Source organism: Clostridium malenominatum (assembly GCF_039521365.1).
GTDB classification, from domain to species: domain Bacteria; phylum Bacillota; class Clostridia; order Clostridiales; family Clostridiaceae; genus Clostridium_AW; species Clostridium_AW malenominatum.
In genome coordinates, this window is record NZ_BAAACF010000001.1 from 1,153,426 (window position 1) to 1,384,111 (window position 230,686).

General features: G+C 31.1%; 233 protein-coding genes, 1 tRNA gene, 1 other RNA gene and 3 other annotated features (2 of these 238 running past the window's edge). Of the genes, 180 read left to right on the top strand and 55 right to left on the bottom strand.

What is annotated here, in order from left to right; translation table 11 throughout:
- The 5 genes from uppS to ABDZ69_RS05840 form a co-directional block, all read left to right on the top strand.
- A protein-coding gene (gene uppS / locus ABDZ69_RS05820) for a polyprenyl diphosphate synthase (RefSeq protein WP_343767633.1) crosses the window boundary here: on the top strand, positions 1–42 show its 3' portion. 600 nt of this gene lie to the left of the window's left edge; 42 of the gene's 642 nt are visible here — the last part of the coding sequence; its start codon lies beyond the left edge, outside the window; it ends in the stop codon at positions 40–42.
- A 288-nt stretch (positions 43–330) separates the two neighbouring features.
- Entirely contained in the window at positions 331–1,737 is a 1,407-nt protein-coding gene (gene cysS, locus ABDZ69_RS05825) for a cysteine--tRNA ligase (protein WP_343767636.1), read from the top strand.
- Positions 1,738–2,095: 358 nt separating this feature from the next.
- A complete protein-coding gene (locus ABDZ69_RS05830) occupies positions 2,096–3,997 on the top strand; it encodes an endonuclease MutS2 (protein ID WP_343767638.1) in 1,902 nt (633 codons plus the stop codon).
- Between the two features lie 139 nt (positions 3,998–4,136).
- Positions 4,137–5,051: a DMT family transporter gene (locus ABDZ69_RS05835; protein WP_343767640.1), complete on the top strand. Its 915-nt coding sequence runs from the start codon at positions 4,137–4,139 to the stop codon at positions 5,049–5,051.
- Between the two features lie 56 nt (positions 5,052–5,107).
- Positions 5,108–8,341: an SNF2 helicase associated domain-containing protein gene (locus tag ABDZ69_RS05840; RefSeq protein ID WP_486187721.1), complete on the top strand. Its 3,234-nt coding sequence runs from the start codon at positions 5,108–5,110 to the stop codon at positions 8,339–8,341.
- A 101-nt stretch (positions 8,342–8,442) separates the two neighbouring features.
- Here ABDZ69_RS05840 and ABDZ69_RS05845 read toward each other — a convergent pair whose 3' ends face one another.
- Positions 8,443–9,675 carry an aminopeptidase gene (locus tag ABDZ69_RS05845; protein ID WP_343767642.1) on the bottom strand — a complete coding sequence of 411 codons (1,233 nt, stop codon included), beginning with the start codon at positions 9,673–9,675 and terminating at the stop codon, positions 8,443–8,445.
- 276 nt (positions 9,676–9,951) lie between these two features.
- Positions 9,952–10,152, top strand: a binding site (T-box leader).
- 56 nt (positions 10,153–10,208) lie between these two features.
- On the opposite strand from ABDZ69_RS05845, the gene ABDZ69_RS05850 reads away from it, so the two are divergent.
- From ABDZ69_RS05850 to ABDZ69_RS05860, 3 genes are all read left to right on the top strand, one after another.
- Complete coding sequence (locus tag ABDZ69_RS05850; protein ID WP_343767644.1) at positions 10,209–11,522, top strand: sodium-dependent transporter; 1,314 nt, start codon at positions 10,209–10,211, stop codon at positions 11,520–11,522.
- A gap of 127 nt (positions 11,523–11,649) precedes the next feature.
- Positions 11,650–13,239: an ABC-F family ATP-binding cassette domain-containing protein gene (locus ABDZ69_RS05855; RefSeq protein ID WP_343767646.1), complete on the top strand. Its 1,590-nt coding sequence runs from the start codon at positions 11,650–11,652 to the stop codon at positions 13,237–13,239.
- Positions 13,240–13,385: 146 nt separating this feature from the next.
- Complete coding sequence (locus ABDZ69_RS05860; protein WP_343767649.1) at positions 13,386–13,958, top strand: protease complex subunit PrcB family protein; 573 nt, start codon at positions 13,386–13,388, stop codon at positions 13,956–13,958.
- A 45-nt stretch (positions 13,959–14,003) separates the two neighbouring features.
- Here ABDZ69_RS05860 and ABDZ69_RS05865 read toward each other — a convergent pair whose 3' ends face one another.
- From ABDZ69_RS05865 to ABDZ69_RS05875, 3 genes are read right to left on the bottom strand one after another with little or no spacing between them, the layout of a single operon-like run.
- Complete coding sequence (locus tag ABDZ69_RS05865) at positions 14,004–15,128, bottom strand: threonine synthase (RefSeq protein ID WP_343767652.1); 1,125 nt, start codon at positions 15,126–15,128, stop codon at positions 14,004–14,006.
- A gap of 24 nt (positions 15,129–15,152) precedes the next feature.
- On the bottom strand, positions 15,153–15,530 hold the full coding sequence (locus tag ABDZ69_RS05870) for a RidA family protein (protein WP_343767655.1): 378 nt from the start codon (positions 15,528–15,530) through the stop codon (positions 15,153–15,155).
- A gap of 2 nt (positions 15,531–15,532) precedes the next feature.
- The gene (locus ABDZ69_RS05875) at positions 15,533–16,174 is read right to left on the bottom strand and encodes a helix-turn-helix transcriptional regulator (RefSeq protein WP_343767658.1); all 642 of its coding nucleotides are present in this window, start codon (positions 16,172–16,174) and stop codon (positions 15,533–15,535) included.
- A 102-nt stretch (positions 16,175–16,276) separates the two neighbouring features.
- On the opposite strand from ABDZ69_RS05875, the gene ABDZ69_RS05880 reads away from it, so the two are divergent.
- Together ABDZ69_RS05880 and ABDZ69_RS05885 are read left to right on the top strand one after the other, a co-directional pair.
- The gene (locus ABDZ69_RS05880) at positions 16,277–16,864 is read left to right on the top strand and encodes a M48 family metallopeptidase (protein WP_343767660.1); all 588 of its coding nucleotides are present in this window, start codon (positions 16,277–16,279) and stop codon (positions 16,862–16,864) included.
- Positions 16,865–16,920: 56 nt separating this feature from the next.
- The gene (locus tag ABDZ69_RS05885; protein ID WP_343767662.1) at positions 16,921–17,343 is read left to right on the top strand and encodes a DUF2383 domain-containing protein; all 423 of its coding nucleotides are present in this window, start codon (positions 16,921–16,923) and stop codon (positions 17,341–17,343) included.
- Positions 17,344–17,436: 93 nt separating this feature from the next.
- On the opposite strand, the gene ABDZ69_RS05890 is transcribed toward ABDZ69_RS05885, so the two are convergent.
- From ABDZ69_RS05890 to ABDZ69_RS05900, 3 genes are all read right to left on the bottom strand, one after another.
- Positions 17,437–18,795: a YjiH family protein gene (locus ABDZ69_RS05890; RefSeq protein ID WP_343767665.1), complete on the bottom strand. Its 1,359-nt coding sequence runs from the start codon at positions 18,793–18,795 to the stop codon at positions 17,437–17,439.
- A 139-nt stretch (positions 18,796–18,934) separates the two neighbouring features.
- Positions 18,935–20,293 (bottom strand): PFL family protein, encoded by a 1,359-nt coding sequence (locus ABDZ69_RS05895; RefSeq protein WP_343767668.1) that lies wholly within the window; start codon positions 20,291–20,293, stop codon positions 18,935–18,937.
- A 12-nt stretch (positions 20,294–20,305) separates the two neighbouring features.
- Complete coding sequence (locus ABDZ69_RS05900) at positions 20,306–20,575, bottom strand: ACT domain-containing protein (RefSeq protein ID WP_343767670.1); 270 nt, start codon at positions 20,573–20,575, stop codon at positions 20,306–20,308.
- Between the two features lie 145 nt (positions 20,576–20,720).
- On the opposite strand from ABDZ69_RS05900, the gene ABDZ69_RS05905 reads away from it, so the two are divergent.
- Positions 20,721–20,972 carry a CPF_0552 family protein gene (locus ABDZ69_RS05905; protein WP_343767672.1) on the top strand — a complete coding sequence of 84 codons (252 nt, stop codon included), beginning with the start codon at positions 20,721–20,723 and terminating at the stop codon, positions 20,970–20,972.
- A 13-nt stretch (positions 20,973–20,985) separates the two neighbouring features.
- On the opposite strand, the gene ABDZ69_RS05910 is transcribed toward ABDZ69_RS05905, so the two are convergent.
- Positions 20,986–21,249, bottom strand: a complete 264-nt coding sequence (locus ABDZ69_RS05910; RefSeq protein ID WP_343767674.1) for a DUF1294 domain-containing protein — start codon at positions 21,247–21,249, stop codon at positions 20,986–20,988.
- Between the two features lie 131 nt (positions 21,250–21,380).
- Between ABDZ69_RS05910 and ABDZ69_RS05915 the strand changes: the two genes are divergently transcribed.
- The 5 genes from ABDZ69_RS05915 (at position 21,381) to ABDZ69_RS05935 (ending at position 27,038) form a co-directional block, all read left to right on the top strand.
- On the top strand, positions 21,381–21,881 hold the full coding sequence (locus tag ABDZ69_RS05915) for a nitroreductase family protein (protein ID WP_343767676.1): 501 nt from the start codon (positions 21,381–21,383) through the stop codon (positions 21,879–21,881).
- 100 nt (positions 21,882–21,981) lie between these two features.
- Positions 21,982–23,049 carry an ethanolamine utilization protein EutH gene (gene eutH / locus ABDZ69_RS05920; RefSeq protein WP_343767678.1) on the top strand — a complete coding sequence of 356 codons (1,068 nt, stop codon included), beginning with the start codon at positions 21,982–21,984 and terminating at the stop codon, positions 23,047–23,049.
- A gap of 76 nt (positions 23,050–23,125) precedes the next feature.
- Positions 23,126–24,859 carry a methyl-accepting chemotaxis protein gene (locus tag ABDZ69_RS05925; protein ID WP_343767681.1) on the top strand — a complete coding sequence of 578 codons (1,734 nt, stop codon included), beginning with the start codon at positions 23,126–23,128 and terminating at the stop codon, positions 24,857–24,859.
- Between the two features lie 81 nt (positions 24,860–24,940).
- A complete protein-coding gene (locus ABDZ69_RS05930) occupies positions 24,941–25,627 on the top strand; it encodes a response regulator transcription factor (protein ID WP_343767683.1) in 687 nt (228 codons plus the stop codon).
- A complete protein-coding gene (locus ABDZ69_RS05935; RefSeq protein WP_343767685.1) occupies positions 25,617–27,038 on the top strand; it encodes a sensor histidine kinase in 1,422 nt (473 codons plus the stop codon). Before ABDZ69_RS05930 ends, ABDZ69_RS05935 begins: the two co-directional genes overlap by 11 nt.
- Positions 27,039–27,074: 36 nt before the next feature.
- Here the strand turns inward: ABDZ69_RS05935 and ABDZ69_RS05940 are convergent, their stop codons facing one another.
- The 3 genes from ABDZ69_RS05940 to ABDZ69_RS05950 form a co-directional block, all read right to left on the bottom strand.
- Complete coding sequence (locus tag ABDZ69_RS05940; RefSeq protein ID WP_343767687.1) at positions 27,075–29,528, bottom strand: HD domain-containing phosphohydrolase; 2,454 nt, start codon at positions 29,526–29,528, stop codon at positions 27,075–27,077.
- A 137-nt stretch (positions 29,529–29,665) separates the two neighbouring features.
- Positions 29,666–29,974 (bottom strand): LapA family protein, encoded by a 309-nt coding sequence (locus ABDZ69_RS05945; RefSeq protein ID WP_343767689.1) that lies wholly within the window; start codon positions 29,972–29,974, stop codon positions 29,666–29,668.
- A gap of 161 nt (positions 29,975–30,135) precedes the next feature.
- Complete coding sequence (locus tag ABDZ69_RS05950; protein ID WP_343767692.1) at positions 30,136–30,306, bottom strand: hypothetical protein; 171 nt, start codon at positions 30,304–30,306, stop codon at positions 30,136–30,138.
- Positions 30,307–30,449: 143 nt separating this feature from the next.
- Between ABDZ69_RS05950 and ABDZ69_RS05955 the strand changes: the two genes are divergently transcribed.
- Complete coding sequence (locus ABDZ69_RS05955) at positions 30,450–30,905, top strand: RNA polymerase sigma factor (protein ID WP_343767695.1); 456 nt, start codon at positions 30,450–30,452, stop codon at positions 30,903–30,905.
- 84 nt (positions 30,906–30,989) lie between these two features.
- Positions 30,990–31,535 carry a biotin transporter BioY gene (locus ABDZ69_RS05960; RefSeq protein ID WP_343767697.1) on the top strand — a complete coding sequence of 182 codons (546 nt, stop codon included), beginning with the start codon at positions 30,990–30,992 and terminating at the stop codon, positions 31,533–31,535.
- A 206-nt stretch (positions 31,536–31,741) separates the two neighbouring features.
- On the opposite strand, the gene ABDZ69_RS05965 is transcribed toward ABDZ69_RS05960, so the two are convergent.
- On the bottom strand, positions 31,742–32,728 hold the full coding sequence (locus tag ABDZ69_RS05965) for a biotin--[acetyl-CoA-carboxylase] ligase (RefSeq protein WP_343767698.1): 987 nt from the start codon (positions 32,726–32,728) through the stop codon (positions 31,742–31,744).
- Positions 32,729–32,861: 133 nt separating this feature from the next.
- Here ABDZ69_RS05965 and ABDZ69_RS05970 point away from each other — a divergent pair, with 133 nt between their 5' ends.
- Genes ABDZ69_RS05970 through ABDZ69_RS05980 form a run of 3 tightly spaced genes read left to right on the top strand, consistent with a single transcriptional unit; the run spans position 32,862 to position 34,686 of the window.
- Positions 32,862–33,233, top strand: coding sequence for a GntR family transcriptional regulator (locus ABDZ69_RS05970; RefSeq protein ID WP_343767701.1), 372 nt, complete (start codon positions 32,862–32,864; stop codon positions 33,231–33,233).
- The gene (locus ABDZ69_RS05975) at positions 33,233–33,928 is read left to right on the top strand and encodes an ABC transporter ATP-binding protein (protein WP_343767704.1); all 696 of its coding nucleotides are present in this window, start codon (positions 33,233–33,235) and stop codon (positions 33,926–33,928) included. Before ABDZ69_RS05970 ends, ABDZ69_RS05975 begins: the two co-directional genes overlap by 1 nt.
- Entirely contained in the window at positions 33,928–34,686 is a 759-nt protein-coding gene (locus ABDZ69_RS05980) for a hypothetical protein (RefSeq protein ID WP_343767707.1), read from the top strand. Before ABDZ69_RS05975 ends, ABDZ69_RS05980 begins: the two co-directional genes overlap by 1 nt.
- Before the next feature lie 43 nt (positions 34,687–34,729).
- On the opposite strand, the gene ABDZ69_RS05985 is transcribed toward ABDZ69_RS05980, so the two are convergent.
- The gene (locus ABDZ69_RS05985) at positions 34,730–35,842 is read right to left on the bottom strand and encodes a M20 metallopeptidase family protein (RefSeq protein WP_343767709.1); all 1,113 of its coding nucleotides are present in this window, start codon (positions 35,840–35,842) and stop codon (positions 34,730–34,732) included.
- A 132-nt stretch (positions 35,843–35,974) separates the two neighbouring features.
- On the opposite strand from ABDZ69_RS05985, the gene ABDZ69_RS05990 reads away from it, so the two are divergent.
- The 10 genes from ABDZ69_RS05990 to ABDZ69_RS06035 all read left to right on the top strand — a co-directional run bounded on the left by ABDZ69_RS05990 (position 35,975) and on the right by ABDZ69_RS06035 (position 46,985).
- Positions 35,975–36,220 (top strand): hypothetical protein, encoded by a 246-nt coding sequence (locus tag ABDZ69_RS05990; protein WP_343767712.1) that lies wholly within the window; start codon positions 35,975–35,977, stop codon positions 36,218–36,220.
- A 13-nt stretch (positions 36,221–36,233) separates the two neighbouring features.
- Positions 36,234–37,103: a radical SAM protein gene (locus tag ABDZ69_RS05995; protein ID WP_343769594.1), complete on the top strand. Its 870-nt coding sequence runs from the start codon at positions 36,234–36,236 to the stop codon at positions 37,101–37,103.
- A gap of 285 nt (positions 37,104–37,388) precedes the next feature.
- Positions 37,389–38,447 carry a galactose ABC transporter substrate-binding protein gene (locus ABDZ69_RS06000; protein WP_343767714.1) on the top strand — a complete coding sequence of 353 codons (1,059 nt, stop codon included), beginning with the start codon at positions 37,389–37,391 and terminating at the stop codon, positions 38,445–38,447.
- 65 nt (positions 38,448–38,512) lie between these two features.
- Positions 38,513–40,027, top strand: coding sequence for a sugar ABC transporter ATP-binding protein (locus ABDZ69_RS06005; RefSeq protein WP_343767717.1), 1,515 nt, complete (start codon positions 38,513–38,515; stop codon positions 40,025–40,027).
- 18 nt (positions 40,028–40,045) lie between these two features.
- Entirely contained in the window at positions 40,046–41,050 is a 1,005-nt protein-coding gene (mglC, locus tag ABDZ69_RS06010; protein ID WP_343767719.1) for a galactose/methyl galactoside ABC transporter permease MglC, read from the top strand.
- An 83-nt stretch (positions 41,051–41,133) separates the two neighbouring features.
- On the top strand, positions 41,134–42,147 hold the full coding sequence (locus ABDZ69_RS06015; RefSeq protein WP_343767721.1) for a LacI family DNA-binding transcriptional regulator: 1,014 nt from the start codon (positions 41,134–41,136) through the stop codon (positions 42,145–42,147).
- Between the two features lie 75 nt (positions 42,148–42,222).
- A complete protein-coding gene (locus ABDZ69_RS06020) occupies positions 42,223–43,761 on the top strand; it encodes a UDP-glucose--hexose-1-phosphate uridylyltransferase (RefSeq protein WP_343767724.1) in 1,539 nt (512 codons plus the stop codon).
- An 11-nt stretch (positions 43,762–43,772) separates the two neighbouring features.
- Complete coding sequence (locus ABDZ69_RS06025) at positions 43,773–44,930, top strand: galactokinase (protein ID WP_343767727.1); 1,158 nt, start codon at positions 43,773–43,775, stop codon at positions 44,928–44,930.
- 30 nt (positions 44,931–44,960) lie between these two features.
- The gene (gene galE / locus ABDZ69_RS06030; protein WP_343767730.1) at positions 44,961–45,947 is read left to right on the top strand and encodes a UDP-glucose 4-epimerase GalE; all 987 of its coding nucleotides are present in this window, start codon (positions 44,961–44,963) and stop codon (positions 45,945–45,947) included.
- 156 nt (positions 45,948–46,103) lie between these two features.
- Entirely contained in the window at positions 46,104–46,985 is an 882-nt protein-coding gene (locus ABDZ69_RS06035; protein WP_343767733.1) for a sigma-70 family RNA polymerase sigma factor, read from the top strand.
- A 133-nt stretch (positions 46,986–47,118) separates the two neighbouring features.
- Here the strand turns inward: ABDZ69_RS06035 and ABDZ69_RS06040 are convergent, their stop codons facing one another.
- Positions 47,119–47,871 carry a tRNA threonylcarbamoyladenosine dehydratase gene (locus ABDZ69_RS06040; protein WP_343767736.1) on the bottom strand — a complete coding sequence of 251 codons (753 nt, stop codon included), beginning with the start codon at positions 47,869–47,871 and terminating at the stop codon, positions 47,119–47,121.
- 103 nt (positions 47,872–47,974) lie between these two features.
- Between ABDZ69_RS06040 and ABDZ69_RS06045 the strand changes: the two genes are divergently transcribed.
- From ABDZ69_RS06045 to ABDZ69_RS06075, 7 genes are all read left to right on the top strand, one after another.
- Positions 47,975–48,121: a hypothetical protein gene (locus ABDZ69_RS06045; RefSeq protein WP_343767739.1), complete on the top strand. Its 147-nt coding sequence runs from the start codon at positions 47,975–47,977 to the stop codon at positions 48,119–48,121.
- An 87-nt stretch (positions 48,122–48,208) separates the two neighbouring features.
- Positions 48,209–49,345, top strand: a complete 1,137-nt coding sequence (locus ABDZ69_RS06050; RefSeq protein ID WP_343767742.1) for a cysteine desulfurase family protein — start codon at positions 48,209–48,211, stop codon at positions 49,343–49,345.
- Positions 49,345–50,487: a tRNA uracil 4-sulfurtransferase ThiI gene (gene thiI, locus ABDZ69_RS06055; protein WP_343767745.1), complete on the top strand. Its 1,143-nt coding sequence runs from the start codon at positions 49,345–49,347 to the stop codon at positions 50,485–50,487. The genes ABDZ69_RS06050 and thiI overlap by 1 nt, the downstream gene beginning before the upstream one ends.
- 89 nt (positions 50,488–50,576) lie before the next feature.
- Complete coding sequence (locus ABDZ69_RS06060; RefSeq protein ID WP_343767747.1) at positions 50,577–50,843, top strand: metal-sensing transcriptional repressor; 267 nt, start codon at positions 50,577–50,579, stop codon at positions 50,841–50,843.
- Positions 50,844–50,855: 12 nt separating this feature from the next.
- Positions 50,856–53,300, top strand: a complete 2,445-nt coding sequence (locus tag ABDZ69_RS06065; protein WP_343767750.1) for a heavy metal translocating P-type ATPase — start codon at positions 50,856–50,858, stop codon at positions 53,298–53,300.
- Positions 53,301–53,322: 22 nt separating this feature from the next.
- Positions 53,323–53,535 carry a heavy-metal-associated domain-containing protein gene (locus ABDZ69_RS06070; RefSeq protein WP_343767753.1) on the top strand — a complete coding sequence of 71 codons (213 nt, stop codon included), beginning with the start codon at positions 53,323–53,325 and terminating at the stop codon, positions 53,533–53,535.
- 109 nt (positions 53,536–53,644) lie between these two features.
- A complete protein-coding gene (locus tag ABDZ69_RS06075) occupies positions 53,645–54,976 on the top strand; it encodes an FMN-binding glutamate synthase family protein (protein ID WP_343767755.1) in 1,332 nt (443 codons plus the stop codon).
- 84 nt (positions 54,977–55,060) lie between these two features.
- Here ABDZ69_RS06075 and ABDZ69_RS06080 read toward each other — a convergent pair whose 3' ends face one another.
- Positions 55,061–55,243, bottom strand: coding sequence for a hypothetical protein (locus ABDZ69_RS06080; RefSeq protein WP_343767758.1), 183 nt, complete (start codon positions 55,241–55,243; stop codon positions 55,061–55,063).
- Between the two features lie 14 nt (positions 55,244–55,257).
- On the bottom strand, positions 55,258–55,437 hold the full coding sequence (locus tag ABDZ69_RS06085) for a hypothetical protein (RefSeq protein ID WP_343767761.1): 180 nt from the start codon (positions 55,435–55,437) through the stop codon (positions 55,258–55,260).
- A gap of 184 nt (positions 55,438–55,621) precedes the next feature.
- Between ABDZ69_RS06085 and ABDZ69_RS06090 the strand changes: the two genes are divergently transcribed.
- Positions 55,622–56,326 carry a LiaF transmembrane domain-containing protein gene (locus ABDZ69_RS06090; protein ID WP_343767763.1) on the top strand — a complete coding sequence of 235 codons (705 nt, stop codon included), beginning with the start codon at positions 55,622–55,624 and terminating at the stop codon, positions 56,324–56,326.
- Between the two features lie 163 nt (positions 56,327–56,489).
- Positions 56,490–58,157 carry a Na/Pi cotransporter family protein gene (locus tag ABDZ69_RS06095; RefSeq protein ID WP_343767766.1) on the top strand — a complete coding sequence of 556 codons (1,668 nt, stop codon included), beginning with the start codon at positions 56,490–56,492 and terminating at the stop codon, positions 58,155–58,157.
- A gap of 20 nt (positions 58,158–58,177) precedes the next feature.
- On the opposite strand, the gene ABDZ69_RS06100 is transcribed toward ABDZ69_RS06095, so the two are convergent.
- Together ABDZ69_RS06100 and ABDZ69_RS06105 are read right to left on the bottom strand one after the other, a co-directional pair.
- Positions 58,178–58,459, bottom strand: a complete 282-nt coding sequence (locus ABDZ69_RS06100; RefSeq protein WP_343767768.1) for a hypothetical protein — start codon at positions 58,457–58,459, stop codon at positions 58,178–58,180.
- 112 nt (positions 58,460–58,571) lie between these two features.
- Positions 58,572–59,945 (bottom strand): aldehyde dehydrogenase, encoded by a 1,374-nt coding sequence (locus ABDZ69_RS06105; RefSeq protein WP_343767770.1) that lies wholly within the window; start codon positions 59,943–59,945, stop codon positions 58,572–58,574.
- A 63-nt stretch (positions 59,946–60,008) separates the two neighbouring features.
- Between ABDZ69_RS06105 and ABDZ69_RS06110 the strand changes: the two genes are divergently transcribed.
- Both ABDZ69_RS06110 and ABDZ69_RS06115 read left to right on the top strand, forming a co-directional pair.
- Positions 60,009–60,434, top strand: a complete 426-nt coding sequence (locus ABDZ69_RS06110) for a GNAT family N-acetyltransferase (protein ID WP_343767772.1) — start codon at positions 60,009–60,011, stop codon at positions 60,432–60,434.
- Positions 60,435–60,551: 117 nt separating this feature from the next.
- Entirely contained in the window at positions 60,552–61,085 is a 534-nt protein-coding gene (locus tag ABDZ69_RS06115; RefSeq protein WP_343767774.1) for a 50S ribosomal protein L25, read from the top strand.
- 130 nt (positions 61,086–61,215) lie between these two features.
- Here the strand turns inward: ABDZ69_RS06115 and ABDZ69_RS06120 are convergent, their stop codons facing one another.
- Both ABDZ69_RS06120 and ABDZ69_RS06125 read right to left on the bottom strand, forming a co-directional pair.
- Positions 61,216–62,184, bottom strand: a complete 969-nt coding sequence (locus ABDZ69_RS06120; RefSeq protein ID WP_343767776.1) for a P1 family peptidase — start codon at positions 62,182–62,184, stop codon at positions 61,216–61,218.
- A 52-nt stretch (positions 62,185–62,236) separates the two neighbouring features.
- Positions 62,237–62,824 carry an ECF transporter S component gene (locus ABDZ69_RS06125; protein WP_343767778.1) on the bottom strand — a complete coding sequence of 196 codons (588 nt, stop codon included), beginning with the start codon at positions 62,822–62,824 and terminating at the stop codon, positions 62,237–62,239.
- 299 nt (positions 62,825–63,123) lie between these two features.
- Between ABDZ69_RS06125 and ABDZ69_RS06130 the strand changes: the two genes are divergently transcribed.
- From ABDZ69_RS06130 to ABDZ69_RS06155, 6 genes are all read left to right on the top strand, one after another.
- Positions 63,124–64,743, top strand: a complete 1,620-nt coding sequence (locus ABDZ69_RS06130) for a S41 family peptidase (RefSeq protein ID WP_343767780.1) — start codon at positions 63,124–63,126, stop codon at positions 64,741–64,743.
- 108 nt (positions 64,744–64,851) lie between these two features.
- A complete protein-coding gene (locus tag ABDZ69_RS06135) occupies positions 64,852–65,178 on the top strand; it encodes a zinc ribbon domain-containing protein (protein WP_343767782.1) in 327 nt (108 codons plus the stop codon).
- 156 nt (positions 65,179–65,334) lie between these two features.
- The gene (locus tag ABDZ69_RS06140; protein WP_343767784.1) at positions 65,335–66,183 is read left to right on the top strand and encodes a DegV family protein; all 849 of its coding nucleotides are present in this window, start codon (positions 65,335–65,337) and stop codon (positions 66,181–66,183) included.
- A gap of 237 nt (positions 66,184–66,420) precedes the next feature.
- Positions 66,421–67,437 carry a homoserine dehydrogenase gene (locus ABDZ69_RS06145; RefSeq protein WP_343767786.1) on the top strand — a complete coding sequence of 339 codons (1,017 nt, stop codon included), beginning with the start codon at positions 66,421–66,423 and terminating at the stop codon, positions 67,435–67,437.
- Between the two features lie 15 nt (positions 67,438–67,452).
- On the top strand, positions 67,453–67,965 hold the full coding sequence (locus tag ABDZ69_RS06150; protein WP_425544644.1) for a DUF2179 domain-containing protein: 513 nt from the start codon (positions 67,453–67,455) through the stop codon (positions 67,963–67,965).
- 240 nt (positions 67,966–68,205) lie between these two features.
- The gene (locus tag ABDZ69_RS06155; protein ID WP_343767788.1) at positions 68,206–70,212 is read left to right on the top strand and encodes a methyl-accepting chemotaxis protein; all 2,007 of its coding nucleotides are present in this window, start codon (positions 68,206–68,208) and stop codon (positions 70,210–70,212) included.
- A 28-nt stretch (positions 70,213–70,240) separates the two neighbouring features.
- Here the strand turns inward: ABDZ69_RS06155 and kamA are convergent, their stop codons facing one another.
- Positions 70,241–71,515: a lysine 2,3-aminomutase gene (gene kamA, locus ABDZ69_RS06160; RefSeq protein ID WP_343767791.1), complete on the bottom strand. Its 1,275-nt coding sequence runs from the start codon at positions 71,513–71,515 to the stop codon at positions 70,241–70,243.
- A complete protein-coding gene (locus ABDZ69_RS06165; RefSeq protein WP_343767794.1) occupies positions 71,512–72,270 on the bottom strand; it encodes a polysaccharide deacetylase family protein in 759 nt (252 codons plus the stop codon). Before ABDZ69_RS06165 ends, kamA begins: the two co-directional genes overlap by 4 nt.
- Before the next feature lie 158 nt (positions 72,271–72,428).
- Here ABDZ69_RS06165 and ABDZ69_RS06170 point away from each other — a divergent pair, with 158 nt between their 5' ends.
- The 8 genes from ABDZ69_RS06170 to ABDZ69_RS06205 all read left to right on the top strand — a co-directional run bounded on the left by ABDZ69_RS06170 (position 72,429) and on the right by ABDZ69_RS06205 (position 80,341).
- The gene (locus ABDZ69_RS06170) at positions 72,429–73,547 is read left to right on the top strand and encodes an alanine dehydrogenase (RefSeq protein WP_343767797.1); all 1,119 of its coding nucleotides are present in this window, start codon (positions 72,429–72,431) and stop codon (positions 73,545–73,547) included.
- Between the two features lie 82 nt (positions 73,548–73,629).
- Positions 73,630–74,265: a GntR family transcriptional regulator gene (locus tag ABDZ69_RS06175; protein ID WP_343767800.1), complete on the top strand. Its 636-nt coding sequence runs from the start codon at positions 73,630–73,632 to the stop codon at positions 74,263–74,265.
- 129 nt (positions 74,266–74,394) lie between these two features.
- Positions 74,395–75,003, top strand: a complete 609-nt coding sequence (locus tag ABDZ69_RS06180; RefSeq protein ID WP_343767802.1) for a phosphatase PAP2 family protein — start codon at positions 74,395–74,397, stop codon at positions 75,001–75,003.
- A gap of 143 nt (positions 75,004–75,146) precedes the next feature.
- Positions 75,147–76,262: an amidase domain-containing protein gene (locus ABDZ69_RS06185; protein ID WP_343767804.1), complete on the top strand. Its 1,116-nt coding sequence runs from the start codon at positions 75,147–75,149 to the stop codon at positions 76,260–76,262.
- A 14-nt stretch (positions 76,263–76,276) separates the two neighbouring features.
- Entirely contained in the window at positions 76,277–77,173 is an 897-nt protein-coding gene (locus ABDZ69_RS06190; protein ID WP_343767807.1) for a M15 family metallopeptidase, read from the top strand.
- Positions 77,174–77,345: 172 nt separating this feature from the next.
- Positions 77,346–78,296: an acyl-CoA dehydratase activase-related protein gene (locus ABDZ69_RS06195; RefSeq protein ID WP_343767810.1), complete on the top strand. Its 951-nt coding sequence runs from the start codon at positions 77,346–77,348 to the stop codon at positions 78,294–78,296.
- Positions 78,268–79,356 (top strand): acyl-CoA dehydratase activase-related protein, encoded by a 1,089-nt coding sequence (locus ABDZ69_RS06200; RefSeq protein ID WP_343767812.1) that lies wholly within the window; start codon positions 78,268–78,270, stop codon positions 79,354–79,356. The genes ABDZ69_RS06195 and ABDZ69_RS06200 overlap by 29 nt, the downstream gene beginning before the upstream one ends.
- A 1-nt stretch (position 79,357) precedes the next feature.
- Positions 79,358–80,341: an acyl-CoA dehydratase activase gene (locus ABDZ69_RS06205; RefSeq protein WP_343767815.1), complete on the top strand. Its 984-nt coding sequence runs from the start codon at positions 79,358–79,360 to the stop codon at positions 80,339–80,341.
- 118 nt (positions 80,342–80,459) lie between these two features.
- Here ABDZ69_RS06205 and ABDZ69_RS06210 read toward each other — a convergent pair whose 3' ends face one another.
- Positions 80,460–81,245, bottom strand: a complete 786-nt coding sequence (locus ABDZ69_RS06210; protein ID WP_343767817.1) for a Cof-type HAD-IIB family hydrolase — start codon at positions 81,243–81,245, stop codon at positions 80,460–80,462.
- A gap of 260 nt (positions 81,246–81,505) precedes the next feature.
- On the opposite strand from ABDZ69_RS06210, the gene ABDZ69_RS06215 reads away from it, so the two are divergent.
- The 8 genes from ABDZ69_RS06215 to ABDZ69_RS06250 all read left to right on the top strand — a co-directional run bounded on the left by ABDZ69_RS06215 (position 81,506) and on the right by ABDZ69_RS06250 (position 89,377).
- Entirely contained in the window at positions 81,506–82,162 is a 657-nt protein-coding gene (locus ABDZ69_RS06215) for a pentapeptide repeat-containing protein (protein WP_343767820.1), read from the top strand.
- A 36-nt stretch (positions 82,163–82,198) separates the two neighbouring features.
- Entirely contained in the window at positions 82,199–83,098 is a 900-nt protein-coding gene (gene gnd / locus ABDZ69_RS06220; RefSeq protein WP_343767822.1) for a phosphogluconate dehydrogenase (NAD(+)-dependent, decarboxylating), read from the top strand.
- A 28-nt stretch (positions 83,099–83,126) separates the two neighbouring features.
- Positions 83,127–84,614, top strand: coding sequence for a glucose-6-phosphate dehydrogenase (zwf, locus tag ABDZ69_RS06225; protein ID WP_343767824.1), 1,488 nt, complete (start codon positions 83,127–83,129; stop codon positions 84,612–84,614).
- Positions 84,615–84,625: 11 nt separating this feature from the next.
- The gene (locus ABDZ69_RS06230; RefSeq protein ID WP_343767826.1) at positions 84,626–85,249 is read left to right on the top strand and encodes a cyclase family protein; all 624 of its coding nucleotides are present in this window, start codon (positions 84,626–84,628) and stop codon (positions 85,247–85,249) included.
- 140 nt (positions 85,250–85,389) lie between these two features.
- Positions 85,390–86,739: a VanW family protein gene (locus ABDZ69_RS06235; RefSeq protein ID WP_343767828.1), complete on the top strand. Its 1,350-nt coding sequence runs from the start codon at positions 85,390–85,392 to the stop codon at positions 86,737–86,739.
- A 46-nt stretch (positions 86,740–86,785) separates the two neighbouring features.
- On the top strand, positions 86,786–87,340 hold the full coding sequence (locus tag ABDZ69_RS06240; RefSeq protein WP_343767830.1) for an RNA polymerase sigma factor: 555 nt from the start codon (positions 86,786–86,788) through the stop codon (positions 87,338–87,340).
- Positions 87,321–88,040 carry a hypothetical protein gene (locus ABDZ69_RS06245; protein WP_343767832.1) on the top strand — a complete coding sequence of 240 codons (720 nt, stop codon included), beginning with the start codon at positions 87,321–87,323 and terminating at the stop codon, positions 88,038–88,040. Before ABDZ69_RS06240 ends, ABDZ69_RS06245 begins: the two co-directional genes overlap by 20 nt.
- Positions 88,041–88,132: 92 nt before the next feature.
- Positions 88,133–89,377 carry an NAD(P)-dependent oxidoreductase gene (locus ABDZ69_RS06250; protein WP_343767835.1) on the top strand — a complete coding sequence of 415 codons (1,245 nt, stop codon included), beginning with the start codon at positions 88,133–88,135 and terminating at the stop codon, positions 89,375–89,377.
- Between the two features lie 57 nt (positions 89,378–89,434).
- Here ABDZ69_RS06250 and alr read toward each other — a convergent pair whose 3' ends face one another.
- Positions 89,435–90,514, bottom strand: a complete 1,080-nt coding sequence (gene alr / locus ABDZ69_RS06255) for an alanine racemase (RefSeq protein ID WP_343767837.1) — start codon at positions 90,512–90,514, stop codon at positions 89,435–89,437.
- Positions 90,515–90,745: 231 nt separating this feature from the next.
- Here alr and ABDZ69_RS06260 point away from each other — a divergent pair, with 231 nt between their 5' ends.
- The 3 genes from ABDZ69_RS06260 to ABDZ69_RS06270 all read left to right on the top strand — a co-directional run bounded on the left by ABDZ69_RS06260 (position 90,746) and on the right by ABDZ69_RS06270 (position 92,705).
- The gene (locus tag ABDZ69_RS06260) at positions 90,746–91,207 is read left to right on the top strand and encodes a methylated-DNA--[protein]-cysteine S-methyltransferase (RefSeq protein WP_343767839.1); all 462 of its coding nucleotides are present in this window, start codon (positions 90,746–90,748) and stop codon (positions 91,205–91,207) included.
- Positions 91,208–91,223: 16 nt separating this feature from the next.
- Entirely contained in the window at positions 91,224–91,913 is a 690-nt protein-coding gene (locus ABDZ69_RS06265) for a DNA alkylation repair protein (RefSeq protein WP_343767842.1), read from the top strand.
- A gap of 465 nt (positions 91,914–92,378) precedes the next feature.
- Positions 92,379–92,705 (top strand): cupin domain-containing protein, encoded by a 327-nt coding sequence (locus ABDZ69_RS06270; RefSeq protein ID WP_343767844.1) that lies wholly within the window; start codon positions 92,379–92,381, stop codon positions 92,703–92,705.
- A gap of 133 nt (positions 92,706–92,838) precedes the next feature.
- On the opposite strand, the gene ABDZ69_RS06275 is transcribed toward ABDZ69_RS06270, so the two are convergent.
- From ABDZ69_RS06275 to ABDZ69_RS06285, 3 genes are all read right to left on the bottom strand, one after another.
- Complete coding sequence (locus ABDZ69_RS06275; protein WP_343767846.1) at positions 92,839–94,224, bottom strand: Na+/H+ antiporter NhaC family protein; 1,386 nt, start codon at positions 94,222–94,224, stop codon at positions 92,839–92,841.
- A gap of 222 nt (positions 94,225–94,446) precedes the next feature.
- Complete coding sequence (locus tag ABDZ69_RS06280) at positions 94,447–95,010, bottom strand: chromate transporter (protein ID WP_343767848.1); 564 nt, start codon at positions 95,008–95,010, stop codon at positions 94,447–94,449.
- Positions 95,003–95,581, bottom strand: a complete 579-nt coding sequence (locus ABDZ69_RS06285; RefSeq protein WP_343767850.1) for a chromate transporter — start codon at positions 95,579–95,581, stop codon at positions 95,003–95,005. The genes ABDZ69_RS06280 and ABDZ69_RS06285 overlap by 8 nt, the downstream gene beginning before the upstream one ends.
- Before the next feature lie 123 nt (positions 95,582–95,704).
- Between ABDZ69_RS06285 and ABDZ69_RS06290 the strand changes: the two genes are divergently transcribed.
- Together ABDZ69_RS06290 and ABDZ69_RS06295 are read left to right on the top strand one after the other, a co-directional pair.
- Complete coding sequence (locus tag ABDZ69_RS06290; protein WP_343767852.1) at positions 95,705–96,589, top strand: LysR substrate-binding domain-containing protein; 885 nt, start codon at positions 95,705–95,707, stop codon at positions 96,587–96,589.
- Between the two features lie 101 nt (positions 96,590–96,690).
- Positions 96,691–98,697, top strand: coding sequence for a thioredoxin domain-containing protein (locus ABDZ69_RS06295; protein ID WP_343767855.1), 2,007 nt, complete (start codon positions 96,691–96,693; stop codon positions 98,695–98,697).
- Positions 98,698–98,739: 42 nt separating this feature from the next.
- Here ABDZ69_RS06295 and ABDZ69_RS06300 read toward each other — a convergent pair whose 3' ends face one another.
- Together ABDZ69_RS06300 and ABDZ69_RS06305 are read right to left on the bottom strand one after the other, a co-directional pair.
- A complete protein-coding gene (locus ABDZ69_RS06300) occupies positions 98,740–99,432 on the bottom strand; it encodes an LrgB family protein (RefSeq protein WP_343767856.1) in 693 nt (230 codons plus the stop codon).
- Positions 99,429–99,782, bottom strand: a complete 354-nt coding sequence (locus ABDZ69_RS06305) for a CidA/LrgA family protein (RefSeq protein ID WP_343767858.1) — start codon at positions 99,780–99,782, stop codon at positions 99,429–99,431. Before ABDZ69_RS06305 ends, ABDZ69_RS06300 begins: the two co-directional genes overlap by 4 nt.
- Before the next feature lie 69 nt (positions 99,783–99,851).
- On the opposite strand from ABDZ69_RS06305, the gene ABDZ69_RS06310 reads away from it, so the two are divergent.
- The 6 genes from ABDZ69_RS06310 to pflA all read left to right on the top strand — a co-directional run bounded on the left by ABDZ69_RS06310 (position 99,852) and on the right by pflA (position 107,487).
- Positions 99,852–101,051, top strand: coding sequence for an MFS transporter (locus ABDZ69_RS06310; protein ID WP_343767860.1), 1,200 nt, complete (start codon positions 99,852–99,854; stop codon positions 101,049–101,051).
- Positions 101,052–101,117: 66 nt separating this feature from the next.
- Positions 101,118–101,303, top strand: a binding site (T-box leader).
- A 53-nt stretch (positions 101,304–101,356) separates the two neighbouring features.
- A complete protein-coding gene (argS, locus tag ABDZ69_RS06315; protein ID WP_343767861.1) occupies positions 101,357–103,048 on the top strand; it encodes an arginine--tRNA ligase in 1,692 nt (563 codons plus the stop codon).
- Positions 103,049–103,143: 95 nt separating this feature from the next.
- Positions 103,144–103,941 (top strand): ribonuclease H-like domain-containing protein, encoded by a 798-nt coding sequence (locus tag ABDZ69_RS06320; protein WP_343767863.1) that lies wholly within the window; start codon positions 103,144–103,146, stop codon positions 103,939–103,941.
- Positions 103,942–103,965: 24 nt separating this feature from the next.
- On the top strand, positions 103,966–104,346 hold the full coding sequence (locus ABDZ69_RS06325; protein WP_343767865.1) for a CBS domain-containing protein: 381 nt from the start codon (positions 103,966–103,968) through the stop codon (positions 104,344–104,346).
- Between the two features lie 203 nt (positions 104,347–104,549).
- Positions 104,550–106,772 carry a formate C-acetyltransferase gene (gene pflB, locus ABDZ69_RS06330; protein ID WP_343767867.1) on the top strand — a complete coding sequence of 741 codons (2,223 nt, stop codon included), beginning with the start codon at positions 104,550–104,552 and terminating at the stop codon, positions 106,770–106,772.
- On the top strand, positions 106,759–107,487 hold the full coding sequence (pflA, locus tag ABDZ69_RS06335; protein WP_343767869.1) for a pyruvate formate-lyase-activating protein: 729 nt from the start codon (positions 106,759–106,761) through the stop codon (positions 107,485–107,487). Before pflB ends, pflA begins: the two co-directional genes overlap by 14 nt.
- Positions 107,488–107,618: 131 nt before the next feature.
- On the opposite strand, the gene ABDZ69_RS06340 is transcribed toward pflA, so the two are convergent.
- The 3 genes from ABDZ69_RS06340 to ABDZ69_RS06350 are packed head-to-tail and all read right to left on the bottom strand — an operon-like array spanning position 107,619 to position 109,779.
- The gene (locus ABDZ69_RS06340) at positions 107,619–107,762 is read right to left on the bottom strand and encodes a FeoB-associated Cys-rich membrane protein (protein WP_343767871.1); all 144 of its coding nucleotides are present in this window, start codon (positions 107,760–107,762) and stop codon (positions 107,619–107,621) included.
- Between the two features lie 12 nt (positions 107,763–107,774).
- Positions 107,775–109,538, bottom strand: a complete 1,764-nt coding sequence (gene feoB / locus ABDZ69_RS06345; RefSeq protein WP_343767872.1) for a ferrous iron transport protein B — start codon at positions 109,536–109,538, stop codon at positions 107,775–107,777.
- Complete coding sequence (locus ABDZ69_RS06350) at positions 109,513–109,779, bottom strand: FeoA family protein (RefSeq protein ID WP_343767874.1); 267 nt, start codon at positions 109,777–109,779, stop codon at positions 109,513–109,515. Before ABDZ69_RS06350 ends, feoB (ABDZ69_RS06345) begins: the two co-directional genes overlap by 26 nt.
- Positions 109,780–109,935: 156 nt before the next feature.
- Here ABDZ69_RS06350 and ABDZ69_RS06355 point away from each other — a divergent pair, with 156 nt between their 5' ends.
- The 3 genes from ABDZ69_RS06355 (at position 109,936) to ABDZ69_RS06365 (ending at position 111,844) form a co-directional block, all read left to right on the top strand.
- On the top strand, positions 109,936–110,316 hold the full coding sequence (locus tag ABDZ69_RS06355; RefSeq protein ID WP_343767876.1) for a PilZ domain-containing protein: 381 nt from the start codon (positions 109,936–109,938) through the stop codon (positions 110,314–110,316).
- A 110-nt stretch (positions 110,317–110,426) separates the two neighbouring features.
- Positions 110,427–111,161: an HAD-IB family hydrolase gene (locus ABDZ69_RS06360; RefSeq protein WP_343767879.1), complete on the top strand. Its 735-nt coding sequence runs from the start codon at positions 110,427–110,429 to the stop codon at positions 111,159–111,161.
- Positions 111,162–111,256: 95 nt separating this feature from the next.
- Complete coding sequence (locus ABDZ69_RS06365; RefSeq protein ID WP_343769598.1) at positions 111,257–111,844, top strand: ribonuclease H-like domain-containing protein; 588 nt, start codon at positions 111,257–111,259, stop codon at positions 111,842–111,844.
- 45 nt (positions 111,845–111,889) lie between these two features.
- Here the strand turns inward: ABDZ69_RS06365 and gltX are convergent, their stop codons facing one another.
- Complete coding sequence (gene gltX, locus ABDZ69_RS06370; RefSeq protein WP_343767880.1) at positions 111,890–113,350, bottom strand: glutamate--tRNA ligase; 1,461 nt, start codon at positions 113,348–113,350, stop codon at positions 111,890–111,892.
- Between the two features lie 156 nt (positions 113,351–113,506).
- Complete coding sequence (locus ABDZ69_RS06375; RefSeq protein WP_343767882.1) at positions 113,507–115,018, bottom strand: MBL fold metallo-hydrolase RNA specificity domain-containing protein; 1,512 nt, start codon at positions 115,016–115,018, stop codon at positions 113,507–113,509.
- Between the two features lie 111 nt (positions 115,019–115,129).
- On the opposite strand from ABDZ69_RS06375, the gene ABDZ69_RS06380 reads away from it, so the two are divergent.
- The 3 genes from ABDZ69_RS06380 to ABDZ69_RS06390 are packed head-to-tail and all read left to right on the top strand — an operon-like array spanning position 115,130 to position 120,195.
- Positions 115,130–116,413, top strand: a complete 1,284-nt coding sequence (locus ABDZ69_RS06380; protein WP_343767885.1) for a metallophosphoesterase family protein — start codon at positions 115,130–115,132, stop codon at positions 116,411–116,413.
- A gap of 1 nt (position 116,414) precedes the next feature.
- On the top strand, positions 116,415–119,018 hold the full coding sequence (locus ABDZ69_RS06385; RefSeq protein WP_343767887.1) for an ATP-binding protein: 2,604 nt from the start codon (positions 116,415–116,417) through the stop codon (positions 119,016–119,018).
- Between the two features lie 49 nt (positions 119,019–119,067).
- Positions 119,068–120,195 (top strand): aminopeptidase, encoded by a 1,128-nt coding sequence (locus ABDZ69_RS06390; protein ID WP_343767889.1) that lies wholly within the window; start codon positions 119,068–119,070, stop codon positions 120,193–120,195.
- 37 nt (positions 120,196–120,232) lie between these two features.
- On the opposite strand, the gene ABDZ69_RS06395 is transcribed toward ABDZ69_RS06390, so the two are convergent.
- The gene (locus tag ABDZ69_RS06395; protein WP_343767891.1) at positions 120,233–121,492 is read right to left on the bottom strand and encodes a serine hydrolase; all 1,260 of its coding nucleotides are present in this window, start codon (positions 121,490–121,492) and stop codon (positions 120,233–120,235) included.
- A gap of 133 nt (positions 121,493–121,625) precedes the next feature.
- Here ABDZ69_RS06395 and ABDZ69_RS06400 point away from each other — a divergent pair, with 133 nt between their 5' ends.
- Positions 121,626–122,225, top strand: a complete 600-nt coding sequence (locus ABDZ69_RS06400; protein WP_343769600.1) for an NUDIX hydrolase — start codon at positions 121,626–121,628, stop codon at positions 122,223–122,225.
- A gap of 74 nt (positions 122,226–122,299) precedes the next feature.
- Here ABDZ69_RS06400 and ABDZ69_RS06405 read toward each other — a convergent pair whose 3' ends face one another.
- Entirely contained in the window at positions 122,300–122,644 is a 345-nt protein-coding gene (locus ABDZ69_RS06405) for a hypothetical protein (protein WP_343767893.1), read from the bottom strand.
- A gap of 201 nt (positions 122,645–122,845) precedes the next feature.
- Between ABDZ69_RS06405 and ABDZ69_RS06410 the strand changes: the two genes are divergently transcribed.
- Positions 122,846–123,064 (top strand): hypothetical protein, encoded by a 219-nt coding sequence (locus ABDZ69_RS06410; protein ID WP_343767895.1) that lies wholly within the window; start codon positions 122,846–122,848, stop codon positions 123,062–123,064.
- Between the two features lie 29 nt (positions 123,065–123,093).
- On the opposite strand, the gene ABDZ69_RS06415 is transcribed toward ABDZ69_RS06410, so the two are convergent.
- Complete coding sequence (locus ABDZ69_RS06415; protein ID WP_343767897.1) at positions 123,094–124,578, bottom strand: nicotinate phosphoribosyltransferase; 1,485 nt, start codon at positions 124,576–124,578, stop codon at positions 123,094–123,096.
- Positions 124,579–124,802: 224 nt separating this feature from the next.
- On the opposite strand from ABDZ69_RS06415, the gene ABDZ69_RS06420 reads away from it, so the two are divergent.
- The 5 genes from ABDZ69_RS06420 (at position 124,803) to ABDZ69_RS06440 (ending at position 130,964) form a co-directional block, all read left to right on the top strand.
- Positions 124,803–125,102 (top strand): hypothetical protein, encoded by a 300-nt coding sequence (locus ABDZ69_RS06420; RefSeq protein ID WP_343767899.1) that lies wholly within the window; start codon positions 124,803–124,805, stop codon positions 125,100–125,102.
- Between the two features lie 98 nt (positions 125,103–125,200).
- Complete coding sequence (locus tag ABDZ69_RS06425; RefSeq protein WP_343767901.1) at positions 125,201–127,183, top strand: cell division protein FtsA; 1,983 nt, start codon at positions 125,201–125,203, stop codon at positions 127,181–127,183.
- Between the two features lies 1 nt (position 127,184).
- Positions 127,185–128,357: a M20 metallopeptidase family protein gene (locus ABDZ69_RS06430; RefSeq protein ID WP_343767903.1), complete on the top strand. Its 1,173-nt coding sequence runs from the start codon at positions 127,185–127,187 to the stop codon at positions 128,355–128,357.
- 21 nt (positions 128,358–128,378) lie between these two features.
- On the top strand, positions 128,379–129,341 hold the full coding sequence (locus tag ABDZ69_RS06435) for an RluA family pseudouridine synthase (RefSeq protein ID WP_343767905.1): 963 nt from the start codon (positions 128,379–128,381) through the stop codon (positions 129,339–129,341).
- A 15-nt stretch (positions 129,342–129,356) separates the two neighbouring features.
- On the top strand, positions 129,357–130,964 hold the full coding sequence (locus tag ABDZ69_RS06440) for a putative polysaccharide biosynthesis protein (protein WP_343767907.1): 1,608 nt from the start codon (positions 129,357–129,359) through the stop codon (positions 130,962–130,964).
- 23 nt (positions 130,965–130,987) lie between these two features.
- On the opposite strand, the gene spoVB is transcribed toward ABDZ69_RS06440, so the two are convergent.
- Together spoVB and ABDZ69_RS06450 are read right to left on the bottom strand one after the other, a co-directional pair.
- A complete protein-coding gene (gene spoVB / locus ABDZ69_RS06445; RefSeq protein ID WP_343769601.1) occupies positions 130,988–132,493 on the bottom strand; it encodes a stage V sporulation protein B in 1,506 nt (501 codons plus the stop codon).
- A 189-nt stretch (positions 132,494–132,682) separates the two neighbouring features.
- Positions 132,683–133,546 carry a LysM peptidoglycan-binding domain-containing protein gene (locus ABDZ69_RS06450; protein ID WP_343767909.1) on the bottom strand — a complete coding sequence of 288 codons (864 nt, stop codon included), beginning with the start codon at positions 133,544–133,546 and terminating at the stop codon, positions 132,683–132,685.
- Positions 133,547–133,767: 221 nt separating this feature from the next.
- On the opposite strand from ABDZ69_RS06450, the gene ABDZ69_RS06455 reads away from it, so the two are divergent.
- The 23 genes from ABDZ69_RS06455 to ABDZ69_RS06565 all read left to right on the top strand — a co-directional run bounded on the left by ABDZ69_RS06455 (position 133,768) and on the right by ABDZ69_RS06565 (position 154,389).
- Positions 133,768–134,484: a zinc dependent phospholipase C family protein gene (locus ABDZ69_RS06455; protein WP_343767911.1), complete on the top strand. Its 717-nt coding sequence runs from the start codon at positions 133,768–133,770 to the stop codon at positions 134,482–134,484.
- A 74-nt stretch (positions 134,485–134,558) separates the two neighbouring features.
- Positions 134,559–135,065, top strand: a complete 507-nt coding sequence (locus ABDZ69_RS06460) for a class I SAM-dependent methyltransferase (RefSeq protein WP_343767913.1) — start codon at positions 134,559–134,561, stop codon at positions 135,063–135,065.
- 12 nt (positions 135,066–135,077) lie between these two features.
- Entirely contained in the window at positions 135,078–136,793 is a 1,716-nt protein-coding gene (locus ABDZ69_RS06465) for a B12-binding domain-containing radical SAM protein (protein WP_343767915.1), read from the top strand.
- 192 nt (positions 136,794–136,985) lie between these two features.
- On the top strand, positions 136,986–137,297 hold the full coding sequence (locus tag ABDZ69_RS06470; protein ID WP_343767917.1) for an ATPase: 312 nt from the start codon (positions 136,986–136,988) through the stop codon (positions 137,295–137,297).
- A 1-nt stretch (position 137,298) separates the two neighbouring features.
- Positions 137,299–139,260, top strand: a complete 1,962-nt coding sequence (locus ABDZ69_RS06475) for a V-type ATP synthase subunit I (protein ID WP_343767919.1) — start codon at positions 137,299–137,301, stop codon at positions 139,258–139,260.
- Positions 139,261–139,274: 14 nt separating this feature from the next.
- The gene (locus ABDZ69_RS06480) at positions 139,275–139,745 is read left to right on the top strand and encodes a V-type ATP synthase subunit K (RefSeq protein ID WP_343767921.1); all 471 of its coding nucleotides are present in this window, start codon (positions 139,275–139,277) and stop codon (positions 139,743–139,745) included.
- A 34-nt stretch (positions 139,746–139,779) separates the two neighbouring features.
- The gene (locus ABDZ69_RS06485; RefSeq protein ID WP_343767923.1) at positions 139,780–140,376 is read left to right on the top strand and encodes a V-type ATP synthase subunit E; all 597 of its coding nucleotides are present in this window, start codon (positions 139,780–139,782) and stop codon (positions 140,374–140,376) included.
- 12 nt (positions 140,377–140,388) lie between these two features.
- Entirely contained in the window at positions 140,389–141,390 is a 1,002-nt protein-coding gene (locus ABDZ69_RS06490) for a V-type ATP synthase subunit C (RefSeq protein WP_343767925.1), read from the top strand.
- Complete coding sequence (locus ABDZ69_RS06495; protein ID WP_343767927.1) at positions 141,377–141,691, top strand: V-type ATP synthase subunit F; 315 nt, start codon at positions 141,377–141,379, stop codon at positions 141,689–141,691. The genes ABDZ69_RS06490 and ABDZ69_RS06495 overlap by 14 nt, the downstream gene beginning before the upstream one ends.
- 18 nt (positions 141,692–141,709) lie before the next feature.
- The gene (locus ABDZ69_RS06500; RefSeq protein ID WP_343769602.1) at positions 141,710–143,482 is read left to right on the top strand and encodes a V-type ATP synthase subunit A; all 1,773 of its coding nucleotides are present in this window, start codon (positions 141,710–141,712) and stop codon (positions 143,480–143,482) included.
- Positions 143,475–144,863 carry a V-type ATP synthase subunit B gene (locus ABDZ69_RS06505; protein WP_343767930.1) on the top strand — a complete coding sequence of 463 codons (1,389 nt, stop codon included), beginning with the start codon at positions 143,475–143,477 and terminating at the stop codon, positions 144,861–144,863. The genes ABDZ69_RS06500 and ABDZ69_RS06505 overlap by 8 nt, the downstream gene beginning before the upstream one ends.
- 14 nt (positions 144,864–144,877) lie before the next feature.
- Complete coding sequence (locus tag ABDZ69_RS06510; protein WP_343767933.1) at positions 144,878–145,522, top strand: V-type ATP synthase subunit D; 645 nt, start codon at positions 144,878–144,880, stop codon at positions 145,520–145,522.
- Between the two features lie 163 nt (positions 145,523–145,685).
- Positions 145,686–146,090, top strand: coding sequence for a hypothetical protein (locus ABDZ69_RS06515; RefSeq protein ID WP_343767934.1), 405 nt, complete (start codon positions 145,686–145,688; stop codon positions 146,088–146,090).
- A 116-nt stretch (positions 146,091–146,206) separates the two neighbouring features.
- The gene (locus ABDZ69_RS06520; protein ID WP_343767937.1) at positions 146,207–146,704 is read left to right on the top strand and encodes an ECF transporter S component; all 498 of its coding nucleotides are present in this window, start codon (positions 146,207–146,209) and stop codon (positions 146,702–146,704) included.
- 152 nt (positions 146,705–146,856) lie between these two features.
- On the top strand, positions 146,857–148,038 hold the full coding sequence (locus ABDZ69_RS06525) for an FprA family A-type flavoprotein (RefSeq protein ID WP_343767939.1): 1,182 nt from the start codon (positions 146,857–146,859) through the stop codon (positions 148,036–148,038).
- A gap of 17 nt (positions 148,039–148,055) precedes the next feature.
- On the top strand, positions 148,056–148,451 hold the full coding sequence (locus tag ABDZ69_RS06530) for a hypothetical protein (RefSeq protein WP_343767942.1): 396 nt from the start codon (positions 148,056–148,058) through the stop codon (positions 148,449–148,451).
- A gap of 19 nt (positions 148,452–148,470) precedes the next feature.
- A complete protein-coding gene (locus ABDZ69_RS06535; protein WP_343767945.1) occupies positions 148,471–149,028 on the top strand; it encodes a flavodoxin family protein in 558 nt (185 codons plus the stop codon).
- A 40-nt stretch (positions 149,029–149,068) separates the two neighbouring features.
- A non-coding RNA gene (gene ssrS, locus ABDZ69_RS06540) (6S RNA) lies at positions 149,069–149,263 on the top strand.
- Between the two features lie 159 nt (positions 149,264–149,422).
- Positions 149,423–150,391, top strand: coding sequence for a class II fructose-bisphosphatase (gene glpX / locus ABDZ69_RS06545; protein ID WP_343767947.1), 969 nt, complete (start codon positions 149,423–149,425; stop codon positions 150,389–150,391).
- Positions 150,392–150,488: 97 nt separating this feature from the next.
- Complete coding sequence (gene hprK / locus ABDZ69_RS06550) at positions 150,489–151,418, top strand: HPr(Ser) kinase/phosphatase (protein ID WP_343767949.1); 930 nt, start codon at positions 150,489–150,491, stop codon at positions 151,416–151,418.
- Entirely contained in the window at positions 151,408–151,956 is a 549-nt protein-coding gene (locus ABDZ69_RS06555; RefSeq protein ID WP_343767951.1) for a 5-formyltetrahydrofolate cyclo-ligase, read from the top strand. The genes hprK and ABDZ69_RS06555 overlap by 11 nt, the downstream gene beginning before the upstream one ends.
- 8 nt (positions 151,957–151,964) lie before the next feature.
- On the top strand, positions 151,965–152,882 hold the full coding sequence (locus ABDZ69_RS06560) for a magnesium transporter CorA family protein (protein ID WP_343767953.1): 918 nt from the start codon (positions 151,965–151,967) through the stop codon (positions 152,880–152,882).
- Positions 152,883–152,979: 97 nt separating this feature from the next.
- Complete coding sequence (locus tag ABDZ69_RS06565; RefSeq protein ID WP_343767955.1) at positions 152,980–154,389, top strand: aminopeptidase; 1,410 nt, start codon at positions 152,980–152,982, stop codon at positions 154,387–154,389.
- 47 nt (positions 154,390–154,436) lie between these two features.
- Here ABDZ69_RS06565 and ABDZ69_RS06570 read toward each other — a convergent pair whose 3' ends face one another.
- Complete coding sequence (locus ABDZ69_RS06570; RefSeq protein WP_343767957.1) at positions 154,437–154,901, bottom strand: DUF4883 family protein; 465 nt, start codon at positions 154,899–154,901, stop codon at positions 154,437–154,439.
- 158 nt (positions 154,902–155,059) lie between these two features.
- On the opposite strand from ABDZ69_RS06570, the gene ABDZ69_RS06575 reads away from it, so the two are divergent.
- Positions 155,060–155,326, top strand: a complete 267-nt coding sequence (locus ABDZ69_RS06575; protein WP_343767960.1) for a metal-sensitive transcriptional regulator — start codon at positions 155,060–155,062, stop codon at positions 155,324–155,326.
- Between the two features lie 32 nt (positions 155,327–155,358).
- Here the strand turns inward: ABDZ69_RS06575 and ABDZ69_RS06580 are convergent, their stop codons facing one another.
- Entirely contained in the window at positions 155,359–155,811 is a 453-nt protein-coding gene (locus ABDZ69_RS06580) for a threonine/serine exporter family protein (RefSeq protein ID WP_343767962.1), read from the bottom strand.
- A complete protein-coding gene (locus ABDZ69_RS06585) occupies positions 155,808–156,581 on the bottom strand; it encodes a threonine/serine exporter family protein (protein WP_343767965.1) in 774 nt (257 codons plus the stop codon). Before ABDZ69_RS06585 ends, ABDZ69_RS06580 begins: the two co-directional genes overlap by 4 nt.
- A gap of 317 nt (positions 156,582–156,898) precedes the next feature.
- On the opposite strand from ABDZ69_RS06585, the gene rsxC reads away from it, so the two are divergent.
- The 6 genes from rsxC to rnfB are packed head-to-tail and all read left to right on the top strand — an operon-like array spanning position 156,899 to position 161,810.
- Complete coding sequence (rsxC, locus tag ABDZ69_RS06590; RefSeq protein WP_343767968.1) at positions 156,899–158,203, top strand: electron transport complex subunit RsxC; 1,305 nt, start codon at positions 156,899–156,901, stop codon at positions 158,201–158,203.
- A 32-nt stretch (positions 158,204–158,235) separates the two neighbouring features.
- The gene (locus tag ABDZ69_RS06595; protein WP_343767970.1) at positions 158,236–159,156 is read left to right on the top strand and encodes an RnfABCDGE type electron transport complex subunit D; all 921 of its coding nucleotides are present in this window, start codon (positions 158,236–158,238) and stop codon (positions 159,154–159,156) included.
- Positions 159,156–159,737 carry an RnfABCDGE type electron transport complex subunit G gene (locus tag ABDZ69_RS06600; protein ID WP_343767972.1) on the top strand — a complete coding sequence of 194 codons (582 nt, stop codon included), beginning with the start codon at positions 159,156–159,158 and terminating at the stop codon, positions 159,735–159,737. The genes ABDZ69_RS06595 and ABDZ69_RS06600 overlap by 1 nt, the downstream gene beginning before the upstream one ends.
- A 2-nt stretch (positions 159,738–159,739) precedes the next feature.
- Positions 159,740–160,348 carry an electron transport complex subunit RsxE gene (gene rsxE, locus ABDZ69_RS06605; protein WP_343767974.1) on the top strand — a complete coding sequence of 203 codons (609 nt, stop codon included), beginning with the start codon at positions 159,740–159,742 and terminating at the stop codon, positions 160,346–160,348.
- 46 nt (positions 160,349–160,394) lie between these two features.
- Positions 160,395–160,970, top strand: a complete 576-nt coding sequence (rsxA, locus tag ABDZ69_RS06610; protein WP_343767976.1) for an electron transport complex subunit RsxA — start codon at positions 160,395–160,397, stop codon at positions 160,968–160,970.
- 15 nt (positions 160,971–160,985) lie between these two features.
- Positions 160,986–161,810, top strand: coding sequence for an RnfABCDGE type electron transport complex subunit B (rnfB, locus tag ABDZ69_RS06615; protein WP_343767977.1), 825 nt, complete (start codon positions 160,986–160,988; stop codon positions 161,808–161,810).
- Between the two features lie 38 nt (positions 161,811–161,848).
- On the opposite strand, the gene ABDZ69_RS06620 is transcribed toward rnfB, so the two are convergent.
- Genes ABDZ69_RS06620 through ABDZ69_RS06630 form a run of 3 tightly spaced genes read right to left on the bottom strand, consistent with a single transcriptional unit; the run spans position 161,849 to position 163,816 of the window.
- A complete protein-coding gene (locus ABDZ69_RS06620) occupies positions 161,849–162,379 on the bottom strand; it encodes a Gx transporter family protein (protein WP_343767979.1) in 531 nt (176 codons plus the stop codon).
- Between the two features lie 23 nt (positions 162,380–162,402).
- Positions 162,403–162,792: a NusG domain II-containing protein gene (locus ABDZ69_RS06625; protein WP_343767982.1), complete on the bottom strand. Its 390-nt coding sequence runs from the start codon at positions 162,790–162,792 to the stop codon at positions 162,403–162,405.
- A complete protein-coding gene (locus ABDZ69_RS06630) occupies positions 162,779–163,816 on the bottom strand; it encodes an FAD:protein FMN transferase (RefSeq protein WP_343767985.1) in 1,038 nt (345 codons plus the stop codon). The genes ABDZ69_RS06625 and ABDZ69_RS06630 overlap by 14 nt, the downstream gene beginning before the upstream one ends.
- 168 nt (positions 163,817–163,984) lie before the next feature.
- Here ABDZ69_RS06630 and ABDZ69_RS06635 point away from each other — a divergent pair, with 168 nt between their 5' ends.
- Positions 163,985–164,494, top strand: a complete 510-nt coding sequence (locus tag ABDZ69_RS06635; RefSeq protein WP_343767987.1) for an NUDIX hydrolase — start codon at positions 163,985–163,987, stop codon at positions 164,492–164,494.
- A 9-nt stretch (positions 164,495–164,503) separates the two neighbouring features.
- On the top strand, positions 164,504–165,136 hold the full coding sequence (gene ppaX, locus ABDZ69_RS06640; RefSeq protein WP_343767989.1) for a pyrophosphatase PpaX: 633 nt from the start codon (positions 164,504–164,506) through the stop codon (positions 165,134–165,136).
- A gap of 39 nt (positions 165,137–165,175) precedes the next feature.
- Here ppaX and ABDZ69_RS06645 read toward each other — a convergent pair whose 3' ends face one another.
- Together ABDZ69_RS06645 and ltaE are read right to left on the bottom strand one after the other, a co-directional pair.
- On the bottom strand, positions 165,176–166,243 hold the full coding sequence (locus tag ABDZ69_RS06645) for a GerMN domain-containing protein (protein ID WP_343767991.1): 1,068 nt from the start codon (positions 166,241–166,243) through the stop codon (positions 165,176–165,178).
- A gap of 105 nt (positions 166,244–166,348) precedes the next feature.
- Positions 166,349–167,374, bottom strand: a complete 1,026-nt coding sequence (gene ltaE, locus ABDZ69_RS06650) for a low-specificity L-threonine aldolase (RefSeq protein WP_343767993.1) — start codon at positions 167,372–167,374, stop codon at positions 166,349–166,351.
- Positions 167,375–167,528: 154 nt separating this feature from the next.
- Here ltaE and ABDZ69_RS06655 point away from each other — a divergent pair, with 154 nt between their 5' ends.
- The 3 genes from ABDZ69_RS06655 to ABDZ69_RS06665 are packed head-to-tail and all read left to right on the top strand — an operon-like array spanning position 167,529 to position 171,797.
- Positions 167,529–169,403, top strand: coding sequence for a PrkA family serine protein kinase (locus tag ABDZ69_RS06655; protein ID WP_343767995.1), 1,875 nt, complete (start codon positions 167,529–167,531; stop codon positions 169,401–169,403).
- Between the two features lie 4 nt (positions 169,404–169,407).
- A complete protein-coding gene (gene yhbH, locus ABDZ69_RS06660; protein WP_343767997.1) occupies positions 169,408–170,601 on the top strand; it encodes a sporulation protein YhbH in 1,194 nt (397 codons plus the stop codon).
- Positions 170,598–171,797, top strand: a complete 1,200-nt coding sequence (locus ABDZ69_RS06665; RefSeq protein ID WP_343767998.1) for a SpoVR family protein — start codon at positions 170,598–170,600, stop codon at positions 171,795–171,797. Before yhbH ends, ABDZ69_RS06665 begins: the two co-directional genes overlap by 4 nt.
- Before the next feature lie 34 nt (positions 171,798–171,831).
- Here ABDZ69_RS06665 and ABDZ69_RS06670 read toward each other — a convergent pair whose 3' ends face one another.
- Together ABDZ69_RS06670 and proB are read right to left on the bottom strand one after the other, a co-directional pair.
- The gene (locus tag ABDZ69_RS06670) at positions 171,832–173,118 is read right to left on the bottom strand and encodes a glutamate-5-semialdehyde dehydrogenase (RefSeq protein WP_343768000.1); all 1,287 of its coding nucleotides are present in this window, start codon (positions 173,116–173,118) and stop codon (positions 171,832–171,834) included.
- 11 nt (positions 173,119–173,129) lie between these two features.
- Positions 173,130–173,945 (bottom strand): glutamate 5-kinase, encoded by an 816-nt coding sequence (gene proB, locus ABDZ69_RS06675; protein WP_343769603.1) that lies wholly within the window; start codon positions 173,943–173,945, stop codon positions 173,130–173,132.
- Positions 173,946–174,061: 116 nt separating this feature from the next.
- Here proB and ABDZ69_RS06680 point away from each other — a divergent pair, with 116 nt between their 5' ends.
- The 26 genes from ABDZ69_RS06680 to ABDZ69_RS06805 all read left to right on the top strand — a co-directional run bounded on the left by ABDZ69_RS06680 (position 174,062) and on the right by ABDZ69_RS06805 (position 199,647).
- Positions 174,062–175,099 (top strand): C45 family autoproteolytic acyltransferase/hydrolase, encoded by a 1,038-nt coding sequence (locus ABDZ69_RS06680; protein ID WP_343768002.1) that lies wholly within the window; start codon positions 174,062–174,064, stop codon positions 175,097–175,099.
- Between the two features lie 20 nt (positions 175,100–175,119).
- Positions 175,120–176,037 carry an AEC family transporter gene (locus tag ABDZ69_RS06685; protein WP_343768004.1) on the top strand — a complete coding sequence of 306 codons (918 nt, stop codon included), beginning with the start codon at positions 175,120–175,122 and terminating at the stop codon, positions 176,035–176,037.
- Between the two features lie 9 nt (positions 176,038–176,046).
- A complete protein-coding gene (locus tag ABDZ69_RS06690; RefSeq protein WP_343768007.1) occupies positions 176,047–176,829 on the top strand; it encodes a histidinol phosphate phosphatase in 783 nt (260 codons plus the stop codon).
- 12 nt (positions 176,830–176,841) lie between these two features.
- On the top strand, positions 176,842–177,339 hold the full coding sequence (locus tag ABDZ69_RS06695; RefSeq protein ID WP_343768010.1) for a flavin reductase family protein: 498 nt from the start codon (positions 176,842–176,844) through the stop codon (positions 177,337–177,339).
- 15 nt (positions 177,340–177,354) lie between these two features.
- A complete protein-coding gene (locus ABDZ69_RS06700; protein WP_343768011.1) occupies positions 177,355–178,269 on the top strand; it encodes a hypothetical protein in 915 nt (304 codons plus the stop codon).
- Between the two features lie 7 nt (positions 178,270–178,276).
- On the top strand, positions 178,277–179,551 hold the full coding sequence (locus ABDZ69_RS06705) for a replication-associated recombination protein A (protein ID WP_343769604.1): 1,275 nt from the start codon (positions 178,277–178,279) through the stop codon (positions 179,549–179,551).
- 157 nt (positions 179,552–179,708) lie between these two features.
- Positions 179,709–180,146: an RrF2 family transcriptional regulator gene (locus tag ABDZ69_RS06710; protein ID WP_343768013.1), complete on the top strand. Its 438-nt coding sequence runs from the start codon at positions 179,709–179,711 to the stop codon at positions 180,144–180,146.
- A 6-nt stretch (positions 180,147–180,152) separates the two neighbouring features.
- The gene (gene nifS, locus ABDZ69_RS06715; protein WP_343769606.1) at positions 180,153–181,340 is read left to right on the top strand and encodes a cysteine desulfurase NifS; all 1,188 of its coding nucleotides are present in this window, start codon (positions 180,153–180,155) and stop codon (positions 181,338–181,340) included.
- Positions 181,341–181,342: 2 nt separating this feature from the next.
- Positions 181,343–181,774, top strand: a complete 432-nt coding sequence (gene nifU, locus ABDZ69_RS06720; RefSeq protein WP_343768015.1) for a Fe-S cluster assembly scaffold protein NifU — start codon at positions 181,343–181,345, stop codon at positions 181,772–181,774.
- A 76-nt stretch (positions 181,775–181,850) separates the two neighbouring features.
- Positions 181,851–182,918, top strand: a complete 1,068-nt coding sequence (gene mnmA, locus ABDZ69_RS06725; RefSeq protein ID WP_343768017.1) for a tRNA 2-thiouridine(34) synthase MnmA — start codon at positions 181,851–181,853, stop codon at positions 182,916–182,918.
- Positions 182,919–183,000: 82 nt separating this feature from the next.
- Positions 183,001–184,086, top strand: a complete 1,086-nt coding sequence (locus tag ABDZ69_RS06730; RefSeq protein WP_343768019.1) for a diguanylate cyclase — start codon at positions 183,001–183,003, stop codon at positions 184,084–184,086.
- A gap of 111 nt (positions 184,087–184,197) precedes the next feature.
- Positions 184,198–184,692 carry a PRC-barrel domain-containing protein gene (locus ABDZ69_RS06735; RefSeq protein WP_343768021.1) on the top strand — a complete coding sequence of 165 codons (495 nt, stop codon included), beginning with the start codon at positions 184,198–184,200 and terminating at the stop codon, positions 184,690–184,692.
- The gene (locus ABDZ69_RS06740) at positions 184,689–185,711 is read left to right on the top strand and encodes an AI-2E family transporter (protein WP_343768023.1); all 1,023 of its coding nucleotides are present in this window, start codon (positions 184,689–184,691) and stop codon (positions 185,709–185,711) included. Before ABDZ69_RS06735 ends, ABDZ69_RS06740 begins: the two co-directional genes overlap by 4 nt.
- A gap of 49 nt (positions 185,712–185,760) precedes the next feature.
- Positions 185,761–185,939: a binding site (T-box leader), on the top strand.
- 64 nt (positions 185,940–186,003) lie between these two features.
- On the top strand, positions 186,004–188,643 hold the full coding sequence (gene alaS, locus ABDZ69_RS06745) for an alanine--tRNA ligase (RefSeq protein WP_343768025.1): 2,640 nt from the start codon (positions 186,004–186,006) through the stop codon (positions 188,641–188,643).
- A 77-nt stretch (positions 188,644–188,720) separates the two neighbouring features.
- A complete protein-coding gene (locus ABDZ69_RS06750) occupies positions 188,721–188,969 on the top strand; it encodes an IreB family regulatory phosphoprotein (protein ID WP_343768027.1) in 249 nt (82 codons plus the stop codon).
- A gap of 58 nt (positions 188,970–189,027) precedes the next feature.
- Positions 189,028–189,441: a Holliday junction resolvase RuvX gene (gene ruvX / locus ABDZ69_RS06755; RefSeq protein WP_343768029.1), complete on the top strand. Its 414-nt coding sequence runs from the start codon at positions 189,028–189,030 to the stop codon at positions 189,439–189,441.
- Between the two features lie 24 nt (positions 189,442–189,465).
- Positions 189,466–189,735 (top strand): DUF1292 domain-containing protein, encoded by a 270-nt coding sequence (locus ABDZ69_RS06760; protein ID WP_343768031.1) that lies wholly within the window; start codon positions 189,466–189,468, stop codon positions 189,733–189,735.
- 147 nt (positions 189,736–189,882) lie between these two features.
- Positions 189,883–190,332: a Fur family transcriptional regulator gene (locus ABDZ69_RS06765; RefSeq protein ID WP_343768033.1), complete on the top strand. Its 450-nt coding sequence runs from the start codon at positions 189,883–189,885 to the stop codon at positions 190,330–190,332.
- Positions 190,333–190,363: 31 nt separating this feature from the next.
- Entirely contained in the window at positions 190,364–192,031 is a 1,668-nt protein-coding gene (locus tag ABDZ69_RS06770) for a ribonuclease J (protein ID WP_343768035.1), read from the top strand.
- A gap of 30 nt (positions 192,032–192,061) precedes the next feature.
- On the top strand, positions 192,062–192,412 hold the full coding sequence (locus ABDZ69_RS06775; RefSeq protein WP_343768037.1) for a YlbF/YmcA family competence regulator: 351 nt from the start codon (positions 192,062–192,064) through the stop codon (positions 192,410–192,412).
- 125 nt (positions 192,413–192,537) lie between these two features.
- A complete protein-coding gene (typA, locus tag ABDZ69_RS06780) occupies positions 192,538–194,361 on the top strand; it encodes a translational GTPase TypA (RefSeq protein WP_343768038.1) in 1,824 nt (607 codons plus the stop codon).
- A gap of 14 nt (positions 194,362–194,375) precedes the next feature.
- On the top strand, positions 194,376–195,386 hold the full coding sequence (gene mltG, locus ABDZ69_RS06785; protein WP_343768039.1) for an endolytic transglycosylase MltG: 1,011 nt from the start codon (positions 194,376–194,378) through the stop codon (positions 195,384–195,386).
- A 20-nt stretch (positions 195,387–195,406) separates the two neighbouring features.
- Positions 195,407–196,060 (top strand): O-methyltransferase, encoded by a 654-nt coding sequence (locus ABDZ69_RS06790; protein WP_343768041.1) that lies wholly within the window; start codon positions 195,407–195,409, stop codon positions 196,058–196,060.
- Complete coding sequence (locus ABDZ69_RS06795; protein ID WP_343768042.1) at positions 196,053–197,279, top strand: peptidase U32 family protein; 1,227 nt, start codon at positions 196,053–196,055, stop codon at positions 197,277–197,279. The genes ABDZ69_RS06790 and ABDZ69_RS06795 overlap by 8 nt, the downstream gene beginning before the upstream one ends.
- Before the next feature lie 39 nt (positions 197,280–197,318).
- Entirely contained in the window at positions 197,319–197,945 is a 627-nt protein-coding gene (gene udk, locus ABDZ69_RS06800) for a uridine kinase (RefSeq protein ID WP_343768045.1), read from the top strand.
- A 61-nt stretch (positions 197,946–198,006) separates the two neighbouring features.
- A complete protein-coding gene (locus tag ABDZ69_RS06805) occupies positions 198,007–199,647 on the top strand; it encodes a penicillin-binding transpeptidase domain-containing protein (protein ID WP_343768048.1) in 1,641 nt (546 codons plus the stop codon).
- A gap of 19 nt (positions 199,648–199,666) precedes the next feature.
- Here the strand turns inward: ABDZ69_RS06805 and ABDZ69_RS06810 are convergent, their stop codons facing one another.
- Positions 199,667–200,047 (bottom strand): YmaF family protein, encoded by a 381-nt coding sequence (locus ABDZ69_RS06810; protein ID WP_343768050.1) that lies wholly within the window; start codon positions 200,045–200,047, stop codon positions 199,667–199,669.
- Positions 200,048–200,100: 53 nt separating this feature from the next.
- Between ABDZ69_RS06810 and ABDZ69_RS06815 the strand changes: the two genes are divergently transcribed.
- The 4 genes from ABDZ69_RS06815 to ABDZ69_RS06830 all read left to right on the top strand — a co-directional run bounded on the left by ABDZ69_RS06815 (position 200,101) and on the right by ABDZ69_RS06830 (position 202,968).
- Positions 200,101–200,238 carry a hypothetical protein gene (locus ABDZ69_RS06815; protein WP_343768053.1) on the top strand — a complete coding sequence of 46 codons (138 nt, stop codon included), beginning with the start codon at positions 200,101–200,103 and terminating at the stop codon, positions 200,236–200,238.
- Between the two features lie 97 nt (positions 200,239–200,335).
- Positions 200,336–201,037, top strand: coding sequence for an RNA polymerase sporulation sigma factor SigK (sigK, locus tag ABDZ69_RS06820; protein ID WP_343768055.1), 702 nt, complete (start codon positions 200,336–200,338; stop codon positions 201,035–201,037).
- A gap of 96 nt (positions 201,038–201,133) precedes the next feature.
- Positions 201,134–201,910 carry a shikimate dehydrogenase family protein gene (locus ABDZ69_RS06825; protein ID WP_343768056.1) on the top strand — a complete coding sequence of 259 codons (777 nt, stop codon included), beginning with the start codon at positions 201,134–201,136 and terminating at the stop codon, positions 201,908–201,910.
- A 2-nt stretch (positions 201,911–201,912) separates the two neighbouring features.
- Complete coding sequence (locus ABDZ69_RS06830; protein ID WP_343768059.1) at positions 201,913–202,968, top strand: type IV pilus twitching motility protein PilT; 1,056 nt, start codon at positions 201,913–201,915, stop codon at positions 202,966–202,968.
- 48 nt (positions 202,969–203,016) lie between these two features.
- On the opposite strand, the gene ABDZ69_RS06835 is transcribed toward ABDZ69_RS06830, so the two are convergent.
- Entirely contained in the window at positions 203,017–203,157 is a 141-nt protein-coding gene (locus ABDZ69_RS06835; RefSeq protein ID WP_343768060.1) for a hypothetical protein, read from the bottom strand.
- Between the two features lie 400 nt (positions 203,158–203,557).
- Between ABDZ69_RS06835 and ABDZ69_RS06840 the strand changes: the two genes are divergently transcribed.
- From ABDZ69_RS06840 to ABDZ69_RS06935, 20 genes are all read left to right on the top strand, one after another.
- Positions 203,558–204,865 (top strand): glycosyltransferase family 2 protein, encoded by a 1,308-nt coding sequence (locus tag ABDZ69_RS06840; RefSeq protein ID WP_343768062.1) that lies wholly within the window; start codon positions 203,558–203,560, stop codon positions 204,863–204,865.
- A gap of 170 nt (positions 204,866–205,035) precedes the next feature.
- Complete coding sequence (ftsA, locus tag ABDZ69_RS06845) at positions 205,036–206,307, top strand: cell division protein FtsA (protein ID WP_343768064.1); 1,272 nt, start codon at positions 205,036–205,038, stop codon at positions 206,305–206,307.
- A 21-nt stretch (positions 206,308–206,328) separates the two neighbouring features.
- Positions 206,329–207,441, top strand: coding sequence for a cell division protein FtsZ (ftsZ, locus tag ABDZ69_RS06850; protein WP_343768067.1), 1,113 nt, complete (start codon positions 206,329–206,331; stop codon positions 207,439–207,441).
- Between the two features lie 158 nt (positions 207,442–207,599).
- Positions 207,600–208,400 (top strand): sigma-E processing peptidase SpoIIGA, encoded by an 801-nt coding sequence (gene spoIIGA / locus ABDZ69_RS06855; RefSeq protein WP_343768070.1) that lies wholly within the window; start codon positions 207,600–207,602, stop codon positions 208,398–208,400.
- Positions 208,401–208,412: 12 nt separating this feature from the next.
- Positions 208,413–209,120: an RNA polymerase sporulation sigma factor SigE gene (sigE, locus tag ABDZ69_RS06860; protein ID WP_343768073.1), complete on the top strand. Its 708-nt coding sequence runs from the start codon at positions 208,413–208,415 to the stop codon at positions 209,118–209,120.
- Positions 209,121–209,194: 74 nt separating this feature from the next.
- Positions 209,195–209,968: an RNA polymerase sporulation sigma factor SigG gene (sigG, locus tag ABDZ69_RS06865; protein ID WP_343768075.1), complete on the top strand. Its 774-nt coding sequence runs from the start codon at positions 209,195–209,197 to the stop codon at positions 209,966–209,968.
- 105 nt (positions 209,969–210,073) lie between these two features.
- The gene (locus tag ABDZ69_RS06870) at positions 210,074–210,334 is read left to right on the top strand and encodes a YlmC/YmxH family sporulation protein (protein ID WP_343768076.1); all 261 of its coding nucleotides are present in this window, start codon (positions 210,074–210,076) and stop codon (positions 210,332–210,334) included.
- A gap of 60 nt (positions 210,335–210,394) precedes the next feature.
- Positions 210,395–210,850, top strand: coding sequence for a transcriptional regulator NrdR (gene nrdR / locus ABDZ69_RS06875; RefSeq protein ID WP_343768078.1), 456 nt, complete (start codon positions 210,395–210,397; stop codon positions 210,848–210,850).
- A gap of 137 nt (positions 210,851–210,987) precedes the next feature.
- Positions 210,988–211,686 (top strand): response regulator transcription factor, encoded by a 699-nt coding sequence (locus ABDZ69_RS06880; RefSeq protein ID WP_343768080.1) that lies wholly within the window; start codon positions 210,988–210,990, stop codon positions 211,684–211,686.
- A gap of 12 nt (positions 211,687–211,698) precedes the next feature.
- Positions 211,699–213,411: a two-component system histidine kinase PnpS gene (gene pnpS / locus ABDZ69_RS06885; RefSeq protein WP_343768082.1), complete on the top strand. Its 1,713-nt coding sequence runs from the start codon at positions 211,699–211,701 to the stop codon at positions 213,409–213,411.
- Between the two features lie 127 nt (positions 213,412–213,538).
- Entirely contained in the window at positions 213,539–214,426 is an 888-nt protein-coding gene (locus ABDZ69_RS06890; protein ID WP_343768084.1) for a phosphate ABC transporter substrate-binding protein, read from the top strand.
- A gap of 32 nt (positions 214,427–214,458) precedes the next feature.
- Positions 214,459–215,349, top strand: a complete 891-nt coding sequence (gene pstC, locus ABDZ69_RS06895) for a phosphate ABC transporter permease subunit PstC (RefSeq protein ID WP_343768086.1) — start codon at positions 214,459–214,461, stop codon at positions 215,347–215,349.
- On the top strand, positions 215,349–216,236 hold the full coding sequence (gene pstA / locus ABDZ69_RS06900) for a phosphate ABC transporter permease PstA (protein ID WP_343768088.1): 888 nt from the start codon (positions 215,349–215,351) through the stop codon (positions 216,234–216,236). The genes pstC and pstA overlap by 1 nt, the downstream gene beginning before the upstream one ends.
- 11 nt (positions 216,237–216,247) lie before the next feature.
- Positions 216,248–216,997, top strand: coding sequence for a phosphate ABC transporter ATP-binding protein PstB (gene pstB, locus ABDZ69_RS06905; RefSeq protein WP_343768090.1), 750 nt, complete (start codon positions 216,248–216,250; stop codon positions 216,995–216,997).
- A 27-nt stretch (positions 216,998–217,024) separates the two neighbouring features.
- Positions 217,025–217,681: a phosphate signaling complex protein PhoU gene (gene phoU, locus ABDZ69_RS06910; protein WP_343768092.1), complete on the top strand. Its 657-nt coding sequence runs from the start codon at positions 217,025–217,027 to the stop codon at positions 217,679–217,681.
- A 119-nt stretch (positions 217,682–217,800) separates the two neighbouring features.
- The gene (locus tag ABDZ69_RS06915) at positions 217,801–219,114 is read left to right on the top strand and encodes a DUF512 domain-containing protein (protein WP_343768094.1); all 1,314 of its coding nucleotides are present in this window, start codon (positions 217,801–217,803) and stop codon (positions 219,112–219,114) included.
- Positions 219,115–219,117: 3 nt separating this feature from the next.
- Positions 219,118–220,434, top strand: a complete 1,317-nt coding sequence (gene der / locus ABDZ69_RS06920; protein ID WP_343768096.1) for a ribosome biogenesis GTPase Der — start codon at positions 219,118–219,120, stop codon at positions 220,432–220,434.
- A gap of 2 nt (positions 220,435–220,436) precedes the next feature.
- Positions 220,437–221,435 carry an NAD(P)H-dependent glycerol-3-phosphate dehydrogenase gene (locus tag ABDZ69_RS06925; RefSeq protein WP_343768099.1) on the top strand — a complete coding sequence of 333 codons (999 nt, stop codon included), beginning with the start codon at positions 220,437–220,439 and terminating at the stop codon, positions 221,433–221,435.
- Between the two features lie 170 nt (positions 221,436–221,605).
- Complete coding sequence (gene spoIVA, locus ABDZ69_RS06930; protein ID WP_343768101.1) at positions 221,606–223,084, top strand: stage IV sporulation protein A; 1,479 nt, start codon at positions 221,606–221,608, stop codon at positions 223,082–223,084.
- A gap of 134 nt (positions 223,085–223,218) precedes the next feature.
- Positions 223,219–223,294, top strand: a tRNA-Pro gene (locus ABDZ69_RS06935).
- 83 nt (positions 223,295–223,377) lie between these two features.
- Here the strand turns inward: ABDZ69_RS06935 and ABDZ69_RS06940 are convergent.
- The 4 genes from ABDZ69_RS06940 to ABDZ69_RS06955 all read right to left on the bottom strand — a co-directional run bounded on the left by ABDZ69_RS06940 (position 223,378) and on the right by ABDZ69_RS06955 (position 226,198).
- Entirely contained in the window at positions 223,378–224,244 is an 867-nt protein-coding gene (locus tag ABDZ69_RS06940; RefSeq protein WP_343769607.1) for a tRNA 2-thiocytidine biosynthesis TtcA family protein, read from the bottom strand.
- A 240-nt stretch (positions 224,245–224,484) separates the two neighbouring features.
- Positions 224,485–225,198: a zf-HC2 domain-containing protein gene (locus tag ABDZ69_RS06945; RefSeq protein ID WP_343768103.1), complete on the bottom strand. Its 714-nt coding sequence runs from the start codon at positions 225,196–225,198 to the stop codon at positions 224,485–224,487.
- Positions 225,191–225,679: an RNA polymerase sigma factor gene (locus ABDZ69_RS06950; protein ID WP_343768106.1), complete on the bottom strand. Its 489-nt coding sequence runs from the start codon at positions 225,677–225,679 to the stop codon at positions 225,191–225,193. Before ABDZ69_RS06950 ends, ABDZ69_RS06945 begins: the two co-directional genes overlap by 8 nt.
- A gap of 129 nt (positions 225,680–225,808) precedes the next feature.
- Positions 225,809–226,198, bottom strand: a complete 390-nt coding sequence (locus ABDZ69_RS06955) for a metal-dependent transcriptional regulator (protein WP_343768109.1) — start codon at positions 226,196–226,198, stop codon at positions 225,809–225,811.
- 189 nt (positions 226,199–226,387) lie between these two features.
- Here ABDZ69_RS06955 and ABDZ69_RS06960 point away from each other — a divergent pair, with 189 nt between their 5' ends.
- From ABDZ69_RS06960 to ABDZ69_RS06990, 7 genes are all read left to right on the top strand, one after another.
- Positions 226,388–226,597, top strand: coding sequence for a FeoA family protein (locus ABDZ69_RS06960; RefSeq protein ID WP_343769609.1), 210 nt, complete (start codon positions 226,388–226,390; stop codon positions 226,595–226,597).
- A 12-nt stretch (positions 226,598–226,609) separates the two neighbouring features.
- Positions 226,610–226,831, top strand: coding sequence for a FeoA family protein (locus ABDZ69_RS06965; protein ID WP_343768111.1), 222 nt, complete (start codon positions 226,610–226,612; stop codon positions 226,829–226,831).
- A 78-nt stretch (positions 226,832–226,909) separates the two neighbouring features.
- Entirely contained in the window at positions 226,910–229,054 is a 2,145-nt protein-coding gene (feoB, locus tag ABDZ69_RS06970; RefSeq protein ID WP_343768113.1) for a ferrous iron transport protein B, read from the top strand.
- A gap of 41 nt (positions 229,055–229,095) precedes the next feature.
- The gene (locus ABDZ69_RS06975) at positions 229,096–229,236 is read left to right on the top strand and encodes a FeoB-associated Cys-rich membrane protein (protein WP_343768115.1); all 141 of its coding nucleotides are present in this window, start codon (positions 229,096–229,098) and stop codon (positions 229,234–229,236) included.
- A 6-nt stretch (positions 229,237–229,242) separates the two neighbouring features.
- The gene (locus ABDZ69_RS06980; protein WP_343768117.1) at positions 229,243–229,566 is read left to right on the top strand and encodes a DUF2325 domain-containing protein; all 324 of its coding nucleotides are present in this window, start codon (positions 229,243–229,245) and stop codon (positions 229,564–229,566) included.
- A 144-nt stretch (positions 229,567–229,710) separates the two neighbouring features.
- Complete coding sequence (locus tag ABDZ69_RS06985) at positions 229,711–230,205, top strand: arsinothricin resistance N-acetyltransferase ArsN1 family A (RefSeq protein WP_343768119.1); 495 nt, start codon at positions 229,711–229,713, stop codon at positions 230,203–230,205.
- 69 nt (positions 230,206–230,274) lie between these two features.
- Positions 230,275–230,686, top strand: partial view of a hypothetical protein gene (locus tag ABDZ69_RS06990; protein WP_343768122.1) — the 5' portion only. 38 nt of this gene lie beyond the right edge of the window; 412 of the gene's 450 nt are visible here — the first part of the coding sequence; the start codon lies at positions 230,275–230,277; its stop codon lies off the right edge, out of view.

Genomic DNA, 230,686 nt, shown 5'->3' on the forward strand with positions numbered 1-230,686 from the left:
CTAAATTGGTATGAAGAACAAGATGTTACTCTTGGAGGTTAAATTTGTTGTCAATATTATACTATGTGTAGTATAATAAAATAAAGTAAAGTAAGTTTTGGAGGAAGTTTAAAATGATATTTTGTTGCTGTTGTTGTTTTAATAGTTCAATATATAAAAATAAATAGCAACACACCTGCGTCCAATTTTAAATAACCTTATATGATATAAGTTTATAGTTATTAAAAATGTTTGAACATATATAACTGCAGGTTACTCCTGTGGTTTTTCTATTTCAGAGAAACTACAGGTAGGCTGCAGTTTTTTATTTAAAAAATAAGGAGTGATAAAATGAATTTCAAGGTGTACAATACGTTAACAAGAAAAAAGGAAGAGTTAATACCAGTAGAAGAAGGAAAAGTGGGACTTTATACCTGTGGACCCACGGTTTATAATTATGCTCATATTGGAAATCTAAGAACTTATGTATTTGAAGATATATTAAAAAAATCTTTGAACTACTTAGGATACGATGTAAATCACGTTATGAACATTACAGATGTAGGTCATCTTCAATCTGATGGAGATGAGGGAGAAGACAAAATGGCTCTAGGAGCCAGTAGAGAAAAGAAAACAGTTTGGGAAATTGCAAAGTTTTATGAAGAGGCATTTTTAAGGGACTGTGAAAAATTAAATATAGAGCGTCCATCAATAATTTGTAGAGCAACTGAGCATATTCAGGATATGATAGATTTTATTAAAGATTTAGAAGAAAAGGGATATACCTATATAGCTAACGGCAATGTGTATTTTTCCATCGACAAATTTGAAGACTACAATAAACTAGCAGGACTTACTTTAGAAGAATTAGAGGCTGGAAGCAGAATAGAAGTAGATCCTCATAAAAAGAATCCTTTAGACTTTGTATTATGGTTTACTAATTCAAAATTTACAAATCAAATAATGCAATGGGAATCCCCTTGGGGAAAAGGATTTCCAGGGTGGCATATAGAATGCTCAGCTATGTCAGTTAAGTATTTAGGAGATAGAATTGATATACACTGTGGTGGAGTAGACCACATTCCTGTACATCACACTAATGAAATTGCTCAATCTGAAGCTTCACTCGGACATAAATGGGTAAATTATTGGATGCATGGTGAGTTTTTAGTATTAAATAAAGGTAAGATGTCTAAATCCAGTGGAGACTTTTTAACTCTTACAAGGCTTGTTGAAGAAGGTTTCGATCCATTAGATTATAGATATTTTTGCTTACAATCTAGATATAGGAAACAACTATTGTTTAGTTTTGAAAGTCTAGAAGAAGCTCAAAAGGCATTAAAGAAGTTAAAGGGTAAAGTAAGCTCTATTATTAAGGATGAATCTATTGAGGGTGAAATTAGAGCAGAAAAAGTAGAAAACTATAAAGAAAAGTTTTCAACTCAAATAGGAGATGATTTGAATCTACCAAATGCTTTTACAGTGCTTGAAGAAGTAATAAAAGATGGTGATTTAAATGGGCGTGAAAAAGCATACCTCATAGAGGATTTTGATAAGGTGTTTTCCTTAGATTTAATGAAAGAAGAAGTAGTAGAAAGCCATATTGATAATTCTTGGATTAAGGAGTTAATAAAAGACAGAAATAAGGCCAGAAGAGAAAAAAACTGGGGAAGAGCAGATGAAATAAGAAATGCTTTGCTCCAAAAAGGTATTGAATTGCTCGATTCAAAGGAAGGAACTACGTGGAAACTTAAATAGTCTTGACAATTATATAAGACTTTAATAAACTATATACGATAGGTTTGAAAAAAGAAGAAGAGGTGCTTTATGAGCGGGGTAGTATCTAAGTAGATAATTTATATTGAATAAATCGCGAAAAAAGGGTATATAAATACCTTTATTTCTCATGGGTTTATTCAAGATTACTATGAAGATACAAAATCCACTTATAATTTACTTTATCTTTAGATAGTTTTAATATAAACGCTATCTTTATTAAGGTATGAATTTTAAGCTGTGGAAGTATCCACGGCTTTTTTATATTACTACAAACCTATCTTTGGAGGGTATCTTCATTGATATTTACAAAATAAAGATTAATGAAGGAGAAATTAAAGTGAATAATAATACGTTTGAAAAACTGCAATATAATGAATTAAAAGAAATAGTTAAATCCTATTGTGTAAGCGGATTAGGTAGAGAATTAATAGATAAGTTAGAACCAAGTATTAATATAAAAACTGTTCAAAGAAGATTAAAGGAAACTAGTGAAGCTAAGACTTTACTTAATATTACTAGTCACATACCTTTAGAAGGACTGTTTAATATAAAAGATAATATAGAAAAAATAGAAAAGGGTGGCATTCTAGAAGGAGAAGAACTTACAATAGTTTCTAATTTTTTAAGAGGATGCAGAAGAATTAAGCAATATATGATGGATAAAGAAGGCTATGCTCCTATGCTAAGCTCTTATAGTAAAAATATTTCTGAACTTAAAAGTGTAGAAGAGGAAATAAATAATTCCATAAAGGGAAATACAGTAGATTCTTCTGCTAGTAAAGAATTAAGAAGGATAAGAAGACTTATAGAAAGTACTGAAGGTAAAATTGAAGAAAAATTAAACAAGTTTTTAACTTCCAGTGGAAATAAAAAATATATACAAGAGTTTTATATAAGCAAGAGAAATGATAGATATGTTATTCCAATAAAAGCTACCTATAAAAATGAAGTAGCAGGAACCATTGTAGATACATCATCAAAAGGATCTACTGTGTTTATAGAACCTAGCTCTATATCAAAGTTAAATATTGAATTAATATGCTTAAAATCTGAGGAAGCTGCAGAAGTATATCAAATATTATCTTACCTGACAGGGTTAGTCTATGAAAGTTTAAGGGACATAAAGATTAATTTAGAGCTTATGGCTGAGTATGACATGGTCTTTGCTAAAGGTAAATACAGTAAAGCTATTGATGGCATGGAACCTAAAATAAACCATTATGGATATACAAAAATTCTAAAAGGAAAGCACCCTTTGTTAACGGGAAATATAGTGCCCTTAGATATAGAAATAGGGGACAGTTATAGAAGTTTAATAATAACAGGGCCTAATGCAGGAGGGAAAACTGTGGTGTTAAAAACGTTAGGATTATTAACGTTGGCACTTCAGTCAGGTTTTCATGTTAGTTGCCAAGAGGGAACAGAAATCTCGATTTTTGAAAAAATATTTGTAGACATTGGAGATAATCAAAGCTTAGAAAATTCTTTAAGTACATTTTCTTCACATGTAAATAATATAGCAAAGATATTAAAAGAATCAAATAAGTCTACTATGTTACTATTTGATGAAATTGGTACTGGAACAGAGCCCAATGAAGGGGCTGGCCTTGCCATATCTATACTAGAGGAGTTTTATCATATGGGATGCATAACCACAGCAAGCACTCATTATGGTGAAATAAAGAAATTTGGAGAAAATCATCCTCATTTTCAAAATGCATGTATGAAGTTTAATCAAGAAACCCTTGAACCATTATATAAATTAATTATAGGCAAGTCTGGAGAAAGCAATGCTTTATGGATTGCTAAAAAAATGGGGATAAAGAATTCTGTGATAAACAGAGCTAAAGAATATATAGACAAAAAAGACTACAATTATAATCTAATAAGTGAAAGCAAAATTAAAGTAGAAAAAGTTTATGAAGAAGAAAATAATGCAGAGAAAGATTACGAGTATAAAATAGGAGATAAGGTAAGACTTTTAGATCATAAGGATTTTGGTATAATATATAAGGAAAAGGATGAGTTTAATAATGTTAAAGTACTATTTGAAAATAAAATAATGGTGGTAAATTCAAAGAGGTTAGAACTAAGCATAAAAGCCCAGGAGTTATATCCTAAAGATTATGATTTAAATAGCTTATTTACAAGCTATAAAGAAAGAAAATTAGAAAAAGATATAGAGAGAGGATCGAAAAAAGCTTTGAAGAAAATTCAAAAGGAAATAAGAAAAAAATAAAATTGAAAGCTCAAATCTTAGCTTAAATGAGATTTGAGCTTTTAAGCTTATTTATTGAAATTAGTTTTTGATTTTACCAACAATTCCTGTAAAATATGATAAAATAGAAGAAATTTGACTTGTTAAAGGGGGACTATTTATGAATCCGGATTTGAGAATAATAATATCAATGGCCATTTTTGGGAGCGTTGGCTTATTTGTAAAAAATATTGATTTACCTTCTATTGAGATGGTGTTTTTAAGAGCACTCATTGCTACTGTTTTCTTATTAATTGTGAAGAATGTAGGTAAAAAGAAGAAAACAAAAGAGGAAGATAAAGGGGAGAATAAAAAAGACGATAAAAAAAATATAGCTTTATTAATAATTTCTGGAGTTGTAATGGTATTTAATTGGCTATTCTTATTTCAAGCTTATAAATACACTACTGTGGCAAACGGTACTTTAAGTTATTATGCTGCACCAATTTTTATAGTACTTCTTTCTCCTATAGTGCTAAAAGAAAAAATTACATTTAAAAAGATAGTTTCAGTGGGGATAGCTATGGGAGGACTAGCTCTTATTGTTTTAAATCAACCCCAAGTTCCTGGTGGAAATTATATTCACAGTAAGGGGATTTTTTATGGAATTTTAGCTGCTACTTTTTATGCAACGGTAATTTTGCTTAATAAGAGTATTGAAGGATTTTCAGGTTATTATAGAACATATATTCAAATGACTATAAGTACATTAACATTACTTCCTATTGTAATTTATAGAGGGAATCTTCATATATTAGATTTTAAAAGTATGGCAAATATTTTAATTTTAGGAGTGATTCATACAGGAGTAGCATATGTTCTGTACTTTTCAAGTATTGAGCATGTAACTGCTCAGAGGGCTTCTCTATTAAGTTATATAGATCCAATTTCAGCGGTAGTTTATGGAACTATATTTTTAGGAGAGCCTTTAAGTATCTACCATGTTATTGGAGGAATAATGATTATCTTTTCTACCTTAGAAAAAAAGACTACGGAAATAGTCCATGATGAAGCTATAGCTAAAGACTGTGTATAGTAAAGAAATATTGGATATAATCATAATTAGCAATATCAAGAGGAGGAATTGTTTTTTTGTTTCATATAGATAAAGAATTTATAAAGAAAATGACTGGAGACCTTATATATGCTAGAGGGGTTAGAGTTTATAAAAATAATTCCATTTTAAACGTAAAAGGGGAAGTAGTTAAAAGATGGGATAATGATATTTTAAAGATTGTTTCTAAAATTCGTTCATATAATGGAGTCGAGGTATATAATACAAATTTGCAAATTATAAGTGAAAGTAATTATTTTACTAGTGATTGCGATTGTTTATATGGTGGAAGAGTTTGCAAGCACGTAGTAGCTCTTTATCTATATTTTGCTGAAAATAAAGAAGATATACTTAAAGGTTATGAACTAAGAAAAAATGAAGAAATATTAAAAAATATGAAAAGTAGTCTTTTAAGAGAAATGCCCAGTGTAAATAAAAAGTACTTAAATACCAGCTATAAGTTAGATTTTTATAGAGGATATGGAGAGTATGTCACCTTTGAAATGAAGATAGGAGAAGGAAAAGAATATGTTGTAAAAAATATGAGAGAATTTATGGAGGCATTAAAGGGACGTAATGAAATTTACTTTGGAAAAGGCTTTACCTTAAATCCTAATATTCATAGCTTTAGAGAAGAAGATGAAGACATAATAAAGCTTTTGATGGATATATATGAAAGCGATAAATTAGTTCAGGAAATAACTCACGATATATATGACAGCGGAAAGATAATGAAGGGTAAAAAAGTATATCTTACAGAAAACAATTTAGGTAAGATATTTAAAATACTCAAAAATAGAAATATAGGTTTAATCATTAATGAAAATGATTTAGGGGAAACACCTATAGTAAAGGAAGATTTTTATATAGACTTTAGTTTAAGAACAGAAAGAGATAAGGTATATATAAAGCAACTATCAGAAATGCCCATACCTTTAATTAAAAATGGTAAGTATTTTTTGTATGAAGGGAAGATATATGAAACTTCTGAAGAATGGATTAATAACTATAAAGTGTTATTTAATGTTTTTTTAGAAGAAAAAACTACAGAGATTACTTTCAGTGATAATTATAGTGAGGAGATAGCTTCCTATGTGCTGCCTATGTTAAAAAAAGTGGGAAGAAAGGTGGAAGTAGAAGAAGCCTTTAAAGAAAGATTCTATGAAGAGCCTTTGAAAATATCTCTATATTTTGATAAAAATGAAGGTGTGATTCTATGTACTGTTATTTTCAAATATGGGGATGTGGAGATAAATCCTTTAGAAGTAGAGGAAAAAGAGAAGGGAAAAATACTAGTTAGAAATATAGAAGAGGAAAATAAAGTTATAAATATTTTAGAAGGTTTTTCTTTTAAAAAGGAAGAGGGGAGTTACAATTTAGAAGGAGAAGAGGAAACCTTAGATTTTATTCTAAAGGGAATGGAGCTCCTTCAAGATTTGGGAGATGTTTACTACTCAGAGGAGTTTAAAAACATGAAAATATATCCTTCCTCCAGTTATAAGTCTACTATAAGATTAAATGATGAAAACCTATTAGAGTTTACATTTGATATTGAAGGGGTAGATAGGGGTGAATTAAAGGATATATTCCAATCCTTAAAAGAAAAGAAAAAATATCATAGATTAAAAAAAGGTGGATTTATTTCTTTGATGGATAATAATCTTGGTGTAATGTTAAGCCTCATGGATAATCTAGATATAAAAGCTTCCCAATTAGAAAAGGATAGAATTTTACTTTCTAAATACCAAACTCTATATTTAGATTCCTCTATTAAAGATAATAAATTAGATTTTGTAGAAAGAAATAAACCCTTTAAAGAATTAGTAAATTCTATGAAGGAGATTGAAGACATAGATATTGAAATACCAAAGGGCTTAAAAGGAATAATGAGACCTTATCAAAAGTTTGGATATAAATGGTTTAAGACCTTAAGTGCCTGTGGCTTTGGTGGTATTCTTGCAGATGAAATGGGACTTGGTAAAACCCTTCAAACCTTAGCTTTTATAAAAGCTGAAGGGGGACCATCTATAGTAATATGTCCTACTTCTTTAGTTTATAATTGGGCAGATGAGGTTGAAAAATTTGTTCCAGAACTAAAGTATGTAGTAGTATCTGGAAGCAAGGAAGAAAGAGAGAAAAACATACAAAGCATTAAAGAAGCGGATTTAGTTATCACCTCTTATGCTCTTATAAGAAGGGACTTTGAGGACTATAAAGATATAAAATTTAAGTATTGTTTTTTAGATGAGGCTCAAAACATAAAAAATCCTCAATCTTTAAATGCTCAAGCTGTTAAAACCATAAAAGCAGACCATCGTTTTGCCTTAACAGGAACTCCTATAGAAAATTCATTAACGGAGTTATGGTCTATATTTGATTTCATTATGCCAGGGTATTTATTTAACCATAGAAAGTTTTCTCAAAAATATGAAATACCTATAGTAAAAAATAAAGAGGAAAATTCATTAATTGAATTAAATAGAAGAATAAAACCTTTCATCTTAAGAAGACTAAAAAAAGATGTGGTAAAGGAGTTACCGCCTAAGATTGAACACAATGTAATAGTAGATATGGAAGAGGAGCAAAAGAAGATTTATGCATCCTTTATAGCAGATGCTCAAAAAGAGTTTGAAGAGGAAGTAAAGGCTAATGGCTTTAATAAGAGTAGAATAAAAATACTATCTTTAATAACAAGGCTAAGGCAGATATGTTGTGACCCTTCTACTTTCATAGAAAACTATACTGGAGGTAATGGTAAGATGGAGACTCTTTTAAATATAGTAGAAAGCTCCATTAATGAAGGTCATAAAATATTAATATTTTCTCAGTTTACCTCTGTTTTAAAGAACATATCAGAAAAGTTTAAAGAAAATGAAATTAATCATCTATATTTAGATGGCAGTACCAAAAGCGAATTTAGGCGAGTTTTAGTAAAAGACTTTAATGAGGGAAAGGTTCCTATCTTTCTAATATCCCTAAAGGCTGGAGGAACAGGCTTAAATCTTACTTCTGCTGATATAGTAATTCATTATGACCCATGGTGGAACCCAGCTGTAGAGGAGCAAGCCTCTGATAGAGCCCATAGAATAGGTCAGAAGAAAACTGTAGAGGTAATAAGACTCATTGCCAAGGGCAGTATAGAAGAAAAAATTTATAAAATACAAGAAAAGAAAAGACAAATAATAGAACAAGTAATGGATGAAAATTCAAGAGAAGAAGTTTTAATATCTGACATGAAGCAGGAAGAGATTGAAGAACTGTTTACTAGTTGATTAGTTTTTAGTTTCTTAGTTAGCGGTTAATGTGAAAATTCCTGTGGAATTTTATAATTTTAAAAATTCCACGGGAATTTTATTCATAACTAAAGAACTATTTAAAATGCCCAATTCCCATTGGTAAACACAGGAATTTCTTTTCCATCGTGAGTAATTCCTATGATTTCTAGATCTTTAGTTCCTACCATAAAGTCTTCATGAACTAGGGAGGTATTAACTCCTAGTTTTTCTAATTCCTCTTCCTTTAAGTTTTCTCCATCCTTTATACATACTGGATAGGCTTTGCCTATAGCAAAGTGACAGGAAGCATTTTCATCATAAAGGGTATTGAAGAATAGTATATTTGAATTTGAAATTGGAGAGTCATAAGGCACTAATGCCACTTCTCCTAAGTAGTGAGAGCCTTCGTCAATTTCTATAAGATTTTTTAAGGCTTCATAACCTTTTTCAGCTTTAAAGTCCACAATTCTTCCCTCTTTAAGAGTAAGGGAGAAGTTTTCTACTAGATTGCCATTGCAATTTAGTGGCTTTGAGCTTACTATAATTCCATTTACTCCAGTTCTTAAAGGAAGAGTAAATACCTCTTCTGTTGGCATATTTGCAATAAATTCTACCCCCTTAGGAGTATAGTCTCCACCACCAAGCCATAGGTGACCTTCAGGTAATTCTACTTTTAGATCTGTTCCTATGGAGTTTTTGTAATGAAGATATTTAAATTTATGGGAATTTAAAAAATCTAAGCTTTTCGCTAAGTTTTCCTTATGCTCATCCCAAGCAGCAACAGGATCTTCCTTATCAACTCTTACAATTTTAAATATAGCATCCCATAGTTTTTCCATGGCTACTTCGTCAGAAACTCCAGGAAATACTTTTTTAGCCCAGGATTTTGTTGGAATGGAAACTATGGACCAAGGGTTTTTATTGCTCATAAGTTTTGCACTATGTGCTTTAAGGGCAGTACTTCTTGTTTTGTGGAAGGTAGATATTCTTTTCGGTTCCACATCTTTTAATAGTTCTGGGTCAGAAGCAGATATACTTAAGTAAGCTGCTCCTATGCTATCATAGTGGTCAAAAAGTTCCTTTTGCCAATTAGGAAATTCACTAAATACTTCCTCTGGAGCCTTTAAAAATCTTATTTTAGTAAATAATTCATCATTCCAATTTATAAATACATCCTTTGCTCCCTCATCATAAGCAACTTCAGCAATTAATCTTGTAAATTCTGCACATTCAATAGGAGAAGATACTACTAAAGTTTGCCCCTGTTGTATATTTACACCGGTTTTTACTGCTAGGCGTGCATATTTTTTTAACATTTCGTTATGTAACATATTGTACCTCCTTGTATAATTAAAAATGAAGAATTAAAAATTAATAATAAATGTTAATTTTTAATTTGTATAGATAAATATTACCATAAAACAAATAAAATATGAACCAATTATTAGTTTTCACAGTCTTAGTATGTGTAATTAATTTTAAATAGTGCACTATTTTTAAATTTTTAATTTGCTTTTGAAGAAATGAGGGAGATATTTGAATATTGATAAGAATAAAATATAGTGACAAATTTATATTTACATGATATAATGCATAAATAAATGAATAATTGGACTATGAAAGAACTAAGTAGCAGCTTTGTGTTTTATAAAGAGAGCATAGTGGGTGGTGGAAACTATGTGTGGCAAGAGCTTGTGAAATACACTCTAGAGTCTTAATGTGAAAGCATTACGTAATCACGCGATATAGTGACTTAAGACACAATATGTGTAAATTAAGGTGGTACCACGGGTTTTCTCGTCCTTATAGGATTGAGAGAGCCCTTTTTATATTTATAAATAACTAATAATAGGAGGATGGTAGTATGGTAGAAAGAGAAAGTTTTTCAAGTAAATTAGGTTTTGTGTTATCTTGCTTGGGATCAGCAGTAGGATTAGGAAATATTTGGTTGTTTCCTTGGAAGATAGGTAAGTATGGAGGGGCAGCATTTTTAATTCCATATTTTATTTGTGTATTTGTATTAGGTATTACAGGTATGATAGGTGAATTCGCCTTTGGAAGAGCTAGAAAAAGTGGTTCCTTTAAAAGTATAAATGATATATTTAATGAAAAAGGTAAGAAGGGTGGAAAGATACTCAGTTTAATGCCAACTTTAGCAGTAGGTGGAACTTTAATATTTTATGGTATAGTAGTAGGATGGGTGTTAAGATATTTTTTTGCTTCTTTAAAAGGAGATTTTTATAAGGTAGATATTTCTAACTATTTTAATAGTTTTGCTGGGACAAATAGTAGTATATTTTGGCATCTTTTAGCCATGATATTTACACTACTCATAGTAACCTTAGGGGTTATAAATGGTATTGAAAGAATGAACAAAATAATGATGCCTGCTATATTTATTATATTTGCAGTTATTGTTGTTAGAGTTGTAACTTTGCCTAACGCTATAGAGGGAGTTAAATATCTTTTAATTCCAAGATGGGAGTATTTATTTAAGCCTGTTACCTGGGTAATGGCGCTTGGACAAGCGTTTTTTACAGTATCTTTAAATGGTGCAGGGATGGTTGTTTATGGCAGTTACTTAAAGGATGATGTAGATATTCCTAAAGCAGCAGTACAAGTTGCAATATTTGATACAATTTCAGCATTGCTTGCAGCATTTATAGTTATTCCAGCAGTCTTTGCATTCGGTTTAGATTTAGAAGCGGGGCCATCATTGCTATTTATAACACTTCCTCATATATTTAAATCTATGCCTTTTGGTTATTACTTTGGAGTATTATTCTTTTTAAGTGTTATTTTTGCGGCGGTATCTTCTATAATTAATATGCTTGAAGCCACTTCAGAAGCCTATACTAGTGAGTTTAAAGTGTCTAGAATTAAAAGTTCACTTATTATAACTATTATGGCTTTTATTATAGGATTACCCCTAGATTTAAGTATGGCAAGATTTGGAGCTTGGGCTGATTTTATAACAATTTATCTAGCACCATTAGGTTCTATCATTGCATCCATTGCTTTCTTCTGGATTTATGGCATAAAGGATGCTATGGGAGATATAAATTTAGGAGCTAAGAACCCTCTAGGGAAATGGTTTGAGCCTTTGGCAAAATACATGCTTCCAGCGGCAGGAATATTAGTACTAGTTTTTGGTGTAATATATAATGGGATAGGATAAACATAAGAAATTGTTTATTGTAGATAAAATATACTTTCTATGGTATAATAGCGAAGTATGTGTCGATTTTTAAAAAGAATTAAAATAAAAAAATGCTTTGCATTTTAAATGGAGGAATATAGAAAGAATGATATCAGTAAACAATTTAAGCTTAAGATACGGCGGACGTGTCTTATTTGAAGATGTAAATGTTAAATTTACTAATGGAAATTGCTATGGACTTATAGGAGCCAATGGAGCAGGTAAATCTACTTTTATTAAAATACTTGCAGGAGAAGTAGAGGCAAATAAAGGTGATGTATCCATGGGCCCAGGAGAAAGACTTGCAGTATTAAAGCAGGACCACTTTGAGTTTGATGAGCACCCAGTATTAGAAACAGTAATAATGGGTCATGAAAGACTTTACTCAATAATGAAGGAAAAAGATGCTATATATGCAAAGGAAAACTTCAGCGACGAAGATGGTATTAAAGCAGCTGAACTTGAAGGAGAATTTGCTGAGCTTAACGGTTGGGAAGCAGAATCAGAAGCGGCTTCACTTTTAACAGGACTTGGAATAGAAACTTCTGAGCATTACAAATTGATGAAAGAATTAGACGGAAGTCAAAAGGTAAGAGTACTTTTAGCGCAGGCTCTATTTGGAAAACCAGATACCCTATTGTTAGACGAACCTACAAACCACTTGGATTTAAAATCAATAAAGTGGCTTGAAAACTTCCTTATGGATTTTGAAAATACAGTAATAGTTGTATCCCACGATAGACACTTTTTAAATAAAGTTTGTACACACATAGCAGACCTTGATTTTGGAAAGCTTCAACTATATGTTGGTAACTATGACTTCTGGTATGAATCAAGTCAACTTGCTCAACAAATGGCAAAGGACCAAAATAAGAAAAAAGAAGAAAAAATTAAGCAGCTGCAAGAGTTTATTGCAAGATTTAGTGCCAATGCTTCTAAGTCAAAGCAAGCAACTTCTCGTAAGAAAATGCTTGATAAAATAAGCTTAGATGATATAAGACCTTCTTCAAGAAAATATCCTTTTGTTGGATTTAAATCAGAAAGAGAAGCGGGAAATGATTTAATAAATATTGAAGGATTAACTAAGACTATTGATGGAGTAAAGGTGTTAGATAATGTAAGCTTCATGGTTAACAAAGGAGATAAAATTGCCTTTGTTGGAAGTAATGAAATAGCTAAAACTACTTTATTCCAAATTATTACTGGAGAAATTGCAGCAGATAGCGGAGAATATAAATGGGGAGTAACTACAACTCAAGCATATTTTCCAAAGGACAACACTGAGTATTTTGAAGGTGTAGATTTAAACTTAGTTGATTGGCTTCGTCAATTCTCAGACGAAAAAAGTGAGACCTTTATAAGAGGTTTCCTTGGAAGAATGCTATTTTCAGGAGAAGAAGCTTTAAAGAGTGCAAAGGTATTATCTGGGGGAGAAAAGGTTAGATGTATGTTATCTAGAATGATGCTTAGCGGCGCTAATGTACTTATTTTAGATGAACCTACAAACCACTTAGACCTTGAATCTATTACAGCAGTAAATAATGGTTTAATTAACTTTGATGGCACAGTGCTATTTACTTCTCATGACCATCAATTTGTTCAAACTATTGCAAATAGAATTATAGAAATCACTCCTGAAGGAACTATAATTGATAGAAAGACTACCTATGACGAATATTTAGAGTTAAATGATTAAGTAGAAAAATTTTAATGTAATTTCTTAGGCTGATGGTAAATATAAATGACCATCAGCCTTTAGTTTTTCTATGATACGATTAAAAATTAATTGCGTAATATATGATATAGAGGAAAAGATAACTAATAGATAAAGGAGAAGGAATTATGAAAAGGAAGTTTATAATTGGATTAATAGCTTTACTTTTAAGTTCAAATATAGGTTCTATGGCATCCCCTGTAAAAGCAAAAAGCCCAATAGAAGGTGTAAGATTAATTTATGCACTTGAGGAAAAGAAGGAAATAGAATTTGAAGTAGTTGAAGATGCAATTCCAGAAAAGTTTAGAGATGCTATAGAAGCTTGTAAATATAATAAAGGATATTTGCAATATGAAGACAAAGAAACAAAGAATAGATATATTGCAATTTTAGCGGGAGAAAGGCCTAATCCAGCTTATGGAATAAAGGTAACGAGAGTGGAAAAACACAATGATAAATTAATTATTAATGTTAAAGATGTACTACCATCACCAGATATGATGGTTATACAGGTAATAGCTTATCCATATACGGTAATTAAGGTGAAAGATAATGCTGATTTTGTAGCAGTAGACGAGGAAGGTAAAATTTACGAAGATAGTAGGTTAAGAAGACTTCCAGAAATAAAAACAGAGAGTATCACTAATTGGAAAAACTCAGCCCTAAATAAATTTGCTAGCAAGATAACCTCATACAAATAGATGAAAGAGCTTCACCTAAAATTTTAGGGAAGCTCTTTTAATTCTTTAATGTTCAGATTTAAGACCAGAACCGCAAAGTGGAAGTATTACTTTGCCTTTAGGTTCGAAGCCTGTTTCTCGTACATATTTAAAATATCCAGCAAAGGTTGCCGCAGTAGTAGGTTCTATATAAAAACCTTTTAAAGCGAGCTTATCACGAACCTCTAATATTTCATCTTCTGGAGCCAAAATTACTTCTCCCCCTGTTTCTTTTATTGCTTGAAGTAATTGATGACCACGTTTAGGATCTGCAATAGCAATGCCCTCTGCTAGAGTACCAGTATTTTTAACTTCTTGGGTATAATCATTATTATTTTTAAAAGCTTCATAAATTGGAGCGCAATTCTGGGATTGAACAGCAATTATTTTAGGAAGTTTTTCTATAAGGCCAAGTTTTAGTAAATCTTTAAATCCATAGTAAACACCGAAGACTAAAGTTCCGTTTCCTACAGGAACTACTAAAACTTCTGGTAATTCACCCTTTAATTGTTCATATATTTCATAAGCGTAAGTCTTGGTTCCCTGATAAAAGAAGGGGTTGTATACATGGCTTGCGTAAAATCCTTCTCCTCTTTCTACTGCGTCTAAGGCCGCCTTGGCTGTATCTTCACGGCTTCCAGGCACCACATGAACCTTAGCACCATGGGAGGCAATTTGTTTTATTTTTTTAGGTGAAGTGTTTTCTGGAACATAAATATCACAGGCAATGCCAGCGCGGTTAGCGTAGGCAGCCACAGAGGTTCCAGCGTTTCCGCTGCTATCTTGAATAACCTTTTTAACTCCAAGCTCTTTAGCCTTGGCAATTAATATGGCAGCTCCTCTATCCTTAAAGGACATAGTAGGCATTAGGTAATCCATTTTTACTAGAAGGCTTGGAACTTTTGCATCTAACGGAACTAAAGGAGTTAACCCTTCACCCATGGTTACTTCTTTCCAAAGATCAAAAGCTTCTCCAAAGGGAAGAGCCTTTATGTATTTAAATAAACTCCACTCCTCTGAGTTTATACTAGACTTAGAAAATTCCAGAGGGAAATCCTCTAAATCTAACATTCCACCACAATCACATCTAAAGACCATGGTCTTAGGGTCATGTACTTTAAAGCATTTACTACATACATAGTTTATTGACATAACATCATCTCCCATAATCATAAATTAATCTAAAGCAGCTATAGCTTCTATTTCTATTTTAAAGCCATAATGAAGTTCTCTTGTAGGAACAACACTGCGAGCTGGTTTATGTTGGCCAAAAAATTCGCTATATACTTTATTTACCTTGTCCCAAAGTTTTATATCAGGAATGTATAAAGTAACCTTTAATACTTTTTCCTTGCAGGTTCCAGCAGCCAAAAGTATAGATTCCATATTTTCTAAAACCTGTAGAGTTTCTTCTTCAATGGAGCCAAATTTCTTTTCGCCAGAGTTTGGATCTACAGATAATTGGCCTGAGATATAAAGCGTGTTTCCATGGGCAATAGCTTGAGAATAATGTCCTCCAGGTTTTAATCCGTTATTTGTGCTTATAACTTTCATACTTATTCCCCCTCTTTTTTTATTATATCTAAGTAACTATATACGGTTACTTTAGAAATCCCAAGTTTTTCGGCTACCTTATCGATAGCTCCCTTCATTAAAAATATGCCTTTTTTCTCCATAAATCTAATTAGTTCTATTTTGTCTTTTCTTTTAAGTTCATCTACACCATCCATTTCAATAATTTTATCTATTAAATCATCTACGATTTCAGCTACATTTGGAAAAGGTTCTACCTCTTCATCTATGACCTGTTCTTCTACATATAAAAGATCTTCAAAAACTTCCTTAAAGTTTAAATATACATCTAAATCATAATTTACACATAAAGCACCTATGACTTTCCCCTTAGAATCTCTTATAAGAGCTGTGGAGGATTTGATTTTTTTACCATCTTTTGTTTTAGTCATGTAATTTACTGAACAATCGTCTTTAAATTTTTTAGATAGGAGAACTTGCTTAACTAAGTGATCAAATCCTTGCCCAACTTCACGTCCAGTAACTATGTTGTTCACCGTATATACTACTGAACTCTGTGGATGGGATAGGTCATGTATAACCACCTCACAATGTTTTCCGAAGGTTTTTGCTATTAGATTTGCTACAGGAATTAATCTTTCTAGTTCTTTATTAATTAGTGCCAATGTCATCAACTCCATATAATTTTTTATATAATACTAATTTATTTCCATATTCTTAATTAATATTATATAATAATTTATATAATATTGCTAGGAGATATGCGGATGATTAATTATATTTTAATAAGAAAAAAAGTAAAGAATATTAATTTAAGAATTAAAAGGGATGGATCTGTGGTAGTATCTGCAAATCCTAAAGTGCCTTTAGAATACATAAATAGCTTTGTAGAAAGCAAAGAGGGATGGATAATTAAACATAGAGAAAGGATTAAGGAAATTGAGAATAGAAGAAAAGTACAGGAAGATGAGATAAGAATACTAGGACATACCTATAATCTAAGGGATTTAAACCTAGAGGAAGGAGACTTAGAAAAATATATTAGAGAACTGGCTAAAAAAGAGTTTAACATGTCTATAGAGAGAATACTTCCATTACTTAAAGATTATAAAATTAAAAAACCTAGTTTAAAAATTAGAAAAATGAAAACTAGATGGGGTAGTTGCAATAAGACTAAAAAATCAATAACACTTAACTTAGAATTGTTAAAATACACTAGAGAAATTATTGATTACGTAGTTCTACATGAATTAGTACATTTAGTGTATTTTGATCATAGTAAAAATTTCTATGGACTTTTAGAGGAGCTTATGCCAGATTTCAATATAAGAAGAAAAATATTAAAGGAAAAATAACCTATACATTAAATAAATTTATTTAGAAAAACTAGTATATAGAAGGGAGTGATTTTATGAATAACAACGAAATAAAACAATTGAATATGGCTCTTAAAGGAGAACATATGGCTATCGAAAGTTTTGACCATTTTATAAAAGATGCACAAGATGAAAATGTGAAGCTGAAACTCCAAATGGCTCAAAGGCAACATAAGATGCAGGCCGTTGAGATTTCTGAAAGAATCCAAAAGCTGGGTGGTAATCCTGTAAATACGTCAGGTGTAGTAGGGGCCATGGCTGAAATGAAATTTAGAGTGGATCCTAGAAAATATACCAATGAGGAAATTGTAAAAAATGCCATAGAAGGAGAAAAACTTGGAGCTGACGCCTTCAGAAATATATTATCAAATTTAAATGATAATTCTAATAAGCAGTTAATTGAAAACATGCTCTTTGCTAACAACGGAATAATTGAGGATTTAAATAAAGGAATGTAGAATCTTTTTTAACTGTCAGTGTAGAAATCATACCCAAATTATACAATAAGTTAATAATAATAAGAGACTTGAACGGTTCAAGTCTCTTATGTATTAAAACAATATATGTGCTATTAAAGTTACTACTGGTAATGTTATTAATGTTCTCTGTAAGAAGATTATAATTAAGTCTTTTAAACTAACAGGAATTTTTGAACCTAAAAGTAATCCCCCTACTTCAGACATATATATAAGTTGAGTTACAGATACAGAGGCTATTATAAAACGAGTCATTTCGCTTTGAATAGTAGCTCCAATAACTGAGGGTAAAAACATATCTGCGAAACCAACAACTAAAGTTTGAGAAGCTTGTTTTGCTTCAGGGATTTTAAGTAGTTCCAGTAAAGGTATAAATGGCATACCTAACCATTGGAAAATAGGTGTATACTCTGCAAGCATAAGAGCGGTTGTTCCCATAGCCATAACTATTGGAGTAACCCCTAAAATCATGTCTAGAACATTCTTAAAACCTGAAGACATAAACTCACCAAAACCAAGACTATTACGAGATTTATCTACTGCTTTCTTTAGTCCCCATTGAAAAGGAGTAAATTCTTTAGGAATTGTTTCTTCGTTATCTTTATTAACATTATTTACATATAAATTAGATTTTTTAGATAGCGGAGGTATACGTGGTGTTATTATTGCAGCCACAACCCCAGCAAAGGTAACGGTTAAATAAAATGGAACAAACATATGACCAAGGCCAACTTGAGATATTACAACCAAGCTAAAGGTTATGGACACAGCAGAGAAAGTTGTACCAATCACTGCAGCTTCTCTTTGAGTGTAGTATCCATCTTCATACTGTTTGCTTGTAAGTAATACTCCTATAGTTCCATCACCTAGCCATGAAGCTATGCAGTCTATAGAAGAACGTCCAGGTAAATTAAAAACAGGACGCATAAATTTAGTTAGTAGTACTCCAAAAAATTCTAATAGACCATAATCTAATAACAAAGGCAATAGTAATCCAGCAAATAAAAACACTGAGAATAAAATAGGCAATAAACTATATAATAATAAGGCTCCAGTAGTTTCTGACCAAATCCAAACTGGTCCAATCTTAAAGAATACTGAAACTGCAAATATTGCTCCTAAAATTCTTGCTCCAAACCAAAAGGGGCTGACATTAAAAAGAGAGTTGAAAAATTTATTTTCTAATATAAACTTTGGTTTAAGAAGCTTTGTCGTAGTTGTACATAAAAATGTTATCACTATAATAATTGTCATAAGTCCAGGTAAAATTGCCTCTAGTCCGTTTTGTACGAGCTTTGAAAAAATAGCAATAGGAATTGTAATTTCACCATTATAGGATATTGGAGTCATAAAAAGAAAAACACCAATTATAGAAGGAACTAAAAATTGGAATAACTCCTTTAGTGAATAGTTTAAGTTTAAGTCTTTTTTCATTCGTAGCATTTCTCCTTAATATATATTATCCATAAATAATTATGCAACATTACTGATTATAATGTATAATTATTACCTTAGCAACACCTAATTCATGAAAAAGAAAAGGAATTTTGTTTTCACAAAATTCCAAAGTTTCTTAGTTCTTAAAGCTATGTATAGGAGCGGGTATTCTTCCGCCTCTTTCAATGAATAATTTGCTTGAAAATTTACTCACTTCCATTACAGGAGCTCTTCCAAGTAACCCTCCAAATTCAACCATATCTCCAACTTTTTTGCCAGGGACAGGTATAATTCTTACAGCGGTGGTTTTGTTATTTATAACTCCAATGGCTGCTTCATCTGCTATAATGGCAGAAATGGTTTCCTCTGGGGTGTCTCCAGGAATGGCAATCATATCTAACCCAACAGAGCATACGCAGGTCATGGCCTCTAATTTTTCAAGATTAAGAGAGTTATTATTAACAGCGTCAATCATTCCTATATCTTCGCTCACAGGTATGAAGGCGCCACTAAGTCCTCCTACGTGACTACAAGCCATAACTCCGCCTTTTTTAACTGCGTCATTTAATAGAGCCAGTGCTGCTGTAGTTCCAGGAGCTCCACAGCTTTCAATGCCCATTTCCTCCAAAATATGAGCTACGCTATCTCCAACAAAAGGAGTAGGAGCTAAAGATAAATCTATTATTCCGAAAGGAACTCCAAGTCTTTTAGAAGCTTCACGAGCAACCAATTCCCCCATTCTAGTTATTTTAAAAGCAGTTTTTTTAATAGTTTCTGCAACTACATCAAAGGGCTCTCCTTTAATATTTTCAAGAGCAGCCTTAACTACACCAGGACCACTAACTCCAACATTTATTACGCAATCTCCTTCACCAACTCCATGAAAGGCTCCAGCCATAAATGGATTATCTTCCACTGCGTTAGCAAAAACTACAAGTTTGGCACTTCCAAGGCCATCTTGATCCTTTGTAAGTTCAGCCGTTCTTTTAATTATTCCACCCATTTGCCTTACTGCATCCATGTTTATTCCTGATTTTGTGCAACCTATGTTTACAGATGAGCAAACTAATTTTGTTACTGCAAGAGCTTCAGGGATAGATTCTATAAGGATTTTATCTCCTTTATTATATCCTTTTTGAACTAAAGCAGAAAACCCTCCGATGAAATTAACTCCAACATTTTGAGCGGCTCTATCTAAAGCCTTAGCATAGTTTACATAGCTAGTTGCCTCAGATGCCCCTGCTATAAGTGAAATAGGAGTTACGGAAATTCTTTTATTTATTATAGGAATTCCATACTCATCCTCTAAGTCTTCCCCAACTTTAACCAAGTGTTCTGCATTTCTACATATTTTATCATAGATTTTTTGTATAGCTTTTTCTGAACTAGAATCTATACAATCTAGCAATGAAATTCCCATGGTTATGGTTCTTATATCTAATTTCTCTTTTTCAATCATTCTTATGGTTTCAAATATATCATATGAATTAAGCATGAAAAGTCCTCCTTATATCCTGTGCATTGAATTGAATATATCTTCATGTTGAATTTTAATAGATACAGCTAGTTCTTCTCCTTTAGCTTTTAAGGAGTCTTTTAAGTCTTTGAAGGTTATTGTTGATTTTTCTAAGTCGATTAACATAATCATAGTAAAATATTCTTGTATAATTGTTTGGCTAATATCAAGTATGTTTATATTATATTTACTTAGCTCTGTGCTAACCCCTGCGATTATTCCCATCATATCTTTCCCTATAACTGTTACAATTGCTTTCATAAATTTTACCTCCTGTAAATAATTCTTACCAATGATTTTAGCACATTGCTCCATTAAAATGTAAGCCTTTTTTTGAGAATTATGAATATAATTGTGAAGTCATAAACATAATATTGATAGTATTTAATTTAGAAGGAGTGTTACTATGGATAAAACTGTAATTATGGGAATAAGTATTGAGCCAAGAAATACTCATGCGCCAGAGGTTCAAGAAATATTAACTAGACATGGATGTATTATAAAAACTAGAATAGGAATGCACGAGACCTCAGAAAAGGACTGTTCTCACAAAGGAATTATTTTATTGAACTTATGTGGTAAAGATGAGGATGTGAAAACCTTAGGGAAAGACCTAGAAGATATACAAGGGGTAACAGTAAAAACTATGGAAATGTAAATCAACTAGCTAGTTATTTAGTTAAATAACTAGCTAGTCCTACTAACTGAACTACCATTATAAAAGGTATTCCAAAGACAAAGCTATTATGTTTTGTTTTATGGCGAAAGGCTCTCATGCCTAAAAAAATTCCCAAGCTACCAAAGGCTACGGCTGTTATAAATAGGTTCTTTTCTGGAATTCTCCAACGGCCCTTCATGGATTTTCTTTTATCTATATACATTAATATAAAACCAAATAGATTAATTAATAATAAATAATACAAAAATATTTTCATAATATACCTCTTTAAAATTATTCTCTATAATTTATTATATCTTTTTATTATTTGATTTCCAATATGTTTGATTATATTATTTATTTAAGAATATTTTAGTAATTTCTATTTATAAAGAGGAGGAATTATCAATGAATGCAATTTTTAAAAGAAGAAGTATAAGAAAATATACAGGAGAAAAGGTAAGTGAAGAATTATTAAAAAAGCTATTAGAGGCAGCTATGGCGGCTCCTTCTGCAGGAAACCAGCAGGTGTGGGAATTTATAGTTGTAAGAGATAGAAAGGTATTAGAGGATATCACTAAAGTTCATCCTTATGCTCAAATGCTAAAAGAGGCTGGTGCAGCTATAGTAGTTTGTGCGGATATATCTAGAGAGAAATACAAAAATTACTGGGTTCAAGATTGTGCTGCAGCTACGGAAAATATATTAATAGAGGCAGAATATTTAGGGCTAGGAGCAGTATGGTTAGGTGTACATCCAGTAGAGGAAAGAGTTAGAGGCATTAAAGATTTATTTAAGCTACCTAAAGATGTATATCCTCTATCTATAATTTCAATAGGTCACCCAGCAGAGAAAAAAGAGCCTGCCAATAGATTTGACGAAAATAAAATACATTACGATAGATGGTAAAGAGTAGTGAGAGCTACTCTTTTTCTTATGGCTTCTTCCATAATAGTAAATAACATTGTATAATGAAAGTGTTTTACTTTAATAGTAGGGGGACTAGAAATTGAACAAAATAATAATGTACATAATAGGAATTTGTTTTATATTAGGCGGTTTAGATTATATGATCGGAAATAAATTTGCCTTAGGAGACAAGTTTTGTGAAGGTATAAAATCAATGGGAGTGCTTGCCCTAGGAATGATAGGTATATATTCTTTAGCGCCTATCATTGGTGAGGGAATTTCAAAAATCATTATTCCTTTATCAAGTGTTTTAAAAATAGATCCTTCCATAATTCCTACGTCTTTTTTGGCAGTAGACATGGGAGGATGGCAAATAGCCAACTTAGTAGCATTAAACAAGGAGATGGCTTTGTTCAGCGGAATTATACTAGCTTCAAACCTTGGAGCTACTGTTAGCTTTTCAATACCACTAGCCTTGGGAATGATTCATAAAAAGGATTATGAAGAGTTTTCTAAAGGTACAATGATAGGGTTTATATCAATACCCATAGGTGCTTTAGCTGGAGGGTTATCCATGGGGATTAATATTTCATATCTAACTTGGAACATGTTACCTATAGCAATATTTTCAATTTTATTAAGTATTGGTTTAATAAAGACTCCAGGACTTTTAGTTAATGCATTCAATATCTTCGGTAAAGTTATGATAATTTTAGGCATGATAGGTCTTGTTTTAGTAGGAGGAGAAATTCTACTTAATATTAAAATTTTAAATAACGTAGCTCCTTTTACAGAATCTATATATGTAGTAGGGAAAATTGCCTTTGTACTAGGAGGAGCGTATCCAATGCTGGCTATAATAAATAAACTATTTAAAAATACATTTGACAAGATAGGGGAGAAGATAGGTATAAATAGCTACTCTATAAGCGGATTGATAGGAAATCTTGCTAGTAATTTATTGATTTTTGGAACTTTTAATGATATGGATAAAAGGGGTAAGGTGATGTGTGCTGCTTTTGCTGTAAGTGGATCCTTTGTTTTTGGAGGACAACTAGGCTTTGTTTCAGGAGTGAGTAGTGAAATGGTTCCACCCTTTATTATATCCAAATTTGTTGGAGGAATTTTTAGTTTGTTTTTAAGTAAATTTATTGTAGACAAATTGTAAAATAATTTTAAAATATCTAGTTTTATGTATATTTTTTAGTATAATATTCCTTGTGGAATACTTAACAACAGAGGGGATGATTAAAATAAATACAGATAAAAAAGCTAAGAAAAGTAGTATAAAACAACAATGGACAAAGAGTATGATGGGGCTAATAATTTGTATATACTTATTTTTGGGGGGAGCAGCCTTTTGGGGGATAGGAAAAATAACTAATGCATTGGTATTAAATGCAGGTCCAGCGATAAGTCACATAATTTCTACGGAACTGGAAGGAAGAGACTTAAACGAAATAGTGGCTGGAGGAGAAAGCAACAAGTTATATGGTGAAGTGAAAAATGTATTAAACACATTACAAACTAAAGGAGCTAATATTTTTAATAATATATACATTGCTAGTGATTATTTAAATGGTAACTGGGAATATATAATTCATAATTCAGGAGATAAAGAATGGAAACTTGGAGATGATGTCCAATCTAAATTTTACACAGAAAATTACCATAAGGCTATTAATCAAAACAAAACTATAGTAGACTCTGAAGATAACTCTAGCGTATCTATATTTATGCCTATACGTATGAAAGGTGATCAGAAGGTAATACTGGGAATTGACTTTAATTTAAATACTATTAAGAAAGCACAAATGATGGGGCTTGGAGCATTACTATTGATTCTTTTAATTAATATATTTATCATAAGAATCATTGTAGGAAGAATAGCCACTAAACAAACCAGATCTATTACTCAGCTAGTAGATAAAATGAAGGAAATGGCATCTTTAGAAGGAGACTTAACTAAAAGAATTGAAATTATCAGAAATGATGAAATAGGAGAATTAGCTTTTTATACAAATCAGATGCTAGATACAATACAGGAAACTTTAAAAACTGTAGACGAGCTATCCCGTGAACTAGACAGAACTACGGATAATGTTGCAAATTCATTTAATAGAACTAAAGATGGCTTTGGGGTTATGAAACAATCTGTTAAGAGTATATCGGAAAGAATTGAAAATCAAAGTGAAGAATTAACGGAAACATCTCATGGGGTAAGTCAAATAAACAATGCTATAAACACTATAGCCGAAAACTCTCAAACTGTTACAACCCAGGCTATATCTACTAGTGATAATGCCTTAGAGGGCAATAAGGTAATGGAGAAATTGGAAGGTAGCTCAAAAGAAATTACTGAGGTTGTAAACAAGACTTCGCACTTGGTTAAATATCTAGGGGAAAAATCAAAGGAAATAAATGGTATAGCCGATGCTATAGGAGCAATAGCGGCACAAACTAACTTGCTAGCGCTAAATGCTTCCATTGAAGCGGCTAGAGCAGGGGAGCAAGGAAGAGGATTTGCAGTAGTAGCTGAAGAGGTTAGAAAGCTGGCAGAAGAATCCGCTAGCTCTGCAAAAACTATATTTAGCCTAATTGCGGAGGTGAGTACAGGGATAGAAGATGCTGTGAAATCCATGGATTTAGTTAATAAAAGTAATGATGAACAAAATAAATATGTTGAAAATGTAATACTTAAATTTAATCACATAGCCACCGCTATAAATGAAGTATCACAAAATGTTGAACAGGTTTCAGCTTCAACAGAAGAAATGTCATCAAATATAAATGTAATAACAACAAGATTTGAGAATTTAGCCAATGTTTCAGAGGAAAACAGTAGAACAGCGGAAGAAGTGTCTTTATTTATAGATAATCAGTCAGGAGTAATTGATGATCTATCAAATGAGATTAAGGAGTTGAACAATAAATCTAATGAGCTTAAATTAAAATTATCAAAATTGAAATTAGAATAAAATAGTTAAAAGGCCCTGTGCAGTTTGTATGCATAGGGCTTTAATATGATATAATATAGCTAGAAAAGGGGGACTTTGGACATGAATATTCTTATAGTAGAGGATGAACAAGATATAAGAGAACTTTTAAAACTGCATTTAATTGAAGAAGGATACAGTGTTTTTCAGGCAGAAGATGGAGAGCAAGCTATTGATGTTTTTAAAAACAATAAAATAGATTTAATACTTTTAGATATAATGCTTCCTAAAATTGATGGGTTTAAGGTAATAAATAAAGTAAGAGAGATAAGTGAGGTTCCGGTAATTTTTTTAACAGCAAGAGAAGATCATAAAATCTTAGGCCTAGCCCTTGGAGGAGATGATTATATTGTAAAGCCTTTTAATACTAATGAAGTTATTGCTAGAGTTCAGGCTTTGCTTAGAAGAACCTATAAATATGCTAATATAACTAAAAATGAAGGAATTAATGGCAAATTAAGATTAGATAAGGAGAGTTGTACCTTTTATGTACATAACAAACCTATAGATTTAAATGCTAAAGAATATAAAATTCTCGAAATGTTTATGGATAATGTAGGAAAGGTTCATACTAAAAAACAAATATATGAAAATGTATGGGGGGAACCTTATTATGAAGATGATAATACTATAATGGTACATATAAGCCATATAAGAGATAAAATAGAGGAAAATCCAAAGGAACCTAAGTATTTAAAAACTATAAGAGGAATTGGATATAAAATGGAGAAAATGGAAAATGAAGAGTAGAAGAAAGCTATCTAATCTACTTTTAAGAAATTATTTAATAGCTAGCATAATAATGTTCTTTATTTTCTTAGTATTCTTTTTTGGCACTATAGCCACTTGGGTTACATTATATTTTCCTATTAATATGATGGTTAGAAAAGAAAATTCTCAATTAGTAGCAAAAAATATTATAACTAGTGATTATAGAGCTACATATGTTAAAGAAATACTAAACATTGATGGATGGATAGAGGTACTAGATAAAGATTTAAAGGTTGTGTATTCTAAAGGCCATAGGAAGATAAATAGAGTAGTATATGGTAAAGAAGAACTTTACAATATGTTAGTAAATATGGAATTTCAAGACGTATTTACTGAAGGAACTTATATTTATTCAATTGCTTACGATGAAGACAGGGACTTCTATCTTTTAGTTTATTTACCTAATAATAGGAACTTAAATAAAATAGGAAAGCCATTTAAATTTGTATCAGTAAGAGTGTTTTTTGCTATGGCAATAGTGTTTTATATAATAATATTTATAATAATAATGATTACCTATTCAAAACTAACCTCTAGAAATTTAACTAAGCCTTTAAAAGAACTTATGAAGGGAGTAAAAGCTCTTGAAAAAGGAGATTATTCAACGAGAATAAATGTAAAATCTCAAAATGAGTTTGGAGAGCTTTCAGAAGCCTTTAACTTAATGGTGCAAAAGATTGAAGAGGAAAGAAGGCTAAAAGAAAAGTCTGAAGAAAATAGAAGACGACTTATACTAGATGTTTCTCATGATTTGAAAAATCCATTGGTGAGTATTAGAGGGTATTCAAATTTAATGTTAAAAAATCCAAAAATGAATGAAGAAGAGAGAGCAAAATATTTAGAAACCATAGAAAAAAATAGTATAAGACTTAATGATTTAATTACAGATTTGTTTCAGTTGTCTAAATTTGAAAGTACAGATTTTAAGTTGGATATTAAAAAGGAAAATATATGTGAGTTTTTAAGAGAAGTAATAGCAATGTATATCCCTAACATGGAGGAAAAGGGTGTAGAATATAATTTTTATATCCCCGAAAAACCAATATGGGTTAATTTTGACTATTATAGCATGGATAGGGCTATAGGGAATTTGATTTTAAATAGTATAAGATATAATTCATCAGGAACAACCATAAAAATATTTTTAGAAGAATTAGAAAACATTATTAAAATAATTATAGAAGATGATGGTGTAGGGATACCTAAAAACCTAGTAGACGATATTTTTAGTCCTTTTGTGAGAGTAGACTCTTCGAGAAATTCTAAAAGTGGCGGAACAGGATTGGGACTTACCATAACGAAAACAATAATTAATAAACATGGAGGAAATATTTTTTTAGATAGTGATATAAATAAAGGGGTTAAATTTACTATAATACTAAATAAGTAAAAAATAAATGAGGACTTTCTAGCAGAAAGTCCTCGTTTATTCATTTTCAAAAACCTCAATACAAACTTGTAGCAAGTCAGGATCAAATTGAGTTCCAGAATTTTTTTTCAATTCATTAATTGCCATAGCTTGCGATAGAGCTTTTTTATAAGGTCTATCATGAGTCATTACATCATAAGCATCAACTATGCATAGCAACCTTGCAAGGAAAGGTATTTCTTCACCTTTTAATCTATTTGGATAGCCCGTCCCGTCATACTTTTCATGATGGGAAAGTATTGCATATGCTATGGGCCTTAAATCCGGAGCGGAAGTTGCTATTCTATAACCAATTTCAGTGTGAGTTTTCATTATATCCCACTCTTCCCTTGTTAAAGGAGAAACCTTATTTAAGATATCATCTGAAATGGCAAGATTTCCAATGTCATGAAGCTTGGCTAAAATCCATAATTCATCTAATTGAGAGGAGGTAAGATTTAACTTGTCCCCCACTTTTGTGCAAAGATTAAATATCCTTTGCGAATGTTCTTCACTTTCAAAACTTTTCTCCCAAAGAGTTTTAGTTAGTGAAGAAATTATACTGTTTCTAGAACTTGCATGTTCTAAAAGTTTATTTCTGTACATCTTCTCTTCTGCATCTGCAATTACGGAGTCTATGGTTTCATCAAAGGATTTTTTTGTGCTATATCCAAGGGCTATGTTTATCTTTACGTTTTTTTCGTCATTACATTTTTCCTTTATTTTTGCACATATTTTTTCTCCTTCATTTTCGTCAGTATTAGGTATTAATATTGTAAACTCATCTCCACCCCATCTACATATTATAGCATTGTTACTACAGCTGATTTTAAATATTTCAGCAGCTTTTTTCAGTAATTTATCTCCTTCAGAATGACCAAAGGTATCGTTTGTGATTTTTAAGCCATTTAAGTCACCAATAATTATAGTTAAAGGAAGATTAGCTTCAGAATCAATCTTGGATATAATATATTCATAATATCCTCTGTTGTAGACATTTGTTAGTTTATCGTAATAGGTCAAATAATTTAATTCATATTCAGTCTGTTTTTTACTATCGATATCCGTTATAATGCCTGCAAGTTTTATAGGCTTGTTTTTTTCATCATAATCAACTACTCTTCCTTGAGTAAGTATCCATTTATAGTTGCCGTTATTTGTTAAAACTCTATGCTCAATAATAGCAGTTTCATTTAGAGCAAAAACATTTTTTCTGAAAACATCTAGTACATACTGTATATCTCCTTTGTGAACCAGTTTTATCAAACTTTTCATATTGCAAGTATCCTTAATTTCACTGTTCTCAATAATAGAAATGAATTTGGAGTTATAAGTAAGTTTATCTAAGGAAATATCATAAACCCAATAGCCAGCATTTGCACCGTCCAATACAATGGATAACTGCTTGTTATAATCTTGTATTTTCATTAACATATTATTAATTGAAGAGGATAGTTGTCCAATTTCATCATTGGAATAGAGGGTTATACTACTAAAATTATTGGATTGAAAATCTACTTTGCTAACACCACCACTGATTATTTCAATAGGGGTAGTGATATATTTTTGTAATAAATGATTAAAGACTGCAAATATTAGCATTATTGCAATTAACACCATTAGTGCAAAAAATTTAATCATTTCGGTACTTCGCTGATATTGATCTCTATTGGTTGTTATTTTTAAAATGAAAATGGGTTTGCCGTCTACGCCATTAATAATAGAATACCCTTCTATTTTATTATCATTTATTCTACTAATCTTATATGGATTAGTATTAGGAGAAGTAATGAAATCTCCGCTCTTCAATATATTCATGGTTCTATCATATTGTAAAAAATTTAATTCTAGTATTGAGTCTTTAATATTTAATATATCACTTATACTTTTTAAGTAAGAATTAGAGATATATCTTCCCATTATTAAGGTTCCGTTCTGAATAGAGGTATGGGTACTATTTGTAATAGGCATACATGATATTAAAGCAGGGTAATCGTTAACAGAAATTATTCTGCTAATAGAGCTTTCTATATCTTCATGATTTGTTATGATTTTCTTATTGGCGTCTATGTAATCAATCCAGTCTTTTGAATTGTATATAAATTTCTCCCAAAGAGTATCAAAATGACGAGAAATAATTAAGTTTCCTTCCTTATCAAGAATTGCAAAAAAATTAATATTAATATTTGAAAAATTATAAGGAGTTAAATTATTTGATACATATTCAGGAGTTCTACTTTCAATATAATTAAATGTTTCATTCCAGGTTGCCCAGTCTCTATTAACAATACTTAAATTATTTAAGTCGTTTTTCAATAAAGTATGGAAAGCTTGCAATTTATTAAGGGTTTCAATTTCTTCTCTTTTAGAAATAGATTTGATTAAATAGTTATTAACTGGAAAAAAAACAGCTAACAATATAAAAAACACTAAAGATGCAGTTATTAAAAACACCTTTTTTCTTAGCTTCAATCAAAAACACCTACTTTAAACAAATAAAATCAACTAACTATATATTATACCATATATATAATTTTTTGATAATTATATATAATAAAAAATCAAAAAACAAAACCATGTTGAGCAGGTAATCAACATGGTTTATCATACTAAATTTTATCAATGGATACTTCCTTTTCAGGTAGAGCAGAATTAGTTTTTAATCCATCAATTTCTCTTTGAAGTTCTGATACTTTATTGTTTAAGATTTTATTATTATGTTTTAGACTTAATTCTCTTCTAAGGCCTAAGAAAGTTACAATTATTGCTCCAACTATGGTTGAAATAAATATTATTAGAGCAAGAGAAATTTCTAGTTTAGTAAAAAGAAAATTAACAGTTATAACTGCGGAATTTTGTATAGCAAAAATAGTTACTATTATGGCAAAAACTAATGAAAGAATAAAACCTATACGCATAATACTACCTCCCGATTTATCTTTAAGCTTATGCTATAATTATATCATAATATTAACAATATATATAATAAAATGAAACTTCTCACTAAGATAAGAATATCGTATACGGTATAAAATTAAATAGAAGGAGTTATGATAATTCTCCATAACTCCTTCTATGATTATTTATTATGTGATAGCTTTGAACGCTTTGTAAATTTTTTGCCATTTGCATGAGAGCCGATTTTTTCTCCGTTTATTATTCCTATATCCGCTCCATCTTTAGGAAACATTTTTCTTAATTTTGCATTGCTTATGTCATCGGTTTTTGAAAGGTTTCTATTATTATCCATAAAAAGTACCTCCTTATTTAAAGTATCCATATTATTTTGTCCAATAATAAATAAAATATAATTTTGCTTTGTTACTTATTTGTCACCAAATGATGTTTTATAAGTATTATTATATAATTAGGTACTCTACAAGGGGGATTATTATGTTTGAAGATATAATTTTAGTTAAAGGAATATTAGACGGACATGTAGAAAAGTTTAATAATCTAATAGAGAAGTATGAAAAAATAGTATTTATGATAGTATATAGATTTGTATGTGATAAAAAATTATGTGAAGAAATATGCAAAGAAATATTTGTGGAAGTATACAATAATTTATATAAATATAATAATAACTGTAAATTTTCAAATTGGGTTTTTAGAATTACTCTTTGTAAGTGCAAAAGATATATAGAAAAAGATTTTATAAAAAATAATAAAATTTTATCTTCTTTAGATTGTAATGACAAGTGTATAATTCTACTTAAAAGTATAAATGAAAATTTTACATGTAAAGATATAAGTGAAGTTTTAGAAATAAATGAAACAAGTATAAAAGAAAGATATAGAAAAACTATGATTGCGTACAAAAATGCTTTAAAGGGAGTGGCCCTTTAAAGCATTTTTTTATTGACAACGTAATATAGTAAGTGTATTGTTAACTATATAATTAAAATTAGTTGACAATAGAAAGGGGTAAATATGAAAATTAGCATTAAAAACATAATTAACATATCACTATTTGTAGCACTTACAGCTATAGGAGCTTTCATTAAAATTCCTATAGCTCCAGCTCCAATAACATTACAGTTTTTATTTACAGCATTATCAGGCATATTACTAGGGAGTAAGTATGGAGCATTATCACAATTACTATATATGCTTATAGGATTATTTGGTGTACCTATATTTACAAAAGGAGGAGGATTTAATTATATTTTTGAACCTTCTTTTGGTTATATTATAGGATTTGTGTTTGCATCATATGCAATTGGAAAAATAGTTGAGAAAAATATAAATTCAAGCTTTAAAAACATAGCTATGGCATCTTTTGTAGGAATAATGGTAACCTATCTTATAGGAGTTCCTTATCTATATATTATTTTAAAACATGTAAACGGAGTAAACATAACCATAAATAAAGTTTTAAATATAGGGCTCATAATTTTCTTGCCAGGAGACATTTTGAAATGCATAATAACTGGGATATTAGGAGAAAGAATTTTAAAATATAGGAGAATGTTTTAGATTAATGTTATATTTATAGTATGAAATTTGAATTTTAGGAAGTATTGAACGAACATTACAAAGTCTTTATTTCTGACTTTAAAGCACCGTATAGAGCCTTCTATGTTTGAGCAAAGCGAGTTTAGAAGGCTTAGGTGTTTTAAACAAAAGAAATATTAGACTTTTTTTGTGCAGTGAACACTTCCCTAAAATTCAAATTTCATAATCTATATATACCCATTTAAACCCCTAATAGATATTTCTCCGGAAATAATTGGATATATGTTTCCGTCTTTATTTTCTATAATTAATCTGCCTTGGTCATCTATGTCAACTGCTTTGGCTATGTATTCTTCATTTCTATTTATAATTCGAACTTCTCTATCTAGAACTATAGAATATTTCCTACAAATATCTAAGCTTTTAGATATATCTCCTTTTGACAAAAAATCATCGTAGAGCTCTTCAAAATTATTTAACACTCTAGCAGTTAAGGTTTTTCTACATATATTCTTATTCAATTGAATTTTAAGTGATGTAGCCGTATTTTTTATATCCTCACTAAAATCGTCAATGTCTAAATTTGCATTAATACCTATTCCAACCACTACATAATTTACTCTGTTTAATTCGCCGCTCATTTCTGTAAGTATTCCACAGACTTTTTTGCTTTCAACAATTATATCATTAGGCCATTTTATAAAACCTTCTACATCCATTTCTCTTAGGGCGCTACAAACTGCAGCCGCTGCAATTTGAGTAGTTTTTGGAACCTCTAGTGGTTCTATATCTGGAGTAAGTATTATAGAAAGCCATATTCCTTTATACTTAGGAGATATCCAACTTCTACCTAAGCGGCCTTTACCACCTATTTGTTCTTCACTAATTATTACAGTTCCATTATCTTCCCCTAATGAAGCCAGCTCTTTAGCTTTTTTATTTGTAGAATCTATTGAATGAAAATGAATTATTTTATTTCCTATATACTTTGTATGCAAATATTCTTTTACTTCTTTGAAGGTTAAAACATCGGGAGAAGATAAAAGTTTATATCCTCTTTTAGATATGGACTCTATAATATATCCATCTTCTTTTAAAGCATTTATATATTTCCATATAGCCGTTCTAGAAACACCTAATTTTTCACTTATATATTGACCAGAAATATATTCGTCACCGCTTGATTTAATCAAGTCAAGAATTTTCTCTTTCATGCTATCACTCCTTAGTAACAATTATAACATTTATTTTAATTTATAAAATTATTTATAGAAAATATATTGACTGACTTAAAGTATTAGTGTACTATACAATTAATACACTAGAACAATCGGTGAGGAGGTAAATATGAATATTAAATTTGATGAAAAAACTCCAATATATATTCAGATTATGGATTATATAAAAGAAAATATAATTTCAGGTAAGATAAAACCTGGAGATAAACTCCCTTCTGTAAGGGAAATGGCAACATTATTAAAAGTAAATCCAAACACGTTACAAAGGGCTTATGGAGAGTTAGAAAGGGAGGACATTACCTATACGCAAAGGGGAATGGGAACTTTTGTTAAGGAGGATATGAAAATGATAGAGGTATTAAGAAGGGATATGGCAAAAGAAGTTATAAACATGTTCGTTGAAAGAATGAAAAACATAGGATTTGATGAAGAGGATATAGTAAAAGTGGTAGTTGAAAAATTGAAGGGGGAGGAAAAATAATGAATACTATATTAAAAACAGATAATTTAGGTAAAAGCTATTCAAGTAAAAAAGCGTTAAATGGAATAAATATAGGTATACCAAAGGGAAAAATAATAGGATTACTAGGCCCTAATGGTAGTGGGAAAACCACATTTCTAAAAATAGCTGCAGGGCTTTTGAAATCTTCTGAAGGGGAAATAATTATTGACAATAATAAACCAGGGGTGTATACAAAATCTATAGTTTCATATCTGCCTGATAAAGATTATTTATACAAATGGATGAAGATAAAAGATGCTATAGAATTTTATAAAGATTTTTATGAGGATTTTCAATTGGATAAATGCAAAGAACTATTAAAGTTTATGAACTTAGATGAAGATATGAAAGTATCTACCCTTTCAAAGGGAATGAGCGAAAAGCTATATTTGACTTTGACACTATCGAGAAAAGCAAAACTATATGTATTAGATGAGCCATTAGGAGGGGTAGATCCTACCACCAGAGAAAAAATATTAGATGCAATACTCAATAACTATAGTGAAGAAAGTTCAATGATAATTACAACTCATTTGGTGAATGACATTGAAAGATTATTTGATTATGTATATTTCATTTCCGATGGAAGCATTGTTCTCTCTGGTGACGCTGAAGAATTAAGAATTAAAGAGAATAAATCCATTGATGAAATTTATAGGGGGGTATTTGCATAATGAGAAATCTTATAAAATACGAAGTAAAGGGTTATTTAAAAGAAACCTTAGGATTGATTTTAGTAACACTATTTTTCCAAGTGTTGTTATTAGTAAAAGGAATGGATTTTTTTGATGAAAGAATTATAGTTCTTGTGTTCGTTAACTTGGTTGCCTTTGGTAGTGGGATTGTTACATTTATATGGAATATAAAATTATTCAGTAAAGATTTATACGAGGACACATCCTATTTAATATATACAGTGCCAGAGTCAATGAATACTATATTAGCTTCTAAATTTATATCCTCTCTAGTTCAGACTTTTATTGTTGTTATTATTAACTTAGCTTTTGTGTTTAATTATTTAAATATTACTTTTGGCGTATTTAAGTATATTAAAGAGATGCCAGGAAATTTTATATTAACCTTTGTTTTAAATGGGGTGATTACCTATTTAAGCACTTTAGCTATGATATACTTTTCTATAACATTAAGTAAAATTAGTATTAGGAAAAAATCCGCTGGAAAGTTTGGGGCATGGGTGATATTTTTAATAATCTCATCAGCTTTTAAATATATTCAATTCTTAATACTTGATAATACTCCTGGATTCCAAATGGAACACATGATTAATAATGCAATGTATAGTGGTAGAAATTTTACAATAAGCTATGGATTTGTAAATGATAATATTATAGACGGGATTTTTAACTTAATAATTTTTGTTATCTTATTTTTTACCACATCATATTTATTAAGAGATAAGTTGGATATTTAAAAATAAAGAGGATATAAGAGAGTTGCTTATATCCTCTTTACATTTACCCGTTGATAATAAAATTTACTACTGAATATATTCCGTAAAATAGAGCTTCATCTGAAGCAGAGAAGCTTGGCGAGTGAAGAGGGTAAATTCCTTTTTCCCCCTCCATTATGCCAATTCTAAAGTGCACTGAAGGAACCTCCTTTGCAAAAAATGAAAAGTCCTCAGATGCAAAAGTAGGCTCTAGAGGCAATATACTTTCTTCTCCTAACAAATTAATACAACTAGCATTAAACTTTTTGCATAAACTTTCATCGTTAATTAAAGGAGGAAAAGAAGTTTCGAAGTTTACCCTATAATCACAATTATATTTTTTAGCTGTAAGTTCAGCTATGCTTTCTAAATCTTGCTTCATTTTGTTTATGAAGTCATTATCAAAGGTTCTTAAAGTACCTAAAACTTCAATCTCCTCGGGAATTACATTAGTAGCCTTGCTTCCATTAATTGAAGTAAAGGTTAATACATGAAGGTTAAGAGGATTACTTTCAATTCTAGACTTTAAGGTCATAGTATTCACAAATTCCATAGCTGGATATAAAGGATTAATGCAAAGATGGGGAAGTGCAGCATGACCACCTTTACCCTTAAAGTAAATCTTAAAGTCATCTATAGAAGCCATAGAAGGACCTTTTGGTATCTCAAGCTTGCCAACTTGGAGACTTGGCCATACATGGTAGCCCATGATGTATTTTACTTTAGGATTAGATAAGACACCTTCTTTAATCATAGGAAGGGCACCGCCGGTAGCTTCTTCCGCTGGTTGAAATATAAGTTTTATACATTTATCAATATTTAGTTCTTTTAATATAATGGCTACTCCAATAAGCATGGCAGTATGATAATCGTGACCACATCCATGAAAGGGTTTGTCATTTACTAGAATTGCATCCATATCTGCTCTAATTCCAATACAGCTTTCTCCTTCGTTTAATAATCCAACTACCCCAGTGTTAAACATGGAACGGCATGGTATGTTTAACTTATTAAGCTCATCCATTATGATTCTTTGGGTATCATACTCTTTAGTAGAAAGCTCTGCGTTGTTATGTAATTCCTGTCGTAATCTTTTTATATAATTCAAATTATTGAGTATCGAATTTTTCAAGTCCATACTATCAACTCCTTGTAATATTTTAAAATTAATTAAATATTAATACTTTATTAAGCCTTATTTAAAGAATATATCACTCTTTCGTGGTATAATCAAAGTAAAAATAAACTATTTGTATAAAAGAGGGATAACATGGATTTTATAAGAACTTTAATGGTTATAGCTATAGTTGTGGTGGTATTTCAATTTTTTATTTGGTTACTTCCCTATATAGCCGTAATAGTTTTACTATATTGGGGTGCTAAATATTTTAATAATAAATTAAGTGCCTATAAAGAGAAAAGAGGAAATAAGTCTTCTAGTGAAGTATATTATATAAATAATGACAATATATTGGAAAAGGAAATTGTTGATGTAGAATATGAAGATGTTCAATAAAGGAGAGGTTTTTGTGAGATATGAAGGAGTAGTATATAGACCACCCAGCGAAGCGAATAGCTTAATTGTGCAGGTGACCATAGGATGTGCCCATAATAAATGTACCTTTTGTGGAATGTATAAGCATAAACAATTTCGAATTAGAAGTAAAGAAGAAATATTTCAGGACTTAGAATTAGGAAGAAGATATTATGGCAAGGTGGAGAAAATTTTCTTAGCAGACGGTGATGCTTTATGTTTAAACACAAAGGATTTAAAGGATATTTTAGTGAAAATAAAAGAAGTATTTCCAGAGTGTAACAGGATTGGTATATATGCTACTCCTAAGGATATCTTAAAAAAACCCGCAGAAGAATTAGTGGAATTAAGGGAACTAGGCATAGGAATTATTTATATGGGATTAGAAAGCGGAAGCGAGGAAATATTAAAAGATATAAATAAAGGTGTAACTAAAGAAGAGATGATAAGAGCAGGTAAAAAAGTAAAAGAAAGTGGAATTCCATTATCTATAACTTTGATATCGGGTTTAGGTGGAAAAGTTCACTGGAAGAGCCACGCAATTGAATCGGGAGAAGTTATATCAAAAATAAGCCCTGACTACTTAGGATTATTAACACTCATGGTGGAACAGGGAACTGAACTTTATCAAAAAATTAATAGAGAAGAGTTTAAATTGTTAAGTCCACAGGAAATAATGATGGAGACTAAAGTTTTGCTAAATAACATAGAGGTAAGCCAGTGCATATTTAGAAGTAATCATGCATCAAATTATGTGTCATTAAAAGGGATTCTTCCTAACGATAAAGAGGCTTTAATGAGTAAAATAAATGGAATATTGAGCCAAGAATATAATTATAAAAATGAAGATTTCAGAATTTTGTAATATATAAATTTTAATCTTCATATAGACAAATATAAAAAAAGATTATATAATAAAAGTGGAATTGAAAATGATTACATTACAATAAGTGGCATATATTTATTAAAAATCGAATAATATATATAAGGAAATAATAAGTTAAATAGTATTTCCTTTTTCTTTAAAAAATAAGAAAAGGTTTTCTAATATAAATTATAACTAAATTAACATTATTTGGAAAAGCTTAGAAACATTAAATTAATGTTTCTATTGTTTAATAAATACATAAAATTATTGGGGGGTATAAAAATGAAAAAAATTATTTCATTGGTTGCTGCGGCAATTTTATCATTAGGGATGCTTACTGGTTGTGGAAGTAAACCTACAGATGCAGGAAAAGATGCTGGAAAGGATACGCCTAAGGAAATAAAAATTGGTGTAGCACTTTACAAATTTGACGATACTTTTATTTCTACAGTTCGTCAAGCAATTGAAAAGAATGCTGAAGAAAAGGGAAAGGCTTCAGGAGAAAAAATTACGTTAAATTTCGCTGATGGACAAGGTCAGCAAGCAAACCAAAATGACCAAGTGGATACTTTTATAGCTCAAAAATATGACGTTATTGCTGTTAATATGGTTGACCGTACTGCAGCTTCTGTAATAATTGATAAGGCTAAGGCAGCGGGAATACCTGTAGTATTCTTTAATCGTGAGCCAGTAGCAGAAGACATGGCTAAATGGGACAAGATGTTCTATGTTGGTGCAAAGGCTGAGGAATCAGGAGCAATGCAAGGACAAATAATTGCTGACTATTTCAAGGCTAATCCAGGCATGGATAAGAATAAAGATGGAAAACTTCAATACGTAATGTTAGAAGGAGAACCAGGACATCAAGACGCAATATTACGTACTGAACATTCAATAAAAGCTTTAGAAGCAGCTGGAGTTAAAACTGAAAAACTTGCTAATGATACAGGAATGTGGCAGAGAGCAATGGGACAAGAAAAAATGGCTGCTTGGTTATCCGCTTATGGCGATAAAATAGAAGTTGTATTTGGAAATAACGACGATATGGCGTTAGGTGCTATCGAAGCTCTTAAAGCAGCAGGATATTTCCAGGGAGACAAAAAGTTGCCAGTAGTTGGTGTTGACGCAACTGCACCAGCAATTGACTCTCTAGAAGGTGGACAATTATTAGGTACAGTATTAAACGATGCTAAAGGCCAAGGAAAAGCTATACTTGATATATCTTATTCTTTAGCAAAGAAAGAAGATCCATCAAAATCCGTTGAAGGAATAACTGATGTTAAATACAAATGGGTTCCATATCAACCTGTAACAAAGGAAAATGTTAGCCAATTTAAATAATAAAAAAACTAGGGAGTGTTTTACACTCCCTAATATTAAATATTTTGCTGAAAGAGGTGTTGCCTATGTCACAGGAGTATGTTTTGGAAATGCATAATATTTCCAAAAGCTTTCCCGGTGTAAAGGCGCTTGATAATGTTAGTTTGAAGCTAAGGCCTGGAAGTGTACATGCACTCATGGGTGAAAATGGAGCGGGTAAATCTACATTGATGAAGTGTCTTTTTGGAATCTATGTTGAAGATGAAGGGGAAGTTATTCTTGATGGTAAAAAAGTTCAATTTAAAAATGCAAAGGATGCATTAGAAAATGGAATTTCTATGATACACCAAGAGCTTCACCCAGTGCCACATCGTAGTGTAATGGAAAATATATGGTTAGGAAGATTCCCTGTTAAAAGCTATATGGGAATAAAATTAGTAGACCATAAAAAAATGTATGATGATACATTATCACTTTTAAGAGATGAACTTCAATTGGATATAAAACCAGAAACTGAAGTTGCAAAACTCTCTGTATCACAAATTCAAGGAGTAGAAATAGCAAAGGCTGTTTCCTATAGAGCAAAGGTAGTAGTGATGGACGAGCCTACCTCCTCTCTTACAGAAACTGAAGTTTCTCATTTGTTTAATATTATCAGAAAGCTTAAAGCCGAAGGGGTTTCGATTATATATATATCTCATAAAATGGAAGAAATTTTAGAAATATCTGATGAAATAACCATAATGAGAGACGGTAAGTATATCGGTACTTGGGATTCTAAGGATATGACTACGGATATGATTATTTCTAAAATGGTTGGAAGGGATTTAACAAATAGATTCCCACCTCGTGAAAATATACCAGGGGAAGTATTCATGAAAGTAGAAAATTTAACATCTACCAATTCAAAGTCCTTTAAAGATATAACCTTTGAACTAAGAAAGGGTGAAATATTGGGAATAGGGGGATTAGTTGGAGCTCAAAGAACAGAGCTAGTTGAGGCAATATTTGGACTTAGAGGAATATCCAAAGGAAAGATATATATAAAAGATAATGAGGTGAAAATAAAAAATCCAATAGATGCAAAGAAGCATGGAATTGCGCTTCTTACTGAAGAAAGAAGATCTACGGGGATTTTTCCGGTACTTTCTGTGGCAGACAATACCATAGTAGCTAACTTAAACAGATACATGGATTTTAATTTTATTATAAACAGCAGAAAGGGTATGGCGGAAGTAAATAAGAGCATAAATATGCTTAACATAAAAACTCCTTCTGGAAAAACATTAATAAGAAATTTGTCTGGAGGAAATCAACAAAAGGTTATTTTTTCTCGTTGGTTACTAACAGAACCGGATGTTTTAATATTGGACGAGCCTACTAGAGGAATCGACGTAGGGGCAAAGTATGAAATATATTCAATAATTGCTGAACTTGCAAAGGCTGGGAAAAGTATTATTATGATTAGTTCAGAAATGCCTGAGCTTATAGGAATGTCTGATAGAATTATGGTAATGTGTTCAGGAAAATTAAGTGGAATCATAGATGGCAGGGAAGCAAATCAGGAGCTTATTATGAAGTATGCCACAAAGTTTGCTTAGCAGAGGGAGGTTAAAAACATGGCAGAAGAAAGTAAAAAGTTAAATGGAAAAAATTTAAAAGAGTTTGGTAGTAAAAATGCAATATATTTAGTTCTTGTAGTATTATGTATATCTATAGGGGCACTAAATAGTAATTTCCTATCTCTTAATAACCTAGGAAATGTTTTGGTTATTGCCTCAGTACGTATAATAATTGCCTTAGGAGTTGGTGGAGCGCTAATTACTAAAGGTACAGACCTTTCCTCAGGTAGAATAGTAGGTCTTACAGCTTGTATTTCTGCAAGTTTGTTGCAGCGCCCTGACTATGCATATAAATTATTTAAAAATGCTCCGCAGTTAAATATTTTCGTAGTTATACTATTAGTTATGGTAGTAGGGATGTCAATTGGAGCAATTAATGGAGTGGTTATATCTTATCTTAAGGTACCGCCTTTTATAGCTACCTTAGGAATGATGGTTATAGTATATGGTGCTGCATGTATATATACTAATGCTCAACCTATTGGGGGGTTAAGGAATGACTTCACAGGACTCGCTTCTGGAAGAGTTTTTGGAGTTATACCTAACTTAGTAATTATAGCTGCAGTAGTTGGAATTATTATATGGATTATTCTTAATAAAACTCGTTTTGGAAAATACATTTATGCCATAGGTGGAAATTCAAATGCAGCAGAAGTTTCAGGAGTAAATGTTGAGCTTACTTTAATAAAAGTTTATGCTTTAGCTGGAGCTTTATATGGGCTAGCAGGAGCACTACTTGCTGCTAGAACAGGAGGGGCTACTAACAACTATGGTAATATGTATGAGCTTGATGCTATAGCAGCAGCAACCATAGGGGGAGTTTCTACCTCTGGTGGTATTGGAACAGTATCTGGAATAATTACAGGAGTTTTAATATTTGAAGTATTAAACAATGGTTTAGTAATTTTAAATGTATCTGCCTATTGGCAACAGGTAGTTAAAGGTATTATAATAATTGGAGCGGTTGCTTTTGACATACGTAAATATTTAGCAAAAAGATAGTAACAAAAGACTTTCCGTCCTAGCTAGATGGAAGGTCTTTTAAACAATGATATATTATATTTTAAAAATTAGAAGGTGAAATTATGACTATAACCATAAAAGAAGTAGCAAAAGAAGCAGGGGTATCTATTACTACAGTATCGAGAGTATTAAATAATAACTATCCCGTAAAAATGGAAACTAGAATTAGAATAGAAGAGGCTATAGAAAAGTTGAAATATAAGCCCAATGCTATGGCAAGAGGTTTAATAACTAATAAATCTTCTATGATAGGTGTGGTAGTTCCTGGTATAACAAATCTATTTTTCCCAACAATTGTAGAAGCTATTGAAAATTTAACTAACAAAGAGGGTTATAGCATATCACTTTGTAATACTTACGGAGAACCAGAAAAAGAAAAGAAATTAATTGAAGATTTAATTTCTAAAAGAGTGGATGGAATTATAATAATAGATCCAAGTATTGAAAATCTAAGTTCAGGATATTTAGAAGAGATGTCTAGAGCTTTACCATTAGTTGTGGTTAATGGGTGTAGTGATAAATTTGAGTGCAATTTTGTAACCTATGATGAAAAAGCTGGAATGGCAGAAGCATTAAAGTATTTAAGAAATTTAGGGCATGAAAAAATTGCTTTTATAAGAGGAACTAGAAGTTATTCCTATGATATAAAAGAGAAAATATATTTAGATATGATTAAAGAAGAGAAATTAAAATATAAAAAGGTATTAAATGTAGGTATGGGTAACACCATAGAAGTTGTAGAAAAAACAAGGGAAAAAGTGGAAAATTTAATACTTAGTAAAAATCGTCCTACTGCGATATTTGCGTGTAATGACTTAATGGCAGTAGGGGTTATAAATGCGTGCAATAAGTTAAAGTTAAATATACCTAAGGAATTATCTGTAATGGGTTTTGATAATACCTTACTTGCTCATGTAAGTCATCCAAGGCTTACTACAGTAGATTTAAATATGAAAGAAATAGGCAAAAAAGCGGCCTTAGAAATTTTAGATATAATTGATAAAGAAAATAAAACTAAAAAGAAAATTATAATAGGCACAAATTTAATTATTAGGGAAAGTTGTGATAAGTTATAATTCGATTATTTGCGTGGTAGACACGCATTTTCTTAAAAAAATTAGAAAAGGTTTTCTATAAGGGAGGAGATCTTTATGAAAGAATTCAACATTTCAAAAGAAATAGAAATTTTACTTAAATATGCATTAAAGCATAATTTAATAGAAAAATGGGACGTTGTTCAAAGTCGGAATTCTCTTTTAGATTTATTAAGAATAGATGAGCCCTACTATGGAGAGATTGAGGAGATTACCTCTGAGAATCCTGTTTCTATATTGGAAAATATATTAGATTATGCTGGAGAAACGGAGATATTGCCAATAGATACAATTACCTATAGAGATTTATTAGATGCTAAAATAATGGGTATTTTGATGCCTAGATCATCGGAGATTATCAATAATTTTAATAATATATATAATACTAAAGGATCAAAAGCTGCAACCACATATTATTATAATCTTTCAACTCATTCAAATTACATAAGGCTAGATAGAACAAATAAAAATTTATATTGGAAGGAAGATACTCCTTATGGGGAAATGGAAATAACAATAAATTTGTCTAAACCTGAAAAGGATCCAAGAGATATTGCTGCATCAAAATTAAAATCAAGTTCTAATTATCCTAAATGCCTATTGTGCTTAGAAAACGTAGGATATGCTGGTAATATAAATCATCCAGGAAGGGGAAATCATAGAGTTATTCCAATAGAACTTCTTCATGAACAATGGTATCTACAATATTCCCCTTATTTATATTATAATGAACATTGCATATTATTTCATGAAAGCCACATACCTATGAGTATTAACGAAAATACCTTTCGAAGAATAATAGATTTTGTAGAGAAGTTTCCTCACTATTTTATTGGCTCAAATGCTGATTTGCCTATAGTTGGGGGTTCTATATTAACGCATGAACACTATCAAGGGGGAAATCATGTATTTCCTATGGTAAAGGCCCCCATTGAGCATTTCTTTAAAAGTGAAGAGTTTCAGACAATTAAAGGTGGAATAGTAAAATGGCCTTTATCCGTCATAAGGCTTTCTTCAAAAGACAAAGAGGAATTAATAGCTGCTTCCTCTAAGATATTAGATGTTTGGAGAGGTTATATAGATGAAAGTGTAGATATTCTGCCTCATAGCATTATTAAAGGAGAGAAGGTTTTGCATAATACTATAACACCTATAGCTAGAATTAATAAATATGGAGAATATGAAATTGATTTAGTACTGAGAAATAATAGAACAAGTGAGGAACATCCCTTAGGAATTTTCCATCCTCACCAGCACTTACACCATATTAAAAAAGAAAACATTGGATTAATTGAGGTTATGGGATTGGCAGTTCTGCCTGGAAGGTTAAAAGAGGAGCTAAATGAGATAAGAAATATCCTTTCTGGACAGGAACAGGTTAATGATTTTAACTTATGTAATCATCTTAAATGGATTGATGAAATGATTTTAGAGTATGGTACAGATAACACAACAGAAGAGGCTTTGAGAATAATAAAAAGAGAGATTGGCAAGAAATTTACTGAAATATTAACTAATTCAGGAGTTTTTAAAAGGGATAAAGTAGGAAGAGAAGGTTTTATTAAATTTATAAATAAAATAGGTTTCAGAGATTAGGGGTGAGAATAATGAGGATTGAAGATTTGAAAAAAGAATTTATAAAAATCTACGGGGAAGGGGAGATTAGGGTATTTCATTCCCCAGGAAGGGTAAATTTAATTGGGGAGCATATTGATTATAATGGAGGATATGTATTTCCTTGTGCTTTAGATTTTGGAACCTATGGACTTGTCAGAAAAAGAAAAGATAATATAATTAACTTAGCATCTACTAATTTTTCTAAAAGAGTTTCTGCTAAGCTATATAATATAGAATATAAAGAAGAGGATGATTGGGGAAATTATTTAAAAGGTGTTATAGCATTTCTTTTAAATGAAGGATATAAGGTAGAAGGAATGGACATTTTAATTAGCGGCAATATACCCAATGGTGCAGGGCTATCTTCTTCAGCTTCTATAGAAGTTTTAATGGGAGTTATTATTGATGAATTGTTTAACCAAGGAAGAATAAATAGAGTACAGCTAATTAAGCTTTGTCAAAGGGCAGAAAATGAATTTATAGGGGTAAATTGCGGCATAATGGATCAATTTTCTATTGGAATGGGAAAAAAAGACAAAGCTATATTGCTAAATTGTGATACTTTAGAGTTTAAATATGCAGATTTTAAATTAGCTGAGCATACACTAATTATTATGAACACAAACAAAAGAAGAGCTTTAAGTGAATCAAAATATAATGAGAGAAGAATGGAATGTGAAGAAGGATTACAAGAAATTAAGGTTCATAAGGAAATAGACAATCTCTGTAGTCTTAGTGAAGAAGATTATAAAACTGTTGAAGTTTTACTAAAGAAAGAAAATGTTAGAAATAGAGTCAAACATGTAGTATATGAAAATGAAAGAGTAAAAAAAGCTTTTATTTTTTTAAATGAAGGAAATATGGAAGGGTTTGGAGAATTATTAACTGAGTCTCATATTTCATTAAGAGATTTATATGAGGTAACGGGAATAGAGCTAGACACAATGGTGGAATTATCTTTAAATTGTAAGGGATGCATTGGAGCAAGAATGACTGGTGCAGGTTTTGGGGGATGTGTTATAGCTTTAGTAGAGAAGGATAAGGCAGAGGAATTTATGAAATATGTAAAAGAAAAATATGAAGATAGAATAGGATATGAGCCAAGCTTTTATCTTAGTGGCGTAGGTGATGGCACAAAAGAATGTTAATTTTATCTGATAAATAAAGGAGGGCTTTTTATGGCAGTACTTGTTTGTGGTGGAGCGGGTTATATTGGGAGTCACATGGTGGCTGCATTAATAGAAAAAGGTGAAGAGGTAATAGTTCTAGACAATTTTCAAAAGGGTCATAGAAATGCAATATTAGGAGGAACGGTTTACGAAGGAGATGTAAGAGATAAGAATATTTTAAATAAAATATTCAGCGAAAATACCATTGACTCTGTTATTGACTTTGCTGCGGATTCTCTGGTTGGCGAAAGTGTTCATGAACCTTTAAAGTATTTTAATAACAATATAGGTGGTACAATAAATCTACTTGAAGTAATGAAGGAATATGGTGTTAAGCATATTGTTTTTTCATCCACGGCAGCAACCTATGGAGAACCTAAGAATATTCCAATTAAAGAAGAGGACGACACCATTCCTACAAATCCTTATGGAGAATCTAAGCTTGCAGTAGAGAAAATATTAAAATGGTGTGATAAAGCCTATGGTATAAAATATACTGTGCTGAGATATTTCAATGCTGCGGGCGCACATGTAAATGGTAGAATAGGTGAAGATCATAGACCTGAAACGCACTTAATTCCAATTATATTAGAGGTTGCCTTAGGAAAAAGAGAATTTATAACAATATTTGGAAATAATTATGAAACTAAAGATGGAACCTGTGTAAGAGACTATATTCATGTTATGGACTTAGTAAATGCTCATTCCCTTGCTTTAGAAAGATTAAGAATGGGTGGAGAAAGCAGAATTTATAATTTAGGGAATGGACAAGGTTTTTCTGTAAAAGAGGTAATAGAAGTAGCGAGAAAGGTAACAGGAAAAGAAATAAAAGATGTAGTAGCAGATAGAAGGGCAGGTGACCCTGCAGTTTTAGTTGCCTCATCTAATAAAGCTATGGATGAATTGAGCTGGGTACTTGAATATAATTCCTTAGAAACCATAATAAAAACCGCTTGGGATTGGTATAAAAATCACCCTAATGGATATAATTACTAATAAGTATAATAAAACTGTAGCAAGTTATGGAAAGCTACAGTTTTTTATTGTATTAAAAAAATTGTTGTATAAAAGTTGAATAAATTGTTACAAATTCTTTAATTTTATTTAATTAAGAAGGATAAAGAGAAGATGTATTGAAGTAATAGATATAGAGTGGCAAATCATAATGATGTAAGGGTGATATTATTGAATACTGAAGAAATAACTAATGTTGAAGATTATATTAATATATATTTAAAAGAAATCGGTAAGGGAGAACTTCTAACTGCTGAAGAAGAAGTTCAATTAGCCAAACAAATAGAAGCGGGTAATGAAAGAGCAAAAGATAAATTAATTGAAAGTAATTTAAGATTGGTGGTAAGTATTGCCAAGAAGTATGTTGGTAAAGGGTTAAGTTTTTTAGATTTAGTTCAAGAGGGCAATATAGGGCTTATGAAAGCAGTTGAGAAATTTGATTATACCAAAGGATATAGGTTCAGCACCTATGCTACCTGGTGGATTAAACAGGCTGTTACAAGGGCCATTGCGGATCAATCTAGAACCATAAGAATACCAGTACATATGAATGAAATAGCAAGTAAAGTATTAAAAACCCAAAAAGAACTATATCAAAAATTAGATAGAACTCCTACAGAAGAAGAAGTGGCAGAAGAGTTAAAATTGCCAGTTCAAAAGGTAAAACAAATCTATGCTATATGTATGGAGCCAATTTCACTAGAAACACCAGTAGGAACTAACGAAGATACTTTCTTAGAAGATTTTATTCCAGATGAAAGCTATTCCCCAGAGCAAAAAGTTATGACTTCCATGCTAGGAGAGGTTTTAGGTAGTGCATTAAGAACCCTATCGCCAAGAGAGGAAAGGGTTGTAAGACTAAGATATGGATTATTAGAAGATGGAGAGATTAGAACCTTAGAGGAAATAGGTAAAGAATTTAATTTAACAAGAGAAAGAATCAGACAAATTGAAGCCAGTGCATTAAGAAAGCTAAGGCATCCCAATAGATTGAAATTTTTGCAAGGATATATGGATTAAAGGGGAGTTTGATTTGCAAACTCCCCTTTAATCAAATGCTTAGATTTCTAGATGTAATAGATAATGTAAAAACTCCGCAGGGATTATATCCAAATCTAAATATCTGGATATAATAAAGTAGCTAGCAAGCTAGCTACTTTATTATATCCTTAACTACTTCACCAGCCAGAATCATTCCCGCTACTGGAGGAACAAAGGCGATACTGCCAGGAATCTGCCTTTTAACAGTGCATTTTTTACTTCCATTAGAGCAAACGCATCCCTCTTTACAAGTTATAATCTCATCCAATTTAGGCTTTGAAGGAGCTTCTTCTGAGTAAAGTACCTTTACTCCATCCACATTACGTTTTCTTAATTCATATCTCATAACTTTAGCTAAAGGACATATCTTAGTTTTGTAAATATCTTCTATCTTGAATTTTGTTGGATCAAGCTTATTACCTGTACCCATGGAACTAATAATTGAAATATTATTGTTTTTACACCACAGAATCAAAGAAATTTTAGAGGACACAGTATCTATGGCATCTATAACATAATCTGCATTTAAAGGTATTATTTCTGATATATTATCTTCTTTAACAAAGGTTTGATGTATTGTAACCTTGCATTTAGGATTTATTTTTTCAATTCTTTCTTTCATAACTTCCACTTTAGGTTTTCCTAAAGTACTATAATCAGCAAGTATTTGTCTATTTATATTTGTTAAACACACTGTATCATCATCGATTAAAATTAAATGTCCTACACCACTTCTAACTAGTGCTTCTGTAGCAAAACTTCCTACACCGCCTATTCCAAAAACCACCACGGTACTATCCTTAAGCTTAGATAAAGCTTCTTTACCAATAAGTAGCTCTGTTCTTGAAAACAAATGTTGAACCATTGCATTTTACCTCACTTTATTTAATATCGTAATATATCATAGAATGAAATATGCTATAAAGTCAATAATAATTATATAAATAAATAAGAGTGAGGTGTTTTTTGTGGAAAAAGGTTACATGAAAGAACTTTTAGAGAAAGTTAAAAAAGCAAATATAGCAGTTTTTCATACAGATAAAAAATTAGACTATAGAATAGTCCATCAAGAAAGAATAGAGAGAGCTAAAGAGGATAGATGGCCCTTAAACTAAAAGTGGATAGAATTACTAGAAATTTGAAACATACAATGTTATAATTTTAAGCATTGTATGTTTTTATAAAGTTTTAGGAGTGATTAAATGGAGGTTTATTTAGATAATAGTGCTACGACAAAACCCTATGAAACAGTTATAGAAAAAATGAACGACGTTATGAGGAGCTATTATGGAAATCCATCTTCTGCTCATAGTTTTGGAATAAAAGCTGAAAAAATACTAAATGATAGCAGAGATACGGTGGCAAGAACCATAAATTGTGGCAAAGAGGAAATAATTTTTACTTCTGGAGGAAGTGAAAGTAATAATTTTATAATAAAGGGCTTTGCAAAAGAGGGTGGAAATATAATTACCACTCCAATTGAACACCCTAGTGTGTTAAATACATTTAAGGAATTAGAGTCTCAAGGTGTGGAGATAAAAATTTTAAGTGTATTTAAAGATGGAAGAATAAACTTAGAAGAATTAGAAAAAGCTATTAATAAAAATACTTTATTAGTAAGTATTATGCATGTAAATAATGAAATTGGAACGGTACAAGACATTAAGAGCATAGGGAGAATCATAAAAGAAAAAGGTGGAAGAACAAAATTCCATATCGATGGTGTACAAAGTTACGGTAAATTTAATATAGATGTTAAAGAACTTAATATCGATGCTTTCTCGGCCAGTGCCCATAAAATCCATGGACCTAGAGGAGTGGGATTTGTCTATGTGAAAAAAGGATTAATACCTAAACCATTAATTTCTGGTGGAGGGCAAGAAAGAAGCTTTAGATCTGGAACTGAAAACTTACCGGGAGTAGTAGGTTTTAGTGAAGCAGCAAGAATAATTCACCAGTCAATGAATGAAAACTATAATAAGGTTTTTAATCTTAAAGAATATTTTATAGAAAGGCTTAGAGATTTTGAGGATGTAAAGATTAATAGTCCTCTTAATGAAAAATTTTCTCCATATATATTAAATGTTTCTTTTATAGGAATTAAAGGTGAAGTTTTATTAAGAGCCTTAGATGGGAATGGAATTTATGTGTCTACAGGCTCTGCTTGTTCTGCTAAGGATACAAAAGATAGTCATGTATTAAGAGCTATTTGTTTGAAAGACAGTGAAATAAAGGGAGCAATTAGATTTAGTTTTTCAGAAGATAATACGAAAGAAGAAATTGACTATGTACTCCATTCATTATATAGTTCACTAAAATTTTTAAGGAGAGGTAAATAATGAGAAAGTTATTATTAATAAAATATAGTGCTGAAATCTTTTTGAAGGGTTTAAACAGAAATAAATTTGAAAAAACATTGAAAGATAATATAAGAAGAGTAATAAATGGCATGGATTATGAATTTATTTTGGATAGTGGAAGATGGTTTTTACATTCTAACGATATGGAAGAGTTATCAAAGAGAGTAAGAAAGGTTTTTGGTGTGCAAGAAATTTGCATAGTAAGTGAAGTAAGTCTTTCTTTTGATGATATTTGCTTACAAGCTTTAAGAGAATTAGAAGAAGGAGAATATAAAACATTTAAAGTAGAGACTAATAGAGCAAATAAAAAGTTCCCTAAAAACTCTATGGAGATAAGTAGAGAAGTGGGAGCCTTTATCTTAAATAATAAACAAGATATAAGAGTTGATGTAAAAAATCCAGAAGTGGTTGTAAATATAGAAGTAAGAGAAAAGGGAGCCTATATTTACTCAAAAAAAATAAAAGCCGTTGGTGGAATGCCGTATGGAACTAATGGAGCTACTTTACTTATGCTATCTGGAGGTATAGATTCTCCTGTTGCAGGATATATGATGGGTAGACGTGGGGTAGAGCTTCATAGTATATATTTCCATAGCCACCCATATACCAGTGAAAGAGCTAAGGAAAAGGTTATAGAGCTAAATAATATTTTAAAAAAATATACAGGAAATACTAAATTATATGTAGTACCTTTCACCAAAATTCAAATGGAAATAATGGATAAGTGTAGAGAAGATGAATTAACAATAATAATGAGAAGATTTATGATGCGAATTTCATGTGCCTTAGCGGAGGCTTTGAATATCCAATCTGTAACTACAGGAGAAAGCATAGGGCAAGTAGCTAGTCAAACCATGGATAGTCTAGTTGTAACAAATGCTGTCTCAGATAGGCCAGTATTTAGACCGTTAATATCTATGGATAAAGAAGATATTATGAATATCTCAAGACAAATAGGTACTTATGAAACCTCAATACTTCCCTATGAGGATTGTTGCACAATATTTGTACCAAAGCATCCAAAAACAAAACCAATATTAAGAATGATAGAAAACTCTGAAAGCCTGTTAAACGTAGAAGAGTTAGTTAAAGATGCAGTAGAAAATATAGAAATTATATAGAAAATCAAAAAAAATAGTTGAAATTTATCTTCAACTATTTTATAATAACAATATAACCCCCCACCCAGGGGGGAGGATAGGAGGTAATTATGAACGCAGAGCAAAAAAAAGCATTACAGTCTTTAAAAACTGCTAGAGGACAAGTAGATGGAATTATTAAAATGATAGAGGATGGTAGATATTGTATAGATATATCGAATCAAATAATTGCAGTACAGTCCCTTTTAAAAAAGTCTAATATGCACATACTAAAACAACATTTAAATCATTGTGTGAAAGACGCATTTCTTCATGAATCAGGTGAAGAAAAGATAGATGAAATTATGGGGGTTTTGCAAAAACTAATTGATAAATAGGAGGTAGTGATTTTGAAAAATGAAATTTTAAATATAGAAGGCATGACTTGTGCGGCTTGTGCGAAGGCTGTAGAAAGATCTGCTAAAAAAGTTCCTGGTGTTCTTGATGCAAACGTAAATTTTGCTTCAGAAAAACTTAGTATTTCCTTTAATGAAGAGGAGGCAAAGCTCGAGGATATTCAAAGGGCTATAGAAAAATCAGGATATAAAGCTCTTGTAGAAACTTCAACTAAAACCCTTTCAATAGAAGGAATGACCTGCTCAGCATGTGCTAAAGCTGTAGAAAGAGCATCCAAGAAAATAGAAGGAGTTATTGAAGCTAATGTAAACTTTGCAACAGAAAAGCTAACAATTACATTTCAACCTTCAAAAGTTAGAATGTCAGAAATTAAAGCAGCAGTAGAAAAGAGTGGCTATAAATTAGTGGAAGAGGCCACTGTAGATTTGCATAAAGAGAAGAAGGAACAGGAAAGAAAATCTCTTTGGAGAAAATTTGTAATTTCAGCGGTGTTTACTATTCCTCTTCTTATTATTTCCATGGGACATATGATGGGATTAATGCTTCCTGAAATTATCGATCCTATGCACAATCCTTTAAACTTTGCATTAGTACAGTTGGTTTTAACATTGCCTGTAGTTATAGTTGGAAATAGATTTTATAAGGTAGGATTTAAAACTTTATATAGAAGAGAGCCAAATATGGATTCCTTAATAGCAATTGGAACTTTAGCTGCTACATTATATGGAGTATTTGCAGTATATAAAATATCTCTTGGAGAGACAGACTATGTAATGCAGTTGTATTTTGAGTCCGCAGCGGTTATTTTGACCCTTATAACCTTAGGTAAATATTTAGAGACCGTTACTAAGGGTAAAACATCAGAGGCTATAAAAAAGCTTATGGGTCTTGCACCGAAAACTGCAACAATATTAAAAGACGGTAAGGAAATAGAAATATCTATAGATGATGTTGAAGTAGATGATATAATTCTTGTAAAACCAGGGGAAAAGTTACCTGTGGATGGTTTAGTAATAGAAGGTTTCACATCTATTGATGAATCAATGCTTACAGGAGAAAGTATTCCTGTAGAAAAAAATATAGGAGACAAAGTAACTGGAGGAAGCATAAATAAAAATGGATCCATAAAATATAAAGCTACTAGAGTAGGAAAAGATACAGCTCTTGCTCAAATTATTAAACTTGTAGAAGAAGCTCAAGGAACTAAAGCGCCTATTGCAAAAATGGCAGATATAATTTCAGGATATTTTGTTCCTATAGTAATTGTTTTAGCCATAGTATCATCCCTTGCCTGGAGGCTTACTGGTCATAGTACCACTTTTGCTTTAACCATTTTTATATCAATACTTGTAATTGCATGCCCTTGTGCATTAGGACTTGCCACACCGACAGCTATTATGGTAGGAACAGGAAAAGGAGCAGAATACGGCGTTCTTATAAAAAGTGGAGAGGCCTTAGAAGCGGCTCATAAAATACAAACTGTAGTATTCGATAAAACAGGAACTATTACAGAAGGAAAACCAAAGGTAACGGATATACTAACAGTAAATAATTTTAATGAAGAGTATTTATTACAAATTGCAGCCAGTGGAGAAAAGGGATCAGAGCATCCACTCGGAGAAGCTATAGTAAAATCCGCTGAGGAAAGAGGACTAGATTTTAAAGCTGTAGAGAGCTTTAACTCTATACCAGGTCATGGCATTCATGTAAATATTGATGGCCATGAAGTACTTCTAGGTAATAAGAAGCTAATGGAAGAAAATAATATTTCTTTAGAGAATATGGAGGATGCATCAAATAAGTTAGCCGAAGAAGGTAAAACTCCTATGTATGTATCCATAGATAGTAAATTATCAGGTATCATTGCTGTGGCAGATACTGTTAAAGAAAGCAGTAGGAGAGCCATAGAAAAACTCCACAAGATGGGTATAGAAGTTGCTATGATTACTGGAGATAATAGAAGGACAGCAGAAGCTATAGGAAGACAAGTAGGAATAGATAGAGTCCTTGCAGAAGTGCTTCCTGAAGATAAGGCAAAGGAAGTTAAAAAGCTTCAAGAAGAAGGTAAAAAAGTAGCCATGGTTGGAGATGGAGTAAATGATGCCCCAGCATTAGTGGTAGCAGATATTGGTATTGCTATAGGTTCAGGTACTGATGTAGCTATTGAATCAGCGGATATAGTACTTATGAGAAGTGACTTAATGGATGTACCAACAGCTATACAATTGAGCAAGAAAACTATAACTAATATAAAAGAAAATTTATTTTGGGCTTTTGCTTACAATACAATAGGTATTCCAGTAGCCATGGGTATACTACCTTTACTTGGCATAGATATACTATTAAATCCAATGATAGCTGGAGCAGCTATGAGCTTTAGTTCAGTATCAGTTTTATTAAATGCATTAAGGTTAAAAACCTTTAAGCCATATAATTAAAATACGAGAGGAGATAACATTTATGAAAAAGAAAATTTTAATCGAAGGAATGAGTTGTGGTCACTGTGTAAATCACGTTAAGGTAGCCCTAGAAGATATAGGGGGACAAAATATAGAAGTAGATTTAAAGGGAAAAACGGCAGAGGTAGACTTTGTTAATCACCCTAGTGATGAAGAAATAAAAGCTGCCATAGAAGATGCTGGTTATGATGTAGTAAAAATAGAAAACATGTAATAAAAAAACTGGTAAGAGAGATTTCTCTCTTACCAGTTTTTTTATTCATGAATAAATATTTTATTTTAACAAAAAATAACTCAGAAATTAATCAAGAGGAGAGATAGAAATGATAAAAGGCTTAGTAACAAGTATGGTAGATAACTTATCTGATGATTTAATGGTAAATATGCTTACAAAAGACTACCCAGAAAACTTTTTCGTAATGGCAACGGCAGCAGAAAAATTAAGTCTTGTAGCTATAGTAGAGGCCTGTATGAGGGGAGAAAGTGGCAAAGCTCTTCAACGAACCTATGGAAGTCCTAATGTACAATCTCAGTGGAAGAAGTTGTTTTTAAACCCTAGACAGTTATTTGAAATGCCCACGGAAAAATTAGAGGATATTAGCACTGAAGTCATTATAGGAAAGAGAGCTATAAAGCCTTTGAGAATATCTATGCCGGTAATGATAACAGGAATGTCTTATGGAGGTTCTTTGAGTGTAGAAGCAAAAATGGCTTTAGGAAAAGGAGCTGCAATAGCAGGAACAGCAACAAATACGGGAGAATCAAGCGTTTGTAGAGAGGAAAGAAGTTCAACTAATCTTTTAATAGGACAATATAATAGAGGAGGATGGCTTAGAAAACATGAAGATTTAGCACAGTTAGATGCTATAGAAATACAATTAGGACAGGGAGCATGGGGAGGAGCTGTGCCTACCAGTATTCCTTCAAATGAAATTGGGGATCATTTAAGAGAATGTTGGGGTCTGCGTGAAGGGGAAGATGCTAAAAAAGGAGCTAGAATGGAAGGAGTAGGGAATACTGAAGACTTAATAAATTTAGTTAAAAGCTTAAGAGATACTTATGGTGTTCCAGTAGGAATAAAAATAGCAGCTACTCATTTCTTAGAAAAAGAGCTAGATATTATAACACAAACAGAAGCAGACTTTATAACCATTGACGGTGCAGAAGGAGGAACTTCTAGTGCTCCTCCAACTCTAGAGGATGATATGGGATTACCAACCTTATTGGCTTTAAATAGAGCAGCAAAATATTTAGAGAATAAAGGGATTAAAGATAAATATGATTTAATAATTGCAGGAGGACTAAAAACTCCAGGAGAGTTTTTAAAGGCTATAGCTTTAGGGGCGAGGGCGGTATATATAGGTTCTATTGCTCTTATTGCAACGATACAAAGTCAAATAGTTAAGACATTAACGGATGAAACCACACCTCAACTAGTTATTTATGGAGGGAAGTTAACTAAAGATTTAGACGTAGAAAAAGGAGCTACCACCCTATCAAATTTCTTGATATCTTGTAAAGAAGAAATGAAATTATCACTATCTGCTATGGCAAAAACCGATGTAAGTCAGCTTACTAAAGAAGACCTTGTATGTGTAGATAGAGAATTAAGTGGAGTCCTTGGAGTGGGATTTGGAGGAGATGCGTGTAATTAATTAGTGGAACAAAAGGTAAGACAAAGAGGAGATATAAAAGAAATCCCTTCACGAGATTTCTTTTATATCTAAAAAACTAATTCATTAAAAGATTCCGTTTAAACTATCTTGTCTATTTACTTGAGCCCTTTTCATATTTTCTAATTTTTCATCATTTGACACGTCATCATCGAATACTAATTTATTTTTTAAACTAGTAATAGTTTCCTCAGTAGGATTTTCATTATGTCTAGCATTTTCTTTGTTTTCTGTTCCATGGGTATTCATAAAAATTCCCTCCTTTAATGTATCCCATTAAAATTGTCATGTTTGCCACATTTGCAGTTTTTAAAATTTTGAAAGCTATTTACTTCTATATTATTATTGGAGATTTCTTTTTCATTAAAATTAAAGGTGTTTTCCTTTGTAACATTTTGAAATTCTTTAAGGCTTTTTATATTTTTCATCTCATGTTTATTCATTGTCAGTCCTCCTTGATTAATTTATATATTATTATTTTCTCCTATAAAGAACATATAATCCTATAAAGATTATGGAATATAATATTACTAAAGTCATATAATTTAGTGACTTTTAATACTGCAAGAAGGATGTAGAGATGTATATAATATAAATATAGATATTTTTGAATTGGGAGTGAAGTAAATGAAAGGGAAAATGGCTTTAGGGATATTATTTATATTATTCGGTATAGTAACATTATTGCAGCAGCTAAATATAGTTTATTTTGGAAATATATTTTCCACTTGGTGGCCACTTATTATAATTGGCGTAGGTATTAATAAATTAATTAGCAAAAATGAATCTAAAACGTCAGGGACAATATTTTTAGTTGTAGGTATTTTTCTTCAGTTAAGAGTTTTAGATATTATTACAGTAAGTATATGGAAGTTTTTCTGGCCTATAATATTTATTTTAATTGGTTTTAATATACTTTTTCCAAAGAGTGAACTTGATAAGGGACATTATTCAAACTCAGTAAATGATGATGTGGTAGATTATGTAAATATATTTTCGGGGTTGGAAAATAAAAATTTATCTAAAAACTTTAAAGGTGGAAGTATTATAGCAATCTTTGGAGGAGCTTCTTTAGATTTAAGAGGATCAGAATTGGCTGCAGAAGGAGCCATAATTGATGCAACAGCAGCTTTTGGTGGAATTGACATAATAGTGCCAACACATTGGAAAGTAATAGTTACAGGAGTTCCGATTTTTGGTGGATGGAGCAATAAAACACAAAGTGAACAATTAGGAAATAATGATGATTTTATTTCCGTACAACCTGTATTAAGAGTTAAATGTGTTGCAGCTTTTGGCGGAATAGATATTAAAAATTATAGTAACAATTAAATTGAGGATAAATTTAGAAAAGTTGGTTAATATATAATAGATATTAACCAACTTTTTCAATGTTAAATCTATGTTAATTAAGGTTAAAAAAACTTTATTTTTATTTTAAATAATGTATTATTTATTATGTAGAAATTTATATTATTTTGGAAGGAGTTAACGAATGAATACTTCGCAAATGTTAATAGGTCTTTTTGGAGGGCTAGGTTTATTTCTTTATGGAATGAAGCTTATGGGAGATGGCCTTGAAAATGCAGCTGGGGATAGATTAAAAGGATTTTTCGAAAAGGTTGTTTCTAATCCCTATAAAGGAATATTAATAGGAACTATCGTAACTGCAATAATACAAAGTAGTAGTGCTACTACAGTAATGGTAATAGGTTTTGTTAATGCGGGGCTTATGAACTTATACCAAGCTGCTGGAGTTATTATGGGGGCAAATATTGGTACTACCGTTACTGGACAACTAGTAGCCCTGGATCTTGCAGCAATTGCTCCTGTTTTTGTAGGTATAGGAGCTTTGATTGTTTTATTTTCTAAAGGGGATAAAAGAAGAGAAATTGGAAATATAATCTTAGGATTTGGTATTTTGTTCATAGGCATGCAATCAATGTCAGGTGCTATGAAACCACTTGCTAAATCAGAGGGCTTCGTAAGTTTAATTGCTACTTTATCATTTAATCCAATATTAGGAGTTTTAGTAGGCTTAGTTCTTACAGCTATAATTCAAAGTTCATCAGCAACAATGGCTATACTTATAACTTTAGCAAATACTGGATTAATACCACTGGTTGTTGCTTTACCTGTTTTATTTGGTAATAACATAGGAACTTGTGCAACTGCATTATTATCAAGTATTGGTACTAATAAAAATGCTAGAAAAGCAGCTCTTATACATATGATTTTTAATTTAGTTGGTACCGTAATTTTCTTAATAATATTAAAGCCTGTATCAAATTTAATATTAACAATAAGTCCAAGCGATGTTGGTAAGCAGATAGCTAACGCTCACACTTTATTTAATGTTACAAATGTTATAATTCAAGCACCATTTATTAAATATTTAGTTGCTCTTGTTAATAAATTAATACCAAGTGATATAGAAGAGGAAAATCCAGCTATATTATATTTGGATGACAGATTGCTAGAAACCCCTGTAATTGCAGTAGGACAGTGTAGTAAAGAAATTGGTAGAATGGGTGAAAAAGCAAGAGAAATATTAGTTTTAGCAGTTGAGTCAATTGAAACAGGAGATGAAAATTTAATTAAGAAAGTTGGGGAAGGCGAAGATCTAGTAGATTTACTTGAAGAAGAGATAACAAAATTTCTTGTTAAGCTTTCAAATACCGAGCTTTCAAAGCAACAGGTAGATAAGGTAACCTCCATGTTCCATGTAGTTAACGATATAGAAAGAATTGGAGATCATGCTAAAAATATTGCAAACTTATCTACAGAAAAGATTGCAAAAAAATTAACCTTTTCAGAGGAAGCTCAAACTGAGCTAAATGAAATGTATAAATATACTCTTAAAGCATTGGATACATCTATAGAAAGCTTTGAGAAAAATGATGTAAAATTAGCTAGTACTGTAATAGATATTGAAGATAAAATAGATGCATTCCAAGAGAAACTAAGAGATAATGATATCAAGAGATTGAATACATCTAGATGTGAGGCAAGAGTAAGTGCTATTTATTTAGATATAATATCAAATTTTGAGAGAGTAGGAGATCATTCATTAAACGTTGCAGAAGCAGTTATAAGAGTAAATAAATTGTTTGTTAGTGAAGCAGCGGCAACGCAAGTAAAAAATATTAAAGATAATGAATAAAAGGATGCTTTAGCATCCTTTTATTCATTATTTTTGTCTTCAGTTTCTATTTCCATAGTAGAAGTTTCATCGTCTAATTTAATTTCAAAGTTTGAATTCATATCTTCTTCGTTAAAAGATTCGTGATCACAAGCACATGGGATATTATCTTCAAATTCTTCTATTTCAATTACGCCTTCTCCTTCAGACATGTCATACTGTTCTTTTTTACGTTGATTATATTTTTTGTATATGAATGTTCCTACGCCAACAGCAGCTGTTGTTAAGGCCGCTTTTAATAAAAAATCATTTCTTCTTTTCATAATTTAAACTACCTCCTTAGTATTTTTAAGTTTTGATTAAAGTATTAATTAAATTATTCTTTATATTTTACCATTATGTGATATTTTTTACAATGAAAAAACAATAGTTGATTTAATATTCTATGAATTTTCTTATGTTTTTCGCAGGTAAATTATAAGGTGGATATTTAATTTTTAAATCTAAAAGAAAGCTTCTTTTCATCACAGACTTATGGTGAGTAAAGGTTTCGTAACTCCATTTTCCATGATATTTTCCCATACCACTAGTTCCAACTCCTCCAAAAGGAAGATAATGAGTGTTAATTTGGGATAGGGTTTCGTTAATACAAACACTACCTGAAGAAGTTTCTTTTATAATTTTACTTATGTTATTTTCATTTTTAGAAAAATAATATAAAGCTAATGGTTTAGGTCTGTTATTAATAAAATATATAATTTCATTTAAATTAGAAAACTGAAGTATAGGTAGTATAGGGCCAAATATTTCTTCACTCATTAAGGGAGAATTTGTTTTTGTTCCTACTATTAGTGTAGGCGATATATATAAATTCTCTTTACTTGTTTCCCCACCATAAATTATATTTCCATCTTTAAAATATGAAGTTAGTCTATCAAAATGTTTATCATTTATTATTCTTCCATAATGAGAACTATTTATTGCATTTTCTCCATAGAAGTTTTTAATATATTTGATAAGAAGTGGAATAAATTTTTTAACGATGTCTTTATGTATAAATAGATAATCTGGAGCAATGCAGGTTTGCCCTGTATTGAAAAATTTACCCCAAACAATACGCTTAGCTGATACTAGTAAATCTGAATCCTTATCTACTATGCAAGGACTTTTCCCACCAAGTTCAAGAGTTAAAGGTGTAAGATTTTTACTAGCAGCTTCCATTACTACCTTTCCTACATTAACACTACCAGTAAAAAAGATATAATCCCACTTTAAGGATAAAAGGGAAGTGGTTTCTTCAATTCCTCCTTCTGCTGAATAAATATAGCATGGGTTAAAATTTTTGTTAATTATATTTGTTATTAATGCAGATATATTAGGAGAAAGCTCAGAAGGCTTAACAACAACGCAATTGCCGGCTGCAATAGCACCTATAATAGGACTGAATATTAAATGAAAGGGATAATTCCAAGGACCTATAACTAGCACAGAGCCGTAGGGTTCTTTTACTATGTAACTTTTTCCGGGAAGGCTTGTGATTGGAGTTTTTACTTTATTATCCTTGCACCATGTTCTTAAATTATTTATAATATAATTTAATTCAGATATAACAAAACTAATTTCACTAACATAGCTTTCAAATTCACACTTTCCCAAATCTTTCATAAGTGCGTTGCAAATATTACTTTCGTTCTTTTCTATTAAATATTTTAATTTTCTTAATTGGTTTATTCTAAAATCTATAGAGTATGTAGCTCTAGTTAAAAAGTACTTTTTTTGGTTATTTATAATTTTTTTATAGTCAATCATAGTATTCACCTCTTAATATAAAATATATCACAATTATTTAGTATTTCAAATAAGGAGGAATTTATGTTTAAATTTATATGGTTAGAAGGTAATGATGATTTAAAAGATGCTTATGAAATAAGAAATCAAGTTTTTGTAATAGAACAAAATGTACCAAAGGAAATAGAAAAGGATAGTAAGGATAAAATATCGAAGCATATAGTTATATATGAAGAAAATTTTCCTATAGCTACAGGAAGAATTGTAGTTGAAAATAGTAGCTGTTCTTTTGGAAGAATATCTATAATTAAAAAATATAGAGGAAAGGGAATAGGGTTATACTTAGTAGAAAATATGATAAAAGAAGCTACTAAGATAGGAATAAAAGAAATTTATATCCATGCTCAAAAATACGCTGAAGAATTTTATAAAAAACTTAATTTTAAATCCTTTGGCGAAGTTTTTTATGAAGGTGGCATAGAACATATAAACATGGTATTAAAACTATGAACCTTGTGTAAACTCCTTGTAAACAATACCCTAAAAGTGCATAAATATTCCAGATGTATGCTATACTTAAATTTAACTGCAATACAAAAATATTATAATTACTGAGGAGGTTTTACAATGGAAGGGATATTAAATGCACAAGTAAGAATGGAGAAGCCAAAAGTATCCAGAAGGGAAGGGTTTATACCGGGAGTTATATATGGAAAGGATTTGGAGAATATTTTTGTTAAATTCGAAAAGACCAAATTAATAGGTTTGCTTAAAGAAAAGGGAGAAAAATCAAGAATATCCTTTTTATTAAATAATAAAAAGCAGGAAGGCATTATAAAGGATGTAGCTAGAGATGATTCTACAAATGAAATAATACATATAGATATTCAAGCTGTAAAGGGAACGGAAGTTGTTAAATGGACGGTGCCTGTGAACTTCACTGGAAAAGAGTTATTAAATGGAAGAGGACTTTATCTTCAAGTTTATTCAAATGAAATTGAAGTAGAAGGTGAAAGTTCATTAATTCCAAACAGTGTTGAAATAGAAGTAAGTAAGATGGAATTTGGACAGGAAATTAAAATTAAAGATTTAAAGCTAACAGGGGAAATTAGAATATTAAAAGATTTAGACACGGTTATAGGTGTGATAGCTAATTCTTAGTTTTTTAGTTAATAGTTTTTTAGTGAATAGTTATGGTAGGGATTTTGAGTGTTCTCAAAATCCCTTTAAATTAAAAGAATTCTGTATAAACAGAATTCCCTCATAAACTAAAAAACTAAAAAACTATTAACTATTTATCTAAATTAAGGTCTTCATAGGCCATAATACCATAGCGTGAAGATGCATTTTTTACTGCATTTATAACGGCTTTTTCAACAACTCTGGCAGCTAGCATTCCAATAAGATTTATATCAGCTTCTACTTTGCCTGTAGCCATGGTGAAAATTGTATCTCCATCAAACATTGTATGAGCGGGTCGCATGGTTCTACCGTAGCCATTGTGTGCCATGGATGCAATTTTATTAGCTTGAGATTTTGACAAAGTTCCATTAGTAACTACTACTCCAATGGTTGTATTGCCTTGAAAAACATTGTTGTATTTATGGTAATTATCAATCATCCAACTCTCGGTGTCTACAAATTTACCATCCATAAATGCACCAGCAAGGATTTCGCCTGTACTTGGGTCTATTACATCTCCTAAGCAGTTTACTGCAATAAGAGCTCCAACCTTAAGCTCACCTACTTGAAGACAATAACTCCCTAGTCCACCCTTCATTGAATATTCAGGCCCTAGCATTTTCCCAACAGTAGCACCGGTACCAGCGCCAATGTTACCTTGTAGGTTTTCTTTATTTTCTTCTGAATTAAGGGCGGCTTCATAGCCCATATTTTTATCTGGCCTAATTTGACTATTGCCTACTGTTAAATCAAAAAGTACTGCTGAACAAACTATTGGAACTTTAGTTACACCTACATCGAAGCCCACCCCTTGATCTTCCAAGTATTTCATAACTCCACTGGCTGAGTCTAAACCAAAGGCACTCCCGCCAGATAATACTACAGCGTGGATTTTTTCAATCATATTTACTGGATTTAAAAGGTCTGTTTCACGAGTGCCAGGGGCACCTCCACGAACATCTACGCCACCTGTAGCACCTTCAGTGCAGATTATGGCAGAACATCCCGTTCCACTTTCGTAGTTTTGTGCATGACCAAGACATATTCCCTCTATATCAAACAAACTTATCTCTCTCATGTTAATATCTCCTTTTACAAAAATCTCCTGACTTAAAGCCAGGAGATTATAATTACTTTCTAGTTTTTCTAACTGCCATAACCACTGGAATAGTGATTAAAACTGATAATATAGCTTCAGGAATTCCATTTGTAAAAGCTACAGCAATTATGCCTTTTCTAGCAGCAGATACACTAATATTGTACACTGCAGCATATTTTTCAATATAAATTAAGTAAATAAGCCCTAATACACCAAAGGTATTAGTCAAGGAACCTATTGCAGCCCCTATTGCCATTTTTAATGTACCAAATTTTGATGATAGTGCTGAATAGCAATAGTAAGCAGTAAGTCCTATAATAACCCTAGGAACTACTGAAACTAGTGGATTCATAAACACAAAGGATAGTGGCATTGGATTTGCAATAGCATTAATTACGCTAAATAAGCCAAAGATTAATCCTATCATAGCTCCAACCAAAGGTCCTTCTAGAATAGCTCCAATAATTACAGGTACATGCATTATAGTAGCTTTCACCGGTGGAATAGGGATAAAACCTAAACCAGATACTCCAAGAAAAATTGAGATTGCTGACAACATACCAATAACGGCAATTTGTCTTGTGTTAAGACTGATTGATGATTTTAACTTTTTTTCCATTTAATTACCTCCGTTCTTATTCCCTTTAGGGATATAATTCGGAAATTTCTTATTAAACTTATAGTGTTCAGTTTCATAAGAATACCGACAAAGACATTCTATCACGTTTTTCTATAAAGTTAAATAGAGTCGTTAAAATTTTATCAATAAAGAGTATTCTCAATATTTCTATAATATCTCATGAAAACTTATTTTGATAAATGGAGAATGTTGTATTGTGTTGAAAATACAAAAATTAGTTTCATATTTTTTAAAAGTTGACTTATAATAGTAATAATAGAAAGGCAGGAGATATTTAGATGAAATACTTAAAGAAAAAGTGGTTTAAAAGTGGATTACTTGCATTTGTTTTTTTGTTTAATTTATTGTTTTTAAGTGATACTTCTTATGCATATAGCGATAATGAACAAAGTTTATGGGAAGTAAAGTATTTAATACAAAATAACTCTATTTATAATCTTTCGGAAGAAGGAATAAATTCTCAGGATATAAGTGAAGTTATTAAAAATTTAAAAGATCCTTATAGTGAGTATTACACAAAAGAAGAATTTAATGAATTTGTAAGAGCTATAAATCAAAATTTTTATGGAATAGGCATTTATAATGAGTTGGTAACAGAAGGAATAAAGATAAATTCCTTCCTTAAAGGTTCTTCTGCAGAAGAGGCAGGGTTAAAAGTTGGAGATATAATTACAAGTGTAGATGGCAAGGGGATTAAAGGGTTAACCGCATCAGAAGCTGTAAAGTATATTAAAGGTGGAAAAGGTACCTTTGTTAATTTATCCGTGAAAAGAGGAGAGCAAGTATTAAATTTTTCTGTGGAGAGAAGAGAAATAAACATACCTACCATAGAAGGAGAATTATTAGATAATAAAGTCGCATATATTATAATTTCATCCTTTGGAGAAGATACTCCTAGTCTTTTGAAGGAAAAATTGATTGATATGAATAAAAAGGGTGCTGAAAAGTACATCATAGACTTGAGAAATAATACAGGGGGCTATACAAATTCAGCATATGACATATTAGGCTATTTCATAGAAGATAATATTGCAACAGTAATGAAAGACAAGGATAAAAATGAATACAAATATAAAGCCTTTAAACATGATTATGTAATTAATAAAGATATTATTTTATTAGTAAATGAATATACGGCTTCTGCATCGGAAATACTTTCTGCTGCACTAAGAGATTATAATAAGGCATTGATAGTTGGAATCAAAACTTATGGAAAAGGGGTACAGCAAACCATATTTTCTTTAAGCAATGGAGATGTATTAAAATTAACTACTCATAGTTTTTATTCTCCTCTAGGAAAAGAGATAAACAATGTAGGCATAATGCCCAACGTTAATACAAATAAAATAGATCCCTTAAAGGTGGCTAAGTTATTATTTTCAGGAAATAAGTCTATTGATAATAAGAAGTTACTAAAATTACTTCAAAATAATAAAGAGTATTATATAGACTTAGAAAAAGGAAGAAGTAAAGAATATTGGGATGCTTTAAAATACATTGTAAATACATCTACAGAAGGAAGTTTGTTTTTAGGAAAGGGAATTAACTGGACTAAGCTAACAGAAGAAGATATTAAGGAGAATTTCAATGTTTACTTTAATGACTATACGAAGATGCCTAAATTAGTAAAATCTAAGGAAAAAGCAGTGTTTAAAATAAAACTAAATAAAAATGTAGATATTAACACTGTAGGAGCGAATTCAATAAAGTTGATTCAAGAAGAAACCTTTGAAGAAGTAAAAATAAATTATGACGTAGAAAACAAAGATGAAATAATATTATATCCTGTAGAAGCAGCTAAACTTCAGGGAGATTATTTCTTAATAATAGAAGGATTGAAGGGAGAAGAAGGTGGGAAACTTAAAAATAAAGTTGCTCTACCTGTACACTTTGAATAATTCATATAAATAGAGTAAAAAGTTTATAAATCTTTAATAAAATTATTAGAAAAAATATGATAATATATATATAATGACTTTAATTACTTCAGGGAGGTAATTATTTATATGAATTATTATAGAAATGTATTTAATAATGATAAAACTATTAGATTTCTTTTGATATTTGGTTTAGTTTTGTCCATTTCAAAAGGAACAAGAGTTTTAGGGTTGGCTTTAATAATTTATGCAGTAGGCAGAAGAGGCACCTATATTAATATAAAAAGTGAAATAGAGCAAACAATAAGAAGAATTAAAAATAAGCTAGGAGAGAGAAAGAACTTTTTGATAACTAGATGCCCCAATTGCTCTCAAAAGGTAAGGTTACCTAGAAGAAAGGGCAATATATTAGTAACTTGCCCAAGGTGCGGATATAAATTTAAATTAAAAACATAATTTATAAAAAAGGAATCTTTGTTATAAGCAAGGATTCCTTTTTTATATGGTATTAATTGTGCATATCAGTATTGATGTATCCATATGAATAGTGATATAATTTTTACATAGTGTGGAATAATATATAAATATTACGAATTTAGGGAGGAAGTTAAATTGGAAAAAATTGCTTTGATTACTGATACCACAGCAGATTTAACAGAGGAAATTATTCGTGAGTATAATGTACATGTACTACCGTTTAGAATAATTTATAAAGACAAGGAATATAAGGATAAGATTGAAATTACGCCACAAGAGGTGTATGACAATTTTAAGGTAGAAGTTCCAACATCCTCTCTTCCATCCATGCAAGATATGGAGGATTTATTTTCTAAACTAGAAGAGGAAGGATATACTCATGCTATTGCAATAACGTTATCTACTGGGTTATCTGGAATATATAATGGAGTTAAGTTAGTTAGCGAAAATCATTCAAAAATAACTTCGCATGTAATGGATTCTAAAGCAATATCTGGGGGGGAAGGAGCTCTTGTTCAGAAATGTGGCCAACTTATAAAAGAAGGAAAGGCCTTTGATGATATAATAAAGGAAGTTTATGAGTTTAGAAAAAGGGTACATATATACTTTGTTGTAGGAACCTTAGAATATTTAAAAAGAGGTGGAAGAATAGGAAAGGTTTCTGGAACCATAGGGGAACTATTAAATGTTAAGCCTATAATTTCTATAGATATTAATGATGGTAAGTATATTACCTCGGATAAGGTAAGAGGTAGAAAGCAATCTCTAAATAGAATGTTTGAAATAATTGAAGATATGTTGAAAGAAAAAAAATATAGAATTCAAATTGTTCATGGAGATGGCTTAGAGGAAGCTACAAAGTTATATGAAAGAGTTAAAACTTTAGAAAATGCAACGGAAGTTGTACTGGGGGGAGCTATTAGCCCTGTATCTGGAGTACATAGTGGCCCAGGACTTGTAGGGGTTATATTAATAGAAGAGTAATTAGAAAATTGCGAAGCAAATTTAGAGTTAATTAGTTTTCTAGATTTTTAGTATTTTAGTTAATTGGAAAATTCTTGACGAATTTTAACAGTAACTAGCTAACTATCAACCAAAATACTAGGAAACTGTAAAATTTTGCTCCGCAATTTTTATTTAGTATGATATAATTGATTATGAGGGAATATGTCACCTTTTTTATTTTCAGAAATTTTATAATATTAAAGGAATGGTGAGCTAATGATAAAGAAAATTATTCTATCAGGCTTTGGTAATGTGGGAAAAGAATTTGTTAAGCTCTTAAATGAAAAAAAATCATATATTAAAGAAAAATATGACTTAACTTTAGTCTTATGTGGAATTTTAGAAAAGGATGGATGTATTTATGAAGATAGAGGTCTTGATATGTCCTATCTATACGATTGTCCATTAGGTTCTAGAGGAATACTAAAATATAGTGACTTTAATAGAGAGGCTTTTTATAACTATCCCGTTTTAGAGGGAGATATATTAGTTGAATGTACTCCAAGCAATATAGAAACTGGAGGACCTTCTTTAAATTATATTATAAATTCTATAAATAGAGGTATGGATATAGTTATGCTTTCTAAGGGAGCATTAGTAACAAACTTTAATCAATTAATAGAACTTGCTAATAAAAAGGATGTTAAGATTAAATATAGTGGTGCAACGGCTGCAGCACTACCTACTTTAGATTTAGGCACATATAGCTTGGCAGCTTCTCAAATTAAAAATATAACAGGAATTTTAAATGGGACAACTAATTATATATTGAATAGAATGTTTGAAGATGACATATCCTTTGAAGAGGCTTTACAAGAGGCAGTAGAAAAAGGTATAGCTGAAAGAGAAAATTCCATGGATATAGATGGAATTGATAGTGCTTCTAAATTATTAATTTTAAGCAATAGTTTAATGGATACAACTTATTCCTTAGAAGATGTATCTATTACAGGAATTAGAGATATAAAAAAACAGCATATTCTTCAAGCTAAGGAAGAAAATAAAGTTATAAAATTATTATGCAAAGCGTATGCTAAAGATGGCAAATGGATGTTAGAAGTTACGCCTGAAAAAATAGATACAAATAGTCTTTTAGGGAATATAAAGGGTAGCAATAAGGGAATATTATTTAATACAGATACCATGGGAGAAATATATTTAATAGGTGGAGCTTCAAATCCAAGAGGGGCAGCAGCGGCTGCATTAAAAGATATCATAAATATATATATTTAATAAAAAGGGGAGAAGATTGTGTTCATATATATAATGATTTTCGTTGCTAAAATAGTTGAAGTAGCTCTTATGACTATAAGGACTGTATTAATCACTAGAGGAGAAAAGGTATATGGATCAATTATTGGTTTCTTTGAAATATCAATATGGTTATATCTTATCAATAAGGTTTTAGTTGGAATCAGTGAAGATCCTATAAGAATGGTTACTTATGCTTTAGGATATGCCTGTGGTAATTACGTAGGGTGTATAATGGAGGAAAAATTAGCATTAGGACTACTTACTATAAGTGTAATAATTCCCGAGATGGAAGGAGAGGAACTTATAGAAATCCTAAGAAAAGAAAATGTTGGAGTAACAAAGGTAAAAGCAGAAGGTATAAATAAAGATAAAAGTTTACTATTGCTTCATATAAAAAGAAAAAGAAAAAATGAAGTTATTAAACTTATAGAGGAGAATGGTAGAAATTGCGTTATATCCATAAGCGATACTAAGACTGTTATGGGTGGTTACGGTATAAAAAAATAAGCTTTCCAATTAAGGAGAGCTTTTCTTTAATTTTACTATAATGTATAATTATAATAAAAAAAGTATTAAATACATTGAAATTTATCAAAAAATGTTATATTATACAATATATAAGACATGTAATTATAAGTAATTATTTCAATATTTTTTTAGGAGGGGATTAAAATAAAATCGATAAAACATAAACTAATTGCTGCCGCAATAGTACTTGTGGCTGTACCAATTTTAATTGTTACAATTATGTCTTCGTTAATAACAAGTAAAAACCTTACAACTCATTTTCACGAAGACCATAAAACCCTGTCTAACACTATAGCTAATGGAGTAACAGATTATATGACAAAGGCATATGTGTTGACAGAAGAACTTATAAGTAATCATTATGTAAGACAAATGGATGGAAAGATGCAAGATATAGCTGTAAAGGATACCATGAAAAGAAATCCCTATTTTGATTTGTTTTGTATTCAGGATATGAAGGGTGACCAAACAGCTAGAACTACAGGAAAATTAGCTAATAGAGCAGATAGATGGTGGTTTAAGCAAAGTGTTGAGATGAAAAAACCCTTTGTTAGTAAATCTTATCTTACTGTAAATGATGATAGTGACGCTATAAACTCAATTATATTCCCAATTTTCGATGTGGAAAATAAGATGGTAGGCGTAATGGATGCAGATCTAAAGTTGGACGAGCTTCAAAAGATGGTTGAAAAGTATAGTACAGAATCAGTTTACGCTTATGTAATAGACGGAGAAGGAGCAGTAATTGCCCATCCAGAACAAAATCAAGTTCAAGAAATATATAACTACAAGAACTTAACAAAGACTGTTAGACAAAGAGATGCTTCAGGAAAAGTAATTAAGGATGAAAAGGGTGCTCCTAAAACTGAAACTGGAGAAATAAAAGTACCAGATAGGCTAAAGGAAGTCACATTAGAAGCGTTAGCAGGTAAGTCTGGTGTTGTAGAATATAAGGATTTAAATGGTGATGTTATTATTAGTGCATATCAAACTATAAAATTACCAGGAGAGTCTGATAACTGGGCTGTTATAACAGTAGAAAAGAAAAGCCATGCATTAGCTTTGGTTAACTACATACAAAAAGCAAGTTATGTAATTGGAGCTGTAATATTATTAATAGTAATAGTAATTACTTATTTATTCTCAAGTAACTTTGTAAAACCATTAGTAGGTTTGGTACATGTTACAGAAAAAGCTTCTTCTGGGGACTTAACGGTTTATAGTGATTATAAATCTAAAGATGAAGTGGGAGTATTAAGCAATAGTTTTAATGCTATGCTAGATAATATGAAGAATCTTATTAAAAATATTAATGATGCTTCTGGTGTTGTATCTCATTCGTCAGAATCCTTAATGGCATCCACTCAGCAAACATCAAGTTCTATTAGTGAGGTAGCAGAGACAATAACGGAGATAGCTTCAAGTATGGAAAGAGGAGCGGAAAATTCAAGAGAGGGTGTACTTGCAGCTAATGAACTTTCAAAAGAATTAGATTTAGTTGTAAAGAGAATTTCCGAAAGTATAGAAACAACTAATAAAGTTCATCAAGTTTCAACCATGGGCTTCCAAACAATTAATAAGTTAGAAGCTAAAAATATGGAAAGCAGTGATGTGGTTAAGGCGGTATCTAAGGTTATTAACGACTTAAGCTACAAAGCAAATAATATAGGTGGAATTGTTGAAACTATTACTTCTATTTCAGAGCAAACTAATTTACTTGCTCTAAATGCAGCTATTGAAGCGGCTAGAGCAGGTGAAGCTGGAAGAGGTTTCTCAGTGGTAGCGGAAGAAGTTAGAAAGCTTTCTGAAAACACTGCTCAATCAACTAACAATGTTAAATCTATTATTACTAGTATTCAAAAAGATATAGAGATAGCTTTAGACACAATTAAAGTTTCTGATGCTGTAATCAAAGATCAAAATGAAGCAGTAGATAATACTCGTGACACCTTTAATGAAATAAATACTTCTATAGTAAATGTAGTAGAAAAAATCAACAACATTTCTGAAAGTTTAAAGAGTGTTGACCAATGTAGAAATAAACTTTTAACAGTGGTAGAGGATGTTTCAAGAATATCAAATACTATTGCTGATGCGGCACAAAATGTTAGTGGAGCAACAGAAGAGCAGAATGCAGAGATGGAAGAAATAAATGCATTATCTGAAGAGCTAAATAGAATGGCTCAAACCCTTGAAAAAGATATAAGAACATTTAAAATAAAATAATTTTACAAAAAGAAGAGCTACATCTTAATTAGGATGTAGCTTTCTTTTTATATTCTTCAATTCTAGCTTTTCTATCTAAAGATTTAGGTTCAAGATTTACTCTTTGATTTTCTAAAAGAGAGGAAACGCCAGTAGAGGAAATGTTTTTATTATCAGTGCAACCTGGGCATTTACAATCTATTTCTTCGAAGGAAGCTGGTTCTGTATAAGTGGTAATTACTCCCTCATAATTTCTTAATACTACCTTGGATGGAGATTGAGAAATTACATATTGAGGCATTACAGGTATCTTTCCTCCTCCACCTGGAGCATCTACCACAAAAGTAGGAACGCAGTAACCAGAAGTGTGTCCTCTTAGGCCTTCAATTATTTCAATTCCCTTAGAAACTTTTGTTCTAAAATGCTCAATTCCTTGAGATAAATCGCATTGATATAAATAATAAGGTCTAACCCTCATCTTTACTAATTTATTAACTAAATCCTTTTGTATATTAACGCAATCATTTACTCCTCTTAAAAGAACTGACTGGTTTCCTAGCGGGATTCCTGCATTAGCAAGTTTTTCGCAGGCTTTTATTGAAGCTTCAGTAATTTCATTTGGATGATTAAAGTGAGTATTTAACCAAATAGGATGGTATTTTTTTAGCATGTTCACTAAATCATCTGTTATTCTCATTGGATTAACCACCGGAATTCTAGAACCAATTCTTATAATCTCTACATGAGGAATTTCTCGTAAGTTTTTTATAATATATTCAAGCTTATCATCACTAACCATTAGTCCATCTCCACCAGAAAGAAGAACGTCTCTAACAACAGGAGTATTTCTGATGTAATCTAGAGCCATTTCAATACGCTCATTTGGCATAAAGGAATCGGTGTGGCCAGCAAATCTTCTTCTAGTGCAATGTCTACAATACATGGAACACATATCAGTAATTAAAAACAATACTCTATCTGGATAAGCATGAGTAAGTCCTGGCACTGGCGAGGTAGCATCTTCATGTAATGGATCATTCATATCTGCCTCTGAGAAACATAACTCTTGAATAGTAGGAACAGCTTGTTTTCTAATAGGATCATTTAAATCATTAGGGTTTATTAAAGTAGCATAATAAGGGGATATACCCATTCTTAAGCTTTCTAAACATTTATCAATAGCGCCTTCTTCTTCAGGTAATAAATTAATAACTTTCTTTAGCTGTTCAACGGTAGTAATTCTATTTCTAACTTGCCATTTCCAATCGTTCCATTCTTCTTCAGTAACATCTTTCCACAACTCAATTTCTCTATAATTTCTCATACACTTTCCTCCTGTATTAATTTACTTTGTATTTGATGAATATCTTCTTTTAAACCATCTCTTTCATAATGAAAATCCAAAGGATCTAGTAGATAACTATGAGTAACCCCTATAGCATACCTATCTTTTTCCTTAGCTTCGTTTAGGAGCTCAATTAATTTATCAGAAGAAAAATATTCTAATCTTAACTCTTCTTTTTCGTCTTTAGCATACACAGGTAATGACGTAAGAAGACCGTTATTTACACTATATTGCTCTCTGTAAATATTATGGGATTCAAATCTTATATCTGTAAGCTCCCATAATGCTTTTGCGGTGTCATTATTCATGGAGAAATATCCACCTCTATATATCTGAATAGGTTCAATACCTTTTTCTTTCAAGTAATCCATGGAATGTTTGATTATAATTTTTTGCTCGTCAAAATTATAGGAAGCTAATAAATGCTCCTCCGGCTTTAGAAAACTACATTTTAAATTTAGTTCCTCAGGAAGGTTTTCGGGGTGTATATGCAATCCAAAAATTACATTATACTCTTTAATTTTTTCCGTTAAATTTAGCTTATGAAGCATGTCTGCAAAAAATGGAGTTATAAATAAAATGGTAGTAATACCATTATCAGAATTCAATTTTAAAAATCTCTCTAGATTTAAAACATTATTTTCTAAATTTTTATCAAAATTAGTTCCTTCACAATCTATTGAAATAATGTATTTAAAATTATCCGTATTCATCAATTCTAATATATCTTTCATAAGTAAAATCCCCCTTTAAGCTCTTGAAAAATTACAACTTTAATTATATAATGAGGTTGTAACTAAATAACAACTTTATTATACTATACAGGTTTTTGGTTGTCAAAAACTTTCATATAAAAAATAATTAATAATTTGTTAAGAATAGGGGGATAAAAATGATTACATTAGGATTTCCAAGAATGCACAAGGAAGAGAATGAAAAGAGGGATTTTTTGCCTGACTTTTTTCAAAGATTAAAGGTAGAAAAGGGAGAATTTTATTTAGAAAAAGGTTATGGCTCTAAAATGGGAATAAGTGAAGAAGAGTATTTAAAGGCCAACGAAAATATTAAATTCGTATCAAAAGAAGAATGTTATAAACAAAAGATAGTTGTGGTTTTAAGATCTCCAGAATTTGATGAAATAGATATAATGGAAGATGGAAGTACATTAGTTAGCATGCTTCACTATCCTACAAGACCTACTAGAGTGGAAAGGCTAAAGAGTAAAAATATATTTGGAGTATCCATGGATTCTCTAAGAAATGATTTTTCAGAGAGAATAGTAGTAAATTATAATGGCACTTCTGGCAATGGCATAGAAATGGCCTTTGAAGAATTAAGCAAAAGTATGAAGGATTTCTATTCTAAAGACCGAGAGGTTATAAATGTAACAATAATGGGAATGGGAATGGTAGGGCTTTATGCTGCAAGAGCTGCAGGAAAGTATGGTAATAAGGATTTAAATAATAAAATGGCGGGTTTTGGAACAAAAGGAATAAAAGTAACCATGCTTCCAAGAACTATTACAGGAGATAAAGAAGAAATAATAAAAGAATTAAAGAAAGCAGATATTTTAGTGGATGCTACCACAAGGGATGATGCATCAAAATTTATTATCGAAAATGAGCTGATTGCACATTTAAAACCACATGCTATAATTCTTGATTTAACAGCAGATCCATATTTAGTGGATACAAATCCAATTGGAGTTAAAGCTATAGAGGGAATTCCTACAGGAACTTTAGATAAACCAGTAATATATCCTGAGGATGAAATATATAATACAATTCCTAAGGAAGTAAAAACACATAACAGAAGAACAGTAGTAGGTTGCAACGCATGGCCAGGAATTAAACCAGAGGAGTGTATGTATTTATATGGAATGCAGTTATTCCCAATAGTGCAGCAACTTATACGATTGGATAGAAATGACTTTTCTTTAGAAAATGATGATTTCTTTAATAGAGCAATTTATAGAGCTACAATAGAATACTTTGAAAAGCATGAAAAATAGTAGAAAAAAAGAGATTTTTGTTGTAATATATATATGAGATTAATAAATTGTGAATTAAATATATAATACTGGAGGAATAACAATGAAAGTCCATCAAGGTGGGGCGGTATACAAAAATATAGCTTTAGATGTTGCTAATAAAATAGTTTTGGGTGACTTTAAAATAGATGAAAAAATTAGTGGAAGATCTACCTTAGCCAGCATGTATAACGTATCCCCTGAAACCATAAGAAGGGCAATTGCTCTTCTTGAAGAAATGAATGTAGTTTCATCTACAAGAGGAAGCGGCATAGAAATTTTATCAATGTCTGCTGCAGAAAAGTTCATAGAAAAATATAAGGACACGGAATATGTGTCTACGGTAAAAGAGAACATATTTAAATTAATTGAAAAAAAGAAACAATTAGATGACGAAATACAACTTAATTTTGAAAAAATATTAGATTTTATTGATAGGTTTAAAAACATTACTCCTTTTACTTTAATTGAAATTGAAATTACTAAAGAGTGCAAGGTAATTGACAAAAACATTAATGAAGTTAGATTTTGGCAAGCAACAGGGGCTACAATTGTTGCATATAGAAGAGGAGAAGAAATTGTAATATCTCCTGGACCTAATTATAAATTTAAATCTGGAGATATTATTGTAGTTATAGGAAGTAGCAATGTATATGACAGCGTATATAATTATATATACAATAGTTTTTGTGAAGAGTAAGATTAAAAGTTTAAAACGCATCAAGCAGCCTTGTTTGATGTGTTTTCCTTATTAGTTTGACAAGGATAAAGGCGAAATATATACTATATTTATGCAATTAATTAAAGTATATAAATGGAGGAAAGTTTAGTGTATTTAATATTGATTAAAATTTTACTAATATTATTTTTCATATCTGTTTTCATACTATTATACTTTTATAACAAGAAAGATGATTTTCCTATGGATGTAAGGGCTATTAATTATGTAAAGTCTATAGAAAATATAAGATTAAATAGATTTTTTAAAATAGTGACTACCATAGGAGACCCAACTTCTATAGTACTCCTCACCTTGATAATATCAATAATATTTTATAGAAACAATCTCCATAAAGATGCATTATTTTTTTCTTTAAATGTAATTATAGTTTGGTTATTCAATGAAATTTTAAAGCTTATATTTAAAAGAGAAAGACCTCATATAAAGGTTTTAAAGGTAAGAGGATATAGCTTGCCTAGTGGTCATGCAATGGTATTTATGGCATATTCAATTATAAGTATATATTTTTTAATATTAAAATTTAACCATAGCTGGATAATATATGTGGTTAGTTTAATAATATTTTTCTTGAATATATCAGTAGGATTAAGCCGAGTGTATTTTAGAGTTCATTATCTAAGCGATGTAATTGCAGGTTGGTATGCAGGATTTATATTTACTATTTTGTCTATAGCTTTTCATATATTATATTATTAAGGATATTCTTGATTTAAAGAATATCTTTTTTTATTTTTTGTAAATATAAATTTTGCAATGAAGATTTTCCATAGAGTAACCAGTGTAGATTTAATCTTATAGGAAATACTAATTAAGAAATAATCAAAGGAGTTGTTATAATTATGAAGTTTTTTTTGAAGAGATTCATTAAAGTAACTAAAGAGCAAGTAGCTATGGTTGTTATTATGCTTTCCTTAATAGTATATTTTAAACATGCTAATGTTTACGCTATGACTCCAGAAGATAAAGAAAAGGTAAAAAGTTCTATAGAAGAAATTTTTAAAAATAGAAACAAAGCAATATTAGAAGGAAACATAGAAATAATTGAATCCCTCTATGACTTAAAAACTAAATATGGAGTTTGGGCTTGTGAGCATGAAAAAAGAAAAATGAAATATATACAAAATTGGGGGGAAAGGCAAGGGGTAAAGTTTATTGAAATTAATCCTAACATAGTAATTAGAAGATTGAGCGGCAGCGACAATAAGTATTCTGCTAACTTAATATGTTCTACTGAATATAAATACATTTATGAAGATGAGCCTGATAAAATTAATATTTCAAGAATTGGAACTTATCATAGTTTGCAATTAGCCAATAAAAATGATGTGTGGATAATTACTAAGGAGTGGTATAAAGATCCTTTTGCTGATTCCTTAAATATAAATAACTTAAAGGTTAATACCATAAAAGAGTTTATATTAAGCCAAAAGGAAAGAGACTTTACAAATTTAAATGAAAGAAGAATTAAGGCTATAGAATATGCGGATATGTATTGTGGAGCGGCGTCAGAAGAGAAATATGGATTTAAATATAATAAAAAATATAGAGATTTTAATGGATTAGGAGGAGATTGTGCAAACTTTGCTTCTCAAATTCTTCATGAAGGCGGTAAGTTTAGAAAAAATTCTATTTGGAACTACGATAAAGGTGCAGCCTCAAGAGCTTGGGTAAATGCCGATGGGTTTAAAAGTTATATGTTAAATAGCGGCAGAGCATCACTGATTGCTCAGGGAAGTTATGAAAAAGTGTATAAAGCTTCTTACAAGCTTTTGCCAGGAGACTTTGTAGCTTATGAAAAAAAGGGAGATATTGTTCATATTTCAGTAGTTACTGGAGCAGATTCAAGAGGATATTCCCTTGTAACTTGCCATAACACAGATAGAAACAAAGTTCCTTGGGATCTTGGGTGGAGCGACAAAAATATAAAGTTTTGGTTGGTTAGAGTTCATTTTTAAAGAAGGTGAATTAATTGAAAAAGAAAATATGGATTTTAATTTTAACATTTATATTAATAAGAAAATCGTCATTAGTAGAGGCCTTAGAAAATGATAAATATGAAAGAATAATGAAGCAAGATATTTTATCTTTAATGATGGCTTATCCAGAATATATATGTGAATTGAATAAGGAGAGTAATGGAAAAGTATACGTAATAATGAAATCTGGAAGAAAAATTCTATATGATGATAAAAAAGAAAAGTCTTTTGAAGAAAAAATAGCTAATCCTGATTTACAAGATATGATGGAGCAAATATATCCGCTCTGCATTAGTGAAAAGCTAATGGATAAAAATTTTGATCCAGGAAGAGGGCGAGTATATCCACTATTAATGGAGGTTTATGGTAGCTCTAATAAAGAAGTGGAGGGAAATTTAGTTTCTGTGAAAGGACTTAGATTTAATAATAAAAATAAAGCAGGAGAATCCTTAAGAAAAGTTATGGAAGAGCTTATTCCTCTAGCAAAAAATAGTGGTAAAATAAGTTCATGTGTATTTCCTTATAGTGGGACTTTTAACTATAGATATATAGCAGGAACAAACAGGTTAAGTCCTCATGCCTTTGGAATTGCCATAGATTTAGCAAGGGATAAGAGAGATTATTGGAAATGGGCTACAAGGGAAGAGGGAGAAAAAAGAATAGGCTCCTATCCAAAGGAAATAGTAGAAATCTTTGAAAAAAACAATTTTATTTGGGGTGGAAAATGGGGGCACTTTGATATTTTGCATTTTGAGTATAGACCAGAAATTATTATGAAAGCTAAGTATTTTGGTGGACATCACAAAGAGGACGTTCTTTGGTATGAAGGATTAAATAGTGAAGACGATAATATAAAATATTTAATTGAAAAAATAGACGCTTCATTATAAAAATATGAAAATAAGATGGGATTCAGTAAGGATAAACCTTAACGCTGAATCCTATTTGATATTTTATTTAGTTCTATCTAATATTAATTTGTTTTAAATCATATTTTTATTTGTATATTACATGAAGTTAATGTAAATAATATAAACAGTTTTGTTTATTGGGAGGTAATTTATGATAAAAAAAGTAGGTATTCCCAGGGCGCTGTTATATTATCAGTATTATCCCTTGTGGATGCGTTTTTTTAAGGAATTAGGAGTGGAGGTAATTATATCAAATCCTACAAATAAAGAAATTTTAAATGAAGGCATTAGGAATGCTGTAGACGAGGCTTGTATTCCTGTTAAATTATTTCACGGTCATGTACTTAGTTTAAGAAATAAGGTTGATTATATATTTATTCCTAGGCTAAAAAGTGTTAATAATGGAGAATTTATATGTCCTAAGTTTTGTGGACTTCCAGAAATGATAAAGTGTTCTCTTAAGGATCTACCACCTATAATTGACATAGAAATAGACTTTCTTAAATCTAAAAGAAGCTTAAACAATATAATTTTACAAGTAGGAAAATATTTTTGTAGTGATGAAAAGCAAATTATGAAGGCTTATCATAAAGCACTAACGGAATATAAAAATCACAAAGAACTATTTAAAATACGTGAAAATTTAAAAGATAAAAAGAAAAATATTCTTATATTAGGTCACCCTTATCATTTGTACGATACGTATCTTAATATGGGAATTATAGAGAAAATAAAAGATACAGGAATTCATATACTTACTCCTGAGATGATTGATGAGGGAGATATAAATGAACAAGCTAATAGCTTTGAAGATAAGCTCTACTGGACCTTTGCAAGAAAGCTCGTAGGAAGTACTCTACATGCCATAAATACAAAAGGAGTGGATGGAATAATATATATATCTACCTTTGCCTGCGGTATAGATTCAGTTGTAGTAGAAATTGTTGAAAAAGTTATAAGGAATGGAAGCAATATTCCCTTTATGCTCTTAACATTAGATGAACACAGCGGTGAAGCGGGAGTAAATACAAGAATTGAAGCTTTTGTTGATATGATTAAATGGAGGGATAACTATGAAAATAACCTTTCCGCACATGGGTAATTTATATGTAGGATTAAAAGGAGTTTTTGAAGACTTAGGAGTAGAAGTTATTTGTCCACCAAAATGCAGTAAAACCACATTAGAAATTGGTGCTAGATATTCCCCAGAGCAAATATGTATTCCTTTTAAAATAACTCTAGGAAATTACTTAGAAAGTATTAAATTAGGAGCGGACACTTTATTTATGTGGGGTGGATGTGATGCTTGCAGAATAGGTTTTTACAATACTTTGCATAAACTTATATTAAAAGATTTAGGCTATGATATTGAGCTAATTTGTGTAAAGCAACTAAACTCTCCAGAAAGAATAAAAACCTTTTTAGAACAACTAAAGAGTGTTTCTGGAAATGCTAGTTATTTTAAGTTAATATCTTTGTTTAAAAAGGGTGTTGAGCTAATATATAAAATTGAGGCATTAGATGAGCTTGCGCTTAAAGTAAGACCTAGAGAAATTAAAAAAGGTTCTGTAGATAGTCTATATGATAGATTTGAAAAAGAAATTTATAAAGTAAAGGGTTGTGCTGAAACTTCAGAGCTTATTGAAAAATATATTAAGGAGTTAAAAAGCATCCCTATTGATAAGAATAAAGCATGTTTAAAGATAGGAATTGTTGGAGAAATTTATACCGTAGTTGAACCATTTATTAATTTAAATATAGTAAAGAAGCTTGGAAATATGGGAGTAGAAGTAGATATGGCTGTAACTACTGGTAGATTCTTAAAAGAGCAAATTGATTTTTTGCCCTTTGTGAAATCTAAAAAGAAGGAAATTCACAAAGCAGCAGCTCCTTATATCAATCTAGAAATTGGAGGCCATGCAAGACATACAGTAGGAGAAACAATCTTATACGGTGAAAGTAACTATAATGGAGTAATTCATCTACTTCCTTTTACCTGTATGCCAGAAATAGTAGCTCAAAGTATTTTACCTACAGTAGAAAAAAATCTTAACATACCTATACTTAAACTAGTATTAGATGAAATGACTGGGGAAGCGGGATATCTAACTAGGCTTGAAGCCTTTGTAGATTTACTCAATAGAAGAAAGGAGATAATTTAAAATGAAAAAGGTATATCTTGGTGTTGACGTAGGTTCTGTCAGTACCAACGTAGTAATAATGGATGAAGATAATAATGTTATTGATACTCTCTATATAAAAACTCAAGGCAGACCTATACAGGCTATGAAGGAATGCTTAGAAACTATGAAAAACAGATTAGATGAAGATGTTGAAGTGATGGGTCTTGGTACAACTGGAAGTGGAAGAGAACTTGCAGCTATAATGCTTCGTGCTGATATAGTGAAAAATGAAATTACAGCTCATGGAATTGCAGCCTTACACTTTGTTCCCAATGTAAACACTATTATTGAAATAGGTGGTCAAGACTCTAAGCTTATATTACTTAGAGATGGAATAATATACGATTTTGCAATGAATACCGTTTGCGCTGCAGGTACAGGATCTTTTTTAGATAGGCAAGCTGAAAGATTAAATATTTCAATTGAAGATTTTGGAACCCTTGCTTTAAAAGCTCAATCTTCTGTAAGAATAGCTGGTAGATGTGCAGTATTTGCTGAATCTGATATGATTCACAAACAACAACTTGGTCATAATCAAGAGGATATTATTAATGGACTCTGTGAAGCTTTAGTAAGAAATTATTTAAATAACGTAGGAAAAGGAAAGGAAATAAAAAGCCCTATCCTATTCCAAGGTGGCGTAGCTGCTAATATAGGAATAAAGAAAGCTTTTGAAAAAATGCTTGGATGCCAGGTTATAGTTCCTAAGTATGCAAATGTAATGGGAGCAGTAGGAGCTTGTCTTTTAGCAAAGGAAGAAGTAAAAAGAACTAAGAAAACAAACTTTCTAGGCTTCGATGTAGCAGAAAGTGACTACAAGGTAAAGAGCTTTGAATGTAATAATTGTTCTAATTTATGCGAAGTTGTAGAGTTTAATAGAGATGGAAAATTGGCTGCAAGATGGGGAGATAAGTGTGGACGATGGAGTAATATGACAGTTGCGTCAGAGGAAAATTTAGCATAAAACATATAGAGATTACCCTATGTTGAAATTTAGTTCATATACAGAAGAGAAGTGTGTTTAGGGAGATGCACTTCTCTTTGTCATTTGGACTTTACACAAAATTATTTATCGACTTTTTTTAAAATATTTTATGTTTAATAATTTCTAACACACCATTTTCTCTATTGCTTTTAGCGTAAAACCTAGCATGTTTTTTAACTTCCTCAGGAGCATTTTCCATGGCATAGCTGAAATAAGCAGAATTGAGCATTTCTATATCATTAAAATAGTCTCCAAATACCATGGTTTCTTCAGGTTTTATATTAAATTTTTCTTGTAGAAGTTTTATGGCGACACCTTTATTTGAATCTTTATTCATTATATCTAGCCAAACTTTTCCTGAAACAGTAACTTTAAGCTTATCTTTCCAAAGGGGATGAAGAATTTTATTAGAATTCTCAGCAGCACCTTTAAAATCACATATTGTAAACTTTAAAATATCATCATTTACTTCGTTAAGGTTGTCTACTATCTCATATTTTAAATAGTACTTTTTAACTTCATTAACAAATGTCTCATGGCCTTTTTCAATATACGCACCTTTTTTACCGCATAGTATAATTTCACATTCCTGAAGTCTTCTTCCTTGTTCTAATAATTGTTCAGTTGTAGCTTTATCTAATATGCTAGAGGACATCTCTTTGTTTTTAAATACCACATAGCTACCATTCTCCGCAATATAAGGAATATCATGTTCTAGTTTAGAAAATTTATTTTTAAGATTGTAGTATTGTCTTCCACTGGCCACTACAAATAATATATCTTTTTCTTTTAGTTTATGTATAATAGGGAAAATTTCTTCATTTAATTTGCCATGCTCGTTTAATAGAGTACCATCCATATCGCTGGCAATAAGCTTAATCATAAGAAGCCTCCTCTCTAATTTTCTATGTTAGAGTTTATCATACATTGAGATTTAGTTCAAATTTAGATTTAATAGTTTATATTATTAAAGGTTATTATCGTATTATTCTCATAGTAAACCATATAAGCTTTTGGTAATAATGGTATTGTAAGGTATAATAAAATATATATAACCATTTTAGTATATGCTTTGGCTGAAAGCTGAGTAACGAAGACATGAATATACATTTAAAGATCAGTGGATGGTAGCGGAGGGATAAAATGACAGAGAAAGTGAATAATATTAAAGTATTAAAACCGAATATTTCTGATGATTTATGTATTTTTAATTTATCACAGGATAATATATCAGACTATGATTCAATATCAACAGCATTAGTGAAAGATTGCTTGCTAGAAAACCATGAAGCAGAGAAAGTGTCTTTTAAAGAAACATTATTTAAAAATGTAATATTTAAAAATGTCTCTTTTAGATATTGTGACCTTGAAGATGTAAGATTTGAAAACTGTGATTTATCGAATGTTGATTTTATAGATTCTTCAATCCATAGAGTTGAATTTATAAATTGTAAAATTGTTGGTATTAATTTAAGTGAGGCAACTATAAGAAATGTTGTTTTTAGTGAATGTGGCGGACAGTATGCGCTCTTTAGATATGCAAACTGCAAGCAAGTAATATTTACCAACTGTCAGCTTCGTTTTTCTGATTTCCAAGAGAGTAAATTTTCTAAAGTTGAATTTAAAGATACAGATATGACTCAATGTCAAATGTTCGGTATCAAGCTAAAAGCAATGGATTTCACTAGCTGTGAGATTGAAGGAATGGGAGCAAGGATTGAAGATGTATACGGAGCTATAGTCTCACCAGCTCAGGCTATTTCACTTTCTAGGTTACTAGGAATTGTAATTAAAGAATAAAAGGAATACTATATTTTAAGTGTGAGGAGGATTAATATGAAAATTGGGCTGATTGGATTAGGAAGAATGGGATATAACTTAGCATTGAATGCAAGGGATAAGGGGCACGATGTGGTAGTTTTTAATAGGACATTAGAAAAAGTTCACCAGGCAGAAAAAGATGGTTTAATTGGAGCGTATAGCATAGAAGATTTAGTTCAGAAGATTGAGGGCAGAAGAGTTATATGGCTCATGGTTTCAGCTGGTAATACTGTTGATGAAATGATTACAAAGCTTATACCGCTTTTAAATGAACATGACATTATAATAGATGGGGGAAACTCTAATTATAAGGATACATTAAGAAGATATACTGAACTTAAGAGCAAAGGAATAGATTTTGTTGACATAGGCACTAGTGGAGGCATTGAAGGGGCAAGGAATGGGGCATGCACAATGATTGGGGCAGAAAGAGATGTATTTGAATTTATAGAACCTTTTATTAAGGATATTAGTATTGAAAATGGATATCTATATACAGGTTCAAATGGCTCTGGCCACTTTGTAAAAATGGTTCATAATGGCATAGAATATGGTATGATGCAGGCCATAGCGGAAGGATTTGAGATACTTGAAAAATCTCAATTTAATTTGGATTTTGAAAAGGTTGCAAAAGTATGGAATAACGGTTCAGTAATAAGAGGGTGGCTTATGGAACTTTCAGAAAATGCGTTTAAAAAAGATCCACATCTTGATGAAATTAAAGGGGTTATGTATTCATCAGGGGAAGGATTATGGACTGTCCAGGAGGCCTTAGAGTTAAAAGTTTCTGCAACTGTTATAACTCAATCGCTGCTTATGAGATATAGGTCAGAGCAGGAGGATACCTTTAGTGGCAAGGTTGTAGCTGCATTAAGAAATGAATTTGGAGGGCATGCAACCAAGAAGAGTGAATAATGCCTTTCTATAGAGAGGAGTAGTTAATATGGAGATAAACGTTGACTTGTCGTGCATAATGGTTATTTTTGGAGGAACAGGAGATCTTACACATAGAAAGCTTATGTCTGCTATATATAACCTAGCGTTTCAAGATATGCTCCCCAAAAATTTTGCTATTGTTTCTATAGGAAGAAGAATCTTCACTAATGATCAATATAGGAATCAGATAAGGGAATCTGTAGGTAAATATTCAAGGTTTGCTATGGAGGATGAAAAGTGGAATAAGCTTAGAAATAAAATATATTATTTAGATTTTGATTTTCGAGATAATGATGGCTATGTAACATTGAAGAAACTTTTAGATAGCCTTGATAATAAATATAATACTAATGGAAATAGGATGTACTATCTTGCAGTAGCTCCAGAGTATTTTGAACCAATAGTTGAAAAATTAAAGTTTCATAGTATGAATACCCATGAAAATAGCAACAGGAGAATAGTAATAGAGAAACCTTTTGGAAGAGATCTTAAATCAGCCATGTATCTTAACGAAAAAATAAAATCAGCCTTTAGTGAAGAAAATATTTATAGAATAGATCATTATCTTGGAAAAGAAATGATACAGAACATAATGGTAATAAGATTTGCAAATGTATTATTTGAATCCCTGTGGAATAACAAATATATAGATAACATACAAATTTCGTCAAGTGAAAGGGTGGGTGTTGAAACTAGGGGAGGATATTATGAATCTTCTGGAGCTCTTAAGGATATGATTCAAAATCACATATTTCAGCTTCTTTCTCTGGTAGCCATGGAGCCCCCTATAAGTCTTCATACTGAAGATATCAGAGATGAGAAGGTAAAGTTATTTAAATCCATAGAGAAAGTAACACCGGAATATATAATGGAGAATATGGTAAGAGGTCAGTATGGAAGGGGAAAAATAGGAAGCAAAGAGGTTTTAGCATATAGAGAAGAAAATAAGGTATCGCCTACTTCAAATATTGAAACTTTTGCAGCTATGAAGCTATATATCCAAAACTACAGATGGGCAGGGGTTCCGTTCTACATTAGAACTGGAAAGAGGCTTGCCAGTAAATCCACAGAAATAGTTATTCAATTTAAGTCTGCGGAAAAATTATTATATTTTAAAGAATTTGATAATTTAGAGCCTAATCTTTTAGTCATAAGGATTCAACCCCAGGAAGGGATTTTCTTTCAAATAAACGGAAAAAAACCAGGAGTAGAAAGTGCGATAATACCTATCCAAATGAACTTTTGCCAAAACTGCCCTCTTGAAAATAATTCGCCAGAAGCATATGAAAGACTTCTTTTCGATGTTATGAAAGGAGATTCAACGCTGTTTACCAGATGGGATGAGGTTGAATATTCATGGAAATTTGCTGATACAATATTAGAGGTATGGAGAAATAATCATCCAAACTATCCTAATTATGATTCAGGAAGCTGGGGGCCAAAAGAATCAGATGAACTGCTAAAAAGAGACGGAAGATTTTGGTGGAATGTATAGGAGGGAAGCATATGAAAGTTTATGATATATCAATGAGTATACATCATGGAATGCCTGTATATAAAAATAAAGATGAAAAAAGGCCAATCATTCAAGTTATGCAGGATTTTTCAACGGGGAGTAGTTATGGATCTAGAATAAGTATGGATATGCATACTGGCACTCATATTGATGCTCCACTCCATATGATAGAAAACGGTTCTACCATGGATGAGTTTAATATTGAAAAGGTAGTGACAGAGTGCAAAGTTATAGATTTAACAGAAGTTAAGGACAAAATTACTGAGAAGGATTTTAAGAATAAAGAAATAAACCAAGGTGATTTTATTTTATTAAAAACTAGAAATTCCTTTGAAGAGGATTTTGACTTTAACTTTGTATTCCTTGATGAAAGTGGAGCAACATATTTAAAACAGCGAGGAATAAAGGGTGTAGGAATAGATTCTCTCGGTATAGAGAGAAGTCAAGAGGGACACGAAACCCATAAGGTTTTGTTAGGAAATGATATAACCATAATTGAAGGACTTAGGCTTAAAGAGGTAAATGAGGGAAAATATTTATTATGTGCTCTGCCCCTTAAGATTATGGGAGTAGAGGCTGCGCCAGCAAGAGCTATTTTAATAGAAGGAAAATAAATTTAGTTAACAAGAGACCGCATAGTTTAATAAATTACTATGTGGTTTTTTATTTATCCTGTAACATTTTTATAAAACAAAAAACTTTTTTAATTATTTTAGGGTATATATTATAAAAGAACTAAAAAGGGGGAACCTATATGAAGAAAAAGATAATAATTGGAGTTACTATATGTGCAGTATTATCAATGGGGATAATTCCAGCAAGCTATGTATATGCCACAGGAAATAACTGGAGTAATGTTATTTATCCAGAAGTTTATATAGAAGATATAAATGTAGGAGGGAAGCAGTTTGGTGAGGCAGAAGAATTAATACAGAAAAAGTATGGTGAGTCATTACTCAACAAAAAAATTCAAATTGAAGTAAATGATAATATTTATACATTAGACTATAGTAAGATTGAGGCTAGATATAATATTGGGGAAGTTGTAAATAAAGCACTTAGCTATGGAAAGCAAGGAAATATGATTCAAAAGTATAAACTTATCAAAGGTGAAGAAAAGAAAGAATTTAAGCTAAATTTTGAGTATAATTCTACACCAATAGATGAATTGATTGATAGGATAGAGCAGCAGGCAAATAAAGATCCTCAAAATGCAAAGATATTTATAACAAAGGGGGATATAAAAATTACTCCTGAAATAGACGGAGTAAAGCTTCAAAGGAATAAACTAAAAGGAGCTATTTTAGAGAACATTAATGGAGAACTTTCTAAGGAAGGTACTAAAATTAAAGCATCTTTAGAAATTATAAAGCCAGAGATTAATAAGGAAAAATTAGCTTCTATCAACAGCCCTATTTCTTCCTTTAGTACAAGCTTTTTTACATCCTCAGCAAATAGAATCAATAATATTGATTTAGCTACTAAAGCCATTAATGGAACTGTTCTTATGCCAGGAGAAAGCTTTAGTTTTAATGAAGCAGTAGGTGAACGCACAAGAGTAAGAGGATATAAGGAAGCGGGAGTTATCATAGGTGATAGAATAGAATCGGGCCTTGGAGGAGGTATTTGCCAAGTGTCAAGCACATTATATAATACTATGTTAAATGCTAATATTAAAGCTGATGAGAGAAGAAACCATTCACTGCCTCTAGCCTACATTGGTAAGGGATTAGATGCTACCGTTGATTGGGGAAATATCGATTTAAAGTTTACGAACACTTTAAATACACCTATTTATATAGAAGGTTATATAGAAAATAAAAATGTATACTTCAATATATATTCTAGTAAAACATTAACAAAAAGAACTTACGAAATGGTTACGGATATTTCTACAATACAGCCTACAATAAAATATATTGATGATGCTACTCGCTTAGAAGGTGAAAAGATAGTGACAAAGAGTGCTACAAGTGGGTATAAAGTAAAAGTATATAGAAAAACCTTTGAAGGTGGAAAGCTAATTAATACAGAATTAATTTCAAATGATTATTATACACCAGTAAATGGAGAAGTAATTAGGGGTATCAAAAAACCTTTATAGTAATTTAAGGGTATATATTAGTGTGTTACAGATAGGAGTGATAAATTTGGATAGAGAATTGTTGCAGAATATTAGAAAGGGGGATAATGAGGCCTTTAAAGAATTGTATAATAAATATGCAGAATATGCATTAAGAGTTGCGGTGGCAGTTACAAGGAATAAAATGAATGCCGCAGATGCAGTTCAAGAAAGCTTTATAAGGGTTTATAAAAATATTAATAGTTTTGATATAGACAAACCTTTTGAACCATGGTTTTACAGAATCTTAATCAATGAGTGTAATAGAATACTTGGAAAAAACTCAAATATAGTACTTATAGATGATTTTGTAGGAAGTAGTATCCAAGGGGCTGAAGAGGATGAACGCAAATTTGAAGAATATGAATATCTCTATAAAGCCATTGAAAGTTTAGATGATAATATTAAGATTCCTATAATATTAAAATATTTAAAGGGTTTTAAGGAAAATGAAATAGCTGAAATATTAGATATTAATGTAAATACAATAAAGTCTAGACTCTTTAAAGGTAGGCAAAAGCTTAAAAAGTTAATAGAAAAGTTTGAAGGAGGAAATGGTAATTATGAATCAAAGGGAAGATAAAAAAATAAAAGATACTATTCTGGAGGGAACGGAAGAGGTTACAGAACTAAAAAATATGGTATGGAACAACATTGAAAAGGAACTAAATTTAAATAAGAAAAAGAAAGTATCAAGCTTAGGCAAATATGGAGGCATAGCAGCAGCTATTGCTGTTGTCATAGGATTAAATACAGGGTATGGCCAGGCGGCAGTAGACAAAATAAAGGAATTATTTGCTCCAAATAAGGTTATTAATCAGCAAATGGAAGGCATGAATGAAAAGAGCAATGTATCCTTAAAAGAAGGGTCAATGAAATATATTATTTATATTGATGAAGAAAGATATACAATGGAAAAGCTAGAAGGTAAAGACAAAATTACTGCAAAGGCTAAGGGTGATAATATACCAGAGGTATTTATGGAAATTGAACAAGTAAAGGGAAAGAAACCTGAAACTATAGCCTCTGAGCTTGAAAACCAGCTTAAAGTAAACTATGAAAAAGTTGAGAATAGAGGACAGGTTAATGAACCTATAAAAGCTACATTGATATATGCAAATAATGGCTCAAAATGGAATAGCACAGTTATAAAATACTATTTAGTTGATAATACAAAGGAAGGAACATTTATAATTAAACAGCAGCTATTTATCGAGGCTGAAGAGGGCCATGGGGTAAGACTTAATAATATGCTTAAGGAATTTAAGATTATAAATGAATAAAATCGTGGCTTTATTAATTCATTGCTCCTTGAAAGTGAAAATTGATAAAGGTATAATAATTCAAAAGTGATTTTTCAAAGGGGGCATAAGAAATGAATTTATTAAAAGACGAAGCAAATAGATGTTTATTGTGTAAAAATCCAAGATGTAAAACACATTGTCCTATAAATACTCCAATACCTGAGGTAATAGAACTATTTAAGGATAATCAAATTGATAAAGCAGGAGAGGTATTATTTAATAATAACCCATTATCAGTTATATGTTCAATAGTATGCCCTCATGAAGAGCAGTGCAAAGGGAATTGTATTAAAGGAATAAGAGGAGAGCCTATTGAGTTTCATGAAATTGAAAAGTATGTTTCTATGAACTTTTTAGAATCTACAAAATTTAAACCAAATAATTTTCTAAAGGATAGAGTTGCTATTATAGGCTCTGGGCCTGCAGGTATCACAATTGCCTTTATACTTGCTTCGAAAGGATATAAGATTACTATATTTGAAAGTAAGGAAAAAATTGGGGGAGTATTAAGATATGGCATACCAGAATTTAGACTTCCTAAGGGTATTCTAGACAAAATTCACGAAAAGCTTATAGAGTTAGGGGTTAAAATAAGACCTAATACTCTTATTGGACCAGTACTTACAATAGATAAACTTTTTGAGGATGGGTATAAGGCTATATTCATTGGAACTGGTGTATGGAACCCTAAGACTTTAAATATTAAAGGGGAAAGTTTAGGAAATGCTCACTATGCCATAGATTATCTAAAATCGCCTAATGTTTATGATTTAGGTAAAATAGTATGCGTAATTGGTGCGGGAAATGTAGCTATGGATGCGGCAAGGACTGCAAAGAGAAATGGTGCTGAAGAAGTATGCATTATGTATAGAAAAGATTTTGAAGATATGACTGCTACAAAAGTTGAAATTGAAGAAGCAAAAAAAGAGGGAGTTAAATTTGAATTATTTAAAGCTCCTCTTGAGATAGTTGAAGAAGGGGTAAAATATATAGAAACTAAAAAAGTTGCTGATGATAATGGTAAAGTTAATACAATTCTAATTGAAGATGCTAAAGGTTTTTATCTATGTGATTCTGTGATAATCGCAGTTAGTCAATCACCAAGGAACAATATTGTTGCAAATAATAAAGGAATAGAAACCAATAAGTATGGGCTAGTAGTAACAGATGAACTTGGCAATACTACTCGTGAAGGGATTTTTGCATCAGGTGATGTGGTTACAGGAGCTGCAACTGTAGTTGAAGCTGTTAATTATGCTAAGACTGTAGCTCAGTCCATTGATGAATATTGTACACAACTTAGAAAAAACAATTGAATAAAAGTGGTAGTTGAAACCTTCAACTACCACTTTTAAGAGAAAAGGAATATATTTTCAAGCAGAAATTTGTTCATTTTGGTATATATATACCTTAGCAATGCGATAGCTGAGTAAGGTCATTACTTCATAGGGGATTGTATTAAGTTCTTTAGCTATTCTTGTAATAGGCATGTTAGAGCCCATTAATTCAACTATAGTTCCTAAGGGATAATACTTAGGGACGCGAATCATAGACTGATCCATGCAAATCCTACCAATAAATTGGCATTCTGTGTTGTCAATTACGCAATGTTTTCCTTGATGAGCTCGCAACCATCCGTCTGCGTAACCGATTGGGAGTGTAGCAATCCACTCGTCGGCTTTTGCAATGTAAGTGGCTCCATAACCTACCGTTTCACCTTTATGGATTTTCTTAATATTAACTATTTTAGAATAAAGAGAAAGTGCAGGCTGTAAATTTGTTTGATAGCTTGAAATACCTAGCATTGCGATTCCGCAACGAACAGCATTGCTAATATTCTCATGAAAATGGAAACTTGCATCTGAATTAGAGCAGTGAATCCATATAAATTTGTGATTTAAAAAAGAAAGAGCTTCTTTAAATTTGTCTAGTTGACTTTTGCACATTATATTATCATAGCTATCTGCACATGCAAAATGAGTATAAATGCCTTCAACATTTACGGAGTTGTTTAATAATGTTTTTAATCCTAATTGCAAATCGTGAAGATTTGTAAATCCTATTCTGTTCATACCACTATCAAATTTCAAGTGTACTTTTAATCCTGAGATACCTTCCTTTATAGCTTGCTGTACCCATTCAAGAGAAGATGCAGTAGCTGTAATATTATTTCTCTTAGCTATTTGAAGGGATTTTGGAGAAATATATTGGAGAACTAAAATATTTTGTTCGATACCTTTATTTCTAAGCGAAAGAGCCTCATCTAAGCTGGAAACTGCTAAATACGCTGCGCCAGCATCTACTGCAATATTAGCTAAATAGGAATCTCCACAACCATATCCGTTTGCCTTTATTACAGCAAAAAAATCCTTGTTTACCGTTTTCTTAATTAAGAGTATATTTTCTTTTATTCTATCTAAATTTATTTCTGCCCAAGTATCTCTATAAAACACATTATCACCTTCAATAATTTAAATTTTATGATTTATTTGTATTAGCTATTTGTGATTTATTATAGTTGGAAAATGGTTCTATTAAAAGCACCACTATTGAAATAAAAATAAGGTAAAGTGGATTTATGTGAAAATAATTTTCTGAAATTACAAAGCTATATTTCGAAAGACAGAAACCAGTGAATGAAGTAAAATATATTATATATGGATGAGAAATAAGGAGGTAAAGATATGAATAGTGCATTTTGCTACGAAACGAATATTGGCAAAATAGGAATTGTTGAAAATGGTAGTTTTATTACTCATGTGTATTTTGGTGAAAGCACTCCTCAAGATGCAAATATTACTGAAACGCCTTTACTGAAAAAAGCTAGTAAACAGCTTCAAGAATATTTAGAGGGAAAAAGAAAAATATTTAATCTACCACTTGCACCAAAAGGAACAGAATTTCAAGAAAAGGTGTGGAGAGCATTACAAGAAATTCCTTATGGTAAAACCTATAGTTACAAAGATATAGCAAAGAGTATTGGAAATATAAAAGCTTCTCGCGCAGTAGGTATGGCAAATAACAAAAATCCAATACTTATCTTTATTCCTTGTCATCGCATCATTGGTACTAGCGGCAAATTAGTAGGTTATGCAGGGGGTTTAGATGTAAAAGAAAAACTTTTAGAAATGGAAGCTATCTTTTGAATAAGGAGTGGAAAAGTTGAAAATGACAATAAGAGAACAAATTTTTCAATTAGCAGATGAAGAATATCAAAAATTCCAAAGCGGGTTATGTCCAGGTAAGGATAATATTGTAGGAGTGAGATTACCGCTATTAAGAAAACTTGCAAAAGAATTAGCCAAGGGAGATTGGCGAGAGTATATGAAGGTAGCGCAAGATGAATATTATGAAGAAGTTATGCTACAAGGTATGGTGCTTGGATATGTAAAAGATGATATTGAGGAAGTATTAAGTTATATTGAGGATTTTATTCCTAAAATTGATAACTGGTCTGTTTGTGATAGTTTTTGTATTGGTTTAAAATTTACGAAACTAAATAGATCTAGAGTTTGGAATTTTCTACAACCATATCTTTCTTCTAAACAAGAATTTGAAATGCGGTTTGGCATTGTAATGCTCCTTAATTTTTATTTGGAAGAAAATTATATTGATAGAGTATTCATTTTATTAGATAGAGCAAAGCATGAAGGCTATTATGTGAAAATGGCTGTTGCATGGGCTATTTCTATTTGCTACATTAAATTTCCAGAAAAAACAATGGAGTATTTAAAAAATAACACCTTAGACGACTTTACATATAACAAAGGATTGCAAAAGATTACTGAATCATTGCGAGTAGATAAAGAAACAAAAGCTCTCATTCGTAGTATGAAACGTAGAAAGTGGTAGTTGAAATCTTCAAACTACCACTTTTACTTATAAAAATAGCCTTAATATAGTTGGAAAGTATATTACAAGTATTGAAATTATAGCTGAAATCCAAAATGTTATTTTAGTTTTTCTATTAGATTTTTCCCTTTCTATTATTGTATAAGACCAATACAACATTATTGCAGTAATAAAAACAAATACAGGCTTATATTTTGTTAAATTAGAAAAATAAGCTGAACTTAATGCCCCTAAACCTAGGGACGTTAATATTATCCCACCACCTCAGCAGAAGGCAGCAAGCATAGCCGGTATAATTGAGAATATGCTAAGTAGTTTTTCTTTCATATATTATCCCCCAAAAAATTCTGATTGTTAGATTAATTTTAATACTAACAGATATTTTTTATAATTAGTAACCATGGTTACTTTCAATGTGGTATAAAAATTATATTATAAAGGTATAGATTTTGAAAGGAGAATTTTATGATAGAAAAGATTTATGAATTTAAAACAGTAGATGAAAAGGTAGTTGAAAAGCTTGTTGACGATGATAATTTAGCATTAAATCATATGATTTTTACTAAGGGAACAGGTCTTCCAGAGCATTATTCAAATTCCAATGTGTATATGGTGATAACAAGAGGAGTGCTAACATTAAAACTAGATGATCAAGAACCTCATAAATATGATAAGGGACAAATTATAAATATTCCTTATAATACAAGGATGAATGTAAATAATTTTCATGAAGAAATATTAGAAATTTTTGTAATTAAATCTCCTAATCCAAGATACTATGAAGATAAGTAATAGGATTTAAGGATTAAGAAGTGACAAGAGAATATGTATCTTGTCACTTCCTAACTTTGTACTACAGGGATTTTACCCATATATGTGATTTCTAATTCATGGAGCTTAAGAAATATATAAAATAAAGATTTAGCTAATTATAAAGACTATCCGTTGCCTGTTTTTCATTCTGAAACTTATGCAGATAAGCAAAAATAAATGTAATCATGGGGGACAGGTAGCATAACACCGTATAAGGTGCATATGACATAGTTGGAATTCCCGTTGTTATAAAAATAAATAATGAATTTACATTCCAAGGAATAAGTGGTGCAATAATTGTTCCAGTATCTGCTATAGTTCTAGCCAAAGTAGTATTTTCAATTCCAAATTCTCTATATTTATCCCTTAAGAGCTTTCCAGGCAGTATTATACCAACACTTTGATCACTTATAGCTGTTAATGCACTACTTATAAATCCTGTCTTCAAAATAAGTTCTTCTCTTGATTTAATTCTTAGTGTTATTCTCTTAATTATAGGTATTATAAGACCTGTTTCTTGAAATATGGTGCTTAGGGTGATTGCACCTCCTATTATAAGCAATACCTCTATCATAGACATCATACCACCGCTAACTAATATTGCATTTAATTCAACACTGTTAGTATTTATTCTATAACCATTAAATACGGCAACAATAATATGAATGAAGTTTGCTTTTTGCAGACCAATAGAAACAATTATCCCACCAATTAATGCTAAAAATACTGATTTTACCATTGTCATTCCCCAAAATGACATAATTATAATGCTTAAAGGCAAGAGTAATAATAATGGTGATACAACAAAGTTTCTGCTAATAGCTGAAGTAAAATTATCTATATTTGAGTTTACAAGAACCAAGCTATAGTTTTTTCCTATAAAATAATATAGTAATCCTGATACAAAATAAGTTGGAAGTAATGTCTTTAATATAGACATTAAAGCTTCTTTATAACTTATCTTTACGGTTTCAAGTGTAAGATTAAAAAGGCTTGATATTGGAGAAGTCTTATCTGCTATAAAAGACCCTGAAATTATAGCCCCCAAAAGAATATAGTCAGGGATTTGAAATATCTTTGCTAATCCTAATAATGCAATTCCTATACTACTTATAGTCCCAAAGGCTGTCCCCATAAATATTGAAACTATAGATGTAAGAACAAAAGCAGAAAATAGAAAATTCCTCCCTTGCATATATTTAAGGCCATAGTATAACATAGTTGGTACAACTCCTGAAGCCATCCATATAGAAATCATAGCACCAATTAATGCCATTAAAATGAACAGTGATTTACAGTCACAAAGACCTTTCTTTATCATAGTAAAAAGTTCAGTTGAGGAAAATCCGCTTTTTATAAATAAGCATGAAGCAACAACTATGCTTACAACAAAACCGTAAAATAAAAATATTTTTAATATAATACAACTAATAATTGAAATAAGTGTAAGTATTAAAATAATATAAGTATATTTTTCAGAAACTGTATTTCCTTTCATATATCATTCCGTCCTATCTATTGATAAATTATATGGTTAATACTGGTAATTACATGGTATAGCAAGTATTTTTGAAAGTCAAGCTTAAATACAATATATTTTAGCCCTAGTTATCTTCATTAAATTTTCATAGACATAAGGCACAATAATTTAGGAAGATTATAAATATATATATCATGCAAAATCCAGAAAGTGTCTATACAAATTAGTATTTCGCAAACATCATTGATAAAAAAACAAACCCACAATACCTGTTAAAATGATAATTAATATTGGATTCATTTTATACTTTCTTAGTGAAAATAAAGAAATAGTAAATACAATTATAGCAGTAATGTTAAATCTAGCAGCTTTAACATTGAGTAGTGGTGAGTCAAAAAAGGCAATCAAAACGATAGTAGATGCAGAAGCTGCAATAAGTCCAACCGAAGTAGAACGTAGTCCTTTCAATATATTAGAAAGGCTATCTATATCTTTATGTTTTCTGAAAAACCTGTATAAAAGAATGGAAAGAATAAATCCAGATAGAATACATCCTAATGTGGCTACTATAGCTCCCAATATCCCTGCAATACGTATCCCAACAAAAGTTGAAGTGTTAACCGCTAAAGGTCCAGGGGTCATTTGGGAGATTGTAATAATATCAGAGAATTCTTGCAAAGTAAGCCAATGGTAGAAATCGACTACTTGTTCCTGTATTAATGGTATTGTAGCATAACCGCCACCAATACTAAATAAACCAATCTGTAAAAAACTTACTAATAAAATAAGGATATTTTTAGTCATACCTTGCCACTCCTTTCCTTCTTTTCAAATAAGTTTGTACAAAACATAGGAATGAGCAGAAAATAATAATTAAAACAACATTAATATTTAAAAAGAAACTAGCGAAGAATGAAGCGGGAACCATTAATGTTAACAACCAATTTTTTTCATTTAAAATTCCTTTACTCATATCAATGACTAAATCTACGATAGTAGCGGCGACACCTGCCTCCATCCCTTTTAGTATTGAAGAAATAACTCTATTATCCCGAAATACACTATAACAAGAAGATATAACAGATAAAATAAGCAAAGGGGGAAGTACTGTTCCGATACAACAAATGATTGCGCCTATTAGTCCAGCAATACGATAACCTACTAATACAGAAATATTAACTGCAATAGCACCAGGTGTTGACTGCGAAATTGCTGCCATATCCAGTAGCTCCTGTTCATTGATCAACTTTAGATTATTTACGAAGTATTTCTGTATCATAGGTATAACAACGTATCCACCTCCAAAGGTAAATGCGCTTATAGAAAACATTATTCTAAATAGGGAAAAATAAAGCTTTAATTTATTAGATTTCATAATGATAAAATCCTCCTTTACATACAAAGTATAAACTTTTTATATTATACCCATAGAAATATTATAAGTAAAATAGTATAATATTATAATAAACATAACTAACTAGTAATGAGAGGGAGCCATATGAACTTGAGGCATTTGCGTATTTTTAAAACTGTATGTGAAGAAGAGAGTATTACCAAGGCATCTGAAAAGCTGTTTATGACACAGCCAGCAGTTTCTCATGCAATCAATGAACTAGAATGTCATTTAGGTATTTGTTTATTCGATAGAATTTCAAGAAGACTTTATTTAAATGAAACAGGAAAACTATTTCTAGGAAAAACAATAAAGCTTTTAGAATTATATGATGATTTGGAACAAAACTCCAAAGAATTAGAGGACAATGCAACTATCAAAATTGGATCAAGCATAACTATTGCAAATTTTATTTTACCTAAAGCAATAGCAAAATTTGAAACGGTTTGCAAGAATACTCCCACCAAAGTTATAATTGATAATGCCAGAAATATTGAAAATATGATACTCAACAATGAAATTGATCTAGGGCTCATTGAAGGAGTTATTTATAAGGAAGAGTTAATAAAATTTCCATTTTCCAGCTATGAATTGACAGTACTTTGTTCGCCTGAACATAAATTTGTGTTAGAAAAGTCCGTAGATGTTAATGAGTTAATAAAGGAAAGGTTATTATTGAGAGAAGAAGGCAGTGCCATTCGTGATATTTTTGACAGTGCATTATTATTACACAATATAACTATAAATCCAGAGTGGATAAGTGTAAATTCACAAGCTTTAATATATGCAGTAAAGCAAAATTTAGGAATTAGTGTGTTACCAAAAATATTAGTAGAGAACGAGCTTAGCAGTGGAGAACTTTGTGAGGTAAAAGTAAATGATTTTGAATTAAACAGTGTAAATCATATTGTCTTTCATAAAGATAAGATTCAAACTAAGAATTATAAAACGCTAATTGAAATAATCAAGAGTAAAGCAAGTGATAAATAAATCACCTCTATTAAAAAGAAGCAAAAGAGTTCGTCTAAGATTACTATTAAATTAATTATAGTAATCTTTTTTAATTAGGGAATAATATTTAAAAATGTAATATGAAAGACGGTGGTGTTATGCCTAATAATAAAGTACCTAATCGATTGATTAATGAAAAGTCTCCTTATTTACTGCAACATGCATATAACCCTGTAGAATGGTTTCCTTGGGGAGAAGAGGCTTTCTCAAAAGCTAAGGAAGAAGATAAGCCAATATTCTTAAGTATAGGTTATAGTACTTGCCATTGGTGTCATGTCATGGAAAGGGAATCCTTTGAGGACGAAGAAGTAGCAAAGGTATTAAACAAAGATTATATATGTATAAAGGTAGATAGAGAAGAGAGGCCTGATGTAGACAGTATATATATGAGTTATTGTCAGGCTATGACTGGAAGTGGTGGGTGGCCTCTTACCATAATTATGACTCCCGATAAAAAACCATTTTTTGCAGGGACGTATTTTCCTAAAGAGAGTAAGTATGGAAGACCTGGTGTAATGAATCTTTTAAAGGAAGTAACTTCTCAATGGAATAATAAAAGAGAAAAAATATTAAATTACTCTTCAAATTTATTGAAGGAGATTAAAAAAACATCCATAGCAGAGGGAAAAGAAGAGCTAAATGAAGAGGTGCTGATAGGTGTATTTAATAGGTTGAAGAAAGCCTTTGATAGTAACTATGGAGGGTTTTATACCGCACCTAAATTTCCAACTCCTCATAAGTTAATGTACTTATTAAGAATGTGGAAAGTACATGGTTATAAAGAAGCACTGCATATGTTTGAAAAAACCTTAGATGCAATGTATAAGGGTGGTATATTTGACCATATAGGCTTTGGGTTTTCAAGGTATTCCACAGATAAAATGTGGCTTGCACCTCACTTTGAGAAAATGCTTTACGATAATGCATTATTAGCCTTAGTTTATGCAGAGGCTTATGCCGAAACTAAAAATGCTAGATATAAAGAGGTATGTGAAAAGATATTTTGGTATTTAGAAGATAAGATGATATCAAAGGAAGGTGGACTTTTCTCTGCTGAGGATGCGGATTCAGAAGGTGTGGAAGGCAAATTTTATCTTTGGACTCCTAAAGAAATTAAAGAGGTTCTTGGAGAAGAAGATGGAGAATACTTCTGTCAATATTTTGATGTTACGGAAAAGGGTAACTTCGAGGGCAAAAATATAGCAAACTTAATAGAAAAGGATTTAGAGGAAATAGAAGAAGTGGATTTAAAGAAATTAAATAATTTAAGAGAAAAGCTATACTCTTACAGAGAAAAAAGAATACACCCTCATAAAGATGATAAAATTCTAACCTCATGGAATGGATTGGCTATAGTAGCTTTTGCTTATGCAGGAAGAATATTTAATAATAAGCGTTATATAGAACTAGGAGAAAAAGCTTTAAACTTTATTTTGATTAATTTAACTAGAAAGGATGGAAGACTTTTAGCTAGATATAGAGAAGGTGAAGCGGCATATCTGGCTTATCTAGATGACTATGCATTTTTAATCTGGGCATTAATAGAGCTCTATGAAGCTACCTTCAAGGAAGTGTATTTGAAAAAAGCCACTCATTTCAATAAAGAAATGATAAATTTGTTTTGGGATGAAGAAGGCTCAGGCTTTTACATGTATGGAAAAGATGGAGAGGAACTATTAATGAGACCAAAGGAAAGCTTTGATAATGCGATACCTTCAGGGAACTCTGTTGGCATATATAATATGTTAAGGCTTTCAAATATTAACGAGGACATGGAGCTTAAAGAAAAGGCGGAAGCTGCATTAAATACCTTCTCTTATAATATAAACCATTATCCCGATGCTCATTTGTTTATGTGTATTAATTTGATTTATACCATAAAGGAAAACAATAAGATTGTAATCGAAGGTAAATTTGGAGAAGAAACTTTAAATAATATGATTAGTGAAATAAATAATAGATTTACTCCTTTTACTGATGTTAAATTAGATATGATAGAAGAAAATAAAACTACTGCCTATGTATGTAAAAACTATGCTTGTAGTAATCCAGTTAACACAATAGAAGAGTTTATAAAACTTCTCTAAGAAGAAATAATTAAAAGGTGAGATTTTTATAAATTTCACCTTTTAGTTTATAAGATTTATTAAAATAGGGGCTAAAATTGCAGTTATAAGCCCAGCAATACCTATAGCAAGTCCACTCATGGCTCCTTCAGTTTCACCCATTTCCATAGCTTTTGTAGTTCCAATGGCATGAGTTGAGGTTCCGATGGCAATACCAATAGCAACCTTATCAGTGATTTTAAACACTTTGCAAATAATAGGAGCAATAATAGCACCCATTATTCCAGTAATTACAATTGCCGAAACGGTAATGGCAGGAATACCACCTATAATTTTAGATACTTCAATGCCTATTGGTGTAGTTATTGCCTTAGGCACTAAAGACAGAGTGAGTTCCTTATCTATTTTAAACAGCTTGCATAAATATATAACACTGATTATGGCAGTAAAGGAGCCTACTGTTATACCTAAAAGTATAGGAGTTAGATATTTTTTTACTAGTGAAAGCTGTCTATATAAAGGAACAGCAAGAACTACTGTAGCAGGTCCTAAGAAAAAGGAAATTAATTTTCCACCTATATTAAAATCATCTAAACTTATGTTAAATTTAATCAATATAAACACTATTATTAAAACACATATTAACAAAGGATTGAATATGGGGAATTTCGTCTTTCTATAAATAGTTAGAGCAATTTCAAAACATATTATTGAAAGCAGTATCCCAAATAAAGGGGATTGTATTATGGTATTCATTTATAATGTTTCCTCCTTACATATAATTGTATTGTCCAACCTGTCACCACCATAGTTATAATGGAGGAAATAAAGATTACGGATAAAAAAGCTACCCATTTTCCATTTAGTATGGGTAACGCAGAAATTATGCCTACACCAGCTGGAATAAAGAAAAAAGAAAGATGATCTAATAAAAAGTCGCTTAATTTATCAACCATATTAATTTTTATTATATTTAAAGATAATGCTAAAAATAATAGAAGCATACCTAAAACATTTCCAGGTATAGGAGTATGAAAGATAAGGTTTATTAATTCTCCTAAAAGGCATAATACTAATATAATACCTAATTGTCTTAAAAGCTTCACAAAAAACACCTCCTATATCATTTTATTACTATTAAGATAAAAATACTAGAATTTGAGGGAGAAAATTTTATGGAAGATTTTATAAAAAGTATTTTTGCTCCTTATAAGGGATTGCCTAGAGAAATTTATATTATGTTTTTTTCAAGGATGATAAATAGTCTAGGAAGCTTTGTATATCCTCTTTTGACTTTAATATTAACTCAAAAGATAGGTGTATCAAAAAGTGAAGCTGGTGTTTTTATGACTTTAATAGCTATTTTTTCAGCTCCAGGAATGCTTATCGGGGGAAGACTAGTAGATACCATAGGAAGAAAAACCACCATACTAATATTTCAAACTTTAGCTCTAGTTGTTTTTATAATATGTTCATTTTTAAAACCATCTTTAAAAATGGCATATATTCTTATGTTAGCGCCAGTTTTTTATTCTTTTTGCATGCCAGCGCAGGACGCAATAACAGCAGACTTGACTAACGAAAATAATAGAAAAGAAGCTTTTTCGTTGCTATATATGGGGCATAATTTGGGTTTTGCCATTGGACCTATAGTCGGTGGAATACTATATAAAAACTACTTACCTTTAGTGTTTTTGGGAGATGCTTTTACCACATCCATATCTCTTATTTTAATTATGATTTTTATTAAAGAAACTTTAAACAAAGATAATAAAAAAAGTGAAGAACATAAAGAATCTTCATTTACTATATTGAGAAAAAGAAAAAAGCTAATATTGTTTTCTTTAATACTTTTTATATATCAATTCTCCTATTCTCAATGGGGATTTTTGTTACCCTTACAGTTAGGCGGAATTCATGGAGAAGATGGTGGAAGATATTTTGGGTTAATGGCTGGAATTAATGGCGTTATAATAGTAATATTTACTTCTATTATATCTAGGATTACTATGAAGATAAGGGGATTAAAAATTATTGCTATAGGCGGGTTATTATATGCCCTGTCATTTTTAATATTTTCTATGAAGAGTACATTAGCATATTTTTATATAGCTGTAGCTATAATGACCTTTGGAGAAATCATGGTGTCGGTAAATACTCCAGTATATATTTCAAATAATACTCCACCAAGCCACAGAGGAAGAATAAATGCTATTTTGCCGACAATATATGGATCGGGATGGGCATTAGGACCTGTCTTTATGGGGATGTATTTATCTCAAAATGAAATAGAAAAGGGCTGGCTTTTAGTTTTTTTACTTATGTTTATTGCTTCATTACTCATGATGATTTTAAATATTTATAAAAATAAGTAGTTCATATTGACAAAGTATAAAGTAAAATACTATAATTACTAAAGATTAGTAGATTATTATTAATAGTTAAATTCTTAGAAGAGGAAAGTACTTTTTAACAATTCTTTAAGCGAGCAGGAAAGGGTGGAAGCCTGTAAGAAATTAAAAAGGAAGAGAACCTTGGAGAAGCTTATTTAGACGCTAACCCCGTTAAGGTTTTAAGTGGACTATTGTCAATTAGAGTGGTACCGCGGGTTTATAGCCGTCTCTTTTATTTTAAGAGAGGGCTTTTTTGTATATAATTTTAAATTTGAGGAGGAAAAGTAATGGATTTTAAAAAGTTAGTAGCAGAAAGAATAGCTGAAAACATAGAGTTACCTATTGAAAAGGTTGAAGAGCTTATAGAAATACCACCAAAGTCTGATATGGGAGACTTTGCATTTCCTTGTTTCCAGCTTTCTAAAACACTAAGAAAGGCTCCAGTTGCTATAGCTAGTGAGTTAAATGAGAAGATTAATAAAGAGGGCTTTGAAAAGGTTGAAAATTTAGGGCCATATTTAAACTTTTTCATAGATAAAGAGGTTTTTGCAAAGAGTACTTTAGAAAAAATCATATCAGAGGGCGATAAGTATGGTAATTCAAACATTGGAGAAGGTAAAAATGTAGCAGTAGAATATTCTTCTCCAAATATCGCTAAGCCTTTCCATGTGGGACATTTATTTAGTACAGCTATAGGAAATTCCCTATATAAAATAATGAACTCTCAAGGATATAACTGTGTGAGATTAAATCACTTAGGGGATTGGGGAACACAATTTGGTAAGCTAATATCAGCTTATAAAAAATGGGTAGATGAAGAAGCTTTAGAAAAAGAACCTATTAAAGAGCTTCTAAGAATATATGTTAAATTCCACGACGAAGCGGAAAAGGATCCTTCCCTAGAAGATGAAGGAAGAATGTATTTTAAAAGACTTGAAGAAGGCCGAGAAGAAGAAACAAAATTATGGGAAAGATTCAAGGAATTAAGCCTAAAAGAATTTAATAAAGTATACAAAATGCTTAATGTTGAGTTTGATTCTTATAATGGTGAAAGCTTCTATGGAGATAAGATGGATGCAGTAGTAGAAGAAATTCAACAAAAAGGATTATTAACGGATAGCAACGGAGCTAAGGTTGTTATGCTTGAGGAATATAATATGCCACCATGTATTATAAAAAAATCTGATGGTGCTACTATCTATGCCACTCGTGACTTGGCAGCGGCTATGTATAGAAAAAAGACCTATGACTTTTATAAGAGCATATATGTTGTTGGACTTGAGCAAAGCCTACACTTTAAGCAGGTATTTACTACATTAAAACTTATGGGACATGAGTGGGCAGAGGATTGCAAACACATAGGATTTGGACTTGTAAGATTTTCTGATAAAAAACTTTCTACAAGAAAAGGAGAAGTTATTTTCCTTGAAGATTTATTAAAAGAATCCATAGATAAAACCATGGAAGTTATAAAAGAAAAAAATAATGATTTAGAAAATAAAGAGGAAGTAGCTAAAAAAGTTGGAATAGGGGCAGTAATATTTACTTACCTTAAGAATAATAGAGAAAGAGATATTGTATTTAGCTGGGACGAGATGTTAAGTTTCGATGGAGAAACTGGACCATATGTGCAATATAGCTATGCTAGAGCAAAAAGTATATTAAGAAAACTAGGAGATGTATCAGGAGAAGTTGACTATAGTAAATTAAGTTCTAAGGAAGAGTTTGAACTAATAAAAACCTTAGAAGGCTTTAACAACAGCATAATTTATGCAATTGATAAATTAGAGCCATCAATAATTACAAGATATGTTATAGATGTAGCTAAAGGATTTAATAAATTTTACAATCAATATAGCATTATAAATGCTGAAGATGAAGAAACAAAGAAAGCTAGATTAAAATTAGTCCAAAGTACTTGCGTAGTAATTAAAAATGCTTTAGACTTACTAGGTATAGAAGTTGTAGAGGAAATGTAAAGTAAATGGCTTGCAATCTTGTGCAAGCCATTTTAAATTTAGGCATTATATTGTATAATTATAATCGTTTGTAAAATATTTTTTGGAGGATAACTATGATAATTCATGAAAAAAGCATTGATATAAGTGTACCTAGCGAGATATTCATAAAATATAATTTAAATAATATAGCTTTTTTTGATATAGAGACAACGGGTTTTAGTAAAGAAGAGGACAAGATTATACTTATATCTTTAGGTAAATATTTAGAGAACGATATATATAGTATAAAACAATATTTTGCAGAAAACATTGAGGATGAAAAAAATATTTTGCTGGAATTCGGTAAGGATATAGCTAGATTTGATAAATGGTGTTCTTTTAATGGCATTGCTTTTGATGAACCTTTTATAAAGAACAAGCTGTATAAAAATAAACTTGAGGTAAACTTGCCAGAAGAACATATAGATTTATACAGGCGAATTAGGCCTTATCATAAGCAATTGGGATTACAAAGATGTAATTTAAAATCTGTAGAAAAATATCTTGGAATTAAAAGAAAAGACACCATAGATGGTGGGCTTAGTGTAATTCTATATAATGAATATATTAGAACCAGAGATGAAGAAATAAAAGAGAAAATACTTCTTCATAATTATGAGGATGTGCTTTATCTTCCTAAAATATTTCATTTAATATATAAGATGGATAATAAAAGTGATTTAACTATAGAAAATCCATTGACGGACAAGCAAGAAAAATATTTGATATTTTTGTTAAAGAAGAATAATATAAATATAGAAGTTGATTTAAATAAAATATCTAAGAGAGCAGCTTGTAGACTAATTGATAGTATTATTAAAGGGGAGAGGGATTCAAATTCTTTAAAGGAAATTATTAATAATAGCTATTGATTTATTATTATGGAGGTGTTTATTATGCCAATTAAAGACATAATGGTATCTAAATTAATAACTTTAAAACCAGAGGATGAGGTAAAATATGCTTTAGACTTAATGAGTGCTAATAACATAAATGGAGCACCAGTTGTAGATGATTCTGAAGTACTGGTAGGAATGATTGTTAAAGCAGATATTTACAGATTTTTAATGGAGGAAGGTCATTATGATACTTGTCCTGTAGATTGGGTTATGACAAAGAAAGTAATAACAGCTTCACCAGAGGATGATTTAATTGAGGTAGCAGATAAGCTAAGGAAATATAATATTATAGCAATTCCTATAGTAGATGAAAAGGAAAAATTAAAAGGAATTGTAAGCATTGAAGACGTAGTAGATTATTTTTTGCATAATAATTAAAAATCAATTTAATAATATGCTATGGTAAAGCGAAAAACAGAGTAAATTAGTGAAGAATTCAAGCTAATTTATTCTGTTTTATTTATTTGTTGTTTTATTACGAATATTAAAGATTAAAAATATAATAATATATGTTATAATATGAACAAGAGATTATAAATAATAATTAATATACGCATTAATCGTAATAAAGGAGGAATTACATGAACAATCAATGGAGAAATTTTGAAACTGGTGAATGGATGAATAAGATTGATTTAAGAGATTTTATTCAAAAAAATTATACACCTTACTATAGGGATGATAGTTTTCTTCAGAAACCAAGTGAAAAAACAAAAAGAGTATGGGAAATAAGTAATAATTTAATCATAGAAGAATTAAAAAAAGGTATATTAGATGTGGATGTAAGGAGCGTATCAGGTATAGATTCTTATAAGGCAGGATATATAACAAAAGAGAATGAAGTAATTGTAGGGCTACAAACGGATACTCCTTTAAAGAGAGGTGTAAATCCTTTTGGTGGAGTTAGAATGGTAAAACAAGCACTAGAAGAGTATGGATATGCCATAGATCCTTTTATGGAAGAAGTGTTTTCCAAGTATAGAAAAACCCATAATCAGGGAGTTTTTGATGCCTATACTGATGAAATGAGAAAAGCTAGAAGTGCAGGAGTTTTAACAGGGTTACCAGATGCCTATGGAAGAGGTAGAATAATAGGCGATTATAGAAGAGTGGCTCTTTATGGAATAGATTTTTTGATTGAAGAAAAGAAAAATGATTTAAATGAAATTAAAGGAAAACTTTTAGATGAGAAAATTAGATTAAGAGAAGAAATTAATGAACAAATTAAGGCATTAAAAAAGATGAAGAATATGGCTTACAGTTATGGAATAGATATATCAAAACCTGCAAGGGATGGAAGAGAAGCGGTTCAATTTTTATATTTTGGATACTTAGCTGGGGCAAAAGAAAATAATGGTGCTGCAATGTCACTAGGTAGGACAAGTACCTTTATAGATATATATATAGAAAGAGACTTAAAAGAGGGAGCTATAACAGAAGAAGAGGCACAAGAGATAATAGATCAATTCGTTATAAAACTAAGATTGATAAGACATTTGAGAACACCTGAATACAATGAGCTCTTTGGAGGAGACCCAACTTGGATCACTGAATCTATAGGAGGAGTAGGACTAGATGGAAGACCTCTAGTGACTAAAACATCTTTTAGATTTTTACATACCCTTATAAACTTAAATCCTGCTCCAGAGCCTAATATGACTGTTTTATGGGCTCAGGGACTACCAGATAGTTTTAAAAAGTTTTGCGCTAAAATGTCAGTTTTAACGGATTCTATACAGTATGAAAATGATGACGTTATGAGACCTATATATGGTGACGACTATGGAATTGCCTGTTGTGTTTCAGCCATGAGAATGGGAAAGGATATGCAGCTTTTTGGAGCTAGATGCAATATAGCCAAGGCTTTGTTATTAGCTATTAATGGAGGAGTAGATGAAAGAAAAGGAGAACTTATTGTTACAGGCGTAGAAAAGATTCAAGATGAAGTATTAGAATATGACAAGGTATATTCTAACTATGGTAAGGTATTAGAGTATTTGGCTGGACTTTATGTTAATACTATGAATACTATACACTATATGCATGATAAATATGCTTATGAAGCCTCACAGATGGCATTACACGATACTTACGTTGAAAGACTTATGGCTTTTGGAGTAGCCGGACTATCTGTGGCAATAGATTCTCTTAGCGCAATTAAATATGCAAAAGTTACTCCTATAAGAAAAAATGGATTGGCAGTAGATTTTGAAATAAAAGGTGAATTCCCTAAATACGGGAATGATGATGATAGAGTAGATAATATTGGAGTAGAATTAGTTAAAAGGTTCTTAGAAGAACTTAAAAAGCATGAAGCTTATAGAAATGCTAGACACACCCTTTCTGTATTAACAATAACATCAAATGTTATGTATGGAAATAAGACAGGCTCCACACCAGATGGTAGAAAAATTGGAGATCCTCTTTCCCCTGGAGCTAATCCTATGCATGGAAGAGATAAGGAAGGGGCACTAGCGTCTTTAAACTCTGTAGCTAAGATACCTTATTGTTATTGTGAAGATGGGGTTTCTAATACATTTTCCATAACTCCTAAGTCGTTAGGAATGAGCTTAGAGGACAGGATAAGTAATTTAGTGTGTATTATGGATGGATATTTTATTCAAGGAGCCCACCATCTTAATGTAAATGTAATGAATAGAGAAACTTTAATAGAGGCTATGAAATGTCCAGAAAAATACCCTACTTTAACTGTTAGGGTGTCTGGGTATGCGGTAAATTTTAATAGACTTTCTAAAGAACAACAAGAGGAAGTTGTAAGGAGAACCTTCCATGATAGAATGTAGGAGAGGAAGAATACATTCTATTGAAAGTATGGGCCTGGTAGATGGTCCAGGAATAAGAACTGTCATTTTTTTTCAAGGATGTAGTCTAAGGTGCATATATTGCCATAATCCTGATACTTGGGATAGAAAACTAGGGTATGAGGTAAACTCTGTGGAGCTTATAAAAAAGATAATAAGATATAAACCATATTTTGAAAAATCTGGAGGAGGAGTTACTTTCTCGGGGGGAGAATGTCTAGACCAAGAAGAATTTCTTTTAGAACTTTTAAAAAGATGTAAAGAGGAAGGAATTCATACGGCTATAGATACATCAGGATATGGAAGAGGGAACTATGAAGAAATACTTAAATATACAGATTTAGTTCTATTAGATATTAAACATATTAATGATAAGGGGTACAGAAGGATCACAAATTGTGGAATAAGTGGTTTGGAAAAGTTTATAGAGGCTTTAAACAACAGTAATTCAAAAGTTTGGATGAGACATGTTGTTATTCCAGGAATTACAGATAATGAAGAGCATATGGAAAGCTTTAGAGAAATATTATATAAAATAAAAAATCTAGATAAGGTTCAGTTGTTGCCATACCATTCTATGGGAGTAGAAAAGTATAAAAAATTACACATTTCTTATCCTTTAAAAGGTGTTAAAGACATGGATGAGGAAAGGCTAGATAAATTAAATAGTATAATAAAAAAGGTGAGTAGTTTTTAAAACTACTCACCTTTTTTGTCCGATGACTACCCGCTCCAATACTCCTATCTTATCTAAAGTGGGTGATAGGAGCGGCTACGTCCCTGGATAACGATTTCTAAGAATCAGATGGAGCAAAAACTCCACCTGGTTCAAGAATTCTGTTTGTAACTAGGACAATGAGAAGAACAACTATCGCAGTGGCAACCGCCAGAGGATTTCTTTTTTATATTTTTATATAGTATATAAACAGCTGCAAAGGCTATAATTCCAGTTATTATTATTTGAACTACCATAAAATCAACCTCCTAAAAAAATATACTGCCTAAGTTGTAAACTAAGAAGGATGCTATCCATGCTAAGGCAATTTGGTAAAAAACTGAGCCTATAGCCATTTTAGTACCATATTCCTTTTTCATAGCAGCTATTACTGACACACAAGGAGTGTAGAGCAATACGAATACTAAGAAGGAAGCAGCAGATAACTGGTTGAAAAAAGTAGGTAAAACCTCTACTAAATTACCACCGTAGATAACTCCCATGGAACCAATAATAACTTCTTTAGCCATAAGGCCTGTAAGTAATGCAACGGAATTTTCCCAAGTTGCAAAGCCTAGTGGAATAAATATAGGATTTATAAACTGCCCAATCTTAGCTAATAGGCTGTGGTTCATGTCCACCATGCCACTAAAGTTAAAGTTTGATAAAAACCATACTATAACGGATATTGAAAAAATTATAGTTCCTGCTTTCTTTAAGAAACCCTTTCCTTTATCCCAAGTGTGTAATAAAAGATTTCTTAGCTCAGGCATTTTATATTCAGAGAGTTCAATAATAAAAGGCTCTTCATCTTTTTTAAATATTGTATTTTTAAATATTATACCAACAATAAAGGCTATCAATACTCCTAATAAGTATAATGCCATAACTACTATAGATTCCTTGCCAGGGAAAAATACGGAAGCAAATAATGCGTAAACTGGCAGTCTTGCATTACAAGACATTAAAGGTACTAATAGGGCTGTAAGTTTTCTATCCTTTTCACTTTCTAAGGTTCTAGCTGCCATTATACCAGGCACTGAGCATCCAAATCCCACTATAAGAGGAATAAAGGCTTTGCCGGATAATCCCATGCCTCTCATTATTTTATCCATAATAAAAGCCGCTCTAGACATATAACCGCTATCCTCTAAAAATGAAATTCCAAGGAATAGGGCTAGTATTATTGGTAAAAACACAATTACGGAACCAACACCACCGATAATTCCATCTAGAATTAAAGATTGAAACCAATCACTAGAACCTTGTAGATAAATTTCTACTATAGGGATAAGTTTTTCATTTAATAAAGCATCTAGTAAGTCTGAAAGAGGTTGTCCTACCCAAGAGAAGGTAAATTGAAATATTAAGTACAATATGCCCAAAAACAATGGATAAGCTAAATACTTGTTCAGCAATATGTTATCTATTTTATTGGTAACGGTTATGTGATTATCTTTATTATAAGTTAAAACTTCACCTAAAACATTTTCTATATAAGAATAGGCTTCTTCCTCGTTACGAAAGTGATAATCATTATCAGTAGTAGGGTTTAAAAATTTACCGTCTAAAAGAAGCTCTTCAATTTTGTCAACTCCTATTCCTTTAGATGCGGATATTGGTATTATAGATACATTCAATTTTTTTTCTAATAGTTCATAATCAATTTTCATATTTCGATTTTGAACTATATCTATCATATTTAATAAAAGCACTATGGGCTTATTAAATTCTTTTAATTGAAGTGTCAAATAAAGGTTTCTCTCTAAATTTGACGCATCCACAATATTTAATATTACGTCAACATTACCTTTAGATAGAAACTCTTTTGAAATTTTTTCTTCGTTAGAATAAGTGTCCATGGCATAAATTCCAGGAAGGTCTACAATTTTTATGTCTTTATTGATAAACCCTTCTTTCTTTTCAACGGTTACACCAGCCCAGTTACCAACATATTGATTTGAGCCTGTTAACGCATTGAAAAGAGATGTCTTACCCACATTTGGGTTACCTAGAAGCGCAGCAGTTATCATAAATAGCCTCCAATCTCTCGTTCAAGTTAACATGTATATTCTTAGCATCTTTTTTTCTAATAGCTAAATCAAAGCCTCTAAAATTTATTATTAGGGGGTCACCAAAGGGTGCAGTTTTTTTTACTTCCACTTCAGTTCCCTTTATACATCCTAAAGCCAATAATCTTTTACAAAGTTTTTCATCTCCACAAATATCTTTAATATATGCTCTGTCGCCAGGCTTTAATTCATTAATACTCATAATAACACTCCTTATTGAAAACCATTATCATTCTCAAATAAAATATATCATCTTTTTCTCACAAAGTCAATAATATTTTGCTGGTGTTTTCTTATAATAAATAATATAATAAGATTAAAAAAAACATAATAGACTTATACGTGCAGAGGTGGTAAATTGGACTCAAAGATATATAGAAATGGAGAATATGTTTATATTAATAGTAGTGAAAAGAATGAAAAAAGAGATGTTGAATTAGATATATATTATCCTAGGGTTAACAATAAGAGTATTTATGAGAATTATAAGTCATCAGAGCCAGTAATGAAAGGTATAAAAATTGACTCAGAAGGTATAACATTAATAAGTAAGACTCCTTTAATTGTAGGTGATTTTGTTAACTTTTCTATAGCTTTAGGAGAGTACCCTTCCTTTTGGTGTCTTTGTGAGGTGAAATATGTGCAATATGAAGATACAAATTGTAAGGCACAATGCGAATTTTATTCTCTAACTATGGAACAAATAAATATGATCAAAGAATATATGAATGGCATATAACTATTTATAATGAGTAGAATATAATATTAATAAGGTGTATAATAATGGTAGAATTTAGAGAGAATTCTACCATTTGTTTAATATACATAATGCTTTATGGAGGAAATGATATGAAGAATATTGTTGCATTTTTTGATATAGATGGAACTCTATATCGCGAGGGACTAATAGCAGAGGTATTTAAAAAATTAATAAAATATGAGATAATAAGTGGAGAAAGATGGCATAATGAAGTTAGGCCAGAGTATGAAAGATGGGACAAAAGGCAAGGGAATTACGATAACTACCTTTTGAAAATGGCGGGCATATATTTAGAAGCAATAAAAGGTCTTCATAAATATCAAGTAGAGTTTATTGCTAAAAACGTAATAGACCAAAAGGGTGATAGGGTGTATACTTACACAAGAGACAGAATAAAGTGGCATAAGGAACAAGGACATAAGGTTATTACTATATCAGGAAGCCCTATAGAGCTAGTAAAGGAAATGAGCTTAAAGCATGGTTTTGATGATTATAGGGGAACCATATATTCTATGAATGAAAGTGAAATTTATACTGGAGAAGTAATACCTATGTGGGATAGCGTTAATAAGCAAAAGGCTATAGAAGAGCTAGTTTTAAAGTATAATATTGATTTAAATAATAGCTATGCTTATGGTGATACTTCCGGAGATTTTTCTATGTTTCAAATGATAAAATATCCTGTTTGTGTAAATCCCACTAGAGAATTAATTAATAAAGTTATTGAAGATGAGGAAGTTAGAAAAAAGATTAATGTTATAGTTGAAAGAAAAGATGTAATATACAATATTTCACCAGAGAATTTAAATTTAATGATGTGGTAATTTATTAGAAAAGAGTGGTACTATTGATTATAAGAGAAAAGAGTTTTTTAGTTGAGGATATTTTAGAAGAGCATTGCTTGAAAATTTCAGATGAAATGATTTATAAAGAATCTATTTTCTTTGATTTAGAACACTATGTTTATAGAAAACCAATATGCATTGGAGTGTTTGGAAGTTGTTATTATGATAGCAATACAAATAAAATAAACATAACTCAGTATATGATCGAAAATAAAGAGGACTCAAAAGAAATACTAAAATTAGCTAAAGAATACTTTGAACATGTTATCAAAGATAAAAAATATATTGTAACATTTTCAGGTAATAATGATTTTACAGTAATAAAGTATTTATTCCAAAAGTATAAAATTGACTTTGACATTAGCAGTAGATTCATTCATATAGATATTCAAAAAGAATATGAGAAATGTAAAAAAACAAGTATAGGTCTTAAGGCTCTTGAAAAAGAATTTGATATACAAAGAGAAAGTGAATTAATAAGTGGTCAAAATTTGGCCAAGACCTTTAGTAAGCTAGTTAAAGATGAAGAATACATTAATAGAATGCCAAATGAAAAAAAAGAAAAAATACTATTATATAATGAACAAGATGTAGTTAGCCTTTTTTATATGAGCGTTGATTGGAATAAGATTGCCGTAGTCGAAGAGAGTGAAATAGTATAAAAAACTGTAGGGACCTTTATATAAGTCCCTACAGTTTTTTATATTTTATTGAAGTTCTTTTAATTTTTCAATACCAAATTTAATTCTTCTTAAGGATTCTTCCTTGCCAAGGATTTCAGCTATTTCAAAAGCGCCACCTGGAGTGAATTGCTTTCCTGAAAGAGCAGTTCTAAGAGGCCATAAAACTACACCATTTTTTACCCCAAGCTCAGAAACTAAAGTCATCATACTATCGTGAAGTACATCGAAAGTCCATTCTTCTATACTCTCTAATATTGGAAGAGCTTTCTCTAAGCTTACCAATGAATTTTCATAAGTAGTCTTCATCTTTTTGTGAAGATATAATTCTGGAGAATAGTCGGTCATTTCTTCGAAGAAGTCTATGTTATTAGGAATTTCTCCAAGTACTTCTGTTCTTGTATGAAGAAGTTGACTTAACTTTATTAAATCAATATCTTTAGTTAATGACTTTTCATAGTATGGTAAAGCCATTTTATGAAATTCATCAAGAGATAACATTCTTATATATTCACCATTCATCCATTTTAATTTAGTTAAATCAAATATAGCTGGTGCTTTATTTATATTCATATAGTTAAAAGTTTCTTTTAATTGTTCTAAGGTGAAGATTTCTTGTGTAGTTCCTGGATTCCAACCAAGCAATGCTATGTAGTTTAATATAGCATCTTTAAGATATCCCATGGATATTAAATCCTCAAAGGAAGCGTCACCTTTTCTTTTGCTTAGTTTATTTTGCGCGTCTCTCATTATAGGAGGACAGTGAATATATTTTGGTACATCCCAACCAAAAGCATCGTATAATCTGTTGTATTTTGGAGAGGAGGATAGGTATTCGCTTCCTCTAACCACGTGGGTAATTTTCATTAGGTGGTCATCAACAACGTTTGCAAAATTATATGTTGGAAAACCATCGGATTTTAGAAGTACCATATCATCTAATTCGCTATTATCTACAGTTATTCTTCCAAAGATTTCATCATCAAAAGAAGTAGAACCTGTAGAAGGATTATTTTGTCTAATAACATAAGGAATACCTGCAGCTATCTTTTCTTCAATTTCTTCTTTAGATAGTCCTAGGCAGTGCTTATCATATTTATGTGGTCTATTTAATGCCTCTGAATTTGCTCTTATCATATCTAGTCTTTCTTTGTTACAGAAACAATAATAAGCTTCACCTTTATCAATAAGTTTTTTTGCATATTCTAAATAAATAGGTTTTCTTTCGCTTTGAACATAAGGGCCAACAGAACCTCCTACGTCTGGACCTTCATCATGGTGAAGACCTGTCATTTTAAGAGTGTTATATATTATATCAACAGCTCCCTCCACTTCTCTCTCTTGGTCTGTATCCTCAATTCTTAATAGAAAATCTCCATCATCATGTTTTGCAATTAAATAGGCATAAAGTGCTGTTCTTAAGTTACCAACATGCATATATCCAGTTGGACTTGGAGCAAACCTCGTTCTAATCTTTGTGTTTTCCATTTTTTCCACTCCCTATTATAAATATTTTAACCCTAAAAAGGGGATATTGTAGTAGGATAAAACAAAAACCTCTCATCCGTATAATGGACGAAAGGTAAGATTACCAGATAATTCTATGATATAATAAGGGGAATTACCTGTCAAGCATATTATTTGTTAGTTATTCATTAAAATATTTTCTATATTCTTTAATAAGGTTTCTTTATCTAGTGAGTTTATATCATCTAAAGAATTTAAAAGATCAAATAACTTCTCTTTAATTTCGCTCTTTTCCTTTTCCATGCCAGGTACAAAACTATCTCCAGAATTCATTATATAGGATTTATAACCTTTACTATCTAGCAGAGCTTTAAAACTTTCTCTTGATTCCGATTCTCCGTGAACCAATAAAATAGCTTTAGGCTTTCTTTTAAAGGATTCAATCCAATGAATTAAGCCATTTCTGTCGGCATGACCAGAAAGTCCTGGCAAGTTATAAACCTTAGCATTTACTGCAATATCTTCTCCAAATAGCTTTACTTTTTTAGCCCCATCTAATATTTTTCTGCCTAAGGTTCCTTCAGCTTGATATCCAACAAATACTATGGAACTTTCCTTTCTCCATAAATTATGTTTTAGATGATGCTTAATTCTGCCGGCTTCACACATGCCGCTGGCGGAGATTATTACGGCATTACTCTGAATTTTATTTATTTTAGCAGATTCTTCTGGCGCCTTTGTAAAGGTTAAGCCTTCAAATTGAAAAGGATTATCTCCAGAATCAATTAAACTTGTGGCTTCCGCATCAAAGTACTTAGTATATTTATTAAATACTCTTGTAGATTCAATAGCGAGAGGACTATCAACAAAAACTTTTATATTTTTCAAAATATCATTTTCTACGAATTTATTTAAAGCGTACACAACTTCTTGAGTTCTACCAACAGCAAAGGAGGGAATAACTACGTTACCTCCTCTTTTAAAGGTACTTTTAATTATATCTACTAATTGATTTAAATTAGCATCAAAATTTTCATGAATTCTGTTGCCGTAGGTGGTTTCCAATATAACATAATCACCGTCTTCAATTAAAGTTGGATCCTTTAAAATTGGTAAGCCTTTATTTCCTAAGTCGCCAGAATAAACTAATTTTGTATCCACTCCATCTTCAGTTATCATCATTTCAACTATGGATGAGCCTAGTAAGTGCCCTGCATCTCTGAATCTAACTTTGAAGCCATCAAATAGTTCTATCCATTGATTGTACGGAAATCCTCTAAAAAGATACATTGAAAGCTGGGCTAGCTTAACGGTATATAAGGGTTCTACAGGAGACAAACCCATTCTTATTCTTTTTCTACTAAGCCATTCCGCCTCCATTTCGTGTATGCTACCGCTATCTTCTAGCATTATATCGCATAAGTCTTTTGTACCCTCTGTACATATTATGTCCCCTTTAAAGCCTTGCTTGTAAAGCAGAGGAATCCTTCCGCTGTGGTCTATATGTGAGTGAGATAGAATAAGATAATCTATATTTTTAGGGTTAAAATTAAAAGTTTCATTTCCTCTTTCTTTTTCATCTTTTCCTTGATAAAGGCCACAATCTAATAAAATAGTTTTATCTTTTACTTTGAGTAAATGACTTGAACCAGTAATACATCCAGCTGCTCCGTAAAATTCGATTTTCATAACTATCCCTCCTTGTAATGACTATATATTAATTATAACACTTGTAATAAAAGAAATGAAATTAATGTGGTATAATTTTACTAGATATTTTAAAGGAAAGGGAAGAACTTTATGAGCAGTGATTTTACATTTATTCATTCAGCGGATATTCATCTTGGCAAAGTTATGAGCATTTCTGGTGAAGTGAATGATAACTATAATAATGAAATATTTGAAAGCTTTAAATATATGTGTACTTATGCTAAGGAGAATAAAGTAGATTTTATTTTAATTTCAGGAGATTTGTTTCATAGTAGGGGAAGAGATATTAGAGTGGACAAGTTCTTCTATGAGCAATGCGAAAATATACATCCAATCAAGATATATGTTATATTTGGAAATCACGATCCTATGAAAGAATATAAAGAAATATTTAAAAGACCTTCTAATGTGATAATTTTAAGCAGTGAAGAACCACAAGTAGAGGACATATATAAAGAGGGAAATTTTATATGCAGAGTTATTGGGCAATCGTACTATAGTAACTATGAAAAAAGAAAAATACATAAAAACTATGATAAATATTTAAATGAGAATAAAATTTTTACCATAGGAATGTTGCACACTGGACTAGCCCAAGATAATTATCTTCCTTGTGCATTAACGGAGCTCAAAGATATCAGTAAAATAAATTATTGGGCTTTAGGTCATATACATAAAAACCAAATATTAAATATGAGAGAGCCTTTTATAGCATATCCAGGAAATATTCAAGGTTCTGACTTTGGAGAAGAGGGCGTAGGCGGGTTTTATAGTGTTAAAGTAAAGAACAATAAAATAGATGATATAGAATTTATACATGCATCTAAAATAATTTGGGAAAAAATTACTGTAAATATTGACGAAAAAAACAATGTTGAAACCTTAGAAGAGTTAATAGGGTTAATTACTTTAGCAGGTGAGGAATTTCTAGAGAAATATAATATAAGTAACATAGAGAACAAAACTTTTATAATTAGGTGGGTAGTTGAAGGAAGAGGAGAAATACATAATCTATTAAAAGAAAAAGAAGATTCTATACTAACTTTTATGAAGGAAGAACTAAACTATAGAATATTTAAGAAAGGCATTCCAATTTGGACTGAGGAAGTTGTAATTAGAACTAAGCCAATATTAAATTATGGAGACTTAGAAAATAACTATTTTTACAAAGAAGTTAAAGAAATAGTTAGATTATCCTTAACTAATGATGAGTTGAAAAATGAAGTTTTAAAATCTTTAGGGCAAGTTTGGAGCTATGGTTATGATGAATTGTCTAAGGATTATGAGTTTAATTTAAGTGAAGAGGATTATTGTGAGTTAATAAGAGATGCCATGAATTTAATAGAAGAAAAGATTTTAGAAGGTGGTGATTAATTTGCATATAAAAAGATTATATATTGGGGATTTTGGAATATATCAAAACGAAACTCTAGAAGATTTAAATAACGGTTTAGTAGTAATCGGTGGATTAAATAGAGCGGGTAAATCTACCTTATTAAAAGTATTAAAAAATTTATCCTATGGATTTGTAAAAGGAGAAACTCTTCCTCCTCCAAGGATTCAATACAATGTGGAAGGAACTTTAGAAAATGATGATATGATATATAATTTAAAACTAGAAGGGTATAAAAAACCTTTAATAGTTCCAAATTTTGAGGGGCTTTTGTATCCTATTGACAAAAACTCCTACAGTGAGCTCTTTACTATAGATTTGGATGTTTTAAAGGGAATTGATACCTTACTATTGGGTGCCGGTTTTAAAGATGTGATAAAGATTCCTGCAATAATTAAAGAACTAAAAAGAGAAAGTGAAAAAATAGGAGGAAAGGTTGGAAATCCAAATACAAAGCAGTTTAAACCTTTTTTCAATTCTATAAGCAAAGGATTAAAAGAGAGGGAAGTAGCTTTAAAAGAGAAGGATATTTATTTAGAGAAAAATGAAAAACTAATGGAGATTGACAAGAAAATTAATGAGAGTAGTATTGGTAGAGTAAATATAGAAAAAGATTTAAGCAAGCTAGAGCTGGTTTTTAATAATTATAAAGATTATATAAAACTTTTAAATTTGGAAGAACAAATAAAAAATAAAGAGGGAATTCTTGAAAAGTACGGCAATTTTTCCTTAGAAAGAGTTGAATTATTTAAAAGGGAATATGGAAGCCTAAAAGAAAATTTAAAAGAAAAAGCACTTTTGTATGAAAATCTATTAAAGGGAGAAAAAATACATAAAAAAGGTTTGTTAAATAATCTAGAGGATTTAGAGCGCTTAAACAAGGAAATGTATGGTATTAAAGAGAAATACGTATCCTTAGAAGAATTGCAGGGAGAAAATATTAAGGAAAGAGAAAATATAATAGGAGTAATAAAGGGACTAAATGAAGATCTTAATGGAGATCTAAACTTAATATTAGGCTTAAAGTGTGATTATTTAGGACTAAGCGAAATAGAAAATTTACTTCAAAGGCATGAGGAGCTTTATGATAGTGAGAAAAAAGGACTCAATATAAAAAGTAGAAACTTATGGTATACACTGTTAGGTGGGGTTACATTGTTGTCGTCCTTAATGGTTATAACTAATGTAACAAATCTTATATATAGATGTATATTTCTTTTATTTCAATTGGGCATCTTAGGAGGCTTTGTCTATTTAATTGGAAGGTTAAAAGAGCAAAACTTTGTTGGAAATAAAGAATTAGAGGATATAGAGAGTAAAATTGAAGATTTTAAGAATAGAATTAAGCTTCAAAGGGATGTAGCAGGAGAAGGAATTATATTATATGCTAGAACTTTGCTAGGAATTAAAGAAAGAATAAATAATCTTTATATTAAGGAAGAGAAGGCTTTGTTTATAAAAAAGGAATTGGAGGGTAAAAAGAATATAGCCTTAGAAAAAATCAATGAGTGCTATGAAATTCCTATAGCTCCCCAAGGGGAAGCTAGCTCCATAAATTATATAATAGAAAAAATTGAAAAGCTAATAGACATTGGTAATAGCATTAAAGAAGGCCAAAGAGCTTTTACTAGGGTCAGGGACTATGAAAAGGATATATTAAAATATTTTCACTTAGAAGAGTATGGTGAAAATCTAGTTGAACTTTTGGAAAGCTATTGTAAAAACATAAAAAATTGTGAGGAACTTATGACCATAATCAATGAAAAAGAAAAAATAATTTATAGGCTTAAGTACTCATTGCTTCAGGAAAATTCAGGAGAAGAAGGAATAGATAAAATTAAAGAGTTCTTTGGAGAATATATAAAAAGCTACTCTACTCTAGAGGACATAGAAAAAGAAATTAAAAGACTGCACAAAGAAATATTAGAATTAGAAAATGCTTTGGAAAATTTAAAAGAAGAAAGAGCTAAAACTCTACTTATATTAGAGAATTTAGGCAAATCTAATAGTTTAGAAAAGATAGAAATGGATATTTTAAAGAGTAAAGCTGAAATGAAACCATTAGCGGATAAATATGCAATATATAATTGTGCGTCATATATATTAGAAAATGCCTATAATAACTTTATAAATAAATCAAAGGATAATGTGTTAAGTGAGGCTAGTAATATATTTAATAAGGTTACGGGTGGAGAATATAATAAAATCCTTCCCGGGGAAAATTTTTTAAATATGGATTTTAAAGCAGTTTCAGGAGAAAATACTATTAACAATAGTGCTGAAACTTTAAGCAGAGGAACTAAAGAGCAGTTATTTTTTTCTATAAGGCTAAGTAGAATATTGAATATTTCACCTTTGCCAGTGATAATTGATGATTCATTAGTAAACTTCGATGCTCAAAGTTTAAAATCCACCCTTTCCTTTGTAAAAGAGCTAAGTAAGAGAAATCAAGTGTTTTTATTAACTTGCCATTCTAAAGTAGTGGAAACCTTAAGCGCATTAAATATAGATGGGCAGTATTTTATTTTAAATAAAGGAAAATTAATGAAATCGAGGAAAGAAAGCTTAATAGAATATTTAAAATAATTGAAGTAAGTGGTATAGTATTAATATATTTAATTTAGGAGGAATAGAAATGGCAGATATGAGATTAAATAAGTTAGCTAAATTACTGGTTAACTATTCAACAGAAGTAAAACCGGGGGATTTTGTCCTAGTTCAATGTGATTCAGTTTGTGTACCTTGGATGAAAGAAGTGGTTAAAGAGGCATTAAAAGCAGGAGCGCATGTAGAGACTTTAATAGATTCTGAAGAAGTTAGTAATATTAAATTGAAGTATGCTTCAAAGGAGCAATTAGAACAGGAAAAGCTTATTCAAAAGCATGCTATGGAAAAAGCAGATGTTTGGCTTACTGCCTGGGGAGGGGTAAATACCAAAATAAATTCCAATATAGATTCTGATAAGATAAAGTCCTCATCGAAAGGATCTGCTAGCTGGAGAAAAATATACTCAGAAAAAATGGGAGATGGCTCTTTAAGATGGTGTGGAACACAATTCCCAACCCATTCCGATGCTCAAGAGGGTTCTATGAGTTTAGAAGAATATGAAGACTTTGTGTATGGAGCAGGGCTTTTAGATTTTGATGATCCAGTAAAGGAATGGAAAAGAGTTAGTAAAGAGCAGGAAAGATGGATAAATTATTTAGATACAAAAAAAGAACTACACATAATATCAGAAGGAACGGATATTAAAGTAAATATAGAGGGAAGAAAATGGATTAACTGTGATGGAAAAGTAAACTTCCCAGATGGAGAAATATTCACTTCCCCTGTAGAGGATGGAATTAATGGACACATAACTTTTAGTTTCCCAGGAATTTATGCAGGTAAAGAGATTGAAGGAATAAAGTTGATAGTAGAAAAAGGTAAAGTAGTAGAAGCTACAGCGGAAAAGGGAGAAGATTTATTAAAAACTATACTTTCTACCGATGAAGGAGCATGCTATTTTGGAGAGGTAGCTATTGGTACAAATTATGGAATACAAAAATTTACAAGAAATATGCTCTTTGATGAAAAAATTGGAGGAACAATTCATATGGCTATAGGTGATTCTATGCCTGAAGCTGGTGGTAAAAATAGAAGTACCATTCATTGGGATATGCTATGCAATATGAGAAATGGCGGAAAAATATTTGCAGATGGAGAATTGTTCTATGAAAATGGAGAGTTTATAAAAGAAATATTAGAAAAGTATAGCCTATAAAATATAAAAAACAAGAGAGTACTTTACTCTCTTGTTTTTATATATATTTAGATTTTCTTTTTCTTCCTCTTCCGCCACCTCTAGAAATTATTCTAATTATGAATACTATCAGTAAGAGAATCAGAATTAATCCAATAAAAGAGGCTATATATAATAGTATATTGCTTTTTATTAAAGAGGCTTTTGAAATATTAGTATATAAGTTATATTCTTTAGTAGCTTCTCTTTCTTTTAGAATTAGAGTTCCTACAGGAGTATCTTCCTTTAGTTTCCAAGGATTTATTTTATTTAATTTTATTTCTTCTTTAATTTCTTTTTTATTTACTTCATTTTCATAATATGATATATCCTCTTTTAAGGTTAAAGGAACTTCAATTTCTTTAGTAGGCCCAAAGAAAAGCAGAGGTTTGTAGGAAAGTTTTTCCTTACCCATTGAAGTATCCTTTGAATGAAGAGGCGATTTTTTAGCATCAAAGCTCCAATTTATGATTTTTTCCATATCTGAAAATACAAAGGAATCTTCAGCATCATAAACAGAGTTTAATACAACACCAATGATTTTTCTACCATCTCTTTCAAACATTGCTACAAGGCATCTTCCAGCCTTAGAAGTGTACCCTGTTTTACCACCTATATTTCCTATACTACCAAGCTGCTTATTTCTGTTTTCTATAATAAAAGTTGTGCCTTTTGATGTCTTTATAGTGCTTGTTTTTTTACCTGAGGATTCTTTAACCCAAGGATTCTTAAAAGCTTCTCTTCCTATTACAGTTAAATCATAAGCTGTAGTGTAATGATTGTTGTCATGAAGTCCATTTGGAGTTATAAAATTAGTATTCTTTAATCCAAGGCTTTTAATTTTGTTATTCATAGCGTCAGAAAAGGCTTTACTACTACCTGATACATTATCAGCAATCATATAGGCTATATCGTTACCTGAATATAAAAGAAGTCCATCCATTACGTCTTCAGCGGACATGGTTTCGCCAACGTCAATAGAATGTAAGTTTACATTTAAAGAGTATTCAGGTTGCGTTTTTGCAGATGGGGTATAGTTAAGAGCGTCCCCTTTATTAAATTTCTCTGCAAGTAATAGCGCGGTTAGTAATTTTGTAGTACTCGCGGGATACATAGTGCTGTCTATAGATTTTGCATATATAATTTCCTTCGTATCCACATCAATAGTAATTGCGGCTTTTCCGTAAATGCTAGGTTGAGTCTCCGCTGCTAACACAGAGGTGAAAGTGGAAAAAACTAATACAATTGTTAATAATAATGAGGTACATCTCTTTTTCAAAGTTCATCTCTCCAATTTCTTTAAGTTTTTATTCTAATAATTTATCCATTAAAGTATAACATGGAGATAATAATTTTACAAATAATTTGCTATAATATAACTTGAAACATATGTTATTGGTGGTGAAAGTGTGATAAATAATATTGAAGCGTTTTTTTCAAATAGAAGGGGAAGAATAATGGGAAACCATGAAAAAAGTTCAGTGGTAATTTTCCTAACAAATAATAAGGAGAATCCATCTATTGTATTCCAAGTAAGAGCCTTAAGCCTTAAACATCAGCCTGGAGACATATCCTTGCCAGGTGGTAGAATTGAAAAAGGAGAGAGTGAAAGGGAGGCTGCTATAAGAGAAGCTATAGAGGAACTTAATATAACTAAAAAGGACTTTCAATTGATTGGTGAAATGGATTATTTAGTTACTCCTTATAATAGAGTTATATATCCATTTGTTGCGATCATAAATGAAATAGATATTTATCCAAATGAAGATGAAGTAGACCATATATTTATGGTGCCACTTAAATACTTTATGGAAAATGAACCAGAGGCTTATAGAATTAAAATGTTACCTCAGTTTCCAGAAGATTTCCCTTACCATTTAATAAGTAATGGCAAAAATTATAAATTTAGTAGTAGTTCCATAGAGCAATATTTTTATCAGTTTAATGGGTATGTCATTTGGGGTATTACTGCGCAAATAATTAAGACTTTTGTAGATTTAATTAGAGAATAGAGAATAGAGAATAGATGATAGATTATAAATTGACTTTTAAAATTATTTATTTCTATCATCTATTTTTTATCTCCTTATTTAAAAACTCTTTTTTTAGGCATAAACATCATAGAAGATGCTACTATTAAAGCTATATAGATGAAGGGGAAAAAAATGGATACTAGGGGAGCAGTGTAAAAATATTTTACAAAGGCGAATATAGCTATGGAAACAATAGCCCAAAATAAAGAAACATACTCCATCCGTTTGTTTTTTTCTGACCAAGTATCTACATCCTTCATCTTACCAATTATTTTGTCACGACTTGAGCTATTAGGGGAGGACTTTATAGATAATACTTTAAAATAAGCGTAAAAAGCAATAGCTACTAATCCTATAATAAGGAAAAAATATGAAATGGATGTTCTAGTTAAATTCATAGGTAATCACCTCTTAATCTATTTTTTATATGTATTTATTTTTAGATTAAAAGCTAAATTTATTCATATTAAACATCAATAAATTAAATCGTAAAAATTTAATGAATAATCAAAAAAATATATTCATTTTTTTTACAGTCTAATGTATAATAGGGGTAACAAATACTTATAATATTATGCTAGGGGAAGGGGTTGTGTTCTATGACGGAATGTCCTTTCTTATCTTCCCACGAAGATAAGGTAGAGTGCTTCGCAGATTGTGCATTATTTAACTATAAAGATAACAATGGATTATGTCCATTTAAAACGGTACAAGCCTATAATGTAGAAAAAATGGAGTACTATGATAGTGCTCTGGATGATATAGATTTAAAGTTTATAAAAAATTCTTATATAGAAAGGCAAAGTGAATATTTTTAATAAAAAATAAAAGGGCAAATTATGCCCTTTTACTCTTCTTCGTTGTATATGTTTGAGTATTGATTTATTAAATTATGTTTTAAAGACCAAAGCTTTAATGATAAATCTACATAATAATTATGTGGATTCTCAAATCTTAATACTTCATGCCATAGCTTTTTACACTCTTCATCCACTACTTTACTAATTTCTATCACAGAAGGTGAATCATATATTAGCTTACCTTTATCAAATATTTGAACCATTAACTCTTTAACATAAAAGTTCTTAATTTTTTTCTTTTTCCATGTAAAAACTGGGTCAAATAAAGTTAAGGATTTACTTTCGTCTATTACTTCATCTTCTAAAGTGATTAAATCTGCAATGGCCTTGTTTGTCTCTTTATCAAAAATTCTATAAACTTTTTTAAAACCTGGATTTGTTATTTTTTCTTCATTTTCGCTTATTTTAATTTTAGAAATAATTTTTTCATCTTCTTCTACAGCAACTAGTTTATAAACCCCTCCAAAAACTGGTTCTGATCTTGCAGTGATTAATCGTTCCCCAACTCCAAAGCCGTCGATTTTAGCTCCCTGACGCAATACAGATCTAATAATATATTCGTCTAAGGAATTTGATACAATTATTTTAACATCCTCATATCCTGCTTCGTCTAAAACCTCTCTACATTTTTGTGAAAGATAGGTTATATCTCCGCTATCAAGTCTTATTCCCTTAGGTCTATGTCCTTTAGGCTGTAACACTTCATTAAAGATTTTTATAGCATTAGGCAGACCGGATTTTAGCACATTATATGTATCTAATAATAAAACGCAGTTATCTGGATAAACCTCAGCCCAGGTTTTAAAGGCATCATATTCCGTAGGGAAAAGCTGAACCCAGCTATGAGCCATTGTACCAGCAGCAGGTACTCCAAACATTTGCTCTGCGATAGTGCAAGCTGTAGAATTACATCCTCCAATTATAGCAGCGCGAGCTCCGTAAATTGCTCCGTCATAACCTTGAGCTCTTCTGGAACCGAATTCCATAACAGGTCTACCATCGGCAGCATTACAAATCCTATTTGCCTTAGTTGCAATCAAGGTTTGGTGATTTATAGATAAAAGAATCATAGTTTCAAGAAATTGTGCTTGAATTATAGGCCCTCTAACGGTAACCAACGGCTCATTTGGAAATACTGGAGTTCCTTCTGGTATGGCCCAAACGTCGCAACAAAACTTAAAGTTTTTTAAATAATTTAAAAACTCCTCGGAAAAAATATTCTTGTTTCTAAGATAATCTATATCTTCTTTAGAAAAAGATAGATTATTTAGATATTCAATAAGTTGTTGAAGACCAGCTACAATGCAGTATCCACCACCATCGGGTACTCTTCTGAAAAACATATCGAAATATGCTATTTTATTTTCAATACCATTTAAAAAGTATCCATTACCCATGGTTAATTCGTAAAAATCTACTAACATAGTTAAATTTCTTTCATTACGAACATTAAAATTCTTAACGTATTCCATAGCAACTTCTCCTTGCAAAATTAATTTAAAGTTATTAACATTTTAAACCTTAAAAAGAATTATTACAAGGTCAAAGTGAATGAATAATTTTAGACTGAGCATACTACATTAAAATGATGCTATATATGATATATATATTTGAAATAATTGATTTATTTAGTCTATGTGTTATACTATATCTAATAAGCTATTCATGAGTTGGTAGAAAATTAGGAGGTAAAAATATGGTAGCTTTTAAAAAAATGTGGAATGATGTAGAAGAGATAATTTCTAAAAATACTATTAAGGATTTTTACATTACTGAAAAGTGCAGTGAAGGATTTGTTGTTAAAGATAATGCGGATTGCTTTTTTGTTGGAAAACAGGATTTTGTAGACTTTTGGTGCAATATGCTGTATTTTAAAGAAATATCATTAGACGAATTAAACAAAAGGAAAGAACCCAATTTAAAATATGTTTGTGCTGTTATTAAGCATTTGCCATACATAAAAGTAAATTCAGGGGTAATGAAGGTTTTGGAATAGTTTGTTGAATAAATAAAAAAATTGGTATATAATTTAAAATAATAAGCTCATATTCTAAGAATATGAGCTTTTAAATTGTAATGAAGAAGGAGAAAGTTATGGAATTTGCAAATATAAATCCAAAAGATGTGATATTTGCTTTGGATATTGGGACTAAGTCTGTTTTGGGAGTAATAGGTGTTGCAAAAGACAAGAAGCTATATATTATAGACGAGGTTTATGTAGAGCATGAGGAAAGAGCTATGATTGATGGACAAATACAAGACATCACGCTTGTTTCCAATGCAGTAAATAAAGTTAAGCAAGAATTAGAGGAAAGGGCTAATATTAAATTAGAAAAAGTAGCAATAGCCGCTGCAGGAAGATTTTTAAAAACCATAAAAACTAAAGTTGAAATTACAATAGAAGAAAATAGAGAAGTAGACAAGGATATAATAAGGAGCTTAGAGCTTACAGCAGTAAGAAAAGCAGAAGAACTACTAGTGGATGATTTGGATAGCAAACTATACTGTGTAGCATATAGTGTGGTGAATTATTATTTAAATGGATACGTCATCGGAAATTTACTTTCACAAAAGGGTAATAAAGTGGGAGTAGAAGTAATATCTACTTTTCTTCCAAGAGTAGTAATTGATAGCCTTTATTCAGTGATGAATAATGTTAAACTAGAAATTATAAGCTTAACATTAGAACCTATAGCAGCTATTGAAGCAGCTATACCTAAAAATTTAAGGTTATTAAATTTAGCTTTAGTAGATATTGGAGCTGGAACTTCAGATATAGCAATTAGTAGTAAGGATAGCATTGTGGCCTATGGAATGGTTTCTGTGGCAGGAGATGAAATCACTGAGGTGATAGCTCAAAATTGCTTAATTGATTTTAATGGTGCAGAAGCTATAAAGAAGTCCATAAAAGATAACAATATTATAAAGTATACAGATATTTTAGGCATGGAAAATGAAATAGAGTCAGCAGAATTAATTAAAATAATTGAACCTATGGTAAAAAGACTTGCAGAAGAAATAGGAGAAAAGATACTGGAACTAAACGGTGACAAAGCTCCAAATGCCATATTCTTAGTTGGAGGAGGAGCTCATACACCAGGTGTTAAAGAAGCTTTAGCGACAAAACTAGGTATACCACTTCAAAGAATAGGAATAAGGGGAAGAGAAGAGGTGCCTAATTGCGTATGTAAGAATAATGATTTAGGCAGCATAGGAGTAACAGTACTTGGAATAGCTTTAGTTGCTATTAAGGAATTAGGATATGATTTTATAAATGTTGTATTAAATGGAAATGTAGTTAGTCTATTTAATTCTCATAAACACACGGTAATGGATGTGATTATGCAGGCAGGAATAAATCCTAAAATGCTTATGGCCAAGAATGGGAAAAATATTAGATTTATGTTAAATGGTATAAAAAGAGTTGCCTTTGGAGCTCTTGCTAAGAATGCAGAGGTCTTTATAGATGGCAGAAAAGAAAGTATAGATAGTGAAATAAAGGAAGGTCAACATATAATAATTGAATTTGCTAAGGAAGGTACAGATGCCTCGCCTAAAATTATGGAATACATAAATGAATTATATTCAACAACCTTTTATTTAGATAATATACTAAATACTATGGAACCCCTGTGTTTAATAAATGGAGATAGAGTTACTCCTGAGGAAGAGATTAAAGATGGAGATGAGGTTCAAATAATTAATTTAACTACCTTGGGAGATTTTATAAAGTACTTTGGAGAAGATGGATATGACTATTATATAAAAAGTAATTTATTAAGAGAGAATTACGTAATAAAAGAAGGGGATAGAATATATAGAATCAAAAGAGAAGATAATAAGGAAAAAGGAGTTAGCGAAGAAAAGCTTTATAATGAAATAGAAGTTATAGCTAATGGAGAAAAGATATTGTTAAAAGGAAAAGAAAACTATGTATTTGTAGATATATTTGATTATATAGATATAGACTTAACAAGGGTACAGGGTACTTTAAGGTTGAAATTAAACGGAGAAAACGCGGAGTATCATAGCAAATTAAGCCAGGGAGATAATATAGAAGCTAGATGGGAGAATTAGTATGAATTTCTATGGGGAAGCTTTAAGTATAAAAGATAATCTGGTTTATTGGAGAAGAGAGTTCCATATGCATCCTGAATTAGGATATGAAGAGGTGAATACTTCAAGTATAATAAAAAAATTTTTGAGGGAAAATGGAATTGAATATTATGAAACAGCCAAAACGGGTATATGTGCTTTTATCAAAGGAAATGGAAGTAAAACCATTGGAATAAGAGCAGATATAGATGCCCTCCCTATAGAGGATAAAAAAACCTCTTCCTATGCCTCGAAAATTCAAGGTATGATGCATGCTTGCGGTCATGATGCCCATGCTTCAATTCTTATGGGAACTGCTTTTATATTGAATAAATATAAAGAAAACCTAAAAGGAAACGTTAAATTATTCTTTGAGCCCGCTGAAGAAACCACTGGTGGAGCCAAAGTTATGATAAAAGAGAGTGTTTTAGAAAATCCATATGTGGATGGAATAATTGGATTGCATGTAGATGAAAATATACTCTCTGGGAAAATAGGTATAAAAAAAGGAGTTGTAAATGCTGCCTCAAATCCTTTTATAATAAAAATTAAAGGAAAGGGTGCTCATGGAGCTAGGCCTCAGGATTCTGTCGATCCAATTTTCATTGGCAGTAGTGTAATCTTGAACCTTCAAAGCATAATTAGCAGAGAATTACCACCAACCCAGCCTGCAGTGATTACCATAGGAACTTTCCATGGAGGAACAGCTCAAAATATTATTCCGGAAGAGGTTGAGATTACAGGGATAATAAGAACTATGACAGTGGAACATCGAAAATATGTTATTAAAAGATTTAAGGAAATTGTAGAGGGTATGGTTAAATCACTAAGAGGGCAGTGTATAATAGAGGTGGAAGAAAGTTACCCATGCCTATACAATGATGAAGGCATGTATGATTCATTTTTAAATAGCGCTTCTAAAGTGATAAATAGAGATGACATAATTCATCTAAGTAACCCGAGCATGGGAGTTGAGAGTTTTGCGTATTTTGCTATGGAAAGACCAGCTGTGTTTTATTACTTAGGTGTTAGAAATGAAGAGAAAGGAATTATTCATGCGGCTCATAGTAATCTATTTGACATAGATGAAGATAGCATGATGCTCGGAGTGGCATTGCATTGTCAAGCAGCACAGGATTTTTTAGATAATAGATAATAAAGAACAAGGAGTGTTTATATGAAAATAGAAATAGGAGCAAATGAAGCAGGACAAAGATTGGATAAGTTTTTAAGAAAATGGTTAAAGGACGTTCCGTTAAGCCTTATATATAAAAGTATTAGAAAAGGCGACGTTAAAGTAAATGGTAAAAGTTTAAAAGAAAAATATTCTCTTCAAATAGGAGATATAGTTGAAGTTAGAGAAGTAGTATCTAAAACAGATAGAAAAATTAATTTTATTAAGGTAGAAGATTCAGGAAAAATCAAAATAACTTATGAAGATGATAATATGGTAATAGTAGAAAAATGGCCTGGAGTATTAGTGCATTCTGATACTAAAGGAGGAAACCCTACTTTAACGGATTACGTTCTAACATATTTATTTAATAAGGGAGATTACACTCCAGAAAATGAAGTGACATTTACGCCAGCATCCTGTAATAGATTAGATAGGAACACTTCTGGAATAGTTATATTTGGGAAAAATTATGAAGCTCTAAAGGCATTAAATGAAATGATTAGAGAAAGAAAAGTAAAAAAATATTATCTAGCTTTAGTATCGGGAAGAATTAAAGATGGGAAGTATGAAGCTTATATTTCAAAGGATGAGGGTAAAAACCTATCACAGGTTTCCTTGACTAGTAAAAAAGATATGAAAAAAATATCAATGGATGTAAAGACAATACAAACCTGTGGTATATATTCTCTATTAGAAATTGAGCTAATTACAGGAAGAAGCCACCAAATAAGAGCTCATTTAAGCTTTTTAGGAAATCCTATTCTAGGAGATAGTAAGTATGGAAATTCTAAAGTTAATAGTTTCTTTGTTAATAAATATGGAGTGGATTATCAGTTTTTGTACGCATATAAATTGATATTTAAAGATTGTCCAGAAAAGCTTGAGTATATGGAAAATAAAACTATAGCAGCTGCTCTTCCACCAGTTCTAAAGAAAATAAAAAATGATGTATTTAAGTTTTAATTAAGGAGAATAAAAATGAGTGACAGAGGGACCACTAAAGGGTTTGCGGTGTTGTCCGCCGCAGGTATGATGGTAAAGGTTTTATCTTTGCTATATATACCTTTTTTAAAAGGAATAATAACAGATGAAGGTTATGGCATATATGGAGCTGCTTATTCAGTTTATGTATTTATATTTGTAATTACAAATTCTGGTATTCCTGTTGCTATATCAAAGCTTATCTCAGAGCTTACGGCAATTAGAAATTATAAAGATGCATTAAAGAGTTTTAAAATATCTAGATTTTTTCTTATGATAATTGGAATATTTATGACTGTAATGATGATTATATTTGCAAAACCTTTGTCTAAATTAGTTCATTATGAAAAGGCATATTTATCTATATTGGCCCTATCTCCAGCCATATTATTTACCTCTATAGCTTCATCTTATAGAGGGTATTTTCAAGGATGGGGTAATATGGTACCAACAGCAGTTTCTCAAGTTATAGAACAAATAGCAAATACAATTTTTTCGCTAGTGTTTGCATCTATTCTTATTAAATATGGAGTAGAAGCAGGGTGTGCAGGGGGTACAATAGGTACATCACTAGGTGCATTTTTTTCAGCGGCTTATTTAATGATTTATTATGAAAGGCATAAAAAAATTAAGGTACCTAAAGGATATAATGAGTTAGAGGTGGAAAGATATTCTACAGAAGAAATAATGAAAAAGATTGCTGGTTACGGCATACCAATAACAATTGCAGTGGGAATGACCTACGCGGGTAACTTAATAGATGTAGGTAATACAAAGGCAAGGCTTATGGCAGGAGGACTTCCTGATGCATATGCATCTACTCTTTATGGATATTTAGTAAAGTATCAACAACTTATAAATGTTCCTATTGCCATAGTTACTTCTCTTGCAGTGGCTATTTTACCTGCTATTGCTAGTGCAGCCATATTAAATGATAGAAAAGCAGTAAGAGACAAAATAATGTATGCATTTAGAATATGTTTCTTAGTAGCAATTCCTTCCGCATTTGGACTAGCTCTTTTAAGCAAAGAAATCTTTTATATGTTAAAGTTTGGAGAAGGGGCTTTCTTAATGCTTTATGGCTCTATTGTGCTAGTACTTATGTCAATAATGCAGATTCAAACAACTATATTACAAAGCGTAGGTAAGCTTTATACAGCAACAATCTATTCAATTATTGGAATAATATTTAAAATAGCAGCTAATTATTATCTTATTGCAATTCCAGAAATTAATATATTAGGTGCTGTATATGGAAGTATAATTGGATACATAATACCAATATTGTTAAATAATATGATGATACGAAAAACATTAAAAGTAAAGGTAAGGTTATTTAGAACTTCAATAAAACCACTTATATCATCCTTATTTATGAGCACAGTGGTGTATGGAACACTTAAAGTACTCTTAACTGCACTTAAATTCATAGAAAGTGGATACACGAAAAATGCAATAGCTACCATTATATCTATAATGGTAGGAGCTTATGCTTATGTGTTTTCATTAGTTCTTACAGGAGGAATTAGTGAGGAAGATTTAAATCATATACCTTCTAAATTTAAAAAAATAATGCCAAGTTTCTTATTAAAAAGAATAAGGTAAAGAAAAAAGTGAATAGAAAATTTCTATTCACTTTTTTCCGTTACAATCTTACATATATATAATTGAGAAAATCCTACAAAGACTATTATTATATATTTGAGAACCCCTAAGCTTGTGGGGAGTAAGTTCTTTAATACATTTAGTATGAAATACATAAGCACAGATATTAAGAGTATAATAGTTATACTACTTGCATCAATTTCTAAATGTAGCTTTTTATTAATCTCTGAAAAATTTAAAATAAGGGTAATAACTGCAGTTATTACAACAGTAATTCCATATCCATATATATTAATCTTAGTAATTCCTACTAATATATATAATGAAATAATTTCTAATACTGAAACTATCAAAGAGTTTTTCAATAAAACTCCTTGTTTTCCTAAACCATTTAATACTCCAAAGGTGGTAGCAGAGGTATAAACAAAGGGAGCTGTAAAAGAAGCTAAAAGTATAAAATTAGATAAATCACTTCTTTTAAATATAAGCATGCCTAATTCTTTAGGGATAGTTGAACATATTATTAATGTAGAAAGTCCTAAGATAAAACTAATTCTAAAAACATTTTTGATTCTATCTTCTGCTTCCCAACTATTTTTAGTAATTAGACTTTGGGACAAGTCAGGAATTAATATAATAGAAATTGAATTAATAACTACCATAGGAAAAAAAACCACACTCATACTCATGCCAGATAACTTACCTATTAAAGAAAGAGCGGAGCTATAATCTATCCCTGAAGACATTAACCTTCGAGGTATTATAAGGGCAGAAACAGTAGATAATCCTGTAGATAAAAATCCGTTAATAGATAGTGGAATTGAAACTATTAATACGTTAAATAATAACTGAGCTCTTCCTTCAGAACCTCTAGCGAGAAAGTGTTTTTTACTAGAGCTAATTTTATAAAAAATATAGAGAAATAATAGACTTATAAGTTCGCCTATAGCTAAGGCTATGTAGGCAATGGTTACAGTATTTCCAATTTCCTTAGAAGGTAAAACTACAGTTAAAGTTACTATAACTACAATTCTTAAACCCTTTTCTAAAATATCTATTATGGCAGGTATAGATATTTTTGATATGCCATAAAAATATCCCTTTAATATAGAAGAAAGAGCTACAAATAACATGGCAGGACATATTATTTTCACAGCATTTATGGCTCTAATATCTTTTATGATATTTACACTAATATAATTTGAAGTTAAGAATACTAAAGTAACAACTATGAGAGACCATATGACGTCAAATAATAAAGTGATATGTATAGTTTTTTTTAAACTTACAAAATCTTTTCTTGCCCAATATTCCGCAGAGACTTTTGAAACAGCAGTAACCATACCTCCGCAGATTAAACAAATAAAAAGATTATATATAGGCATTACAAGTCCATATAAGCCTATTCCTTCAGGGCCTAATTTAAAAGAAAGTATTATAGAAAAAGTAAAGCCTAAAATTCCTGTAATTAAATTTGAGAGAATTAAAAGAAAAGAATTTCTATAAAAAGTATCTTTTTTCACTACTATAACTCCTAATATTATTAACATTAATTAATATTCTAAAAATGCTATTAATATTACTAGTATTAGATTAATAGATATTTAGATTACTAGATTGCTAGATAATGTAGAAATTCCTCTAGACTTTCTATAATGAAAATTCTAGAGGAATTTTGTCCGTATCTAAGAAACTAAAAATCTAAAAACTAAAAAACTTTATTGAGTTTGTCCATTTGCAATTCTTATATTTGATTGGTGAGAGGGGGAAATTTGTCCTGTGTTATGGCTTGTACTATTGTAAAAATATAAATCGAAATGACCATCTACTCCATTATCGAAAATATTAGTTGTTGAGTGAGGCATGCCAGACATGCTAACAGCCATTTGATATAATTTTCCTCCTTGTGTAAAAGTTAAAATCATTGGTCTACTACTCCAGGTCCAAGTTGGAAAGATTTTTTTTATGTTGTCAGTATCTGATTTAGTTAATGGAATTACATCTGAGTGATTTGAGCCTCCATAATATTTAATTTTAAAAGTAATACCTGACTTTAAATCTTTGAGAGTACCTACCGTATCAACTGTAAATAATCTTCGGCCATTTTGCCAGTCATACATATCTCCGTAATTGTTATTTATTTTAGGTTTTAACATAGTTATTCCAAGAGGAGATACAACTCCATTAGAATTCACAGGAATAGTTAGTATTTGACCAGGAGATATATTGTTGTTATTAATATAATTACTCTTGCTTATAGCCTCCATGGTTGTATTATAGTTCTTACTAATGGACCAAAGGTTGTCCCCCCACTTAACGGTATAATTAACCTTAGAAACACTTTCTTTAGTAGAAGTAATTCTATTATCCTGTACCATTAGTTTTTGTCCGGCATAAATAGTATTAGAAGATAATTTATTAATTTTCATTATTTGATCTACTGAGGTATTATATTTTAAAGATAATTTCCATAGAGAATCGCCCCATAATACATTGTGATTTATTAGATTTGAATTTGCGCGAGCTTTAAAGGGTGAGCTTAATAACAGTAGAATTGTTAAAGTTATAACTTTCTTATTCATCAAATCACTCTCCAATTTATTTTTATTCTATTATATAAGAAAATTTAGAATATTATAAGGAGTAAATGAGACCAGTTATGGGAACTGTTTCCGGAAAACTAATTTAAATATTTATATATAGCTATTTAAAAAGTTGAATAATTAATGTATAATTTTATAAAAAAAAACACTATAATATATAGAAGTATAGTTACTTTTAACAAAAAAGGAGAAATTATTAAATGGAAAATAATAAAATAGAAAAAACCTATGGTGGTGCTTTAAGAGGAGTATTTTATGCTGTTAATCCTTTAAAGAAAAAATTTCTTAAAACTTATTGCACTGTTCATAAGTTTATAACCTTACAGTCCTTAGAAGTATTGAAGAACGATGGCTATAAAGAAGAATATGAGTTTTTTAAAGGATATATAGGTTATATTAACGAAGGAACTACTTGGGCGGATCAAGATTTTAAGAGTTCTAATCACTTTTTTCACTTTAGTAAAGGAAAAGGACTTTATGGATTCTCTAATGCTTTAACTGAGTGTAGAAAATACTACGAGACTTCTATAGGTTATATTAATGAAGGAGATATTCCAAAGTCTATGTTTTATTTAGGCGCTGCATGCCATTTAATTCAAGATGTAACAGTCCCTCAGCATGTTAATAATAAATTATTAAAAAACCATAGAAAATTTGAACTATGGATAATAAGTAAATTATTAAATGACTATGCTTTCATGGCGGATAGCGGAGTTGTTAGATATAAAGACTTAGATAGCTACATAATTAACAATGCTTTTTTAGCTAATAATACTTATTTAAAAAATATTAGTAACAAAAATGTTGAAGAAAGATATTATGCTGTAGCGTCCACTATTTTAAAAGCTGCTCAAAGAACTACAGCAGGTTTTATGATAGATTATTATGAAGCGATAAAAAACAATCATGTTAAGTAGAACTAAAAAAATCCTCTATTTTAGAGGATTTTTTTACTTTGAGAAGAATTAAAATATGTAAGGAGGTGAGGGTTTTGACCAAAGAAATTATGCTTGATTTAAGAGAATTAAAAATTGAGGGAGATGTATTGGACGTAGTAAGTGGTAACTATGGCTCTATATTTAACTTAATAAAACGAGGGCCAGAATACGATGAGTTAGATTATATAGATGGAAAGAGAAATGAAAAGGATATAAAAGAAAATCATTATGATAATTGTGTATTATTTTTTACTATAAATTCTTTATTTAAAAGGAGAGAAAAAAATGATTTATTTAAAGGTATAAGTCAATACTTAAAAGATGATGGAGTTCTATACATATGGGATTTTGATAAAGGGTACAATAAAATGTTTAACTGTAAAATAAATGTTTTACTTCCTGAGGATATAACAAAAGAAATAGTAATTAAGGATAATAATTTGTTTAAAAATAATTCAAAAAAGAGTAATTTACAAATGTTTAACAAATACTTTACTATAGAGGACATGTGGGATAAGGATGGTTTATATTATATTAAAGGTAAGAAGAGAAAAATTTAGTAGGAGGAAAAAATGAAAGTATTATTAACAGCATTAAATGCAAAATATATTCACAGTAATTTAGCTATAAGATATTTAAAAGCATACACAGAGGATTTAAATTATGACTGCTGTATTAAAGAATTCTCAATAAATGATAATACAGAAAGAATTATTCAAAGCATAATTTCCGAAGAACCTGATGTAGTAGGTTTTTCTTGTTATATTTGGAACATAGAGTATATAGAGAGAATAGCTACATTAATAAAGCTAATAAGAAAAGATATAATAATTATTTTAGGGGGACCCGAAGTATCATATGATCCAAGGAGTTATTTAGAAAAAGGATACTGTGACTATATAATTGCGGGAGAAGGAGAAAAAACATATAGAGAATTTATATTATATATAATAGAAGGAATTTCTAAAGGAGAGGAAAATACATCAGAAATTAGCTGCATAAAAGGATTAAGTTATATTAGAAATGGCTACATAGAAAATGAAGATAGAGAGCTAATGGATATGAATAAAATAGCTTTTCCATATAAGGCTGACGAAGATTTAAATAATAAAATTGTATATTATGAAGCCTCTAGAGGATGTCCTTTTGGATGTAAATATTGTTTGTCTTCAACAGTAAGAGGGGTTAGATTTTTAGAAACAGAGAGAGTAAAAAAAGAGTTACAGTTTTTCATAGACAAAAATGTTAGATTGGTAAAGTTTGTAGATAGAACATTTAATTGTAATAGTAAGTTTTCTAAGGATATATGGAGTTTTCTTATAAATAATAATACTGATACTACATTTCACTTTGAAATATCAGCAGATATTTTAACAAAGGAAGAATTAGAGATTTTAAGGGAAGCACCGGTAGGGAGATTTCAGTTCGAGGTAGGGGTGCAGACTACCAATGAAAAGGTTCTTAAAAATATTAATAGGCAAATTAATTTTGATGATATTAAAGTTAAAGTAGATGAGCTTATGAAGATGAAAAATATAAAACAACATTTAGATTTAATTGCAGGGTTGCCAGGAGAGGATTATGAGTCTTTTATAAAATCTTTTAATGATTTATATTCAATAGAGCCAGAAGAAATACAGCTAGGATTTTTAAAACTTTTGAAGGGATCCCAAATGAGAAAAGAGGCAGATTTATGGGGTATGGTTTATTCACCTTATGCGCCCTATGAAATATTGAAAAATAATCATATATCTTACGAAGAAATGGTTAAACTAAAAAGAGTAGAAGAAATGGTAGATAAGTATTATAATTCTGGTAAGTTTAAAACAATTATTAAATATTTTTTAAGCAAATTTTCTAATCCATTTTCCTTTTACCACGCTTTAGGTGAATATTTTTATATTAAAGGATATTTATCTAGGAGTATTTCTTCATCAGATTACTACAAAGTTTTCTTGGAATTCAATGAGGAGGTTCTAAGGGAAGAGAATCATGTTATAAGAGAAATAGTAAAATTTGATTATTTGTTGTTTAACAAAAAAAGATGGCTTCCAAGTTTTTTAAATAGAGAAGAGGATAAGAATTTAAACAGAGAATTTTTAAAGAAAGCAGAAGAAGCGGGATTAATTGATAAAAGTGAATCCAATAATTATCATATAGAAAAATTCACTGTAGATATACATGAATTTATTGATAAATCAATAATTCATAAGGGCGATTATTATGTTTTATTTAAGGAAAATCATAATAATTTTTCTAGAAAAATAAATGACATCATAAAAAAATAGTTGAAATAGCAAATAAACTGTAGTAATCTAGTAGACAATTCAGTTATGAGATAATTTGAAATTTGATAAATAATTTGTATTGATTAAATTGTGTTATAGGTATTATAATAGGGTATAAAATGGATGATTAATTTAATAATCTTCAAAAATATCAAATATTAACAGTAAAATTACAATTAAGGAGGTGTTATCTTGGCTCTAGAGGCTTTAAATAGCATAAAAAATGCTGAATCTAAAGGTGAAGAATTAATAAAAAATGCTCAACAAGAAAGCAAAAATATTATTAAAAATGCAGAAGGAGCAGCAAATGCAGAGTATAAGAAAATTGTAGATGAAGCTAACATTTTAGCGAATAACATCATATCAGACGCTTTAAAAGAAGGTGAAAAAGTAGCTGCAACTATAAGGGAGGAGGCTGAAAAGAATGTAAGTGATATAGTTAATGTATCACAGGAAAAAATAGAAAATGCTATTAAATTAATAGTCGAGAGGATAGTGAAGTAATATGGCAATAGTAAAAATGAATAAGTTCTCTCTGCTTGTATTTAAATCAGTGAAAAATCAGTTACTTCAAAATCTTCAAGGTTTTTCAAAAGTAGAATTTATTAATCTTGGAGAAGAGACTGATAAGGAAGAAGACTTTAATTACTTTAAAAGGTATGCTGACACCACAAATTTAACTGAACTGGAAAGTAGCCAATCTAAAATTAAATTTTCTATTGATACTATATCCAAATATTGGTCAGTAAAAAGTGGTATAAAAGATATGCTTAAAGAAAAACCTCAATTTTCCTATGAAGAATTAAAAGGATTTGAAGAAAAATCCGATTGGGAAAATATTTATGAAGATCTTAGAAAAAAAGAGGATAGATTGAACTCTATAAACAATGAAATATCAAAATTGAATTCAGATATTGATATATTAATTCCGTGGAGGAGTTTAGATGTTTCTCTTAAAGAATTAGAGGGCATGAAGTGGGTAAGCAGCTTTTTAGGAACTATACCTAGAAATTTAAAGGAAAAGTTTAGAGAAGAGTTAGAGAGTAGCATTAATGAATCTTATTTAGAGAACATTGGTGAAGTTGGTGAAGATTTAAATATATTTCTGATAGTTCATAAAGATAAACTAAGCGAAGTAGAAGAAATATTGAGAAAGTATAGTTTTGCTAAGGCTAATTTAACTTACAAAGATTCTCCTAAGGATGTAATTAATTCTTGCGATAATAAGATTATTTCGTTGAAGGAAGAAAAATCTAAAATAGTTGACGAAATAAAATCCTATGGAGGTAAGATTGAGGAATTAAAAATAGTGTATGAATACATTGGCAATGAACTAGAAAAATCAAAAGCCAGTGGGCATTTTTTAAGTACAGATAAAATCTTTGTAATTAATGGTTGGATACCAGAGGAAAATAAAGATGAGCTAGAAAAAGTGATTAAATCTACTACATCAGATTATTATATTGATTTTTATGAGCCCACTGAAGAGGATGATGTGCCAATAAAACTTCAAAATAATTCAGCGGTGGCTCCTTTTGAATCAATAACATCAATGTATAGTTTGCCAAAGTATAATGAAATTGACCCAACCCCATTGTTAATGCCGTTTTATATATTATTCTTTGGAATGATGTTATCAGATGCAGGATATGGAGTTCTAATGTTGCTTGTTACAGCATTAGCTTTAAAATTTGTTCCCTTAGATGAAGATGCTAAAAAGTTTGTAAAACTTTTCTTTTATCTAAGTTTGCCTACTATATTTTGGGGCGTAATGTATGGCAGTTATTTTACAGGAGCAATAAATATACCGGCAGTTTGGATGAAGCCTGAAGAAAATGCGAACTTTATTCTTTTAGTATCTATAGGATTTGGATTAGTTCATATATTCATTGGTCTAGGAATAAAGGCATACTTACTTATAAGGGAGAAAAAGTATTTAGATGCTTTCTATGATGTAGGGCTATGGTACATAACCCTTGTAACAGTAATGATTTATCTAGGCTCAAGCTTTGCAAATCTAAATATCTCTGCAGGAGTATTAAATATAGTTAAATATACTATGTTTGCAGGGATGATAGGTCTTGTTTTAACTCAAGGCAGGGAAAATAAGAGCATAGGAGCAAGACTTGGTGCTGGTCTTTATGGTCTTTATGGAATAACAAGCTATATAGGAGATTTTGTATCTTATTCAAGGCTTATGGCTCTTGGATTAGCAACAGGATTTATTGGAGGAGCTTTAAATTTAATTATTAGCTTTTTGGGAACAGGTGTAAAAGCTTGGATATTTGGACCTTTAATATTTGTTATAGGTCACGTATTTAACTTATTGATAAACGTGCTAGGCGCATATGTTCATACATCTAGATTACAATACGTTGAATATTTTGGTAAGTTCTATGAAGGGGGAGGAAAAGCTTTCGATCCTTTCAAACATATAAATAAAACTATTAAAATAAAAGCAGAATGAGGAGGAATATTATTATGAATACTTTTGTAGGTTTCTTTTTAGAAAATGGTGGAATAGCTTTAGCAGCATTAGGTGTAGCATTAGCTACTATATTGCCAGGAATAGGGTCAGCTAGAGGTGTTGGATTAGTTGGGGAAGCTGCGTCAGGATTGTTAACAGAAGAACCAGAGAAATTTGGTAAGGTTCTTATACTTGAATTGCTTCCAGGTACACAGGGTTTATATGGATTCGTTATTGCATTTATGGCGATGGGAAAAATTACTCCAGAGTTAGATTTATCTGGTGGATTTGCTGTATTACTTGCTTGTTTACCAATTGCCTTTGTAGGATGGAAATCAGCAATTGCACAGGCTAAAACAGCAGCTTCAGCAGTAGCTATACTTGCTAAAAAACCTGAACACAATACAAAGGGTATAGTACTTACAGTTATGGTTGAAACTTATGCTCTTTTAGGATTCGTTATGTCAGTATTGATGTTAAGATAATCCCTGTAAAATATTGATTAAGGGAGTGAATGGAATGTCTAATTTAGATAATATGACAGCAAGAATAATAAAAGAGTGTGAAGAAAAAGCTGCTGAAATTATAGGAAATGCTAAAAATGAAGAGAGAATACTTCTAGAAAGAAAAGTAGCTGAGGCTGAAGAAAAGAAAAATGAAATACTAAAAAAAGCTGAAATAGAAGGTTCAAACAAAAAAGAAAGATTAATATCTAATGCTCATCTTCAAGTTAGAAATAGAAAGTTAGAAGCTAAGCAAGAAGTAATACAAAAGGTATATGAAAAAGCACTAGAAGTGTTAAATAAATTGCCTAAAGATGAATACTTAAGCTTTGTAAAAAATAGACTTCTCACATTAAATATAGACGGAGATGAGGAAATAATTCTATCAAGTATCGATAATTTTATTGATGAAACGTTCTTAAAAGAAATAAATACAGAACTTAATAAAATGGGAAAGAACGGATCCTTAAAAATTGGTGAAGAGAGAAGAAACTTTAAAGGTGGTTTTATACTTTATAAAAATGGTATAGAACTAAATAATACCTTTGAGGGATTGATTTTATCAATAGAGGATGAATTGGAACCTAGTATAATAGAAACTGTATTTAGTTAGGAGGTTAGTTAAATGGAAAACTTACAGTTTACCCATGCTATAGCCAGAATAAGAGTACTTGAGACTAAACTCCTTGATAAGTCAAAATTAGATAGAATGATAGACGCCTCTTCCGCTGAGGATGCATTAAAAGTACTAGGTGAGACAGAATACTCAAATCATATGTCTAATATTTCTAGACCTGAGGAGTATGAAACCTTGCTTTCATCAGAGCTTATAAGGCTTTATCAATTAATGTATAGTCTATCACCAGAAAAAAATATAATAGATATTATGTCAATTAAGTATGATTATCATAATCTAAAGGTTGTAATAAAAGGAAAACTTCTTAATAAAGATTTAAGTAATCTTTTGATTCCTATAGGCTTAGTTAATGCAGATAGGTTAAATATAATTTTTGAAAGTGAAAACTATAAAGAACTAACTCCATTTATGATAGATGGGGTAGAAAAGGCATTTAAATCCTATGAAGAAGGTAATGACCCTCAAGAAATTGATATAATACTAGATAGCTTTATGTACAAGGAGATTATTCATAGAGCAGAAGAAATTGGAGATAAGTTTTTAATAAACTATTTCAAAATGATAATTGACCTAACCAATATAAAAACACTTTTAAGAGTTAAGAAACAAAATAAGGGAAGAAGATTTATGGAACAGGTTTTAATTGGAGGAGGAACTATATCTATAAAAGACTTAATAAGTTTTGAAAATGAGTCCTCTGACAGTATAGCTAATAAGTTGTCCTATACTTCTTATGAAAAAATAATAAGACTAGGTCTTGAAAACTATGGAACACATAGTAATCTAAGTTATTTTGAAAAGTTAAGTGAAAACTATATGATGGAATACATAAAAAAGGCTAAATATATTAGTTTTGGATTAGAGCCGTTAGTAAGTTATATAATGGCAAAAGAAACGGAAATTAAAGCTATAAGAATAATAATGGTTGGAAAATTGAACAACATAGCACCAGAGATTATTAGGGAAAGGTTGCGTGATGTCTATGTATAAGATAGGAGTTGTAGGAGATAAGGATTCCGTTCTTGCTTTTAAGGCACTTGGTATAGATGTATATCCTGTTTCTAGTGTAGAAGAAGCTAGAAAAACAGTAGATACCATGGCAGCAAAAATGTATGGTGTTATATTTGTAACTGAGCAAGTTGCAAAGGATTTAGAGGAAACGATAGAAAGATATAATAGAGAAATTCTTCCTGCCATTATACTCATTCCAAGCAATCAAGGAACATTAAATATTGGAATGAAGAGAATTAGCGATAATGTTGAAAAAGCTGTTGGAGTGAATATTTTATAGGAAGGTAGGTAGGTGTACTTGAAGACTGGAAGAGTAATTAAAGTTTCAGGACCTTTGGTTATGGCCGAAGGAATGGAAGAAGCTAATCTCTTTGACGTTGTAAGAGTTGGTGAACAACGTCTTATTGGTGAAATCATAGAAATGAGAGGGGATAAAGCTTCTATACAGGTTTACGAGGAAACATCTGGTCTTGGACCTGGGGCACCGGTTGTTACAACAGGAGCGCCATTGAGTGTTGAATTAGGACCAGGTTTAATAGAGTCAATGTTTGACGGAATACAAAGACCTTTGGATGCTATAGAAAGAGCAGCAGGTGATTTTATATCAAGAGGTGTAGAAGTTCCGTCACTAGACAGAGAGAAACGTTGGCATTTCACACCTACAGTAAATGTAGGAGATGAAGTGGAAACTGGAGATATAATTGGAGTAGTTCAAGAAACTTCAATTATAGAACATAAGATAATGATCCCATATGGAGTTAAGGGTAAAATTCTATCTATACAAGAAGGCGACTACACTATAATAGATAAAATTGGTGAAATAGAAACTAATAAGGGTGTACTTCCTCTTACTATGATGCAAAAATGGCCTGTTAGAAAAGGAAGACCTTATTCAAGAAAGCTTAATCCTATTGAACCTATGGTTACAGGTCAAAGGGTAGTAGATACTCTTTTCCCGGTAACAAAGGGTGGGGTTGCTTGTGTTCCTGGCCCTTTCGGCAGTGGTAAAACTGTTGTTCAACATCAGCTTGCTAAATGGGCAGATGCTGAAATGGTTGTATATATAGGTTGTGGTGAACGTGGTAATGAAATGACTGACGTTTTAAATGAATTCCCAGAATTAAAAGATCCGAAGACTGGTGAACCACTTATGAAGAGAACTGTGCTTATAGCAAACACTTCTAATATGCCAGTTGCAGCTAGAGAAGCGTCAATATACACAGGAATTACCATAGCAGAATATTTTAGAGATATGGGATATTCAGTAGCGTTAATGGCAGACTCAACTTCCCGTTGGGCAGAGGCATTAAGAGAAATGTCAGGAAGACTTGAAGAAATGCCAGGTGAAGAAGGATATCCAGCATACCTTGGTTCAAGACTTGCGGATTTCTATGAAAGAGCAGGAAAGGTTATATGTTTTGGAAAAGATGGTAGAGTAGGAACTATAACTGCTATAGGAGCGGTTTCTCCTCCAGGTGGAGACTTGTCTGAACCTGTAACTCAGGCAACTCTTAGAATAGTTAAAGTATTCTGGGGCCTAGATGCACAATTAGCATATAGAAGACATTTCCCAGCTATAAACTGGTTAAATTCCTATTCATTATATGTTGATAACACTGGTGAGTGGATGAACGAAAATGTAGCTGAGGACTGGAGTGATTTAAGATTAAAGGCTATGGCTCTTCTTCAAGAAGAAGCTAATCTTGAAGAAATAGTAAGGCTAGTTGGTATAGATGCGCTTTCAGAAGAAGATAGATTAAAATTAGAAGTTGCTAAATCTATAAGAGAAGATTATCTTCAACAAAATGCGTTCCATGATGTAGATACTTATGCATCTTTGGAAAAACAGTATAAAATGATGAAGTTAGTACTAAAGTTTGGCGACGAAGCTCTAAGAGCACTTAAAGCTGGTGTTTACCTAAAAGAAATACTTAACATGGAGATAAGAGACAGAATTGCTAGAGCTAAGTATATCTCTGAGGATAACATAGGAGCCATTGATGAAATTTTCGTAGAACTTGAAAAACAAATAGATGATCTCATCAGCAAGGGGGGGATAATGAATGATTAAGGAATACAGAACAGTTAAAGAAGTTGTAGGACCCTTGATGCTTGTTGAGGGAGTAGAAAATGTAAAATACGACGAACTAGTTGAAATTGAAATTCAAACAGGGGAAATTAGAAGAGGAAGAGTACTTGAAATAAGTGAAGATAAAGCACTTATTCAGTTGTTTGAAGGTTCAGCTGGAATAAATATAAAAGGAAGTAAAGCTAAGTTCCTAGGAAAGCCATTAGAAATTGGTGTTTCAGAAGATATGTTAGGAAGAGTTTTTGACGGACTTGGAAGGCCTAAAGATAATGGACCTAAGATAATTCCAGATAAAAGGATAGATATTGCTGGAGAGCCAATTAACCCAGTTGCAAGAAACTATCCATCAGAATTTATACAAACAGGAATATCAGCAATAGATGGTCTTAATACATTGGTAAGAGGACAGAAGTTACCTGTGTTCTCAGCATCAGGATTGCCTCACGCACAACTAGCTGCTCAAATTGCTAGACAGGCGAAAGTTTTAGGATCTGATTCTAAATTTGCTGTTGTTTTTGCAGCAATAGGTATAACTTTCGAAGAAGCTCAGTTCTTTGTGGATGACTTTACAAAAACTGGTGCTATCGATAGATCTGTTTTATTTATGAATTTAGCAAATGATCCAGCGGTTGAAAGAATTGCAACTCCAAGAATGGCTCTGACAACTGCAGAGTATTTAGCCTATGAAAGAGGTATGCACGTACTTGTAATTATGACAGATATAACTAACTATTGTGAAGCACTACGTGAAGTTTCTGCAGCTAGAAAAGAAGTTCCAGGAAGACGTGGATACCCTGGTTACCTATATACAGACCTTGCAACTCTTTATGAAAGAGCTGGAAGAATAAAAGGAAGGGAAGGTTCTATCACTCAGATACCAATACTTACAATGCCAGAAGATGATAAAACTCACCCAATTCCAGACTTAACAGGATATATTACTGAAGGTCAGATAATTTTAAGTAGAGAATTATATAGAAAAGGTGTAATGCCGCCTATCGACGTTTTACCATCTTTATCAAGATTAAAAGATAAGGGTATAGGAAAAGGTAAAACAAGAGAAGACCATGCAGATACAATGAACCAGTTGTTTGCAGGTTATGCTCAAGGTAAACAGGCAAAGGAACTAGCTGTTATATTAGGAGAGTCTGCCCTTTCCGATGCAGATAAGCAATATGCTAAATTTGCTGAAGCCTTTGAAAAGGAATATGTATCGCAAGGATTTACAACTAATAGAACAATAGAAGAAACTCTTAATTTAGGATGGAAGCTGTTATCTATACTACCAAGAACAGAGCTCAAAAGAATCAGGGATGAATATTTGGAAAAATATCTACCTCAAACTTCTAACAAAGATGAATAAAGGGATGATTATTTATGAAATTAAATGTTAATCCAACAAGAATGGAGCTCACCAAGCTAAAGAAAAGGCTAGTAACGGCTACCAGAGGACATAAGCTTTTAAAGGATAAGCAAGATGAGTTAATGAGAAGATTCATCGACTTAATAAAGCATAACAATGAAATTAGAAAAAATGTAGAAGAAGAACTACAGAAATCTTTAAAGGATTTTGTTATGGCAAGAGCCTTAATGTCCTCAGAATTTCTAGAAGAAGCTATAGTATTCCCTAAAGAAAGTATTTCTCTTGATGTAGAAAAGAAAAATATAATGAGTGTTAATGTACCTGTAATGAAATTTATAAGAAAGATGGAAGAGGATCCAGGAAGCATATATCCTTATGGATTTGCTAATACTTCTGGAGAATTAGATACGGCTATAGAAAAATTATATGGTATATTGCCTAAATTATTGGAACTAGCTCAAGTGGAAAAGTCTTGTCAACTCATGGCAGATGAAATTGAAAAGACTAGAAGAAGGGTTAATGCTCTAGAGTATATGACTATACCTCAATTACAAGAGACAATAAAATATATTGTCATGAAGTTAGATGAAAATGAAAGAGGAAATTTAACTAGATTAATGAAGGTAAAGAGCATGATGAAAGAAAAAGAAAATATATAATAAAAAAGTCGAGTGAATTCTCGACTTTTTTATTATATATAAGATTATAATTTTAAAAATTATTCAGAAAATTTATAAAAAATATATTGACAAATATTTAACATGAATATATAATATAATTAACAGAAAAACAATTAAGAGGGAAGTTCTAGGAGGGGTAAATATGAATAATAATAAAGTAAAAGCTTGTATGATAGGGGAAAGCATATTTAAAGTAGGGGATTGTACTTCTTTAGCTCAAAACTGGAGCTTATATAAAAATGAAATATCCGTTGAAGAATGTACTAATATGAAGATTGTTGAAATATATTGTATGGAAAATAAAAAAAGTTGCCTACCAAGTTTTAGAGCAAAGGTAGAGACCAATAGAAATAAAATAATTGATGTAGCTCTTGAAGATTTAAATGATGTAAGAGATTATGAAGAGAATTGTGAAGAACTTAACAAACATGGGTATAACTTTAATGCTGGAACCATATATTGTAAAGGTTATGAGTGCGATAATGGTAAATGGGAGTTCTTCAACATTGGATTAGGGAATAATATTAACTACACACATAGTTATTAATTTATTATATAGGTTCAGAGTATTAATTTATATTCTGAACCTATATTTTTTATTTACAAGAGGGGATTGACGGTGTATACTAATGTATATACACTAAACGTTCTGGAGGGAAAAATATGAATAACATAAAAAAAATGACCTATACAGCTCTATTAACAGCATTAGCTGTAGTAATCCCCTTAGCCTTTGGATTTCTGGCGATTCAACTTGGCCCATTTTCAGCTACATTAGCTTCTCATGTGCCTTTATTTATTGCTATGTTACTATCGCCTATAGCAGCTGCAACGGTAGGAATAGGATCCGGTATAGGGTTTTTGATTACTAAAGGTTCTTATATAGCAGCCAGGGCCTTTATGCATACCTTTGTAGGAATATTTGGCGGATGGTTAATTAAAAAGGGAGTATCCTATAGAAATATGGTAATTTTAACTGCTCCCTTACATGGTGTATTAGAGGCTTTGATTGTAATTCCTTTTGGAATTACTCTCGATAAGATAATTGTAACAGTAGGTATAGGAACAGTACTTCATCATTTTGTAGACGGATTAATAGCTTTTTCGATTGTGCAAGTATTATATAAAGCTTTAAATTTAAGTTTAATAAAAGAAATATAAAAAAACTCTCTGGCAAGTTTTAGCCAGAGATTTTTATTTTAATTATAATTATAGTACATATGGTTAAAATATGAATGTGATTGTTTCAAATATTGGCAATGTGTATTATAATTAAATCAACATATTTTTATGATATAGAATAGGAGGGAAATATGAGAAACATTAAATTAAAAGAAAATATATATTGGATTGGCGTAAAAAATCCAGAATTAAGAGTTTTTGATATAATAATGGAGACTAAAAAAGGTACAACATATAATGCCTATGTGATTGACGATGAAAAGATAGCTGTTTTAGATGCCGTAAAAGATGGTTATTATGAAGAATTTAAAGAAAATTTAATAGAAGTAATTGGAGATAGAAAAGTTGATTATTTAATCGTACATCATACTGAATTAGACCATACAGGAATAATATCACAATTTATTGATGATTACCCTGAGGTTCAAATAGTTTGCTCAAGGGCTGCTAGTGTATATTTAAAGGATATATTAAATAAAGAAGCCAATATTGTAGTTGCAGGTGAGGATATTAATTTAGGAGAAACCACACTTAAATTTATAGGGGCTCCAAATTTACATTGGCCAGATACAATGTTCACTTATGTAAAAGAGAGGGATATTTTATTTAGCTGTGACTTTTTAGGATGTCATTATTCTCCTAAAGGAAATGTTGTAGCTGGTGCAGACGAAGATTATGAAGAGGAAATGATTTATTATTACGAATGTATAATGTCACCTTTTCCAAAGTTTGTTTTAGCGGGTTTAGAGAAAATAAAAGATTTGAATTTTGATTTAGTTGCTACTAGTCACGGACCTTTACATAATAAAGAGAATATAGAAAGATATATAAAAATGTATAGAGAAAAGGCTAGCGAAGCGTTAAAGTTAAAGGATAGTATTCCAGTTTTCTATATATCAGCTTATGGAAATACGGAGGCCATGGCTCATTATTTAATTAGTGCTTTGAGGGAAAGAGGTATTGAATGTGATGCTATAGAGATGACTTCTCTATCTCCGGAAGAGGGAGCTGACATTATAAATAATTCTAAGGGATTCTTAATAGGTTCTCCAACTATAAATCAAGATGCTGTAAAACCAGCATGGAATTTATTAGCTTCTGTTATTCCAGTACTAAATAGAGGTAAAATTTCTGGAGCTTTTGGTTCCTATGGATGGACCGGTGAAGGAGTTCCTATGATGACAGAAAGATTAAAATCCTTGAAGCTAACTGTAGTAGAAGAAGGATTAAGATTTAAATTTGTTCCAAATGAAGAAGAATTTAAAAAGGCCAATGAATTTATAGATAAGTTTGTTGCTTTATTAAAATGTTAAATTAGGAGGTATTATAAATGAATAACAAAGAAATAATTGATTTACTATTGGATTCAGATATAAGTGAAGTAGAGGAAATAGAATTAGAGAATAAGGATTTAAGTTTATTAAGAATATACTATGAATTTGATGATGACGAAATAGAAGCAGCTGAGGGATTCGCTAATGAAGAACATGAAGATGCAACAGAAGAAGAAAAGGAAGAGTTATTCCGCGCATTTTTATATGATTTAGCTTTAGATGTGGTTTCAGAAGCAATAGAAGACATAGTAGATGATTTGGAAATAGACTGCCAATTTTCTTCTTATGAACTAGATGAAGAAGAATTTGGATATGCAGAATTTGCAGCAATTTTTTATCCAAAAGGTAAAGAAGTGGATTTAGACCAAATATTAGATGAAATTGATGGATAAACTGGAAGGATAAATAAATATGAAAACTTTAATTTTTTACTCATCACCTAATAAGAAGGGAAATACTCATAAATTAATGGATAAGTTTATTCAGGGGTTAGGGGAAGAGGTTGATATAATAGATGTATTTAGAAAGAAAATATCACCATGCATTGATTGTAAGTATTGTTATAATATAAAGGCATGTTCCATTAAGGATGATATGACAGACATTTATAAAAAAATAGATGATAGCGATTTAATTGTAATAGCTACGCCTATGTATTTTGCATCAGTTCCGGGACCTCTAAAGAATCTTATAGATAGATTACAAGTATATTGGAGTAAAAAATATATTAGGAAAGATAGAGAAGATATAAAAATTAAAAAAGGAGCTTCTATAATTACTACAGGGACCTATTGGGAAGGTATGCTTACACCTATAGAGGAAACTTTAAAGCTAGCTTTCGGAGCCATGGATACTAAGGTTGAAGAAGTTCTTTATGCTATAAATACTGATAAAAATCCAGTGGAAGGAAATGAAGAAATTCTTAAAGCTGCTTATGAACTGGGTGGAAAATTCAAAGCTATTACATAAATTTCCATTGAAAAAGATGAATTTTATGATATAATAAAAATGTGTCCTGAAGTGTTCGTCAGACTTATTCGTTCAACCTACATTATATATAAGGGATCTTTAATATTTAGGAGGATGTGAGGCTTCTGATGCTAATTGATTTAGCTACAAGTAGTACACAGAGCTCTAATGAGAAGAACCCACCTGCGAGAGTGCAGGTGTGAAATGATAAGTGCAACGACATGTTGGGATTATAACTTATGTTAAAAGATAAGCTGAAAGCATTGTGCTTTCAGCTTTTAATATTATTAAAAAAATTTTCGATTTTAAATGACACTAATAGCAAAATATGATATAATATTTAAGGATTTTTAAGAAATAGAGTACACTATATAAGCTATTAGGAGGTATATATATGATTCATCAGGATATTGCAATGGGATTAGTTAGAGTTACGGAAGCTGCAGCATTACGTTCAGCAAAGTACATGGGTAGAGGAGATAAAATTGCAGCAGATCAAGCGGCAGTAGATGGAATGGAAAAAGCGTTTTCTATGTTGCCTATTAGAGGTACTGTAGTTATAGGAGAAGGAGAAATGGATAATGCTCCTATGCTTTATATAGGACAAAAGGTTGGCCTATGGGGCGAAGAAATGATGGAAATGGATATAGCTGTAGATCCACTGGATGGAACAGTTTTAATAGCTAAGGGACTACCTAATGCAATTGCAGTTGTTGCAATGGGACCTAAGGGTAGTTTACTACATGCACCCGATATGTACATGAAAAAAATAGCAGTTGGTGCAGGAGCTAAGGGTGTAATAAATATAAATAAATCAAATAAAGAGAATATTATAAATGTAGCTATGGCATTAAATAAAGATGTGTCTGAATTAACTGTAATGGTTCAAGAAAGAGAAAGGCACGAAGATATTATAAAGGATGCAAGAGAAATTGGAGCTAGAGTAAAGCTTTTTTCAGAAGGAGATATTGCGTCAGCCCTTGCATGTGGTTTTGAAGGTACTGGTGTTGACTTAATGATGGGTACAGGAGGAGCGCCAGAAGGAGTTATTGCAGCAGCGGCTATAAAATGTATGGGGGGAGATATGCAAGCTAAACTTGTTCCTCATTGTGAAGAAGAAGTAGCAAGATGCAAGGACATGGGAATTGAAGATGTTAACAAAGTACTCTATATAAATGACTTAGTAAAAAGCGACGATGTATACTTTGCTGCTACAGGAATTACTGACTGCGATTTGTTAAAGGGCGTTGTATATGGTAAAAATAATTGGGTTACAACTCACTCAGTGGTAATGAGAGCTAAAACTGGTACTATTAGATTTGTTAATGCTAATCATATGTTGACTAAGAGTAGTCTAGTATAGAATTAATTAGGAATTTTGCTTCGGTGAAGTTCCTTTTTTTATCCTTAAATTTAAAAAAATGCTATAATAAATAATAAAGAGGATTTGGAGGGAGAATATGGCTATTTTTGTTGAGGATTTAATAAAGGATTTTAAATTAGAAGTACTGACTAAAGGTAAGGATAATATTGAAATTACTATAAATGATATAAATAGGCCTGGGCTTCAATTTTCAGGGTTTTATAATTACTTTGCCAATGAAAGAGTGCAACTTATTGGAAAGGCAGAATGGAGTTTTTTAGATGTAATGTCCACGGAACTTAGAAATAAAAGATTAAAAAAGTTTTTTCAATTTGAAACACCTTGTGTCATAGTAACTAGAGGGCTTGAACCTCAAAAAGAATTATTAGAAAATGCTAATAAATATGGAAGATGGGTGCTTAGAACTGAAACTATTTCTACAAGATTTATAAACAAGTTAACAAATTATTTAGATGAAAAACTAGCTCCGGAAACTAGGCTTCATGGGGTATTAGTAGATGTTCATGGTATAGGGATATTAATTACTGGAGAAAGCGGAATTGGCAAAAGCGAGACCGCCCTCGAATTGATTAAAAGAGGGCATAGACTTGTGGCCGATGATGCTGTGGATTTGAAAGAAATAGAAGGCAAGATTTTGGGGAAATCTCCTTATGTAACCTCAGGAATGATGGAAGTAAGGGGAATGGGTATAATAGACGTTCCTGCTCTATATGGATTAAGCTCTATAGTAGATACAAAAACCTTAGGCCTTGTCATTCATTTAGAACAATGGAGAGGAGATAAGACTTATGAACGTTTAGGTATAGATATTGAGACAACTCAAATACTAAATGTACCTATTAGAAAAATAACTCTTCCTATAAGGCCAGGTAGAAATATAGCAATAATAATAGAGACAGCAGCGGTAAATTATAGACATAGTATAACATCGGACATTACACCAGTAGATACTATTACTGAAAGAATTAATGAGGAAGCATTAAGGAGGGAAAAGTATGGAAAGTAAAAAGGATTTAAGAAATAGGGTTATTAAATTAAGAGATAGTTTATCTTTAGAGGAAAGAAAAGTTTATGATGAAGAAATTTATAAAAAAGTTTTAGAAAGCGATTATTATAAGAATGCTCAAACAATTTTTGTCTTTGTCAGTTACAAAACAGAGGTAGACACTCATGCTATTATAAAAAAGGCGCTAGAAGATGGAAAAAGAATTGCAGTACCCAAAATTAAAACAAAAAAAGAGGGTATCTTACCAGTGGAAATAAAGGATTTCAATGAACTTAGTTCAGGAAACTACGGAATATTAGAGCCTAAGGAGGATAATATAATTAACAAAGAAGAAATAGATTTAATATTATCACCAGGAGTGGCTTTTGATAAAAATGGTGGAAGGTTAGGCTATGGTGGTGGATTTTATGATAAATTCATAAGTTCCTTTATAAAGAAGATTCCAATAGTTGCAATAGGATATAAGCTTCAGTTAGTGGATCAGGTACCAATGGATGAATTTGATATGAGGGTAAGTGACATAATAACTAATGGGTGATGTTTTATATGAGAATTTTCGATATGGGTAATGATTTTCACGAAATAAAAGAAAGTGAAATGAAAAGTGATGGAACCTATTGGATATGCACATTTGTTAGTGATTTAAGGGATATACATGAAAAGTTTTCTCTAAAGGAAGAGGTTGTAATTGAGTGCGAAAAATTTAATAAAGCTACTAAAATAGAATACTATAACGACTATATTTTTCTTATTCTCAATATATTGGAGTATTATAATGAAGGAGTTCATTCTAGGGAGTTATATATTTTTTTAGGAAAAAACTTTATCATTACTTCCTTTAAAGAGGAATTAGATCTATTAAATAATTTCCTTTTAGATATTAATAGTTATAAAAATTGCTCCATGTTAAAAGAAAATCCCCGTCCAACTATAATGTTTTACTATATTTTAGATAGGATAATATTAAAAAACTATAATGCAATTTCTGTCATGGGTGAAGAGGGGGATAAAATAGAAATTAGAATATTAAAAAATCCAAAACATGAAATTTTATATGAACTAATACATCTAAGAAGACAGCTTTATAAGTTAAGAAAGTATTTAAATCCCTTAAGATATATAGGAGATAGCTTAGAAAATAATGATAATGGAGTAATAGAGGAAGCTTACATAAAAATTTTTAAAGTGCTAAATAAAAAAATAGTTAAATTAATGTTATCTCTAGAAAGTTTAAGCGGGGATATGGCATCAGTAAGGCAAGCATATGAAGCGGAAATTTCAAACAAAACAAATGAACTTATGAAGGCATTCACTCTAATTGCAACAGTTTTTCTACCCCTTAATTTAATCACTAGCATAATGCCTTTTAACGACTATAAATACATTTATTATTTTATAATAATATTTATGTTAATTACATCGTACTTATTAATGAAATTCTTTAAGCGAAAAAAGTGGTTGTAGAAATTAAACTATATAAATAAAGTAATTTATGATAAAATATACTAATAATAGTATTTGGAGGTGAAGATGCTCTATTTTTCTAACTAGAGCAGTTTATATGGAAGAAATAAAAAAAGATTTAGTTAAAAAATATGAATATGCGTGGGATAAATATTGTGAAGAGGATTTAAAAAAAGTTTTTGAATTAAGTGAAAGATATAAAGGATTTATGTCAGAGTGTAAAACAGAAAGAGAATGCGTAAAAGAATTTATAAGACTGGCAAAAGCAAATGGATACAAAAATGTTGAGGAATATATCTCTAAAGGTGAAAAAATAAAAGCTGGAGATAAGATATATGCAAATAATAAAGATAAAACTTTAGCATTATTTATAATAGGTGAAGAGGCAATTAAAAATGGTATGAACATACTTGGAGCTCACGTGGATTCTCCAAGACTTGATTTAAAACAAAACCCACTATATGAGGATTCTGACTTAGCATTATTTGAAACTCATTATTATGGTGGAGTAAAAAAATATCAATGGGTTGCAATTCCATTAGCTATCCATGGAGTAGTGGCTAAAAAAGACGGTACAGTTGTTGATGTAGTTATAGGCGAAGATGATAATGATCCAGTAATAGGAATATCAGATCTTTTAATTCATTTAGCTGGAGACCAAATGGAAAAGAAAATGTCAAAAGCTATTGAAGGGGAAGATTTAAATATATTAATAGGAAGTATACCAGCGAAGGATAAGGATACAAAGGATAGAGTTAAGCTTAATGTATTAAGATTATTAAATGACAAATACGGAATAGAGGAAGAGGATTTTGTATCTGCAGAATTAGAAGTTGTTCCTGCAGGAAAGGCTAGAGACTATGGTTTAGATAAGAGTATGGTTATGGCCTATGGACATGATGACAGAGTATGTGCATTTACTTCCTTTGAGGCCATGATGAACCTAGAAAACTCTAAAAAAACTTCTGTTACATTATTAGTAGATAAAGAAGAAATAGGTAGTGTTGGAGCAACTGGAATGCATTCAAAGTTCTTTGAAAATACTGTTGCCGAATTAATTGCTTTAAGCGAAGATTACTGTGAATTAAAATTAAAAAGAGCATTAGCAAATTCAAAAATGCTTTCTTCTGATGTGAGTGCTGCGTATGATCCAAATTTCCCATCGGTAATGGAGAAGAAAAATTCAGCTTACTTTGGAAAAGGACTTGTTTTTAACAAGTATACAGGAGCTAGAGGTAAGTCAGGATGTAATGATGCCAATCCTGAGTTTATAGCGGAATTAAGAGGCATTATGGAAAAACACAATGTATCTTGGCAAACAGCGGAACTTGGAAAGGTTGACCAAGGTGGTGGAGGAACTATAGCTTACATATTGGCGGAATATGGTATGGAAGTTATAGACTGTGGAGTTGCACTGCAAAACATGCATGCTCCATGGGAGGTTGCAAGTAAAGCAGACATTTATGAAGCTATGAGAGGATATTATGCATTCTTATTAGAAGCTTAGAAAGATTTTTAAATAAACAAAAAGCTATATCCATCAAGGGTATAGCTTTATGCTTTTCCAGAAAAAATATAGCTACATAAGTAAAATAGATTATAGGAAGTAGGGATATTTTCCATGTCGATATAATCCATTTCTTCTTTACCATCCCAAGGATGTAAGGTAATGTATCTACTGTTATATACATTGATAACATATTTTTCTTTATTAAAATTTAACATCATTTTATAAATAGGCTTTTCTCCTAAAGTCGCTGGTTTTTCTACAAAGGATTTTTCATTAAGAACTTTTATAAAGTTATCTATAATATAAAAATCATCCTCCAGCAAATCTTTTTCCTTGTAGAAATTCATGTCAATTATTGAACAGGTAAAATTATCCTTAGAGTTTAATTGAAGAGTTAATCTTTGGGTATAATGATTGTTTTCTTTAGGTTTTTTTAATAAATAATTACAGGATGTAAATAATAGTAGAGCTATTATCAATACCAAAAACAATGGAATATTTTTCTTCAATACTTATCACCTTTACTAAAATAATTATATATAATCCATATGAAATATAAAAAAATAATATTCATATTTTAGGATTTTATTAAAGTAATTGATTTAATAAAGATAAATTGATATAATTTATACGGGGTATGGGTATAAAAAATTAGGAGTGATGATATATGGAAAAGGATAAAGTAAAAAAAGATATACAAAACAGGTTAAAGAGAATTGAGGGGCAAGTTAAGGGCATTGAAAAAATGGTGGATAATGATGCACAGTGTAAAGACATATTAATACAAATAGCTGCCATCAGGTCTGCCATAAATAAGGTAGGAACTATAATACTTGAAAACTATGCTAAACACTGCTTTTTAGAAACAGAAAGCGATAGCTCTTTAAATAAAATAGATGACTTAGTAAATACATTGACTATGTTTATAAAGTAAATATAAAAAGAGTTTGTTTTATGGCAAACTCTTTATTTAATCTTTAGCTTCAATTTTTTATATGTAATAAGTTTAGTTACTGAAGAAACAAGAACTAGGGCAATTGCAATTGCTCCTGCAATAGTTAGAGTATTCCAACCAGTTTCTAAAGCAACACTTAAGTTTCCACGTGTGAAATCTAACATAGTATAGTACATTCCTCCACCAGGGACTAAAGGCAGTATACCACATATTATAAAGGTAGTTACTGGAGTCTTTAATATTCTGGCAGCAATTTCAGCATAAATAGCAGCAATTAAGGTACCATTAAATATAGAGAGAGTATTTGACATATTGCTACCAAGAGATATAAGGTAGATAAACCAGCTTATTCCTCCGCATAGAGCAGAGAAGAATAAGTTTTTACCTTTTATATTAAATATTATACTGAAGGCAAAGGTAGCTATAAAGGAATATAAGGAAAATAAAAGAGCGTTACCGATCATATTGATGCTCCTCCAAAAAATTTAATCCAAATAGTAAAGACTAAGCCACTTCCTACTGCAATGGCAACAGCTATTAAAAATGCCTCAGAGGCTCTTGAGTTGCCGGCTAAAAGGTCTCCAGCTAAAGTATCCCTTATAGCATTAGTAATGGCCAGACCGGGCACTAAAAGCATTAAAGAGCCTATTACTATTTTATCAGTATTATCGCCTAAACCTAATGCAGTACTTAGCAAAGCAATGAAAGAGCTAACAGCTCCCCCTATAGCATTTATAAAAAAAGCATTAGTATCTATTTTCTGCAGCGTTATACTTAGCCATTTGATTATGAAACCAATTGTCAAAGAAATTAAAAAATCTTTAAAGGTTCCACCAAAAAGTAAAGTAAAGAAACCAGCGGCAATAGAAGAGGAAATCGACAAGGTTTTCTTGCTATAATTTCCACTATTGTTTATTTCTCTAAGCATTTCTTCTGCAAAGTCAAAATCCATATGTTCTACACTTATTTTTCTTGAAAAATCATTTACCTTTGCAATTTTATCTAAGTCTACAGTTCTTTTGTTAATTCTAACTACCTTTGTTAGAACAATATCTTTGTTATCGGTAATGGACATAATGATTCCAGTGGGAGTAACAAAACTATGGGCGATTTGCACGCCGTAAGAAATACATATTCTCCCAATGGTTTCTTCTACTCTATAGATTTCCGCTCCACTTTGAAGCATGATCTCACCTGCAAAGGTAGCCAAATGAAGTATTCTATTATAATCCATCATATAAACTCCATTTCTTTTTACTAGTATTTCCTATGGTATTATAACATAGTTTCCGTGTATAATTAAATATATAGTTCAATTATAATGTTCAAAATTAATGATTTTGAAGCATAATAAGGGATTATAGATTCTAATGTATTATAAAAGTTGCTTTTTAGATAGTATTTTAATCTTATCATCATATTAGTTAAAATTATTTAAAAACTCTTGACAGTGTACTCATAACAATTTAATATTGATGATGGGCGTACTATTAAATCTAGTTAGGATTTTATTAGTATTTATTGGATAAATCAATGGATTGGAGGGTCTTTATGGAATTATTAACATTTAAGAATGGAGTACATCCTCCTCATGGTAAACACTACACTGAAAATAAACTTATAGAAGAGTATTTACCAAAAGGAGACGTAGTTATTCCTATGTCACAGCATATAGGATCACCTGCTGAACCTATAGTAAAAAAGGGTGACAGAGTATTAGTAGGTCAAAAAATAGGAGAAGCTAAGGGATTTATTTCTACAAATGTCCATGCTAGCGTTTCAGGTATTGTGAAAAATGTATCAGAAATTGCTTTATTTAACGGTCTTAAATCAAAGGCTGTAATTATAGAAAACGATGGACAATATGAAGAAGTAGAAGCAGTAAAAAGAGATTGGACAAAGCTATCCAATGAAGAGATTGTTAATATTGTTAAGGAAGCTGGTATAGTTGGTATGGGGGGAGCAACATTCCCTACACATGTTAAACTTACTCCACCAGCAGACAAGAAAATTGACTCAATAATAGTCAATGCAGCAGAATGTGAGCCATATTTAACTTGTGACCACAGAATGATGCTAGAAAAGTCAAATGAAATAGTAGAAGGCTTAAAAATAGTTTTAAAGATATTCCCAGAAGCAAAAGCTTATATAGGAATAGAAGATAACAAGCCAAATGCTATTCAAGCTATGAAAGAAGCCGTAAAAGGTGAATCAAATATCGAGGTTAAATCAGTTAAAACTAAGTATCCACAAGGTGCTGAAAAACAGTTAATATATGCAATAACTAAGAGAGAAGTACCATCAGGAAAGCTTCCATCAGAAGTAGGTTGCGTAGTTCAAAATGTTGATACTATATATGAAATATATAACGCTGTTGTAAACGGTAAACCTTTAACTTCAAGAGTAGCTACAGTTACTGGTGATGCTATAAAGGAACCTAAGAATATAAGATTTAAAATTGGTACTTCACTAAAAGAATTAGTTGAAGCGGCTGGAGGATTCGTTGAAGAGCCAAATAAGATTATATCCGGCGGACCAATGATGGGTATGGCGATGTACTCACTAGATGTTCCAGCAACAAAAGGTACTTCAGGAGTTCTTTGTTTAACAAAGAAAGTGTCTGAAAATGAAGAAGAATCTAACTGTATCAACTGCGGAAAATGTTTAGAAGTATGTCCAATGGGATTAATGCCAACAAAACTAGCTTCCTCTGCAGCAGTTAGAGATTATGATACTTTTGATAAATTAACAGGAAGAGATTGTATTGAATGTGGCTGCTGTTCATATGTATGTCCAGCGAGACGTCATTTATTACAAAGAATACGTTCTGGAAAGAAAGTAGTTTGTAAAAGATAATAAAAAACTAAGTTTAAAGAGGTGAAATTTAAATGTCTCAAACAACTATGTATACTGTCTCATCATCTCCTCATATACGTGTTAAGGAAACAACAAAATCAATAATGAGAGATGTAGTAATAGCGTTGCTACCAGCAACATTTGCATCCGTTTATTTCTTTAAATTACAGGCATTATTAGTAATTTTAATTTCAGTTCTATCTTGTGTTGGAGCTGAGTATATTTGGCAAAAGGCCACTAAAAGAAAAGTTACTGTTGGAGATTTAAGTGCTGTGGTTACAGGTTTACTGTTAGCTTTCAACTTACCACCAGCAGTTCCACTATGGATACCAGTTGTAGGAGGATTTTTCGCTATAATCATAGCAAAACAATTCTTCGGTGGACTTGGACAAAATATTGTTAACCCAGCTTTAGTTGCAAGAGCATTCTTACTTGCATCATGGCCAACAGCTATGACTACTTGGACTTTAGATGGAGTAACAACAGCTACACCACTTGCAGCATTAAAAGCGGGAACACAAGCACCAGCTTTAATGGATGTATTTATAGGTAATGTTGGAGGATGTATCGGAGAAACTTCAGCGTTAGCGTTAATAATAGGTGGAGTATATTTACTAGCTAAGCGTGTAATTGATTGGAGAATTCCAGTATCCTTTATTGGAACAACTTTAGTTATTACAGCATTTGCAGGAAGAGCAGGAAACCCTTTATATGAATTATTCGCAGGTGGATTGATGTTAGGAGCTTTCTTTATGGCTACTGACTATGCAACATCACCAATAACACCAATAGGAAGACTTATCTTTGGTGTTGGATGTGGAGTTATAACTTCTGTTATACGTATACTTGGTGGATATCCTGAAGGAGTATCCTACTCAATATTAATTATGAACCTGTTTGTTCCACTAATTGAAAGATGGACAACTCCAAAAATATTTGGGAAGGTGAAATAATGAATAAGGAATCCGGTGTACGTTTAAGCGTTAGATTAGGATTAATATTGTTAACAATAGCAGCTGTTTGTGGCTTGCTTTTAGGTTGGGTTAGCGGAATTACAAAAGATCCTATTGCAATTCAACAGAAAAAGACTCTAGATGAAGCTAATATGGCTATATTGCCAATAGCAAAAGAATTTATTGTTAGAGAAGATATAAAAGGTGAAGGCATTGTTTTAGAGGTTACTGAAGGAAAAGATGGATCAGAAGTTAAAGGATATACTATAAAAGTTGCTCCAAAGGGATATGCAGGTGCTATCGATATGATAGTTGGTATATCAGGTGAAGGAAAAGTAACAGGTATAAAAATATTAAATCATTCTGAAACTCCAGGTCTTGGAGCAAAAGCAACAGACCTAGCCTTCTATGGCCAGTATAAAGATAAACCGGCTAAGGAATTAGAAGTTGTAAAAGGCTCAGCATCAGCAGATAATCAAATTTCTGCAATAACAGGTGCTACCATAACTTCAAAAGCTGTTACAGTTGGAGTTAATGAAGCTATTAACTTTTACAACTCCAAATTGAAGGGAGGAAATTAATAATGTCAGTAATTACTGAAAGAATATATAATGGTGTAATTAAAGAAAATGCAACTTTCGTACAAGTACTTGGAATGTGTCCAACTCTTGCTGTTACTACCAGTGCTATAAACGGTATAGGAATGGGATTATCAGCAACAGTTGTATTAATTGGTTCTAACGTACTAATTTCACTACTTAAAAAAGTAATACCGGACGAAATACGTATACCAGCATATATAACAATAATTGCATCACTGGTTACAGTGTTAGAATTTATGCTTAAGGCTTATTTACCTGCTTTAAACAAAGCATTAGGTATATTTATACCTCTTATAGTTGTTAACTGTATCATACTAGGAAGAGCGGAAGCTTATGCAAATAAGAATAATGTATTTGCATCTATGTGGGATGCTATTGGACAAGGATTGGGATTTACTGTGTCCTTAGGAATTTTAGGAATTATAAGAGAAATAATAGGAACTGGTAAGGTTTTTGGAATACAGGTTACTCCTGATGCATACCAGCCAGCATTAATAATGATACTAGCACCAGGTGGTTTCTTTACACTAGGTATTTTAATGGCTATCTTAAATGCTAGAAAATTAAAGAAAGCTAAAGCAAGCAAATAGCTTGAAAATGCCTTAGTTAAAAAAAGAAAGGTGGATAAAGGAAAAAATGAAGATTTTTACTATATTTTTAAGTGCTCTATTAGTTAACAACTTCGTTTTATCAAGATTCCTTGGAATATGTCCATTCCTTGGAGTTTCTAAAAAAGTTGAAACTGCAACAGGTATGGGAGCAGCGGTTACTTTCGTTATGGCCCTTGCTTCATTAATGACTTACTTAGTTGAAACATTTATATTAATACCTTTAAAGATTGAATACTTATCAACCCTAGCGTTTATACTAGTTATAGCGTCTCTAGTTCAGTTCGTTGAAATGGTTATTAAAAAGGTAAGTCCAGACTTATATAAAGCTCTTGGTATTTACTTGCCACTTATAACAACTAACTGTGCAGTTCTTGGGGTTGCAGTTATAAATAGTAATGAAAAGTATGGTTTAATAGAATCCGTTGTAAATGCAACAGGTGCTGCGTTAGGATTTACCCTTGCACTTGTGCTACTAGCGGGAATTAGAGAAAAATTAGAGACAAATGAGTATATTCCAGAAGCAATAAAAGGCTTACCACTAAGCTTGGTAACTGCAGGATTAATGGCAATAGCTTTCCTTGGCTTCCAGGGCTTAATTTAGGTAGGAGGTGTAAGCATGGATTTATTATATCCAGTTTTAAGTTTAGGCGGATTAGGAGTAGTATTCGGTTTATTATTAGGATATGCATCAAAGAAGTTCGCAGTAGAAGTTGACCCAAGAATTCCTCTAGTAAGAGCGGCCTTACCAGGAGCTAACTGTGGTGGATGTGGATTTGCAGGTTGTGATGCTTTTGCAGATGCAGTTGTAAATGGAGCTGCGAAAGTTGATGGATGTCCAGTTGGAGGAGCAGGTTGTGCAGCCCAAGTAGCTGAAATTATGGGTATCACAGCAGATACTTCAGAACCTAAAAAAGCTTATGTTAAATGTAATGGAAATTGTAATAGTGCTAAAGAAAAATATCAATATTATGGAGCAATGACATGTATTGATGCTGCAAATATACCAGGAGAAGGTTCAAAGCAATGTACTTATGGTTGTTTAGGACTTGGAACTTGTGTAGCAGCCTGTCCGTTCAATGCTATAGAAATAGTAGATGGAGTAGCTGTAATAGATGAAGAAACATGTACAGGATGTACTCAGTGTGTAGCTGTGTGTCCTAAGAGTGTTATTGAAATGACTCCAGTATCAAAGAAGGTTCGTGTTGCATGTAATTCACGTGAAAAGGGACTAGCAGTTAAGAATGCTTGTTCAGTTGGATGTATTGCATGTACAATATGTGTTAAAAACTGTCCAGAACAAGCTATAACAATGATAGGAGATTTAGCTACAATTGACTACGATAAATGTACTCAATGTAATATATGTGTAACTAAATGTCCAACTAAGGCTATAGTTAATTTAAATGGAAAAGTAGAAGTTAAAGAAGCTGTAAATAATTAATAAAAAAGCGTGGATTTTCATCCACGCTTTTTTAATGTTTAATCTAACTCTTTAAGACCATTAATTAAAGGAACTTTCTTCATATGATTATATAAGTAGTTTGTAGTAACTCCAATGAAATATCCAGTAATCACACCGGAGACCATTAATACTGGTAAGTACAAATATACTCTGAAATCTTGAACTATTAGAGAAGCTATTAATAACTGACCTATGTTATGAAATACTGCGCCACATACACTTATGGTCCAGATACTTAAGCTCTCTTTAAAGCTTTTGTATAGAATGATCATTATTAGGTTACTTAATAACCCACCAGCTATACTATAGAGGAAGGAAGACATACTTCCTCCTAAAAATGAGCCTAATATGGTTCTTAAAAACATTATAAGCAAAGCTTCTTTACCACCTATCACAAGAAGTGCAAAGAGGGAAATGGAGTTTGCTAGTCCAAGTTTAATGCCAGGTACTCCTGGAAGTAATACCGGTAGTTGTGCTTCAATAATATATATTATTAAAGCAATGCTTACTAACATACTTAAAAAGACTAACTTTTTTATATTTTTCATTAAATCACCTATAAAATTATATTTTAATAAGTTGTAGAATCAACTTCACTATTAACATCTTCTCCTTCAATGGCAATTATAAGTTTATTTGGAAGACAAACTACAGTATCTCCAGGCTTAGAAATTGCACCTGTTTTAACACAAATTTGATCTGGACAGTCTGCCTCCGATATATAAATAGCATCTTTTTTTATAATAATTTTATTGTAATGCTTATCTTCTGTTGACACTATTAATTCTTCATTTTCTTTTAACTTAGTTAAATTAATTCTTTTAATAACCTTTCCATTCTCCTTAATTACTGCTATTTTATCTTTTCCATTGATGAGGTTTTTATAAAAGTAACTACCTAAAAATCCACCAAGGGTAATAATTAAGATAAATAAAAAAATTATCTTATCACCTTTCTTCATAAATATACTCCTTATTTGTTATTGTAAAAGAATCCTTAATACCTGAAGAGGTATAAACTTTTTTATCTTTAGTAATAAAGATGGCGTCCACTCCTTTTAGGCCTTCTATTAATTTCATACCTTTATCTAATCCTAGCACAAAAATAGAAGTAGATAAAGCGTCACCGTCAATGGAGTTTTCAGATATAATAGTGGTACCCATTAGTTCGTTTTCAGATGGATAACCTGTTTTGGTATCTAATATATGATGATATTTAATTCCATCCTTTACAAAGAATCTTTCATAGTTTCCAGAACTAACTATGGATTTATTTGAAACTTTTAAAACCCCAAAATAATCACCACGAGTATTTAATGGGTCTTGAACTCCAATGTTCCAAGGGGTTCCGTCGGACTTATCTCCAAGGGTAACTACATTTCCACCTAAGTTAATAAATGCGGTTTTAATACCTTCCTTTATTAAGGTTTCCTTTACTTCATCAGCAGCGTATCCTTTTGCTATAGCACCCAAATCAATTTTTTGAGATTTTCTTTTTAATTTAACTAACTTTTTGGAATCGTCAAATTCTATATCTTTATAATTAATTAAATTGAGATTTTCTTTAATTTCCTTAGGAGTTGGAACTTTAGCTTTTTCTGTTCCAATGGCCCAAAGATTAACTAACGGTCCAACGGTTATATCCAAAGCTCCTTCAGATAACTCTGAGTAATATAAGGCTTTTTTTATAACCTTATAAGTATGATCATTAACTTCTACGAAGTCTTTTCCAGCATTATTATTTATTTTTGAAACATCACTGGCAGGTTTAGTAGTTGACATTAAATCATCTATATTAGATATGACGTCCATAGCCTTCGTAGCAGCGCTGTCAGCATTTTTTCCATATACTTTTAACTGTACTATTGTGCCTAATAGATAATTTTCCCGTGTAACAGAGGGTTCTTCCTTCTTCATCTGTTTACCACAAGAGGTAGTTATTAAACAAATACCTAAAATAATTGCTAAAATACTTTTGTTCTTCATTTGCCTTCACCTCATGTATACTTATATATTGGAATGTTAAACATTATTATTATAACACAATAAATTTGTTATTAAATATTAATAAAAATAATTTTATTATTTTTTACTAGCCTTTAAAAGTATTAGGTTATATAATATTAATAGTTAAGGGTCATTTTGGAGGGTAATATGAAGGAAAAATTATTGTATGATGGATGGCTTAAGCTTTACAAGAAAAAAGTAGGGGATAGAGAGTATGAGATAGTTCAAAATCACAATGCTGTATCTGCATTAATAGTTAATGAGCTTAACGAAATACTTTTAGTTAGGCAGTTTAGACCTGCAATAATGAAAGAAACCTTTGAGATACCAGCGGGTATTATGGATATTGAAGAGGAAAATATTGAAGATTGTTTAATAAGAGAGTTATGGGAAGAAACAGCATTAAAAGTAGATAAAGAGTATATGTCAAAAATTATTAGCTATAAACCTATATTAGGCTTTAGCGCTAGTACAATGCACTTGTTTAAGGTAGATGTATTAAAAAATTCTTTTAACTCATGTAATATAAAAGATGAGGATGTTTTAGATGGAAAATGGTTTACCCTTTTAGAAATAGAGGAGTTAATTAACAAAGAGACCATTGTAGATGATAAGACTATTATGGCATTTTATTATTACAAAAGTGAAGTTAAGTAAGGAGGAGCAATGTTTAAAGCTATTTTATTTGATTTAGATGGTACTTTAATAAATACTAATGACTTAATTGTACATACTTATAAGCACATATTAAAAACTCACTTAGACGTAGAGGTAGAAGATGGTGAAATAATTAGCACCTTTGGAGAGCCTTTAAAGGATGTTTTAGAAAGGTATGGTAAGGATAAGGCAGAAGAAATGTTCAATGATTATATTGAGTATAACAGGACCATACATGATGATTTAACTAAACCTATAGAGGGAGTAGAGGAAGGCTTAAAGCTTTTAAAGAAAATGGGAGTTAAAATAGGGGTAGTTACTTCAAAACGAAGAGAGGGTGCTTTGAGAGGCCTTAAATTATTTAATTTAGAAAAATATATGGATATCATAATAACTCCTGAGGATACTCAAAATCATAAACCCCATGGAGAACCAGTACTTAAGGCTTGTGAAATGCTAAATGTTTTACCTAATGATGCTCTAATGGTAGGAGACAGCCATAACGATATATTATGTGGACAAAATGCAGGAGCTAAAACCTGTTTAGTTAGATATACTGCACTAAATGTAGATGAAATGCTTAAGCATAACCCTGATTATGTGGTGGATTCAATTGTTGATATTTATAATATAATTAAATAAAAAAATCTGTTGAGTTTTCTCAACAGATTTTTTTATTGCTTATTTTTTAAATTCAATAGCATCTCCAAGCTCTATCTTCACAGTTTCGTTTTCTTTCATGTATATATGTCCAGAAGAGTAGGGCTTTCCACCTATAGTAATCATAGCCTTATCTACATTGAAATAGTCTCCTAGGGTATTTGTAATACATTTAAGAATAGCCATTTCCAGGCCTGAACCGGCGTTCATTTCTTTAACAAAATTATCAGAGAAATCTATTTTTACAGTATTACTTGCGCTATCTAAGTATACCTTGTTTATTGTAGCATTTCCTCCAAGTAATTTATTTAAGTTTTCATTTGGAGTTTCTTTAAAGTTTTTTTCTAAAATAGATTTGATATCTTCGTTTGTTTTAAAATTTAAAGTTTTCTTAACGAAATAAATTTTGTCTTCAGCATAGTTAGGATAGTAGAATTTAACTGTTTGAACTACAGGTTGATTTTCTTCAATAGATTCTAAAGTGGTAATAACCTCCATATCCTTAGCCTTGTATATGCTTTGAACAAATCCTTTATTTAATACGTAGTAATCATAAGAAGTATGCTCAGTGTTTTCTGTAGTAACTTCCATAGCTTTAAATTTTCCAGCAGGGGTTTCTATTTCTTTTTCTAAGCTAGATATAAATCTTTTGCTTCCATTAGGTAAGGTCCAAGTAGTTCCTTTAGCTAGAGGCTCCTTTAGTAGTATTTCATAATCTTTATTTTCTGCAGCTATTATATTTTCTCTATGGTAAAATTCTCCCTTGGAAGTTATAAGCCTAAGCTCTCCATCTTTAACTTCAAGTACTTGAGCAGATGTAGTTCCGCCAGTTATTACTCTTATTTGAATTCTATCATCCTTAATATAATCAGTAAAAATTGTTTTACCAGCATATTCATTTCCAATTCCTTTATATTTCATTTTTATATTTTCTTTAAAAGGATAAAAGTCTTTAATAGCATAGGTAACATTATTTCCATCGGAAGATTTAGGTGGCTCAGTATTACCCTTATCTTTTCCCTTACCACATCCAGTTATAAGCAAAATAGGAATTAAGAAAATCATAAATAAATGTTTTATCTTTTTCATTTTATCTCCTCCTTGTACTAAATAATACGATATTTTTTTATTATAGTTATAATTTATTATAATACAATTATAGGATAGCTTTAATGCTATCCTATAGTATTTATTTTACATGTTTAATATGTCTTTTAAAGTAGCTACTATAAAGTCTACATCTTCCCGTGATACCCAATAATGAACTACAAATCTCCATTCATTATTTTCAGTACCGTTAATTTTAATGCCTTTTTCCATCATTTTATTAACAATAGTATTGTCTTCTAATTTTGTATCTATGCTAAAGAATACCATGTTTATATGAATGTCGTCAATACGCACCTTTATTCCAGGGATTTTAGAAAGTTCCTCTCCTAGACATAGGGCATTAAGGTGGTCATTCTTTAAGTTACCGACCATATCTTTAAGGGCTATGAGTCCAGCAGCTGCCAGTATTCCAGCTTGTCTTAAGCCTCCACCCATAAGTTTTCTTTTCTTTCTAGCTTTTTCTATAAAATTTTTACTTCCAGCGAGAATAGAACCTACAGGTGCACACAATGCCTTTGATAAAGCAAACATTACAGAATCGCAGCATTTTGTTATCTCTAAAGGTGACACATTTAAATATGTAGCAGCATTAAATAATCTAGCTCCGTCTAAATGTACAGGTATATTATGTTTCTGAGCTATGGTATAGATTTCTTTCATATTATCAAGTGGTATTACTCTTCCGTTTGAATAAGCATTTTCAAGGCATATTAATCCTGTGTCAGGGAAATGTATATCAACACCTCTTATTCTTTTTTCAATGTCAGATGGATCTAATACCCCTTTATTAGTAGGAATTGGTCTTAGTTGCACTCCTGCAATAACAGAAGCAGCTCCTACCTCATGGGCGATAATATGGCAATCCTCACCAAGTAAAACTTCATTGCCCCTTTGGCAATGAGTAAACAGCGCTAATTGATTGCCAAAAGTACCACTGGGAACAAATAAGGCTGCTTCTTTACCTGTAATTTCAGCAGCGAGTCTTTCAAGTTCATTCACTGTAGGGTCGTCCCCATAAACATCGTCTCCAACTTCCGCTTCATACATAGCTTTTCTCATAGCTTCCGTTGGTTTTGTAACAGTATCACTCCTTAAATCTATAAACCTCATATAAATCTCTCCCTTCAAACTCTACTACTAACATTATAATGCCAAACCACCGTAAATTTAAAGTATAAATTTGCAATGTTCTAAATTCCTTTAAAATTTAATATAAATACAATAAAACGCAAGGGGTTATTATGAATAGAGCTTGGAGGTAAATATGAATTTTAAAGAATTAATAGAATTAGATAGAAATAAGAAAAGCACAGAGAATCGGCAGTACACTTTTTTTGAATATCTTGAAATTGTAAGAAATGATCCTGAAATGTGCAAATTAGCCCATAAAAGAATTTATGATATTATATTAAAAAAAGGCATTAATGAAGAAGAAAAAAAGTATAATTTTTTTAATAATAGTTTTTTTGGAATAGATAAGACCTTAGTAAAAATAATGAATTATTTTTACTCTGCATCTATGAAGGGAGAAGAATCAAGGCAAGTACTGTATTTGGTTGGTCCTGTAGGTTCTGGAAAATCTTCTATCATAGAGTCTATTAAAAGAGCCTTAGAAGAGAGCGAACCCGTATATTCCATAAAAGGATGCCCTATGAGAGAAGAACCTCTGCATTTGATACCTAAGCATTTAAGAGTGGATTTTGAAAGAATATTAGGAGTGAAAATAGAAGGGGAGCTTTGTCCTATATGCAGATATAGGTTAAAGGAAGAATATAATGGGGAATTTGAAAAATTCATAGTAGAAAAATCTAATTTCTCTATAAGAGGAAGAAAAGGTATTGGCGTAGTTCCGCCAGTGGATCCTAACAATCAAGATGCTTCTGTTCTCGTGGGTTCTGTGGATATATCAAAAATGGACTTGTATCCAGAAGATGATCCTAGAATATTTTCATTAAATGGTGCTTTTAATGTAGGGAACAGAGGGGTAGTGGAATTTATAGAAGTTTTTAAAAATGATGTGGAATACCTTCACTCAATAATAACTGCTACACAGGAAAAATCTATACCTTCTCCAGGAAAAGCAGCAATGATATATTTTGATGGGGTTATAATTGCTCATTCTAATGAAGCAGAGTGGAATAAATTTAAAGGAGATCACACCAATGAAGCCATTTTAGATAGAATAGTAAAAGTTGAAGTGCCTTATTGCTTAGAATTGAAAGAGGAAAAAAGAATATATGAGAAAATATTAGGCTGTAGCAACTTTAAGCCGCATATTGCACCACATACTATAGATATTGCTGCCATGTTTGCCATATTAACAAGGCTTATTCCATCTACAAAAGTGGACTTGCTTACAAAGCTTAAAATATATAATGGGGAGGATGTTATAGAAAAGGGAGCTTCTAAGAAGATAGATGTACTAGAGTTAAGAGAAGAGGCGGGGAATAGAGAAGGCATGAGTGGAATATCCACCCGTTTTATAATAAAGGCTATAGATAATGCCATGTGTGAATGTAGGAATGGATGCATTAATCCCTTAAGTATTATTGAAAGCTTAATAAAAGCAATAAAAGATTTGGACATATCCGAAGAAGATAGGAAAAAACATTTATCTTTAATTCAGGATGTTATAAGAAAAGAGTATAATAAAATACTAGAAAAAGAAATTACAAAGGCATTTATTTACGGTTTTAAGGAAGGAGCAGAAGCACTATTTAACAACTATTTAGATAATGCTGAGGCTTTTGTAAATAATGATAAAATAAAAGACAAAGCAACGGGAGAGACATTGGAGCCAGATGAAAAATTCATGAGAAATATAGAAGAGCAAATAGGGGTATCGGAAGCCTCAGCTAAAGGATTTAGAAATGATTTGACCTCATATATGCTTTATTTACTAAGAAAGGGAGAAAAAATAGATTATACCTGTTATGAACCATTAAAAGAGGCTATTGAAAAGAAGCTCACCTTTTCTGCAAGGGAAGTTTCTAGGATAATAACCAAGTCTAGAATAAGGAATAAAGAGCAAAATGAAAAGTATAATAGTATGATTTCACAAATGAAGGAACATGGTTACTGCTTAGAGTGTTGTGAAGCATTACTGAATTACGCTGCAAATAATTTGTGGAAGGATTAGCACTATGGCAGTGATTAGAGAATATGATAAGATTCCTTATAATAGAGCGGAAGAAGATATAAAAAGACATCAAAAATTAGTGAAGGAAAGTATAAAGAAGAATTTAGTTCATATTTTATCAGAGGAAAGTTTAATAGGAGAAAGCAGTAATAATAAAAAGATTAAGGTACCTATAAAAGGTATTAAAGAATATAGATTTATTTTTAAAGATAATCAATCCATGGTCAGTAGTGGAAGTGGAGAGGAAAGTAAGGGAGATAAGATTCCGATAGAAAAAAATGAAGGTAATAGTGGAGGCAAGGGAGCTGGGAATAAAGAGGGAGAAGATATATTTGAAACTGAAATAACCCTAGAAGACGTATTTGGATATATATACGATGAGTTACAATTGCCCTGTCTGAAGAGTAGAAAAACATCACAAATAATAGGAGAGGCTTTAAAAAGGAAAAGAGGATATCAAAAGAGAGGTATAGCTGTAAGGCTTTCTAAAAAGAGAACCTTGATAGAAAAAATTAAGAGAAAGCAGTTAATAAAAAAGAGCTTAAAAGAATTGGGCAAAGCAGATTATGATGTAGAAAGATTTCCTTTTAAAAATGAAGATTTAAGATATTATAGAATGAAAAGAGATAAGGGCAAGGAATACAACGCAGTGGTTATATTTATTATGGATACATCGGCATCTATGGACCAGACAAAAAAATATTTGGCAAGATCATTTTTTTACATGATATATAATTTCATTACAAACAAGTATGAAAGTTCGGATTTAGTTTTTATTTCACATTCTACTACAGCTAAAGTGGTAACAGAAGAGGAGTTTTTTCACAAAGTAGAATCAGGTGGAACATATATATCCAGTGGATATAGAAAAGCTCTTGATTTAATAGAGGAAAAATATCCTCCTCAAAGTTATGATATCTACACTTTTCATGCTAGTGATGGAGATAATTGGACAGAGGATAATGAAAGGGCTGTTCAGTCAGCATTGGAATTATGTAATATTAGCAATCTTTTTGGATATGCTGAGATAATGACCTATGGATATGCTAGCAGTATAAAAAGGAAATATGCTAGCGAGATAAAAAAAGAAAACTTTGTTTCAGTTTCTATGCAAAAGAAGGAAGATTTATGGGGAGCCCTTAAAGATATGTTAAGTGTGGATTTAAATCTAAGCTTAGAAAGGGGAGGGGGTAATTGAGCTATACTTTAAAAGAATTAAATTATTGGAATGAAAAGATAGAAAGCAAGGTGGGAGAATATGGTTTGAATTGTTATCCCCAAGAATTTGATATTATAGATTACAACGATATGCTATCCTATCAAGTATATTTAGGCATGTCCTCTATGTACCCACATTGGAGTTTCGGTAAAAGCTATGATAAACTAAAAACTTTATATAAGTATAATTTGGTGGGGCTACCCTATGAAATGGTAGTAAATTCCAATCCGTGCACCGCTTATCTTTTAAAAGAAAATAGTTTACTTATGCAAATACTTACCATGGCTCATGTATATGGTCACAATGATTTTTTTAAAAACAATAGAGTATTTAAGGAAAATACTGAAGCTGAGCTTACCTTAGAGAAATTTAAAATCCATAGTGATAGAATTAGAAAATATGTAAATGAAGTAGGTTATGAAGAGGTTGAAAAGCTATTAGATAGAATTCATTCTATAAAACTAAATATAGATTTATTAAAGTTCTTAAAGGAAAATGGCCAGTTATTGACCTGGGAAAAAGAAATTATAGGAATTATAATAGAAGAGAGCAGTTACTTTATACCTCAGTTAGAAACTAAAATAATGAATGAAGGCTGGGCAAGCTTTTGGCATTATAGAATATTAAATGAATTAGAAATTCCACAGGGAATGTATGTGGAGTTTTTAACTAGGCATAATGCAGTAATTGCTCCAAGCAAAGAGAAAATAAATCCTTATTATTTGGGGTTTAAGATATTTGTGGACTTAGAAAAAAGGTACGGAATGGAAAGGATATTTGAAGTAAGAGCTGTGGAGCGAGACGAATCCTTCATAAGAAGATATTTAACGGAAGAATTATGTGAAGACATGAAATTATTTCAATACAGAACCGACGATAAGAATTTTATAATTGAAGAAGTTTGGTTTGAGGATGGATGTAAAGCTATTAAGGATACTTTATGCAAGAACCTAGGATTAAATAGTATTCCCTGTATTAAGGTAAAGGGAGAAAGAAATGGAAAGCTTATATTAGAGCATGTCTATGATGGCAGGGAGCTTGAGCTAAATTATGCAGGGGAAACCTTAAAGAACTTAGTCTATATGTGGAAAGAAAAGATTACTCTCAAAACCCAATTAAATGGGAAGGCTATTGAGGTAATTTGTAGTAAAGAAGGGGAAATAAGTTATGTGTAAATGTTGCTTTGCAACTTTACACATAACTTATTTCTTATCTAATTTGTCCATCTCCATAAACAATATATTTAATAGTAGTTAATTGCTCTAAGCCCATTGGTCCACGAGCATGGAGCTTTTGGGTGCTTATGCCTATTTCTGCTCCAAATCCGTATTCAGACCCGTCTGTAAACCTTGTGGAAGCATTTACATACACTGCAGCGGCATCTATTTCATTTAAAAATTTTTCGGAATTAAAGTAGTCTCTTGTTATTATGGACTCAGAATGTTTAGTACCATGTAAATAAATGTGTTCAATAGCATCATCAATTGATGGTACTACCTTAATTGAAATTATTAAATTTAAAAACTCTTCATCCCAATCCTCTAAAACAGCATTTTTTACTAAGTTTAAAACTTCTTTATTATGCAAGGTATTTAAAAGAATAGCTTTAGTTTTTTCGCAAACTCTCATTTCTACACCAAAATTAAAAAGTTCACTTGCAATTAGTGGCAAAAATTCCTTTGCGATATTTTCATGTACTAAAAGGCTTTCTGCAGCATTACATACTCCTGGCCTTTGAGTTTTGGCATTTATCAGGATATCTTTAGCCATATTTAAGTCAGCGGTTTCATCTACAAAAATGTGACAGTTTCCTGTACCTGTTTCAATTACCGGTACAGTAGAATTCTCTACTACGGTTTTAATTAGTCCTTTTCCTCCGCGAGGAATTAGAACATCAATATAATCATTTAGCTTAAGCATAACGTTTACCGCTTCGCGATCTACAATTTCTATGAATTCCACAGCACCTTCAGGAAGACCACTTTCTAAACAAGACTCTTTCAAAATTTGAGCTATACATTTATTAGTATTAATAGCTTCAGAACCACCTCTTAAAATAACTGCATTGCCAGATTTTAAACATAGGCCTGCTGCATCAACAGTAACATTTGGCCTAGCTTCATATATTATACCTATAACTCCAAGAGGTACTTTTTTTTCACCTATTCTAATACCATTAGGTCTTTTCCACATCTTTGTCACCGTTCCAATTGGATCAGGTAAATCAGCCACTTGTCTAAGACCTTCAGCCATGTCTTTAATTCTTTTTTCATTTATAAGAAGTCTATCTAAAAGTGCTTTACTTAAGCCTTTTTCTTCTCCATTTTTCATATCAATTTTGTTTGCATCTACTATTAATTGAGATTTTTTAATTAAATTTTCTGCCATGTTCAGCAAAACTTTGTTTTTAGAATTAGAATCTAAAAGAGAAAGTACTTTGCTAGCATTTTTAGCGCTTTTACCTTTAAATATCATATATTCCTTTAAGTTATCCATATTAAATCCTCCTAGTTTATTTTAGAAGCCTCAAACCATGTACCTACATCTTTGCCTTCTAAAACGTATCTTAAATTTTTAGCATTTTCACCATTTACTATAACCATAGAAATTCCTGAGGAGGTAGAAATTTTAGCGGCATTTATTTTAGTTGCCATTCCTCCTGTTCCAAGGTTACTTCCAGCTCCGCCAGCACAGGCTTCAATTTCTTCAGTTATTTCTGGAATGAAATCTAATAGCTTAGCAGCCTTATTTTTTCTTGGATCGCAGTCATAGAGACCATCTATATCGGACATGAGTATTAATAAATCCGCCTCAACTAATTGGGCTACATAGGCAGACAAGGTATCATTATCTCCAACTTTAATTTCATCTACTACAACTGCATCATTTTCGTTAATTATTGGTATGACCTTTTGCTCTAAAAGGGAAGAAAAGGCATTGTGAGCATTATTTTTTCTTACAGGATGGGTCATGTCTTCTTTTGTCAGAAGTATTTGACCAACGGTTTTCCCATACTCGGAAAATACTTTTTCATACATATGCATAAGTATTCCCTGACCTACTGCAGCTGCAGCTTGCTTCTCAGGAATAGTTTTTGGTCTTTCCTTTAATCCTAGCTTACCCATACCTGCACCAATTGCCCCAGAGGTTACAAGCACTACGTTATATCCCATGTTATGCAAATCTGACAACTGTCTTACTAATCCCTCTATATGATTAAGATTAAGAAGTCCATTACTATAAGTAAGGGTAGATGATCCTACTTTAACAACTATTGTTTTTGCATTTTGAATATATTCATTTCGTTTATTTAAGTTATCCATCACGATTTAGCCCCCTTATGAATTAATTTTTATTATATTATACTACATATTTAAAAATATAAAATTATTTTTAAGTTTTTTGTATTATAATATTATTGAATAAGGGGGTTTGTAGCATGAAAAATAAAATTAAACTTATTGAAGTTAAGGGAAGTCCTTATGAGAGAGGATATAAATCTGGAGTGGAATTAAAATATGCAATTAAATCTTGTATTAAAGCATATGTAGATTTAAAAAATAATAAAGAATTAATGGATAAAATGTTATATATAAAAGCTCTTACAAAGGAGGTTTTTCCAGAATATTTACTAGAAGTGGAAGGAAGAGCTGATGGTGCAGGAGTAGATAGGGATTTATATTTTTTAATAATGTGTGCAGAATTACTGAACGAAGGGGTTGGGTGCACAACTTTGGTATTTAAGAGAAAAGATGGTACAATAATATTAGGACACAATGAAGATGATAACTATACTCCAGGAAATTCTGCATTGACTAAATGTTGGAATAATGAAGACTGGTTTGTAACCTATGATTATTGTAATATGCCTTTTGGAAACGCTTTTAGTTTCAATAGTCACGGTATAGTAAAAACTATAAACTATTGTTATAGTGAAAATGTGTCTACTAAAGGTATACCAAGATATTTTCTTCAAAGATATATAAGTGAAGCTAGTAGCCTTGAGGATTTTGTTAAAAGATGTAGTATAGACAATAGAGGCTCCGGCTTTCATGCCGTAGCTTTAGATTCTAAAACCAATAAGGCTTTATCTATAGAAGTTAGTGCAAATAAGATAAGCGTTAAAGAAATTCATAACCATTATGTACATACTAATCACTACATTCATCCAGGTATCTTCTCGGTAAATGAAGAAGTGTCCGCGGGAAGTACTTCCCCATTTAGATTAAAGAAGGCAGGAGAATTACTAGAGGAAAAGATAAATAAAGTTGGCGATAATATAAGTATTAAAGACTTTGAAGAAATTTTAAACTATAGAGGTAAGGATTACAAGAGTTCAATACTTGGAATAAAAGAAGAGCCTAATTTTACCTGCTCAAGAATTTTATATGACACAAAGGTTACAGATAAAGTTTGGATGGAGTTTTTTGAAGGTGAGGAACATTATTATCAAGATTATAATAAATTTAATATATAATAATTTTTAGGGGTCTGGAAATGCAAAGTGATATAGTAAATCAGGTAATTGTTTTATGCTTTGTTATGCTGATTGGTTTTTATGGAAGAAAAAAGAGGATTATCAAAGAAGAAATGTTAAAAGGTTTAACAGAAATGCTTCTTAATATAACATTACCAGCGTTGTTGCTGGCTACTTTCAATTCTACTTACTCAAAGGAAGTTATGCAAAATGTTATTAAAATATTTTTTTATTCTTTAGGAATACACATATTCTTTGCCCTTGGCAGTAATATATTTACCATTAAATCAAAAGATGAAAGAAAAAAAATACTTAGATTTGTCACCATATTTTCAAATTTTGGATTCATGGGATACCCTATTATGCAAGGGGTTTTTGGGAATGTAGGAGTCTTTTACGCATCAATATTTGGTGTTCCTTTTAATATATTGCTTTTAACCTTTGGAGTAATACTTTTTAACAAAGAGAGTAAAGAGGATATAGATATTAAGAAAATTATATTTAGCCCTGGTATAGTATTTGTAATAATAGGACTAGCCACTTTTGTTTTTAAAATACCTTATCCAAAAACTATTTACAAAACTTTAGAGATGGTTGGAGCTATGACCACTCCATTATCTATGATGATTGTGGGAGCAAATTTTTCTGGAGTTTCAATAAAAAGCATCTTAAAGGATTTAGATTTATACTATATATCCTTAGTAAGATTAATTTTAGTTCCGTTAATAACCTTTGGAGTTTTAAGTCTACTTAAAGTGGATACTTATCTTTTAAAAATATGTGTTATACTTACAGCTATGCCTGCAGGAGCCATGGTTTCCGTATTTTCAGAGAGATATGATAGTGATAAAAGTTTTGCAGCAAAATGTGTTTTTACCACTACAGTTCTATCAATTATAACAATACCAATTGTAATAACATTATTGAATAAAATTTAGGAGGATAAAATGTTTGATTGTCATGTTCACACAGATTTTTCTACAGATTGCAATATGCATATAGAGGAGGTTTTAGGTAAAATAGAAAATAATAATTTAGGAGTAATAATAACAGAACACATGGACTTAAACTTCCCAGAACAGGGGGAGTTTGTGTTTGATGCAAATAAATATTTTAAGGAATATGGTAAATATAGAGGAGATAAGTTACTTCTTGGAGTAGAACTAGGGATGAGGATGGATTGTGTAGAGGGAAATGAAGAAATTCAAAAGGAGTTCCCCTTTGATTTTGTAATAGGTTCTCTCCACCTATTAAATTATGATGATAATTACTTTGATATATTTGGGAAAGATTTATATGAAGGTAGGAGTAAAAAAGAGGTTTATAATAATTATTTAAGTAAGATGTATCAGTGTATTAAAGCACATAGTTTTGTGGATGCTCTTGGACATATTGATTTTATTAGCAGGTATTCTCCATATGAAGATAGGGAAATATATTATAAAGATCATGGAGATTTAATAGATAGTATATTAAAAACCTTAGCCGAAAGAGAAGGAGCAGTAGAAATTAACACTAGAAGATTTGGGGATGAAAGGGCTATAAGGAACTTAAGTAATTTATACAAAAGATTTAAGGAATTGGGTGGTGAGTATGTAACCATAGGTTCTGATGCTCACATGAAGGGTAATATAGGAAGTAACTTCTTAAAGGGATTTAAACTAGCTGAGGAATGTAAACTAAAGCCAGTATATTTTAAAAATAGAAAAAAAGAATATATGAAATTTTAGGAGGAATGGGAAATGAAGGATTTTACTACTAATATGGGAAAAGCTATGGAGGTTATGAGAGATAAAGGGGCCTTTCTTACTGTAAAAGACGGTGACAAGATAAATACTATGACCATAGGATGGGGAAATATTGGCTACCAATGGAAAAAAACCATATTTACTGTAATGGTAAGGAAATCAAGATATACTTATGAACTAATAGAAAATGTAGATGAATTCACTGTAAGCCTTCCCTTAAATAAGGATATGAAAAAAGCTCTTGGAGTTTGTGGAACAAAATCTGGCAGGGATATGGATAAATTTAAAGAGTGTGGTTTAACTCTTAAAGAGAGTAGGGTTGTAAAAACTCCCATCATAGGAGAGTGTGATATGCATTATGAATGTAAAATAATATATAAACAAGAAATGGATGAGAGTTTACTTTGCGAGAAAATAAAGGATAGCTCATATAAAAATGGAGATTACCATGTACTATATGTTGGGGAAATAGTAGATTGGTATATTGAATAGAAGGAAGAGGGTATTATGGGATTATTAAAAAAAGTATCTATAATAAATAAGCTAGCCTACAGTAAAGTAAAAGAAAAGGTTAAATGTGAATATGTATCCCGTAAAAATATAAATTCCTGCATGATTAAAGAAGAAATTAAAGAAGAAGAAAATTCAAAAAGAGAAAGCTATTTTAAGGAATTAAAAAAGGAAATAAAAATATCTAAGGAGGATAGAAAAGAAAAAAATAAAAAGCTATCCACCTTAGAGAGGGTAAAAGGGGAGTTTAGAGGCATACCTGTTATATCTGTTGTTGATGATATTGTAGAGGGCGCATCCCAAATAGAGAAAGTAAAAAAGTTTGTTACAGAAAATCCAGAAGACCCATTAGCTTGGCTTATGATGGCAGAATGTATAAAATATCATAAAAAGATATTTTTGATTATTAACTTAGCAAAGACTCCAATAGATCCAATAGGAACGGTTCTGGATATAGGGGTTGAGTTTGGTGGAGACGCTATAGAAGGCGCCATTGATAAGGATAAGTGGACTTATAAACGTGCTTTGTTAAAAAGCCTTAATTTAGGTTTTAAAGCTTCTTTAAAGGATGAAAAAACCTTAGTATGCATAGGTAAAAGCGCTAAACTTTTAGCTGCCTATAGTAAGGATCCTATAGAAAAGGAAAATTATTCATTAATAGGAGATAAGTATTTAAGAAAGGCCTTAGAGATAGGGAGTAGAGAGAGTAAAAATGAAATATTATTTTACTTAGATAAGCTTTCTAAAAATAAGGTAAAAAAGTTTAAATATGCTTATAATAGCAATAAGCTTATATCTATTGTCAATGGAGGCTCCAATGCGGTAGTTAAACAAAGCGGTAAGGTAGTTAATACCCTAGAGAAAATTTTAGATAATACTTTAGATAAACTTATAAAAGAAAGGAAAGTATAAATTGAGTATAGCACCTTTACCAGAAAGAATAAGGCCCACGGATTTACATGAGGTAGTGGGTCAAAGGCATATTCTCGGTGAGAATAAAATTTTAAACAGAATTATAAACTCAGGCAGAATTTCTAATATGATTTTTTATGGCCCTCCAGGTACAGGAAAAACTACAGTGGCAAATATAATAGCTAAAAAGGCTAATAAAAGCTTTTATAAATTAAATGCTACAAATGCATCTTTAAGTGATGTGAAAGAGGTAATTTCTTCTACGGATACACTGATGGGATTAAATGGAGTTTTGTTATATTTGGATGAAATTCAAAATTTTAATAAAAAACAACAGCAATCCTTATTAGAGTATATTGAAAATGGAAGAATTACTTTAATTGCCAGCACCACAGAAAACCCCTATCATTATATATATAAAGCAATACTGAGCAGATCCACTGTTTTTGAATTTAAACCTATTAATAAAGATGATGTGATTTGGGGATTGAAAAGAGGGTTAAAGATTATAAAAGAGGAGTGTAATAACAAAATTATACTTGAGGAAGAGGCTTTAGATTACATTGGGGAAGTCAGCGGCGGAGATTTAAGAAAGGCATTGAACGGTTTGGAAGTAGCCATTTTTTCTACGCTACCTAATTCTAATGGAGAAATTTATGTAGACTTAAATATTGCTCGAGACTCTACCCAAGGGAAAATATTAAATTACGACAAGTTTGGAGACAGTCATTACGATGTTTTAAGTGCTTTTCAAAAATCCATTAGGGGAAGCGACGTAGATGCATCTTTGCACTACTTGGGAAGACTTATTGAAAGCGGAGATTTAATATCTATTTGTAGAAGGCTATTAGTTATAGCCAGTGAAGACATAGGGCTAGCATATCCTAATGCAATTACCATAGTGAAGAGTTGCGTGGATTCTGCAATGCAATTAGGACTTCCTGAAGGGAGAATACCACTGGCACAGGGGGTAATACTTCTTGCAACTTCGCCTAAATCTAATTCCGTAGTAACTTCCATAGACAAAGTTATAGCGGATTTAAAGAATAAGGATGTAGGAGATATTCCAATTCATTTAAAGGATAGTCATTATTCGGGAGCGGAGTCTTTGGGGAGAGGAATAGGATATAAATACCCTCATAGCTATAAAAATAACTATGTTAAGCAACAATATTTACCAGATAATATTAAAAATTCAGTGTATTATTATCCAGGGGATAATAAAATGGAGAAACAATTTTATAATTATATTAGAGAATTAAAAGAAAATAGTAAGGAATAATAAGGGGAATTTTAACTAAAACTACCCTTATTATTTTTTCGATGTTTTTTTAGAGAATTTTACTAATTTATAGTTGACAGCTTTACTCTGATTTGATATTATAATCTTGAAATCACAGTAAAACACTCAACTTTAAAATTGGAGAAGGGGTGATTACATGAAGCTATCTACAAAGGGTAGATACGGCGTAAAAGCCATGGTAGATTTGGCGATTAATTGTGGTGATGAGCCAGTTTCAATAAAGACAATATCGGAAAGACAGAACATAAGTGAATATTACTTAGAACAACTCTTTGCAGTACTTAGAAAAGGTGACATTATAAAAAGCATTAGAGGGGCTCAAGGGGGATATATCCTTAGCAGAGAACCAAAGGATATATCTATAGCTGAGATTATAGAACTATTAGAAGGGCCAGTGGCTTTATCTGACTGTATTTCTGAAGATAGTTGTGAAAATACTAACTGTTGCCCCACTAGATTATTATGGGTAAGAATAAAAGAAAGTATAGAGAATGTAACAAGATCGACAACTTTACAAGATTTAATAGATGACAACAATAGACTAAATAGCTCTTCACGAAAGGAGAAATTATAAATGGAAATGAAAAAAGTATACATGGACTATTCAGCAACCACATATACAAAACCAGAAGTTTTGGAGGAAATGATTCCCTACTTCACAGAAAAATTTGCTAACCCATCATCAAAGTTTTATTCAATTTCTCAAGAACCAATAGCGGCAATAAATAATGCCAGAGAAAGAGTGGCTAAAGCTATAAATGCAAGTTCTGATGAAATCTTTTTTACAGCAGGTGGAAGTGAAGCAGATAACTGGGCTATAAAGGGTGTAGCTTTTGCAAATAGAAAAAAAGGTAATCATATTATTACAACTAATATTGAGCACCATGCAGTATTATATGTATGCCAGTACTTAGAAAAACAAGGGTTTGAAGTTACTTATTTACCAGTAGATGAGCAAGGATTAATAAAAATAGAAGATTTTAAAAATGCAATTAAGGATACTACTATTTTAACTACTATAATGTTTGCAAATAACGAAGTAGCTGCAATTCAACCTATAAAAGAAATAGGTAAGATATGTAAAGAAAGAGGAGTTATTTTCCACACAGATGCAGTTCAGGCTATCGGTCATATAGAAGTTGATGTTAAGGAAATGAATATAGACTTACTTTCTATAGCAGCACATAAATTCTACGGACCTAAGGGTATTGGTGCCTTATATATAAGAAAAGGTATAAAGCTAGATAACCTAATTCACGGCGGTGGCCAAGAAAAAGGAAGAAGAGCAAGCACTGAAAATGTACCAGGTATAATAGGAATGGGTAAAGCAATAGAACTTGCAGTTTCTCATTTACATGAAGAGAAAGAAAGATTAACTAATCTTAGAGAAAAATTAATAAAGGGTGTAATGGAAAGAATTCCTTACACTAAATTAAATGGACCAACGGGAGAAAATAGGCTTCCAGGAAGCGCTAACTTTAGTTTCATAGGATTAGAAGGGGAAGCATTACTTTTATCCTTAGATTTTGAAGGAATTTACGCTTCAACAGGTAGTGCTTGTGCATCAGGTTCTCTTGATCCATCCCATGTATTATTAGCTTTAGGATTACCACATGAATTAGCTCATGGTTCCTTAAGACTTTCAATGGGATCAGGTAGTACAGAAGAAGAAGTAGATTATGTACTAGAAGTTTTACCAAAAATTGTAGAAAGACTTAGAAATATGTCACCATTATGGGAAGATTTCGTTAAGAAAGGGGAAAAATAATTATGGTATACAGCGAAAAGGTTATGGATCATTTTAGAAATCCAAGAAATGTTGGAGAAATACTAGATGCAAATGGAGTTGGAGAAGTAGGTAACGCAAAGTGCGGAGATATAATGAAAATATATTTAAAGGTTGAAGATAATATAATTAAAGATGTTAAATTCAAAACCTTTGGATGTGGTTCTGCTATAGCATCTTCAAGCATGGCTACAGAATTGATAATGGGAAAAACAGTAGAGGAAGCATGGGAATTATCTAATAAAGCAGTAGCAGAAGCTTTAGACGGACTTCCTCCAGTAAAGATGCATTGTTCTGTACTTGCAGAAGAAGCTATTCACAAGGCAATAAACGACTACAGAATATCTAAAGGTTTAGAACCTTGGGAAACAAAACATCATTCAGAACATCTTCATGAAGAAGTACATGGTGAATAATTAAAAAATGAGAGCTTTCGCTCTCATTTTTTAATTACAGATAATAGAGAGCAATTGATTAAATGGGAGGTATAAAATGAGGAAAAAAGTTTTTGTAGGAATGAGCGGGGGAGTGGATAGTTCCGTTGCTGCTCATCTTTTAAAGGAACAAGGATACGAAGTAGTGGGAATGACTATGAAAGTTTTCCCAGGAAATAAATGTAATGATGGATTAACCGAATCGGAAATAATAGTAGAAAATGCAAAGAAGATTTGTAAAGATTTAGGGATAGAATTTGTTTATGTGGATTTGATTGAGGAATTTAATGAAAAAGTAGTAGATTATTTTATGAGGGAATACGCAAATGGAAGAACCCCTAATCCTTGTGTTCAATGTAACAAACACATAAAATTTGATGCTTTTTTGAAAAAAGCTTTAGACCTAGGAGCAGATTATATTGCTACAGGACATTATAGTAAAATTAATAAAGTTGATGACAGATACTTAATATATAGAGCGGATGATGAGTCTAAAGATCAAAGTTATATGTTTTATAATCTAAAACAACATCAACTAAAACATGTATTAATGCCCTGCGGAGATTATTCAAAGCCTCAAATAAGAGAAATTGCAAAGAGCATAGGGCTAGATGTTTATAATAAAAAAGACAGTGAGGAAATATGCTTCATACCAGATAATGACCATGGAAAGTTTATTTTAAATAACTACAAAGGGAAAATTATAGAAGGGGATTTCGTGGACAAGTCAGGTAATGTTCTAGGAAAACATAAAGGATTAATTTATTATACCATAGGACAGAGAAAAGGATTAGGATTGGCACTTAGAAAACCTGCCTATGTAATTGATATATTGCCATCAAAAAATCAAGTTGTTATTGGAGAGGAAGAGGAGATTTTTAAAAGGGAACTCATAGCAACAGACTTTAATTTTATACCATTTGAAAAACTAACAGAAAAGATGAAAGTTCAAGCTAAAATAAGATATGCATCAAAACCTGCCCCTGCCACAATTGAACTCCATGGGGAAGATAAGCTAAGAGTTGTATTTGATGAGCCACAAAGAGCTATAACTAAAGGACAATCCGTTGTATTCTATTTAGAAAATCTTCTTTTAGGTGGAGGAGTTATTGAGGAGATAATATAGTTGACAATTGTATAAATTTAGAGGAATATATATTATAGAAAAACAATTTGTCAATTCATAGCGTTTAATAGGGGAGAGTTTTATGATTAGGGATTTATTTATAAATGGAGCTATTTTAATATCATTTATTTCCCTTGGAAATCAATTTCTAAAAGATAGAGATATAAATGTAAAGTCTTCATTAAAAGTTAAAATTCTTTGCGGTATAGCTACTGGTTTTTTAGGATGTATACTTATGATGTATAGTGTGAAGGTTTATAAAAATGTAATTGTAGACTTTAGAACTTTGGGCATATTACTAGCATCAATTTTTGGTGGTTTTACCTCATCTGCTACCTCAGGAATAATCATTGGATTATTTAGGCTAACTTATTTTGGAGTATCGCCAACATCAATGGTTCCATGTAGTACTGCAATTTTTATAGGAATAATATCTCCATTTATTACTTCAAAATTTACTTCTTTAAAAAAGAAATGGATATATTCCTTGTTATTTTCTAATACAGTTGTAAGTCTATCTTTTATTCCATTATTGGATAATATAGAAGTGACAATTAAAACAATAGCATTTTATTGGATAGGTACAATATTAGCATCTATCATTGTGTTTTACTATATATGCTATCTTTTAGAAGCAAATGAAATGTACAGAAAATATAAAGAAGAATCTACTAAAGATTTTCTTACAGGATTAAATAATGTAAGACAGTTTGATAAAGCTTTCAATAACATAACGTCCAAACTAGAAGAAAGGGACGAAAAATTTTCTATTGCAATTATTGATATAGATTTTTTTAAAAAAGTAAATGATACTTATGGACATGCAGAGGGAGATGTTATTTTAAAGGAATTAGCAAATGTTTTACTAAAGAGCTGTCGAAGCTTTGACATAGTATCGAGAATTGGCGGAGAAGAATTTTCTATAATGCTATTAGACTGCCCTTTAAAGCAAGCAATGGAAATAGGAGAAAAAATACGTTTATCAGTAGAAAAACATGATTTTATTTTATCAGATAATAGAACAATCAACATAACTGTATCCATTGGGATATCAACCTATCCTGAATGTGAAAGGGATTTTAACAAATTATTAAAAGAAGCTGATGAAGCTTTATATAAAGCAAAGCAAACGGGTAGAAATAAAGTTGTTTTATGCAATTACAAATAAGAGAGTAAGGTTATATTTAATAACTTCACTCTCTTTATTCTATAATAAAGGGATATTTTTTACGCATAGGGTAAAAATAAAAGGAGCATTAACAAAAAGTGGAGTGATAAGGTGTATAGAAAAAAAGATTTTTTATTTATGGATGTTTTCGATGTGAAAGGAAAAAATATTGGTTGTATCAAAGACTTGATAGTAGATTTCAATAGAGGGATTGTACTAGGCTTTACAATTATATCCTATAGAATATTTCAAGCTACTCAATATATATTAAAAGAAGATATTATATCCTTTAATAATCATATGGTAGTTTCTAAGTGTAGAAAGGGAAGTTTAATTGGACTTAGCGAAATAAAGCTTATGGATGTTATAGATTTAGAAGGAAATATAGTGGGAACTTTAGAGGATATAATATTTGAGGGCAAAAATTTTGTTATAAACGGAATTGTTATATGGACGGGTTATTTGGCAAGCTTATTATACGGAAAAAAAATAGCGTTAATTAAAGATATAATTTTAGGAGAAGATTCAATACTTTACTTTGGCAATAAGGAAACCATATCTTTTTCAAATACACCAAGTACAATTTTATTTAAGAGTGTAAAATGAGAAAGTTCAATATTATAAAATATAAAAATTTAATAGTAATTTTTGTAATAGTAGTATTCTTATTGCTGTTTAGATTAAATATTGTAAAGCAAATCTCCTTTGTTTTATTTTTATCTTTTATATGTGCATACATAATAAAACCTATATATTTAAAGCTAGTTTCTTTAGGAGTGAAAAAAAGCCTTTCTGCGTTTTTATTAATCATATTTTTTATTGTGTTATTAATTGTAAATATTGTTTTTTTAATTCCTATATTGTTAAAAGAAACTTCAAATATTGGGGGAGCCTTTATGCAATTAGAAGGAGTAATTGATGATATATATAATAATATGAGGCCATTAAAAGACAATAAAATATTTTTTAATGCATTAGAAAACCTATATTTAAAAATTAATCTTAGTTTAGATACTCTATTTAATAATGTATTTGAGAAGACTTTGAAATTTGGAGAAAGCTTCTTTTCGTTAACTCTAGTACCCATACTATCATATTATTTTTTAGTAGATAGTAAAGAAATTTATAAAATATTTATAACATTATTTCCCCTAAAAAGTAGAAAAGTAGTAAGGAAGATTGTAGAGGATATTGATAAAATTCTTTGTAGATATATTGTGACACAAGTTATACTATCTATAATTATTTGGATTATTACTTTTATAATTTTAGTGATGTTAAAGGTTCAATTTCCTTTTATATTATCTTTTTTAAATGCATTTTTCAATATAATCCCTTATTTTGGCCCCGTATTTGGCTCTTTACCTGCCATTATAATAGCCCTCTTGAAGTCACCTTATACTGCTCTGTGGACGGCTACATGTCTATACCTATTACAGCAGCTAGAAGGCAATATAATATCACCTAAGTTAATAGGAGATAATATAAGCATCCATCCCTTAGTGGTTATAGTATTATTACTTCTTGGAGGGAAACTTTGGGGATTTTTAGGTATGGTTTTAGCAGTGCCACTGGGGGTAATGGTTAAAGTGATTTACGAAGATTTAAACTACTATATTTTTTAATGTATTGACATAAAGGGATTTTTTATTTATAATCGTTATCAAAATGAATATTTTGGCTATGATAAAAAGGAGTAAATATGTTCTATTATATAGAGAGGAAGTGGCTTGGTGAAAACTTCTTATTAGACATATTGAAGGCTGTTTTAGAGCCGTAAATTTTAAGAGATATAGGCATAGTATTTGCTTATATAATTAGGGTGGTACCGCGGATAAGCTTTCGTCCCTTGTGGACTGAAGGCTTTTTTTGTTTTCAAAATTAAAAATTGTTAATATTGATATGGAGGAGATATATATGAAAAAGATGGGTTTAAATGAACTAAGAGAAGCTTATTTAGAATTTTTTAGAGGAAAAGAACATTTAACATTACCTAGTTTTCCTTTAGTACCGAAAAATGATAATAGTTTATTATTAATAAACGCTGGTATGGCTCCCTTAAAGCCATATTTTACAGGAGTTCAAACTCCGCCAAATAGAAGAATGGCTACTTGTCAAAAATGTATAAGAACTGGGGATATTGAAAATGTAGGAAAGACATCAAGACACGGTACATTCTTTGAAATGCTTGGAAACTTTTCCTTTGGAGATTATTTTAAAGAAGAAGTAATTCCATGGGCATGGGAATTTGTAACAAAAACTTTAGAATTACCAAAGGATAGATTATATGTAACTATATATTTAGATGATGATGAGGCTTTCGATATTTGGACTAAGAGCACGGATATTGATCCAACTAGAATTTTTAGACTAGGAAAGAAGGATAACTTCTGGGAAATAGGTCAAGGACCATGTGGACCTTGCTCTGAGATTCATTTCGATAGAGGAGAGGGAAAAATTCTTACCGCTGAAGAATTTGTTAAGGCTGGAGACGAGGACAGAGTAGTTGAGTTCTGGAATTTAGTATTTACTCAATTTGATAAGGATGAATTTGGCAATTACAATAAATTAGCAAGTCCCAACATAGACACTGGAATGGGTCTTGAAAGAATAGCTACTATAATGCAAGGAACAAACAGCATTTTTGAAGTTGATACAATAAAAGCTATATTAGAAGAAGTAAGCAAAGTTTCAGGTGTAGAATATGGAAAAGACAGAAATAATGACATATCTTTAAGAGTTATAACAGACCATATAAGAAGTGTTACCTTCATGATTGGAGATGGCATATTACCATCTAATGAGGGAAGAGGATATGTTTTAAGAAGACTTCTTAGAAGAGCTGCAAGACATGGAAGATTACTAGGAATAAACAATATTTTCCTTAATAAAATTTGTGACGTTGTTATTTCAAATTCCTGTGGAGCATACCCTGAACTTAAAGAAAAAGAAGAGTATATTAAAAAGGTAATAAAACTAGAAGAAGAAAGATTTAGTGAAACCATCGATGGCGGAATACAAATATTAAATGACTATATAGATGAGTTAATAAAAGAAAATAAAAATACATTATCTGGAGAAAAAGCATTTAAGCTCTATGACACCTATGGATTCCCATTAGAATTAACAGAAGAAATATTAGAAGAAAAGGGAATAAAACTAGATATAGAAGGCTTTAACAAGGAAATGAAGGAGCAAAGAGAAAGAGCTAGAGCAGCAAGAGAAGAGTCAAACTATATGGGATCAGAAGATACCATATTAAATAAGCTTCCTAATGAAATAGAAACTGAATTTGTTGGTTATGATAAGGTGGAAGTGGAATCAAAGGTAGCTACTATAGTTGTAAATGAAGGATTCTCCACTGCTATTATGGAAGGTGAAGAAGGGGTTCTAGTTACAGAAAAGACTCCATTCTATGCAGAAATGGGCGGACAAATTGGAGATGTTGGCTTTATAATTGGAAAAGAAGGAAAGGCTGAAGTATTAGATTGTAAAAATAATTTAGCTGGAAAAACTCTTCATTTTGTTAAAGTGATTGAAGGAAAAATTGAAAAAGGTGAAGAAGTAAAATTAGTAGTTGATGGTTTAAGAAGAGACAGTATAAGAAAAAATCATACTGCAACTCATATGCTTCATACAGCTCTTAAAGAAATTTTAGGAAATCACGTTCAGCAGTCAGGTTCTTATGTAGATGAAGAAAGATTAAGATTTGACTTTAATCATTTTACAGCTTTAACTGAGGAAGAGATAAAATCCATAGAAAAGTTAGTAAACTATAAAATTATGAGCGTACTTCCTGTGATAACAGATGTAATGACTATAGAAGAGGCTAAAGAAAAGGGAGCAGTAGCTTTATTCGATGATAAATATAAAGCAAATGTAAGAGTGGTTTCAGCAGGAGATTTTAGCAAGGAGCTTTGTGGAGGAACTCACGTAGGTAATACTGGAGAAATTGGAGTATTTAAAATAATTTCTGAAGCAGGTGTTGCTGCAGGGGTTAGAAGAATTGAAGCGTTAACAGGAATGAATGCAATAGCTTATATGGAAGAAAAAGAAAATGTAATAAAAAATTTATCTCATGTACTAAAATGTGGAGAAAAGGATATACTAAATAAAGTAAATGCTCAAATTTCTGAAATGAAGATTAAAGATAAAGAAATAAGTGAGCTAAAGAAAGAATTAGCTAGTGGGTCTGAGGAAGCATTATTAAACAACATTAAAGAAATTAATGGTGTAAAATTTATATCAGGAGTAGTAGAAGATATTGATGGAGATGCTTTAAGAGATTTAGGAGATAAATTAAGAGATAAACTTGTAGATGGAGTGGTACTACTGGGAAGTTTAAATGAAGGTAAAGTTCAATTCTTAGCCATGGCATCAAAGGGAGCAATAGCTAAGGGAGTACACTGCGGAAAAATAATAAAAGAAGTTGCAACTGTTGCTGGTGGCAGCGGCGGTGGAAGACCAGATATGGCTCAAGCAGGTGGTAAGTTACCAGAGAAAATGGAGGAAGCTATAGCTAAAGGAGAAGAATTATTAGCTAATTTATCAAAATAGTATACAATTTTACATTTATGCTATATAATATATTTAATCAATCATTCCTTACATGTAGTAAGAGAGGTGAAGATATAATGGGAAATGATCATACTATACAATTTGATGTAATGAAAAATAAAAAAGATTTGACTAAGCAAATACTAACAGAAGTATATGCTTCATTAAAGGAAAAGGGATATAATCCAGTAAATCAAATGGTAGGATATTTAATATCTGGAGACCCAACCTATATAACTAATTATAATGGAGCCAGAGCTTTAGTTAGAAAGCTAGAACGAGATGAGATTTTAGAAGAGGTATTAAAAAGCTACTTAAATATTTAGTAAAAATGCCCTAAGTGGCATTTTTACTTTTAAAATGCACATAATAAAGGAGAAAAATATGAGAATACTAGGTCTTGATATAGGTGATAGAACTATAGGAGTTGCAATTAGCGATCCTCTAGGACTTACTGCTCAAGGTATCACAACGGTTAAAAGAAAGGGCATAGAAAGAGATATAGAGGAAATAAAGAATATATGCTTTGAATACGGAGTGGAAAAAATAGTAGCTGGATTACCTAAAAATATGAATGGTACTTTAGGCCCTCAAAGTGAAAAAGTAAAGTCGGTTTGTGAAGCTTTAGAAACAAACCTTGGAATAGAAATAATAATGTGGGATGAGAGACTAACCACTGTTGCGGCACATAGACTTATGCTAGAGGCTGACTTATCTAGAGAAAAGAGAAAAAAAATAGTTGATAAAATTGCTGCAACCTATATATTACAAGGATATTTAGACAGCATATATAAATAAATAATTAATTTAGAGGTGGATTTTATGGAAAATGATGTAAGTACAATAGTTTTAACAGATGAAAATGGAGAGGAAATAGAGTTTGAAGTCCTAACAAAGCTTGATATTGAACAAAATGAATATGTAATCGTAGTGCCTATGGGTGAAGAAACAGATGAAGCAATAGCTTTAAAAGTAGAAACAGATGAAGATGGTAATGAAGTATTAATAACCATTGATGATGAAGAAGAATTTGCATTAGTAGCTGAAGCATATGAAACATTGTTTTCAGATGAAGAGGATGATTTAAATTAAATAATTTAAATTAAATAATAAAGCTATGTGATGAATACACATAGCTTTATTATTTAAAATCCATGATTAATTGATTATCAATTGACATTCGTTATAATTAACAGTTATAATAAGCTATAATATATATTTAAAAAGTGAGGTACTTATATGGCGGATACTTCTTATGATCAAATTGATAAATTAAAAAATATATTAAAAGAAAAAGGTTATAAGTTGACACCTCAAAGAAGAGCAATTGTTGATATGATATTAAAAAACCAAGGAAATCATTTAACAACGGAAGAGTTATATAATTTAGTTAAAAAAGAATGTCCTGAGATTGGATTGGCTACTGTTTATAGAACAGTATTATTGTTAGAAGAGATGGGGATAATTACTAAATTAGATTTAAATGATGGTTGTAGTAGATATGAATTGGTTAATGAAGACGAAAGTCATCATCATCATCACCTTATATGCACAAATTGTGGTAAGGTAATTGAAGTTGAAGGCGACCTTTTAGAGAGTTTAGAAAACAATATAGAGTTTAAATATAGATTCCAAATTAAAGATCATAGTTTAAAATTCTATGGTTTATGCAGTGAGTGCTCTGAATAGAAAATGAATAAAAAAATAAAGGAGGGGGAAAATGAGGAAGGAAAAAGATAAAGTAAAAATTATTCCACTAGGTGGAGTAAACGAAATAGGAAAAAATCTCACAGTCATAGAATATAAAAATGATATAATTCTTATAGACTGCGGATTGAAGTTTCCAGATGAAGAAATGCTTGGTATAGACTTAGTAATACCAGACATAAGCTATCTCTTAAGAAACAAAGAAAAAGTAAAAGGAATATTTTTAACCCATGGACATGAAGACCATATAGGGGCACTTCCTTACGTACTCAAAGAATTAAATGTTCCTGTTTATGGAACAAGACTAACCTTAGGTATGTTAGAAACAAAGTTAAAAGAGCATAACTTGTTAAGTATTGTTAAACTTAACTGCATAAAACCAAAAGATATTATAAAATTAGAGGATATTGCAATTGAATTTATTAGAACTAGTCATAGTATAGCAGATTCAGTAGCAATAGCTATTCACACTCCAGTAGGAGTAATACTACATACTGGAGACTTTAAAATCGATTATACCCCTATTGATGGATGTGTAGCGGATTTAGCTAGATTTGCTGAGCTTGGGAAAAAGGGTGTAATCTTAATGATGGCTGATAGTACAAATGTTGAAAGACCGGGGTATACCATGTCCGAAAGCACTGTAGGAGAGGCTTTCGAAAATATATTTGCTACAGCCAAAGGGAGAATAATAGTAGCTACCTTTGCGTCACATATACATAGAATTCAACAAGTGATTAGTGCCGCAAATAAATATGGTAGAAAAGTTGCTTTCTCAGGAAGAAGCATGGAAAATATTGTTGAGGTGGCAAAAGAATTAGGATATATTGATGAGGCAAGTGAAGTAATTATCAATATTGACATGATTAACAAGTACCCTAATGATAAAGTGGTTATCATCACTACAGGAAGCCAGGGGGAGCCAATGTCAGCATTGTCCAGAATGGCTGCTTCAGAACATAGGAAGGTGAATATAGTACCAGGAGATATGGTAATTATTTCAGCTACTCCTATTCCAGGCAATGAAAAGCTAGTATCTAGGGTGATTAATCAATTGTTTAAAAAAGGTGCAGAAGTTATATATGAATCTTTGGCAGATGTCCATGTATCTGGGCATGCGTGTCAAGAAGAGCTAAAACTCATGCACACTTTGGTTAAACCTAAGTTTTTTATACCTGTACATGGAGAATACAGGCATTTGAAACAACATATAGAGCTAGCTCAAAGGTTAGGCCTTAATCCAAACAATGGAATAATTGCTGAAGTCGGAGATGTAATTGAAGTTACTAAAGATTCCATAAGAAAAAATGGAACTGTTCCGTCTGGTCATGTGTTTGTTGATGGACTAGGAGTTGGAGATGTAGGTAACATAGTTCTTAGAGATAGAAAGCATTTATCCCAAGATGGAATATTAACTGTAGTTGTTACTATTGAAAAACAATCAGGTTCCGTAATTGCAGGTCCAGATATTATATCAAGAGGATTTGTATATGTTAGAGAATCAGAAGATTTAATGGAACAAGCTAGGAATATAGTTAAAAATGCTCTTAGGGAATGTGAAGAGAAACACATAACTGAATGGGCAAGTATTAAATCTAATATAAAAGAAGCACTTAGAGTATTCTTATATGAAAAAACTAAGAGAAGACCAATGATTCTACCTATTATAATGGAAATTTAATTATTTAATTTAAATAAAGGAGAGGATGCTATGAATATTTACGACAAAGCTCATGAATTTGCGAAAGTATTAAAAACTTGTCCTGAAGTAATTGAATTAAAAAATTCAGGTAAAAAAATTGAAGCAAATGAAACTAATAAAAAAATGTTAAGTGATTTTAGAAAGCTTCAATATGAAGCCTATTCGGAGCAAGTTAAAAATGGGAAACTATCCTCAGAAACAGAAAATAAGTTAAATAATTTAGGAGCAATAATATCAATGAACTCTGACGTTGGCGCTTATATACAGGCAGAAGCAAGGTTTGGAGTAATATGGGAAGATATTATGAAAATAATGAATGACGCAATTGATGTAGATTTAACTTTTGGAATAGGTAAATAATTGTGAAAAGTTGACTTTTATTGTTTTAAATATTAGAATAAATATTAACGACAAAATTCAATTGGATACTACTTAGGTATCCAATTTTTTTGAGAAATTTTATATAAAAAATTGGAGGAACAAATATGAATATATACACTAGAGAAGATATAAGAAATATAGCGATAATTGCCCACGTTGATCATGGCAAGACAACACTGGTAGATGCTTTATTAAAAAACAGCCATATTTTTAGAGAAAATGAAAAAGTAGAAGAGAGAATAATGGACTCTAATGACTTAGAAAAAGAAAGAGGTATTACTATACTTTCTAAAAACACCTCTGTTATGCATAATGGAGTAAAAATTAATATAATAGATACTCCAGGCCATGCTGATTTTGGTGGGGAAGTAGAGAGAGTACTAAAGATGGTAGATAGCGTTCTTTTGGTTGTAGACTCCTATGAAGGACCTATGCCACAGACAAAGTTCGTACTAAAAAAAGCATTAGAATTAGATTTAAGACCTATTGTTGTAATAAACAAAATTGATAGACCAGACGAAAGAGCGGCGGAAGTTTTAGATGAGGTCTTTGACTTATTCGTAGAGCTAGGAGCTTCAGATGAACAATTAGATTTCCCAGTAGCCTATTGTTCAGCAAAAAAAGGAATAGCAAAGGCAGAACTAGATCAAGAAAGCTCTAACATGGATCCATTATTTGATGTTATAATTAATAATGTAAAAGCCCCACAAGGAGAGTTAGACGCTCCGCTACAAATGCTTATTTCCACAATAGATTCAAATGAATATGTTGGAAGAATTGCCATTGGTAAAATAGAAAGAGGTTCTGTTAAGAAAAATCAGCAGGTAGCGTTAATTAGAAAAGACGGTAAAATTAGTAATGTCAAGGTAAGTAATGTTTATGTATATAATGGACTTAAAAGAGAAGAAACTGAAGAAGCAAAATTAGGTGATATAGTTGCAGTTTCAGGTATCTCAGATATTAATATTGGTGAAACCTTAGCTGATAAGGAAACACCAGAAGCTTTACCTTTCATTGAAATTGATGAACCTACATTAAGCATGTACTTTATAGTTAATGACTCACCTTTTGCAGGTAAAGAAGGTGACTATGTTACTTCAAGACACGTAAGAGATAGACTTCTTAAGGAAGTTGAAACAAATGTAAGTTTAAAGGTGGAAGAAACTGAGTCAGCGGATTCCTTTAAAGTCAGCGGAAGAGGAGAGCTACATCTTTCAGTATTAATCGAAACTATGAGAAGAGAAGGCTATGAATTTCAGGTTTCAAAGCCAATGGTAATTTATAAAGACGTTGACGGCGTTAAACATGAGCCAATGGAATACTTAACTATAGATGTACCAGAAGAGTTTATGGGAGCGGTAATTGAAAAGCTAGGACCTAGAAAAGCTGAAATGGTAAATATGACTTCAGCATTAAATGGATATACAAGACTTGAATTTAAAGTGCCAGCTAGAGGGCTTATAGGCTTTAGAGGAGAATTTATGACCGATACTAAAGGAAATGGTATAATGAACCACATATTAAGTGGATTTGAGCCATATAAAGGGGATATACCAGAAAGAAGTAGAGGGTCCTTAGTAGCCTTTGAAGCAGGAACTGCAGTTGCTTATGGTCTTTATAATGCTCAAGAAAGAGGTATTCTATTTGTTGAACCAGGTACAGATGTTTATGAAGGTATGATAGTTGGGGAATGTTCTAGAGGAGAAGATATAGAAGTTAATGTTTGCAAAAAGAAACATTTATCAAATATGAGATCTTCAGGTGCTGATGATGCATTGAAATTAACTCCTGTAAGCCCAATGTCCTTAGAAAATTGTCTAGAATTTGTAACTATGGATGAACTTGTTGAAGTAACTCCAAAGAGTATAAGAATGAGAAAAAAAATTCTTAATAGTGAGATGAGGAAAAGAGCTAATAAGAGAAAATAAGGGATGAGGGGAATATGAGAAAGGACGGTTCAATTAAAGTTATATTGATTATTATTATTGCTTTAGGTATTTCATCATATTTTTATTATTACTCAGTAAGCAAGCATCCTTTTAAAAAGGATATAGAGGAAGTTCGAGTGGTGGTTAATCCAGGAGATAGCTTATATAAGGTATTAGACAACTTAAAAGAAGAGAATAAGATAAGAAGTTTGCTTATAATAAAGGCTTATATAAAAAAGAATAATCTTCAGACAAATATAAAACCAGGGAATTATATTATTAAATCTGATGTAAATTTAAATGTATTTTTAACAGATTTGAATGAAGGCCTTTATAATAAAGATTTAATTAAAATTACTATACCAGAAGGATATGATATTGAAAAAATTGCACAAACTCTTGAGAATAAGAACGTAATAAGTAAAGAAGAGTTCATAAGTGGAGTAAAGCAATATGTTGTTCCAGAGTATATAAAAGAAAAGGGAAATAGAAAATATGCTTTAGAGGGATATTTGTTTCCCGATACTTATATGCTTGCGAAGGAAATGAAGGCAGAAGATATAATCAATATAATGTTTAATAGATTTAATGGGGCATTAAATGAACTAAGAGAAAAGTATAAAATAGATAATGATAAAGTAGATACAATAATAACAGTGGCCTCAATGGTAGAAAAAGAAGCAGAAGCTTCTAGCGAAAGAGGAAAAGTAGCGTCTGTATTCTATAATAGAATGAAAAAGGGTATGAGGATGCAATCCTGTGCTACAGTTTTATATGCTTTAGGTGAGCATAGGGATAAATTATACGATAGGGATTTAAAGGTTGATTCACCATATAACACATATATAATCGATGGATTTCCACCAGGACCAATTGCAAGTCCTGGTATGGCATCCATAGAAGCTGCATTGAATCCAGAGGATACAAATTATTTATTTTTCGTATCCTATAATGATGGAACACATTTTTTTACCCATGATTATAATGAATTTTTAAAGGTTAAAGCAAAAACACAAGGAAACTAAAGAAGCATCAGGAGGAGAATATGAGCGGTATTACTTATGACTATATGGAAGAATATTTAAGAGGGCTTATAAAAGAGGATAGAAACCCACTAATTGAACTAGAAGAATATGCTAGAGAAAATAATGTTCCTATAATTCAAAAAGAAGTGGGAAGGTTTTTAGAAGTTATGTTAAGCTTAAAAAAACCAAAAAAAATACTAGAACTGGGTACAGCTATTGGGTATTCTTCTATTATGATGGCTATGGCTTGTCAAGGTGAGTGCGAAATAGTTACCATTGATAGAGATGAAAATATGATAAAACTAGCAAAAGAAAATATTAAAAAATATGGATACAGTAAGAATATTCATATAATTGAAGGAGATTGCTTAGAAGTCTTAGAAAAACTTGAGGGCGAGTTTGATTTTATATTTATGGATGCAGGTAAAGGTCATTACAATCATTTTTTCCCTCATTGTTTAAGAATGTTAAAAAAAGAGGGAGTTATAGTAGCAGATAATGTTTTATTTAGAGGAATGATAGCCACAAACGATCTAGTAAAAAGAAGGAAGATTACTATAGTAAAAAGAATGAGAAAATTTTTAGAGGAAGTTTCTGAGAGGGAGTTTCTGACTTCAATAATTCCTATGGGGGATGGTATAGCAGTTATAAAAAGGAGGAATGAAGATGAATAAGCCAGAAATATTAGCGCCTGCAGGGAATCTAGAAAAACTGAAAACAGCTATTTTATTTGGTGCTGATGCTGTATATTTAGGCGGGAGTAAATTAAATTTAAGAGCCTTTGCAGATAATTTTTCCGACGAAGAGTTAAAAGAAGGTATAGAATTTGCTCATAGTAGAGGGAAAAAGGTATATGTTACAGTTAATGTTTTCCCACGTAATGAAGATTTGGATGGTTTAGATTATTATATATTACAATTATATAATTTAAATGTAGATGCTATAATAGTGTCCGACCCTGGAATAATTATGACGGCAAGAGAAGTTGCTCCAGATTTAGAAATACATCTAAGCACCCAAGCAAACAATGTTAATTGGAAGTCAGCATTATTTTGGCATAAACAAGGAGTTAAGAGAATTGTTTTAGCGAGGGAACTTTCTATAGAAGAAATAAAAGAAATAAGAGCTAAACTGCCTAGTGATTGTGAACTTGAGGCCTTTGTTCATGGTTCTATGTGCATGTCCTATTCAGGTAGATGTGTAATATCTAACTATATGACTGGAAGGGATGCTAATAGAGGGCAATGTGCTCAGCCTTGCAGATATAAGTACTCTGTTGTAGAGGAAAAAAGACCAGGTCAATATTTTCCTATAGTTGAAGATGATAGAGGAACATATTTATTTAATTCTAAAGATATGTGCATGATAGAGCATATTCCAGAGCTTGTAGATTCGGGGATAGATTCCTTTAAGATTGAAGGAAGAATGAAGAGTTCATACTATGCAGCTTCTGTGGTAAAATCCTATAGAGAAGCTCTTGACAGCTATTTTGAAAATCCTAAGGGATATAGCTTTAAAGAAGAGTGGATGGATAACCTTTTAAAAACTAGCCATAGAGAATATTATACTGGATTTTATTTTGGGGACAAAAATAATATAATTTATGAAAATTCATCTTACATTAGAGATTATGATATAGTGGGTATTGTAAGAGGATATGATAAATCCTCAGGAGAAGCTATAATAGAACAAAGAAATAAAATATTTGAAGGAGATATTGTAGAGGTCTTGAGACCAATAGGGAAAAACTACAATATAAAGTTGGAAAACTTAAGAGATGAAGATGGAAATAAAATAAATGCTACTCCTGTAGCTCAAATGATATATCGGGCAAAAGTAAATGAAGAAGTTGAAGAAAACTACATGTTAATTAAGGCAGCTTCAAAGAAATAAGGATAAATAGTTAAATTCTAGGGGGAGAAAGTGTACAATATGAGAAAGCCAGTTTTAATAGGTATTACAGGTGGTACGGGTTCTGGTAAAAGTACAATAGCAAAAGAGATATACAAAAATTTTAGTGAAAAATGTATAGCTATGATAGAGCAAGATAGCTATTATAAAGATCAAAGCCATCTCACTTTTGAAGAAAGAATAACAACAAACTATGATCATCCAGATGCTTTTGATAATGAGTTATTGGTAGAGCATTTAAACTTATTACTTAAAGGTGAGGTTATTAATAAGCCTATTTATGATTTTGAGAAGCATAATAGAAGAGCTGAAACCATTAAGGTATATCCAAAGGATATTGTAATTGTTGAAGGTATTTTAGTGCTAGAGGACATGGCTTTAAGGAACATGTTAGATATTAAAATATTTGTGGACACTGACGCAGATGTAAGGATAATTAGAAGGTTACTTAGAGATATGAAGGAAAGAGGAAGAACGGTTGATTCTGTTATTACTCAATATCTTGAGGTGGTAAGACCTATGCATATGCAATTTGTAGACCCAAGCAAAAGATATGCGGATATAATTATACCAGAAGGTGGACATAATAAAGTTGCTATAGATGTGATAGTAGGTAATATTAAGCAATTATTGCAAGATGGTAAATAAAATATAGGAATATAATACCTTTCTTTGGCTATAATCATAGTTGAAAGAGAGGTATTTTTTTATGAGAAGAGATAGATTATCCTGGCTATTTTTATCATTTTTAATTTGTTTTATATATGTATATGTAAATATTGTAAAGCTACAATATAATAAATCTGATGAATTAAGCGTTATTGCAGATTCTCAATATACTCAAAAGGAATGGGTATCAGAACTTGGTTATAAATTATTAGATTCTACAAGAAAAGATTTATTAGAATATGTAACTAAATATAATGCAGTAATACTTCCTAATATTTTTATAAGAAATAATACAGAAGTTGAGAGAGAAGAAGTATTAAAGCTAATTTATATACTTAAAAATTATGATGAAGAGTATGACTTGTCAGAGGGGCAGCTCAGTGGTGAATCCCAAAAGTTATACTTCCCAGTAGATAAAGAAACTTATGAAAAGCTTAAAAGAATAAAAGATGTAAAGGGTTTTTATGTTTATTCTTATGAGGAAATCGATAGAAGCGAAGGATGGAAAATTGAAAATATATTATCTAGTACAAGAAATCTTATGGATAACTCTTTAAAGAATTCTAATTCCTTAGAAATGCAAATACAGGAGAAGGTAAAAGATAATAAAAGACCTTATAGAGAATTTGTATTAGATATGGATGGAGATATTACAGTGAAGGAAAATAATGAGGAGAAATTGAATAGAAATATTCTCCTTACTGTAGATAGAAATTTTCAAGATGAAATAAAAGAAATTTTAAATGACAAATACAAAGATTACGAACAAATTGGGGTAATTGTTCTGGAAAGTAAAACAGGAAAAATTGAAGCAATGGTTCAAAAAAATGATAAGCTACCTAATGTAAATATAGGAGCAGAAACATTAAATGGATTTTTCCCAGGATCTATTTTTAAAACAATAATTTTAGAAGGGGTTTTGGAAGAAGGAAAGGTATCTTTAGGAGAAAAATTAACCTGTGAGGGGTTATATGAAAGTAAAAAGGATAAAGATAAAATTGGACATGGAGAGTTAACTGTAGAAGAAGCCTATGTGGTTTCCTGCAACGATATATATTCACAACTGGGAAATAGATTAGGTGAAGATAAATTAATGGAATTATTAAAAGGACAAAATATCTTTTCAAAAGTATTGGGATTTGAAAAAGAGCAAAAGGGTGCTTTGGAAAGCAAAGAATTAAAGGTTGAAGATGGAAGCCTGGGTATTACTGCTATAGGGCAAAACATAAGAATTACTCCCTTGCAGGCGGTTGGAATAGTAAATACTATAATAAATGAAGGAATTTACATAAGGCCTCAGCTAGTAATGGCGATGATTGACAAGGATGGTAAAGTCATAGAGGAATACAAAACAAATAGCGAGAGAGTTATTTCAGAGGAAACTAGCGAAAAGATCAAAAAGGTCATGAAAAAAGTTGTAAATGAAGGAACGGGAATAAGAGCTAAAGTAGAAGGGGCAGAAGTTGGAGGGAAAACAGGTTCTACAGAAAGAATGGAAAATGGAGAGAAGTTCTCAGATGGATGGTTCATTGGATATTTTAATAAAGAGGATAAGTATTATACAGCGGTAGTATTTGTAAAGAATATTAATAAAGATAGTGAAAGCGGAGGAAGTACCGCAGCACCTATATTTGGGGATATTGTAAAGATAAAAAAGGGAGATTTTAAGGCCGCCAATTAAGACGGCCTAGCATAATATATTAATCACCAATAGGATCGTTAATTAGTGTAGCGAATATAAATTCATGCACATGAAGAGGATCACCATCTGCAGTAGTTGTGTTAGGAGCATTTGGGCCAGGAGCAAAGTGTACGTGTCTACCTCCCCCAACAGGTACTGCGATTCCTGTTGTAGTTCCTAATTCATGATGATGGTCTTCGTAAAAATCTGTGTTTCCGAGAAGTTGGTGAACGTGGCTGTTTCCCATAGGAATAACTTCACTAGTAATTCCAGCAAAACGATGGTTGTGCGGGTCTGAATTTCTTAGAGCAATTCTAGTGCTACCTTCATATTCGTGTACGTGGGTTTGAGTATCAGCTGCATCATTGTCATTATTATGGCATTTTTTTTGTTCTGACATAGTAAATTCCTCCCCAGTTAAATTTACAAGACTAGCTTGCTATAGTATATAATATGAATAGTCGATTAAAAGGTTACTGTGTAATAAAAGATATGGCTAAAATAAAATTATGTCAAATAGTTGGAAAATATGAAGTAATTATTAAAGTTAAAAGGGAATTCATAGATAAGTATGAAATTTACAGTGAATAAAAACTCTTTCAATCTAAGATAAAATTTGTAACAAAACAGGAACTATTTTCAAAAACTGTGAATATTATAATAATAAGCACTATTTGGGGGAACAAAAGTGTTATTTATTAATAATCTACTCAATTTATTAAGTGATAGTATTTTACTAACGGCCTATGTAACAGGAAGGAATTCTTTTCCTCAACCTTTGGATGAAAAAGAAGAAGAATTTTATTTGAATAAGCTAAAAGAAGAAGGAGACATTAAAGCTAAAAATATTTTAATAGAAAGAAACTTGAGATTAGTAGCCCATATAGTAAAAAAATACTCTTATCCTGGTAAAGATATGGATGACTTGATATCTATTGGAACTGTAGGTTTAATCAAAGCCATTGATTCTTTTAATACTAATAAAGGAACCAAACTTGCTACTTATGCTGCTAAATGTATTGAAAATGAAATATTGATGTTAATTAGAAATAATAAAAAGACAAAAGGAGAGGTATATCTTCAAGACTCTATAGGAGTGGACAAAGAGGGGAATGAAATATCTTTAATGGACGTGCTAAGTTACGAAGAAGATTCAATATTAGAAATGGTAGAGCATAAAATACAGGTTAAAAAGCTCTATAATAAAATATGTAATTCCTTATTAGAAAGAGAAAGAGCTGTTATAGAAATGAGATATGGCCTTGTGGATGGAAATCCAAAGACTCAAAGAGAAATAGCAGTGATACTTGGCATATCAAGATCCTACGTTTCTAGGATTGAAAAAAGAGCGTTAAAGAAGCTTTATAAAGAGTTAAATAATAAAATCTAAGGGCGATATTATACTAGCATTTTTGAGAATTTTATTATACAATTAAAATGGAAAGCTTATGTAATATATGAATGATATACAAATTAGGAGAAAATAATGAAATATACTGGGTTATTAGGAAAAAATATTGGGTATTCTAAGTCCCCGAAAATACACAATAACTATTATGAAGAAAATAATATACCGTTTTTTTATGAATTATTTGATATAGAAGAAAAGGAAATATTAAATTTTATAAATAATGTTAAAAATAATAATATTATAGGGTTTAATGTTACTATACCTTATAAAAAGGTAATAATGAAATACTTAGAAGATGTGGTTTATCCTGCAGATAAAATTGGGGCAGTTAATACAGTAGTTTTAACTGAATCTGGGTTAATAGGGTATAATACAGATTATTATGGATTTATAGAGAGCTTGAGATTAAACGATGTAAATTTGCAGGGTAAAAAAGCTCTCATAGTTGGCAATGGTGGGACTGCTATGTGTGTTAATGAAGCCCTTTGGGAAATGGAGATTAATACTATTCATATGATAAGCAGAAATCCTGTCAAGGCCAAGGAAGAATTTAATTCTATTAATAATTTTTTTGGTTTAGAAGAGGAAGTGGATTTTAGTCAATATAATATTATAATTAATTGTACTCCTTTAGGAGGAGAAAATTATAAAGGTGTTTCTCCTATAAAGTTGGAGAATGTAAATAAAGATTTAATACTATATGATTTAAATTACTCTCCTTTAAAGACAAAGTTCTTGTTAGAAGGTGAAGCTTTAGGGGCAAGAATTTTAAACGGAGAACTTATGCTAAAACTCCAAGCGTACAAAGCTATAGAAATTTGGAAACAACATTGTTTAGAGAGGAGAGAATAAACGTGATGTCTTTAAATGAATTATTAGAAATTACAATAAAAGAAAAAGCGTCGGATTTACACTTAACAGTTGGAGTATCACCGGTTATTAGAGTAAATGGAGTATTAAGAACTATTGGAGAAGAAAAGCTAACTCAAGTCCATGCTGAGGGTTATGTAAGAGAGATTTTAGGTGATTTATATGAGGAATACTGTGAGAAGGGAGAAATAGATACATCCTTTTCTTTGTCAGGTCTTGGAAGATTTAGAGTAAATGTTTTTAAGCAAAGAGGAAGTGATGCCGCTGCATTAAGAGTAGTTGGCGTAAAAATTCCTACATTATCTGAATTAAATCTACCACCAGTTGTAAGTGAATTAACTAGCAAACAAAGGGGACTAGTTTTGGTTACTGGGCCTACAGGAAGTGGTAAAAGTACCACTTTAGCTGCTATGATTAATGAAATTAATAGTACTAGAGCAGCTCATATAGTTACACTAGAAGATCCATTAGAATATTTACATAAGCATAATAAATCTATTATAAATCAAAGAGAAATAGGGAAAGATACTAAGAGCTATGCTAGTGCTTTAAAAGCTGTTCTAAGAGAAGACCCAGATGTTATATTAGTAGGAGAAATGAGAGATTTAGAAACTATTTCTATAGCCTTAACAGCAGCAGAAACAGGGCATTTAGTTCTATCTACATTGCATACTATTGGAGCAGCAAAGACCATAGACAGAATTATAGATGTGTTTCCTCCATATCAACAGCAACAAATAAAAATACAACTTTCAGCGGTGTTGCAGGGGGTTGTTTCACAACAGCTAATTCCTAGAGCTGATGGCAATGGTAGAATAGCCGCTTTAGAAACTATGGTTTCAACTCATGGAATACAAAATTTAATAAGAGAAGGAAAGACTCATCAGATAGAGTCTGCTATACAAACGGGAAGTAAATATGGAATGAAAACAATGGATATGGCTCTAGCTGAGATTGCTAGAAAAGGGCTTATAAAACAGGAAGAGGCTATTGCATATTCTATTGATAAGGAAATGATACTTAAATTAATTAATTTATAATTAATAATAAAAGAGATGGTTTACCATCTCTTTTATTATTTCAGCTACCTAAAACACACTGTAATCGTACATTTTTAAACAAATTTGATTATATAGCTTGTTTAGCTTTTTAATATATAAGTATGTCTTTAATCCCTTTAAATTTTTGTTATTCAACAATTTAATGCTTTTACTACTATTTTTAATCATAATTACTCCTCCTAATTTCTGAATTTAAAGAAATATGAAGGATTTACCAAAATGATTCGTCTTTTTTGTGTAGCTTTCTTAAATCGATAAAGTATATGAATTTAAAGTAATTCATAAGGTTAGCCCCCTTTGATGGCGCTTTTTGCTTAAGGATTCTTTGATATTATGATATCATATATAATGAATAAATTCAAAGTTGCCATTATTGAATAATTAACCTTTAATCATATCTATTTTTTATTTATTTAAATGAGTACTAATTTATTGAATGTTTCTAAGATATCCTTTCATTTAGTATTCATATCAATATTTAATTAATTAATTGTAAACAATTAATATAATTCTATAGTAATTAAGATTTATTTGTGCTAAAATATCTGTGAATTAGGGGGGACATTAAATGGACATTATAAACAGTTTTATTCTCGAAGTATCAAAAACAGTAACCATTGCAGTATATATAATTTCTATGTATTACTTAGTTATATCTTTTTTTGGAATATGGAGAAAAAAAGATAAAGAAGCACTTCCGCCTAAAAAGAGTTTTGCGTTGGTGGTAGCTGCACATAACGAAGAAGTAGTAATAGGGAATATTGTTCAAAGTCTACATAATTTGGATTACCCAGAGGAGCTCTATGATATATATGTTATAGCAGATAATTGTACTGATAAGACAGCTTGGAAAGGCAGAGAAAATGGTGCAATTGTGCTGGAAAGACATAACGTTCACAAAAAGGGCAAGGGGTATGCATTAGAATGGATGTTTGATAAATTATTTAAAATGGAAAAAAAATACGACGCCATAGCTATATTTGATGCGGACAACTTGGTGCATAAAAACTTTTTAAAAGAAATAAATAACAAAATGTGTAAAGGGTATAAAGTAGTGCAAGGATACTTAGATAGTAAGAATCCTGTAGATACCTGGATAACCGGTAGTTACTCCATAGCATTTTGGACATCAAATAGAATGTTTCAACTTTCAAGAAGCAATTTAGGACTATCAAATCAACTAGGAGGCACTGGGTTTTGTATAGATATAGAAATATTGAAGAAATTAGGATGGGGTGCTACCTGTCTTACAGAAGATTTAGAGTTTACTTGTAAGTTAGTGTTAAATGGCCATAGAGTAGGGTGGGCACATGATGCCATAATATATGACGAAAAACCTTTAACATTAAAACAGTCTTGGGCACAAAGAAGAAGATGGATGCAAGGTTTTGCAGATGTAGCTCATAGATATTTTTTAAAGCTTTTAAAGAGAGCTATATTAAAATTTGATTTAAGGGCATTAGATTGTGCTCTATATACCGTTCAACCAATAGTGATAATATTATTTGGATTTTCCACTATATTTTCTGCGTTGAATTATTTAAATAAGTTTTTTGTCTTAAACTATTTAGATAAGGCTGCTAATGTGGTGTTAAATTTCGGTAGTTATATAAATATGTATTCTATGAACTTTAAACTGGTAGCATTATCAGGAATACTTTTAACTATTATGCAGTTTATATATACACCGTTTATATTATTCTTAGATAAAAAACTAAGTCCTAAAATATTTTTATACTATATAATTTATCCTATATATGCAATAACTTGGTTGCCTATATCTATTCAAGGAATATTAAGAAAAAATGATAAGGTATGGAGTCATACGCCACATACTAGAGACGTACACATTAATGAATTAGAAAAGGCTAATTAAAGAAAGATTTCAAAATCTTTCTTTTTTCGTTATCAACCGACAAAAAAATCTTTTTAAAAACTTTAATAGAGTTGAAAAATAGGTTAAAATATTTTTAATTTATAGAGGAAAAAACTACTTTTTGTTGAATATATAATTTATCGGTACTCTTTAAGGAGGTTGTAGAAAATATGAATGAATATGTAGTAGGAATCGATATAGGATCTTCAAAAGTTTGTGCAGCAGCAGGTAAGTTGGATAAGAATGGAAACATTCAAATTATTGGTATTACATCTACTCCTTGTAATGGTTTAAAGAGAGGAATAGTAGTTGATATAGATAGCACAGCTGAAGGAATTAAAAATACTATAGAACAACTTGAAAGAATGATTGATTCTAAGATTACAGAAGTTTATGTTTCTATTCCAGGAGAAATCTGCGATATTTCCTCTAACAGAGGAGTTGTGGCTGTTTCAGCAGGGGATAGAGAAATCACACAAAATGATGTGGATAGAGTTTTAAAAGCAGCTAAAATTATTTCAGTTCCATCCGATAAAGAGATTATAGGTGTTGTACCTGAGCAATTTATAGTTGATGGTTATGATAACATTACAGACCCATTAGGTATGTGTGGAATTAGGCTAGAAGTTGATGCACAGATAATTATGTGTCAATCTACTATAATAAGTAATTTATTTAAAAGTATTAATAAAGCTGGCCTAGAAGGAAAAGGGTTAGTATTTCAACCAATGGCAGTAGCCTTAGCAGTTTTGAGAGCTGAAGAGATGAAAATGGGTACTCTCTTATTAGACATTGGGGCTGAAACCACTAGTGTTGTATTATTTAGAGATAATAAATTAATCTTTAATGATGCTATAGCCTTAGGAGGAAACACCATAACAAAGGATATATCTCTTTGTTTAAAGCTTCCTCAATCAGAGTCAGAAAAAATAAAAATTAAATATGGAGATTTATTAAAAGCCCAAGATGATAAAGACTTCAAAATAAAAATTAATGCTAATTTCGACAATGTGGTAGAAGTTAAAAATAGTTTACTAAATGAAATAATTGCTGCAAGAATCGAAGAAATAATTTACATAATAAAAAAGAAGTTAGAGTCATTGAATTACTTAGATGAAGTTTCAGGTATAGTTGTAGTAGGAGGAGGTATAGCATTAACAAAAGGAAGCATTGATATGTGCAAAGAAATACTAGGAAAACCAGTAAGAATTGGAGTTTCAGAATATATTGGTGCAGAAAACACCATGCACTCATCTGCAGTAGGTGTTGTAAAAGATATTATTAGTTCAGGTAAAATTGTGTTTAAAGAAGAAAAAGTAACAAAAGAACGTAAAAGAAATGATGCAAAATCAATCTGGGATGATGAAAAAGATGATTATGAAGAAGATAGAGGAGATGGCTTTTTTTCTAAAATAAAAGGATTTTTCACAGACTTTTTTTAATATAAATAAGGAGGTATTATTGTGCTAGATTTTGATGTAGATGTAAAACAATTTGCGCAAATAAAAGTAATTGGATGTGGTGGTGGAGGAAACAACGCTGTAAATAGAATGATCAAAGAAGGATTAAAGAATGTAGAATTTATAGCGGTTAATACAGATAAGCAAGCATTAATGTTATCCCATGCTTCTCAAAAAATTCAAATTGGAGATAAATTAACTAAGGGACTAGGAGCAGGTGCTAATCCAGAAATTGGACATAAAGCCGCTGAAGAAAGTAAAGAAGAAATTTCTCAAGCTATAAAAGGAGCAGACATGGTTTTTATAACCGCTGGAATGGGTGGAGGTACTGGAACAGGAGCAGCTCCTGTAATCGCCAGCATCGCAAAATCCATGGGTATACTTACCGTTGGGGTTGTAACTAAACCTTTCCCATTTGAAGGAAGAAAGAGAATGCTTCATGCCGAAATGGGAGTAAAAAATTTAAGAGACAGTGTAGATACTTTAGTAACTATTCCTAATGAAAGACTACTTAATATAGTTGACAAAAAAACTACTTTAGTGGACTCTTTTAGATTCGCAGATGATGTATTAAAACAAGGGGTACAAGGTATATCAGACTTAATAACTATACCTGGTTTAGTTAATCTTGACTTTGCTGATGTAAGAACTATTATGATTGATAAAGGACTAGCACACATGGGTGTTGGACAAGCCTCTGGAGATAACAGAGCGCAAGAAGCTGCTAAACAAGCCATATCTAGTCCGCTTTTAGAAACATCTATAGTCGGTGCCACAGGAGTATTGTTAAACATTACTGGTGGTTCTGATTTAGGATTATTAGAAATAAACGAAGCTGCTGAAATAGTACAACAAGCTGCGGATCCAGATGCAAATATTATATTTGGAGCCGTAATTGATGAAACTTTAAAAGATGAAATAAGAATTACTGTAATAGCTACAGGATTTGAACAGGAAAAAGGAGCAGTAAAGGATAAAAATTCCCATGTAGTGAATGCAAAAATTAATACAGCGAAGGCTGGTTTAGAAGCAGCTGCTACTGTGGAAGCAAATTTAGACAATTATAACGAAGATGATATAGAAATACCTACATTTCTACGTAGACAAAGAAGATAATTAAGTAATTTTATAAAAAATCTGACCAAATAATAAAATGGTCAGATTTTTTTATTTATATTGGCAGAATATAAATAAAAAAAATAGGAATAATAAATAAATTATGACAAAATTTTGAAATGGTAAGTTATATAATAATCTATAAGAGGTGAGGGGCTATGGTTATTTTTTTAGATGTATTAATATTAGAAAATTTTATAGTAAACACCTTTTTAATTATTTTAACAGCGGATACATTAAAAATTAAGATTAAAAAATTAAACACAGTTATAAGTGCAATGGTAGGAGCTCTGTACGTAATTACAATGCTGTTTGAAAGTTTGTATTTACTTAACAGTTTACCAATAAAAATTATTATAGCATTTATAATGATATTAATTTCCTTTCAAAAGAAGGACATACTGTTTAACATCAAAGGTACTGCTATTTTTATTTTATATTCTATGTTATTGGCTGGGCTATGTGTATTTACAGAGTTTAATAAAAATGGAGGAGCTTTAGATAGGGGAATAATTTTGAATTTCTCTTACAAAAAACTAATGATAGCTATAATGATAATATACATAGTATTGAGTAGATTAATAATATTTGTAAAAGATAGAAAAGCCTTAAATAACTATATTTATGGAGTAGAAATAGTATTAGATGGTTCTGTAAAAAAAATAAAAGCTTTTTTAGATACGGGAAATGAGTTGGTAGAGCCTGTAACAAATTTACCGGTAATTATTGTAGAAGAAGATTTATTTAGTAAAGAAGACATTAAAAATTACAAATATTATTATATACCTTATAGCGTGATAAATGGTCAATATGGAAGAATGGCAGCAATTAAACCTGAGAAAATAATGGTTTATAAAGATGATGTAGGGGAAGAAAAAGAAGCATTAATAGCCTTTTGTAATAATAAATTAAGTCAGGTTGGAGATTACCAAGGTTTATTATCTAGGGGAATATTATAGGGAGGTTAGAACATGATAAACATAAAATTACTTCTAAACAATATAATAAGTAAGCTTAAGATATTTGCAAGAAAGGTATATTATATTGGGGGGAATGACGCTCTCCCACCACCTCTTACAAAGGAAGAGGAAGAAAATTTAGTTCAAAGATTAACCTTTGGAGATGAAAGTGTAAGATCTATATTGATAGAAAGAAATTTAAGATTAGTAGTTTATATTGCTAGAAAATTTGAAAATACGGGAGTAAATGTGGAAGACTTAGTGTCTGTAGGCACTATTGGTTTAATAAAGGCAGTAAATACCTTTGATCCAGAAAAGAAAATAAAGCTTGCTACATATGCATCTAGATGTATAGAAAATGAGATTTTAATGTATTTAAGACGCAACAGTAAAGTAAAAGCTGAAATATCATTTTATGAGCCCTTGAATGTGGATTGGGATGGAAATGAACTATTGCTATCTGATATTCTAGGAACTGAAAATGATGTAGTGTATAATTTAATAGAAGACGAAGTAGACAAACAATTACTTTTCATAGCCATGGGAAAACTTACAAACAGAGAAAAAGAAATTGTGAATTTAAGATTTGGTTTAGGAGGGAAAATAGAAAAAACTCAAAAAGAAGTAGCGGATATGCTTGGAATATCACAATCTTACATTTCTAGACTAGAAAAAAGAATAATTAAAAGACTTAAAAAAGAAATAAATAAAATGTTATAAAAAACATATTTGTATAAAAATCAGCTTCTGAGGAAATAATTAAAATGCAACAATATAGAAGGGGCTGATTACATATGATGATAAACAAAGTTGAAATTTGTGGAGTAAATACATCAAAACTACCTGTCTTAAAGGAAAAGGAAATGGTAAAATTATTAAAACAAATGCAAGCAGGAGATGATGAAGCCAGGGAGACATTCATTAGGAGTAACTTAAGATTAGTGTTAAGTGTAATCCAAAGGTTTAATAACAGAGGTGAAAATGTTGATGATTTATTCCAGGTAGGCTGCATAGGTCTCATAAAAGCCATTGATAACTTTGATTTAAGTCAGAATGTAAAGTTTTCAACTTATGCAGTGCCTATGATTATAGGTGAAATAAGAAGATATTTAAGGGATAATAATTCAATAAGAGTTAGCAGGTCCCTTAGAGATATTGCCTATAAAGCTCTACAAGTAAGAGATAGGTTAATTGCTGAGAATAATAAAGAACCAACGGTGTCAGAAATTGCCAAGGAGCTAAACATACCAAGAGAAGAAGTAGTATTTGCTTTAGATGCAATACAAGATCCAGTATCTTTATTTGAACCCATTTATAATGATGGCGGCGATGCCATTTATGTAATGGATCAAATTAGCGATAGCAAAAATGTAGATGATAGCTGGCTTGAAAATATATCCATCAAAGAAGCTATGAAAAAATTAAACGATAGAGAAAAACTAATACTGACATTAAGATTTTTTGATGGTAGAACACAAATGGAGGTCGCAGACGAAATAGGAATATCACAAGCTCAAGTATCTAGGTTAGAAAAAACAGCTTTAAAACATATGAAAAAATACGTTTAAAATAGGATTAATAAAAAAGAATTTTACTAAGTAAAGTTCTTTTTTTATTATATTATAAAGATGTGAATCATAATATGTAATAGAGAATAAAAGGGGGAAGAAAAAATGGAATTAACTTATCATTCTATTAACAACTTAAGAACTATGGAAATAATAGATATTAATTCTGGTACTAAATTAGGATATATGAGGGATTTTAAAATAGATATAGAAAATAGCAAAGTAGTTTCAATAATAATTCCATCCCAAAAGATATCCTGGTTTGGAAAGAATACGGACATAGAAATTCCCTGGGATAAAATAAGGAAAATAGGGGTAGATGTAATATTAGTAGAGGGTGAAGAATATTTTATTGGCAAACCATAGTAGAGTTATATTATAATAGGGTTATAATACATTACTTTAGAAAAAGGCGGGAGAAGATATATGAAATGTCCATTTTGTGGGTATAATGAAAGTAAAGTTGTAGATTCAAGGGCAACAGAGGAAAATGAATCAATAAGGAGAAGAAGAGAATGTTTAAAATGCAGTAAAAGATACACCACTTATGAACAGGTAGAAAATATACCCGTATTGGTTATTAAAAAGAACATGAGCAGGGAATATTTTGACAGAAGTAAAATCATAAATGGAGTTATTAAAGCTTGTGAAAAAAGGCCAGTGTCTAGAAGCCAAATTGAAAACATAGCTGATGAAGTAGAAAAACATATAAACAATCAAATGATAACAGAGGTTAAATCTGAATACATAGGTGAAATTATTATGGATAACTTAAAAAAAATAGATGAGGTAGCCTATGTTAGATTTGCATCTGTATACAGACAATTTACAGATGTTAATACTTTTATAGATGAGATTAAAAGATTAATTTCAAATAAGTAGTTTGTTAAATGGTTTTATGGTAGACATAAAACCATTTTTAATGTTAAAACTATATTAAGGCATGTTAAATGTATGGAGTCAAAATTAAATTTGCTTAAAATAATGCTATAATATAGGTAAAATGTTGGAGGGTTATTATGACTGATGAAAAAATTTTAATTGTTGATGATGAGGAAAATATTAGGGAGCTTTTGAAATTTAACTTAGAGAACTTAGGCTACAATGTAATATGTTCAGATAATGGTAAGGATGCTTTTGAAATTGTTAAAAATGAAAGGCCTAATTTAGTTCTTTTAGATGTTATGTTGCCAGGTATGGATGGATATGATGTTTGCAAGGGAATAAGAATGAATAATGCCATATCTACCACCCCGATTATAATGATAACGGCTAAAGGTGAGGAATTAGATAAAGTACTTGGATTAGAATTAGGGGCTGATGATTATATTACTAAGCCTTTTTCAGTTAGAGAATTAGTTGCTAGGGTGAAAGCTCTTTTGAGAAGAACGGGAGTTTCTACCATAGAGAATAATGATTTTATCTTTGGAAACATAAAAATTGATTTTGAAAAACATGAAGTTTCAAAGGAAGGAGAAAAGATAGATTTAACTTTAAAAGAATATGAACTACTTGAAACTTTTATTAAGAATAAAGGGAGAGTTTTAACAAGAGATTTTTTACTAGACAAAATATGGGGATACGAGTACATTGGGGAAACTAGAACTGTCGATGTGCACATTAGGCATTTAAGGCAGAAGATAGAAGAAGATGACAAAAGTCCTAAACATATTGAAACCATAAGGGGAGTAGGATATAGATTTAATTATTCGGAATAGACAGGTGATAAAATGAAAAAAAAATTAATGATATATATGTTCCTAACCTTAACAATTAGCTTGACTTTGGTAATGAGTTTTTTCTTAATTATACAAAACTATCAATACATAGAAAATACTAAAAAAGCTTTAAAATCTAATAATGAATTAGTAGCAAGTGTTTTAAAATATATTGATAAAGAAGGCTTGGATAGTATTATAAAGAAAAGCTTTAAGGAAAATGATATACGAGTCACTATTATAAATAAAAAGGGAGAAGTGGTTGGAGATTCTAAAGTAGACGGATTAGAAATGGAGAACCATAATAACAGGGAAGAGGTTATTTCAGCAAAAAATACCGGAAGTGGATATGCCATAAGATATAGTACTTCCACTAAAACGGATAACATGTACGTGGCCATGTTCGTAAATGATGAATATATCATAAGAAGCTCCATGGAAATGAAGAGGATATCAGGTTTTAAGAAAGAATATAGTAGCTATTATGTTATTGTACTCATACTGGCCATAATTACATCTTTAGTGTTTTCGTCAAAGTTTTCCTTAGAAATAGTTAAGCCTATTAAAAATTTAGAATTTATAACATCAAGAGTTGCAGCGGGAGAGTTGCATAGGAGGGTAAATATACACTCTAGAGATGAGATAGGACAATTGTCTAAAACCTTTAATAATATGGCTCAAAAGCTCCAACTAACAATAAATGATGTAATAGACAAACAAAATAAACTTGAAGCTATACTAACTAGTATGGAAAGTGGAGTTATAGCAGTAGATAAAAATTTTAAAGTGATAATTATAAACCCTTATGCAAATAAAATTTTTGGAATAAAAAAAGACATAATAGGATGTAATTTATTAGACTATATTAGAAACTTTGAGTTAGAGGATATTTTAAAAAATTCCATAGATGAATATAGAGAAATAAAAATATTAAATCCTAAGGAAAGAGAACTTAGGATAAAAACCGCAGATATATTTAACGGAAGACAATTGATGGGAACAGTAGCTGTAGTACAAGATATAACCGAAATTAAAAGATTAGAAAATATGAGGTCTCAATTTGTTGCCAATGTTTCTCATGAATTGAAAACACCCCTAACTTCTATTAAAGGCTTTGCTGAAACTTTACGATACGTAGATGATCCTATAAATAAAGAGAAGTTCTTAAACATTATTAACGATGAAGCGGAAAGACTAACCAGATTAATTAATGATATACTTGTTTTATCCCATATTGAAAATAATAGGGAAATAAAACAAGAAGTTGCCGATGTTAATAGTATTATTGAAGATGTATGTAGTTTAGTAAATAACTATGCTATGAAGAAAAATATAGCAATAACAATTGAAGGTGAGAACCTACCTATAATACAAGGGGATGCAGACAGATTTAAACAAATGATGTTGAACTTGGTAGACAATGCTGTAAAGTACACAGAAGAAAATGGTGCTGTATATGTAAAAAAGAAAGTTTATAATAACAAAATTATAATAGAAGTTAAAGACACAGGGGTAGGTATACCTAAGGATCATATTGGAAGAATATTTGAAAGGTTTTATAGAGTAGATAAGGCAAGAAGTAGAGTAGAGGGTGGAACGGGGCTTGGACTTGCTATAGTTAAGCATATTATTCTTTCTTTTGAGGGTACTATAGAGGTGGAAAGTGAAGTTGGAAAGGGAAGTAATTTTATTGTAACAATACCTATTAAAAAGGTAAGCATGTAGTGAAAAACACTGCATGCTTATTTCTTTATGTAAATTTTTTTTAACATGCCTATAATATTTGGTTAACTTCCATATACTATGATAAATATAGTAGATAAAATAAATGATTTTAATGGAGGGTTAATAAATGAATAAAAAAGGCATTAGAACTCTAATAGCAGCATTATCATTAACATTAATGACAGGAGTATTTGCAGGATGTGGTGGAAAAGATAAAACTGAAAGTGAAAATAAAAATGTAAATACTATTTCTGGCACAATAACAGCGGTAGGATCTACTGCACTTCAACCATTAGTACAAGAAGCAGCAAAAAACTTTAAGGCAAAAAATCCTGATGCAACTATTAATGTACAAGGCGGAGGAAGCGGTACAGGAATAAACCAAGTTGCAGAAGGTTCAGTAGAAATAGGAAATTCAGATGTAAGTGCTGAGTCAAAAATAAAAGATAAAGAAAAAGCAAAGGAATTAGTTGATCATAAAGTATGCGCTATCGGCTTTGCATTAGTAGTAAATAAAGATGTTAAAGTTGATTCATTAACAAAGGAACAAATTCAAAAGATATTTACTGGAGAAGTTACAAACTGGAAAGAAGTTGGTGGACAAGATTTAGCAATAAATGTAGTAAATAGACCATCATCTTCAGGTACAAGAGCAACCTTCATAGATACAATCATGGATGGTAAAAGTGAAAAAGAAGGATTAGGAACAATACAGGATTCAAGTGGTAGTGTAGAAAAAACAATAACAAGTACTTCCGGAGCCGTAAGTTATCTTGCATTATCCTATTTAACAGCAGAAAAAAGAGAAAATATTAAATTAGTTAAGATTGACGGAGTTGAAGCTTCTAAAGAAAACATTGTAACTAAGAAATATCCTTTCTGGTCTTATGAACATATGTACACTAAAGGAGCTCCAACAGGACTTACAAAGGCTTTTATTGAATATGTAATGAGCGATGAGAATAAAGCTTTAGTAGAAAAATTAGGTTATATTCCAGTAGGAGATTTTAAATAAAGCATTTGAAATAAAAAAGAAGGAAGATAAATATGAAGAATAAGTTTTGGAAGCGTATAAAAAATGAATACTTAGGAAAAGGATTCGCAATTCTTTGCGGATCTTTAATCCTTATACTTACGTTAACTATAATAGGATTTATAGCGGTAAAGGGAATTAATACATTTACTAAAGGGGATTATTCATTAACAAGATTTATTTTTTCTACTAAATGGTCCCCGGATGGAGAGAGTCCTAAGTTTGGTATTTTTACATTCCTTGCAGGTTCAACTTTAGTATCACTTGGAGCAGTATTATTAGCGTCTCCAGTAAGCATAGCTTTAGCAGTATTTATTAATTATATTTCCCCAAAACTAGGTGAAAGCATTCTAAAACCAGCTTTAGAGCTATTTGTAGGAATACCTTCTGTTGTATATGGATGGTTAGGTATTACAGTACTACTACCTTTAATCAAGAATGTATTTGGTGGTATAGGATTTAGTTTATTTGCTGGCATATTAGTGCTTAGTGTTATGATACTGCCTACTATATCAAGTTTATCAGTAGATGCTCTTAAAGCTATACCAAAGGATTATTTAGAGGCTTCCTATGGATTAGGAGCTACTAGATGGCAAACCATAAGTAGAGTAGCTATTCCCTCAGCTAAAGGGGGTATATTAACCGCAATAGTATTAGGAATCGCAAGAGCCTTTGGAGAGGCGCTGGCAGTTCAAATGGTAATAGGAAACACTGTTAAACTTCCTAATAATTTATTGAGTCCTACAACTACATTAACATCTATATTAACCATGGATATGGCTAATACCATATCAGGAACAGCTTGGAATGATGCTCTTTGGACAATAGCCTTAGTTTTATTAATAGTTTCATTTCTGTTCATACTAATTATTAGGACTTTAGCTTTAAGAGGTGAGATAAAATAATGAATGAAAGAAGTAAAGATAAAATATTTACTGTTACAACTTATATAATCTCTGCAATGATATTAATGTTACTGATAACATTAATTGGATATATTATAATAAGAGGGGTAAGACATTTAACTCCAAGCTTTATTTTTGGGGAACCTAAAATTGGAGAAGCTGGAGGGGGAATAGGCCCTCAATTATTCAATTCTTTTTATATGTTAATTGTTTCGCTGATAATAACCATTCCATTTGGAGTGGGTGCTGGAATATATTTATCAGAATATGCTAGAGAAGGAAAATTTCTTAATATTATAAGACTATGTATAGAAACCATGGCTTCCCTTCCATCTATTGTTGTAGGGTTATTTGGACTATTAGTTTTTGTTAAAAGCACAGGATGGGGTTTCACCCTTTTATCAGGGGCATTGGCTCTAGGAATTATAAACTTACCATCTCTTACAAGGGTAAGTGAAAATGCTATAAGAAATGCATCTAAAGGAATAAAGGAAGGCAGCTTAGCCTTGGGGGCTACAAAATGGCAAACCATTTGGAAAGTTATATTACCAACAGCTATGCCACAAATTTTAACTGGTGTTATACTAGCAGGCGGAAGGGTATTTGGAGAAGCAGCAGCTCTTTTATATACAGCGGGCATGAGTGCTCCTTCTCTAAGTTTCGCTGCTGATAAATTATTTACTAAAGCTTCACCCTTTAATTTATTAAGACCTGCGGAAACCCTTTCGGTATATATCTGGAAGGTAAACTCTGAAGGTATGGTACCAGATGCCACTAGAATTGGAGATGGATCATCAGCAATATTAATTATAATGGTATTATTATTTAATTTATTTGCCAGAGTAATTGGAAATATCATATATAGACGCTACTCAGGTGGCAAGTAAGGAGGAAGAAAATGTCTATAATAGAAGTTAAGGATTTAGATTTATATTATGGTACACATCAAGCATTGAAAAAAATTAATTTGAATATAGATAAAAATCAAGTTACAGCCCTTATAGGACCTTCAGGGTGTGGTAAATCAACATTTTTAAGAACAATAAATAGAATGAATGATCTTATTGCAGGGGTAAAAATAGATGGAAAGGTTCTTTATAATGGAAAAGACGTTTATAAGGAATTTGATGAAATAGAGTTAAGAAAAGTTATAGGCATGGTGTTTCAAAAGCCAAATCCATTCCCTATGTCCATTTATGACAATGTAGCTTATGGTCCTAGAATACATGGTATAAAAAACAAGAGCAAATTAGATGAAATAGTAGAAGAGAGTCTAAAGGGTTCAGCTCTTTGGGAGGAAGTAAAGGATAGATTAAAGAAAAGTGCTTTGGGACTTTCAGGAGGACAACAACAAAGATTATGTATTGCTAGAACTCTTGCAGTAGAGCCTGAAATAATATTAATGGATGAGCCGACTTCAGCATTAGATCCTATTTCCACATTGAAGATTGAAGAGTTGATGGAAAGTTTGAAAAAGGAGTATACCGTTATAGTGGTAACTCATAATATGCAACAAGCAGGAAGAGTTTCTGATAATACAGCATTTTTCTTAAATGGAGAAATAGTTGAGTTTGGAAAAACAGAAGATATATTCTATAAGCCAAGAGATAAAAGAACTGAGGATTATATAACTGGAAGGTTTGGATAAAGCAAATAATAAAAAGAGGTGGTTAGGTTGACAAGAAGTACTTTTGATTTGCATCTTCAGGAATTACACAATGATATTTTAAGAATGGGTAGCATAGTAGAAAAACAAATACATGAATGCATAGAGGCATTAACAGAGCACAACTATGATTTAGCAGAAGAAGTAATAAAAAACGATGATTTAGTTGATGATTTGGAAAGAGAAATATCGGATAAATGTATAAAATTAATTGCAAGAGAGCAGCCTTTAGCAAAAGATTTAAGAATGATATTTACGGGCAGCAAAATAGTAACAGATTTAGAAAGAATGGCAGATCATGCAGTGGATATTGCTAAAATTGCTATAAGGCTAAAGGATGAAAAGTTTATCAAACCTCTAGTAGATATACCTAAGATGACAGATATAGCTAAGGAAATGATTAAAGGGGCATTAGATGCGTATGTTGAAGGAGATGTGGAAAAATCCTATTTAATATGCAAAGAGGATGATAAAATAGACGATATCTACAAAAATGTGTTTAAAGAAATGATTCCAATAATGACAAAAGATAATAGCAGCATAAATCAAGCTACACAGTTCTTATTTATATGCAAATATATAGAAAGAATAGCTGATCACGTAACAAATATTTGCGAGTGGACTATTTACCAAGTAACTGGAGAATTAAAGGATTTAAATGAATAGTTTTAGGGAGACTGTACATAGTAATATACAGTCTCTTTTTGATGATAAGAATTGACTAAATAAGAAGATTAATGTAATATTACAAGTGTTACATATAAAGAAAAGGTAGGGTTAGTTAAATGAAAAACAAAATATGTAAAGTACTACCGAACAGTATTGGAGAAGAGGTTGGAATAGAAGCTGGCGATTTTCTTTTAACCATAAATGGCAATAGTGTTAACGATATAATTGATTATAAATATTTAATGGCAGATGAGTGCATTCTAGTAGAAGTAGAAAAAGATGACGGAGAAATATGGGAAATTGAAATTGAAAAGGAGTACCATGAGGATTTAGGCATAGAGTTTAATAAATCTATCATGGATGAAGCAAAAAGCTGTCAAAATAAATGTATTTTTTGCTTTATAGATCAATTGCCTAAAGGAATGAGAGAATCCTTATATTTTAAAGATGATGATTCAAGACTGTCATTTTTACAAGGTAATTTCGTTACATTGACTAATATGAAGGATGAAGATATCGATAGAATTATAAGGTATAGGATTAGTCCTATAAATGTATCTGTTCATACTACAAATCCTGAACTAAGACAAAAGATGCTAAACAATAGATTTGCAGGAAATATATATGAGAGATTAACTAGGTTAAGTGAAGCAGGGATTACTATAAACTGCCAAATAGTTCTTTGTCCAGGGGTTAACGATGGAGAGGAACTGATTAAGACCGTAGAAGACTTATATAAATTATATCCAAGTGTTCAAAACTTAGCGGTAGTTCCTGTAGGAGTGACAAAGTATAGAGAAGGGCTATTCTCAATGAAGTTATTCAATAAGGAAAGCTCTATAGAAACAATAAAGCTTATAGGAAAGTTACAAGATAAATTTATTAAAGAAATAAACACACCTTTTGTAAGGTTATCTGATGAATTTTATGTTTTATCTGAAATAGATGTTCCCCAAAGCGATTTTTATGAAGGCTTTGAGCAGTTAGAAGACGGAGTTGGCATGATAAGAATCTTTAGGGATAATATTGATCAGAACCTAGAGCTACTTAGAAAAGATGCCAAAGGGAAATTCACATTTATAACGGGAGCTTTAGCCTATGAAGAAATATTTAAAGCAAAAGAAATTATAGAGGGGAAAAATTCTAATATAAAAATAGACGTGGTTAAAGTAAAAAATAACTTTTTTGGAGAAACTATCACTGTAGTTGGCTTGATTACTGGAAGAGATATTTTAAATGCTTTACATAAGCATGAGGCTGGAGAGTATATTTTTATACCTAAGAACATGTTGAGAGCAGGGGAAGAGATATTTTTAGATGATGTTACCATAGAGGATTTAGAAAAGCACTATGGTAAAAAGATTGTAATTTGCGAATATACAGGAGAAGATTTAATAGAAAAACTTAATGATCATTGTAAGGAGGAATAAAAAATGGGAAAACCGATAGTTGCCATAGTAGGAAGACCGAATGTAGGAAAATCCACATTGTTTAATAAGTTGGCGGGAAAAAGAATATCAATAGTTGAAGATACACCAGGTGTAACAAGAGATAGAATTTATGCAGAAGCAGAATGGTTAAAGTATAACTTTACTATAATAGACACAGGTGGTATTGAACCTGATAGCGAGGACATAATACTAGCTCAGATGAGAAGGCAGGCTCAAATAGCCATAGAAACAGCTCATGTAATAATATTCTTAGTTGATGGGAAGTCTGGTTTAGCACCAGCAGATTACGAAGTAGCTCAAATGCTTAGAAAAAGCAATAAGCCTGTGGTTTTAGTTGTAAATAAGGTAGATAGGGCAGCACTAGAAGATAATGCTTTTGAATTTTATAACTTAGGCATAGGAGATCCAATAACTATTTCTGCATCCCAGGCCTTAGGACTTGGAGATATGCTTGATAAAGTAGTAGAATATTTTGATGATATAATAGAAGAAGAAGAAAATGATGAATACATTAGAATAGCCTTTGTTGGAAGACCTAACGTAGGAAAATCTTCTTTAGTTAATAAACTCTTAGGAGAAGATAGAAATATAGTAAGCGATATTCCTGGAACTACAAGGGATGCTATAGATAGTTACCTAGAAACAGAGGAAGGTAAATTTATATTAATAGATACAGCAGGAATAAGAAGAAGAAGTAAGATAAAAGATGAAATAGAGAAATACAGTGTAGTTAGAACCTATACTGCTATTGAAAGAGCAGATTTATGCATATTAATGATTGACGCTGAAGAAGGAGTAAGTGAGCAAGATAAAAAGATTATTGGATATGCTCATGATATGAGCAAAGCTATTATGGTAATAGTTAATAAATGGGATCTTATAGAAAAAGATACTAATACCATGGTTAAATTCAAAAAGGATTTGCAACATGAATTAAACTTTATGTCCTATGCTCCATATTTATTTATTTCAGCTTTAACAGGTCAAAGGGTACAAAAGGTATTGGAAATGGCAAAGGCATGCTATGACAACTACAACAAGAGAATAAAAACAGGAGTTTTAAATGACGTAGTTGGTAAGGCTATAATGAGGAAGGAACCTCCGGTAGTAGGAACTTCAAGACTTAAGGTGTTTTATGTAACACAAACAGGAACTAAGCCTCCAACATTTGTATTCTTTGTAAACAATCCGCAAGCACTACATTTCTCTTATGAAAGATATATAGAAAATCAATTGAGAGAAAGCTTTGATTTTGAAGGAACAGGAATAAAAATGGAGTTTAGAGAAAGGAAAGAATAACTATGAATTATGATGTTACTTTCATTGGTGGTGGAAGTTTTGGTACAGCTTTAAGCGTTATGCTAGCTAAAAAAGGATTGAGCATTAGCATATATGATAGAGATGAAAAAGTGGTAGAAGATATAAATATAAAAAGAGAAAATATGAAATATCTACCCCATGTTATAGTTCCAGCTAATGTAGTTGCACATAATAACTTAGAGGAAGCCCTTGAAAATGCCAAATATGTAGTTTTATCCGTACCTTCTAATGCAATTAGAGGAGTTAGTAAAATTTTAAAATCCTACATAAAAGAAGATGTAGTATTAATAAATGTTTCTAAAGGCATTGAAGAACACACAGGAAAAAGGCTTTCAGAGGTTATTCAAGAAGAATTACCTAATAACCATGTAGTTATTTTATCAGGCCCTAGCCATGCTGAGGAAGTTTCAATAGATATTCCAACTACAGTAGTAGCTACATCAATAGATATGAAATATGCTAAAGAAGTTCAGGAACTTTTTATGACAAATAAATTTAGAGTATACACTAATGATGACATAATTGGTGTTGAAATTGGCGGAGCTGTAAAAAACATTATAGCACTAGCAGCAGGGATTTCTGATGGTATTGGATATGGTGATAATACTAAGGCTGCGCTAATGACTAGAGGAATGAGCGAGATTATAAGAATTGGAGAAAAATTAGGTGGCAAAAAAGAAACTTTTGCTGGACTTACTGGTATGGGGGACTTAATTGTAACTTGCACCAGTATGCATAGCAGAAATAGAAGGGCGGGCATATTAATTGGTAAGGGAGCTTCTACAGAACAGGCCATAGAAGAAGTTGGAATGGTAGTAGAAGGCATTAAGGCTTGCAAAGCATTCTATGAAATTAAAGAGGAGCTTGGGGTATCCATGCCAATAACTGATGCTCTTTATAAGGTTTTGTTCCTAGGGAAAGATCCTAAAGATGAGGTTTACCAGCTCATGACTAGAGATAAAAAAAGTGAAGTACACTAATATAATTAATGATTAACAATTAGAAATTTATGAGGAGTTTGTCTTTTAAAGCAAGCTCCTTTATTTTATTAAATAAATTTGAAAGTGATTTTTATTTAAATAGTTATAATTTAAGCATAATACCAATATATATATAGTGTTAATATTATATTATAGGAGGGTGTAATAACTTGGAAAACTTTGATATATACAAGGATATAGCTGAAAGAACCCAAGGGGACATTTATGTCGGAGTTGTAGGCCCTGTTAGAACCGGTAAATCTACATTTATCAAGAAATTCATGGAATTAATGGTGTTGCCCAATATGGATAATGAATTCAAGAAAAAAAGAGCCCAAGATGAATTGCCTCAAAGTTCATCGGGAAAATCCATACACACCACAGAGCCTAAGTTTGTGCCTAATGAAGCCATTGAAATAAAGCTAAAGGAAGGCTCGAAATTTAAGGTTAGAATGGTAGATTGCGTTGGGTACATTGTAAAAGGTTCATCAGGTTATATGGATGGTGAAAAAGCCAAAATGGTTTCAACACCATGGTATGATTATGAAATTCCTTTTGAGGAAGCAGCAGAAATTGGAACTAAAAAAGTTATAAATGAGCATTCAACCATTGGACTCCTTGTAACAACAGATGGTTCTATAACAGACATTGCTAGAAATGATTATTTAGAGGCTGAAGAAAGAGTGGTTAATGAGCTTAAAGCAATAAATAAACCATTCATAATAGTATTAAATTCTAGACACGCTAATGAACCACAAACCTTAGAACTAAAGAATGAATTAGAAGTTAAATATGACGTGCCAGTGCAAATCATGGATGTATTAAACATGAAGGTTGAAGATGTAACTAACGTGTTTAATAGAGTACTTAAGGAATTCCCAGTAAAAGAAATCAACATAGACATGCCACAGTGGATTGAGAAATTAAGAGGCGAGCACTGGTTAAAGATTAATTTTATGGATCTAGTTAAGGATATGTGCAAAAACATATACAAAGTTAGAGATATTACTAAGACTCTAGATGGATTCAAGGAATTCGAATTCCTAGGAGCTTCAGATTTAAGTGAAATGAACATGGGTGAAGGTGTAGCAAGGGTTGACTTAGCTCCAAGACCAGGGCTATTCTACAAGATATTAGGGGAAGTATGCCATAGAGAGATTAATGATGAAAATGAATTAATGAGTATAATGGGAGAAATGCATAAAGCTAAGGTTGAATATGATAAAATAGCCCAAGCCTTACAAGATGTTAAAGATACTGGTTATGGACTTGTAGCACCTCAGCTAACTGAAATGAAACTAGAAGAGCCTGAAATGGTTAAACAGGGAAATAGATTCGGTGTAAAACTAAAAGCTAGTGCTCCTTCATTACACTTTATTAAGGCAGATATTCAAACAGAAATATCTCCAATAATGGGAACTGAAAAAGAAAGTGAAGAAATGGTAAAATCTTTATTAGAGCAGTTTGAAAATGACCCATCAAAAATATGGCAGAGCAACATGTTTGGCAAATCTTTAGAAGTTTTGGTTAAGGAAGGATTACAAAACAAACTTTATAGGATGCCAGAAGATGTTCAAAATAAAATTCAAAGAACACTTCAGAAGATTATTAACGAAGGCAACGGTGGACTTATCTGCATTATTCTTTAAGATAATTTTCTAATAGGGTTCATTATGAAAGACATAATTATTTTTAAATCATAGGAGGAGAGTAACGTAAAAATTACTTTCCTCCTATGATATATTGATTTTAGGAAAAATTATGCTATAATATATAGTGTTATCTGGGTATGGCGCAGATGGTAGCGCGCATGTATGGGGTGCATGAGGTCGCAGGTTCAAATCCTGTTACCCAGACCAGTGGAAAGTCTGTAACTTCAATGAGTTACAGACTTTTGTTTTTTATTAATTTTCATGGAAAATTATGTTTGACGGCATTGAGGTTATTCTTCATCATAAAAATCAAGGAATGAGTGTTTCTCACCATTCTTTTCCCAACCTAAAATACAATTCATATTTACATTTTGGGAAGATTTAAATATAGATTTTTCTACGTCCTTAAAGTCCTTTTTTAAGTTTTCTATCATATCCTTAATTTCATAGCGTTTGTTTCCTATTTTTTCTGCTGAAACCATACAAGCACAATTCAATGGCCAAATTCCACTGCTTTGTGTAAATCTTTTAATATATGTTTCTTCAATATAATATAAAGGTCTAATCAATTCTAGCCCTTCAAAATTCTTTGATTTTAACTTCGGCATCATTGTCTTGAAATTTCCTGAATATAAAACATTCAATAATATTGTTTCAATTACATCATTGTAGTGATGTCCAAGGGCAAGTTTATTACATCCAAGCTCCTGCGCCTTTGTATACAGTGCTCCTCTGCGCATTCTTGCACACATATAGCATGGATAATCTTTGGCGATTTCATCTACTACATTAAATATACCAGATTCAAAAATACGAATTGGTATATTTAAATATTCACAGTTATCAATTAATAATTGTTTTATATGTGGATGATACCCAGGATCCATTGCTATAAACTCTAACTCAAATTTAATGTGCCCATGACGTTTTAATTCTTGAAACAGCTTCGCCATTAGAATACTATCTTTTCCTCCTGAAATGGCTACTGCAACTTTATCTCCATCTTCAACTAATTTATAGTCCTTTATCGCCTTATTGAATTTTGACCAAAGATGCTTTCTATATGTTTTTATAATGCTACGTTCTATATCTTTTAATGATTTTCTCTCTTCATATGGAACTAATACTTCACAACCTTTGCCAGCTATGCCACTCATGTTAATACCTCTTTTCTTCATCAATGTTTAGATACCTTTAAATTATACACATTACATCTATATAATTAAATACTTAATTTTAAAATTTAAAATTAAAAAGCAATTAATCATTTAGCAACAATGTATATAAGTAGAAAAACTAGGTTTAGATACAGTAATACCTAAATCTAGTTAACTATCAAAATATATTAGTTAAAAGTCTTTATGGAAGTTTACACAGAATTATTGACAGACTATCTGTTAATATGGCATGTATGGATTGGATTCATCATTGAAGAATGCTTCAACTTTTTCGCTTGCTTTTGGTAAGTCCATTCCCTTTTTCCAAATTAGTATTTTGTCTTTTGGAGTTCCGTAATACAATGCTTTAATCTCGGCATTATCACCGTATTTATCACGATATACGGTTTTAAGAAAATCACCAAATGTATAATGCATATTTCCAAACCCAGGTATATTCGTCATTTTTTTTGTTTTAATAATTGGGCGTTTAGGAGTTATATAAAAATTCCCACTTTCGTCCATATGAAAATTCAAAGCGTTTAATTTATATCCATCTGTTAGTTCAACATGATAAGCAATTCTGCCATCTGCCAATTGAGATATATCTGTTATTTTTACTATATTAGTAGGAACAGTAATAATTGGATAGGTAAATCCTAAATAAACAATTGTAAACAGAGCAGCAGCGCCAAGTAATCCTATAATAAATGCTTTTACTTTGGAACGTTTTAAAAAAACAGCAACATTTTTTATTACATTACCATCTCTGAGGTTCTGTTCTATTGTTTCTTTTGACAGGTTCATGTCCGTTCCTATTTTATTTAATTCCTTTTTACAACTGTTACATTCAGTAAGATGTTCTTCAACCGTTATTCTGCTCTCATTACTGCACACCTTATCATAGTATAACGGTAACAAATCTTTTATAATCTCGCAAGATATTTTACCCATTTTTCTCCTCCTTCACTAAGTCTTGTATTTTTTGTTTTGCCCGATAGAATGTGACTCTTGACCAACTTTCAGTTTTTTCAAAAAGTTGGCTTATTTGAACAAATGAAAGTTCTCCAAATATCCTCAAAGTAAACACTTCCTTATAGGGCTCGTCTAAACAATGTAAAGCCCTATGAATACGTAAAGCTGATTCTTTATCTATCAATAGTTCTTCAATGCTGCTTTCACTTGCTTTTTCAGGTATATTATTGAGTTCAAAGCGTTTTTGCTTCTCTAGATGGGAATAGTATGTATTTTTTGCTATTTGGCAAAGCCACACACTGATTTTACAATTCCCATTGAACTTATCAATACTTTTAAGAGCTTTAAAAAAAGTTTCTTGAGTTATTTCTTCAGCAACCGTTTCGTTTCTGCTTAACAACAATACAAACGAGTAAACATCTCGGAAATATTGTTCATAGATATTTGCCAAGTCAGTCACATTTTCACCTCCTTACATAAATAAGACCTGTTTATAGGAGAAACGTTACAAAAAATATAAAAAATAAAGCAGGCATTGTAGCCTGCCATAAGAGTACTATTTTTTAAAAGAACAGAATCAAAAAGTTCTCTATTTTTCTGCGTTGTTTAATTTCATTGTAGTCTCGTAATAGGTCTTTATTTTTTCAAAGCTTTCTTGACTGATAACATGTTCAATACGGCATGCATCTTCTAAAGCTGTTTTTTCACTAACGCCAAGGGCCATGAAGTACTTTGTAAGCAAATCATGACGCTCATATATACGCTCAGCAATTTCCTCTCCTGTTTCAGTTAAGGAAATAAAACCATTACCATCAACGGTGATATATTCATTCTCACGAAATTGTTTCATAGCGTTACTAACACTTGGTTTGGAAAAGCTTAATTCATTGGCAATATCTATAGAGCGGACTTGACCCAGTCTTTTTTTTAATATTAAAATTGTTTCCAAATAATTTTCTGCTGATTCTTGTATTTTCAAAAGGATTACCTCCCTAAGTTTTACTATTATGTTATCAAAGAGTATTAATTAAATCAAGAAAAAGCTATAAAATCTATTGACATAATAAAAACATGATGGTAAACTGATAATAGTTATCAGTTAGTTTAAGCTAACTGTTTATTTTAAGGTGTAAGTTAGTTTAAACTAACTTAGTCGGGGGGGATTATGATGCCGCTTAGCATGGTTAAAGCAGGAGAAACAAACTCCATCAAAAAGATAACTGGAAAAGATGAAACTCGCAAGTTTCTGGCGAACCTAGGCTTTGTAGAGGGTGCAGACGTTACTGTCATATCGGAGCTTGCAGGAAATATGATTTTAAATATTAAAGATACTCGTGTGGCGCTGGACAAGGGTATGGCCAATAGAATTATGGTTTAGGAGGATATTAGTATGAATACACTAAAGTCAGTAAAATGCGGTGAGACTGTAACTGTTGTGAAGCTTCATGGAGAGGGTGCTGTGAAGCGTAGAATAATGGACATGGGTATTACGAAAGGTGTGGAGGTATTGGTTCGTAAGGTTGCTCCTTTAGGCGATCCAATAGAGGTAAATGTCCGTGGCTATGAGCTAACTTTAAGAAAAGCTGATGCTGAAATGATTGAGGTTCAGTAAGTTTAAGCAGTCTAAAAGGGCTGCATATTTTAAGAGGGAAGGTTAGTTAAGGCTAACTAGTTTAAGGAGGAGTAGTACATGAATATAAAAATTGCACTTGCTGGTAATCCAAATTGCGGTAAGACCACTATGTTTAATGCTTTGACCGGAAGTTCTCAATATGTAGGAAACTGGCCAGGTGTTACTGTAGAAAAAAAAGGAGGAAAACTAAAAGGTCACAAGGACGTAGAAATTATTGACCTTCCAGGTATTTACTCCCTTTCACCATATACACTTGAAGAAGTGGTTTCAAGAAATTATCTACTGGGTGATAAGCCGGACGCTATTATTAACATTGTTGATAGTACAAATATTGAGCGTAATCTTTATCTGACTACTCAACTTGTAGAAATAGGCATTCCTGTTGTTATAGCATTGAACATGACCGATATTCTACGTAAAAACGGGGATCAGATTGATGTTAAAAAATTAAGTCATAAACTTGGCTGTGAAATTATTGAAACATCCGCATTAAAAGGCGAAGGGTGTAAAGAGGTTGCTGAAAAAGCTATTGCATTGGTTAAAGCAAAATCTAAAAATGTACCACAACACACTTTTTCACAGGAAGTGGAGGAAGCACTTAGTTTGATAGAGGACATTTTGTCATATAGTATGGAAGAGGACAATTTGCACTGGTATGCCATTAAACTATTTGAGCGTGATAAAAAGGTTATGGAACAGATAGAGCTTTCAGAAGATGCTATGAGTCGTATTGAAGAAATTGCAAAGGGATGCGAAACAACCTTTGATGATGACAGTGAAAGCATCATTACTAACGAACGTTATACTTACATAAGCAAAATTATTAAAGAATGTGTCAGAAGGAAGAATAATTCCAAAATGACTAGTTCTGATAAAATTGATCGTATTGTTACTAATCGCTTTTTAGCACTTCCTATTTTCGCATTAGTAATGTTTTTAGTGTACTATGTTTCTATTTCCACCGTTGGAACATGGTTAACTGACTGGACAAATGATGTATTGTTTGGAGAAATTATTCCTCCAGCAGTAGAAAATTTCCTAGTATCTGTTGGAACTGCGGAGTGGCTTAATTCTCTTATTCTTGATGGTATTATAGGCGGCGTTGGTGCTGTACTTGGTTTTTTACCTCAGATGCTTGTATTATTCTTATTTCTTGCAATCCTTGAGGACTGCGGATATATGGCTCGTATTGCCTTTATAATGGATAGAATTTTTAGGAGATTTGGACTTTCAGGAAAATCCTTTATTCCTATGTTGATTGGTACTGGATGTAGTGTTCCAGGAATTATGGCTTCACGTACTATAGAAAACGAAAGTGACCGTAAGATGACTATTATAACTACGTCTTTTATTCCTTGTTCTGCAAAGCTTCCTATTATTGCGTTGATTGCTGGAGCGTTATTTCCTGAATCTACATGGGTTGGACCATCTGCTTACTTTATAGGTGTTGCTGCAATTATTATCTCAGGTGTTATTTTAAAGAAAACTAAGGGATTTGCAGGTGATCCTGCTCCGTTTGTTATGGAACTTCCACCATATCATATTCCAGGAGCAAAGAGTGTTCTTATTCATATGCTAGATAGAGGAAAATCCTTTGTTAAAAAGGCTGGTACTATTATTTTCCTAGCAAGTGGTGCAATTTGGTTTTTAAGTTCATTCAACTGGCCCATGGAGATGGTAGATACTGCTGAGTCTATGCTTGCCACTATAGGTAAGGTGATTGCTCCTGTTTTCTCACCATTAGGTTTTGGAAATTGGGAATCTGCTGTTGCCACATTTACTGGACTTATTGCAAAAGAAAATGTAGTTGGAACATTTGGTATACTATTTGGATTTGCAGAAGTTGCGGAAAATGGGGCTGAAATTTGGCCGCTTTTACAGCAGTCTTTTACACAACTTTCAGCATTCTCATTCCTACTATTCAATTTGTTGTGTGCTCCTTGCTTTGCAGCAGTGGGTGCTATCAAACGTGAAATGGGAAATGGAAAGTGGACACTTATCGCGGTAGGTTACCAGACAGGATTTGCATATGTAATCTCCCTTATTGTATATCAACTTGGAATGCTTTTTACAGGCAATGGATTTGGAATTGGATCAGCTATTGCATTTGTTCTAGTAGCTTTGATATTGTATATGTTATTCAGACCATATAAAAATGTTGATAATAACGTAAATGTTTCTAAGAGAGCGGTAGGGGCTTAGTAAAATCATAAATTTTAAATTAAGTAAAGGAGGATTAAATTATGGCAACGGCGATTATTGGTACTTTAGTATTGTCAGCCTTTGTAGGAGTCTTTTATTACACGTATAAGCAAAAGAAAAAAGGTGCTTCCTGTTGTAGTGGGTGTTCGGAATGTTCACATGTAACGAATTGCCATAAATAATTTAATATGAGTGTAGTAATTATTGGAGGCCATGATAGAATGGCATGTACTTATAAAGATATTTGCAAGCAACATAGCTGCAAGGCTAAAGTATTTACGCAAATGCCTGCAAATTTTAAAAAAATGATTGGCAATCCAGACTTACTTGTTTTATTTACGAATACAGTTTCTCATAATATGGTTCTTAATGCTGTAAAAATTGGTGAAAAAACAGGGGCAAAGATTGTGCGCTCCCATAGCAGCAGTTCTTGTGCACTAAAAGGTATTTTAGCTGACCATTGCTCTGAAATTAACTGTATGGACTGTCCAAATTATAATTATTGTAAATAACTTTAGGGTGCAGATGAAATAACTGCACCCTAAAAGCATTAAAGCTAAATATTTTTATTCAATAGTTGTATTTTACAACTATTGTGCATTACAATTAATATGAGGAATAAAATGGATAACAAAGAAAGGTAAGTAGTGATTTAAATGGATTATAATAAAAGACAAGCAAAAATTGAAGATATACCTTATATAACTAGTATTTACAATCAGGGCATTGAAGATAAAATTGCTACCTTAGAAACTAGATTAAGGAATGTTGATGAAATGAAAGAGTGGCTAACTAGTAGGGCTGACAGATATAAGGTATTAGTAATTGAAGATCAAGAAGGTATATTAAGGGGATGGGCATCCATAAATGTGTTTAATTTAAGGTGTTGCTATAGCGGCGTTGGTGACATTTCAATCTATGTAGAGAGAAATATGCGTGGCAAAGGGATTGGTAAATTAATATTAAACTATCTTGTAGAAACCGCTAAAGAACAAAACTTCCACAAGCTAGTTTTAAGTACTTTTGAGTTCAATGATGTAGGTAAAAATTTATATAAGTCTACTGGTTTTAGGGAAGTGGGAACTTATATAAATCAAGGAGTTCTTGATGGTAAATTTGTTAATATAACTATAATGGAGAAGCTTTTGTAAATTTATATTTTGAATAAAGAATAATATTTATGTAAATAATTAATGTATTATAAATTTGTGAGGTCTAACATGTTATTTAATATAATATTTGGTTTAATAGTACCTTGGCTTACCGTTGGAGTTTTTCTTTTTATAAAAGAAAAGAAGATTATTTTTTATATAGTTCCCTTTGTAAGTGTAATTTCTTATATAGAAAATACACTCACATACCAGTTTGGCTTCAATTATATTGCTCCTAAAGAACTGAGTAATTTGTCTCAACTGTTAACTGATATTGGATATTTTGCTCTTGTAGGTGGATTGTTTATATATGCAATTGAAAGACTTAATGTTCATGTACCTCTAATAATATTTATTTTTTCTATAATATCCACTGCCACAGAGTATCCGTTTGTACTTGTAGGCAAGATAATATATGAAAATGGATGGAACTTTGTATATACATTTTTCTCATATTTAATTCCATACGTAATTTTATATT

Coding starts and splice junctions, on each gene's coding strand:
- cysS (WP_343767636.1), top strand. CDS start 331: ATGAATTTCAAGGTGTACAATACGTTAACAAGAAAAAAGGAAGAGTTA.
- ABDZ69_RS05835 (WP_343767640.1), top strand. CDS start 4,137: ATGAATCCGGATTTGAGAATAATAATATCAATGGCCATTTTTGGGAGC.
- ABDZ69_RS05845 (WP_343767642.1), bottom strand. CDS start 9,675: ATGTTACATAACGAAATGTTAAAAAAATATGCACGCCTAGCAGTAAAA.
- ABDZ69_RS05850 (WP_343767644.1), top strand. CDS start 10,209: ATGGTAGAAAGAGAAAGTTTTTCAAGTAAATTAGGTTTTGTGTTATCT.
- ABDZ69_RS05855 (WP_343767646.1), top strand. CDS start 11,650: ATGATATCAGTAAACAATTTAAGCTTAAGATACGGCGGACGTGTCTTA.
- ABDZ69_RS05860 (WP_343767649.1), top strand. CDS start 13,386: ATGAAAAGGAAGTTTATAATTGGATTAATAGCTTTACTTTTAAGTTCA.
- ABDZ69_RS05865 (WP_343767652.1), bottom strand. CDS start 15,128: ATGTCAATAAACTATGTATGTAGTAAATGCTTTAAAGTACATGACCCT.
- ABDZ69_RS05870 (WP_343767655.1), bottom strand. CDS start 15,530: ATGAAAGTTATAAGCACAAATAACGGATTAAAACCTGGAGGACATTAT.
- ABDZ69_RS05880 (WP_343767660.1), top strand. CDS start 16,277: ATGATTAATTATATTTTAATAAGAAAAAAAGTAAAGAATATTAATTTA.
- ABDZ69_RS05885 (WP_343767662.1), top strand. CDS start 16,921: ATGAATAACAACGAAATAAAACAATTGAATATGGCTCTTAAAGGAGAA.
- ABDZ69_RS05890 (WP_343767665.1), bottom strand. CDS start 18,795: ATGAAAAAAGACTTAAACTTAAACTATTCACTAAAGGAGTTATTCCAA.
- ABDZ69_RS05895 (WP_343767668.1), bottom strand. CDS start 20,293: ATGCTTAATTCATATGATATATTTGAAACCATAAGAATGATTGAAAAA.
- ABDZ69_RS05900 (WP_343767670.1), bottom strand. CDS start 20,575: ATGAAAGCAATTGTAACAGTTATAGGGAAAGATATGATGGGAATAATC.
- ABDZ69_RS05905 (WP_343767672.1), top strand. CDS start 20,721: ATGGATAAAACTGTAATTATGGGAATAAGTATTGAGCCAAGAAATACT.
- ABDZ69_RS05910 (WP_343767674.1), bottom strand. CDS start 21,249: ATGAAAATATTTTTGTATTATTTATTATTAATTAATCTATTTGGTTTT.
- ABDZ69_RS05915 (WP_343767676.1), top strand. CDS start 21,381: ATGAATGCAATTTTTAAAAGAAGAAGTATAAGAAAATATACAGGAGAA.
- ABDZ69_RS05925 (WP_343767681.1), top strand. CDS start 23,126: ATGATTAAAATAAATACAGATAAAAAAGCTAAGAAAAGTAGTATAAAA.
- ABDZ69_RS05930 (WP_343767683.1), top strand. CDS start 24,941: ATGAATATTCTTATAGTAGAGGATGAACAAGATATAAGAGAACTTTTA.
- ABDZ69_RS05935 (WP_343767685.1), top strand. CDS start 25,617: ATGAAGAGTAGAAGAAAGCTATCTAATCTACTTTTAAGAAATTATTTA.
- ABDZ69_RS05945 (WP_343767689.1), bottom strand. CDS start 29,974: ATGCGTATAGGTTTTATTCTTTCATTAGTTTTTGCCATAATAGTAACT.
- ABDZ69_RS05950 (WP_343767692.1), bottom strand. CDS start 30,306: ATGGATAATAATAGAAACCTTTCAAAAACCGATGACATAAGCAATGCA.
- ABDZ69_RS05955 (WP_343767695.1), top strand. CDS start 30,450: ATGTTTGAAGATATAATTTTAGTTAAAGGAATATTAGACGGACATGTA.
- ABDZ69_RS05960 (WP_343767697.1), top strand. CDS start 30,990: ATGAAAATTAGCATTAAAAACATAATTAACATATCACTATTTGTAGCA.
- ABDZ69_RS05965 (WP_343767698.1), bottom strand. CDS start 32,728: ATGAAAGAGAAAATTCTTGACTTGATTAAATCAAGCGGTGACGAATAT.
- ABDZ69_RS05970 (WP_343767701.1), top strand. CDS start 32,862: ATGAATATTAAATTTGATGAAAAAACTCCAATATATATTCAGATTATG.
- ABDZ69_RS05975 (WP_343767704.1), top strand. CDS start 33,233: ATGAATACTATATTAAAAACAGATAATTTAGGTAAAAGCTATTCAAGT.
- ABDZ69_RS05980 (WP_343767707.1), top strand. CDS start 33,928: ATGAGAAATCTTATAAAATACGAAGTAAAGGGTTATTTAAAAGAAACC.
- ABDZ69_RS05985 (WP_343767709.1), bottom strand. CDS start 35,842: ATGGACTTGAAAAATTCGATACTCAATAATTTGAATTATATAAAAAGA.
- ABDZ69_RS05990 (WP_343767712.1), top strand. CDS start 35,975: ATGGATTTTATAAGAACTTTAATGGTTATAGCTATAGTTGTGGTGGTA.
- ABDZ69_RS06000 (WP_343767714.1), top strand. CDS start 37,389: ATGAAAAAAATTATTTCATTGGTTGCTGCGGCAATTTTATCATTAGGG.
- ABDZ69_RS06005 (WP_343767717.1), top strand. CDS start 38,513: ATGTCACAGGAGTATGTTTTGGAAATGCATAATATTTCCAAAAGCTTT.
- mglC (WP_343767719.1), top strand. CDS start 40,046: ATGGCAGAAGAAAGTAAAAAGTTAAATGGAAAAAATTTAAAAGAGTTT.
- ABDZ69_RS06015 (WP_343767721.1), top strand. CDS start 41,134: ATGACTATAACCATAAAAGAAGTAGCAAAAGAAGCAGGGGTATCTATT.
- ABDZ69_RS06020 (WP_343767724.1), top strand. CDS start 42,223: ATGAAAGAATTCAACATTTCAAAAGAAATAGAAATTTTACTTAAATAT.
- ABDZ69_RS06025 (WP_343767727.1), top strand. CDS start 43,773: ATGAGGATTGAAGATTTGAAAAAAGAATTTATAAAAATCTACGGGGAA.
- galE (WP_343767730.1), top strand. CDS start 44,961: ATGGCAGTACTTGTTTGTGGTGGAGCGGGTTATATTGGGAGTCACATG.
- ABDZ69_RS06040 (WP_343767736.1), bottom strand. CDS start 47,871: ATGGTTCAACATTTGTTTTCAAGAACAGAGCTACTTATTGGTAAAGAA.
- ABDZ69_RS06050 (WP_343767742.1), top strand. CDS start 48,209: ATGGAGGTTTATTTAGATAATAGTGCTACGACAAAACCCTATGAAACA.
- thiI (WP_343767745.1), top strand. CDS start 49,345: ATGAGAAAGTTATTATTAATAAAATATAGTGCTGAAATCTTTTTGAAG.
- ABDZ69_RS06060 (WP_343767747.1), top strand. CDS start 50,577: ATGAACGCAGAGCAAAAAAAAGCATTACAGTCTTTAAAAACTGCTAGA.
- ABDZ69_RS06070 (WP_343767753.1), top strand. CDS start 53,323: ATGAAAAAGAAAATTTTAATCGAAGGAATGAGTTGTGGTCACTGTGTA.
- ABDZ69_RS06075 (WP_343767755.1), top strand. CDS start 53,645: ATGATAAAAGGCTTAGTAACAAGTATGGTAGATAACTTATCTGATGAT.
- ABDZ69_RS06080 (WP_343767758.1), bottom strand. CDS start 55,243: ATGAATACCCATGGAACAGAAAACAAAGAAAATGCTAGACATAATGAA.
- ABDZ69_RS06085 (WP_343767761.1), bottom strand. CDS start 55,437: ATGAATAAACATGAGATGAAAAATATAAAAAGCCTTAAAGAATTTCAA.
- ABDZ69_RS06090 (WP_343767763.1), top strand. CDS start 55,622: ATGAAAGGGAAAATGGCTTTAGGGATATTATTTATATTATTCGGTATA.
- ABDZ69_RS06095 (WP_343767766.1), top strand. CDS start 56,490: ATGAATACTTCGCAAATGTTAATAGGTCTTTTTGGAGGGCTAGGTTTA.
- ABDZ69_RS06100 (WP_343767768.1), bottom strand. CDS start 58,459: ATGAAAAGAAGAAATGATTTTTTATTAAAAGCGGCCTTAACAACAGCT.
- ABDZ69_RS06105 (WP_343767770.1), bottom strand. CDS start 59,945: ATGATTGACTATAAAAAAATTATAAATAACCAAAAAAAGTACTTTTTA.
- ABDZ69_RS06110 (WP_343767772.1), top strand. CDS start 60,009: ATGTTTAAATTTATATGGTTAGAAGGTAATGATGATTTAAAAGATGCT.
- ABDZ69_RS06115 (WP_343767774.1), top strand. CDS start 60,552: ATGGAAGGGATATTAAATGCACAAGTAAGAATGGAGAAGCCAAAAGTA.
- ABDZ69_RS06120 (WP_343767776.1), bottom strand. CDS start 62,184: ATGAGAGAGATAAGTTTGTTTGATATAGAGGGAATATGTCTTGGTCAT.
- ABDZ69_RS06125 (WP_343767778.1), bottom strand. CDS start 62,824: ATGGAAAAAAAGTTAAAATCATCAATCAGTCTTAACACAAGACAAATT.
- ABDZ69_RS06130 (WP_343767780.1), top strand. CDS start 63,124: ATGAAATACTTAAAGAAAAAGTGGTTTAAAAGTGGATTACTTGCATTT.
- ABDZ69_RS06135 (WP_343767782.1), top strand. CDS start 64,852: ATGAATTATTATAGAAATGTATTTAATAATGATAAAACTATTAGATTT.
- ABDZ69_RS06145 (WP_343767786.1), top strand. CDS start 66,421: ATGATAAAGAAAATTATTCTATCAGGCTTTGGTAATGTGGGAAAAGAA.
- ABDZ69_RS06155 (WP_343767788.1), top strand. CDS start 68,206: ATGTCTTCGTTAATAACAAGTAAAAACCTTACAACTCATTTTCACGAA.
- kamA (WP_343767791.1), bottom strand. CDS start 71,515: ATGAGAAATTATAGAGAAATTGAGTTGTGGAAAGATGTTACTGAAGAA.
- ABDZ69_RS06165 (WP_343767794.1), bottom strand. CDS start 72,270: ATGAAAGATATATTAGAATTGATGAATACGGATAATTTTAAATACATT.
- ABDZ69_RS06170 (WP_343767797.1), top strand. CDS start 72,429: ATGATTACATTAGGATTTCCAAGAATGCACAAGGAAGAGAATGAAAAG.
- ABDZ69_RS06175 (WP_343767800.1), top strand. CDS start 73,630: ATGAAAGTCCATCAAGGTGGGGCGGTATACAAAAATATAGCTTTAGAT.
- ABDZ69_RS06185 (WP_343767804.1), top strand. CDS start 75,147: ATGAAGTTTTTTTTGAAGAGATTCATTAAAGTAACTAAAGAGCAAGTA.
- ABDZ69_RS06195 (WP_343767810.1), top strand. CDS start 77,346: ATGATAAAAAAAGTAGGTATTCCCAGGGCGCTGTTATATTATCAGTAT.
- ABDZ69_RS06200 (WP_343767812.1), top strand. CDS start 78,268: ATGAAAATAACCTTTCCGCACATGGGTAATTTATATGTAGGATTAAAA.
- ABDZ69_RS06205 (WP_343767815.1), top strand. CDS start 79,358: ATGAAAAAGGTATATCTTGGTGTTGACGTAGGTTCTGTCAGTACCAAC.
- ABDZ69_RS06210 (WP_343767817.1), bottom strand. CDS start 81,245: ATGATTAAGCTTATTGCCAGCGATATGGATGGTACTCTATTAAACGAG.
- ABDZ69_RS06215 (WP_343767820.1), top strand. CDS start 81,506: ATGACAGAGAAAGTGAATAATATTAAAGTATTAAAACCGAATATTTCT.
- gnd (WP_343767822.1), top strand. CDS start 82,199: ATGAAAATTGGGCTGATTGGATTAGGAAGAATGGGATATAACTTAGCA.
- zwf (WP_343767824.1), top strand. CDS start 83,127: ATGGAGATAAACGTTGACTTGTCGTGCATAATGGTTATTTTTGGAGGA.
- ABDZ69_RS06230 (WP_343767826.1), top strand. CDS start 84,626: ATGAAAGTTTATGATATATCAATGAGTATACATCATGGAATGCCTGTA.
- ABDZ69_RS06235 (WP_343767828.1), top strand. CDS start 85,390: ATGAAGAAAAAGATAATAATTGGAGTTACTATATGTGCAGTATTATCA.
- ABDZ69_RS06245 (WP_343767832.1), top strand. CDS start 87,321: ATGAATCAAAGGGAAGATAAAAAAATAAAAGATACTATTCTGGAGGGA.
- ABDZ69_RS06250 (WP_343767835.1), top strand. CDS start 88,133: ATGAATTTATTAAAAGACGAAGCAAATAGATGTTTATTGTGTAAAAAT.
- ABDZ69_RS06260 (WP_343767839.1), top strand. CDS start 90,746: ATGAATAGTGCATTTTGCTACGAAACGAATATTGGCAAAATAGGAATT.
- ABDZ69_RS06270 (WP_343767844.1), top strand. CDS start 92,379: ATGATAGAAAAGATTTATGAATTTAAAACAGTAGATGAAAAGGTAGTT.
- ABDZ69_RS06275 (WP_343767846.1), bottom strand. CDS start 94,224: ATGAAAGGAAATACAGTTTCTGAAAAATATACTTATATTATTTTAATA.
- ABDZ69_RS06280 (WP_343767848.1), bottom strand. CDS start 95,010: ATGACTAAAAATATCCTTATTTTATTAGTAAGTTTTTTACAGATTGGT.
- ABDZ69_RS06285 (WP_343767850.1), bottom strand. CDS start 95,581: ATGAAATCTAATAAATTAAAGCTTTATTTTTCCCTATTTAGAATAATG.
- ABDZ69_RS06290 (WP_343767852.1), top strand. CDS start 95,705: ATGAACTTGAGGCATTTGCGTATTTTTAAAACTGTATGTGAAGAAGAG.
- ABDZ69_RS06295 (WP_343767855.1), top strand. CDS start 96,691: ATGAAAGACGGTGGTGTTATGCCTAATAATAAAGTACCTAATCGATTG.
- ABDZ69_RS06300 (WP_343767856.1), bottom strand. CDS start 99,432: ATGAATACCATAATACAATCCCCTTTATTTGGGATACTGCTTTCAATA.
- ABDZ69_RS06310 (WP_343767860.1), top strand. CDS start 99,852: ATGGAAGATTTTATAAAAAGTATTTTTGCTCCTTATAAGGGATTGCCT.
- argS (WP_343767861.1), top strand. CDS start 101,357: ATGGATTTTAAAAAGTTAGTAGCAGAAAGAATAGCTGAAAACATAGAG.
- ABDZ69_RS06320 (WP_343767863.1), top strand. CDS start 103,144: ATGATAATTCATGAAAAAAGCATTGATATAAGTGTACCTAGCGAGATA.
- ABDZ69_RS06325 (WP_343767865.1), top strand. CDS start 103,966: ATGCCAATTAAAGACATAATGGTATCTAAATTAATAACTTTAAAACCA.
- pflB (WP_343767867.1), top strand. CDS start 104,550: ATGAACAATCAATGGAGAAATTTTGAAACTGGTGAATGGATGAATAAG.
- pflA (WP_343767869.1), top strand. CDS start 106,759: ATGATAGAATGTAGGAGAGGAAGAATACATTCTATTGAAAGTATGGGC.
- ABDZ69_RS06340 (WP_343767871.1), bottom strand. CDS start 107,762: ATGGTAGTTCAAATAATAATAACTGGAATTATAGCCTTTGCAGCTGTT.
- feoB (WP_343767872.1), bottom strand. CDS start 109,538: ATGATAACTGCTGCGCTTCTAGGTAACCCAAATGTGGGTAAGACATCT.
- ABDZ69_RS06350 (WP_343767874.1), bottom strand. CDS start 109,779: ATGAGTATTAATGAATTAAAGCCTGGCGACAGAGCATATATTAAAGAT.
- ABDZ69_RS06360 (WP_343767879.1), top strand. CDS start 110,427: ATGAAGAATATTGTTGCATTTTTTGATATAGATGGAACTCTATATCGC.
- ABDZ69_RS06365 (WP_343769598.1), top strand. CDS start 111,257: ATGATTTATAAAGAATCTATTTTCTTTGATTTAGAACACTATGTTTAT.
- gltX (WP_343767880.1), bottom strand. CDS start 113,350: ATGGAAAACACAAAGATTAGAACGAGGTTTGCTCCAAGTCCAACTGGA.
- ABDZ69_RS06375 (WP_343767882.1), bottom strand. CDS start 115,018: ATGAAAATCGAATTTTACGGAGCAGCTGGATGTATTACTGGTTCAAGT.
- ABDZ69_RS06380 (WP_343767885.1), top strand. CDS start 115,130: ATGAGCAGTGATTTTACATTTATTCATTCAGCGGATATTCATCTTGGC.
- ABDZ69_RS06390 (WP_343767889.1), top strand. CDS start 119,068: ATGGCAGATATGAGATTAAATAAGTTAGCTAAATTACTGGTTAACTAT.
- ABDZ69_RS06405 (WP_343767893.1), bottom strand. CDS start 122,644: ATGAATTTAACTAGAACATCCATTTCATATTTTTTCCTTATTATAGGA.
- ABDZ69_RS06410 (WP_343767895.1), top strand. CDS start 122,846: ATGACGGAATGTCCTTTCTTATCTTCCCACGAAGATAAGGTAGAGTGC.
- ABDZ69_RS06415 (WP_343767897.1), bottom strand. CDS start 124,578: ATGGAATACGTTAAGAATTTTAATGTTCGTAATGAAAGAAATTTAACT.
- ABDZ69_RS06420 (WP_343767899.1), top strand. CDS start 124,803: ATGGTAGCTTTTAAAAAAATGTGGAATGATGTAGAAGAGATAATTTCT.
- ABDZ69_RS06425 (WP_343767901.1), top strand. CDS start 125,201: ATGGAATTTGCAAATATAAATCCAAAAGATGTGATATTTGCTTTGGAT.
- ABDZ69_RS06430 (WP_343767903.1), top strand. CDS start 127,185: ATGAATTTCTATGGGGAAGCTTTAAGTATAAAAGATAATCTGGTTTAT.
- ABDZ69_RS06435 (WP_343767905.1), top strand. CDS start 128,379: ATGAAAATAGAAATAGGAGCAAATGAAGCAGGACAAAGATTGGATAAG.
- ABDZ69_RS06440 (WP_343767907.1), top strand. CDS start 129,357: ATGAGTGACAGAGGGACCACTAAAGGGTTTGCGGTGTTGTCCGCCGCA.
- ABDZ69_RS06450 (WP_343767909.1), bottom strand. CDS start 133,546: ATGAATAAGAAAGTTATAACTTTAACAATTCTACTGTTATTAAGCTCA.
- ABDZ69_RS06455 (WP_343767911.1), top strand. CDS start 133,768: ATGGAAAATAATAAAATAGAAAAAACCTATGGTGGTGCTTTAAGAGGA.
- ABDZ69_RS06465 (WP_343767915.1), top strand. CDS start 135,078: ATGAAAGTATTATTAACAGCATTAAATGCAAAATATATTCACAGTAAT.
- ABDZ69_RS06475 (WP_343767919.1), top strand. CDS start 137,299: ATGGCAATAGTAAAAATGAATAAGTTCTCTCTGCTTGTATTTAAATCA.
- ABDZ69_RS06480 (WP_343767921.1), top strand. CDS start 139,275: ATGAATACTTTTGTAGGTTTCTTTTTAGAAAATGGTGGAATAGCTTTA.
- ABDZ69_RS06485 (WP_343767923.1), top strand. CDS start 139,780: ATGTCTAATTTAGATAATATGACAGCAAGAATAATAAAAGAGTGTGAA.
- ABDZ69_RS06490 (WP_343767925.1), top strand. CDS start 140,389: ATGGAAAACTTACAGTTTACCCATGCTATAGCCAGAATAAGAGTACTT.
- ABDZ69_RS06495 (WP_343767927.1), top strand. CDS start 141,377: ATGTCTATGTATAAGATAGGAGTTGTAGGAGATAAGGATTCCGTTCTT.
- ABDZ69_RS06505 (WP_343767930.1), top strand. CDS start 143,475: ATGATTAAGGAATACAGAACAGTTAAAGAAGTTGTAGGACCCTTGATG.
- ABDZ69_RS06510 (WP_343767933.1), top strand. CDS start 144,878: ATGAAATTAAATGTTAATCCAACAAGAATGGAGCTCACCAAGCTAAAG.
- ABDZ69_RS06515 (WP_343767934.1), top strand. CDS start 145,686: ATGAATAATAATAAAGTAAAAGCTTGTATGATAGGGGAAAGCATATTT.
- ABDZ69_RS06520 (WP_343767937.1), top strand. CDS start 146,207: ATGAATAACATAAAAAAAATGACCTATACAGCTCTATTAACAGCATTA.
- ABDZ69_RS06525 (WP_343767939.1), top strand. CDS start 146,857: ATGAGAAACATTAAATTAAAAGAAAATATATATTGGATTGGCGTAAAA.
- ABDZ69_RS06530 (WP_343767942.1), top strand. CDS start 148,056: ATGAATAACAAAGAAATAATTGATTTACTATTGGATTCAGATATAAGT.
- ABDZ69_RS06535 (WP_343767945.1), top strand. CDS start 148,471: ATGAAAACTTTAATTTTTTACTCATCACCTAATAAGAAGGGAAATACT.
- glpX (WP_343767947.1), top strand. CDS start 149,423: ATGATTCATCAGGATATTGCAATGGGATTAGTTAGAGTTACGGAAGCT.
- hprK (WP_343767949.1), top strand. CDS start 150,489: ATGGCTATTTTTGTTGAGGATTTAATAAAGGATTTTAAATTAGAAGTA.
- ABDZ69_RS06555 (WP_343767951.1), top strand. CDS start 151,408: ATGGAAAGTAAAAAGGATTTAAGAAATAGGGTTATTAAATTAAGAGAT.
- ABDZ69_RS06560 (WP_343767953.1), top strand. CDS start 151,965: ATGAGAATTTTCGATATGGGTAATGATTTTCACGAAATAAAAGAAAGT.
- ABDZ69_RS06565 (WP_343767955.1), top strand. CDS start 152,980: ATGGAAGAAATAAAAAAAGATTTAGTTAAAAAATATGAATATGCGTGG.
- ABDZ69_RS06575 (WP_343767960.1), top strand. CDS start 155,060: ATGGAAAAGGATAAAGTAAAAAAAGATATACAAAACAGGTTAAAGAGA.
- ABDZ69_RS06580 (WP_343767962.1), bottom strand. CDS start 155,811: ATGATCGGTAACGCTCTTTTATTTTCCTTATATTCCTTTATAGCTACC.
- ABDZ69_RS06585 (WP_343767965.1), bottom strand. CDS start 156,581: ATGGATTATAATAGAATACTTCATTTGGCTACCTTTGCAGGTGAGATC.
- rsxC (WP_343767968.1), top strand. CDS start 156,899: ATGGAATTATTAACATTTAAGAATGGAGTACATCCTCCTCATGGTAAA.
- ABDZ69_RS06595 (WP_343767970.1), top strand. CDS start 158,236: ATGTCTCAAACAACTATGTATACTGTCTCATCATCTCCTCATATACGT.
- ABDZ69_RS06600 (WP_343767972.1), top strand. CDS start 159,156: ATGAATAAGGAATCCGGTGTACGTTTAAGCGTTAGATTAGGATTAATA.
- rsxE (WP_343767974.1), top strand. CDS start 159,740: ATGTCAGTAATTACTGAAAGAATATATAATGGTGTAATTAAAGAAAAT.
- rsxA (WP_343767976.1), top strand. CDS start 160,395: ATGAAGATTTTTACTATATTTTTAAGTGCTCTATTAGTTAACAACTTC.
- rnfB (WP_343767977.1), top strand. CDS start 160,986: ATGGATTTATTATATCCAGTTTTAAGTTTAGGCGGATTAGGAGTAGTA.
- ABDZ69_RS06620 (WP_343767979.1), bottom strand. CDS start 162,379: ATGAAAAATATAAAAAAGTTAGTCTTTTTAAGTATGTTAGTAAGCATT.
- ABDZ69_RS06625 (WP_343767982.1), bottom strand. CDS start 162,792: ATGAAGAAAGGTGATAAGATAATTTTTTTATTTATCTTAATTATTACC.
- ABDZ69_RS06630 (WP_343767985.1), bottom strand. CDS start 163,816: ATGAAGAACAAAAGTATTTTAGCAATTATTTTAGGTATTTGTTTAATA.
- ABDZ69_RS06635 (WP_343767987.1), top strand. CDS start 163,985: ATGAAGGAAAAATTATTGTATGATGGATGGCTTAAGCTTTACAAGAAA.
- ppaX (WP_343767989.1), top strand. CDS start 164,504: ATGTTTAAAGCTATTTTATTTGATTTAGATGGTACTTTAATAAATACT.
- ABDZ69_RS06645 (WP_343767991.1), bottom strand. CDS start 166,243: ATGAAAAAGATAAAACATTTATTTATGATTTTCTTAATTCCTATTTTG.
- ltaE (WP_343767993.1), bottom strand. CDS start 167,374: ATGAGGTTTATAGATTTAAGGAGTGATACTGTTACAAAACCAACGGAA.
- ABDZ69_RS06655 (WP_343767995.1), top strand. CDS start 167,529: ATGAATTTTAAAGAATTAATAGAATTAGATAGAAATAAGAAAAGCACA.
- yhbH (WP_343767997.1), top strand. CDS start 169,408: ATGGCAGTGATTAGAGAATATGATAAGATTCCTTATAATAGAGCGGAA.
- ABDZ69_RS06670 (WP_343768000.1), bottom strand. CDS start 173,118: ATGGATAACTTAAAGGAATATATGATATTTAAAGGTAAAAGCGCTAAA.
- proB (WP_343769603.1), bottom strand. CDS start 173,945: ATGGATAACTTAAATAAACGAAATGAATATATTCAAAATGCAAAAACA.
- ABDZ69_RS06680 (WP_343768002.1), top strand. CDS start 174,062: ATGAAAAATAAAATTAAACTTATTGAAGTTAAGGGAAGTCCTTATGAG.
- ABDZ69_RS06685 (WP_343768004.1), top strand. CDS start 175,120: ATGCAAAGTGATATAGTAAATCAGGTAATTGTTTTATGCTTTGTTATG.
- ABDZ69_RS06690 (WP_343768007.1), top strand. CDS start 176,047: ATGTTTGATTGTCATGTTCACACAGATTTTTCTACAGATTGCAATATG.
- ABDZ69_RS06695 (WP_343768010.1), top strand. CDS start 176,842: ATGAAGGATTTTACTACTAATATGGGAAAAGCTATGGAGGTTATGAGA.
- ABDZ69_RS06700 (WP_343768011.1), top strand. CDS start 177,355: ATGGGATTATTAAAAAAAGTATCTATAATAAATAAGCTAGCCTACAGT.
- ABDZ69_RS06710 (WP_343768013.1), top strand. CDS start 179,709: ATGAAGCTATCTACAAAGGGTAGATACGGCGTAAAAGCCATGGTAGAT.
- nifS (WP_343769606.1), top strand. CDS start 180,153: ATGAAAAAAGTATACATGGACTATTCAGCAACCACATATACAAAACCA.
- nifU (WP_343768015.1), top strand. CDS start 181,343: ATGGTATACAGCGAAAAGGTTATGGATCATTTTAGAAATCCAAGAAAT.
- mnmA (WP_343768017.1), top strand. CDS start 181,851: ATGAGGAAAAAAGTTTTTGTAGGAATGAGCGGGGGAGTGGATAGTTCC.
- ABDZ69_RS06730 (WP_343768019.1), top strand. CDS start 183,001: ATGATTAGGGATTTATTTATAAATGGAGCTATTTTAATATCATTTATT.
- ABDZ69_RS06740 (WP_343768023.1), top strand. CDS start 184,689: ATGAGAAAGTTCAATATTATAAAATATAAAAATTTAATAGTAATTTTT.
- alaS (WP_343768025.1), top strand. CDS start 186,004: ATGAAAAAGATGGGTTTAAATGAACTAAGAGAAGCTTATTTAGAATTT.
- ABDZ69_RS06750 (WP_343768027.1), top strand. CDS start 188,721: ATGGGAAATGATCATACTATACAATTTGATGTAATGAAAAATAAAAAA.
- ruvX (WP_343768029.1), top strand. CDS start 189,028: ATGAGAATACTAGGTCTTGATATAGGTGATAGAACTATAGGAGTTGCA.
- ABDZ69_RS06760 (WP_343768031.1), top strand. CDS start 189,466: ATGGAAAATGATGTAAGTACAATAGTTTTAACAGATGAAAATGGAGAG.
- ABDZ69_RS06765 (WP_343768033.1), top strand. CDS start 189,883: ATGGCGGATACTTCTTATGATCAAATTGATAAATTAAAAAATATATTA.
- ABDZ69_RS06770 (WP_343768035.1), top strand. CDS start 190,364: ATGAGGAAGGAAAAAGATAAAGTAAAAATTATTCCACTAGGTGGAGTA.
- ABDZ69_RS06775 (WP_343768037.1), top strand. CDS start 192,062: ATGAATATTTACGACAAAGCTCATGAATTTGCGAAAGTATTAAAAACT.
- typA (WP_343768038.1), top strand. CDS start 192,538: ATGAATATATACACTAGAGAAGATATAAGAAATATAGCGATAATTGCC.
- mltG (WP_343768039.1), top strand. CDS start 194,376: ATGAGAAAGGACGGTTCAATTAAAGTTATATTGATTATTATTATTGCT.
- ABDZ69_RS06790 (WP_343768041.1), top strand. CDS start 195,407: ATGAGCGGTATTACTTATGACTATATGGAAGAATATTTAAGAGGGCTT.
- ABDZ69_RS06795 (WP_343768042.1), top strand. CDS start 196,053: ATGAATAAGCCAGAAATATTAGCGCCTGCAGGGAATCTAGAAAAACTG.
- udk (WP_343768045.1), top strand. CDS start 197,319: ATGAGAAAGCCAGTTTTAATAGGTATTACAGGTGGTACGGGTTCTGGT.
- ABDZ69_RS06805 (WP_343768048.1), top strand. CDS start 198,007: ATGAGAAGAGATAGATTATCCTGGCTATTTTTATCATTTTTAATTTGT.
- ABDZ69_RS06810 (WP_343768050.1), bottom strand. CDS start 200,047: ATGTCAGAACAAAAAAAATGCCATAATAATGACAATGATGCAGCTGAT.
- ABDZ69_RS06815 (WP_343768053.1), top strand. CDS start 200,101: ATGAATAGTCGATTAAAAGGTTACTGTGTAATAAAAGATATGGCTAAA.
- ABDZ69_RS06825 (WP_343768056.1), top strand. CDS start 201,134: ATGAAATATACTGGGTTATTAGGAAAAAATATTGGGTATTCTAAGTCC.
- ABDZ69_RS06835 (WP_343768060.1), bottom strand. CDS start 203,157: ATGATTAAAAATAGTAGTAAAAGCATTAAATTGTTGAATAACAAAAAT.
- ABDZ69_RS06840 (WP_343768062.1), top strand. CDS start 203,558: ATGGACATTATAAACAGTTTTATTCTCGAAGTATCAAAAACAGTAACC.
- ftsA (WP_343768064.1), top strand. CDS start 205,036: ATGAATGAATATGTAGTAGGAATCGATATAGGATCTTCAAAAGTTTGT.
- spoIIGA (WP_343768070.1), top strand. CDS start 207,600: ATGGTTATTTTTTTAGATGTATTAATATTAGAAAATTTTATAGTAAAC.
- sigE (WP_343768073.1), top strand. CDS start 208,413: ATGATAAACATAAAATTACTTCTAAACAATATAATAAGTAAGCTTAAG.
- sigG (WP_343768075.1), top strand. CDS start 209,195: ATGATGATAAACAAAGTTGAAATTTGTGGAGTAAATACATCAAAACTA.
- ABDZ69_RS06870 (WP_343768076.1), top strand. CDS start 210,074: ATGGAATTAACTTATCATTCTATTAACAACTTAAGAACTATGGAAATA.
- nrdR (WP_343768078.1), top strand. CDS start 210,395: ATGAAATGTCCATTTTGTGGGTATAATGAAAGTAAAGTTGTAGATTCA.
- ABDZ69_RS06880 (WP_343768080.1), top strand. CDS start 210,988: ATGACTGATGAAAAAATTTTAATTGTTGATGATGAGGAAAATATTAGG.
- pnpS (WP_343768082.1), top strand. CDS start 211,699: ATGAAAAAAAAATTAATGATATATATGTTCCTAACCTTAACAATTAGC.
- ABDZ69_RS06890 (WP_343768084.1), top strand. CDS start 213,539: ATGAATAAAAAAGGCATTAGAACTCTAATAGCAGCATTATCATTAACA.
- pstC (WP_343768086.1), top strand. CDS start 214,459: ATGAAGAATAAGTTTTGGAAGCGTATAAAAAATGAATACTTAGGAAAA.
- pstA (WP_343768088.1), top strand. CDS start 215,349: ATGAATGAAAGAAGTAAAGATAAAATATTTACTGTTACAACTTATATA.
- pstB (WP_343768090.1), top strand. CDS start 216,248: ATGTCTATAATAGAAGTTAAGGATTTAGATTTATATTATGGTACACAT.
- ABDZ69_RS06915 (WP_343768094.1), top strand. CDS start 217,801: ATGAAAAACAAAATATGTAAAGTACTACCGAACAGTATTGGAGAAGAG.
- der (WP_343768096.1), top strand. CDS start 219,118: ATGGGAAAACCGATAGTTGCCATAGTAGGAAGACCGAATGTAGGAAAA.
- ABDZ69_RS06925 (WP_343768099.1), top strand. CDS start 220,437: ATGAATTATGATGTTACTTTCATTGGTGGTGGAAGTTTTGGTACAGCT.
- ABDZ69_RS06940 (WP_343769607.1), bottom strand. CDS start 224,244: ATGAGTGGCATAGCTGGCAAAGGTTGTGAAGTATTAGTTCCATATGAA.
- ABDZ69_RS06945 (WP_343768103.1), bottom strand. CDS start 225,198: ATGGGTAAAATATCTTGCGAGATTATAAAAGATTTGTTACCGTTATAC.
- ABDZ69_RS06960 (WP_343769609.1), top strand. CDS start 226,388: ATGCCGCTTAGCATGGTTAAAGCAGGAGAAACAAACTCCATCAAAAAG.
- ABDZ69_RS06965 (WP_343768111.1), top strand. CDS start 226,610: ATGAATACACTAAAGTCAGTAAAATGCGGTGAGACTGTAACTGTTGTG.
- feoB (WP_343768113.1), top strand. CDS start 226,910: ATGAATATAAAAATTGCACTTGCTGGTAATCCAAATTGCGGTAAGACC.
- ABDZ69_RS06975 (WP_343768115.1), top strand. CDS start 229,096: ATGGCAACGGCGATTATTGGTACTTTAGTATTGTCAGCCTTTGTAGGA.
- ABDZ69_RS06980 (WP_343768117.1), top strand. CDS start 229,243: ATGAGTGTAGTAATTATTGGAGGCCATGATAGAATGGCATGTACTTAT.
- ABDZ69_RS06985 (WP_343768119.1), top strand. CDS start 229,711: ATGGATTATAATAAAAGACAAGCAAAAATTGAAGATATACCTTATATA.